185 protein-coding genes, 2 tRNA genes, 6 pseudogenes and 1 riboswitch (2 of these 194 only partly in view) are annotated in these 230,686 nt (G+C 72.8%); of the genes and pseudogenes, 123 read left to right on the forward strand and 70 right to left on the reverse strand.

Translation table 11 applies throughout. The annotated features are described in order from the left end of the window. Positions 1–1,666, forward strand: partial view of a rhamnogalacturonan lyase gene (locus SAM23877_RS29630; RefSeq protein ID WP_053139676.1) — the 3' portion only. It extends 209 nt beyond the left edge of the window; 1,666 of the gene's 1,875 nt are visible here — the last part of the coding sequence; its start codon lies off the left edge, out of view; it ends in the stop codon at positions 1,664–1,666. Between the two features lie 436 nt (positions 1,667–2,102). On the opposite strand, the gene SAM23877_RS29640 is transcribed toward SAM23877_RS29630, so the two are convergent. Together SAM23877_RS29640 and SAM23877_RS29645 are read right to left on the reverse strand one after the other, a co-directional pair. Next, positions 2,103–4,748, reverse strand: a complete 2,646-nt coding sequence (locus SAM23877_RS29640; protein WP_053139680.1) for a cellulose binding domain-containing protein — start codon at positions 4,746–4,748, stop codon at positions 2,103–2,105. A gap of 248 nt (positions 4,749–4,996) precedes the next feature. Beyond that, positions 4,997–7,918 carry a glycoside hydrolase family 48 protein gene (locus tag SAM23877_RS29645; RefSeq protein WP_053139683.1) on the reverse strand — a complete coding sequence of 974 codons (2,922 nt, stop codon included), beginning with the start codon at positions 7,916–7,918 and terminating at the stop codon, positions 4,997–4,999. Positions 7,919–8,430: 512 nt separating this feature from the next. Here SAM23877_RS29645 and SAM23877_RS29650 point away from each other — a divergent pair. Beyond that, positions 8,431–10,158 carry a glycoside hydrolase family 6 protein gene (locus tag SAM23877_RS29650; protein WP_053139685.1) on the forward strand — a complete coding sequence of 576 codons (1,728 nt, stop codon included), beginning with the start codon at positions 8,431–8,433 and terminating at the stop codon, positions 10,156–10,158. 149 nt (positions 10,159–10,307) lie between these two features. Next, positions 10,308–11,219: a class I SAM-dependent methyltransferase gene (locus tag SAM23877_RS29655; protein ID WP_053139687.1), complete on the forward strand. Its 912-nt coding sequence runs from the start codon at positions 10,308–10,310 to the stop codon at positions 11,217–11,219. 46 nt (positions 11,220–11,265) lie between these two features. Here the strand turns inward: SAM23877_RS29655 and SAM23877_RS29660 are convergent, their stop codons facing one another. The 3 genes from SAM23877_RS29660 to SAM23877_RS29670 all read right to left on the reverse strand — a co-directional run bounded on the left by SAM23877_RS29660 (position 11,266) and on the right by SAM23877_RS29670 (position 15,163). Continuing rightward, the gene (locus SAM23877_RS29660; RefSeq protein WP_053143018.1) at positions 11,266–12,057 is read right to left on the reverse strand and encodes an aldo/keto reductase; all 792 of its coding nucleotides are present in this window, start codon (positions 12,055–12,057) and stop codon (positions 11,266–11,268) included. Between the two features lie 125 nt (positions 12,058–12,182). Beyond that, complete coding sequence (locus SAM23877_RS29665; protein WP_053139689.1) at positions 12,183–14,009, reverse strand: AMP-dependent synthetase/ligase; 1,827 nt, start codon at positions 14,007–14,009, stop codon at positions 12,183–12,185. Between the two features lie 272 nt (positions 14,010–14,281). Beyond that, positions 14,282–15,163 carry a LysR substrate-binding domain-containing protein gene (locus SAM23877_RS29670; protein WP_053139692.1) on the reverse strand — a complete coding sequence of 294 codons (882 nt, stop codon included), beginning with the start codon at positions 15,161–15,163 and terminating at the stop codon, positions 14,282–14,284. Positions 15,164–15,339: 176 nt separating this feature from the next. On the opposite strand from SAM23877_RS29670, the gene SAM23877_RS29675 reads away from it, so the two are divergent. After that, entirely contained in the window at positions 15,340–16,344 is a 1,005-nt protein-coding gene (locus tag SAM23877_RS29675; RefSeq protein WP_174532310.1) for a bile acid:sodium symporter family protein, read from the forward strand. A gap of 102 nt (positions 16,345–16,446) precedes the next feature. Here the strand turns inward: SAM23877_RS29675 and SAM23877_RS29680 are convergent, their stop codons facing one another. From SAM23877_RS29680 to SAM23877_RS38080, 3 genes and pseudogenes are all read right to left on the reverse strand, one after another. Next, positions 16,447–18,324, reverse strand: coding sequence for an exo-alpha-sialidase (locus tag SAM23877_RS29680; RefSeq protein WP_053139696.1), 1,878 nt, complete (start codon positions 18,322–18,324; stop codon positions 16,447–16,449). 215 nt (positions 18,325–18,539) lie between these two features. Further along, positions 18,540–19,388 (reverse strand): formate dehydrogenase accessory sulfurtransferase FdhD, encoded by an 849-nt coding sequence (gene fdhD / locus SAM23877_RS29685; protein WP_053139699.1) that lies wholly within the window; start codon positions 19,386–19,388, stop codon positions 18,540–18,542. Beyond that, positions 19,358–19,624: pseudogene (locus SAM23877_RS38080) on the reverse strand (hypothetical protein); the annotation flags it as partial. The pseudogene SAM23877_RS38080 and the gene fdhD, both read right to left, overlap by 31 nt. Positions 19,625–19,721: 97 nt before the next feature. Between SAM23877_RS38080 and SAM23877_RS29690 the strand changes: the two are divergent. The 19 genes and pseudogenes from SAM23877_RS29690 to SAM23877_RS29775 all read left to right on the forward strand — a co-directional run bounded on the left by SAM23877_RS29690 (position 19,722) and on the right by SAM23877_RS29775 (position 42,934). Further along, positions 19,722–21,062, forward strand: coding sequence for an OFA family MFS transporter (locus tag SAM23877_RS29690; protein ID WP_053139702.1), 1,341 nt, complete (start codon positions 19,722–19,724; stop codon positions 21,060–21,062). Further along, complete coding sequence (locus tag SAM23877_RS40365) at positions 21,031–21,174, forward strand: MFS transporter small subunit (RefSeq protein ID WP_167355245.1); 144 nt, start codon at positions 21,031–21,033, stop codon at positions 21,172–21,174. The genes SAM23877_RS29690 and SAM23877_RS40365 overlap by 32 nt, the downstream gene beginning before the upstream one ends. A gap of 138 nt (positions 21,175–21,312) precedes the next feature. Next, positions 21,313–22,260: a beta-ketoacyl-ACP synthase III gene (locus SAM23877_RS29695; protein WP_053139704.1), complete on the forward strand. Its 948-nt coding sequence runs from the start codon at positions 21,313–21,315 to the stop codon at positions 22,258–22,260. 98 nt (positions 22,261–22,358) lie between these two features. Beyond that, positions 22,359–22,550, forward strand: a pseudogene (locus SAM23877_RS29700) (FCD domain-containing protein); the annotation flags it as partial. 251 nt (positions 22,551–22,801) lie between these two features. Next, complete coding sequence (locus SAM23877_RS29705) at positions 22,802–23,983, forward strand: ROK family transcriptional regulator (RefSeq protein WP_053139709.1); 1,182 nt, start codon at positions 22,802–22,804, stop codon at positions 23,981–23,983. Positions 23,984–24,185: 202 nt separating this feature from the next. Further along, positions 24,186–25,703, forward strand: coding sequence for a sugar ABC transporter ATP-binding protein (locus SAM23877_RS29710; protein WP_053139711.1), 1,518 nt, complete (start codon positions 24,186–24,188; stop codon positions 25,701–25,703). Further along, positions 25,700–26,719, forward strand: coding sequence for an ABC transporter permease (locus SAM23877_RS29715; protein WP_053139713.1), 1,020 nt, complete (start codon positions 25,700–25,702; stop codon positions 26,717–26,719). Before SAM23877_RS29710 ends, SAM23877_RS29715 begins: the two co-directional genes overlap by 4 nt. Before the next feature lie 17 nt (positions 26,720–26,736). Beyond that, positions 26,737–27,780 carry a substrate-binding domain-containing protein gene (locus tag SAM23877_RS29720; protein WP_053139715.1) on the forward strand — a complete coding sequence of 348 codons (1,044 nt, stop codon included), beginning with the start codon at positions 26,737–26,739 and terminating at the stop codon, positions 27,778–27,780. A 98-nt stretch (positions 27,781–27,878) separates the two neighbouring features. Then, positions 27,879–29,156 carry a Gfo/Idh/MocA family protein gene (locus tag SAM23877_RS29725; RefSeq protein WP_053139717.1) on the forward strand — a complete coding sequence of 426 codons (1,278 nt, stop codon included), beginning with the start codon at positions 27,879–27,881 and terminating at the stop codon, positions 29,154–29,156. Between the two features lie 16 nt (positions 29,157–29,172). Then, positions 29,173–30,171, forward strand: coding sequence for a sugar phosphate isomerase/epimerase family protein (locus SAM23877_RS29730; RefSeq protein ID WP_053139719.1), 999 nt, complete (start codon positions 29,173–29,175; stop codon positions 30,169–30,171). A gap of 267 nt (positions 30,172–30,438) precedes the next feature. Next, positions 30,439–34,152: a ThuA domain-containing protein gene (locus tag SAM23877_RS29735; protein WP_053139721.1), complete on the forward strand. Its 3,714-nt coding sequence runs from the start codon at positions 30,439–30,441 to the stop codon at positions 34,150–34,152. Positions 34,153–34,281: 129 nt separating this feature from the next. Further along, a complete protein-coding gene (locus SAM23877_RS29740; protein WP_053139723.1) occupies positions 34,282–35,457 on the forward strand; it encodes an inositol-3-phosphate synthase in 1,176 nt (391 codons plus the stop codon). Continuing rightward, entirely contained in the window at positions 35,454–36,530 is a 1,077-nt protein-coding gene (locus tag SAM23877_RS29745) for an SCO3242 family prenyltransferase (RefSeq protein WP_053139725.1), read from the forward strand. The genes SAM23877_RS29740 and SAM23877_RS29745 overlap by 4 nt, the downstream gene beginning before the upstream one ends. After that, positions 36,527–37,432 carry a sugar phosphate isomerase/epimerase family protein gene (locus SAM23877_RS29750; protein ID WP_053139727.1) on the forward strand — a complete coding sequence of 302 codons (906 nt, stop codon included), beginning with the start codon at positions 36,527–36,529 and terminating at the stop codon, positions 37,430–37,432. Before SAM23877_RS29745 ends, SAM23877_RS29750 begins: the two co-directional genes overlap by 4 nt. Positions 37,433–37,446: 14 nt before the next feature. Beyond that, a complete protein-coding gene (locus SAM23877_RS29755; RefSeq protein ID WP_053139729.1) occupies positions 37,447–38,178 on the forward strand; it encodes an EboA domain-containing protein in 732 nt (243 codons plus the stop codon). Beyond that, entirely contained in the window at positions 38,178–39,026 is an 849-nt protein-coding gene (locus SAM23877_RS29760) for a TatD family hydrolase (protein WP_053139731.1), read from the forward strand. Before SAM23877_RS29755 ends, SAM23877_RS29760 begins: the two co-directional genes overlap by 1 nt. Before the next feature lie 3 nt (positions 39,027–39,029). After that, positions 39,030–40,202, forward strand: a complete 1,173-nt coding sequence (gene eboE / locus SAM23877_RS29765) for a metabolite traffic protein EboE (protein WP_053139736.1) — start codon at positions 39,030–39,032, stop codon at positions 40,200–40,202. Further along, positions 40,199–41,611, forward strand: coding sequence for an alkaline phosphatase family protein (locus tag SAM23877_RS29770; RefSeq protein ID WP_053125834.1), 1,413 nt, complete (start codon positions 40,199–40,201; stop codon positions 41,609–41,611). The genes eboE and SAM23877_RS29770 overlap by 4 nt, the downstream gene beginning before the upstream one ends. A 114-nt stretch (positions 41,612–41,725) precedes the next feature. Next, entirely contained in the window at positions 41,726–42,934 is a 1,209-nt protein-coding gene (locus tag SAM23877_RS29775; protein ID WP_053139739.1) for a sugar phosphate isomerase/epimerase family protein, read from the forward strand. Between the two features lie 74 nt (positions 42,935–43,008). Here SAM23877_RS29775 and SAM23877_RS29780 read toward each other — a convergent pair whose 3' ends face one another. After that, positions 43,009–44,340, reverse strand: a complete 1,332-nt coding sequence (locus tag SAM23877_RS29780; RefSeq protein ID WP_053139741.1) for a DUF2254 domain-containing protein — start codon at positions 44,338–44,340, stop codon at positions 43,009–43,011. A gap of 141 nt (positions 44,341–44,481) precedes the next feature. On the opposite strand from SAM23877_RS29780, the gene SAM23877_RS29785 reads away from it, so the two are divergent. The 3 genes from SAM23877_RS29785 to fusA all read left to right on the forward strand — a co-directional run bounded on the left by SAM23877_RS29785 (position 44,482) and on the right by fusA (position 47,130). Then, a tRNA-Leu gene (locus tag SAM23877_RS29785) sits at positions 44,482–44,566 on the forward strand. After that, positions 44,540–44,785: a hypothetical protein gene (locus SAM23877_RS41460; RefSeq protein ID WP_079030513.1), complete on the forward strand. Its 246-nt coding sequence runs from the start codon at positions 44,540–44,542 to the stop codon at positions 44,783–44,785. The genes SAM23877_RS29785 and SAM23877_RS41460 overlap by 27 nt, the downstream gene beginning before the upstream one ends. A gap of 281 nt (positions 44,786–45,066) precedes the next feature. After that, the gene (gene fusA, locus SAM23877_RS29790) at positions 45,067–47,130 is read left to right on the forward strand and encodes an elongation factor G (RefSeq protein WP_053139742.1); all 2,064 of its coding nucleotides are present in this window, start codon (positions 45,067–45,069) and stop codon (positions 47,128–47,130) included. A gap of 59 nt (positions 47,131–47,189) precedes the next feature. On the opposite strand, the gene SAM23877_RS29795 is transcribed toward fusA, so the two are convergent. The 6 genes from SAM23877_RS29795 to SAM23877_RS29820 all read right to left on the reverse strand — a co-directional run bounded on the left by SAM23877_RS29795 (position 47,190) and on the right by SAM23877_RS29820 (position 56,778). Continuing rightward, positions 47,190–48,986, reverse strand: coding sequence for a hypothetical protein (locus tag SAM23877_RS29795; RefSeq protein WP_053139744.1), 1,797 nt, complete (start codon positions 48,984–48,986; stop codon positions 47,190–47,192). A gap of 265 nt (positions 48,987–49,251) precedes the next feature. Further along, positions 49,252–52,209 (reverse strand): DUF5682 family protein, encoded by a 2,958-nt coding sequence (locus SAM23877_RS29800; protein WP_053139746.1) that lies wholly within the window; start codon positions 52,207–52,209, stop codon positions 49,252–49,254. Further along, positions 52,206–53,330: an ATP-binding protein gene (locus SAM23877_RS29805; RefSeq protein WP_053139748.1), complete on the reverse strand. Its 1,125-nt coding sequence runs from the start codon at positions 53,328–53,330 to the stop codon at positions 52,206–52,208. Before SAM23877_RS29805 ends, SAM23877_RS29800 begins: the two co-directional genes overlap by 4 nt. 111 nt (positions 53,331–53,441) lie before the next feature. Beyond that, positions 53,442–54,872: a VWA domain-containing protein gene (locus SAM23877_RS29810; protein WP_053139750.1), complete on the reverse strand. Its 1,431-nt coding sequence runs from the start codon at positions 54,870–54,872 to the stop codon at positions 53,442–53,444. After that, entirely contained in the window at positions 54,869–56,260 is a 1,392-nt protein-coding gene (locus SAM23877_RS29815) for a hypothetical protein (protein WP_053143020.1), read from the reverse strand. Before SAM23877_RS29815 ends, SAM23877_RS29810 begins: the two co-directional genes overlap by 4 nt. Next, positions 56,260–56,778, reverse strand: coding sequence for a hypothetical protein (locus tag SAM23877_RS29820; protein WP_053143022.1), 519 nt, complete (start codon positions 56,776–56,778; stop codon positions 56,260–56,262). The genes SAM23877_RS29815 and SAM23877_RS29820 overlap by 1 nt, the downstream gene beginning before the upstream one ends. A 230-nt stretch (positions 56,779–57,008) precedes the next feature. Here SAM23877_RS29820 and SAM23877_RS29825 point away from each other — a divergent pair, with 230 nt between their 5' ends. Beyond that, complete coding sequence (locus SAM23877_RS29825; RefSeq protein ID WP_053139752.1) at positions 57,009–58,646, forward strand: phosphodiester glycosidase family protein; 1,638 nt, start codon at positions 57,009–57,011, stop codon at positions 58,644–58,646. A gap of 268 nt (positions 58,647–58,914) precedes the next feature. Continuing rightward, positions 58,915–59,943, forward strand: coding sequence for an alpha/beta hydrolase (locus SAM23877_RS29830; RefSeq protein ID WP_053139754.1), 1,029 nt, complete (start codon positions 58,915–58,917; stop codon positions 59,941–59,943). An 86-nt stretch (positions 59,944–60,029) separates the two neighbouring features. Here SAM23877_RS29830 and SAM23877_RS29835 read toward each other — a convergent pair whose 3' ends face one another. After that, on the reverse strand, positions 60,030–62,807 hold the full coding sequence (locus tag SAM23877_RS29835) for a glycosyl hydrolase (protein WP_053139756.1): 2,778 nt from the start codon (positions 62,805–62,807) through the stop codon (positions 60,030–60,032). 400 nt (positions 62,808–63,207) lie between these two features. Then, positions 63,208–63,654: an ATP-binding protein gene (locus SAM23877_RS29840; RefSeq protein ID WP_053139758.1), complete on the reverse strand. Its 447-nt coding sequence runs from the start codon at positions 63,652–63,654 to the stop codon at positions 63,208–63,210. A gap of 239 nt (positions 63,655–63,893) precedes the next feature. Between SAM23877_RS29840 and SAM23877_RS29845 the strand changes: the two genes are divergently transcribed. The 4 genes from SAM23877_RS29845 (at position 63,894) to SAM23877_RS29860 (ending at position 68,656) form a co-directional block, all read left to right on the forward strand. Then, on the forward strand, positions 63,894–66,545 hold the full coding sequence (locus tag SAM23877_RS29845; RefSeq protein WP_053139759.1) for a hypothetical protein: 2,652 nt from the start codon (positions 63,894–63,896) through the stop codon (positions 66,543–66,545). A 5-nt stretch (positions 66,546–66,550) separates the two neighbouring features. Further along, positions 66,551–67,477 (forward strand): phosphotransferase, encoded by a 927-nt coding sequence (locus SAM23877_RS29850; protein WP_053139761.1) that lies wholly within the window; start codon positions 66,551–66,553, stop codon positions 67,475–67,477. A 121-nt stretch (positions 67,478–67,598) separates the two neighbouring features. Next, positions 67,599–68,453 (forward strand): helix-turn-helix domain-containing protein, encoded by an 855-nt coding sequence (locus SAM23877_RS29855; RefSeq protein WP_425314770.1) that lies wholly within the window; start codon positions 67,599–67,601, stop codon positions 68,451–68,453. Continuing rightward, positions 68,450–68,656, forward strand: coding sequence for a DUF397 domain-containing protein (locus tag SAM23877_RS29860; protein ID WP_053139763.1), 207 nt, complete (start codon positions 68,450–68,452; stop codon positions 68,654–68,656). Before SAM23877_RS29855 ends, SAM23877_RS29860 begins: the two co-directional genes overlap by 4 nt. A gap of 263 nt (positions 68,657–68,919) precedes the next feature. Here the strand turns inward: SAM23877_RS29860 and SAM23877_RS39735 are convergent, their stop codons facing one another. Then, positions 68,920–69,291, reverse strand: coding sequence for an ImmA/IrrE family metallo-endopeptidase (locus tag SAM23877_RS39735; RefSeq protein ID WP_053139766.1), 372 nt, complete (start codon positions 69,289–69,291; stop codon positions 68,920–68,922). Beyond that, on the reverse strand, positions 69,273–69,701 hold the full coding sequence (locus SAM23877_RS39740) for a hypothetical protein (protein ID WP_053139768.1): 429 nt from the start codon (positions 69,699–69,701) through the stop codon (positions 69,273–69,275). The genes SAM23877_RS39735 and SAM23877_RS39740 overlap by 19 nt, the downstream gene beginning before the upstream one ends. A gap of 350 nt (positions 69,702–70,051) precedes the next feature. On the opposite strand from SAM23877_RS39740, the gene SAM23877_RS29880 reads away from it, so the two are divergent. From SAM23877_RS29880 to SAM23877_RS29900, 5 genes are all read left to right on the forward strand, one after another. Beyond that, entirely contained in the window at positions 70,052–70,588 is a 537-nt protein-coding gene (locus SAM23877_RS29880; RefSeq protein WP_053139770.1) for a GNAT family N-acetyltransferase, read from the forward strand. Positions 70,589–70,693: 105 nt separating this feature from the next. Further along, positions 70,694–72,196, forward strand: a complete 1,503-nt coding sequence (locus SAM23877_RS29885) for an ABC transporter substrate-binding protein (RefSeq protein WP_053139771.1) — start codon at positions 70,694–70,696, stop codon at positions 72,194–72,196. A 3-nt stretch (positions 72,197–72,199) separates the two neighbouring features. Then, positions 72,200–73,993: an ABC transporter permease subunit gene (locus SAM23877_RS29890; RefSeq protein WP_053139773.1), complete on the forward strand. Its 1,794-nt coding sequence runs from the start codon at positions 72,200–72,202 to the stop codon at positions 73,991–73,993. After that, positions 73,990–75,252 (forward strand): MDR family MFS transporter, encoded by a 1,263-nt coding sequence (locus tag SAM23877_RS29895; RefSeq protein ID WP_053139774.1) that lies wholly within the window; start codon positions 73,990–73,992, stop codon positions 75,250–75,252. Before SAM23877_RS29890 ends, SAM23877_RS29895 begins: the two co-directional genes overlap by 4 nt. 156 nt (positions 75,253–75,408) lie before the next feature. Further along, complete coding sequence (locus SAM23877_RS29900) at positions 75,409–76,290, forward strand: GNAT family N-acetyltransferase (RefSeq protein ID WP_053139776.1); 882 nt, start codon at positions 75,409–75,411, stop codon at positions 76,288–76,290. Between the two features lie 118 nt (positions 76,291–76,408). Here the strand turns inward: SAM23877_RS29900 and SAM23877_RS29905 are convergent, their stop codons facing one another. Further along, positions 76,409–77,170: a CDP-alcohol phosphatidyltransferase family protein gene (locus SAM23877_RS29905; protein ID WP_053139779.1), complete on the reverse strand. Its 762-nt coding sequence runs from the start codon at positions 77,168–77,170 to the stop codon at positions 76,409–76,411. Positions 77,171–77,279: 109 nt separating this feature from the next. Here SAM23877_RS29905 and SAM23877_RS40085 point away from each other — a divergent pair, with 109 nt between their 5' ends. The 5 genes from SAM23877_RS40085 to SAM23877_RS29930 all read left to right on the forward strand — a co-directional run bounded on the left by SAM23877_RS40085 (position 77,280) and on the right by SAM23877_RS29930 (position 82,552). Beyond that, positions 77,280–78,266 (forward strand): zinc-dependent alcohol dehydrogenase, encoded by a 987-nt coding sequence (locus SAM23877_RS40085; RefSeq protein WP_053139780.1) that lies wholly within the window; start codon positions 77,280–77,282, stop codon positions 78,264–78,266. A 161-nt stretch (positions 78,267–78,427) separates the two neighbouring features. After that, the gene (locus SAM23877_RS29915) at positions 78,428–78,826 is read left to right on the forward strand and encodes a 6-pyruvoyl trahydropterin synthase family protein (protein ID WP_053139782.1); all 399 of its coding nucleotides are present in this window, start codon (positions 78,428–78,430) and stop codon (positions 78,824–78,826) included. Next, on the forward strand, positions 78,823–80,031 hold the full coding sequence (locus tag SAM23877_RS29920) for a glycosyltransferase family 4 protein (protein WP_244903026.1): 1,209 nt from the start codon (positions 78,823–78,825) through the stop codon (positions 80,029–80,031). The genes SAM23877_RS29915 and SAM23877_RS29920 overlap by 4 nt, the downstream gene beginning before the upstream one ends. Then, positions 80,028–81,296 (forward strand): class I SAM-dependent methyltransferase, encoded by a 1,269-nt coding sequence (locus SAM23877_RS29925; protein ID WP_053139784.1) that lies wholly within the window; start codon positions 80,028–80,030, stop codon positions 81,294–81,296. The genes SAM23877_RS29920 and SAM23877_RS29925 overlap by 4 nt, the downstream gene beginning before the upstream one ends. Continuing rightward, on the forward strand, positions 81,293–82,552 hold the full coding sequence (locus SAM23877_RS29930) for a lysylphosphatidylglycerol synthase transmembrane domain-containing protein (RefSeq protein ID WP_425314771.1): 1,260 nt from the start codon (positions 81,293–81,295) through the stop codon (positions 82,550–82,552). The genes SAM23877_RS29925 and SAM23877_RS29930 overlap by 4 nt, the downstream gene beginning before the upstream one ends. On the opposite strand, the pseudogene SAM23877_RS38100 reads toward SAM23877_RS29930, so the two are convergent. Next, positions 82,438–83,160, reverse strand: a pseudogene (locus tag SAM23877_RS38100) (creatininase family protein); the annotation flags it as partial. The gene SAM23877_RS29930 and the pseudogene SAM23877_RS38100 sit on opposite strands and share 115 nt — an antisense overlap. Positions 83,161–83,225: 65 nt before the next feature. Here SAM23877_RS38100 and ribA point away from each other — a divergent pair. After that, complete coding sequence (gene ribA, locus SAM23877_RS29940; RefSeq protein ID WP_053139786.1) at positions 83,226–83,885, forward strand: GTP cyclohydrolase II; 660 nt, start codon at positions 83,226–83,228, stop codon at positions 83,883–83,885. A gap of 37 nt (positions 83,886–83,922) precedes the next feature. Here ribA and SAM23877_RS29945 read toward each other — a convergent pair whose 3' ends face one another. The 3 genes from SAM23877_RS29945 to SAM23877_RS29955 form a co-directional block, all read right to left on the reverse strand. After that, complete coding sequence (locus SAM23877_RS29945; RefSeq protein ID WP_053139787.1) at positions 83,923–85,152, reverse strand: serine hydrolase domain-containing protein; 1,230 nt, start codon at positions 85,150–85,152, stop codon at positions 83,923–83,925. Positions 85,153–85,471: 319 nt separating this feature from the next. Continuing rightward, positions 85,472–86,830 carry an MFS transporter gene (locus tag SAM23877_RS29950; protein WP_053139789.1) on the reverse strand — a complete coding sequence of 453 codons (1,359 nt, stop codon included), beginning with the start codon at positions 86,828–86,830 and terminating at the stop codon, positions 85,472–85,474. 162 nt (positions 86,831–86,992) lie between these two features. Beyond that, positions 86,993–87,658, reverse strand: coding sequence for a TetR/AcrR family transcriptional regulator (locus SAM23877_RS29955; RefSeq protein ID WP_053139790.1), 666 nt, complete (start codon positions 87,656–87,658; stop codon positions 86,993–86,995). Positions 87,659–87,815: 157 nt separating this feature from the next. Here SAM23877_RS29955 and SAM23877_RS29960 point away from each other — a divergent pair, with 157 nt between their 5' ends. Together SAM23877_RS29960 and SAM23877_RS29965 are read left to right on the forward strand one after the other, a co-directional pair. Next, on the forward strand, positions 87,816–88,694 hold the full coding sequence (locus tag SAM23877_RS29960) for a shikimate dehydrogenase (RefSeq protein WP_053139793.1): 879 nt from the start codon (positions 87,816–87,818) through the stop codon (positions 88,692–88,694). Between the two features lie 15 nt (positions 88,695–88,709). Beyond that, entirely contained in the window at positions 88,710–90,566 is a 1,857-nt protein-coding gene (locus tag SAM23877_RS29965) for a bifunctional sugar phosphate isomerase/epimerase/4-hydroxyphenylpyruvate dioxygenase family protein (RefSeq protein WP_053139794.1), read from the forward strand. Here the strand turns inward: SAM23877_RS29965 and SAM23877_RS29970 are convergent. The 7 genes from SAM23877_RS29970 to tkt form a co-directional block, all read right to left on the reverse strand. Then, the gene (locus tag SAM23877_RS29970) at positions 90,553–92,013 is read right to left on the reverse strand and encodes a hypothetical protein (protein ID WP_053139796.1); all 1,461 of its coding nucleotides are present in this window, start codon (positions 92,011–92,013) and stop codon (positions 90,553–90,555) included. The two genes, SAM23877_RS29965 and SAM23877_RS29970, sit on opposite strands and share 14 nt — an antisense overlap. Positions 92,014–92,091: 78 nt before the next feature. Then, the gene (gene gnd, locus SAM23877_RS29975; protein ID WP_053139798.1) at positions 92,092–92,973 is read right to left on the reverse strand and encodes a phosphogluconate dehydrogenase (NAD(+)-dependent, decarboxylating); all 882 of its coding nucleotides are present in this window, start codon (positions 92,971–92,973) and stop codon (positions 92,092–92,094) included. Position 92,974: 1 nt separating this feature from the next. Continuing rightward, positions 92,975–94,627, reverse strand: a complete 1,653-nt coding sequence (gene pgi / locus SAM23877_RS29980) for a glucose-6-phosphate isomerase (protein ID WP_053139804.1) — start codon at positions 94,625–94,627, stop codon at positions 92,975–92,977. Continuing rightward, the gene (gene opcA, locus SAM23877_RS29985) at positions 94,620–95,555 is read right to left on the reverse strand and encodes a glucose-6-phosphate dehydrogenase assembly protein OpcA (protein ID WP_053139806.1); all 936 of its coding nucleotides are present in this window, start codon (positions 95,553–95,555) and stop codon (positions 94,620–94,622) included. Before opcA ends, pgi begins: the two co-directional genes overlap by 8 nt. Continuing rightward, positions 95,552–97,330, reverse strand: coding sequence for a glucose-6-phosphate dehydrogenase (zwf, locus tag SAM23877_RS29990; protein ID WP_053139808.1), 1,779 nt, complete (start codon positions 97,328–97,330; stop codon positions 95,552–95,554). Before zwf ends, opcA begins: the two co-directional genes overlap by 4 nt. After that, positions 97,327–98,472 (reverse strand): transaldolase, encoded by a 1,146-nt coding sequence (gene tal / locus SAM23877_RS29995; protein ID WP_053139810.1) that lies wholly within the window; start codon positions 98,470–98,472, stop codon positions 97,327–97,329. The genes zwf and tal overlap by 4 nt, the downstream gene beginning before the upstream one ends. 83 nt (positions 98,473–98,555) lie before the next feature. After that, a complete protein-coding gene (gene tkt / locus SAM23877_RS30000; RefSeq protein ID WP_053139815.1) occupies positions 98,556–100,640 on the reverse strand; it encodes a transketolase in 2,085 nt (694 codons plus the stop codon). Between the two features lie 157 nt (positions 100,641–100,797). On the opposite strand from tkt, the gene SAM23877_RS30005 reads away from it, so the two are divergent. Both SAM23877_RS30005 and SAM23877_RS30010 read left to right on the forward strand, forming a co-directional pair. Further along, the gene (locus tag SAM23877_RS30005) at positions 100,798–101,727 is read left to right on the forward strand and encodes a helix-turn-helix transcriptional regulator (RefSeq protein ID WP_053139816.1); all 930 of its coding nucleotides are present in this window, start codon (positions 100,798–100,800) and stop codon (positions 101,725–101,727) included. A 164-nt stretch (positions 101,728–101,891) separates the two neighbouring features. Then, the gene (locus SAM23877_RS30010; RefSeq protein ID WP_053139818.1) at positions 101,892–103,229 is read left to right on the forward strand and encodes a 6-phospho-beta-glucosidase; all 1,338 of its coding nucleotides are present in this window, start codon (positions 101,892–101,894) and stop codon (positions 103,227–103,229) included. Positions 103,230–103,324: 95 nt separating this feature from the next. Here SAM23877_RS30010 and SAM23877_RS30015 read toward each other — a convergent pair whose 3' ends face one another. Then, positions 103,325–104,629 (reverse strand): ATP-grasp domain-containing protein, encoded by a 1,305-nt coding sequence (locus tag SAM23877_RS30015; RefSeq protein ID WP_079030518.1) that lies wholly within the window; start codon positions 104,627–104,629, stop codon positions 103,325–103,327. A 281-nt stretch (positions 104,630–104,910) separates the two neighbouring features. Between SAM23877_RS30015 and SAM23877_RS30020 the strand changes: the two genes are divergently transcribed. Continuing rightward, a complete protein-coding gene (locus tag SAM23877_RS30020) occupies positions 104,911–105,780 on the forward strand; it encodes a metallophosphoesterase family protein (protein WP_053139820.1) in 870 nt (289 codons plus the stop codon). Then, on the forward strand, positions 105,777–106,457 hold the full coding sequence (locus tag SAM23877_RS30025) for a 4'-phosphopantetheinyl transferase family protein (RefSeq protein WP_053139822.1): 681 nt from the start codon (positions 105,777–105,779) through the stop codon (positions 106,455–106,457). Before SAM23877_RS30020 ends, SAM23877_RS30025 begins: the two co-directional genes overlap by 4 nt. 90 nt (positions 106,458–106,547) lie before the next feature. Here the strand turns inward: SAM23877_RS30025 and SAM23877_RS30030 are convergent, their stop codons facing one another. Together SAM23877_RS30030 and SAM23877_RS30035 are read right to left on the reverse strand one after the other, a co-directional pair. After that, positions 106,548–106,784, reverse strand: coding sequence for a hypothetical protein (locus SAM23877_RS30030; RefSeq protein WP_053139824.1), 237 nt, complete (start codon positions 106,782–106,784; stop codon positions 106,548–106,550). A 203-nt stretch (positions 106,785–106,987) separates the two neighbouring features. Further along, the gene (locus tag SAM23877_RS30035) at positions 106,988–107,644 is read right to left on the reverse strand and encodes a helix-turn-helix domain-containing protein (RefSeq protein WP_053139826.1); all 657 of its coding nucleotides are present in this window, start codon (positions 107,642–107,644) and stop codon (positions 106,988–106,990) included. A gap of 231 nt (positions 107,645–107,875) precedes the next feature. On the opposite strand from SAM23877_RS30035, the gene SAM23877_RS30040 reads away from it, so the two are divergent. From SAM23877_RS30040 to SAM23877_RS30095, 12 genes are all read left to right on the forward strand, one after another. After that, on the forward strand, positions 107,876–108,535 hold the full coding sequence (locus SAM23877_RS30040) for an MmyB family transcriptional regulator (RefSeq protein ID WP_053139827.1): 660 nt from the start codon (positions 107,876–107,878) through the stop codon (positions 108,533–108,535). A gap of 62 nt (positions 108,536–108,597) precedes the next feature. Next, positions 108,598–109,749 (forward strand): NAD(P)/FAD-dependent oxidoreductase, encoded by a 1,152-nt coding sequence (locus SAM23877_RS30045; RefSeq protein ID WP_053139829.1) that lies wholly within the window; start codon positions 108,598–108,600, stop codon positions 109,747–109,749. Then, entirely contained in the window at positions 109,746–110,045 is a 300-nt protein-coding gene (locus SAM23877_RS30050) for a (2Fe-2S)-binding protein (RefSeq protein ID WP_053139831.1), read from the forward strand. Before SAM23877_RS30045 ends, SAM23877_RS30050 begins: the two co-directional genes overlap by 4 nt. Further along, positions 110,035–111,435, forward strand: a complete 1,401-nt coding sequence (locus tag SAM23877_RS30055) for an FAD/NAD(P)-dependent oxidoreductase (RefSeq protein WP_053139833.1) — start codon at positions 110,035–110,037, stop codon at positions 111,433–111,435. The genes SAM23877_RS30050 and SAM23877_RS30055 overlap by 11 nt, the downstream gene beginning before the upstream one ends. Then, positions 111,432–112,322, forward strand: coding sequence for a dihydrodipicolinate synthase family protein (locus tag SAM23877_RS30060; protein ID WP_053139835.1), 891 nt, complete (start codon positions 111,432–111,434; stop codon positions 112,320–112,322). The genes SAM23877_RS30055 and SAM23877_RS30060 overlap by 4 nt, the downstream gene beginning before the upstream one ends. 9 nt (positions 112,323–112,331) lie before the next feature. Further along, positions 112,332–113,333: a proline racemase family protein gene (locus SAM23877_RS30065; protein ID WP_053139837.1), complete on the forward strand. Its 1,002-nt coding sequence runs from the start codon at positions 112,332–112,334 to the stop codon at positions 113,331–113,333. Then, the gene (locus SAM23877_RS30070; protein WP_053139839.1) at positions 113,330–114,025 is read left to right on the forward strand and encodes a GntR family transcriptional regulator; all 696 of its coding nucleotides are present in this window, start codon (positions 113,330–113,332) and stop codon (positions 114,023–114,025) included. The genes SAM23877_RS30065 and SAM23877_RS30070 overlap by 4 nt, the downstream gene beginning before the upstream one ends. A 328-nt stretch (positions 114,026–114,353) precedes the next feature. Then, a complete protein-coding gene (locus SAM23877_RS30075) occupies positions 114,354–115,172 on the forward strand; it encodes an IclR family transcriptional regulator domain-containing protein (protein WP_079030520.1) in 819 nt (272 codons plus the stop codon). A 350-nt stretch (positions 115,173–115,522) separates the two neighbouring features. Then, positions 115,523–118,132, forward strand: a complete 2,610-nt coding sequence (gene lanKC, locus SAM23877_RS30080; protein WP_053139843.1) for a class III lanthionine synthetase LanKC — start codon at positions 115,523–115,525, stop codon at positions 118,130–118,132. Between the two features lie 37 nt (positions 118,133–118,169). Beyond that, positions 118,170–118,298 (forward strand): mycelium formation morphogenetic lantipeptide SapB, encoded by a 129-nt coding sequence (gene ramS, locus SAM23877_RS30085; protein ID WP_003972313.1) that lies wholly within the window; start codon positions 118,170–118,172, stop codon positions 118,296–118,298. Between the two features lie 170 nt (positions 118,299–118,468). After that, positions 118,469–120,241 (forward strand): ABC transporter ATP-binding protein, encoded by a 1,773-nt coding sequence (locus tag SAM23877_RS30090; protein WP_053139846.1) that lies wholly within the window; start codon positions 118,469–118,471, stop codon positions 120,239–120,241. Next, positions 120,238–122,367 carry an ATP-binding cassette domain-containing protein gene (locus SAM23877_RS30095; RefSeq protein ID WP_107408687.1) on the forward strand — a complete coding sequence of 710 codons (2,130 nt, stop codon included), beginning with the start codon at positions 120,238–120,240 and terminating at the stop codon, positions 122,365–122,367. The genes SAM23877_RS30090 and SAM23877_RS30095 overlap by 4 nt, the downstream gene beginning before the upstream one ends. A 63-nt stretch (positions 122,368–122,430) precedes the next feature. Here SAM23877_RS30095 and SAM23877_RS30100 read toward each other — a convergent pair whose 3' ends face one another. Both SAM23877_RS30100 and SAM23877_RS30105 read right to left on the reverse strand, forming a co-directional pair. Beyond that, the gene (locus tag SAM23877_RS30100) at positions 122,431–123,027 is read right to left on the reverse strand and encodes a response regulator transcription factor (RefSeq protein WP_053139848.1); all 597 of its coding nucleotides are present in this window, start codon (positions 123,025–123,027) and stop codon (positions 122,431–122,433) included. 553 nt (positions 123,028–123,580) lie between these two features. After that, positions 123,581–124,876, reverse strand: a complete 1,296-nt coding sequence (locus SAM23877_RS30105) for an MFS transporter (RefSeq protein WP_053139850.1) — start codon at positions 124,874–124,876, stop codon at positions 123,581–123,583. Between the two features lie 172 nt (positions 124,877–125,048). On the opposite strand from SAM23877_RS30105, the gene SAM23877_RS30110 reads away from it, so the two are divergent. After that, positions 125,049–127,100: a phosphocholine-specific phospholipase C gene (locus SAM23877_RS30110; RefSeq protein ID WP_053139852.1), complete on the forward strand. Its 2,052-nt coding sequence runs from the start codon at positions 125,049–125,051 to the stop codon at positions 127,098–127,100. Between the two features lie 23 nt (positions 127,101–127,123). Here the strand turns inward: SAM23877_RS30110 and SAM23877_RS30115 are convergent, their stop codons facing one another. Both SAM23877_RS30115 and SAM23877_RS30120 read right to left on the reverse strand, forming a co-directional pair. Further along, a complete protein-coding gene (locus SAM23877_RS30115; protein ID WP_053139855.1) occupies positions 127,124–128,149 on the reverse strand; it encodes a DMT family protein in 1,026 nt (341 codons plus the stop codon). Beyond that, on the reverse strand, positions 128,146–128,955 hold the full coding sequence (locus SAM23877_RS30120) for a phosphatase PAP2 family protein (protein WP_053139859.1): 810 nt from the start codon (positions 128,953–128,955) through the stop codon (positions 128,146–128,148). The genes SAM23877_RS30115 and SAM23877_RS30120 overlap by 4 nt, the downstream gene beginning before the upstream one ends. 238 nt (positions 128,956–129,193) lie before the next feature. On the opposite strand from SAM23877_RS30120, the gene SAM23877_RS30125 reads away from it, so the two are divergent. Further along, a complete protein-coding gene (locus SAM23877_RS30125) occupies positions 129,194–129,808 on the forward strand; it encodes a TetR/AcrR family transcriptional regulator (protein ID WP_053139861.1) in 615 nt (204 codons plus the stop codon). Positions 129,809–129,955: 147 nt separating this feature from the next. On the opposite strand, the gene SAM23877_RS30130 is transcribed toward SAM23877_RS30125, so the two are convergent. Continuing rightward, entirely contained in the window at positions 129,956–130,996 is a 1,041-nt protein-coding gene (locus tag SAM23877_RS30130) for a DUF2510 domain-containing protein (protein ID WP_063796799.1), read from the reverse strand. Between the two features lie 254 nt (positions 130,997–131,250). Here SAM23877_RS30130 and SAM23877_RS30135 point away from each other — a divergent pair, with 254 nt between their 5' ends. Next, a complete protein-coding gene (locus tag SAM23877_RS30135) occupies positions 131,251–133,929 on the forward strand; it encodes an ATP-binding protein (protein ID WP_053139863.1) in 2,679 nt (892 codons plus the stop codon). 33 nt (positions 133,930–133,962) lie between these two features. Here SAM23877_RS30135 and pcaDC read toward each other — a convergent pair whose 3' ends face one another. The 7 genes from pcaDC to SAM23877_RS30170 are packed head-to-tail and all read right to left on the reverse strand — an operon-like array spanning position 133,963 to position 140,418. Beyond that, positions 133,963–135,084, reverse strand: a complete 1,122-nt coding sequence (gene pcaDC, locus SAM23877_RS30140; RefSeq protein WP_053139865.1) for a bifunctional 3-oxoadipate enol-lactonase/4-carboxymuconolactone decarboxylase PcaDC — start codon at positions 135,082–135,084, stop codon at positions 133,963–133,965. Next, positions 135,081–136,418, reverse strand: a complete 1,338-nt coding sequence (gene pcaB, locus SAM23877_RS30145) for a 3-carboxy-cis,cis-muconate cycloisomerase (protein ID WP_053139867.1) — start codon at positions 136,416–136,418, stop codon at positions 135,081–135,083. Before pcaB ends, pcaDC begins: the two co-directional genes overlap by 4 nt. Beyond that, positions 136,415–137,020, reverse strand: coding sequence for a protocatechuate 3,4-dioxygenase subunit alpha (pcaG, locus tag SAM23877_RS30150; protein ID WP_053139869.1), 606 nt, complete (start codon positions 137,018–137,020; stop codon positions 136,415–136,417). The genes pcaB and pcaG overlap by 4 nt, the downstream gene beginning before the upstream one ends. Positions 137,021–137,026: 6 nt before the next feature. Beyond that, positions 137,027–137,800 (reverse strand): protocatechuate 3,4-dioxygenase subunit beta, encoded by a 774-nt coding sequence (pcaH, locus tag SAM23877_RS30155; RefSeq protein ID WP_053139870.1) that lies wholly within the window; start codon positions 137,798–137,800, stop codon positions 137,027–137,029. 19 nt (positions 137,801–137,819) lie between these two features. Further along, positions 137,820–139,022, reverse strand: a complete 1,203-nt coding sequence (locus tag SAM23877_RS30160) for a thiolase family protein (protein ID WP_053139871.1) — start codon at positions 139,020–139,022, stop codon at positions 137,820–137,822. Beyond that, on the reverse strand, positions 139,019–139,663 hold the full coding sequence (locus tag SAM23877_RS30165; protein WP_053139873.1) for a CoA transferase subunit B: 645 nt from the start codon (positions 139,661–139,663) through the stop codon (positions 139,019–139,021). Before SAM23877_RS30165 ends, SAM23877_RS30160 begins: the two co-directional genes overlap by 4 nt. Continuing rightward, positions 139,663–140,418 carry a CoA transferase subunit A gene (locus SAM23877_RS30170; protein WP_053139875.1) on the reverse strand — a complete coding sequence of 252 codons (756 nt, stop codon included), beginning with the start codon at positions 140,416–140,418 and terminating at the stop codon, positions 139,663–139,665. The genes SAM23877_RS30165 and SAM23877_RS30170 overlap by 1 nt, the downstream gene beginning before the upstream one ends. A 221-nt stretch (positions 140,419–140,639) precedes the next feature. Here SAM23877_RS30170 and SAM23877_RS30175 point away from each other — a divergent pair, with 221 nt between their 5' ends. Further along, complete coding sequence (locus SAM23877_RS30175; protein WP_053139877.1) at positions 140,640–141,104, forward strand: MarR family winged helix-turn-helix transcriptional regulator; 465 nt, start codon at positions 140,640–140,642, stop codon at positions 141,102–141,104. A gap of 1 nt (position 141,105) precedes the next feature. Here SAM23877_RS30175 and SAM23877_RS30180 read toward each other — a convergent pair whose 3' ends face one another. Continuing rightward, positions 141,106–142,077, reverse strand: a complete 972-nt coding sequence (locus tag SAM23877_RS30180) for a DUF3048 domain-containing protein (protein WP_053143035.1) — start codon at positions 142,075–142,077, stop codon at positions 141,106–141,108. A 208-nt stretch (positions 142,078–142,285) separates the two neighbouring features. On the opposite strand from SAM23877_RS30180, the gene SAM23877_RS30185 reads away from it, so the two are divergent. Further along, positions 142,286–143,476 (forward strand): zinc-dependent alcohol dehydrogenase, encoded by a 1,191-nt coding sequence (locus SAM23877_RS30185; protein WP_053139879.1) that lies wholly within the window; start codon positions 142,286–142,288, stop codon positions 143,474–143,476. Positions 143,477–143,512: 36 nt separating this feature from the next. Here the strand turns inward: SAM23877_RS30185 and SAM23877_RS30190 are convergent, their stop codons facing one another. Beyond that, positions 143,513–144,580, reverse strand: coding sequence for an ATP-dependent DNA ligase (locus tag SAM23877_RS30190; protein WP_053139881.1), 1,068 nt, complete (start codon positions 144,578–144,580; stop codon positions 143,513–143,515). Positions 144,581–144,704: 124 nt separating this feature from the next. On the opposite strand from SAM23877_RS30190, the gene ligD reads away from it, so the two are divergent. Continuing rightward, the gene (ligD, locus tag SAM23877_RS30195) at positions 144,705–145,730 is read left to right on the forward strand and encodes a non-homologous end-joining DNA ligase (RefSeq protein ID WP_053139882.1); all 1,026 of its coding nucleotides are present in this window, start codon (positions 144,705–144,707) and stop codon (positions 145,728–145,730) included. 1 nt (position 145,731) lies between these two features. Here ligD and SAM23877_RS30200 read toward each other — a convergent pair whose 3' ends face one another. Together SAM23877_RS30200 and SAM23877_RS30205 are read right to left on the reverse strand one after the other, a co-directional pair. Then, positions 145,732–147,912, reverse strand: coding sequence for an OmpL47-type beta-barrel domain-containing protein (locus SAM23877_RS30200; protein ID WP_053139885.1), 2,181 nt, complete (start codon positions 147,910–147,912; stop codon positions 145,732–145,734). Between the two features lie 14 nt (positions 147,913–147,926). Continuing rightward, positions 147,927–150,404, reverse strand: coding sequence for a ThuA domain-containing protein (locus SAM23877_RS30205; protein WP_174532264.1), 2,478 nt, complete (start codon positions 150,402–150,404; stop codon positions 147,927–147,929). A gap of 199 nt (positions 150,405–150,603) precedes the next feature. Here SAM23877_RS30205 and SAM23877_RS30210 point away from each other — a divergent pair, with 199 nt between their 5' ends. Both SAM23877_RS30210 and SAM23877_RS30215 read left to right on the forward strand, forming a co-directional pair. Further along, positions 150,604–151,656, forward strand: a complete 1,053-nt coding sequence (locus SAM23877_RS30210) for a multicopper oxidase domain-containing protein (RefSeq protein WP_053139888.1) — start codon at positions 150,604–150,606, stop codon at positions 151,654–151,656. A gap of 77 nt (positions 151,657–151,733) precedes the next feature. Continuing rightward, positions 151,734–152,783: a LacI family DNA-binding transcriptional regulator gene (locus SAM23877_RS30215; protein WP_053139891.1), complete on the forward strand. Its 1,050-nt coding sequence runs from the start codon at positions 151,734–151,736 to the stop codon at positions 152,781–152,783. 379 nt (positions 152,784–153,162) lie between these two features. Here the strand turns inward: SAM23877_RS30215 and SAM23877_RS30220 are convergent, their stop codons facing one another. Then, positions 153,163–153,951, reverse strand: coding sequence for a VOC family protein (locus SAM23877_RS30220; RefSeq protein ID WP_053143037.1), 789 nt, complete (start codon positions 153,949–153,951; stop codon positions 153,163–153,165). Between the two features lie 189 nt (positions 153,952–154,140). Between SAM23877_RS30220 and SAM23877_RS30225 the strand changes: the two genes are divergently transcribed. Then, positions 154,141–154,389, forward strand: a complete 249-nt coding sequence (locus SAM23877_RS30225) for a WhiB family transcriptional regulator (RefSeq protein WP_053139893.1) — start codon at positions 154,141–154,143, stop codon at positions 154,387–154,389. 52 nt (positions 154,390–154,441) lie between these two features. Here the strand turns inward: SAM23877_RS30225 and SAM23877_RS30230 are convergent, their stop codons facing one another. The 4 genes and pseudogenes from SAM23877_RS30230 to SAM23877_RS30240 form a co-directional block, all read right to left on the reverse strand. Beyond that, positions 154,442–155,416 carry an acyl-ACP desaturase gene (locus tag SAM23877_RS30230; protein WP_053139896.1) on the reverse strand — a complete coding sequence of 325 codons (975 nt, stop codon included), beginning with the start codon at positions 155,414–155,416 and terminating at the stop codon, positions 154,442–154,444. A 213-nt stretch (positions 155,417–155,629) separates the two neighbouring features. Further along, a pseudogene (locus tag SAM23877_RS39305) lies at positions 155,630–155,753 on the reverse strand (N(G),N(G)-dimethylarginine dimethylaminohydrolase); the annotation flags it as partial. Positions 155,754–155,919: 166 nt separating this feature from the next. Continuing rightward, complete coding sequence (locus tag SAM23877_RS30235; RefSeq protein WP_053139898.1) at positions 155,920–158,178, reverse strand: ATP-binding cassette domain-containing protein; 2,259 nt, start codon at positions 158,176–158,178, stop codon at positions 155,920–155,922. Between the two features lie 10 nt (positions 158,179–158,188). Further along, positions 158,189–159,814 carry an ABC-F family ATP-binding cassette domain-containing protein gene (locus tag SAM23877_RS30240; protein ID WP_053139900.1) on the reverse strand — a complete coding sequence of 542 codons (1,626 nt, stop codon included), beginning with the start codon at positions 159,812–159,814 and terminating at the stop codon, positions 158,189–158,191. A gap of 363 nt (positions 159,815–160,177) precedes the next feature. Between SAM23877_RS30240 and SAM23877_RS30245 the strand changes: the two genes are divergently transcribed. Next, positions 160,178–160,849, forward strand: coding sequence for a GOLPH3/VPS74 family protein (locus SAM23877_RS30245; RefSeq protein WP_053139902.1), 672 nt, complete (start codon positions 160,178–160,180; stop codon positions 160,847–160,849). Positions 160,850–161,123: 274 nt separating this feature from the next. On the opposite strand, the gene ssgD is transcribed toward SAM23877_RS30245, so the two are convergent. Next, positions 161,124–161,540: a spore wall synthesis regulator SsgD gene (gene ssgD / locus SAM23877_RS30250; protein ID WP_053139905.1), complete on the reverse strand. Its 417-nt coding sequence runs from the start codon at positions 161,538–161,540 to the stop codon at positions 161,124–161,126. 245 nt (positions 161,541–161,785) lie between these two features. Between ssgD and SAM23877_RS30255 the strand changes: the two genes are divergently transcribed. Both SAM23877_RS30255 and SAM23877_RS30260 read left to right on the forward strand, forming a co-directional pair. Next, complete coding sequence (locus SAM23877_RS30255) at positions 161,786–162,904, forward strand: beta propeller repeat protein (protein WP_425314772.1); 1,119 nt, start codon at positions 161,786–161,788, stop codon at positions 162,902–162,904. A gap of 71 nt (positions 162,905–162,975) precedes the next feature. Next, entirely contained in the window at positions 162,976–163,305 is a 330-nt protein-coding gene (locus SAM23877_RS30260; RefSeq protein ID WP_053139909.1) for a hypothetical protein, read from the forward strand. Between the two features lie 14 nt (positions 163,306–163,319). Here SAM23877_RS30260 and SAM23877_RS30265 read toward each other — a convergent pair whose 3' ends face one another. Then, positions 163,320–163,616, reverse strand: coding sequence for a YciI family protein (locus SAM23877_RS30265; protein ID WP_053139911.1), 297 nt, complete (start codon positions 163,614–163,616; stop codon positions 163,320–163,322). Between the two features lie 42 nt (positions 163,617–163,658). Between SAM23877_RS30265 and SAM23877_RS30270 the strand changes: the two genes are divergently transcribed. Beyond that, entirely contained in the window at positions 163,659–164,360 is a 702-nt protein-coding gene (locus SAM23877_RS30270) for an endonuclease V (RefSeq protein ID WP_053139913.1), read from the forward strand. On the opposite strand, the gene SAM23877_RS30275 is transcribed toward SAM23877_RS30270, so the two are convergent. After that, positions 164,348–164,542: a hypothetical protein gene (locus SAM23877_RS30275; protein ID WP_053139915.1), complete on the reverse strand. Its 195-nt coding sequence runs from the start codon at positions 164,540–164,542 to the stop codon at positions 164,348–164,350. The genes SAM23877_RS30270 and SAM23877_RS30275 overlap by 13 nt on opposite strands. Positions 164,543–164,756: 214 nt before the next feature. Between SAM23877_RS30275 and mmpA the strand changes: the two genes are divergently transcribed. Beyond that, entirely contained in the window at positions 164,757–164,906 is a 150-nt protein-coding gene (gene mmpA, locus SAM23877_RS30280) for a morphogenic membrane protein MmpA (RefSeq protein ID WP_079030523.1), read from the forward strand. 38 nt (positions 164,907–164,944) lie between these two features. On the opposite strand, the gene SAM23877_RS30285 is transcribed toward mmpA, so the two are convergent. After that, complete coding sequence (locus SAM23877_RS30285) at positions 164,945–166,123, reverse strand: saccharopine dehydrogenase family protein (protein ID WP_053139920.1); 1,179 nt, start codon at positions 166,121–166,123, stop codon at positions 164,945–164,947. Between the two features lie 190 nt (positions 166,124–166,313). Between SAM23877_RS30285 and SAM23877_RS30290 the strand changes: the two genes are divergently transcribed. Genes SAM23877_RS30290 through SAM23877_RS30300 form a run of 3 tightly spaced genes read left to right on the forward strand, consistent with a single transcriptional unit; the run spans position 166,314 to position 170,982 of the window. Next, positions 166,314–167,510 (forward strand): CaiB/BaiF CoA transferase family protein, encoded by a 1,197-nt coding sequence (locus SAM23877_RS30290; protein ID WP_425314773.1) that lies wholly within the window; start codon positions 166,314–166,316, stop codon positions 167,508–167,510. Positions 167,511–167,521: 11 nt separating this feature from the next. Further along, a complete protein-coding gene (locus SAM23877_RS30295) occupies positions 167,522–168,736 on the forward strand; it encodes an acetyl-CoA C-acetyltransferase (RefSeq protein ID WP_053139924.1) in 1,215 nt (404 codons plus the stop codon). A gap of 47 nt (positions 168,737–168,783) precedes the next feature. Beyond that, positions 168,784–170,982 (forward strand): 3-hydroxyacyl-CoA dehydrogenase NAD-binding domain-containing protein, encoded by a 2,199-nt coding sequence (locus SAM23877_RS30300; protein ID WP_053139926.1) that lies wholly within the window; start codon positions 168,784–168,786, stop codon positions 170,980–170,982. A 36-nt stretch (positions 170,983–171,018) separates the two neighbouring features. Here the strand turns inward: SAM23877_RS30300 and SAM23877_RS30305 are convergent, their stop codons facing one another. Then, entirely contained in the window at positions 171,019–171,888 is an 870-nt protein-coding gene (locus SAM23877_RS30305) for a MerR family transcriptional regulator (protein ID WP_244903027.1), read from the reverse strand. Positions 171,889–172,072: 184 nt separating this feature from the next. Here SAM23877_RS30305 and SAM23877_RS30310 point away from each other — a divergent pair, with 184 nt between their 5' ends. From SAM23877_RS30310 to SAM23877_RS30325, 4 genes are all read left to right on the forward strand, one after another. Next, positions 172,073–173,542 carry an amino acid permease gene (locus SAM23877_RS30310; protein ID WP_053139928.1) on the forward strand — a complete coding sequence of 490 codons (1,470 nt, stop codon included), beginning with the start codon at positions 172,073–172,075 and terminating at the stop codon, positions 173,540–173,542. 106 nt (positions 173,543–173,648) lie between these two features. Beyond that, positions 173,649–175,607 carry a Xaa-Pro dipeptidyl-peptidase gene (locus SAM23877_RS30315; protein ID WP_053139929.1) on the forward strand — a complete coding sequence of 653 codons (1,959 nt, stop codon included), beginning with the start codon at positions 173,649–173,651 and terminating at the stop codon, positions 175,605–175,607. Next, complete coding sequence (locus tag SAM23877_RS30320) at positions 175,604–176,887, forward strand: M14 family metallopeptidase (RefSeq protein WP_053139931.1); 1,284 nt, start codon at positions 175,604–175,606, stop codon at positions 176,885–176,887. Before SAM23877_RS30315 ends, SAM23877_RS30320 begins: the two co-directional genes overlap by 4 nt. 80 nt (positions 176,888–176,967) lie before the next feature. After that, positions 176,968–178,698 carry a BCCT family transporter gene (locus SAM23877_RS30325; RefSeq protein ID WP_053139933.1) on the forward strand — a complete coding sequence of 577 codons (1,731 nt, stop codon included), beginning with the start codon at positions 176,968–176,970 and terminating at the stop codon, positions 178,696–178,698. 158 nt (positions 178,699–178,856) lie between these two features. Here the strand turns inward: SAM23877_RS30325 and SAM23877_RS30330 are convergent. After that, a pseudogene (locus tag SAM23877_RS30330) lies at positions 178,857–179,811 on the reverse strand (FAD-dependent oxidoreductase). Between the two features lie 66 nt (positions 179,812–179,877). Here SAM23877_RS30330 and SAM23877_RS30335 point away from each other — a divergent pair. Further along, positions 179,878–180,909: a hypothetical protein gene (locus tag SAM23877_RS30335; RefSeq protein WP_053139935.1), complete on the forward strand. Its 1,032-nt coding sequence runs from the start codon at positions 179,878–179,880 to the stop codon at positions 180,907–180,909. A 35-nt stretch (positions 180,910–180,944) separates the two neighbouring features. Then, positions 180,945–182,588, forward strand: coding sequence for an ABC-F family ATP-binding cassette domain-containing protein (locus tag SAM23877_RS30340; RefSeq protein ID WP_053139937.1), 1,644 nt, complete (start codon positions 180,945–180,947; stop codon positions 182,586–182,588). A gap of 32 nt (positions 182,589–182,620) precedes the next feature. Here SAM23877_RS30340 and SAM23877_RS30345 read toward each other — a convergent pair whose 3' ends face one another. The 3 genes from SAM23877_RS30345 to SAM23877_RS30350 form a co-directional block, all read right to left on the reverse strand. Beyond that, entirely contained in the window at positions 182,621–184,987 is a 2,367-nt protein-coding gene (locus SAM23877_RS30345) for a Tex family protein (protein WP_053139939.1), read from the reverse strand. A gap of 114 nt (positions 184,988–185,101) precedes the next feature. Next, positions 185,102–185,233: an LPFR motif small protein gene (locus SAM23877_RS41850; protein ID WP_252100479.1), complete on the reverse strand. Its 132-nt coding sequence runs from the start codon at positions 185,231–185,233 to the stop codon at positions 185,102–185,104. A gap of 95 nt (positions 185,234–185,328) precedes the next feature. After that, positions 185,329–186,198, reverse strand: coding sequence for an SCO6745 family protein (locus tag SAM23877_RS30350; RefSeq protein ID WP_053139941.1), 870 nt, complete (start codon positions 186,196–186,198; stop codon positions 185,329–185,331). 135 nt (positions 186,199–186,333) lie between these two features. On the opposite strand from SAM23877_RS30350, the gene SAM23877_RS30355 reads away from it, so the two are divergent. Together SAM23877_RS30355 and SAM23877_RS30360 are read left to right on the forward strand one after the other, a co-directional pair. Then, positions 186,334–187,368, forward strand: a complete 1,035-nt coding sequence (locus tag SAM23877_RS30355; RefSeq protein WP_079030526.1) for a GlxA family transcriptional regulator — start codon at positions 186,334–186,336, stop codon at positions 187,366–187,368. Positions 187,369–187,599: 231 nt separating this feature from the next. After that, positions 187,600–188,235: a DJ-1/PfpI family protein gene (locus SAM23877_RS30360; RefSeq protein WP_053139943.1), complete on the forward strand. Its 636-nt coding sequence runs from the start codon at positions 187,600–187,602 to the stop codon at positions 188,233–188,235. On the opposite strand, the gene SAM23877_RS30365 is transcribed toward SAM23877_RS30360, so the two are convergent. Further along, positions 188,222–188,989: an enoyl-CoA hydratase/isomerase family protein gene (locus SAM23877_RS30365; protein ID WP_053139945.1), complete on the reverse strand. Its 768-nt coding sequence runs from the start codon at positions 188,987–188,989 to the stop codon at positions 188,222–188,224. The two genes, SAM23877_RS30360 and SAM23877_RS30365, sit on opposite strands and share 14 nt — an antisense overlap. 204 nt (positions 188,990–189,193) lie before the next feature. On the opposite strand from SAM23877_RS30365, the gene SAM23877_RS30370 reads away from it, so the two are divergent. Next, positions 189,194–189,646, forward strand: a complete 453-nt coding sequence (locus SAM23877_RS30370) for an ATP-binding protein (RefSeq protein WP_053139947.1) — start codon at positions 189,194–189,196, stop codon at positions 189,644–189,646. 7 nt (positions 189,647–189,653) lie between these two features. On the opposite strand, the gene idi is transcribed toward SAM23877_RS30370, so the two are convergent. Together idi and SAM23877_RS30380 are read right to left on the reverse strand one after the other, a co-directional pair. Continuing rightward, positions 189,654–190,247, reverse strand: a complete 594-nt coding sequence (idi, locus tag SAM23877_RS30375; protein WP_053139949.1) for an isopentenyl-diphosphate Delta-isomerase — start codon at positions 190,245–190,247, stop codon at positions 189,654–189,656. Positions 190,248–190,542: 295 nt separating this feature from the next. After that, positions 190,543–191,481, reverse strand: a complete 939-nt coding sequence (locus SAM23877_RS30380) for a cation diffusion facilitator family transporter (protein ID WP_053139950.1) — start codon at positions 191,479–191,481, stop codon at positions 190,543–190,545. 470 nt (positions 191,482–191,951) lie between these two features. Here SAM23877_RS30380 and SAM23877_RS30385 point away from each other — a divergent pair, with 470 nt between their 5' ends. The 20 genes from SAM23877_RS30385 (at position 191,952) to SAM23877_RS30475 (ending at position 213,189) form a co-directional block, all read left to right on the forward strand. Beyond that, entirely contained in the window at positions 191,952–193,814 is a 1,863-nt protein-coding gene (locus SAM23877_RS30385) for a DUF5941 domain-containing protein (protein ID WP_053139952.1), read from the forward strand. Beyond that, positions 193,811–194,563 (forward strand): phosphocholine cytidylyltransferase family protein, encoded by a 753-nt coding sequence (locus tag SAM23877_RS30390; protein WP_053139954.1) that lies wholly within the window; start codon positions 193,811–193,813, stop codon positions 194,561–194,563. Before SAM23877_RS30385 ends, SAM23877_RS30390 begins: the two co-directional genes overlap by 4 nt. Continuing rightward, the gene (locus tag SAM23877_RS30395; protein ID WP_053139956.1) at positions 194,551–195,612 is read left to right on the forward strand and encodes an iron-containing alcohol dehydrogenase family protein; all 1,062 of its coding nucleotides are present in this window, start codon (positions 194,551–194,553) and stop codon (positions 195,610–195,612) included. Before SAM23877_RS30390 ends, SAM23877_RS30395 begins: the two co-directional genes overlap by 13 nt. Next, positions 195,590–196,369 (forward strand): CDP-alcohol phosphatidyltransferase family protein, encoded by a 780-nt coding sequence (locus SAM23877_RS30400; protein WP_162492134.1) that lies wholly within the window; start codon positions 195,590–195,592, stop codon positions 196,367–196,369. Before SAM23877_RS30395 ends, SAM23877_RS30400 begins: the two co-directional genes overlap by 23 nt. Before the next feature lie 8 nt (positions 196,370–196,377). After that, positions 196,378–197,250, forward strand: coding sequence for a glycosyltransferase family 2 protein (locus tag SAM23877_RS30405; RefSeq protein WP_053139959.1), 873 nt, complete (start codon positions 196,378–196,380; stop codon positions 197,248–197,250). A 96-nt stretch (positions 197,251–197,346) separates the two neighbouring features. Further along, on the forward strand, positions 197,347–198,276 hold the full coding sequence (locus tag SAM23877_RS30410) for an ABC transporter permease (RefSeq protein ID WP_053139961.1): 930 nt from the start codon (positions 197,347–197,349) through the stop codon (positions 198,274–198,276). Next, a complete protein-coding gene (locus SAM23877_RS30415) occupies positions 198,269–199,048 on the forward strand; it encodes an ABC transporter ATP-binding protein (RefSeq protein WP_053139963.1) in 780 nt (259 codons plus the stop codon). Before SAM23877_RS30410 ends, SAM23877_RS30415 begins: the two co-directional genes overlap by 8 nt. Before the next feature lie 359 nt (positions 199,049–199,407). Then, the gene (hpnC, locus tag SAM23877_RS30420) at positions 199,408–200,328 is read left to right on the forward strand and encodes a squalene synthase HpnC (RefSeq protein ID WP_053139965.1); all 921 of its coding nucleotides are present in this window, start codon (positions 199,408–199,410) and stop codon (positions 200,326–200,328) included. Beyond that, on the forward strand, positions 200,325–201,275 hold the full coding sequence (hpnD, locus tag SAM23877_RS30425; RefSeq protein ID WP_053139967.1) for a presqualene diphosphate synthase HpnD: 951 nt from the start codon (positions 200,325–200,327) through the stop codon (positions 201,273–201,275). Before hpnC ends, hpnD begins: the two co-directional genes overlap by 4 nt. After that, positions 201,275–201,433, forward strand: a complete 159-nt coding sequence (locus SAM23877_RS41465) for a DUF6380 family protein (RefSeq protein ID WP_079030527.1) — start codon at positions 201,275–201,277, stop codon at positions 201,431–201,433. Before hpnD ends, SAM23877_RS41465 begins: the two co-directional genes overlap by 1 nt. Continuing rightward, positions 201,430–202,866 carry a hydroxysqualene dehydroxylase HpnE gene (hpnE, locus tag SAM23877_RS30430; RefSeq protein ID WP_053139970.1) on the forward strand — a complete coding sequence of 479 codons (1,437 nt, stop codon included), beginning with the start codon at positions 201,430–201,432 and terminating at the stop codon, positions 202,864–202,866. The genes SAM23877_RS41465 and hpnE overlap by 4 nt, the downstream gene beginning before the upstream one ends. Before the next feature lie 68 nt (positions 202,867–202,934). Beyond that, positions 202,935–203,993 (forward strand): polyprenyl synthetase family protein, encoded by a 1,059-nt coding sequence (locus SAM23877_RS30435; protein ID WP_162492165.1) that lies wholly within the window; start codon positions 202,935–202,937, stop codon positions 203,991–203,993. A gap of 119 nt (positions 203,994–204,112) precedes the next feature. After that, positions 204,113–206,179, forward strand: a complete 2,067-nt coding sequence (gene shc, locus SAM23877_RS30440) for a squalene--hopene cyclase (RefSeq protein WP_053139974.1) — start codon at positions 204,113–204,115, stop codon at positions 206,177–206,179. Further along, positions 206,179–206,823 (forward strand): phosphorylase family protein, encoded by a 645-nt coding sequence (locus SAM23877_RS30445; RefSeq protein ID WP_053139976.1) that lies wholly within the window; start codon positions 206,179–206,181, stop codon positions 206,821–206,823. The genes shc and SAM23877_RS30445 overlap by 1 nt, the downstream gene beginning before the upstream one ends. A 6-nt stretch (positions 206,824–206,829) precedes the next feature. Further along, positions 206,830–207,852, forward strand: a complete 1,023-nt coding sequence (gene hpnH / locus SAM23877_RS30450; protein ID WP_053139978.1) for an adenosyl-hopene transferase HpnH — start codon at positions 206,830–206,832, stop codon at positions 207,850–207,852. A gap of 4 nt (positions 207,853–207,856) precedes the next feature. Continuing rightward, complete coding sequence (gene ispG / locus SAM23877_RS30455; protein WP_053139980.1) at positions 207,857–209,011, forward strand: flavodoxin-dependent (E)-4-hydroxy-3-methylbut-2-enyl-diphosphate synthase; 1,155 nt, start codon at positions 207,857–207,859, stop codon at positions 209,009–209,011. A gap of 27 nt (positions 209,012–209,038) precedes the next feature. Next, on the forward strand, positions 209,039–210,979 hold the full coding sequence (dxs, locus tag SAM23877_RS30460; RefSeq protein WP_053139982.1) for a 1-deoxy-D-xylulose-5-phosphate synthase: 1,941 nt from the start codon (positions 209,039–209,041) through the stop codon (positions 210,977–210,979). After that, a complete protein-coding gene (locus SAM23877_RS30465; protein WP_053139984.1) occupies positions 210,980–212,365 on the forward strand; it encodes an aspartate aminotransferase family protein in 1,386 nt (461 codons plus the stop codon). Between the two features lie 66 nt (positions 212,366–212,431). Next, positions 212,432–213,070, forward strand: coding sequence for a helix-turn-helix domain-containing protein (locus SAM23877_RS30470; RefSeq protein WP_053139986.1), 639 nt, complete (start codon positions 212,432–212,434; stop codon positions 213,068–213,070). Further along, entirely contained in the window at positions 213,067–213,189 is a 123-nt protein-coding gene (locus SAM23877_RS30475; RefSeq protein ID WP_053139988.1) for a DUF6126 family protein, read from the forward strand. Before SAM23877_RS30470 ends, SAM23877_RS30475 begins: the two co-directional genes overlap by 4 nt. 10 nt (positions 213,190–213,199) lie before the next feature. Here SAM23877_RS30475 and SAM23877_RS30480 read toward each other — a convergent pair whose 3' ends face one another. After that, positions 213,200–213,997: a tyrosine-protein phosphatase gene (locus SAM23877_RS30480; protein ID WP_053139990.1), complete on the reverse strand. Its 798-nt coding sequence runs from the start codon at positions 213,995–213,997 to the stop codon at positions 213,200–213,202. Positions 213,998–214,421: 424 nt separating this feature from the next. Beyond that, a riboswitch (cyclic di-AMP (ydaO/yuaA leader) is annotated at positions 214,422–214,581 on the forward strand. A gap of 2 nt (positions 214,582–214,583) precedes the next feature. On the opposite strand from SAM23877_RS30480, the gene SAM23877_RS30485 reads away from it, so the two are divergent. Both SAM23877_RS30485 and SAM23877_RS30490 read left to right on the forward strand, forming a co-directional pair. Continuing rightward, positions 214,584–215,540: a M23 family metallopeptidase gene (locus SAM23877_RS30485; protein WP_053139992.1), complete on the forward strand. Its 957-nt coding sequence runs from the start codon at positions 214,584–214,586 to the stop codon at positions 215,538–215,540. A gap of 219 nt (positions 215,541–215,759) precedes the next feature. Beyond that, positions 215,760–216,545: an SGNH/GDSL hydrolase family protein gene (locus tag SAM23877_RS30490; protein ID WP_053139994.1), complete on the forward strand. Its 786-nt coding sequence runs from the start codon at positions 215,760–215,762 to the stop codon at positions 216,543–216,545. Between the two features lie 73 nt (positions 216,546–216,618). On the opposite strand, the pseudogene SAM23877_RS30495 reads toward SAM23877_RS30490, so the two are convergent. Together SAM23877_RS30495 and SAM23877_RS30500 are read right to left on the reverse strand one after the other, a co-directional pair. Further along, a pseudogene (locus SAM23877_RS30495) lies at positions 216,619–217,236 on the reverse strand (TetR/AcrR family transcriptional regulator); the annotation flags it as partial. A 58-nt stretch (positions 217,237–217,294) separates the two neighbouring features. Next, positions 217,295–217,879 carry a carboxymuconolactone decarboxylase family protein gene (locus tag SAM23877_RS30500; RefSeq protein WP_053139997.1) on the reverse strand — a complete coding sequence of 195 codons (585 nt, stop codon included), beginning with the start codon at positions 217,877–217,879 and terminating at the stop codon, positions 217,295–217,297. Positions 217,880–218,046: 167 nt separating this feature from the next. Here SAM23877_RS30500 and SAM23877_RS30505 point away from each other — a divergent pair, with 167 nt between their 5' ends. The 14 genes from SAM23877_RS30505 to SAM23877_RS30570 all read left to right on the forward strand — a co-directional run. Further along, positions 218,047–219,231: an MBL fold metallo-hydrolase gene (locus SAM23877_RS30505; protein ID WP_053139999.1), complete on the forward strand. Its 1,185-nt coding sequence runs from the start codon at positions 218,047–218,049 to the stop codon at positions 219,229–219,231. A 421-nt stretch (positions 219,232–219,652) separates the two neighbouring features. Further along, positions 219,653–221,596, forward strand: a complete 1,944-nt coding sequence (locus SAM23877_RS30510; RefSeq protein WP_079030530.1) for a sensor histidine kinase — start codon at positions 219,653–219,655, stop codon at positions 221,594–221,596. Positions 221,597–221,715: 119 nt separating this feature from the next. Next, the gene (locus SAM23877_RS30515; protein ID WP_053140002.1) at positions 221,716–222,150 is read left to right on the forward strand and encodes a roadblock/LC7 domain-containing protein; all 435 of its coding nucleotides are present in this window, start codon (positions 221,716–221,718) and stop codon (positions 222,148–222,150) included. Between the two features lie 2 nt (positions 222,151–222,152). Beyond that, positions 222,153–222,527, forward strand: a complete 375-nt coding sequence (locus SAM23877_RS30520; protein ID WP_053140004.1) for a DUF742 domain-containing protein — start codon at positions 222,153–222,155, stop codon at positions 222,525–222,527. Next, complete coding sequence (locus SAM23877_RS30525) at positions 222,505–223,128, forward strand: GTP-binding protein (RefSeq protein ID WP_053140006.1); 624 nt, start codon at positions 222,505–222,507, stop codon at positions 223,126–223,128. The genes SAM23877_RS30520 and SAM23877_RS30525 overlap by 23 nt, the downstream gene beginning before the upstream one ends. 80 nt (positions 223,129–223,208) lie before the next feature. After that, positions 223,209–223,784 (forward strand): GAF domain-containing protein, encoded by a 576-nt coding sequence (locus SAM23877_RS30530; RefSeq protein ID WP_053140008.1) that lies wholly within the window; start codon positions 223,209–223,211, stop codon positions 223,782–223,784. A gap of 210 nt (positions 223,785–223,994) precedes the next feature. Then, positions 223,995–225,023 (forward strand): L-threonine 3-dehydrogenase, encoded by a 1,029-nt coding sequence (gene tdh, locus SAM23877_RS30535; RefSeq protein WP_053140010.1) that lies wholly within the window; start codon positions 223,995–223,997, stop codon positions 225,021–225,023. A 29-nt stretch (positions 225,024–225,052) separates the two neighbouring features. Next, on the forward strand, positions 225,053–226,246 hold the full coding sequence (locus SAM23877_RS30540; protein ID WP_053140012.1) for a glycine C-acetyltransferase: 1,194 nt from the start codon (positions 225,053–225,055) through the stop codon (positions 226,244–226,246). 85 nt (positions 226,247–226,331) lie between these two features. Further along, on the forward strand, positions 226,332–227,234 hold the full coding sequence (locus SAM23877_RS30545; protein ID WP_053140021.1) for a LysR family transcriptional regulator: 903 nt from the start codon (positions 226,332–226,334) through the stop codon (positions 227,232–227,234). A 46-nt stretch (positions 227,235–227,280) separates the two neighbouring features. Beyond that, on the forward strand, positions 227,281–227,859 hold the full coding sequence (locus SAM23877_RS30550) for a helix-turn-helix domain-containing protein (protein ID WP_053140024.1): 579 nt from the start codon (positions 227,281–227,283) through the stop codon (positions 227,857–227,859). Continuing rightward, positions 227,856–228,389, forward strand: coding sequence for a GNAT family N-acetyltransferase (locus tag SAM23877_RS30555; RefSeq protein ID WP_053140027.1), 534 nt, complete (start codon positions 227,856–227,858; stop codon positions 228,387–228,389). The genes SAM23877_RS30550 and SAM23877_RS30555 overlap by 4 nt, the downstream gene beginning before the upstream one ends. A 30-nt stretch (positions 228,390–228,419) precedes the next feature. Then, entirely contained in the window at positions 228,420–228,779 is a 360-nt protein-coding gene (locus SAM23877_RS30560; RefSeq protein ID WP_053140029.1) for an MmcQ/YjbR family DNA-binding protein, read from the forward strand. 133 nt (positions 228,780–228,912) lie between these two features. Further along, positions 228,913–228,986 (forward strand) — tRNA-Pro (locus SAM23877_RS30565). A gap of 243 nt (positions 228,987–229,229) precedes the next feature. Next, positions 229,230–230,686 carry the 5' portion of a Na+/H+ antiporter subunit A gene (locus SAM23877_RS30570; RefSeq protein WP_053140032.1) on the forward strand. It continues 1,459 nt past the right edge of the window, so 1,457 of the gene's 2,916 nt are visible here — the first part of the coding sequence; it begins with the start codon at positions 229,230–229,232; the stop codon falls past the right edge of the window.

Below are 230,686 nucleotides of genomic sequence, written 5' to 3' on the forward strand. Positions count from 1 at the left end.
CCCGGACAACGTCTCGTTCAACGTCTACCGGGCCGGTACGAAGGTCAACTCCGCGCCGGTCACCGGCACCACCACCTTCTTCCACGCCGGCGCGCCCTCCCACGCCGACTACACCGTCCGTGCCGTGGTGAACGGCACGGAGCAGGGCGACTCGGTGCACGCGATCCAGTTCAGGGCCGGCTACAAGGACGTGCCCCTCAGTCCTCCCGCCGGCGGCACGACCCCCGACGGCGTCTCCTACACCTACGAGGCCAACGACGCCTCCGTCGGCGACCTCGACGGTGACGGCGCGCTCGACCTCGTCCTCAAGTGGCAGCCGACCAACGCCAAGGACAACTCCCAGTCCGGGTACACCGGCAACACGATCGTCGACGGCGTCAAGCTCGACGGCACCCGGCTGTGGCGCGTCGACCTGGGCCGCAACATCCGGTCCGGCGCCCACTACACGCAGTTCCAGGTCTACGACTACGACGGCGACGGCAGGGCCGAGGTCGCCATGAAGACGGCCGACGGCACGAAGGACGGCACCGGCGCGGTGGTCGGCAGTGCCTCGGCCGACCACCGCAACTCCTCCGGCTACATCCTCTCCGGCCCCGAGTACCTGACCATGTTCGACGGCCGCACCGGCAGGGCCATGGGCACCGTCGACTACGTCCCCGCCCGGGGCACCGTCTCCTCATGGGGCGACTCCTACGGCAACCGCGTCGACCGCTTCCTGGCGGGCACGGCCTACCTGGACGGCTCCCGCCCCTCCCTGATCATGGCGCGCGGCTACTACACGCGCTCGGTGATCGCCGCCTGGGACTGGCGGGGCGGGGCCTTCACCCGCCGCTGGACCTTCGACACCAACTCCTCCACCAACGCCGGCAAGGGCTACGACGGCCAGGGCAACCACCAGTTGTCCGTCGCCGACGTCGACGGTGACGGCAGGGACGAGATCGTGTACGGCGCCATGGCCGTCGACGACAACGGCAACGCCCTGTGGACCACGAGGAACGGCCACGGCGACGCCATGCACGTCGGCGACCTCGATCCGTCGCGTGCGGGCCTGGAGGAGTTCAAGGTCGACGAGGACAGCTCGAAGCCCTCCTCCTGGATGGCGGACGCGCGCACCGGTCAGATCCTCTGGGCCACCGGTGCGAGCGGCGACAACGGCCGCGGCGTCGCCGCCGACATCTGGTCCGGCAGCGCGGGCGCCGAGTCCTGGTCGTCGGCCGAGAGCGGCATCCGCAACCCGAAGGGCACGGTGGTGAACAGCCGCAAGCCCTCCAGCGCCAACTTCCTGTCCTGGTGGGATGGCGACCCCGTCCGCGAACTCCTCGACGGCACCCGGGTCGACAAGTACGGCACCTCCGGCGACACCCGCCTGCTCACCGGCTCCGGCGTCGCGTCCAACAACGGCACGAAGGCCACCCCGGTCCTCGCCGGCGACCTCCTCGGCGACTGGCGCGAGGAGGTCGTCTGGCGGACCGCCGACAACACGGCCCTGCGCATCTACTCCACCCCGCACGACACGGACCGCAGGATCACGACCCTGCTCCACGACCCCCAGTACCGCACGGCCCTGGCCTGGCAGAACACCGCCTACAATCAGCCCCCGCACCCGAGCTTCTTCATCGGCGGCGGGATGGCCACGGCACCCAGGCCCACCGTGTTCACGCCCTGACCCGCCGAGCCGGGCAGGGGACGCCCGCCGATCCTCCGAGCCGGGCCGCTGCGCGGCCTCGGTGAGCGGTCGCCGCGGCGCAGCGATGTCAGTGGCACCTCGTAGGCTGCACTCATCCATCAGCCCCTGCCGGCGCTGAGCTGGAGCGGCCCCGTCCGGTCACGCGGGCGGGGCCCGCTGCCGTCCGGGTGCATCCGCAGGCCGGGCGCAGGGAGAAGGACGGGGTGAGGGCTCATCCTCGGGACCCTCGCCGCCCCCGGTGACCCGGCGGAATCACCACCGGGGGCGGCCTCAGCCGTGCGGCCCCGGACCAGGCTTCTCGCCGGCCGGTCGGTCAGCGTGCCGAGGGGCTGCGAACCGCCGACGGGCGAGAAGCCGATCCGGATCGAGGCCGCCCCCGACTTCGAGTCGGAGACGGCGATCTTCACGGGCCGGGTCAGCCGGCGACCGAGCACTTCCCGCCCGCCACCTCGAAGACGGACGGCACCGCGTTCGTCCCCGACCAGCTCCCCGTGAAGCCGAAGTTCACCGAGGCGCCGGGGGCCACGTTGCGGTTCCAGTCGACGTTCCTCGCCGTCACCGTGGTGCCCGACCGGGAGTGCTCGGCGTTCCACATCTGGGTCACCCGCTGGCCGTTCGCGAAGGGCCAGCCGAGGGACCAGCCCGTCCAGGGGGCCGTACCGGTGTTGGTGAGCCGGACGTCCGCCTGGAAGCCGCCGGACCACTGGTTGGTGATCGTGTACGTCACCGCGCAGGCGGCCGTCGGCGTCGGGTCGGGGCCGGGACCGGTGCCGGCCGTGTCGCCGTAGACGACGCCCCGGCCGTTGGTCGCCACGTACACCCGCCCGTACACCCGCGGGTCACCGGTGATGGCGGCCCCGGTCCAGCCCCACTGGTGGGCGTCGTCGTTGACGCGGGTCCAGGTGGCGCCCTGGTCGGTGGAGCGGAAGATGCCGCGGACACCGCCGATCTTCGCACTGGTGTAGAGGGTCTGGTAGGAGGCGCCCGGCGCCGCCTTGCCGAAACCGATCGTGTCGGCCGCCTCGACGTTCGGGAGCCCGGTGAAGGTCGCACCGCCGTCCGTCGAGTGCCACAGGCCGTACGGCCCGTCCGGCGCGCCCCCGGCCAGCCACACGTCGCCCTCGCCGCCCGGCAGGGCCTTGAAGCGGACGCTGTCACCGGCGGGCAGGCCGGTCGCCGCCGACGCGGTGAAGGTCGCTCCGCCGTCCTTGCTGACGTAGAACGTGCCGGACTTGAAGCCGTAGAAGGTCTTCGGGTCCACCCGGTCGGACTCGACCACCGCGCCGGCCGGGATGCCGCTCGACGCCTGCCAGGACGTGCCGAAGCCCGTCGTGTGGTGCACCCCGGTGCCCTCGGGGCTCCACACGAAGCGGCTGCCGTCCGCGCCCGCCGCGACCGTGCCGCCGCCGCTCACCCCCGCCGGGTCGGTCCCGCCGAACCAGGTGGCGCCGTTGTCCGTCGAGAACGCGATGTGCGGGCCGGAGTCCAGGTTGCCCGCCCGGACGACCGTGTCCGGCTTCGCCTCCGCGAAGTCCAGGCTCGTGGAGGAGGTGAAGTTCGGGGAGGTGAACATCATCGAGGGGACCTCGGTCAGGCTCGTGTGCCGGAAGCCGCCGACGTCACCCAGCGCGCTGAGCAGCGGGGCCCCGGAGGGCGGAGAGGCCAGGTCGTTGACCGCCGTCTCCTCCAGGCCGCGCACCATCGGTTCGATGGCGAACTTGCCGCCCGAGTCCCAGTTCGTGAGGTTCTCCGTGCCGTAGATCGTCGCTCCCGTCCCGTACATCATCCGGTCCGGGTCGAACGGGTCGATCTCCAGTGCCTCCGTCATCCAGCCCAGCTTCGGCGTCTGCTCGGGCGGCGTCGGGTTCGCGCCCCAGGTCAGCCACGGGGAGGAGGAGACGTCCATCGTGTACCGGTTCTCACGCTCCGGGTACGACGTGTAGTTCCAGGCCTGTGTCCAGGACGCGCCGCTGTCCGTGGAGCGGAAGATCTGCGTGTCCGGCCACCAGGAGCTGTACGCCGTCGCCATCACCGTCCCGGGGTTCTGCCGGTCGACGGTCAGGCCGCTGAAGCCGTAGAAGGTGTCCGCCTCCGCGACCGGACTGATGTCCGTCCAGGTGCCGGTCGCCGTCGCGTAGCGGAACAGCCGGCCCTTGCCGCCGTCGTACGGGCCGCCCGTGTCGCTGTACGCGAGGTAGAGGTAGCCGTTCTCCGCGTCCAGCACGCCCTTGTGGGCCAGGTGCCCGGTGGGCTGCCCGGCGACGCGCTGCCAGGTGGCGCCCGCGTCCGTCGAGCGGTAGACCGCGTTCTCCTTGTCGGCGACCCCGACGTAGACCGTCTTCGTGGGTGCGCCGGCGGAGCCCGTCGACTCGTCGAAGGTCACCCAGACGATGCCCTGGTTGTCGGAGGCGTAGCCGCTCGCGTCGGAGGGGTCCTGCGCGTAGTTGCCGGGGTTCGGGAAGGCCGTCACCTCGGACCAGGTCACCCCCGCGTCCGTCGACCGCCACAGGCCGTTGCCGCTGGGCGCGCCCAGGTACAGCACGTCGTTGTCGTGCGGGTCGACGGCCAGCCGTTCGCCCATGCCGCGGCCCGGCATGTTGCCGCCCAGCTTGAAGGGCAGGTCGGTCTTCTCCCAGCTAGCGCCGCGGTCAGCGGACCGCAGCACCGCGCCGTTGCCCGGGTCCCAGTCGTTGGTGTACGTGCCGACCGCCGCGTACACCCGGTCCGGGTCGACGGAGTCGGAGGCGACACTGACCACGCCGGTGTGACCCCAGTCGTCCCAGCCGACGTGGTCGAGCAGCGGCGTCCACGTCCGGGTCGCCTCCTGCCAGCGGTAGGCGCCGCCGATGTCGGTGCGGGCGTAGGCGAGGTCCTTCTCGGTGCGGTTGAAGACGATGCCGGGGACGAAGCCGCCGCCGTCGATGCGGGCGTTCTTCCAGGTGTAGGTGTCGGCGGCGACGGCCGCCTTCGGTGCGTCGGCGGCCAGCGCGGCGGGCGGACCGCCGGTGAGGAGGCCGGCTCCCAGGGCCAGCAGGAGGGTGAGGATCCGGGTTCTTCGCACGGTGGGGAACCGTCCTTCCGTCAGGAGCAGAACACATGCGAGGGCCGGGCGGCCTCGGCGTGGACGAGGGCCGCCCGGCAGGTGGTCCCGCCGTCCGGTGGCGGAACCGAGCACACGGAGCCGTCAGACGCCACCGTGGGTGGGACGTTGCCCGTGACGCCCCCGTCAGGGGCGCGGGGAACTGCGCGACCGGCCACGCACGGCCCGCAGCCGAAACACCGCCCCACCCGCGGAGCGCCTCGCGGGGGCTATTCGAGCAGCTCCGCGTACGAACCCATGGCGAGGGCTATGTCCGCCTGGGCCCAGAACCGGTGGTACGTGAAGGTGGGCGCGGCACCGCCCGCGAGATAGCTCTCGATCTTCGACCAGGACGGGTCGTCCTGGTAGAAGGAGCGGATCGAGGAGAAGGTCGACGACGCGTCGATCCTGTCGCCGTTCGGCATGGTCCCGGTCCAGCCGCTGGGGACGTGCACCGGGTCGTCGAAGCGGTTGTAGTCGGCGCGGGTCTCCGGGACGGCGATGCCGAGCGCGTCCTGGTTGTTCTCCCACATGCCGTCGAGCAGCGCCTTGGCGGTCGCGGCCGCCTCCGTGTCGCCCGAGCGGTCGGCGTAGTACGTCAGGGTCTTGGCGTACGCCGCCGCCACGCCCACGTCGTTGGTGTAGTCCGCGACGGTGACGTGCAGGTCGCCGTTGGCACCCGGCGAGGTGGCGTTCCAGGTGTCCGGCTTGCCCGACCACTTCAGCGTCGAGGGCATCAGGAACGTGCCGTCCGGGTTGACCGTCGTCTCCGACAGCGCCCAGTCGACCCACTTGTCCAGGACCTCCTTGGCCCGTGCGTCGCCGCTCTGCTGGTAGTACTCGGCGACCCGCTCCATGGACCACGCCTGGAAGCCGAACCACTGGTTGGACGGCGGGTCGTGGTACACCGGCTTCTCGTCGTAGTACATGCCGTAGAACGTCGGCGTGCCGGCCGGCGGGGTCGCGTACCGGCCCGCCCAGCTGTTGGTCGCGCCGCCCGCGATGGCACCCTCGTCGGACTGGAGCCAGCGGTAGAACTCCACCTGGCGGTCGAGTGACTTGGCCCAGTCGGACGCGCCCGTGGCCGACTTCGGCTTCAGGTCGTCGTAGGTGCTCAGCGCGTACGCGGCCAGCGGGTTCTGGTAGCCGCCGTGGGTGTGGCTGGAACCGATGCGCCAGGCCCAGCCCGCCGAGGTGTCCACCGCGCCGCCCCAGGCGTAGTACCAGGACAGCAGGTAGTGCGAGGAGTCCTTGCCGGTGCCCGCCGGGCAGCCGGCCGGCCCCACGCAGTTGCCGACCTTCTTGAAGTACTTGTCGAACATGGCGTAGCGCAGGTAGTCGCCCATCTTGGCGGCCTTGTCGAGGGTGCCGGCGATCTCGTCGCCCTTGCCCTGCTCCTCGGCCCACTTGTCCGCCCAGTACGCGGCCTGCACGGCCCGCGCGTCGGCGTCCGGGGCGTTGGTGAACTTCCACTGCTTGGCGTAGGACGCGTCACCGGTGAACAGGTCCAGGTAGCCGTTCTTGCCGCCGTACTTGAAGGCGTCGCAGGTCGGCTGCGGCACCGTCTCCCACACCGACTCCTGCGCGCCGCGCTGGAAGGTGTTGATGTACGAAGGGCCGGTGTCCGACGGACCCGCCTCGCACTTGCCGGGCGAGTTGCCGTAACCGTAGGTGTTGTCGACGTCCTGGAGCCAGTGCATGCCGTAGACGTCGTCCGTGCCGTACGCCGACTTCAGCTCGCCGGCGATCGGGTCGGGGCCGACGGAGACCGCGCCGTCCAGCTTGGCCGGGTACTCCTCGGGCGTGTCCAGCTCGGGGGCGTACGTCGCCGGCTTCGAGGCGTTGTAGGCCGAGTTGGTCGGCTGGTCGGCGTGGGTGGGGATCATGTACGTCTCCATAATCTCCCAGGCGTTGTTGAACCGCTCCCAGTCACCGGTCACCTTGCCGTACATGGCCTGGAGCCACAGCAGGTAGCTGTACGCCTCGGACGTGGTCTCGTGGCCGTGGTCGGGGGCCTCGACGATCAGCGTCTCGACCGAGTGGTACGGGATGCCCTCCGGCGAGAAGTAGCCGTTCGCCGGGTCGGTGATCTTCCCGTAGAGCTCCAGGAACCGGGCGTCGTAGTCCTTCGCCGCGGCCAGCTGCGTCACGGTGACCGCCGCCTTGCCGTGCCCCGGTGCCGTCGACTCGAAGACCGCCGAACCGCTGCCGGAGGCGTCGGCCGCGACGGTCACCTTCTGGGCGGTGTTCCAGTTCGCCGGGGTGAAGGTGAGACTCGCGCCGCCGGTGACGGTCAGGCCGGTGTTGCCGCTCGCGCGGGCCGTCGTCACGGTGACGTTCGCGGCCGGCTGCTTCGACAGCTTGACCTCGTAGGTCCCCGACTCGCCCTGCTGCACGCCCAGTTGGGCCGGAGTGGCCACCACGGTCGGTCCCGAGGCGACCGTGATGCCGACCGGCGTCGAGTCCCCGGAGGCACCCGTGCTGTCGTACGCCTTCGCCACCAGGGAATGACTGCCCACGGTCAAGCCAGAGGCGGAGTACGTGTACGGCGAGCTGGTGTCGGTGCCCAGCAGCCGCGTGTCGTCGTAGAACTCGACCTTGCTGATCGTGGCGCCGTCGGCGGCGGCCGCCGTGGCCGCCAGCGGGACCGCCTCGCCCTGCGAGTAGACCGCGCCGGCCTCCGGGCTGGTGAGTACGGTGATCGGCGGCTGGTGCGCGCCGGCGCAGGCGGTGCCGTTGACCGCGAAGCTCGTCGGCGCGGCGTTGGTGCCGCTGTAGGTGAACTGGCCGCCGGCGGTGACGGCGGAGCCGGCCGCGACCCGGGCGTTGTACGAGGCGTTCTTCACGGTGACGGTCCGGCCCGACTGGGACCAGGTGCCGTTCCAGCCGTTGGTCAGCTTCTGGTTGCCCGCGTAGTCGTACGTCAGGGTCCAGCCGTCGATGGCGTCGGAGCCCCGGTTGGTGAGCGTCAGCTCCGCGGTGAAGCCGGAGCCCCAGTCGTTGGTCTTGTAGTCGACGCTGCACCGGAGTGCCGCCGCCTGGGCGGGGGACGAACCGGTGCCCAGCAGGGTGAGGGGTAAGGCGAGGGCCGCCAGCGCGGCCGTCCACAGGCGCCGCGCGGTGCGGCGTCCGGGTCTGTGTCCGGGATGCATGGTGCTGGTTCCTCCTTGCGGCTCGGGGAGGGTGGGGGAGGAGCGACAAGCCTTGAACCAGTGGGAGCGCTCCCATAGTGAAGAGGGCGCCCGAAGCGGTCAAGATGTGTGAACAGTCGAAAAGATTCGACAGTCGGCGGCGGGAGAAAGTTGGTAACTCCTCTGTTCTTTGCCGTCACTTGGCGCTACCTTCGCTGAACCAGTGGGAGCGGTTCCATCAGTCGACGCGTTGGTCACGGCGCGCCTGAACTGCGAGGAGTCGCTCATGCGCCACCCCCCGCTCCATCTTCCGCGTTCAGGACTTTTAGCCGCCGGTGCGGCCCGTCCGACGCGTCACCGGCCGGCCCGCCGGCCCGTACCGCCCCCGGGCGCTTGCACCGTGCCCGCGGGTCGTTCCTGAGCTCCCCCGACCGGCGGCACCCCCATGCCGTCCGGCGACGGGCCGCGCCCGAGACGGCGCGCGGTCCCGGACGACAGCACCCGCACCCCCACGAAAGAAGGAATGCGTACTCATGACCCGTAGCAGAACCGCGATGCTCGCCGCCCTGACGCTGGTCGCAGGGGCCTCCGGCACCGCTCTCGCCGCCCACTCCGCGAGCGCCGGCGCGGCAGCCGTCCCCTGTACCGTCGACTACAAGGTGCAGAACGACTGGGGCAGCGGCTTCACCGCCGCCGTGACCGTCACCAACAACGGTGCGGCCACCTCCAGCTGGTCGCTCGGATGGACGTACGCCGGCAGCCAGAAGGTCACCAACAGCTGGAACGCGAAGGTCAGTCAGAGCGGTGCCGCCGTCACCGTGGCCAACGAGTCCTACAACGGCACCCTGTCCACGGGGGGTTCGGCGAGCTTCGGTTTCCAGGGCACCTACAGCGGCAGCAACGCCGTCCCGGCCACCTTCAAGCTCAACGGTGTGACCTGCAACGTCGACGACGGCGGTTCGACCGACCCGGACCCGACCGATCCGCCGGACCCCGGTGGCCCCTCCGACCGGGTGAACAACCCCTACGCCGGTGCCAAGGTCTACGTGAACCCCGAGTGGTCCGAGAAGGCCGCCGCCGAGCCGGGCGGCTCCCGTATCGCGAACCAGCCCACCGGCGTGTGGCTCGACCGGATCGCCGCGATCAACGGCGTGAACGGCGGCATGGGGCTGCGCGACCACCTCGACGAGGCGCTGACGCAGAAGGGCTCCGGCGAACTCGCCGTGCAGCTCGTCATCTACAACCTGCCCGGCCGTGACTGCGCGGCCCTCGCCTCCAACGGCGAGCTGGGCCCGACGGAGATCGACAAGTACAAGACGCAGTACATCGACCCGATCGCCGCGATCCTCGCCGACCCGAAGTACGCGGGCCTCAGGATCGTCACCACCGTGGAGATCGACTCGCTGCCCAACCTGGTCACCAACGTCTCCGGGCGGCCGACCGCCACGCCGAACTGCGACGTGATGAAGGCCAACGGCAACTACCAGAAGGGCGTCGGCTACGCCCTGAACAAGCTCGGCGACATCGACAACGTCTACAACTACGTCGACGCCGGACACCACGGCTGGCTCGGCTGGGACAGCAACTTCGGCCCCTCCGCCGACATGTTCAAGACCGCCGCCACCACCGAGGGCGCGACCGTCTCCGATGTGCACGGCTTCATCGTCAACACCGCCAACTACAGCGCCCTGAAGGAGGAGAACTTCAAGATCACGGACTCGGTGAACGGGACCTCCGTGCGCCAGTCCAAGTGGGTCGACTGGAACCAGTACACCGACGAGCTGTCCTACGCCCAGGCCATGCGCGACAAGCTGGTCTCGCTCGGCTTCGACCAGAACCTCGGCATGCTGATCGACACCTCCCGCAACGGCTGGGGCGGCACCGCCCGGCCCACCGGACCGGGCGCGACGACCAACGTGGACACCTACGTCAACGGCGGGCGCTACGACCGCCGCATCCACCTCGGCAACTGGTGCAACCAGGCCGGAGCCGGCCTCGGTGAACGCCCGAAGGCCTCTCCCGCCGCCGGGATCGACGCGTACGTCTGGATGAAGCCCCCGGGCGAGTCCGACGGCGCGAGCAAGGAGATCCCGAACGACGAGGGCAAGGGCTTCGACCGGATGTGCGACCCCACGTACGAGGGCAACGCGCGCAACGGCAACAGCCCCTCGGGCGCCCTGGGCGACGCCCCGGTGTCCGGCCACTGGTTCTCCGCGCAGTTCCAGGAGCTGATGAAGAACGCCTACCCGCCGCTGTCCTGAGCGGACTCCGGCGTAGCTGACGCCGTCGGGGTCCGGCCCTGGCCGGCCGGGCCCCGGCGACGCGCTTTTTGCGGTTGCGGCAAGGGAACTTGCCTCCCGGTGGTGAGTCGTCGCACGCTGACGGCAACGCGAACGGGAGGCCGACCACCATGGCGCACGACCACCACCAGCACGGGCACGACCACCGCGGACCCGAACACGGTCACGCCCACGACCACGCGGACATCGACTGGGCCGACCTGGCACCGCTGCTGGAGGCGCAGGCGGAGCTGTACACGCCGCTGTACCGGCAGGCCATGGCCTGGCTGGCGCGGGAGGTGACCGAGCCCGGCCTGGTCGTCGACGTCGGCAGCGGCCCCGGCGTCGTCTCCTGCCTGTTCGCCGACACCTTCCCCGGCGCCCGCGTCGTCGCCGCCGACGGCGCCGCACCGCTGTTGGACCGGGCCCGCGACCGCGCCGCCCGGCTCGGCCTCGCCGACCGCTTCGGCACCCTCGCCGGCGACCTGCCCGGCGTGCTGGGCGAGCTCGACCACCCGGCGGACCTGATGTGGGCGAGCCAGAGCCTGCACCACCTCGGCGACCAGCGCGCGGCCCTCGCCGCGCTCGCCGGACACCTGGCCCCCGGCGGCACACTGGCCGTCCTGGAGGGCGGGCTCCCGGCCCGCTTCCTGCCCCGCGACCTCGGCATCGGACGCCCCGGGCTCCAGGCCCGGATGCACGCGGTCGAGGAGGACTACTTCGCGGAGATGCGCGCGGCACTGCCCGGCACCGTGGCGGAGACCGAGGACTGGGCCGCGCTGCTGACCGCGGCGGGCCTGAAGCACACCGGCACCCGCAGCTTCCTGCTGGACCTGCCCGCGCCCCTCACGGACGAGGCCCGTGCGTACGTCGCCACCTCCCTGTCCCGGCTGCGCGACCGGATCGCGGACGGCCTCGACGCCACCGACCGGGCCACCCTCGACCGGCTGCTCGACCCCGCGGACGAGGCGGGCGTCCACCGCCGCCAGGACGTGTTCGTGCTGCTGGCGCACACGGTCTACACGGCGGTACGGCCGGCCTGACGCGCAAGGGCCCGGCCGCCACCGGCCGGGCCCCTTCGCGGGCACGTCAGGCCCCGTTGAACTCCGCCGGGTCCGGGCCCAGCCGCCGGTCCTCGTTCAGCGCGCTGATCGCCGCGAGGTCCTCGGTGTCCGGGGAGAAGCCGAACACGTCGATGTTCTCCTCGATCCGCGACGGCGTCACGGACTTCGGGATCACCACGTTGCCGGTCTGCAGGTGCCAGCGCAGCACGACCTGGGCCGGGGTGCGGCCGTGCTTCTGGGCGATCGCCACGATCGCCGGGATCTCGAGGATGCCCTTGCCGGAGCCGAGCGGCGACCAGGCCTCGGTGGCGATGCCGTGCTCCGCGTGGAACTCGCGCAGCGCGTGCTGCTGGAGGTGGGGGTGCAGCTCGATCTGGTTGACGGCCGGGACGACCGACGTCTCGCCGATCAGCCGCTCCAGGTGCTCCGGCAGGAAGTTGGAGACGCCGATGGCCCGGACCCGGCCGTCGGCGTGCAGCTTCTCGAACGCCTTGTACGTGTCGACGTACCGCTCCTTGGCGGGCGTGGGCCAGTGGATCAGGTAGAGGTCCACGTACTCCAGGCCGAGCTTCTCCAGCGAGGTGTCGAAGGCGCGGAGGGTGGAGTCGTACCCCTGGTCGCTGTTCCAGAGCTTGGTGGTGACGAAGAGGTCCTCGCGGGCCACGCCGGAGGCGGCGACGGCCTTGCCGGTGCCCTCTTCGTTGCCGTAGATCGCCGCTGTGTCGATGCTGCGGTACCCGGCCTCAAGCGCCTGGGCGACGGCCGTCTCGGCCTCGTCGTCCGGCACCTGCCAGACGCCGAAGCCCAGCTGGGGCATCTCGACGCCGTTGTTCAGGATGATCGGGGGGACCTTGCTCACGAGCTCTTGATCCTTCGGTTGTGGTCAGGTGGTACTCACATCGTCAACGATCACGGGCCGTGATGCATTCCTGACCGGCGAACTCAGGCCGTGTACAGCGCCTCGACCTCCACGCCGTAGGCCTTCTCGATGGCCTTGCGCTTCAGTTTCAGCGAGGGCGTCAGCAGGCCGTGCTCCTCGGTGAACGGCTGGGCCAGGATGCGGAAGGTGCGGATCGACTCGGCCTGCGACACCAGCGTGTTGGCGGCCACGACCGCCCGCCGCACCTCCGTCTCCAGGTCGGCGTCGTGCACCAGCTCGGCCGGGGACATCCGCGGCTTGTTGCGCATCGCCAGCCAGTGGTCGACGGCCTCGGTGTCGAGCGTGATCAGGGCGGCGATGTAGGGGCGGTCGTTGCCGACGACGATGCACTGGTTGACCAGCGGATGGTCCCGGACGCGCTCCTCCAGCAGACCGGGGGAGACGCTCTTGCCGCCGGAGGTCACCAGGATCTCCTTCTTGCGGCCGGTGATGGTGAGGTAGCCGTCCTCGTCCAGCGCGCCCAGGTCACCGGTGGCGAGCCAGCCGTCGTGCAGGGTCTCGTCGGTGGCCTTGGGGTTGTTGAGGTAGCCCTGGAAGACGTTGTCGCCGTTCAGCCAGATCTCGCCGTCGTCCGCGAGGTGCACGGTGACGCCCGGAACGGGCCGGCCCACCGTGCCGAAGCGGGTGCGCTCGGGCGGGTTGGCGGTGGCCGCCGCCGTGGACTCGGTCAGGCCGTAGCCCTCGTAGATCTGCACACCGGCGCCCGCGAAGAACAGGCCGAGCCGCCGGTCCATCGCCGAGCCGCCCGACATGGCGTTGCGGATGCGCCCGCCCATCGCGGCCCGCACCTTGGCGTAGACGAGCTTGTCGAAGAGCTGGTGCTGCATGCGCAGGCCCGCCGACGGGCCGGGGCCGATGCCCCAGGCCCTCGCCTCCACGGCCTCCGCGTACTTCACGGCCACCTCGACGGCCTTCTCGAAGGCGCCCGCCCTCCCCTCCTTCTCCGCCTTGCGCCGGGCCGCGTTGAACACCTTCTCGAAGATGTACGGCACGGCCAGGATGAAGGTCGGTCTGAAGGCGGCCAGGTCCGGCAGCAGGACGGCGGCGTTGAGCTGCGGCTGGTGGCCGAAGCGGACCCGGCCGCGGATCGCCGCGACCTCCACCATCCGGCCGAAGACGTGGGCGAGGGGCAGGAACAGCAGGGTCGCCGCCTCGTCGCCCTTCTTCGAGTGGAACACCGGCTCCCAGCGCTCGATGACCGTGTCCGCCTCGTACATGAAGTTGCCGTGCGTCAGGACACAGCCCTTGGGGCGGCCCGTGGTGCCCGAGGTGTAGATGACGGTGGCGACCGTGTCGGGCGTGACCGCCTTCCGGTGCCGGTGCACCACCTCGTCGTCGAGGTGGGCGCCCGCGTCGTACAGCTCCTGGACGGCGCCGGAGTCCAGCTGCCACAGGCCCCGCAGGTGCGGCAGCCGGTCGATGACGGTGGCGATGGTCATCGCGTGGTCCTCGTGCTCCACGACCGCGGCCGTCACCTCGGCGTCGTACAGCATCCACAGGCACTGCTCGGCCGAGGAGGTCGGGTACACCGGCACCACCTGGGCGCCGATCGTCCACAGGGCGAAGTCGAAGAGGGTCCACTCGTAGCGGGTGCGGGACATGATGGCCACTCGGTCGCCGAAGCGGACGCCCTGGGCGAGCAGGCCCTTGGCGAGGGCCAGCACCTCGTCGCGGAAGGCTCCGGCGGTCACGTCCCTCCACTGCCCGGCCTCGTCCTTGCGGCCCAGCGCGATGTGCTGCGGGTCCTCCCGCGCATGGCGGAAGACGACGTCGGCCAGACCGCCCACCGGTGGTGCCGACGTCGACGGAGGACTGGTGAACTCGCGCAAACCCCGCTCCCCGCTTCTGATGAGCCCCCGCACAGCGCGGTGAAAGCTACCCCACCCGGGACGGGGGCGGGAGGGGTGCCTGAGTCGAACAGCGTTCATGTTCGCGCTGGTCAACGACGCAAAATGCGCTCACATGGGGAAGGGTCGGACAGATTACTGACGGATGAGTAAGTTTCGGTGCCGTAATCTCCACCGAATCTGTACGCCCCGCTTACCGCCGGTACGGAGCCGGGTGCCGGGCCACCGGATGCGGGCCGGGGCGTGCGGCCCGCCTATCCGAGACCCGCGCGCTGCGGCCGTTGCAGCCGGTCGCCGCGCGTCAGGATCGCCGCCGCGAGGGCGTCCGCCGCGCCCTGTGCCGAGGGGTGGCGGCGGCCGTGCACCAGCACGAAGTCGACCCGGCCCAGCTCGGGCAGCCCGGCCCGGTCCGGCACCCGCACCAGGCCGGGCGGGACGAGTCCCCGGGAGTGCGCCATCACGCCGAGACCCGCGCGGGCGGCGGCGAGCAGACCGTTGAGGCTGCCACTGGTGCACACGATGCGCCAGTCACGGCCCTGCCGCTGCAGGGCGTCCAGCGCCAGCGCCCGGGTGATGCCCGGCGGCGGGTAGACGATGAGCGGGACGGGACGGTCCGGGTCGAGACGCAGCCGCTCCGCGCCGATCCACACCAGCCGGTCGCGCCAGACCGGCTCGCCCCGCGGGTCCTCGGGCCGCCGCTTGGCCAGCACCAGGTCGAGCTTCCCGGCGGCCAGCTGCTCGTGCAGCGTCCCCGACAGCTCCACCGTCAGCTCTAGGTCCACCTCGGGGTGCTCGTGCCGGAAGCCCTCCAGGATCTCCGGCAACCGGGTCAGCACGAAGTCCTCCGACGCCCCGAACCGCAGCCGGCCGCGCAGCCGGGTGCCGGTGAAGAAGGCGGTCGCCTGCTCGTGCACCTCCAGGATGCGGCGCGCGAACCCCAGCATGGCCTCCCCGTCCTCCGTCAGCTCCACCGAATGCGTGTCGCGGCTGAACAGCTGCCGGCCGGTGGCGTCCTCCAGCCGCCGCACGTGCTGGCTCACCGTCGACTGGCGCAGCCCGAGCCGCCGGGCCGCCTGCGTGAAGCTCAGCGTCTGGGCCACCGTGAGGAACGTGCGCAGGTGGGAGGGGTCGTACATCCCGTCAGCCTATCGGCGATCGTGATGGCAGTCAGAGCGGTATACCGGATTCCCGATCGCGGAGCGAGGGAGCACGATAGAGCGGGGGGCGGGGGCCATGACGCCCGTTCCCGCCCTTCGGACGACAGCGAACGAGCAAGTGGAGAACCGTGAAACGCCTGCGACGGCCACGTCGGATGCCGGTCGACCCCTACATCCTGCTGCTGCTCGGCACGGTCGGCCTCGCGGCGCTGGTGCCCGCCCGCGGCGCGGGTGCGGACGTGGCCTCCGGCGCCTCCACCGCGGCGATCGCGTTCCTCTTCTTCCTCTACGGTGCCCGGCTCTCCACCCGTGAGGCGATGGACGGCGTGCGGCACTGGCGGCTCCACGTCACCGTGCTGGCCTGCACCTTCGTCGTCTTCCCGCTGCTCGGACTCGCCTCCCGCGGTCTGGTCCCGGTGCTTTTGACCGACCCCCTCCAGCAGGGCCTGCTCTTCCTCACCCTGGTCCCGTCGACCATCCAGTCGTCGATCGCCTTCACCTCCCTCGCCCGCGGCAACGTGCCGGCGGCGATCTGCGCCGGGTCCTTCTCCTCGCTGGTCGGCATCGTCGTCACCCCGCTGCTGGCCGCCGCCCTGCTGGGCAGCGGCGGGGGCGGGTTCTCCGCCGACGCGCTGGTGAAGATCGTGCTGCAACTGCTGGTGCCGTTCGTGGCCGGCCAGCTGCTGCGCCGCTGGATCGGCGGCTTCGTCGCCCGGCACAAGAAGGTGCTCGGGCTCGTCGACCGCGGCTCGATCCTGCTGGTCGTCTACACGGCGTTCAGCGCGGGCATGGTCCAGGGCATCTGGCACCGGGTCAGCCCGGTCCGGCTCCTCGGGCTGCTGGCCGTGGAGGCCGTGCTGCTCGCCGTGATGCTGCTGCTGACCTGGTACGGGGCGAAGGCGCTGGGCTTCGGCCGGGCGGACCGGATCGCCGTCCAGTTCGCCGGGTCGAAGAAGTCGCTCGCCGCCGGGCTGCCGATGGCGAGTGTCCTGTTCGGCGCCCAGGCCTCGCTGGCCGTGCTGCCGCTGATGCTCTTCCACCAGATGCAGCTGATGGTGTGCGCGGTCATCGCCAAGCGCCGCTCGCACGATCCGGAGGCGGCCACCGCGGACGACTCCGCGGCTCCCGCGCGCGCCGCGGTCGGCACCGCCGGCCGCTGAGCCGCCTGCGCGCGGCGGGCCACTGCGACGCCGCGATGGGGTCGGCCCGGTCGGAGAGTCGTCGGGGTGTGGTCGGCCTGGTCGCTGAGTCGTCGGGTGCGGTCAGCCGTTCGCGTCCACCCGGTCCATGGGCAGGTGCAGCACCGTGTTCCCGAGGGCCGACGGTGGATCGCCGGCGGCGATCTCCTCGTCGGTCAGCGCCCGGTTCCACACGCGTACCTCGTCGATCGCGCCGGTGAAACGCGCCCGGCCGTCCACCCGCTCCCCGACGTGCACGCCGAAGGGCGAGTTCCGGCTGACCGAGCCGGGCACGTCCGCCGTGCCGCCGACCGCCGAGCCGTCGAGGAAGAGCGTGAGCCGGCCGCCGCCGCGACGCAGCGCCAGGTGGTGCCAGGCGCCGTCGTTGTGGGCGCGTTCGGTGCGGACCCGGGCCGAGCGCGGGGCGGACCCGCCGTCGCGGGTGGTGATCAGCCCCTGGACGCGGTCGTCGCCCGGCTCGGCACGCAGCCACACCTGGGGCTGAGCGGGGCCGACCCCGCCCATCCACAGCAGCGGATGCTCCCCGTCCGCCGCCGTGTACCGGAACCGCAGCGAGGCGGTGAAGTCCCCCTCCCCGAGCGGAAGCCGCTCGTCGAACGGCAGGCGTACGGCGTCGTCGGCGCCGTCGAAGGAGAGGGCGCCGCCCACCGCGCCGTCCGTCACCCGGGCGCCGCCCAGGACGGCCGCCGGAGCGGCGCCCGGGGCCCTGTCGGCAGTGGTGGGACCGGCGGCCCGGCGCGGCTGGAGCCAGTCCTCGGTGAAACGGGCGAAGCGGATCTCGTCGCGCGCGTCGACCGCTCCCGCCTCGTACAGCAGGCCCACCGTCCCGTCGTCGACGGCCACCATGTCGGAGTAGCCGGACCAGTCCCGGGTGACGACCGTGCCGCGGTCCACGCCGTCCCAGGTCGCGCCGCCGTCGTAGGAGGAGCGGATCGTCATCGTCCGGCGGCGGTCGGGGTCGGCGGGGGCGGACAGCAGCAGCCGGTCGCCCAGGCGGAGCACCGAGCCCTGCACCTGCGGGGTGTACAGGTCCGGCAGAGCCCGGAAGGGCCCGGCGAAGCTGTCACCGCCGTCGAGGCTGACGGCCTGCGTGCGGTGGCCGAGGTCGGTGCCGTTCTCCTCGCGGCCGCTGACCAGGAGCGAGCCGTCGGCGCGTTCGGTGAGGGCGACCTCGGACGGCTTCTGCCGGAAGGTGCCGTCGGCGGCGACGGGCCAGGTGTCGGTGGCACCCACCCTCCAGTGCTCGCCGCCGTCGTCGCTGACCACGAGCGCCGCGTGGTGGGCGGTGACCCGCTCGCCGTCCCAGGTCTCGGCGTTGACGCCGACGACGAGCCGACCGGGACGGCTGCCGCCGGTGAGCTGGACGCCGTGCACAGGGCCGGTCGCGTACCAGGAGTTCCAGTCCGGCGGCAGGATGCCGGCGCTCAGGTCGCGGGGCGCGGACCAGGTGCGGCCGTCGTCGTCGCTGTACTGGAGGTGGGGCGTGCGGGCGCAGGGCACCGCGCAGCCGGCGGCGTCCGTACGGCCCGCGTTGTACGTCTCGAGCAGCAGGACGCGACCGGTGGTGCGGTCCACGACCGGGGCCGGGTTGCCGTGGGTGTCGCCGCCGCCGTCGTTGACGACCTGGAGCGGACCCCAGGTGCGTCCGCCGTCGGTGGAGCGCTTGACGACGATGTCGATGTCGCCGGCGTCCCCGCAGTTCAGGACGCGGCCCTCGGCGAAGGCCAGCAGGGTGCCCTCCGTCGTCCGCACGATCGCCGGGATGCGGAAGCAGGCGTAGCCGCCCGGGTCCCGGCCCGCCTCGAACAGGATCTGCTGCTCGAACCGGGCCGCCCCGCTCCCGGGTTCGGCGTGGGCGGGGAGCGGGGCGGCGGCCAGGGCGCACAGGGAGACGAGGGCGAGCAGGGGGGAGCGCGGACGCACGCGGGGAGGTGACGGCATGGATCGGTCTGCCCTTCGGGCGGCTGGTCGGGAGCCGGTCGTCAGGGCATCAGTACATCAGGACGTGCCAGGCCTTCTCCGCCCCGTGTGATCACGCGCGTGTCGTCCGACGGCACGTGGCCGGTCGCGCGGAAACGGGGTCGGGACGGGGCCCCGCGGCGCAGGGGGCGCTCCCCGCCGGCCGGGGCCCCGCCGCCGTGCCGCGGGGACCAGGGTCAGCCCTGGGCGGCCGCGGCCCGCAGGGCGACGCGGTCCTCACCCGCGTACACGTTCATGGAGGTGCCGCGCAGGAAGCCCACCAGCGTCAGCCCCGTCTCGGCGGCCAGGTCCACCGCGAGCGAGGACGGCGCCGACACCGCGGCCAGCACCGGGATGCCCGCCATCACGGCCTTCTGCGCCAGCTCGAAGGAGGCCCTGCCCGACACCAGCAGGACGGACCGGGACAGGGGCAGGTCGCCGTCGCGCAGGGCACGGCCGACCAGTTTGTCCACGGCGTTGTGCCGGCCCACGTCCTCCCGCACGTCCACCAGCTCGCCGCCCTCGGTGAACAGGGCCGCCGCGTGCAGTCCGCCGGTCCGGTCGAAGACCCGTTGGGCGCCGCGCAGCCGGTCGGGCAGGCCCGCCAGCAGTTCCGGCGTGACGCGGACCGGGGGAGTGTCGGCGATCGGCCAGCGGGCCGTCGTGCGCACCGCGTCCAGGCTCGCCTTGCCGCACAGTCCGCACGAGGAGGTCGTGTAGACGTTCCGCTCCAGGGTGATGTCGGGGATCCGCACTCCGGCGGCGGTCCGCACGTCGACCACGTTGTAGGTGTTCACCCCGTCGGCCGTGGCGCCCGCGCAGTAGACGATGTTCTGGAGGTCGTCCTGCTCGGCGAGCACGCCCTCGCTGACCAGGAACCCGGCGGCCAGCGCGAAGTCGTCGCCCGGGGTGCGCATGGTGATGGCGAGGGGCCTGCCGTTCAGCCGGATCTCCAGCGGTTCCTCGGCGACGAGCGTGTCCGGGCGGGCGGAGACCGCCCCGTCCCGGATCCGGATCACCTTGCGTCGTTCCGTGACTCGTCCCATGTCCGTGCCCCTTGCCGGTCGTCCCGGTTCCGTACGTGCTGGTGGCCGAAGCGGCCCTTGACGCACAGGTTGCCGTGGGTCACCGGATCGCCGTGCGGCGAGGTGACCTTCACGATCTCATTGTCCTGTACGTGGAGAGCGAGGTCGCAGCCCGCTCCGCAGTACGCACACACCGTCGTCGTCTCCGTCTGTCGTGTCCCGTACCAGGTGCCCGCCGCCCGCATGCCGCACTCCGACGCCGCGTGGACCACGCCCGAGGCTTTGTGCAAGGACAGTGGTTGTCTGCTCAACCGTCTTCTCAACCGCCACGTGTCTCCCTACGGTTGGGGACCCATGAGTCCCCCTGTCGCACCCCCGGGCTGGAGCCGCTGGCTCGTTCCCCCCGCCGCCCTCTCGGTCCACCTCTCCATCGGCCAGGCCTACGCCTGGTCCGTGTTCAAGCCGCCCCTGGAGTCCTCGCTCGGCCTCAGCGGCACGCAGAGCGCGCTCCCCTTCCAGCTCGGCATCGTCATGCTCGGCCTGTCGGCCGCGTTCGGCGGCACGCTCGTGGAACGGCACGGGCCGCGCTGGGCGATGACCGTCGCCCTGGTCTGCTTCTCCTCCGGCTTCCTGCTCTCCGCGCTCGGCGCGGCGGTGGAGCAGTACTGGCTGATCGTCCTCGGCTACGGCTTCGTCGGCGGGATCGGCCTCGGCATCGGCTACATCTCGCCCGTCTCCACGCTGATCAAGTGGTTCCCGGACCGGCCCGGCATGGCCACCGGCATCGCCATCATGGGGTTCGGCGGCGGCGCGCTCATCGCCTCGCCCTGGTCGGCGCAGATGCTGGAGTCCTTCGGCACCGACAGCTCCGGGATCGCCCTCGCCTTCCTCGTGCACGGGCTGACGTACGCCGTCTTCATGCTGCTGGGCGTGCTGCTCGTGCGGGTGCCGCGCCCGAAGAAGGGGGCGGACGGCTCGGCGGCGGCCCTCGGCGGCATCCAGGTCTCGGCGCGCGGTGCCCTGCGCACCCCGCAGTTCTGGCTGCTGTGGCTCGTGCTCTGCATGAACGTCACGGCCGGCATCGGCATCCTGGAGAAGGCCGCGCCGATGATCACCGACTTCTTCGCCGACACCTCCACCCCGGTGTCGGCGACCGCCGCCGCCGGGTTCGTGGCCCTGCTGTCGGCGGCCAACATGGCGGGCCGGATCGGCTGGTCCTCGACCTCCGACCTGATCGGCCGCAAGAACATCTACCGCGTCTACCTCGGTGTGGGCGCGGTGATGTACACCCTGATCGCCCTGTTCGGCGACGCCTCGAAACCCCTGTTCGTGCTGTGCGCGCTGGTCGTCCTGTCCTTCTACGGCGGCGGCTTCGCGACGATCCCCGCCTACCTCAAGGACCTCTTCGGCACCTACCAGGTCGGGGCGATCCACGGGCGGCTGCTCACCGCGTGGTCCACCGCCGGTGTCCTCGGACCGCTGATCGTGAACTGGATCGCCGACCGGCAGGAGGAGGCCGGGCGGCACGGCGCGTCCCTGTACGGGACGTCCTTCGTCATCATGATCGGGCTGCTGGCCGTCGGCTTCGTGGCCAACGAACTCGTCCGTCCCGTCCACCCCCGCCACCACGTCTCCGCCACCCCCGCACCGAAGGAGGCCGCCGATGTCCGACGACAGCAGCCAGAGTCCGCCTGACCTGCCCGACCGGCGGCCGCTGATCGCCTTCACCTGGCTCTGGGTGGGCGCGCCGCTCGCCTACGGGCTGTACGAACTCGTCCGGAAGGCGACCCAGCTGTTCACCGGGTGACGCCCCAGGGGCGCCCGGGGTGCTGACCGAAGCCGACAAGGCGGGCGCGGGTTTCCTGTCGTATCACCTGCCGTCGTACCCGTCGGTCACTGATCACACTGGTGGATCCCGTACCCGAGGCAGCGAGGACTCCACCACATGCACGGCTCCCGCATCACCGCCGTCGGCCATTACCAGCCCGCCGGGATCCTCACCAACGAGGACCTGGCGGGCATGGTCGACACCAGCGACGAGTGGATCAGGAGCCGGGTCGGTATTCACTCCCGCCGTATCGCCGGACCCGAGGAGCCGGTCGACGAACTGGCGGGCCACGCCGCGGCCAAGGCGCTGGCGGCGGCCGGGCTGACGCCCGCCGACGTGGACATGGTCGTGGTCGCCACCTCCACCGCGATCGACCGCTCCCCGAACACCGCCGCCCGTGTCGCCGCCCGCCTCGGCATCCCCGGCCCCGCCGCGCTCGACGTCAACGTCGTGTGCGCCGGTTTCACCCACGCCCTGGCCACCGCCGACCACGCCGTGCGGGCCGGCTCGTCGAGCCGGGCCCTGGTCATCGGCGCGGACAAGATGTCCGAGGTGGCCGACTGGAGCGACCGCACCACCTGCGTGCTCGTCGGCGACGGGGCGGGGGCCGCCGTCGTGGAGGCCTCGGCGCCCGGAGCGGAGCCGGGGATCGGCCCCGTGCTGTGGGGGTCCGTGCCCGAGATGGGCAACGCGGTCCGCATCGAGGGCACGCCCCCGAGGTTCGCGCAGGAGGGCCAGAGCGTCTACCGCTGGGCGACCACACGACTTCCCGGCTTCGCGCGCCAGGCCTGTGAGCGTTCCGGCCTGGAGCCGGCCGACCTCGCCGCGGTCGTCCTGCACCAGGCGAACCTGCGCATCATCGAACCCCTCGCCGCGAAGATCGGCGCCGTCAACGCCGTCGTCGCCCGCGACGTCGTCGAGTCCGGCAACACCTCGGCGGCGAGCATCCCCCTCGCGCTCTCCAAGCTGGTGGAGCGCGGCGAGATCACCACCGGCGACCCGGTGCTGCTCTTCGGCTTCGGCGGGAACCTCTCCTACGCCGGACAGGTCGTCCGCTGCCCGTGACAGGGCCCCGCCTCCCCCGGACGCGGTGTGACACGGGCTGCTCCGAGCCCTCTCGCCCCGGTGCGCCGTAGGCCGTGGACCGCAGACGAAAGACACGCGCCCTACCGGTCGACCGCCGGGTCCGCTGGTACCCCACGCCCCTCGCCCGCCGCCGAGGCCGGCGGTCCCGGATCGAGCACCGGCGGCTGATCGCCGCCATCGCCGGCCGGGACGAGCGGACCGCGACCCGGCTCATGCGCGAGCACACCGAACACACCCGGCGCTCGTGCCACGCGCGCGGAGAATCGTGAGGTCAGAGGCAGGGTCGGTGACGTGCCGAGGCCGCCCGGAGCGTGGACCGGGCGGCCTCCTCGTGCCCGGGGACGGCGAACGCCCCGCGCTTCTTTGTCCACTCAGTGGAGAAAGTTCGCAGCAATTCGTGCGTGACTTCTTCCCACACCCGGCGCCCACTGCTACGTTCCCTCCGAAAGCAAGCCAAGGACGTGGCCGGGAACCGGCACACTCGAAGGCCGATTGAGGCGGGGAGGGGCTCGTGAGACGCATGACGGCACGACCCGCTAACGCCCACCAGGCCCGACTGCTCCAGCTGCTGCGCGACGGAGGGCCCAACTCCCGCGCCCAGCTCGGCGACCAGGTGGACCTCTCCCGGTCCAAGCTGGCCGTCGAGGTGGACCGGCTGCTGGAGACGGGGCTGGTGGTGGCCGACGGACTCGCCGCCTCGCGCGGAGGGCGCCGCAGCCACAACATCCGTCTCCATCCCGCACTGCGCTTCCTCGGCGTCGACATCGGCGCGACCTCGGTCGACGTCGCGGTCACCAACGCCGAGCTGGAGATCCTCGGCCACATCAACCAGCCCATGGACGTACGCGAGGGACCGGTCGCGGTCTTCGAGCAAGTACTCGCCATGGCTGCCAAGTTGAGGGCCTCGGGACTCGCGGAGGGCTTCGACGGCGCCGGTATCGGCGTCCCGGGGCCGGTCCGCTTCCCCGAGGGGGTGCCGGTGGCTCCGCCGATCATGCCGGGCTGGGACGGCTTCCCGGTACGGGAGGCGCTCAGCCAGGAACTCGGCTGTCCGGTCATGGTCGACAACGACGTGAACCTGATGGCCCTGGGGGAGCAGCACGCGGGCGTCGCCCGCACCCAGCACGACTTCCTCGTCGTCAAGATCGGTACCGGCATCGGCTGCGGCATCGTCGTCGGCGGTGACGTCTACCGGGGGACGACGGGCAGCGCGGGGGACATCGGGCACATCCAGGCCGTGCCCGACGGACGCCCGTGCGCCTGCGGCAACCGGGGGTGTCTGGAGGCCCACTTCAGCGGCGCGGCACTGGCCCGCGACGCCACGGAGGCCGCCCAGCAGGGACTGTCGGCCGAACTCGCGAACCGGCTGGAGGCGAACGGGGGCCTGAGCGCCGCCGACGTCGCCGCCGCTGCCGCCGCGGGCGACGCCACCGCACTCGACCTGATCCGGGAGGGCGGCCGGAGCACCGGCCAGGTCATCGCCGGTCTGGTCAGCTTCTTCAACCCTGGTCTCGTGGTGATCGGCGGCGGGGTGACCGGCCTCGGCCACAACCTGCTCGCCGCGATCCGCACCCAGGTCTACCGCCAGTCGCTGCCCCTGGCGACCGGCAACCTGCCCATCGTCCTCGGTGAGTTGGGGCCCTCCGCCGGCGTCATCGGCGGGGCCCGGTTGATCAGCGACCACCTGTTCTCACCCGCGTAGGTCATCCGGTCCCGGGCCCCGTCGGCCCGGCCCGCGAGCTCCACCAGCACGCGCCCCACCGGCACAGCGTTCCACCCCGCTCTGCTCCACGCTGCCCGGCTCCACCCTGCCCGGCTCCACCCTGCTCCGATCCACCCGCCCCACCCCACCCAGCCCCGCTCTGCCCTGACACCGGCCCGCACGCCCGCCGAGGGGACCTCACATGGCACCAGAACCACCGCTGCTCAGCATGTCCGGCATCACCAAGTCCTTCCCCGGAGTCCGGGCCCTGGACGGCGTCGACCTCGACGTCCAGGCCGGCGAGGTGCACTGCCTGCTCGGCCAGAACGGCGCCGGCAAGTCCACCCTGATCAAGGTGCTGGCCGGTGCCCACCAGCCCGACACCGGCACCATCCGCTGGCGAGGCGAGGACGTCACCCTGCGCTCGCCCATCGCGGCCATGCGCCTCGGCATCGCCACCATCTACCAGGAACTCGACCTGGTGGAGCACCTGTCGGTGGCCGAGAACGTCCACCTCGGCCACGAGCCGACCGCCGCCGGATTCGTCGTCCGGGCACGGGCGGCCAAAGCGTCGACGGCGCGGCTCCTGAAGCGACTCGGGCATCCGGAGGTCGATCCCGGGCGGCTGGTCGGGGAACTCTCGGCGGCACAGCAGCAGATCGTGTCCATGGCACGCGCGCTCTCGCACGACGTACGGCTGATCGTGATGGACGAGCCGTCCGCCGCCCTCGACCCGGACGAGGTCGACAACCTCTTCCGCATCGTCACCGACCTCACCGCCGACGGTGTCGCCGTCGTCTACATCTCGCACCGCCTGGAGGAGATCCGCCGCATCGGCGACCGGGTCACCGTCCTCAAGGACGGCCGGGCCGTCGCCGGCGGACTGCCCGCCAAGGAGACGCCCACCCGCGAGGTGGTGGCGCTGATGACCGGACGCAACGTGGAGTACGTCTTCCCGGAGCGGCCCGCCGCCCCGGCGGCGGGAGAGCCCGTGCTCAGCGTGCGGGGACTGTCCAGGGAGGGCGAGTTCGCCCCCCTCGACCTGGAGGTCCGCCCCGGCGAGATCGTCGGCCTCGCCGGACTCGTCGGCTCGGGCCGCTCCGAGATCCTGGAGACGGTCTACGGAGCCCGCAAGGCGAGCACCGGACAGGTCCTCGTCGACGGTCGTCCGCTGCGGCCGGGCAGCGTGCGCGCCGCGGTGCGCGCCGGCCTCGGGCTCGCTCCCGAGGAACGCAAGGCGCAGGCGCTGCTGATGCTGGAGTCCGTCACCCGCAACGTGTCGGTCTCCGCCATGTCCCGCTTCTCGCGCGGCGGCTGGATCGACCAGGGGGCCGAACTCGGGGCGGCCCGCGCGGCCACCCGCGAGCTGTCCCTGCGGCCCGACAACCCCTCGGCGCCCGTGCGCACCCTCTCCGGCGGCAACCAGCAGAAGGCGGTCCTCGCCCGCTGGCTGCTGCGCGGCTGCCGGGTCCTGCTGCTCGACGAACCCACCCGCGGCGTCGACGTCGGCGCCCGCGCCGAGCTCTACGCGGTCGTCCGCCGCCTCGCCGACGAGGGCCTCGCCGTCCTGCTGGTCTCCAGCGAGGTGCCCGAGGTACTGGGCCTCGCCGACCGCGTGCTGGTGCTGCGCGAGGGCCGTGTCGTGCACGAGGCCCCCGCCCGCGAACTCGACGAACACCGCGTACTCGACCTCGTGATGGAAGGAAGCCCGGCGTCATGACGCAGCACGTGTCCCCGCCCCGGGACGGCACCGGCAAGGCGGCTCCGGTGGACGGCCCGCCCGCCTGGCGAGTCCAGTTGGGCCGCGCCGACGTCCGCACCCTCACCCTGCTCGGGGTGCTCGCCGCACTCGTCCTCATCGGCGGCATCACCCAGCCCGACTCGTTCCTGGACACCCGCAACCTCCAGCTGGTGCTCACCCAGGCGTCCGTGATCGGCGTCGTCACCGTCGGCATGACCTTCGTCATCGTCTCCGGCGGCATCGACCTCTCCGTCGGCGCCATCGTCGCCCTCGCCTCGGTGTGGGCGACCACGGTCGCCACCCAGGAGTACGGCTTCGTCGGCATCCTGTTCACGGCGGTCGTCGTCGGCGTGGGCTGCGGGCTGGTCAACGGGGTGCTCATCGCGTTCGGGCAGATGGTGCCGTTCATCGCCACCCTCGCCATGCTGGCCTCGGCGCGCGGCCTCGCGCTCCAGATCACCGACGGACGCACCCAGGTCGTCACCGTCCCGAGCGTCCTGGACCTCGGCGAACGCGACTCCTACGTGCTCGGCATCCCGCCCCTGGTCCTGGTGTTCGCCGCCGTCACGGTCATCGGCTGGCTGGTGCTCAACCGCACCACCTTCGGCCGCCGCACCGTGGCCGTCGGCGGCAACGCCGAGGCCGCCCGGCTCGCCGGCATCGACGTCCGCCGCCAGCGCCTCTACCTCTACCTGCTGTCCGGGCTGTGCTGCGGCATCGCCGCCTTCCTGCTGATCGTCCTGGCCGGCTCCGGCCAGAACACCAACGGCAACCTCTACGAACTCGACGCCATCGCCGCCGCGATCATCGGCGGGACGCTGCTGACCGGCGGGCGGGGCCACATCCTCGGCTCCGTGCTCGGCGTCCTGATCTTCACCACCATCACCAACATCTTCGCCCTGAACAACCTGCAGACCGACGTGCAGCAGATCGCCAAGGGCGCGATCATCGTCGCCGCCGTGCTGGTCCAGCGCCGTACCGCAAGCACGCACTGAGGAAAGGGTCCACCGTCATGACGAACCTCCCGAGCCGCAGAGGACTGCTCTTCGGAGCGGCCGCCGTGTCCGCCGGCGTGGTCCTCACCGGCTGCACGAGCAACGACCCCGACGACGGCGACGACAAGGCAGCGGACACGCAGCCGGCCGCCGACGACCAGCCCGGCAAGCAGGTCACCATCGGCTACGCCGGCCCGCAGGCCGACCACGGCTGGCTCAACGCCGTCAACGACCAGGCGCAGAAGCGCGCCGAGAAGTACTCGGACGTCACGCTCGAGGTCACCGAGGGCTCCAACGACACCGCCCAGCAGATCGGTCAGATCGAGACCCTGATCAACAAGAAGGTCGACGTCCTGGTCGTCCTGCCCGCCGACGGCAAGGCCCTCACCCAGGTCGGGCTCAAGGCGATGCGCGCCGGCATCCCGGTCGTCAACCTCGACCGCATCTTCAACAGCCCGCAGGCCTACCGCTGCTGGGTCGGCGGCGACAACTACGGCATGGGCCTCAACGCCGCCCACTACATAGGCGAGAAGCTCAAGGGCAAGTCCGGCGCCAAGGTCATCGAGCTGGCCGGCCTGGACAACCTGGAGCTGACCCAGCAGCGCACCAAGGGCTTCGACGACGGTCTGAAGAACTACCCCAACATCCAGAAGGTGGCCCGCCAGGCCGCCGAGTTCACGGTCGAGTCGGGCCAGGCCAAGATGGCCCAGCTGCTCCAGGCCCAGTCCCAGTTCGACGCCCTGTGGAACCACGACGACGACCAGGGCGTGGGCGCGCTGCGCGCCATCGAGCAGGCGGGCCGCGACGACTTCCTGATGGTCGGCGGCGCGGGAGCGCTCTCCGCCTTCCAGGCCATCAAGGCGGACAGCGGCGTGCTGAAGGCCACCGTGCTCTACCCGCCCACCATGGCCGCCTCCGCGATCGACCTCGCCCGCGCCCTCGGTCAGGGCAAGGGCGTCAGCGGGCTCGCCGAGTTCGAGATCCCCTCGACCGTCACCTGCTACTCGGCCGTCGTCGACAAGGAGAACGTGGACCAGTACATGTCCACGGGCTTCAAGTGACGGGCACCAAGTGACGGCTGCCGCCCCGGCAGCGGCCTGACCAGCCGGCCGGGGCGGGGCCCACCCCCACCGCGCCACGACGACGAGGAGGACATCCGATGGGACAGCCGCAGCAGCCCGAGGGGGCCGGAGCGGGGGCAGCAGCCACCGGCACCGGGACCGACAGCGGGACCGGGACCAGGGCGACGGGGGCATCCGCGACCAGACCGCCGCTGCGCGTCGGCATGGTCGGCTACGCCTTCATGGGTGCCGCACACTCCCAGGGCTGGCGCACCGCCGGCCGGGTCTTCGACCTGCCGCTGAACCCGGTCCTGGCCGCGATCTGCGGACGGGACGCCGACGCCGTGCGCACCGCGGCCGACCGGCACGGCTGGGCGAGCACCGAGACCGACTGGCGGGCCCTGGTCGAACGGGACGACATCGACCTCGTCGACATCTGCACCCCCGGCGACAGCCACGCGGAGATCGCGCTCGCCGCGCTCGCCGCCGGCAAGCACGTCCTGTGCGAGAAGCCCCTCGCCAACACCGTGGGCGAGGCGGAGGCGATGACCAGGGCCGCCGACGAGGCCGCCGCACGCGGCCAGTTGGCCATGGTCGGCTTCAACTACCGCCGCGTGCCGGCCACCGCGCTGGCACGGCGGATGGTGGCGGCGGGCCGCGTCGGACGCCTCAGGCACGTGCGGGTGACGTACCTCCAGGACTGGCTGGTGGACCCGAACTCGCCGCTGACCTGGCGGCTGCGCAAGGAACTGGCCGGCTCGGGCGCCCTGGGCGACCTCGGCGCGCACATCGTCGACCTCGCGCAGTACCTGACGGGGGAGCGGATCGCGGGCGTCTCCGCCCTCACCGAGACCTTCGTCCGGGAACGCCCGCTTCCGGCCGGTGCCGCCCGGGGGCTCTCGGCCGGCTCGGCGGACGGCACCATGGGCCAGGTCACCGTGGACGACGCCGCCGTGTTCACCGGCCGCCTCACCTCGGGCGCCCTGGTCTCCTTCGAGGCCACCCGCTACGCCACCGGCCGCAAGAACGCCCTCCGGATCGAGCTCAACGGCGAACGCGGCTCGCTCGCCTTCGACCTGGAGCGGCTCAACGAGCTGTCGTACCACGACGGTACGGAGCAGGGGGAGCACGCCGGCTTCCGCCGCATCCTGGTCACCGAACCCGAGCACCCCTACCTGGACGCCTGGTGGCCGCCCGGCCACGGGCTCGGCTACGAGCACTCCTTCGTCCACCAGGCGCGCGACCTCGTGCACGCCGTCGCCGAGGGGCGCCGGCCGGAACCCTCCTTCGCCGACGGGCTCCAGGTGCAGCGCGTCCTCGCGGCGGTCGAGGAGAGCGCCGAGAAGAACTCCGTCTACACCCCGATCGCCCCCTGAGGAGGCTGGCAGCGACATGCCGCGCAACTTCACTCTCTTCACCGGCCAGTGGGCGGACCTGCCCCTGGAGGAGGTCTGCCGCCTCGCCCGCGACTTCGGCTACGATGGCCTGGAGCTCGCCTGCTGGGGCGACCACTTCGAGGTCGACAAGGCCCTCGCCGACCCCTCCTACGTCGACTCCCGCCACCAGCTGCTCGACAAGTACGGCCTCAAGTGCTGGGCGATCTCCAACCACCTGGTCGGCCAGGCGGTCTGCGACGCCATCATCGACGAGCGCCACGAGGCGATCCTCCCCGCCCGCATCTGGGGCGACGGTGACGCGGAGGGCGTGCGGCAGCGCGCCGCGGCCGAGCTCAAGGACACCGCCCGGGCCGCCGCACGCCTCGGCGTGGACACCGTCATCGGCTTCACCGGCTCGGCCATCTGGCACCTGGTCGCCATGTTCCCGCCCGCCCCGGAGTCGATGATCGAGCGGGGGTACCAGGACTTCGCGGACCGCTGGAACCCCATCCTCGACGTCTTCGACGCCGAGGGCGTGAGGTTCGCCCACGAGGTCCACCCCAGCGAGATCGCCTACGACTACTGGACGACCCAGCGCGCCCTGGAGGCCGTGGACCACCGGCCCGCCTTCGGCCTCAACTTCGACCCCTCCCACTTCGTGTGGCAGGACCTCGACCCGGTCGGCTTCCTGTGGGACTTCCGCGACCGGATCTACCACGTCGACTGCAAGGAGGCCCGCAAGCGCCTCGACGGCCGTAACGGGCGCCTCGGCTCCCACCTGCCGTGGGGGGACCCGCGCCGCGGCTGGGACTTCGTGTCGGCCGGGCACGGCGACGTCCCCTGGGAGGACGTCTTCCGCATGCTGCGCTCCATCGACTACCAGGGCCCGGTCTCCGTCGAGTGGGAGGACGCCGGCATGGACCGGTTGCAGGGCGCCCCCGAGGCCCTCACCCGTCTCAAGGCCTTCGACTTCGACCCGCCCAGCGCGTCCTTCGACGCCGCCTTCAACAGCTGATCAGACCGCCCGACGGCAGGTCGGGGACGGGGGCCGGCAGGTTCGCCGGTCCCCGGTCCGGCCTGCCCGCATCCCGCTTTGTCCTGGATTGGGAAAAAGTTGAACCAGTCCGGGTCCAAGGGGTGTTGGGCCCGGAAGAACGCGGTTACCGTCCCTGATGTGTTCAGGACACCCACGTCCCCGGGGTGACGGCGCACCCCGGAGCCCGCCGCACCGCACGTCTTCGCACCCGTTCCGTACGGCCCATCCCGTTCCCGGAGGGACTTCGTGCACAGAACCAGACTCAAGAGCACCAGGACCACGAGGCGCCCCAGGCTCCGCACCACCCTCGCCCTGTTCACCGGCCTGCTGCTGGCGGTGGGGACCCCGGCGACCGTCGCCGGCGCCCACCCCGGACATCCGGAACACGACGAACCGGCGGCCGCCGAGGGGCAGTTCCAGCAGGTTCCGCTCGCCAAGGGCGAGCCCGAGATGGGTGAGCCGATGTCGCTCGCCGTGCTCCCGGACCGCAGCGTCCTGCACACCGCCCGCGACGGCACACTGCGCCTCACCGACCAGGGCGGCGTCACCAAGGTCGCCGGCAAGCTCGACGTCTACAGCCACGACGAGGAGGGCCTGCAGGGCGTAGGCATCGACCCGGACTTCGAGAAGAACCGGGCGATCTACCTCTACTACGCCCCGCCGCTCGACACCCCCGCGGGCGACGCCCCGGAGACCGGCACCGCCGAGGACTTCAAGAAGTTCGACGGCGTCAACCGGCTCTCCCGCTTCGTGCTCAACGCCAACGGCACCCTGGACCTGGCCAGCGAGAAGAAGGTCCTGGACGTCGCGGCCTCCCGCGGCACCTGCTGCCACGTCGGCGGTGACATCGACTTCGACGCCGAGGGCAACCTGTACCTGTCCACCGGCGACGACTCCAACCCGTTCGCCTCCGACGGCTTCACGCCGATCGACGAGCGCCCGGACCGCAACCCGGCCTTCGACGCCCGCCGCAGCTCCGGCAACACCAACGACCTGCGCGGCAAGATCCTGCGCATCAAGGTCGCCGAGGACGGCTCGTACACCGTGCCGGACGGCAACCTCTTCGCCCCGGGCACCGAGAAGACCCGCCCCGAGATCTACGCCATGGGCTTCCGCAACCCGTTCCGGATGAGCGTCGACGACAAGACCGGCACCGTCTACGTCGGCGACTACGGACCCGACGCGGGCGCCGCCGACCCGAACCGCGGCCCGGCCGGACAGGTCGAGTTCGCCAAGGTCACCAAGGCCGCCAACTTCGGCTGGCCGTTCTGCACGGGCAACAACGACCCCTACGTCGACTACGACTTCGCCACCAAGACCTCCGGTGAGAAGTTCGACTGCGCCGCCCCCAAGAACACCTCGCGGCACAACACCGGCCTGGTCGACCTGCCGCCCGCGCAGGCCGCCTGGATCCCGTACGACGGCGGCTCCGTGCCCGAGCTCGGCACCGGCTCCGAGTCCCCGATGGCCGGCCCGGTCTACCGCTACGACCCCGAGCTCGACTCCAGCGTGAAGTTCCCCGAGGAGTTCGACGGCGACTTCTTCGCCGGCGAGTTCGGCCGCCGCTGGATCAAGCGGATCGAGCAGAACGCCGACGGCACCGTCGCGAAGATCAACGACTTCCCGTGGACCGGCACCCAGATCATGGACATGGAGTTCGGCCCCGACGGCGCGCTCTACGTGCTGGACTACGGCGTCTCCTGGTTCCAGGGCGACGAGAACTCCGCGCTGTACCGCATCGAGAACGCCGAGGACGGCTTCTCCCCGATCGCCGAGGTGAGCGCCGACAAGACGTCCGGAGCGGCCGGCCTCAAGGTGAAGTTCACCGCCTCCGTCAAGGACGCCGACTCCCCGGACCTCACCTACAGCTGGGACTTCGGCGACGGCACCAAGGGCGAGGGCCTCACCCCCACCCACAAGTACAAGAAGGTCGGCACCTACACCGCGACCTTCACCGCGAAGGACCCCGAGGGCAACACCGGCAACGCCAGCGTCCGGATCGTGGTCGGCAACACCGCGCCCAAGCTGAGGATCGACGTCCCGGGCAACGGCGCCCTCGCCGCCTTCGGCGAGCCCGTCCCCTTCAAGGTGACCGTCACCGACCCCGAGGAGACCGTCGACTGCTCCAGGGTCAAGGTCGCCTACAGCCTCGGCCACGACTCCCACGCCCACGAGCTGACCAGCGAGATGGGCTGTGAGGGCACCCTGAACCCGCCGCCCGGCGACGGCGGCCACGACCCCAACGCCAACATCTACGGTGTCGTCGGCGCCAGCTACACCGACGGCGGGGCGAACGGCCAGGAGGCCCTGACCGGCACCGCCCGCACCGTGCTCCAGCCGCTGCACCGCCAGGCCGAGCACTTCGCCGCCCAGCAGGGCGTCACGGTCGTCGACAAGACCGGCGCCAACGGCGGCAAGACCGTCGGCAACATCGACGACGGCGACTGGATCTCCTTCAGCCCCTACAAGTTCGACGGGCAGAAGAAGCTCACCGTACGGGCCTCCTCCGGCGGCGCCGGCGGCTTCGTCGAACTGCGCACCGGCTCGCCCGACGGCCCGCTGCACGGCTCGGCGTACATCCCGCCGACCGGCAGCTGGGAGACGTTCCAGGACGTCGACGTGCCGCTGCGGGCCCTGCCCAAGAAGACCACCGACATCTACCTGGTCTTCAGGGGCGGCGAGGGCGCGCTGTACGACGTGGACGACTTCGAGTTCTCCAAGGAGCCGTTCAAGGGCGGCAAGAAGGTCCTGGTCTTCTCCAAGACGGCCGGCTTCCGCCACGACTCCATCCCCGAGGGCGTCGCCGCGCTGAAGGAGCTCGGCGCCCCGGCCGGCATCTCGGTCACCGCGACCGAGGAGGCCAAGCAGTTCACCACGGCCAACCTCGCCAAGTACGACGCGGTCGCCTTCCTGTCCACCACAGGTGACGTGCTCAATGCCGACCAGCAGAAGGCGTTCGAGGACTACGTCAAGAACGGCGGCGGCTACCTGGGCATCCACGCCGCCGCCGACACCGAGTACGACTGGGAGTTCTACGGCGGCCTCGTCGGCGCCCACTTCGACTCGCACCCGGCCATCCAGAAGGCCACCGTACGCGTCGAGGAGCACGACCACCCGTCCACCGCGCACCTCGGCGACACCTGGGAGCGCACCGACGAGTGGTACAACTACCGCACCAACCCGCGTGAGCAGGCCAAGGTCCTCGCCACCCTGGACGAGACCACCTACGACGGCGGCACCATGAAGGGCGACCACCCGATCGCCTGGTGCCAGAACTACGGCGGCGGCCGCTCCTTCTACACCGGCGGCGGCCACACCAAGGAGTCCTACGCCGACGAGGCGTTCCGTGCCCACCTGCTCGGCGGCATGCAGTACGCCACCGGACAGGTCAAGGCCGACTGCAAGCCCAGCACCGGCTACCGGGACATCTTCAACGGTGAGACCAGGGACGGCTGGAAGCAGGCCGGCCCCGGCACCTTCGACGTGAAGGACGGCACGCTGGAGTCCAACGGCGGCATGGGCCTGCTCTGGTACCAGGCCAAGGAGCTGAAGTCGTACTCCCTCAAGCTCGACTGGAAGATGCGGGGCGACGACAACTCCGGGATCTTCGTGGGCTTCCCCGCCTCCGACGACCCCTGGTCCGCGGTGAACAAGGGCTACGAGATCCAGATCGACGCCACCGACGCGGCGGACCGCACCACGGGCTCCGTCTACTCCTTCAAGTCGGCGAACATCAAGGCCCGTGACCAGGTCCTGCGGCCGCCCGGCCAGTGGAACTCCTACGAGATCAAGGTCCAGGGCGAACGCCTCCAGGTGTTCCTCAACGGAGTCAAGATCAACGACTTCACCAACAAGGACCCCGAGCGGAGCCTGACCGACGGTTACATCGGCCTCCAGAACCACGGCGCCGACGACCAGGTCTCCTTCCGCAACATCCAGCTCAAGGAGCTCTCCTCCTAGGGCTACCGGAACGGCGGCGGGCGGAGGACGCCGGACCTCCGCCCGCCGTCCCGCCGGGCCCGCGCCCGGCACCCCGCTCGTCCCCTCCCGGCACTCGCACCAGGTTCGCGTACGACAAGGAGGCTGCCCATGTCCGCCGAACCGTCCCTGCCCACCCCCTCCTCGGCTCCCCGTCTCGGCGTCTGGCTCATCGGGGCGCGCGGATCCGTGGCCACCACCGCCGTCGCGGGCTGCGCCGCCGTCACCGCCGGCCTCCATCCGCCGACCGGCATGGTCACCGAGACCCCGCCCTTCACGTCGAGCGGTCTGCCCTCGCTGGCGTCGCTCGTCTTCGGCGGCCACGACACCCTCGACTGCCCGCTGCCCAAGCGCGCCGAGCACCTGGCCGAGGGCGGCGTCCTGCCGCACGGCCTGCCGTCCGCCGTGCACGCCGAACTCGTCGCCGCCGACCGGGAGATCAGGCCCGGAGGCCCTCCGTCCGGGGGCACGGACGGCGGGCCGGGCCGCACCCAGGACGAGTGGATCGACGTGTTCGCCGCCGACATCCGCGACTTCGTCCACCGCCTCGGCCTCTCCGGGGCCGTCGTGGTGAACGTCGCCTCCACCGAGCCCGCCCCCACCGACGGCACCCTGCCGCCCAGCTCCCTCTACGCGGCGGCCGCCCTGCGCGCCGGCTGCCCCTACGTCAACTTCACCCCCTCCACCGGACTGCACCACCCGGCACTGGCCCCGCTCGCCGAGTCCTCGGGGCTCCCGTACGCGGGCCGCGACGGCAAGACCGGGCAGACCCTGCTGCGTTCCGTACTCGGCCCGATGTTCCTGCAGCGCGCCCTGACCGTGCGGGCCTGGTCCGGCACCAACCTCCTGGGGGGCGGTGACGGTGCCGCCCTCGCCGACCCCGCGGCGGCCGCCGCCAAGAACGCCGGCAAGGAACGCGTCCTCGCGGACACCCTCGGTGCCGCACCCGAGGGCGAGGTGCACATCGACGACGTGCCCGCCCTCGGCGACTGGAAGACGGCCTGGGACCACATCGCCTTCGACGGCTTCCTCGGCGCCCGCATGACCCTCCAGACCACGTGGCAGGGCTGTGACTCGGCGCTGGCCGCGCCCCTCGTCCTCGACCTGGCCCGGCTGGCCGCCCGCGCCCACGAGAGGGGCCTGTCCGGCCCGCTGCGCGAACTCGGCTTCTACTTCAAGGACCCGGTGGGGGACGGCCCGTCGGCACTGGCCGAGCAGTACGCGGAGCTCATGGGCCTCGCCGAACGGCTGCGGGACGACGCCGGCGAGCGGGGGGAGCAGCGGTGAGCCGCACGGTCGCCGTGGCCCGGGACGCCTCCGCGCCGGCCGGCGCCGCGGGGGACGGCCCGCCCGCCGAGAACGCCGCGTCGGGCGCCGACGGAGCCCCGGCCCACGGATCCGGCCCGGCCCGCGCCCCACGCGCCGGTGCCTGGGCCGAACTGCTGCGCCTGCCCGCGCTCTTCACCGTCCCCGGCGACGCCCTCGCCGGCGCCGCCGCGGCCGGCGTCCGACCCGGGCCCCGCACCCTGCTCGCCATCGGATCCTCCCTGTGCCTGTACGAGGCCGGGATGGCCCTGAACGACTGGGCGGACCGTGCCGAGGACGCCGTGGAGCGCCCGCACCGCCCCCTGCCGTCCGGCCGTATCCGTCCGGCCGCCGCCCTCACGGCGGCCTGCGGCCTGACCGGCGCCGGCCTGGCACTCGCCGCCTGGGCCGGCCGGCCCGCCCTCGCGGTGGCCGCGCCCCTGGCGGCGACCGTCTGGGCCTACGACCTCGCGCTGAAGCACACGCCCGCCGGGCCCGCGGCCATGGCCGCCGCCCGCGGACTGGACCTGCTCCTCGGCGCCGCCGCCACCAGCGGCGGCACCCGCGCCGCACTGCCCTCCGCCGCGCTGCTCGGCAGCCACACCCTCGCGGTCACGGCCGTCTCCCGCCGGGAGACCGACGGCGGCTCGGTCCTGGCCCCGCTGGCCGCCCTCACGACGACGGCGGCGCTGACGCGGCTGGTCACGCTCCGCCGCACCCGACTCCCGGCAGGCCGGCGGGCAGCAGCCGCCCCCGGCCTGCCGGGCCCCGACCCGGCCGGACGCCCGCCCCGGGCCACCGACGCCCTCACCACCGCCCTGGCCGCCGCCTACGCGGCCACGGCCGCCCGGCCCTATGTCCACGCCGCGCTCAACCCGTCACCCCAGCTCACCCAACGCGCCGTCGGCGGCGGCATCAGGGCCACGGTCCCGCTCCAGGCGGCGCTCGCCGCCCGCTCCGGCGCGACGGCCACGTCGTTGCTGGTCGCGGCCCTGGCCCCGGCCGGCCGGCTGTTCGCGCGCAGGGCCGGCATGAGGAAGGTGAGCATCACGTGAGCACCGGTACCCCCGCCCTCCCTCTCCGCTTCGGCTACGGCACCAACGGCCTCACCGACCTCCGCCTGGACGACGCCCTCGCCCTGCTGGCCGACCTCGGCTACGACGGCGTCGGCCTGACCCTCGACCACATGCACCTCGACCCGCTCGCCGAGGACCTCGCCGCCCGCACCCGCCGGGTCGCGCACCGCCTCGACGCGCTGGGTCTGGACGTCACGGTCGAGACGGGCGCCCGCTACGTGCTCGACCCGCGCCGCAAACACGGTCCCTCGCTTCTCGATCCGGACCCCGACGACCGGGCGCGCCGGGCCGGCCTGCTGGTGCGGGCCGTGCGCGTCGCCGCCGACCTGGGCGCCCACGCCGTGCACTGCTTCAGCGGCATCACCCCGCCGGGCACGGACGAGGAGACCGCCTGGACACGCCTGGCCGAGGCCCTCGGCCCGGTCCTGGAGGCCGCCGAGGACACGGGCGTGCCCCTCGCGGTGGAGCCCGAACCCGGCCACCTGCTGGCCACCCTCGCCGGCTTCCACCACCTGCGCCGTCTCCTGGGCGACCCCGCACCCCTCGGTCTGACCCTGGACATCGGGCACTGCCAGTGCCTGGAGCCCCTCTCGCCGGCCGACTGCGTGCGCGAGGCCGCCCCCTGGCTGCGGCACGTGCAGATCGAGGACATGCGCCGCGGCGTCCACGAACACCTGCCCTTCGGCGACGGCGAGATCGACTTCCCGCCCGTCCTCCACGCCCTCGCCGACACCGGCTACCAGGGCCTGACCGTCGTCGAACTGCCCCGCCACTCCCACGCGGGCCCGCACTTCGCCGAAGTCTCCCTCCCGTTCCTGCGCGGGGCCGCGGCGGCGGCCCCCCTCACCAGCCGCTCGGGCGAGCCCTCCGCCACCCACTGAAGGGAGCCACACCCATGACGCAGCCACACGCCGGGCACGTCACCCCCGAAACCCAGGGTGCGGACGGCCCCACCGTCGGACAGGACCAGGGCCCCACCCCGGCCCACGTCCCGCCCGCCGACCTGCGCGCGGCCCTCACCGCCGAGCTCGGCGGAGCCGCCCGTGCCTGGCTGGACCAGGCCCTGGACGAGGCCGCCGCCCACCCCGGCGCCCACGGGCCCATCTCCGTGTGGGAGCTGCGCCTGGCCGAGGCCGGCCGCCGCTGCGGCCCCGCCCACGCCGACGCCGCACGCGTCCTCGTCCTGCACGCGGCCCACGCGGACACCGACGCTCTGACCCGCGTCTACTCCCAGGGCACCGCCGACGAACGCCGCGCCGTCCTGCACGCGCTGCCCCACCTGGTGCCCGGTCCCGAGGCACTGCCGCTCGTCGAGGACGCGCTGCGCACCAACGACACCCGGCTGGTCGCCGCGGCCCTCGGTCCGTACGCGGCCCGGCACCTCGACGCCCACCAGTGGCGGCACGCCGTACTGAAGTGCCTGTTCACCGGCGTGCCCCTGGACGAGGTCGCGGACCTCGCCGGACGCGCCCGCGGTGACGCCGAACTGGCCCGCATGCTCGCCGACTACGCCGCCGAACGCACGGCAGCGGGCCGCACCGTCCCCGAGGACCTGCACCGCGTCCTGGCCCTGACCGAGCCCGGGACGTCGCACCCCCCGGCCGCCCCCCACGGCAAGGAGTCCTGATGCGCATCTTCGACCCCCACATCCACATGACCTCCCGCACCACCGACGACTACGAGGCCATGTACGCCGCCGGTGTCCGGGCCGTCGTCGAGCCGTCCTTCTGGCTCGGCCAGCCCCGCACCTCGCCCGCCTCCTTCCGTGACTACTTCGACGCCCTGCTGGGCTGGGAGCCCTTCCGCGCCGCCCAGTACGGCATCGCCCACCACTGCACGATCGCCCTCAATCCCAAGGAGGCCAACGACCCGCGCTGCCTGCCGGTCCTGGACGACCTGCCCCGCTACCTCGTCAAGGACCGGGTGGTGGCGGTCGGTGAGATCGGCTACGACTCGATGACGCCGGCCGAGGACACCGCCCTGGAGCAGCAGCTCCAGCTGGCCGCCGACCACGGCCTGCCCGCCCTCGTGCACACCCCCCACCGCGACAAGCTCGCCGGCCTCCACCGCACCCTCGACGTGGTCCGGGGGTCCGCGCTGCCCCCCGACCGGGTTCTCGTCGACCACCTGAACGAGACCACCGTCAAGGCCGCCAAGGACAGCGGGGCCTGGCTCGGCTTCTCCGTCTACCCCGACACCAAGATGGACGAAGCCCGCATGGTCGCCCTCCTCCAGGAGTACGGCCCGGAGAAGGTCCTGGTGAACTCCGCCGCCGACTGGGGGAAGAGCGACCCTCTCAAGACCCGCAAGGTCGGCGACCTGATGCTGGCCGAGGGCTTCACCGAGGACGACGTGGACCAGGTGCTGTGGCGCAACCCCGTCGCCTTCTACGGCCTCAGCGGACGCCTCGACCTGGACGTGACCTCCGCCGACGCCACCCACGAGGGCAACTCCATCCTGCGCGGCGGGGAGTGAGCCATGCGCTTCCGCCATCCCGACGGGTCCACCGTCCATCTCGCCTACTGCACCAACGTGCATCCCGCCGAGACCCTCGAGGGGGTGCTGGCCCAGCTGCGGGAGCACTGCGAGCCGGTCCGGCGCAGGCTGGGCCGCGACCGGCTGGGCATCGGCCTGTGGCTGGCCCGCGACGCGGCCCACGCCCTGGTCACCGACCCCGCGGCCCTGCGCGCCCTGCGCGGCGAGCTGGAGCGGCGGGGACTGGAGGTCGTCACCCTCAACGGCTTCCCCTACGAGGGATTCGGCGCGGAGGAGGTCAAGTACCGTGTCTACACGCCGGACTGGGCCGACCCCGAGCGCCTGGAGCACACGACATCGCTGGCGCGGGTCCTGGCGGGGCTGCTGCCCGACGACGTCACCGAGGGCACCATCTCCACGCTGCCGCTGGCCTGGCGCACCGCCTACGACGACGCTCGCGCCGAAAAGTCCCGTGCCGCGCTGGTCACCCTCGCCGAACGCCTGGACGTCCTGGAGGAGCTGACCGGCCGTTCGGTGCGCATCGGGCTGGAGCCGGAGCCGGGTTGTGTGGTGGAGCGGACCGGTGATGCGATTGCGCCGCTGATGGCGGTGGGCCATGACCGTATCGGCGTGTGTGTCGACACCTGCCATCTGGCCACCTCCTTCGAGGACCCGGACACCGCCCTGGACGCCCTGACCGCCGCCCGCATCCCGGTCGTCAAGTCCCAGCTGTCGGCGGCCCTGCACGCCGAGCAGCCCGCCCGGCCCGAAGTCCGGCGCGCACTGGCGACGTTCGCGGAGCCGCGGTTCCTGCACCAGACCCGCACCACTGCGTCCGGCGGTCTCCAGGGCACCGACGACCTGGATGAGGCCGTGGCCGACGGTGGGCCGCTGCCTGACAACTCGCCCTGGCGCGCCCACTTCCACGTCCCCCTCCACGCGGCCCCGGCCCCGCCGCTGACCTCGACGACGGAGGTCCTCAAAGCCGCGCTGGCGCGCCTGGTGGGCGGCCCGCACCCCCTCACCCGGCATCTCGAGGTGGAGACCTACACCTGGCAGGCCCTCCCGCCCGAGCTGCGGCCCCGCGCCCGCGCGCAGCTCACCGACGGGATCGCCGCCGAGCTGACCCTGGCCCGCGACCTGCTGACCGACCTCGGCCTGAAGGAACTGCCATGACCGATCCTCTCCAGACCGATGCCGGCCGCGATGGTCGCCCGACCCCGCTCCTCGTCCTGGACGTCGTGGGCCTCACCCCCCGCCTGCTGGACCACATGCCCCACCTCAAACAACTCGCCCAGGCCGGCTCCCGCGCCCCCCTGGGCACCGTCCTGCCCGCCGTCACCTGCGCCGCCCAGTCGACGTTTTTGACCGGCACGCACCCTGCCGAGCACGGCATCGTCGGCAACGGCTGGTACTTCCGCGAGCTCGGCGATGTCCTGCTGTGGCGCCAGCACAACGGCCTGGTCGCCGGCGACAAACTCTGGGACGCCGCCCGCCGCGCCCACCCCGGCTACACCGTCGCCAACATCTGCTGGTGGTACGCGATGGGCGCCGACACCGACTTCACCGTCACCCCCCGCCCCGTCTACTACGCCGACGGCCGCAAGGAACCCGACTGCTACACCCGGCCCCCCGCCCTGCACGACGAACTCACCGGCAAACTCGGCACCTTCCCCCTCTTCCACTTCTGGGGACCGGGCGCCGACCTCGTCTCCAGCCAGTGGATCATCGACGCCACCCGCCACATCATGGCCACCCGCCACCCCGACCTCACCCTCACCTACCTGCCCCACCTCGACTACGACCTCCAGCGCTACGGCCCCCACGACGCCCGCTCCCTGAAAGCCGCCGCCGACCTCGACGCCGCCCTCGCCCCGCTGCTGGACGACGCCCGCGCCCAGCAACGCACCGTGGTGGTGCTGTCCGAGTACGGCATCACCCCCGTCACCCGGCCCGTCGACATCAACCGCGCCCTGCGCCGGGCGGGGCTGCTGGAGGTCCACACCCAGGACGGTATGGAATACCTCGACCCGATGGCCTCCCGCGCCTTCGCCGTCGCCGACCACCAGATCGCCCACGTCTACGTCCGCCGCCCCGAAGACCTCGACGCCACCCGCGCCGCCCTGACCGGCCTGCCCGGCATCGAGCAGCTCCTGGACGACGAGGGCAAGAAGGCCCACCACCTCGACCACCCCCGCGCGGGCGAACTCGTCGCCGTCGCCGAGCCCGACGCCTGGTTCACGTACTACTACTGGCTCGACGACCGGCGTGCGCCCGACTTCGCGCAGCTCGTCGAGATCCACCGCAAACCCGGCTACGACCCCGTCGAGCTGTTCATGGACCCCCACGACCCCTACGTCAAGGTCAAAGCCGCCGGCGCCCTGGCCCGCAAGAAACTCGGCATGCGCTACCGCATGGCCGTCGTCCCCCTGGACCCCGCACCCATCCGCGGCAGCCACGGCCGCCTCCCCGCCGGCGACGACGACGGACCACTCCTGCTGTGCTCCACCCCCCACGCCCTCGGCGACCGCGTCGCGGCCACCGAAGTGAAACAACTCCTCCTCCAGCTCGCCGGAATCGGCTGACACACCACCCCGTACGGCACCCGAGATCCAGCTACTGAGAGTGAAACACACGGCACTGACAACGGCCCGTCCGAGCCGCATCCGGGCGGGCCACGACCCAGAAGGCAGGCACTCGTGACCCTGTTCTCCGATCCCTCGCGCACCGACGCCGGCACCGACCCGGCGGCCGGTGGCCCGGACGAAAGCCTGCGCCGCAGCCTCGGCGTGGACCGGCGTCGCTTCCTCAGCACCTGCACCGCCGTGGCCGCCGGAGCCGTCGCGGCCCCCGTCTTCGGTGCCGCTCCGGCCCTCGCCCAGGACCGGGACAGAGACCACGACCACGGTCACGGCCACGGGCGCGGGCAGGTCCTCGTCCCGGCGGACAAGCGCGGCATCATCCTCTACACCGTCCGCGACGCCACCGCCCGCGACCCCCTCGCCTCCGACCTGCCCTCCGGCTTCCGCGAGGTGTTCAAGCAGCTCTCCCGCCACGGCTACCGCCAGGTCGAGTTCGCCGGCTACCGCCAGCACGCCAACGCACCCGGCGGCGCCGACCTGGAATCCGTCCAGGGAGCGAAGCTGCTGCGCTGCTGGCTCGACGACCACGGCCTGCGCGCCCAGGGCAACCACGGCTTCATCCCGTCCTCCTGGCCGCTCACCACGGCGGACAAGGACACCTTCAAGAAGCACCTGGAGATCGCCAACATCCTCGGCATGGACCACATGGGAACCGGTGGCGACCCCACCGGCAGTTCCTACCGTGCCGACTGGGACGTGGCCGCCGACAAGTGGAACGCCCTCGGAGCGATAGCCCGCCGCGAGGGCATCAAGCTCTACACGCACAACCACGACGGGGCCTACGGCTTCCTGCTCGACGGCGGCCCGCTGGACGACCAGGGCCGCCCGACCCGCAGCTCCGGCATCCGGAAGCTGGAGTACTTCCTGAAGGTCACCGACCCGAGGCTGGTCTGGCTGGAGATGGACATCTTCTGGGCACACGTCGCCCAGTACAAGTTCCACACCTACACCGCCCACGACGGCTCCACCCGCAAGAACGTCTTCGACCCGGCCGGCCTGGTCGCCCGCAACAACAAGCGCTACCCGCTCTTCCACGCCAAGGACGGCGTCGTCAGCACGACCAACGGCATGGGCTACGACATGGTGCCCTTCGGGACCGGGGTCATCGACTACACGACGTTCTTCTCACGGGTCGGAGAGCGGAACTACCACAACCCGATGATCGAGGACGACAACTCCCCGAGCGCCACTGACCCGGCGCAGTCGCTGCGGGAAGCCAAGATCAGCTACGACAACCTGGCGGCCCTGCGCAAGCGGCGCCGCTGACCGGTGCACGGACCGGAGACGAGCTTGGAGCCGTAGAGGTGACGGCACACCCGCCGGGCCCGGCGGGTGTGCCGTCATCCGATGCCCTGCCGGTCCGGCGACAGGGCGAAGGCCCGGTCCGCCGCGCTCGGCGCGGTCCGTACGACGGCCTGCCGCAACAGCTCGCGGTGGCGCAGCAGCGGCTCGCGCCGCTCCGGCGGGGCGAGCAGCAACAGGTCGTCGAGCCCGGCCAGCAAGCGCCGGGTGACCTGCGGGGCCTCCACGGCGCAGGCCCGGACCTCGGCGAACCCGAGGTCCACCAGCTCGGTCCAGCCCGGCACGGGCTGCACCAGCCGGACGGTGCCGTGTCGGTCCCGGTGCTCCACGGCGTCCAGCGGCCGCCGGGACAGGGCGGCCAGGAGCTGCACCACCCGGTCCAGTGCCTGCACGGCGGTCGTCGGATCGTTCACCGCCGGGGACAGGGCGCGCAGCCCGATGTCGGACAGCTGGCGCAACCCGAACGCCAGATCCTGGTGGAAGGTGCGCTCCACCCCCACCGCCAGGGCGTACCGCAGCACCCGGCGCGGCGGAGCCTGTCCGCCGTGCACCGCCAGGACGGGAGTGCCGGGCACCAGGAAGTCGCCGATCCGCGGAACCAGCCGCAGGACGACCCCGTGCTTGCGGGCCACCCGCACCAGCCGGGCGGTGTGCACGTCCCGCAGCACACCGGCACGCCCCTCGTGGGCGACCCACTCGGTCACCGGACCGGGGTCGGGCGCCCGACCGCCGTCCGCCGGCGCGGGCATCAGCGCCGCCACCCGGAAGGACTCCGCCGCGATCCGGGCGATCACATGGCTGATCCGCATCAGCCGCAGGGTCGCGTTCACGTACATCACGAACAGCAGCAGGCTGAGCGCGACCATCGCAAGGGTGAGCACCGACTGCACCAGGGGCACGGACGTGGTGTCACGGGGATCGGGGGTGCTGTCGTAACTGGTCAGGACGAGGAGGGTCAGGACGAACGTGGCGAGGAAGACGGCGAAGGTCGCCTTCGTGATCCGGCTGCGGACGAAGAGCCGCACCACCCGCGGGGTGAACTGCCCGCTCGCCATCTGCACGGCGACCAGCGAGATGCTGAACACCACGCCGATGAACGTCATCATCGCCGAGCCGACCGCGGACACCACCGTCCTCGCGTCGTCCGCGAACCGCAGCAGCTCGGCGAGCGTCTCGTAGTCCCCGTCGTCCTGCAGCGCCCGGACGAGCGCGGCGTCCAGCTCCTGCGCCAGCAGCCAGACCACGAAGACGCTCACCATGGCCGCCGTGGGCGCGAACCAGAACGTGTCCCGCAGATGTTCCCTGAGCGGCGACAACGCCCGCGGCCGACGGCGCGGTCGCGGACCCCGGGTAACCATCCAGTCACTCATGGTCCGACCCTAGGTGCCCCGGAGCCGCCGGTCCCGGACCGCCGCTCAGGCGAAGGAAACGCAGGTGAAAGGCACTGCGAAAGCTTGGTATGGTTGTCCATGTCGCCGCGGGGGAGCACCCCGCTCAGCGGCGGACACCTGGTCCGGGTGGCGGAATGGCAGACGCGCTAGCTTGAGGTGCTAGTGCCCTTTATCGGGCGTGGGGGTTCAAGTCCCCCCTCGGACACAAGATCAGGCGAGATGCCGGTCGGGAGAGATCCCGGCCGGCATCTCGCGTTGCCCGGACGCCGACGCCGACGCCGACGCCGACGCCGACGCCGACGCCGACGCCGACGCCGGCACGGACAGGGACATGTGCGCCGGCGCCGTCCGCGCGGCTCGGGAAAATGCGATGCGGGGCCGCTTCCGGCTTGCCTACACTCACCACGACATCGAGACCGAGTGAGGGGAGCCGGGCCGTGCGCATCCGCACCGCTGCCGTCGTTCCCCCGTGCCGGTACGAGGTGATCCTCGTGTCTCCGGCCGTCCGGTGTCCGCTGCGCGGCCGGCACCGGAAGCCCGTGACGACCCACTGACCCACGCCCGCTCGGCGACCGGCAGTCCACCGGCAGCACCCGTACCACCGGCACAGCCGGTGGTCCCACCACGGGGTCACCGGTCGCCGCGAGCGGTGCCGTCCCGGGAATCGCGCCGCCCCCCGCACAGACCAGCGAAAGGCCACGGGCCGTGCGCACCCACGCGAACCCTCTCACCACCGTCCGCAACCTGGGCATCCTCGCCCACGTCGACGCCGGCAAGACCACCGTCACCGAGCGGATCCTCTACACCACCGGCACCACCCACAAGCGCGGCGAGGTGCACGACGGCACGACCGTCACCGACTTCGATCCGCAGGAACGCGACCGCGGCATCACCATCTTCGCCGCGGCGGTCAGCTGCTCCTGGAAGGGCCACCGGATCAACCTGATCGACACCCCGGGGCACGTCGACTTCGCCGACGAGGTCGAACGCTCGCTGCGCGTGCTGGACGGCGCGGTCGCCGTGTTCGACGCCGTCGCCGGGGTGGAACCGCAGAGCGAGTCCGTGTGGCGCCAGGCCGACCGGCACGGCGTGCCGCGGATCGCGTTCGTCAACAAGATGGACCGGGCGGGCGCCGATCTCGACGCGGCCGTCGCCTCGATCCGTGAGCGACTGCACGCGACGCCGCTGGTCGTGCACCTGCCCATAGGCGCCGAGGACGGTTTCGCCGGCGTCGTCGACCTGGTGCGCATGCGCGCCCTGGTGTGGGCCGACGGCGTCGAGACGGCCGAGGAGGGGCCGGTGCCGGAGGCCCTGCGCGAGGAGGCGGCGCACAGGCGGCGGCTGCTGGAGGAGGCGGTGGCGGAACGCCACCCGGCCGCGCTGGAGGAGTTCTGCGACCGGGAGACGCTCGACGCGGCCACCCTCACCGCCGCACTGCGCGACCTGACCCGCGGCGGCGACGGCGTGGTGGTGCTGTGCGGCTCGGCCTACCGCAACCGCGGTGTCGAACCGCTGCTGGACGCGGTGGTGGCCTACCTGCCGTCACCGCTGGACGTACCCCCGGTACGCGGCACCCACGACGGCACGGAACGGGAACGGCCCGCCGACCCGGCGGCGCCGATGGCGGCACTGGCGTTCAAGGTGAACGCCACCCCGACAGGACGGCTGACGTACCTGCGGCTGTACTCGGGCACCATCGACAAGGGGGACACCGTGTGGGACGCGAGCACAGGCCGGACCGAGCGGATCGGCCGCATCCTGCGGGTACGCGCCGACCGCCACGACCCGCTGGAACGGGCGGTCGCCGGGGACATCGTCGCCGTGGTCGGGCTGAAGTCCGCGCGCGCCGGTTCCACCCTGTGCGCACCGGACGCCCCCCTCGTCCTGGAACCCCCGGGCGTCGCCGAACCCGTCGTGCACGTGGCGGTGGAGGCACGTCGCTCCACGGACACCGGCCGACTGGCCTCCGCGCTCGCCCGGCTCACGGAGGAGGACCCCTCCCTCGTGGTGCGGACCGACCCGGAGACCGGGCAGACCCTGCTGTCGGGCATGGGTGAACTGCACCTGGAGGTCGCGGTGGAGCGCGTCCGGCGCGAGCACGGTCTGGCGGTCGCCGTCGGCCGACCCGGTGTGGCGTACCGCGAGACGGTCGGTGAGGGCGTGTCCGGTTTCGTGTACCGGCACGCCAAACAGGACGGCGGCGCGGGACAGTTCGCGCACGTCGTGCTGGACGTGGAGCCGTGGGGGCAGGGTACGGAGGACCGCGGTCTCGTGTTCCGCTCCGCGGTCACCGGCGGACGCGTGCCGCAGGAGTTCGTCCGGGCCGTCGAGGCCGGCTGCTGGGACGCCCTGGCCGAGGGCCCCCTCGGGGGTCACCCGGTGACGGGGGTGCGGGTCACGCTCGTCGACGGCCAGACCCACGTCAAGGACTCCTCGGAGACGGCCTTCCGCGCCGCCGGCCGGTTCGGGCTCCGCGACGCCCTGCGCGCCTCGGCGATGGTCCTGCTGGAGCCGGTCGTGGAGGTGACGGTCACCGTGTCCGACGACGCGGTCGGCGGCGTGCTCGGCGACCTCGCCGCCCGGCGCGGCCGGGTCACCGGCTCCGAGACCCGGGCCGGCGCGGCTGTCGTGACGGCCACCGTGCCGCTGGCCGAGCTGTTCGGCTACGCCACCCGGCTGCGCAGCCGCACCCAGGGCCGCGGCACTTTCACCGCCCGGCCCACCGGCTACGCGCCGGTTCCGGCGGCGGCGCCGACGGCCGCCCGGTAGCACGCCGGGCCGGCCCCTCCCCGTGCGCGGGAGGGGCCGGCCCCGCACCAGAGCCCGGGTCAGGGGTACGACACGACCGTCGACGGCACGGTCGACGTCCCCGAGGTGGGGGCGCCCGTGTCGTTGATGACGCACTCGTACTGCCCGTTGCCGCCCAGCGACACGACCAGCAGGCCGTGGAAGCGCACGCCGGCCCGGTCCGGCGCGGCGAAGCCGTGGTGCTGGACGATGGACGGGTTCACGTTGTAGTAGCAGTAGCTGCCCAGGCCCCAGCCCTCGTGCTCGGTGACGTGGTCGCCGACCTTGTAGGCCGCGTAGCCCTTGACCGGGCCGTTCTGCACGGCGGCCTGGTCGGGGGCGTCGTACGCCTTCTCGTTCTGGAAGAAGATCGTGCGGCCCCGCTGGCCGTTCCACTGCACGTCGTACTTGTTGAAGTGCTCGACGAACAGTCCGGTGGCCAGCACGTCGTCGCCGTTCACGACCACGCCGTAATCGGCGCGGTTGGTCTCCCAGCCGACGCCGTCGCCGTGGTCGGCGCGCCACACCCAGGTGTGGTCGACGATGGTGTGCCGGCTGTTGACGACCATGCTGGTGGTGGCCTTGCCGGGGCCGGCGCCGCCGATCCTGATGAACACGTCCTGGACGGTCGTCGGGTTGGCCGAGTGGTCCGCGGACGCGCCCTGCGGGCCGATCTCCAGCAGCGTCGCGGAGTTGACGGGGCCGGCGTCGACGAGGAAGCCGGCCAGTCGCACCCCGTCGACGTCGGCGACCCTCAGCGCGGTGACACCGTTGTCCGGGATCAGCGTGGCGTACCCGAGGCCCAGGACGACCGTGTCGGCCCGGTCGACGGTGAGGGTCTCGTCGAGGTGGTAGACCCCCGGCGTGAGCAGCAGGTTGAGACCCTCGTCGAGCGCCTGGTTGAGCGTGGCCGCCGGGACGCCCGGCTGGGCGACGTAGAACCGCGACAGCGGCAGCGAGGTGCCGCGCGGGGTGCCGTTGCCCCAGGAGACCCCGCGGGCGCCCGTCCGCTTCTCGGGCAGGAACACCCGGTACTCGTCCCCCTCCAGGTGCAGGAAGGGCTTCTCGCGGGAGACGGGGGTGGTGTCCAGGGTGGTGTACGGCGGGTCCGGGAAGCTCTGCGGCGGCGCGCCCTCCACGCCGGAGAACACCATGTTCCACACGGCGTTGAGCCAGCCGCCGATCGAGCTGTCCCGGGTGTACCACTGCTGCTGCGAGTACGGTCCCACCTGGCCGTCGATCCGGCTGTCGGCGATGTAGCCGCCGCTGGCCCAGCCGTAGCCGTCGGGCGCGAGGTTGAGGCTGCCGCGGACGTGCATGCGCCGGAAGGGTGCGGCCTGGGAGACCGCCCAGCGGTTGGTGCCGCTGACGGGCACCAGGGCGAGGTTCTCCGCGGAGCGCCAGAAGTTCTGCGTGGCGTTGCCGTCGAACCAGCCCGCGTCGACCGTCACGTCACCGTTGATGGTGGTGTCGTCGGGGGAGAGGCCGAGGCCCGCTATCGAGGTGTAGAAGCCGAGTTGGGCGTTGAGTCCGTGGTACGTGCCCGGCTTGAAGAACAGGGCGTAGCGGCCGCTGCCGAACTGGGCCGACTCCTGCTGCCGGAAGATCTCGTCCAGCCTGGCCTGGATGTCCGCGGTGGACGGGTCGAAGACGATGACGTTGGGCCCGAGGTCACCACCGCCGGGAAGGGCGCGCGGGCTGGTGGGGGAGTCGGTGGAGGCGGACGCGGCACTGGTCACGGCGGACAGCAGGGGGGCCGCGGCGGCTGCTCCGAGGAGGGTGCGTCGCCGCACGCCGGAGGACTCCGACGCACCGGGGCCTGTGGGGGAAGAGGGCATGGGGGGCGGCTCTCCTTGTTCGGGAAGTGAACGGAGTGGGGGGGTGGGGGAGCGCTCTCTGGATGTGCATGTTTCATCCACGTGCACGAGGCGTCAAGAGTTACGGCTGTTTCTCTCGGGGTGCGTTCAACAAGTGCGCAGACGGCGGACGTTGACCTTCTGACGCATCCCTTGACACCTTCTGGCCGCGCCCCCGACACTCCCTTCTCAGAGAGCGCTCTCCGGTGGGGTCGGCCCCGGACGGTTCCGGGGCCGACCCCACCGGTCAGGCTCTCGCGAGCAGGGACTCCCACGCCTTCGCCGCGGCCGGGTGCCGGGCCGTCAGCGCGGCGCCGGGTGCCGTGGCGACGGTGGGGGAGACGGCCTCGGTGGCCCATTCCCCGTCGCAGCCCAGAAGGCCGGCCACCGCGTCGCAGGCCGCCGGGTGCGCGGCCAGGAGCGCGGCGCCCGACAGCCCGGCCGGCGCTCCGGGGCGTGCCCACTCCCCGGCGCAGCCCAGCAGCTCCGCCACCGCGTCGCAGGCCGCCGGGTGCGCCGGCAGCAGCGCGGCACCACGGGGACCGGACTCCTCGGCCCCCACCCGGCGGACCACGGGCGGGACGGCGGGCGTCCGCCACGGCGGCACCCACGCGTCCAGGGCGGCCAGCCGGCCCGGGAAGATCCGCCCCGCCTCCCGGATCAGCAGCGGGGCGAGTTCCGCGGCGCCCGAGCGCATCGTGGTGATGAGCAGCGGCAGCCACGGCAGCAGCACCGCGTCCGGCAACCGCCCGAACGCGTTGGACACCGCCTCCACGACCACGTCCGCCAGCCCCGGCACGGGCTCCAGCGCGTGGACGAAGCCGCTGAGGTACCGCGGATAGGCGGGCACCACCAGCGGATTGCCCAGCAACGCGTCGCACCGCTCCCGCAGCTGGGCCCGCGACAGGGTGCCGAGCTGCACCTGCGCCGCCCACAGCAGCGCCGTCTTCGACGGCTCCTCGGGGTGCGACTGGGCGACCGCCAGCTCCAGCTGGGCCCGGTCGCACCCCAGCGACAGCGCGAGGCTCTCCATGCTGAACAGGAAGCCGAGCATCGCGGCGACCTGCCCCACCGTCGCGTCCTCGTCCCGGAACGCCGTCGGCAGCAGCGTGCAGTAGTGGGCGTAGCCGGTCTTGACGAACGACTCGATCCAGGACGGCAGCGCCGGCTCGCTGGTCCGGTAGTACGCCAGCAGCGCGCGCACCCGGCGCAGTACCTCCGGCGCGCCGTCGACGCTGCGCTCGGTGGCGAGGACCTTCAGCGCGTGGGTGCCCAGCTCGTCGGCGAGTCGTCGGCTGCCCAGGTACAGCGTCGCGTCCTCGACCGCCGCCAGCACGGTCGCCGTCGTCGCCCGCGGCCCGTACGCGTCCCGCCGCAGCCGCTGCTCCAGGACCTGCTCGATGCTGACGCCCTCGTAGCCGAGCTCGATGAGGGCCCGCTGGTGGGTGCCGATCGCCAGGTCCCACGACTCCTGGATGGACCGCTCACCGAGCCGCCGCTCACCCATGATCGGGCGTGCCGCACCGTGCGGCATCAGCCGCCGCAGCATCCACAGCACGTCGGAACACGCCCGCAGCTCCGGCCGGGAGACCATGTCCAGCAGTGCCCGCTGCACGCCCCGCTGCTGGAGCTTGAGCCCGAGCGGCGCCAGCCGGTCGTGGACATCGCGGGCGAGCGGCGGCAGCGCCTCGTAACCGACCTGGCCGACCCGGTCGCCGCCCATCATGATCTCGACCAGGCGCCGCACGTCCCGCCGCCCGGGGACGACGTCCTTCTCGATGCAGGTGACCGCCGCGTCCTGGAAGTCGTACGGCGTCGGCTTGGCCCGGTCCCGCATCCCGGCGAGCAGGATCGACGTCTCGAAGACGGCGATGGCGTCGGCGGTCGAGGCGAGGTAACCGTTGCGTCGGGCGGCGCGCACGATGTCCACGGACCAGCCGAGCAGCTCCGCCTCGTCCAGGCCGTCCAGCACCGGCGGCCTGCGCAGGAAGCCGGACAGCCGGTCCTCGGCAGCCCCGGACCGCGGTGCCGAGACGGCCGGGGCGGCGGCCGCCCGCTTCCTCCCGGACTTCTTCGTGCCGGCCTGGCCCTCCAGCCGGAACGGCTTCACCCGGGTCCGCTTCAGGCTCTTCGCCCACTCGGTCGCCGCGATCGACACCGACCCCGGGGCGAGGCCGAACTGCGCCTCGATCGCCGCGTGGCTGGACGGGATCAGCCCGTACTGCCAGCCGGTGGCGGTACGCGGCGAGATCGTGAACGTGTCGCTGCCGTCCACCCCGAACTCCGCCACCCGGCTGGCCGCGTGGAAGGCCCCGCACACGTACAGCGCGTCCGCCGGTTCCGTCCCGGTCGCGGCCATGTGCTCCCGCATCCGCGTCCACATGTACCGCTCGCGGTCCTCGTCCACCCGGATCCGGTCACCGTCGCCCGGGGCGAGCCGCCGGAAGAGGCTGCCGATGAGGAACATGACCTGGCGGTAGGTGTCGTGGTCGGCGGCGTCGTCACCGGTGCCGGCGCCGAGCGGTACCTCGACGTACTGGTGCCACCACTCCGACCAGTGCCGCACCTTGCCGTGGCGCAGCAGGTGCTCCTCCAGCTCGGCGAAGCGCGGACGCAGGTCGCCGATCTCGACGCCGACGGCCTCGCCGTGCAGCGCGGCCTCGGGCTCCCCGGACGCCGCGGCCCCCTCCGCGGAGGCCTCGTCGGCCGCGGCCCGACCCCTGCTGTCCCACTGGAAGACGTGGTCCGCGGACCGGTCGACGAGGACCAGCTTTACGCCCGGCGTGTCGAGCGCGTACGCGATGGCCTGGTACTCGGCGGACGCCTCGGTGATCGGCGCGACGACCGACAGCGGCGCCCACTCGACGGGAAAGCCGTCGACGTCACCGGCGAACGCCTGGACCGCCACCGGCAGCCGGCAGTTGCGCAGCTCGGACAGCAGCGGCGCCATGTCCTCGCACAGCTCCACGTAGACGACCTTCGGCTGCTTCTCGCGCAGCCGTCGGGCCATGGCGGTCGCCGAGGCGGGGGAGTGGTGGCAGACGGGGAAGATCTCCAGCGGCTCGCGCACCGCCCGGTCGACGTCGTCGACCAGGCCGAGGAGGATGCCCTCCAGCGCGTCCGGCCCGCCCGCGAAGGTGGCGGCGGCCTCCTGCAACTGGCCGCGCAGCGCGGCGAACGACGTGCTCTCCTGGGGACCGCTCATGACAGCGTGGCGATCGCGTCGCGGCCGCCCTCCAGGAACTCGGGCCAGGAGCCGCCCTCCTCCTTGCTGCGCGGCTCGACGACGCCGTGCAGGTACTTGTTGAGGATCGCCAGGTCCTCGGGCTCGCGCCGGGTGAGCGAGCCGACCAGCGAGGACGCGAGGGCACGGGCCGTCAGGGCGCGCTCACCGAAGAAGTTGCTGTGCAGGACGGCGTCCTCCAGCACACCGATCTGCTCGGCGGTCGACAGGGCCGACTCGAGCTTCTCGTCGTCGCTGCCGGCCGCGGCCGCCGAGGCGCGCAGGTCGGCGAAGCTCCGCAGGAGCACGTCGAGCAGGGTCGGGGGCACGTCCAGCTCGATCGAGTGCCGGCGCAGCAGCTCCTCGGTGCGGAAGCGGACGATCTCCGCCTCGCTCTTCTTGTTCGTCACGACCGGGATGCGGACGAAGTTGAAACGCCGCTTGAGCGCGGAGGACAGGTCGTTGACGCCCCGGTCGCGGCTGTTGGCCGTGGCGATGATGGAGAAGCCGGGTTTGGCGAAGACGATGTTCTCGTCCCCGCTCCCGCTCTCCAGCTCGGGCACGGAGATGTACTTCTCGGAGAGGATGGAGATCAGCGCGTCCTGGACGTCACTGGTCGACCGGGTCAGCTCCTCGAAGCGGCCGATGGAACCGGCCTCCATCGCGGTCATGATCGGCGAGGGGATCATCGACTCCCGCGACTGCCCCTTGGCGATGACCATCGACACGTTCCACGAGTACTTGATGTGGTCCTCGGTGGTGCCGGCCGTGCCCTGCACCACCAGCGTGGAGTTGCGGCTGATCGCCGCCGACAGCAGCTCGGCCAGCCAGCTCTTGCCGGTGCCCGGGTCGCCGATGAGCAGCAGACCGCGGTCGGAGGCGAGGGTCACGATGGACCGCTCGACGAAGCTCCGGTCACCGAACCACTTCTGCGAGATCTCCCGGTCCAGGCCGTCGGAGCGCTCGGAGCCGAGGATGAACAGACGGACCATCTTCGGCGACAGGCGCCACGAGAACGGCTTGGGGCTGTCGTCGATCGACTCCAGCCAGTCGAGCTCCTCCGCGTACTTGATCTCGGCGGGGGCGCGCAGCAGGTCGGACATGAGGAAGGCCTTTCCATGCGGTGATCACAACAAGATGAGAGATGCCGCAGGGCGCAGGGCGCAGGGCGTTGGGCGCTGGGCGTTGGGCGCTGGGCGTTGGGCGCTCGGTGATCAGGTGAGAAACGTCTTGAGTTCGTGCACGAGCTTCTTGATGTGACCCGAGATCACGGGTGTGCCCAGATCCTTGAACCGCTCCCGGAACCACGGATCGACACTGCCCCGGCCGGAGCTGGTCACCGAGCCGACCGGGATGAACTTCGCCCCCGAGCGGTGGACGGCGGCCATGCTGTCGAACAGCTCCTGCCGGCGCCACTCGTAGAAGTCGGAGATCCACACCACGACGGTGTTGCGCGGTTCGGCGATCTTCGGCTGGGCGAGCGCCATGGCGACCGTGCCGTCGGTGCCGCCGCCGAGCTTGGTGCGCAGCAGCGTCTCGAACGGGTCGTGCGCCCAGGGCGTGAGGTCCAGCGCCTGCGTGTCGTAGGCGATCAGATGGACGTCCACCTTCGGCAGGCCCGCGAAGATGGAGGCCAGGATGGTGCAGTTGACCATCGAGTCGACCATGGAACCCGACTGGTCCACCACCACGACGAGCCGCTGCGGGGTCGTCTTGCGGCTGGTGTGCCGGTAGTAGAGACGGTCGACGTAGAGCCGCTCCTCCTCCGGACTCCAGTTGGTCAGGTTCTTCCAGATGGTGCGGTCGATGTCGAGGTTGCGGAAGACCCGCTTGGGCGGCACGGACCGGTCGAGCTCCCCGACCGTGGACTTCTCCACCTGGGTGCGCAGCACCTCGGTGACCTCGTCGACGTACCGGCGGATCAGCGCCTTGGCATTGGCCAGCGCGACACCGGAGAGGTTGTCCTTGTCGCGCAGCAGCTGCTCGATCAGGGACATGCTCGGTGTCAGCCGGGCGGCCAGCGCGGGATCGGCCAGTACCTCGCGCAACCGCATGCGCTGCACGAGGCCGGCCTCGATGGCCCCGAGCTCCGGCCCGATCTCGGGAAGGAGACGGCTGAGGTCGGGTGCGGGCCCGCCCACGCCGGTACCGGTCGGGCTGACACCGCCACCGGCCCCGCGTGCGGTGCCCCGCCCGCCCCGCAGCTCGCCGGGGCGACAGCCGAGGGCACGCTCCAGCCACTCCGCGTCGGACTGCCAGCGCGCCAGCTGGTCGGCGGTGACGTTGCCGGGGCGGGAGGCGAAGACGTTCAGCAGCACCTTCGACGCGAGCGCCGCGCGCCGCACCTCGGCGGCCCGGTCGCGCTCGCCGTCCTCCTCCGGCTCGGGAGTCATCAACCCGTCGAACTCGTCCGCGAGTTCGGGATGCCGCTGCACCACGGACCCGACGGACGCGTCGGGGTCCAGGAGCGCCGGGGGCAGGCCGATGTCCTCGACCACGGCGAGACTGGCCGACTCCAGTGCGGCCTGCTCCTCGGGGTCGAAGAGCCGGGCCAGCAGCCGCCAGTAGAGGACCTGCCGGCGGTTGTCGGACGCGTCGGGCTCGGGGGCGGAACCGGGATCTTGCCCGGGGGAGTGGCCGGTCATTTCCGCAGCAGCTTTCCGGCGCGCTCGCGCAGCACGGTGACGGCGTCGGTGGCGGCCTTCTCGGCCCGGACCCCCGCCTTGTCGGTCGTCCCCCCGGCCCAGGAACCGGCGTGCACCGCGACGGCCTTCTTCCGTACCAGCCGCTCGACGGCGAGCGGCTGGAGCAGGAACTCCCCGGCGTCCCAGCGCAGCAGCCCGAGACACGCGACGGAGGAGGCCACGAACTCGGGAGTGAGCGGCCCCGCGACCGGAAGGCGGTCGGTGTCGACGGTGAGACGGCCCCCGGCCACCTCCACGACGACCCCGCCGTCCCCGTCCTCGACGCCGTACCCCTCCAGCAGCACCGGCACCGCCATCCGGGCCGGATGCCGGTCCAGGGGAGCCACGGGGGACGCGGCGGCGGTGGGCAGGGCGACCCGGGCGGTGGCGAAGGCGTCGGCGGGCTCACCCGCACGCGCGTGGGCGTCGTCCCAGACGAGGTCGCCCTCGGCGGTGACGGGCATCGCGTCGAGGTCCATGGAACGGCCCTCGCTCACGGCGGCCAGCAGCGACATGTGCGGGCGCAGCAGCTGCCACAGCCCGGCCCCGACGACCGTGTCGGGCTTCGGCGCGGACACCGAGGCCCGCACCAGCCGGGGTGTACCGCCGTCGGCGGGCTCGAACACGGCGTGCACCTGCGCCTGCACGGCGGTGGCGTGCTCCTGGACGTCGACACCGAGCGGCAGCAGCCGCCCGGTCGCCCCGGTCACCACCGGCCCGGAATCCGCGCCCGGGAGCGTCAGCAGCAGGGCCCGCGACCACAGGTCGGCCCAGCGGCGCACCGGCACCCGCTCCAGCGTCGCCCCGGGACAGGAGGCGGCGAGCTCGGCGGCGAACCCGTCGAGCAGCGTGGCGAGCCGGCGCAGCGCGGGGTCGGGCAGCATCGCGGAGACGACCGGAGCGGCCCCGCCGACCAGTTCGTGGTCGATGCCCTGCCAGCCGGCCCGCGCCAGGTCGCACAGCCAGCTGCGCGCGGCCAGGCGCAGGTTGACGGCGTGTTCCTCACCGGTCGGCGGGACGTCGGCGGCCTCATCGGGGGGCCGGCCCACGGCCTCCTCCACCCGGGCGACGAGCGCGTCGTGCACGGAGCCGAGCAGAGCGGTGCGGGCGGCGGCGAGCGCGACGAAGTGCCCCTCGTCACCGGCCCCGGCGACCGTCTTGTCGGCGGCCTCGGCCACCCGCGAGGCCAGCGGCGAACCGGCGACGGCGTCGGCGAGCCCGGCCAGCCCCCCGGCCTGCCCGGGCTGCGGGCGCATCAGTCCGCCGACCAGCGCGGCATCGAAGCCGTCCACGGCGGCAAGGGCCTCGTCGAGGCCGTCCACGGAGTCGAGAAGCAGATCGGCACGCATCAGGCAGCCACCGCCCTGGTCGTCGGGAACCACTGCATCTCGGGCAGCGGGGCCGTGGTGGGCGGGAGTTCGAGGTAGGCGAGGTGCCGCAGGAAGCGGCTGAACACCTGGGCCGCCGCCGCACTGTCGCCGGGCCCGGGCCGCGAGGACGTCATGGCGGAGGTGAGCGCGTGCGCGTCGGTGGGGTCCTCGGCGTCGACCTTCAGGTACCTGGCCACGCGCTCCGCCCCGTACTGGAGCACGGCCTCACCGACGAGTGCGCGTATGTGGTTGCAGAACGAGCCGTGCGCCCCACCGCAGGGACGGTTGTTGTTGGTGCTGCACGAGAACGCGTACGACCCGGCCGCGACCGAGGACACGTAGACGCGCCCGATGTCCGACCCACTGGACACCACACCCTGCAACCGCCCGTCGGCCAGCTCGACGAACGGCACCTTGGCCAGCTTCCTCGGCCGCGCGGGCGGCACCACCCGTGCCGTGCTCGACTTCTCCCAGACGGACAACGCACCATCTCCCATGCACACGAAGGGGGAGTTCACGCCACCTCGGCGGAACGAGACCGAATCTATCGGCAGGCACTGACAACGGGCCCCGGCGACCGACGCCGCCTTGACGGCACGCCGGAACCGGTCGCTACTTGTGCAGTGGACGTTGGGCGGCTGTCCATTTCTGTGTCGGCCGAGAGCGGAGAGGATGACGCGTGTTCGTCCCCGGCCCTCGATCCCGGCCCTCGATCCAGGTGGTGCAGATGAAGAAGAGACTGTGCGGTGCGGTGGCCGTCCTCGTAGTCCTGGCCACGGTGGGTGCGGCACCGGCGCAGGCCTCGCCCCCGGCGCCCGGGCCGGACCGGCACGCGCTGCCCCTGGGCCCCGCCGGCCTCCCCGAGACCCGCAACACCACGACGCTCCAGCCGGGCGTCACCCTGACCCGCATCGTGCGCGGTGACGCCGCCGATCCCGCACTGCACTGGACGGTCGAGGTCACCATCCCGGGCGGCGGCACCTCGCCCGACCCCGACGCACCGCCCACCGTCCTCAAGGACCGGGCGAGCGCCGACGAACTGGCCGCCGAGCTGGGCCGGGACGGCTTCCGGGCCCGGGTGGAGCAGGTGACGACGCCGAGGACGGCCGACTACGCCGGCGGTGAACTCGGTTGGCGTGTCCGGGTCGGTACGTACGACTCGCAGTCCGCCGCGACGTCCGAACGCACCCGCCTGCGGACGGCCGGCCACATGGGCTCGGCCGTCCACACCGGCTGGGACGGCGCTGCCACGGACCGCGGCCCGTGGCACGTCGACGTGCTCACCATCGACCCGCGCACGTTCCGCGGCAGCCTGGGCGCGTCGTACGGTCCCGACCTGGAGGACCGGGAGACGACCAGCGCACTCGCGACGTCGTCCGGCGCCACCGCGGCGGTCAACGGCGGCTTCTTCGTCCTCGACCCCAAGGCGGGCGCACCGGGCGACCCGGCGGGCGTGGGCGTGTACGACGGGCGCCTTCTGAGCGAACCCGTCGCCGGCCGTCCGAGCCTCGTGGTCCACGCCGACGGCCGGCGCACGGCGGTCACGCGCCTCACCTGGCGGGGCCGGGTCACCGGCCGTGCCACCACCCTCCGGCTGAACGGGGTGAACCGTGTCCCGGGCCTGATCCGAAACTGTGGGGGCACCGGGAGCGACGCCCCCACCTCGCTCCCGCTGCATGACGTGACCTGCACCAACTCCGACGAACTGGTCGCGTTCACGCCCGAGTACGGCGGCGGCACACCACAGGGCGAGGGCCTGGAAGCCGTGCTGGACGCTCACGACAGGGTCGTGGAACTGCGTTCACCACGAGGCGGCACCCTCCCGCCCGGCGGCGGCTCCGTCCAGGCGACCGGCCGACGCGTCGCCGACCTGACCGAACTCGCGCAGGTGGGCGGCCGCCTGCGCGTCCGCACCACCCTGCTCGACGAACGAGGTCGCGATGTCACCCCCTCGCCCCGGACGGACGTCGTGAACGCCGGGCCCGAACTCGTCCGCGACGGCCGGCTCCACGTCACCCCCGCCACCGACGGCATGGTCCACCCGGACGACCCGAGCTGGTACTACGGCTGGGTCCACAAGCGCAACCCGCGCACGCTGGCCGGCGTGGACGCCGCCGGCCGCACCGTCCTCGTCACCGCCGACGGACGCGGCACGGGCTCCCTCGGACTCAGCATCGACGAGAGCGCCCGGGTGGCGAGGTCACTGGGACTGCGCGACGCGGTCAACCTGGACGGCGGCGGCTCGACGACCATGGTGACGCACGGCGAGGTGGTCAACACCCCGTCGGACGCCGCGGGCGAACGCCCCGTCGGCGACGCCTTGCTGATCCTTCCCCGCGGCCGCGGGAGCGGAGACGAGAACTGACGACGAGCTCCGCGGACAGCTGGGCGGAGGCGAGAACTGACGACCAGGCCCGCGGACAGTAGAGCGGAGGCGAGAAATGACGACGAGGCCCGCGGTCATGTAGAGCGGAGGCGAGAAATGACGACGAGGCCCGCGGACAGTAGAGCCGAACCAGGAACTGACGACGAGGCCCGCCCACAGGAGAGCGGAACCAGGACCTCACGACCAGGCCCGCCGTAGAAGCCCGCACCACACCGCGACGACCAGCAACCCACCCCAGGGAGCCGCCGTGATCGCGCACGTGCCGACCGTCCCGACCCCGCTCGGAGCCAGGATCCTCCTGGTCCTGGCCGTACTGCTGGCCACCCTTGCGCCGGCCGCCCCGGCACTGGCCGCGGGGCCGCCGGGCACCGCCCGTCCCGGCGCCGAAGTCGTGGCCGTCACCCAGGTCGCGGAGCGACAGGTCGACCTGTCGGTACGGTCGACGGCCCTGGGCGGCCGGACGGTCGAGGTCCGACTCCTCACCCCCGACGGCTGGAACCCGCACGAGCGGCGCCGACAGCACTGGCCGACCCTGTGGCTCCTGCACGGCTGCTGCGGCGACTACACGTCGTGGACGAGCATGACGGACGTGGCGGAGACCGACAGCCTGCGGGACGTGCTGGTCGTCATGCCGGAGGCCGGCTGGAACGGCTGGTACAGCGACTGGTGGAACCACGGCAAGGGCGGCGACCCGGCCTGGGAGACCTTCCACACGGTCGAGCTGCGCCGCCTCCTGGAACGCGACTGGGGCGCCGGTGGCAACCGCGTCGTCGCCGGCCTGTCGATGGGAGGCCAGGGCGCCCTCCTCTACGCCGCCCGCCACCCGGGCATGTTCCGGGCCACAGCCGCCTACTCGGGCTCCGCGCACCCACTCCTCGACGAGGAGTCGGTCGACCGCATCATGGGTTTCTTCGCCGGCCAGGGCGACGACCCGCTCCGCGTCTGGGGCGACCCGGTCGAGCAACGCCGCGTCTGGCGGGCCCACGACCCCTTCCACCTCGCCGAGCGCCTCAGGTCGATCCCGGTGTACCTGTCCTGCGGCGACGGGACGGCGGGTCCGCTCGACCCACCGGGGAGCTCGAACGCCCTGGAGGCCGACTTCCACCGGCAGAACCAGGCGCTGGCCGCAGAGCTGAAGCGCGTGGGGGCGAGGAAGGTGACCACCCACTTCTACGGCCCGGGCACCCACGCCTGGCCGTACTGGGAGCGCGAGCTGCACGCCTCGCTCCCCATGCTGCTCGGCGCCCTCGGGGTGGAGGGCTCTCGGGGCAGGTAGCTTCCGAGCTCCGCCCGAGCGCTTTTGGCATGCCGCAACCCGGGGAGCGGTCGTCCCCGGGTTGCGGCCTGCCCGCCTACCAGGGTTCAGCTGTAGGGGATCACCAGCACGGACTTGTCCGTGCCCGTCTGGAGCCTGGCGGCGCCGTTGCCGATGGCGCTCCACACCTCGAGGCGTACGGTGCCACCGTCGAGGTCGGCCGGTGTGCCCGTGGACGCCTTCAGGCCGCGTGCCTGGGTGTACTCCTCCCATCCGGTGACCGGGTCGGTCGCGAAGTAGTGGTACGTCTCGGTCCGGTCGTAGCTGCCGTCGCCGGTGAAGTCGTAGCTGACGCGGGCCTGTTGACCCAGCCCGACCGCGGTACCCGCGTCCACCTGGAGCCGGAAGGCGGTCGAGGCGCCCGGGGTGAGCGTGCCGTTGACGTCACGCACCTCGTAGACGAGGGGCTGGTAGGGGGTGCCGTCGTGGTTGGCGCCGCCGCCGGAGGCGATCGTGTCGCTGCCGGCCGTGCCCCCGGTCGCCGTGGTCAGGACGCCGCCGCCGCGCAGCTGGAAGGTGTTGCCGGTGGGCGGCTCCGGATCGGGGTCGGGGTCCGTCGAACCCGACCCGGTGCCGGTCGCGGTGGAACGGGCCGGTACGGAGAGGGTCTTGCCGTCGGAGAAGGTCACCGTGCGGGCCGTCGCTCCGTGGTTGTGGGCCGCGTAGGTCCGGGTCGTTCCCTTGGTGAAGACCGCGGAGGTGGGGATGTCCCCGGTGACGGTGGCATCCGGGGCGCCGAGGGCGTCGAGGGTGTTGATCCAGTGATAGGTGTGCGCCTTGGACTCCCCCTGCTCCGGGGTGTAGCCCGCGTGCCCCGCGTCCCACTTCGCCTTGGCCGCGCCGGGGTCGGCGAAGGACTGGAACTCCCAGAGGATGTCGCGCCATTCGACGGCCGGGCCGCCGTTCTCCCGCTCCATCTCGGCGATGTTGCGCCGGATCGCGGCCTTCGCTCCGCCGAGGTGGAGCGATCCGCCGGTCACGGGCAGGACGTTGATGCCGTGGATCTCCTCGGGGTTGGCGGTCCACCAGGTGGAGTAGGCGGCGCCGCTGCCCCACACCATGCCGGCCGTGTCGTGGCCGAAGGAGGACGGGAAGACCTGCTCGTCGGCGTCGAACCAGTACTGGGCGATCGACTCCGACTCGGTGGTCAGGAGGAAGGTGCCGAGGTCGCGCAGTGCGGTGTCACCGGTGGCGGAACCCCACAGGACCAGGGCCGCGCTGAGGTTGGTGGACTCCGAGGAGGACTCCTGGTTGTTGCCGGCCGCGAAGCCCTGGTGACCGGAGGCCCAGCTGTGGCCCGCGTAGACGTCGAAACCGCGCAGGAAGGGGTAGGCGGTGTCGGTGCGGCTGGGGTTGGCGGTGTCCCGCACCAGCGTCTCGACCATGCCGCCCCAGGCGGAGTCGGCGGCCCAGGCCTGGTCGTACTGGGCGACGATCGCCGCCGCGTAGACGTAGTAGCCGTAGTGGAAGTGGTGGTCGTTGAGTTCGGTGTCGCTGCCGTAGGAGGCGGGGTAGCCGGTGAGGGTCTTCCAGTCCTTGTCGTAGCTGAACTCGTTCGCGCCTCCCGCCGTGAACCAGTCCTGGAGTCTGCCCTTCAACAGGCCGAGCAGCCGGTCACGGACACCTGTCTCGCCGATCTGCTCGGCCACCGGCACGAGTTGGGCGAGGCGTCCGAGGGCCTTGCCGGTCCAGTAGGTGTCGGCGGCCCCGGAGAAGGGGTCGGCGGCGTTCACGACCTCGTTGAGGTATCCGCGCAACCGGGCGGCGTCCACGCCGTTCGACTTCGGCAGCGCGGGCAGCACCGCCGACGCCTTCTGGCTGGTGGTGAAGGAGGCCGACTCCCGGACCTTCATGGTGCCGCGCGGCGAGACGTACGTGTAGGAGGTGAGGGGGTCCGTGGTGTGCAGCCACTGGTGGCGGTAGAGAGCCTGGAGCGTGCCGCGCTCGGTGCCCTCCTTCGCCTCGGTGGTGAGGGTGTAGGTGGCCCTGGAGGCGCCCGCGGAGTAGCCCCAGGTCACCTTGGAGCCCGTGACGAAGCTGTAGGCGTACTTCTTGAACGTCGCCAGCGCGCCGGTGGAGGGCAGTACGGCCACGGAGAAGTAGTCCTTGGACCCCAGACCCGCGGTGACGGTGGACCCGGCGACGTTCCAGTCGCTGCCGGTCGGGGCGAAGAGGGCGTAGTGGTGCCCGGCGACGGTGATGCCGAGCACGTTGCCCTGGTCGGCGAAGACGGTGGGTGCGCCGGCGGTGGTGACCTGGGCGTTGCCGCCGGAGCCCTTGGCGTACACGAACGGGGAACCGTGCCCGATGGTGGTGCGCAGCGTGCGGGCACCGTCGGACCAGTAGGGCGTGACCGTCCAGTCGGACCAGTCGTCGGCCTTGGTGTCGGGGGAGTTGAGGCCGGTCAGTCCGATGGTGAGGTCGCGCTTGTGGGCGTACTCGTACTGACGGCCGTCACCGACGATCGCGGGGGACGTCGGGTAGCCGACGTCGAGCCCGCCGGCCGTGGCCTGGTAGGTGAGGGGGTGCCCGTACATGGGGGTCGAGTACGGGTTGTCCCCGTAGCGCTGGAAGGCGAGGGAGGACCACCAGTCGTTGGTGGGCACGGGCCGGTTCCGGGCGGCCGCGGTCACCTTGGGCGTGACCGGTGCTCCCGTGTTGGTGGTGGGACCCGATGTGCCGGGTGGCCGGGTGTCGGAGTAACTGCCGGAGCCTACGGGGACGGTGGCGGCGGACGCCGGCGCGGCGGCCGGGCCGAGACCGACGACGGCGAGGGCCGAGGCCAGCAGCAGAACGGTTGCCGGTCTGGTGCGTGGGGCTGGCATGTGTCACCTCAAGTCGTGACAGGGGGAGTTTCTGAGAGCGCTCTCAGATGGGCGGAACGTAAAGCCCGTGCAATGCACTGTCAATAGTCTGAACACAACGCCCCCTTGCCGTGTCTCACTGCCGTCAGGTCTTCGAGCCGCGGCCGGGGAGGGGGCGCACGACGGGGCACGGGCCGCCGGCCGGTCCGTGATGCGAAGACTGTTGAGGTGCGCTGAACGTTCGACGACGGGAGCGACGGCCCCTACGCCTGGCTGATGGCATCGACGGCGAGCGCGGTGGACGGTCGCAAGAGGGGAGAGTCGCCCAGCTGGTGAATCCGATGTGCCGCGCGCGTCAGACGATCGACGTCCGCGGTCGTGAAGACGGACCGCAATCCGCATCGCCCGGGGAGCTACAAGATCAGGTCAGGCCGGGTGCGGTGCACTCCGCCCAGACCGTCTTGCCGGGGCCGCCCGAGGAACGGGGCCCGCATCCCCAGCGGTCGGCCAGAGCCTCGACGAGAAGCAACCCCCGGCCGCCGTCGCCGTCCTCCGGTACGCCGGCGGAAAGGCGGGGGAGACGTTCCCCGCGTGTGTCGCTCACCTCGATCCGTACGGTGCCGGCCACCGGGTCGGCGGTCAGGAGCAGGTGGAAGTCACGTCCGGCGACATGCCCGTGCCGTACGGCGTTGGCGCACAGCTCCGACGCGACGAGCGTGACGACGTCGTGCGCGTCACTGCCGTACGGGACGCCCCACGCATCGAGCCGGTGCCCGCACAGCCGCCGGGCCAGACGGGCCCCGCGCGGGGTGGAGCTGAAACACATCGTGAACTCGTGCACCGTGTGGGGTGATCGCTTTGTGGTCATGCACTCACGGTGGCGGCCCGTGGCCCAGCGTGACCAGTGGTGACGCGCTGACGTCTACCCTCCGTACGGGGCGGGTGCGGGCGCTGTACGAGGCGGTACTGGGTCGTGGTTCCGAGGTGGTACCGCCCAGCACTCCACCATGAGCGCGTTCCGGAACTGTCTGTCTGCTCCCAAGGCGACTTGACGCTTATTCAGGTCGGCTGCTCTTCTGGCACCGTTGTCGACAAAGGGGGGCGCTGGTGAGCCAGTCGGATCTGAGGGCGTTGTTCCGCTCGAACGATCGTGAAGTCAAGGCGGTCGACTACTTCGCCGACAGGCGTGACGAGTGGGACTCGGTGGCGCGGAGCCTTGCCCACCTCGTCCCGGAAGTGCGCGCCGATGGCTTCGATGTGCAGGACCTTGAGACGCCCCGCCGCAATGTGCTGACGTTCTACGGTGTCGGCGGCATCGGCAAGTCGACGTTGTCCCGGTGCGTGGCGCAGCATCTCACCGGGGACCTGCCGGTCCAGGGACACTGGCCGCCGCTCGACGAGAGCCTCGGCCCCGTCGTGCCGGTGCGGGTGGACCTGTCGCGCGACTCGGGCGTCGATCTCGAGTCCCTGATCCTGGCCGTCCGACTGGCCGCGGCCGAGATCGGGCAGCCGATGCCGACGTTCGACCTGGCTCTCCAGCGGTACTGGGAACACAACCATCCCGGTGAACCGCTCGAGGAGTACGTCCGTCGCCGCACCCGACTGAGCTCTCTTCCGGGAGCGCGGAACCTGTCGGCACAGATGCAGTCGGCGCTGGCGGACGTGGCGCAGGCGGTGGCGCTTCCCGGCACGGTGGGTCAGGTGGTCGGCCACGGGCTGAGGACGGTCGTCCGGGCGCTGAGAGAACGACAGCACAGGATCCGGGCGCTCGCGGAGTGCAGTCGCTTCGCGGACCTGCTGGAGGCCACTCCCGACCAGGACGCACTCAGCTACTATCCGCACCTCCTCGCGTGGGACCTGGCGTGCCTGCCCGCCAAGCACCGGGCAACCCTGGTGGTGCTGCTGGACACGTTCGAGGACGTGGGAGACCGGGTGCACCGGGATCTGGAGCGCCTTGTCCAGCGGTTGGTGTGGTTGATGCCCAACGCCCTGTTCATCGTCACGGGCCGCAATCGCCTCCAGTGGGACGATCCGCTGCTGGAGGGCCAACTCGACTGGGCAGGGCCCGAGTGCTGGCCCCAGCTCGTCGGCGGTGCGACGCGTGAACCCCGACAGCACACCGTCGGATACTTGTCCGCGGGAGACTGCGAAACCTATCTGTCCCAGCGCCTGACACGTGACGGCCGTCCGATGATGGACGACGCGACCCGCCGACTGATCACGGCGAACTCGCACGGACTGCCGCTCTACCTCGACCTCGCGGCGATGCGCTTCCTTGATCTGTACCGCCGCTCGGGGAACGCTCCCTCCGTGCACGACTTCAACCTCGACTTCCCCGCCCTGGTCGCCCGGACCTTCCGTGACCTGCCTCCGGACGTCCGACGAGTCGTGCGGTCCGTCAGCCTCCTGGACACCTTCTCCGTGCCGCTCGCCTCGGCGGCCGCAGGCTTTGACCACGACGCTCCGGCCCAGAGCCTGGTGGACAGGCCGTTCGTCGATCACGACCCCGGTGCGCCATGGCCCTACCGCCTGCACGCCCTGGTCCGGGACACGGTCCGCGAGGCGGACTCGACCAGCGACGACCGGTGGACCTCCGCCGACTGGCAGCGCGCTGCGCGACGCGCCTTCGTGGCCCTCGGACAGGAGGACAAGTCCCACCGCGGGCGCCTGGTGTCCGCACTCCGCCAAGGCCTCACCCTGGCCCATCAGTTCGATCTCCCGCTCGGTTGGCTCGAGGACGCAGCCTTCCAGTACGTCGACGACTTCGTCTGGGAGCCCGTCGAGCCGCCGGCGGCTGTCCTGTCAGGGGCGTCCCCCACTCCGGCCCAAGCACTCGCCACGACCCTCTCGGCCATCGCCCAGCGCCAGCGCCGGCACCGGGGCAGCACGGCACAGCAACTCCGCGACGTCCTGCGGGCCGGAGTCCTGCCGCCGAGTCTGGACGAGCTGCCGCGCTACTTCCTGGCCGAGTGCGACCGGGACCTGGGCCACTTTCAGGAGTCGCTGAACGGCATGCAGCGCGTCGCGGAACGGGGAGGCCGCCTCGCCGCGACTGCCCGCCGGGGGCTGATCCACCTGGCCCGCCGCATCGGTGACTTCCCGCAGGCCAGGGAGGCGGCACTGCACCTGGGCACGGAAGGCCGCCAGGACCGCGTACTCGGTGACCTCTGGTGGCCTCAGGGATCCATCGCCTTGGCCTGCTCCGCCTATGCGGCCGGCCGCGATCAGGCACTGGCCACCGGGCAGGTCGGCGAAGCCGCCCTGTCGCAGGCCTGTCTCGCCTTCGCCGCGGCCTTCCAGGACCGCCCGCGCGCGGCTGAGCAGATCGCGCGGGCCGAGGACCTGCTCGCGGGCGTGTCGATCCGATGGGCCGAAACGCAGACCCTCATCGCAGCCTTGGTGAGGGACGCGGGCATCGCGCCGGACCTGCCGGAGCGCGCCGAGGCCGTGGCGGTGGAGGCCGTGGAGGCGGGACTGACCTCGTCGGTCGCCTATATTCGCTTCGCCGAATGCCTGCATGCACTCGTGAACGGCGCCCCTGAAGCGCTCGCCCGGGCCCGGGAGCGCCTGATGGAGGACTGCGTCAACGGCGTCGAGTTCGCCTACCTCGCCGAACTGACCTATCTGATGGCCGACGAGGAACCACCTTCCGACCTTCCGCGCGCAGAGTGGCTGGACAGTGTCCCTCAGGTGCGGGCACGCTGGGTCGGCCTCGTCGAGGACCGCCGACACGAGTCGGCAGCACAGCAAGGAGCCTGAACCAGGTGGCGCACTACACCACAGCGGACCAGATCGACCTCTCCAGCGTTGCCGACGGGTACGGACTGACGGGCGTGTCCCTCACCGTGCTCTCGGGCGGCGCCGCGAACTCCAGCTTCCGCCTCGCCTGCGACCAGGGCGAGTACGTGCTGACCTCCCTCGACAACCACGACGAGGACACCGCGAACACCCTCGCCCGCCACACCCGAGCCCTCCACCGGCTCGGCCTGCCGACCAGCGAGATCGTCCCCGCTACGGATGGATCACTCATCGTCCCAAGCGACGACCGCCTCCTCGTCCTGAAGAGGTGGATCGCCGGTACGGTCGAGCAGCCCCTGCCCCTCGCCCTCCTTCCCGAGGCCGGCAGCCTCCTCGCCCGCCTTCACGAGCTTCCGTCCGACGCCGAAGGCCTGAACGACGTCCCCATCGGCTCCCGCCGTCTCTCCGCCGAGCACCTCGCGTCGGTCCCCGGCTTCGCGGACCACGAGTTCGCCCGGTGGCTGACGTCCCGGCTCGACCGAGTTCGTGGCGCCGAGGCCGACAGCCACCGAGCGCCCTGCCTGATCCACGGAGACCTCTTCGACGACAACGTCATCGTCCGTGACGACGGCGGCCTGTCCGTCCTGGACTGGGAGACGGTCTCCCTCGACGATCCCCTGCTCGACCTCGGCATGGCAGCCGTCGGTCTCGCCCAGGACGAGGCCGGCCTTCTGGACACCGAGCGTCTCCACGCCCTGCTCGAGGGATACGAGAAAATTCGCCCCCTCACCACGGTGGACCGCTCGATCCTCCCCCTCGAGATCGAGCACGCGGCGCTGATCATCGCCTTCCACCGCTATCACCGCCACAACGTCCGGTTCCCGAACCCGGAGAGGGCCACGTATCACCGGGCAATGGTCCGCTTCACGGAGTCGGTCGCCGCTCGGGTTTGAGGCTGCTCCTACCCCCTCACCGCGAAGGGTGACCGGCTCGCGAACCGCTACTCCCGGTTGCGGGCTGTGGCCTAGCGTGATCTCAGGTGAGGTGCGCTGGAAGAGGGGAGTGGGCAGGGCAGTGACCGAGGTGAACGACGAGGAAACGCCGCAGCGGCAGCAACGGCCGGAGGACGAGCCGGGGACGGGAGTGGTGACCGCCTTCGGGCGACAACTGAAGCTGCTGCGGACCCGGGCGGGACTGGAACGGGCCGAGTTCGGCAAGAGGCTCGGCTACTCGGCGGACACGGTGGCGTCGATCGAGCAGGGGAGGCGGATCCCACAGGCCCGGTTCATCGAGAAGGCGGATGAGGTGCTGGGGGCGGGTGGGGTGCTTGTGGCGCTGAAGGAGGAGGTGGGCAAGGCTCAGTATCCGGCCTTCTTCAGGGACATGGCGCGGCTAGAGGCCAGGGCCACAGCGCTGAACGTGTACGCGGTGTACGCCGTGCCGGGTTTGTTGCAGACGGAGGACTACGCCCGCGCCGTCTTCCACATGCAAAGGCCCTTGCTGGAGGACGACGTGATCGAGCAGAGGCTTGAGGCGCGCATGGTGCGGCAGGAGATCTTCTGCCGACGCCCCGCTCCCTTGATGAGCTTCGTGATCGAGGAAGCGGTGCTGCGCAGGCCTGTCGGTGGTCCAAAGGTCATGCGTGAGACGCTGGAACAGATCCTCGTCACGGGCCAGTCCAGGAACGTGGAGGTGCAGGTCATGCCGATCGACCGTGAGGACAACGCCGCATTGGGCGGTCCCTTCTCGTTGATCGACACAGACAAAGGGCAGCGCCTCGCGTACGCGGAAGTGCAGGACCACAGCCGCCTCTATACCGACGCCACGTACGTGCGGACGCTTGAAGCGCGCTATGGCATCCTCCGATCACAGGCGCTGACACCGAGCGAGTCAGTGGCGTTCATCGAGCAACTGATGGGAGACACATGAGCGTGCAGCACAGCAAGGCGGCTGTGCCCGAGGCCGCTTGGGTGAAGAGCAGCTACAGCACGGGCAATGGTGGCGAGTGCATTGAGGTTGCCGCCGTCTCCGGAGCTTTCATCGTCAGGGACTCAAAGCAGCCCGCAGTGGCCAAGCTCGCCTTCGGCCCTGAAGCGTGGGACGACTTCCTGCGGATGGCTGCCGAGCGCTGAACTTGCTTCGCACGACGACCGGGGCCCAATGCGCGCGTCGCACTGGGCCCCGGTCGTGTCAGATGTCGTACAGCCCTTCCTCTCGGCGGATCATCCGCCAAGCCGCACGGCGGACGCCGCCTCTCGGCGTCCGTCGCACCGCCGACGCCGTCACCGAAGCCCTCGAGCTCGGCGGGGCCGTCGGGACTGAGGGACACGTCGTGTTCGCCTGCCTTCTCCTGAACCTCGAAGTACGCGGCGAAGAACTCGAACTTGACGGCTAATCACTTCTTGGGCTTCCGAAGTCTGGAGGCAGAGATGCGCCTCTTGCCCATGTCGATGATCAAGCCGGCGGCCTTGAACGTGAGGTTGAGGGCGACGGTCTCGGGGACCTGTCGGCCGGGACCGAGGTGCCCGGTGATGTAGTCGCCCATCCGGACAGTCGGGTCCAGACGCTTGAGGACCATGTAGGCGATGGACTCGGCCTCGACCTCGTTACGCGCATGGTCCTCCGCGGGCCTGTGGGAGAGTCGGTCGGGCCAGGCGTCCTCAGGGCCAGGGCCCAGGTGCCCGCAGAACAGGTGGCCGAGTTCGTGGGCAAGTGTGGCGTACCGGTCCAGCGGAGGCAGGTTCCGGTTCACCTCGATCTCGAACAACGTCGGATACTTCTCTTGCCGGTCACCAGGCCTACTCCCGGGGCGGTCGACGAACCCGCCGGACCTGCTGCGGTACGTGCGCCCGCAGGCGCCGACGCCCCGTGGTCGACGAGAGTGAGCCGGATGCCGAGGGGGGCGAGGTTCATCCGGGTGTGATGCCAGACATCCGCAAGCTCCTTCTCGCTGACTCGGGCGATCACCGAGACCGGGGCCGTGATCGCCTTGGGCAGAGGCAGGGCCCCCGGCAGGGCTTCGGTGTCCCCGACGTCGTAGACGAGCATGTACGGTCCGCGGGGCTGGAAGATCAGCAGCGGTTGGGCACCGGGCTTGAGCACCCGCCGGTACGTCGACTCCCATTCCGAGGAAGACAGAACGTAACGCGCCCCCGGCTTCTGGATGTGGACCACCATCGCGTTGAACGGTGCGTACCGCCGACGAGCCTCACCTTGATCTTTTAGCCGCCCCAGTACCGGCGGACCGCTGTACCCCTCCGCCACCCTGTGCAAGCACAGGGCCCGTTCCCAGGCACCCGGTGTGATCAGCACCAAGGTCCCCGGGACCGAAGGGCCCATCGCAAGGGATGGGTTCCTGAGACCCGCCGGCCGCGTTGATCCGGATCGTAGCCTCCCCATGGGTCGAACTCACCGGCAGGTTGTCCGATGACGCCCGCAGCGGCTTGTCATCCTGGGGCGGCGGTCGGACGCCGCCCATACCGGTGCTCGCTGATCAGCCGGTTCCCGTTATTGCGTACGATGTGCAAGTGCGCACCACCGACTACACCATCAGGACCGCCACCCCCGCCGACCTGGACGCCGCACGAGCCGTCATGCTCGACACCGTCTACCGCGACTTCGGCACCGGGTACGTGCCCCGCTGGCACGGTGACGTCATCGACCTGGCGGGGGCCTATCTGACCCCCGAGCGGCACACCCTCCTCGTCGCCGAGGACGCGGGTGGCGAGGTCGTCGCCACCGCCGCCCTCGACTCGCGCGGCCCCGCACACCCCCCGAACCCCCGGCACGTCGCCGAGCGCTACCCGTCCGGCGTGACCGCACAGCTGCGCCGCGTCTACGTGCGGCCCGAGCACCGGCGGCGCGGGCTGGCGCGCCGGCTCGTCGACGAGTTGCTCGCCTTCGCCGCCGCCGACGGCGGATACCGGGCCGTGTACCTGCACACCGACCCGGCCGTCACCGGCGCCGAACCCTTCTGGCGGTCGCTCGCCAAGGTCGTGCACGACGAGCGCGAGGACGCCGGCGGCGGGCAGGGGATCGTGCACTTCGACGTGCCGATGGCGTGAAGCCGATCAGCAGGGGCCCTCACGTCATGGAAATGATTGTCATGTAGGCTCCGCTCGGTGCCGTCACCCCGCCCGACCCGCTCGACGTCGATCGATCCGAGGACCATGCGTTTCCACCGCCGCTCCCGGCTGCTCGCCCCGTTCCTGCTCGTGCCGCTCATATCGAGCTGCTTCGCCTCGGGCGGTGGTGACGACTCCGGCTCCGGCGACGAGGGCGAGGGTTCCCGCCTCCGCGTGGCCCTCGCCTTCCCGCCCGCCGAGAACCTCTCGCCCTACGGCGCCGACGCCACCCTCCTCAGCCGCCTCGCCGTCACCGAGGGCCTCACCGCGCTGGACGCCAACGGCTCCGCCGCCCCCGCCCTCGCCGAGTCCTGGCGCAGGGACGGGGAGAAGACCTGGGAGTTCACCCTCCGCGACGCCACCTTCCAGGACGGCGGCGAGGTCACCCCGGCCGCCGTCGCCGCCTCCCTCACCCACGCCGCCGACGCCGAGCCCGCGCCCGCCGCCCTCGCCGGTGTCACCCTCAGCGCCGAGGCCGCAGGCGAGCGGGTGGTCCGGATCACCACCGCCGAGCCCGACCCCGTGCTGCCGCTGCGGCTCTCCAGCCCGAGCCTCGCCGTCCTCTCCGCGAAGGCGTACGGGAAGAGCGGGCACGTCGACCCCGTCGGCACCGCCACCGGACCCTTCGAGCTGACCAAGGTCAACGGCGCCGGCTCGGCCTCCCTCGACCGGTTCGACGACTACTGGGGCGGACGCGCCCAGGCCTCCGGGGTCGACACCCGCTTCATCGCCGACGGCACCGCCCGCGCCAACGCCCTGCGCACCGGCGAGATCGACATCGCCGAGGCCGTTCCGGTGGCCCAGGCGGCGACGCTCGAGAAGGAGACCCGGCGCGACACCGCCACCACCCGGACCACCAGCCTGCTGCTCAACGCGGAGTCCGGGACCTTCGAGGACGCGAAGCTGCGGGCCGCCGCCCGGGCCGCCGTCGACACCTCCGTTTTCGCCGAGGACGTGTACGAGGGGTACGCCGACCCCGCCGCCGGGATCTACGGGCCCGCCGTGACCTGGGCCGAGGGGAAGCGGACCCGGCCCGTGGGACGCGCGGCGGCCGGGAAGGCGGCCGGGGAGACCATCACCCTCGCCACCTACGACAACCGGCCCGAGCTGCCCGAGGTGGCCCAGGTGGTCAAGCAGCAGTTGGAAAAGGCCGGCTTCGAGGTGAAGCTCACCGTGCGCGAGTACTCGCGGCTGGAGGGGGACGCGCTGGACGGGAAGTTCGACGCCTTCGTCCTCGCCCGCAACACCCTCCTCGACACCGGCGACCCCGTCGCCGTCCTCGCCGGCGACTACACCTGCGACGGCGGCTTCAACATCGCCCAGCTCTGCGACAAGGGCGTCGACTCCGCCGTGGCCGACGCCGAGAAGATCGCCGACCCCGCGAAGCGGCAGGACGCCGCCATGGCCGCCGAGGCCCGCATCCTCGGCAGCGACGCCGTCGTGCCGCTCGTCCACCAGCGGATCATCACCGGCGTCGGAAGCTCCGTACAGGGCGTGATCCTCGACCCGTACGAGCGCACCCTCGTCGGCACCGGCACCCGGCGCTGAACCGTGCGGCAGCAGGTGGCCACCGCCGTGTGGCGGTTCGTGCTCGCGGCCGGGCTGGTGTGCGGGGTCGGCCTGCTGCCCTGGCTCAGCCACACCGACCCCGCCCACACCGTCCTCAAGGCGCGCTCCGCCGAGCGGGAACCCACGCCCGAGGTACTCGCCGGCATCCGGGCACAGCTCGGGCTCGACGGGGGCCCGGCGCACGCCCTCACCCAGTGGCTCGGTGGGCTCGCGCACGGCGACGCGGGGACGTCGTGGATCTCCGGTACCGAGGTCCTGCCCGGCGTGCTCCGGGCGCTCGGCGCGTCCCTGCTGCTCATGGCCGTCGCGCTCGTCGTCGCCGCGCTCACCGCCGCACTCGTCTGCGCCCGTACGCTCAGGCTGGGCGCCCGCCGGCGGCTCGGCGGGCGGCGGTCCGGCGGCACCGCCTCCGCCGTGCTCGCCTCGCTGCCCGAGTTCCTCGTCGCCTCCGTGCTGGCCACCGTCGTCGGGGTGCAGCTGGGGTGGCTGCCCGCGCTGGGATGGTACGGACTCCAGTGGACCGTGCTGCCGGCGCTCGCGCTCGGGCTGCCCGCCGGGGCCGTGATCGGTCGGCTGCTCGACGACCTGCTGCCCGGCGCGTTCGGTGAACCATGGGCCCTGGCCGCCGCCGCCCGGGGGCTGACCGGGCGGCGCATCGCACGGCAGGCGCTGCGCCGGTGTGTGCCCGCGCTGCTGCCCAACCTCGGGCTGTTCGTCGTCGGGCTGACCGGCGGTGCCGTCGCCGTCGAGCAGGTCTTCGACATTCCCGGGCTCGGCCGCACCACCCTCCAGGCCGCCCTCGCCCAGGACCTGCCGGTCCTCCAGGCCGGCACCCTCGCCCTGGTCCTCCTCGCGGCGCTCGCGACCGGCGCCACCCGCGTCGCCGCCCGCCTGCTCACCGGTCCCGCCCTGCGCGACGGCGCCCTGTCCTCCCTGCACCGGCCCGCCCCGCCCGCCGGCGGACTGCTGCCGCTGCTCCACGGCGCCGTCCTGGCCGCCGTGGTCGGGCTCGGGCTGACCCGTGACCCGCTCGCCCTCGACACCGGGGAGAGGCTGCTCGCACCCTCCCTCGACCACCCCTTCGGTACCGACGCCCTCGGCCGCGACCTGCTCGCCCGCGTCGGCCACGGGGCGCTGGACACCCTGCTCCTCGCCGCCGCGATCAGCGCCGCCGCGCTGCTCGCGGGGGTCCTCCTCGGACTCGTGCCCCGGGTGTCCGGGCCGCTCGTCGACACCGTCAACGCCGTACCGCCCGTGCTCGCCGCTCTCCTCGTCACGGCCGTCGCCGGCAGCGGGGCGGCCACCCCCGCGCTCGCCGTGGGGGCCGTCGCCTGGGCGCCGCTCGCCGCGCACACCTCGGCGCTGCTGCGGCAGGAACGCGCCACCCTGCACATCACGGCCACCCGGGGTCTGGGCGCCGGGCGCTGGTACCTGCTGCGCCGCGAACTGCTGCCCGCCGTGCTGCCCCCCGTCCTGCGTCACGCCCTCCTGAGGCTGCCCGGTGTCGCCCTCGCGCTCGCCTCGCTCGGCTTCCTCGGCCTGGGCGCCCAGCCGCCGTCCCCGGAGTGGGGCCTGCTCCTCGCCGAGAACCAGCCCTACGCCGAGCGCGCCCCCTGGGCCGTCCTCGCCCCGGCGGCCGTCCTCGCCCTGCTCGGCGCGCTGGCCGTCAGTGCCGCGGGCGGGCTCCGCGGCCCGCGACGCCGGTCCCGACGCACCGCCGCGCAGGCCGCCGAAGAGCCCGTCGTGACGGAGAAGGAACCGGCCGCCGCACGATGACCTCGCTGTTCACCGCCCGGACCCGAAGGGCCTCCCGGCGTGCGGCCCCGCTCCCGCCGCTGCTCCGGCTGCTGATCCTCACCCAACTGGCCTTCAACATCGGCTTCTTCGCCGTCCTCCCCTTCCTCTCCGAGCACCTGGGGCAGGGCATCGGCATGGCGGGCTGGCTGGTCGGTCTCGTGCTGGGGCTGCGGACCTTCAGCCAGCAGGGGCTGTTCGTGGTCGGCGGCGCGCTGGCCGACCGGTACGGCATCCGGCCGGTCGTCCTCGCCGGGTGCGTGCTGCGGATCGCCGGGTTCGCGTGGCTCGGGTTCGCCGAGCGGACCTGGGCCGTCCTCGGGGCCGTGCTGCTGATCGGGTTCGCCGCCGCGCTCTTCTCGCCGGCCGTCGAGTCCGAGGTGGCCCGGCAGGCCGTCGCCTGGGAGGAGGAGAGCGGCGGCGACCGGACCCGGGTGCTCGCGCTGTTCACCGTCGCCGGGCAGGCCGGGGCCTTCGTCGGGCCGCTGCTGGGGGCGCTGCTGCTGGCCGTCGACTTCCGCACGGCGTGCCTGGCCGGCGCCGGCGTCTTCGTGCTCGTCCTCGCCGGGCACGCGTGGCTGCTGCCGCAGCACATCCCCGGGCGGGCCCGGGTCCGGGTCAGGGGCGGGGCGCGCCTGCTGCTGCGCAACCGGCGTTTCCTCGCGCTGTGCTGCGCCTACGGTGCCTATCTGCTCGCCTACAACCAGCTCTACCTCGCCCTGCCCGCCGAGGTGGAGCGCGCCGCGGGTTCCCAGGCGCCGCTGGCCTGGCTGTTCGCGCTGTCCTCGCTGCTGGTGGTGACCGCGCAGCTGCCGGTGACGCGGTGGGCGGGGGAGCGGCTGGCGCCGCGCCGGTCGATGGTGGCGGGGCTGGCGCTGATCGCGGCCGGTTTCGCCGTCGTCGCGGGCGCACGGCCCGCCGGGTGGACGGGTACGGCCGGACTGCTGCCCGCGGCCGGGTTCGTCGTCCTGCTCACCCTCGGGCAGATGCTCGTCGCGCCCGTCGCCCGCGCCTGGGTGCCGGACCTCGCGGAGGACGGACGGCTCGGGCTGTACACGGGAGCGCTGTCCTCCGTCTCCGGGCTCATCGTGCTGGCCGGCAGCTCCGCGACCGGTCTGCTGCTGGACAGCGGGCTGCCGGCCGCCGTCCCGTGGCTGGTCCTGGCCGCCGTACCGCTGGCGGCCGTCGGCCTGCTGCCCCGGCGCCCCACCGACTCCCCGGCCGGTACGGCGAGGGCTTAATCCCTTGCCCGGCGGGCGGCGGCCCGGTTACCTTCTCCCAGCCGTGCCGGCTTCCGGCCGGCGTCGTCCACGAGGAGGTGTGGAGCACATGCGCAGCAGTGCCCGGCGGTCGAGCCCGCGTACCGGAATCTTCCACCTCCTCATGACGGAGACACCTTGTCGCTTCGCATCACCCCGCTGACCGACCCCTCCGACGGGCCGCGCCACCGACGTCTCGCCTGGCTGGCGTCCGACGCCGAGGGCCACCCCGTGGGATCGGCCTTCCTGCGCCTGCCCACCGACGCCGGACGGACCCGCCTCGCCGAACTCTCCCTCCACGTCCACCCCGTGGAGCGCCGCGGGAGGGTGGGTACGCGGCTGCTCGACGCCGCCGTGGCCGCCGCCCGCGACGACAGCAGGCGCGGTGTCGTCGCGCACACCGAGGCCGGGACGCCCGGCGACCACTTCCTGTCGGCGCGCGGCTTCCGTACCGTACTCACCCTGCGGTACGCCCGCCTGTCGCCGGCCGACGTGGACGCCGCCGCCCTCGACGAGATCGTCGAGCGCCCGCATCCCGGCTACCTGCTGACCTCGTGGGAGGGAGTCGTCCCCGACGACCTGGCCCGGACGTTCGCCGCCTCACGACGCGCCATGGACGACATGCCCATGGACGACGCCGACCACGACACCGCGGCCTGGGACGTGGACCGGGTCCGGGCGGTGGCGAAGGCCGTCGCCGACCGCGGCGACCTTCTGCACACCGTCGTCGCCATCGACACCTCCGACGACTCGATCGCCGGGTTCACGGAACTCGTCGTCCCCGGCGACCGGACGGGCGACGCCGAGCACTACGGCACCGCCGTCCTGCCCGAGCACCGCGGGCACGGCCTGGCCCGCTGGATGAAGGCCGAGTCGATCCGCCGGGCCTGCGCCGAGCACCCGCGGCTCGGCGGTCTCGTGACCGACACCGCCGAGAGCAACACGTACATGAGGCGCGTCAACGACGACCTGGGCTACGCGCCCACGCACACGACACTCCAGTACCAGCTCGACCTGTAGCGAGGCGTGGCGACCTGTGGCGAGGCCGGACGGGCGGGCCGGGCCGGAGGCGGCCCTGTCCCGTCCGGTCCGGCCCGCCGCGAGCCCCGCCGCTCACCGGCGGACCAACCGGGAAGCCTCACGGCGCGACGAGTTCCCGCAGCACCTCGGCCCGGGCGCCGCCCCGCACCCGCGAGGTCCGCCACAGCCACAGCACGTCCCGCCCGAACGACCACACCAGCAGACCCAGCGCCAGCATCACCACCCCGGCGTTCACCGGCCCCGGCAGCAGGTCCGCACCCCCGAGCAGCAGCAGCACGCCCTGCAGCGCGGCCACCGTCTTGCGGGCCGTGCTCGGCGGCAGCGGGGCCGTCAGCCACGGCCACACGCGGGCCGCGGCGACGAACACGTACCGCATGCCGCCGATCAGCAGCACCCAGGGACCCAGGTCCATCGCGACGTACACGCTGAGCACCAGGATCAGGAACGCGTCGACCTCCATGTCGAAGCGGGCGCCCAGCGGGGAGCAGGTGCCCGTGCGGCGGGCCACCCTGCCGTCGACACCGTCCAGGAGCAGGGCCACGGCCGTCAGACCGACGAGGAGCGAGACGGGCGGTGCGCTGCGGAAGGAGTCGGCGACCAGGGCCGTCACACCGCCGACCAGCGTGGCCCTGCCGAGGGTGACCCGGTTCGCCGGGCCGAACGACGGCAGCCGGGAGCGGTGCAGGGCCCGGGAGAGCACCGCCCAGGTCGCGAACGCGAAGGCGAGGCCGGTCAGCCAGCCCGCCGTGCCCATGCCGATCGCGGTACCGAGCAGCGCCAGGACCAGGATCTGCGCTCCCGCCCCCACCGCCGTCTCCTGCTGAGCGGGCCTCGCGTCGTACGTGTCGTTCAGGGCCACCGAACACCCTCCGGCCGAGTGACAGAGTCGATCAAGGCCGCTACCTTGTGCGCGGCCTGTGCATCCCTCGGTACGTGGGCGGCTTCCCGATCGTTCAGGAGGACATCCGATGACCCGCACCGCACGTGCGTTCTGGCTCGACTCGCCCGGCCGGGGCGTGATCCGCGACGTGGAACTGCCCGTCCGGGGGGCGGACGAGGTGCTCGTGCGGACGCTCTTCAGCGGTGTCAGCCGGGGTACGGAGACGCTCGTCTTCCGCGGCCGGGTGCCGGAGAACCAGTACGCGGCCATGCGCGCGCCGTTCCAGGACGGCGACTTCCCGGGGCCGGTGAAGTACGGCTACCTCAACGTGGGGGAGGTGGAGGAGGGGCCGCGGGAGCTCGTCGGCCGCACCGTCTTCTGCCTGTACCCGCACCAGACCCGGTACGTCGTGCCGGCCGCCGCCGTCACCCCGGTGCCCCCGGCCGTCCCCGCCGGTCGGGCCGTGCTCGCCGGCACCGTCGAGACCGCCGTCAACGCCCTGTGGGACGCGGCGCCCCTGGTCGGTGACCGGATCGCCGTGGTCGGCGGTGGCATGATCGGCTGTTCCGTGGCCGCGCTGCTGGCCCGTTTCCCCGGCGTCCGCGTCCAGTTGGTCGACGCCGACCCGGACCGGGCCGGCGTCGCCGAGGCGCTCGGTGTCGGCTTCGCCCGCCCCGCCGACGCCCACGGCGACCTCGACCTCGTCGTCCACGCCAGCGCGACCGAAGCGGGCCTGGCCCGGTCACTGGAACTGCTGCGGCCCGAGGGCACCGTCCTCGAGCTGAGCTGGTACGGCGACCGGCGGGTCGCCCTCCCGCTCGGCGAGGCCTTCCACTCCCGGCGTCTGACCCTGCGCAGCAGCCAGGTCGGCACCGTCTCCCCGGCACGCGCCGCCACCCGCGGCTACGCCGACCGCCTCGCCCTCGCCCTGGACCTGCTCGCCGACCCGGCGCTGGACGCACTGGTCACCGGTGAGTCCGCCTTCACCGAACTGCCCGACGTCCTGCCGGGGTTGGCCGCCGGCGACATCCCCGCCCTGTGCCACCGGATCCGGTACGGCGGGGACGGCGACTGAGGCGGGCCGTGCCATCGGCGCCTGACCTTGAGAAAGACGGTGCGGGCCGCTGAGCAAAAGACGTGCGGGACGCTGAACAGGGGACGGCACCGGGCCGTAATGGACGGTACCCGCGCAGCGACCGGCGGGGACCAGACGTGCCACACCTGGAGGGTCGTCCGTTGTTCAGCATCACCGTCCGCGATCACATCATGATCGCCCACAGCTTCCGCGGCGAGGTCTTCGGGCCGGCGCAGCGCCTGCACGGTGCGACGTTCCTGGTGGACGCCACCTTCCGGCGCGAGCAGCTGGACGACGACAACATCGTCGTCGACATCGGGCTGGCCACCCAGGAGCTGGGCGCCGTGGTCAGCGAGCTCAACTACCGCAACCTCGACAACGAACCCGACTTCGCCGGCGTCAACACCTCGACGGAGTTCCTGGCGAAGGTCATCGCCGACCGGCTCGCCGAACGCGTCCACAAGGGCGCGCTCGGGCAGGGGGCGGAAGGCCTGGCCGGCCTCACCGTGACCCTGCACGAGTCGCACGTCGCCTGGGCGAGTTACGAGCGTGCGCTGTGACCGACACGTCCACCGAACCGGTGGTCGCCACGACGACGGGGCGCGCTCGTCTCGCCTACGTGCCGGCGCAGACTCCGGCCGCCCCGGGGAACGGCGGGATCGTCCCGATGTCCCTGCGCTCCGTGCACTTCGTCATGCCCGGCGGAGTCGACGACCCGGCCGCGCCGAGCGGCGGCAACGCCTACGACCGCCGCATCCGGCTCGACCTGCCCGGCTTCGGCTGGCGGGTGCGCGCGCTGCCCGTCGACGGGGCCTGGCCCCGGCCGGACGAGGCCGCCCGTACGGAACTCGCGCGCGTCCTGCGCCGATTGCCGGACGGCGCCGTCGTGCTGCTCGACGGGCTGGTCGCCTGCGGCGTCCCGGAGATCGTCGTCCCGGAGGCGCGGCGGCTGCGCATGGCCGTCCTGGTCCACCTCCCGCTCGGCGACGAGACCGGCCTCGACCCCGCCGTCGCCGCCGAACTGGACGCCCGCGAACGGACGGTGCTGCGTGCCGTCGCCGCGGTCGTCGCCACCAGCGACTGGGCGGTGCGCCGGCTCGTCTCCCACCACGGACTCGACCCGGCCCGCGTCCACGTCGCCGCGCCCGGCGCCGACATCGCCCCCCTCGCGCCCGGCACCGACGGCGTCTCCCGGCTGGTGTGCGTCGCCGCCGTCACCCCCCGCAAGGGCCAGCACCGGCTGGTGGAGGCCCTGGCCGCGGTCGCCGACCTGCCGTGGAGCTGCGTGTGCGTCGGCGGGCTCGGACACGACCCGCAGTACGTGAGCCGGCTGCGGGGGCTGATCGCGCGGCACGGCCTGGAGGAGCGGCTGGTGCTCGCCGGACCACGGTCCGGGCCGGACCTGGACGCCACCTACGCCACCGCCGACCTCATGGTCCTCACCTCGTACGCCGAGACGTACGGCATGGCGGTGACGGAGGCGCTCGCGCGCGGCATCCCCGTACTGGCCACGGACGTCGGCGGCCTCCCGGAGGCGGTGGGGCGCGCCCCCGACGGCGGTGTGCCCGGCATTCTCGTCCCGCCGGAGGACCCGGCCGCGCTCGCCGCCGAACTGCGCGGCTGGTTCGGCGAGGCGGACGTACGGCGCCGGCTCAAGGCCGCGGCGCGAGGCCGCCGCGCGGCCCTCAACGGCTGGGCGGCCACGGCCCGGAGCCTCGCCGCGGTACTGCACCGGCTGCCGAGCGGACCCGGGAGGGCGTCATGAGGAGGACCACGACGCCGGCCGCGGGCGCGATCCCGGCCCGGCCCGGCCCGCAGGACGCCGCCGAGGCCCGGGACGTCGTCCCCGGGCCGGTCCCGGCCGACAGCCCCGCCGGACGGCCCGCCTCCCGGGCCGCCGGAGCGATCGTCGAGCCCTCCGCCGCCGGGCGCGCGGACGGACGGGCCGAGGACCACGCGGGCCACGCGGGCAGCGAACGTGCGGACCGCCCGGGGGGCGGGCGCGCCGACCGGCGCGGTGCCCCGGCCAGGAGCGGGCCCGCCGGCATTCCCGCGACCCGGTCCTCGGACCGTCCCGCCGAGCGGCTCGCCGACCGCCCCGGTCAGCCCGCCGCCGAGCGCGCCACCCTGCGCCTGCGCGAGACGGACGAACCGCTCGGGTCAGGTGGCCCCGAGGAGCTGCCGGAACACCCCGACGAGCCCCCGCGCTTCGCCCCCGAGTGGCTGCGGCTGCGGGAGCCCGCCGACGCCGCCGCGCGGGCGCGTGAACTGCTCGACCCGCTCCGCGTCCGCCTGGCCGACCTGCCGAGGCGGGCCGGCGGGCTGGTCGTGCACGACGTGGGCTGCGGCACCGGCTCGATGGGACGCTGGCTCGCCCCGCTGCTCGACGGCGCCCAGCACTGGGTGCTGCACGACCGCGACCCCTACCTCCTGCACTTCGCCGCCGTCGGCGCTCCGCGCTCGGCCGCCGACGGCAGCCGCGTCACGGTCGAGACGCGGCGCGGTGACCTCGCCCGCCTCACCCCGGACGCGCTGGCCGGCGCCGGGCTGGTGACGGCGTCCGCGCTGCTGGACGTGCTCACCGCCGAGGAGGTCGGCGCCCTCGCCGCCGCCTGCGCCGCGGTCGGTTGCCCCGCGCTGCTGACCCTCTCCGTCGCCGGGCGGGTCGAGCTGGCCCCCGCCCATCCCCTGGACGCGGAGATCACCGAGGCGTTCAACGACCACCAGCGGCGGACCGGCATGCTGGGCCCGGACGCCGTCACGGTGGCGGCCGAGGCCTTCGCGGCGCACGGTGCCACGGTGCGGGCGCACCCCAGCCACTGGCGGCTGGGCCCCGGCGAGTCCGCGCTCACCGCCCAGTGGCTGCGGGGCTGGGTGGGCGCGGCCGTCGAGCAGCGCCCCGAACTGGGGGAGCCGGCCGGCCGGTACCTGGACGAGCGCCTGGCCGCCTGCGCCGCCGGGGAGCTGCGCGTCACCGTGCACCACACCGACCTGCTGGCGCTGAGCCGGCCGACGGGCGGAGCCTCGTGAGCGCACCGACGGTCCGGGTGCGGACGGGGGCCGCCCGGCCGGCGACGGCCCCCCGGGACACCGCCGCTTCCCACGACCCGATCGGCACCCCGCCCGGCCGGAGCCACGCGCTGCGCACCCGCCTGGGCACCCTCGCGGGCGTCGCCCTCCTCGTCGTCCTGCTGTGGCGCACCGGGACCGGAGTCCTCTGGGACGGGCTGCGCCGGGTGGACGGGACCGCGCTGGCGGCGGCGCTCGGCCTCGGGCTGGTCACCACCGTGCTCAGTGCCTGGCGCTGGGCCGTCGTGGCCCGGGGGCTGGGCATCCGGCTGCCCCTCGGGCCCGCCGTCGCCGACTACTACCGGGCCCTCTTCCTCAACGCCGCTCTCCCCGGCGGCGTCCTCGGCGACGTGCACCGCGCGGTACGGCACGGGCGGAGCGCCGGCGACCTGGGGAGGGGTGTGCGGGCCGTCGTCCTCGAACGGGCCGCCGGACAACTCGCGCTGCTCGGCGTCGGGGTCGCGGCGTTGCTCGTCCTGCCGTCGCCGGTACGGGACGAGGCCCGGCAGATCGCGCCCCTCCTGGGGCCGGCCCTGCTCGGCGCGCTCGCCGTCGGGCTCGCCCTCCGCATGAACCGGGCACCCTCCCGCCGGGGGCGGGCCCTGCGGGCGACGCTCGGCGAGGCGCGTGCCGCGCTGCTGTCCCGGCGCGCCCTGCCGGGGATCGCGTTGTCGTCCGTCGCCGTCCTGGCCGGGCACCTCGCGATGTTCGTCCTCGCCGCCCGGGTGGCCGGCAGCGGCGCCTCCGTCGCCGTACTGACACCGCTGGCCGTGTTGGCGCTGCTCGCCATGGGCCTGCCCCTGAACGTCGCCGGCTGGGGGCCCCGGGAGGGCGTCACCGCCTGGGCGTTCGGAGCGGCCGGGCTGGGCGCCGACACCGGGCTGGGCGTGGCCGTGGTGTACGGGGTGCTGAGCTTCGTGGCGAGCCTGCCCGGTGTCGTCGTGCTCGTCGTCCGCCGGCACGCGGCGCCGCGCACCGGCCCCGGGTGGGCCGCCGGGGCTCCCGCGAACGCCCCGGAGGGCGCCGTCGTACCGGGCGCGGTGCCGCACCCGGCGCCGGGCGGGCCCTACCCGTGCTCGCCCACCGCCCCGGGCCCGTCCGGTGCGGTCAGGATCGAGAAGTACGCCCCGAAGGAATCGGCGAGGCTCGCCAGCAGTTCCTTCCCCTTTTCCGCCGAACCGAGTGAAGGACGCCCGATGACACCGGAATCGGTATAGGCGGACATTCCGAGGGAGAGCAGATGACGCCGGTCGTCCGCGACGAAATCGGCGGCCTCGAAACCAGGTCGGACGGATTCGGGATGCGTGTGCAGAAGAATGGAGGTCTCGATTTCCCCCGCGTGCATGTCGGTGAGCAGCGAGGTGGCCACACCCGCCCGCTCCCGCGCCGCCTCCCAGTCCTCCGCGGCCGGGAACAGCGCCATCCGCTCACCGCGTGCGGAGGACTCCTGAACGACGTTGCCCAGCACGTAGTTGCCGCCGTGCCCGTTGACCACCACCAGGGCGTCGACGCCCGAGCGGCGCAACGAGTCCGCTATGTCCCGCACCACCGCGTGCAGGGTCACCGAGGAGACGCTGACGGTCCCCGGCCAGTCCGCGTGCTCGTGCGAGCAGCCGATCGTCACCGGCGGGAGCGGGTGCACCGGGTACGCGGCGGCGATCTCGCGGGCGATGGCGCAGGCGACGAGCGTGTCGGTCGCCAACGGCAGGTGCGGGCCGTGCTGCTCGTAACTCCCCACCGGCAGCACCGCGATCTGCCGGGACACCTCCAATCCCCGCCCGCGCACGTCCTCGGTCGTGTCCGTCGGCACCAGTGAAACATCCATTCCCGCACGGCCTTTCGTCTCGGTCGGCAAAACTGTTGAGCCATCTGTTGAGGAACGCGAGAATCATGACAGAAAAAATTGGTGTACTCGGCAAGAAAGCATCGCAGCGTACGGACGTGGAACGGGTCGTGGTGACACCGCTGCCCACCGGGTACGGAGAATTCCGGGCGTTCGGCTATTTCGACCACGAGCGCGGGGACGAGCAGGTGGCCCTGGTCCACGGTGATCCGGGCGCCGAGGGCGTGCTCACCCGGCTGCACTCCGAGTGCCTGACGGGCGACGCCTTCGGGTCCCGGCACTGCGAGTGCGGCGACCAACTCGCCTCCGCGCTGGCGGCGGTGGCCGCCGCCGGCAGTGGTGTCGTCGTCTATCTGCGCGGTCACGAGGGGCGCGGCATCGGGCTGCTGGCCAAGCTGCGCGCGATGGCGCTGCAGGCGGAGGGCCTGGACACGGTGGAGGCGAACCTCGCCCTGGGCCTGCCGGTGGACGCCCGCGACTACGGGGTGGCCGCCCGCATCCTCGAGGACCTCGGGGTGCGCTCGGTGCGCCTGATGTCCAACAACCCGCTCAAGCGCGAGGCGTTGGTGCGGCACGGCATCCAGGTCACCGAACAGGTGCCGCTGCTGATACCGCCCTGCGAGAGCAACATCACCTACCTGCGCACCAAGCGGGAGCGCATGGACCACGTCCTGCCCCACCTGGACGCGGTGGCGCACCTGTCCTGAACCGGAAGCGCGCGGCAACCGCCCGGACCGGTCCGGGTCAGTCCGTCACGGCCTCGTGCACGAGGTGCTTGAGGTCCCGGAAGACCGAGTGCGAGGACCTGGGACGCACCTGGGTCATGAACTGCACCGTCAGGTCACGGCCCGGGTCGACCCAGAAGGTGGTGGTCGCCACCCCGCTCCAGCCGTACGTGCCGAGCCCGGCGGGCGCCTGCGTGCGGCTCGGGTCGATCACCACCGAGACGCCGAGGCCGAAGCCGACACCGTCGTTGCCCGGCTCGTCGTGCGCGGGGCGGCTGCCGACGGCACGCAGGTCGGCGCCGCCGGGCAGGTGGTTGCGGGTCATGAGGTCCACCGTCGCGGGGGCGAGCAGGCGTACGCCGTCGAGTTCGCCCCGGCGCCGGAGCAGTTCGGTGAAGCGGTGCACGTCGTGCGCGGAGGAGACCAGGCCGCCGCTGCCCGACAGGAACCGGGGCCTGCCCCGCACCGGCAGCCCGGGGACGGGGGCGATGCCGCCGTCGTCCGTCTCGCCGTAGAGCTCGGCCAGTCGGCCGGCCTGCTCGTCGGTGACGTGGAAGCCGGTGTCCGTCATGCCGAGCGGTCCGAGAACCCGTCCGGCGAGGAACACGTCGAGCGGCTGTCCGGACACCACCTCCACGAGCCGTCCCAGCACGTTGCTGGCCACCGAGTAGTTCCACTGCGTGCCCGGCTCGAACTGCAGGGGCAGACCCGCGTACAGGTCGACCGTCTCGGCCAGGTCCGCACCGGGCCGCACCGACGACTCCAGGCCCGCCGCGCGGTAGAGCGCGTCGACCGGGTGGGCGTGGTAGAAGCCGAAGGTCAGCCCGGCGGTGTGGGTCATCAGATGCCGGACCAGGACCGGTCCGGCGGCCGGCCGGGTGACGACGTCGTCCGCGGACCCCTCCACGTACACCCGGGGCTCGGCGAAGGCCGGCAGGTACCGGGCCACGGGGTCGTCCAGGGACAGCCGGCCCTCCTCCACCAGCATCAGCGCGGCCACGGACGTCACCGGCTTGGTCATGGAGTAGATCCGCCAGAGGGTGTCGGCGGTGACGGGCAGGCCGGCCGCCACGTCCCGCCGGCCGTGCACGGTCAGGTGGGCCACACGTCCGCCACGGGCGAGGGCCACCAGGAACCCGGGCAGCCGCCCCTCGTCGACCTCCCGGGCGAAGTGCTCGTCGAGCCGGTCCAGCGCCCCGGGGTCCAGCCCGGCCGCGCCGGCGTCGACCTCCTGTCGCAGCGGTGCCATCCCCATCGCCTCCCTGGTCGTTCGTCGAGGTGCGTGCGGCCTACCCCGCGCGAGCGCCTTCAGACCTCGGACCGGCACTTTCCGCCGGTGCGCGCGCCGCGACGACACGGGCGCCGGCCGGGCGACAGAAGCACGCCCCCGACGAAACGGAGCGCCACCACGGCGAGGGGCGGCCCCGACGGCACCGAGCGCCACCACGACGGCACGGGGCACGGCCCCGAGTCACCGAGCACCGCCACGACGCGGGGCACGGCGGCGAGGCTCGCCGCCGTGCCCCGGTGGGCCGTCTCCCCGGCCGGTGAGCGGGAGGGGGGCTGGATCAGGCCGTCACGGTCTCCGGCTGTGCCGCGTCCCGGCGGGCGCGCTCGCCCAGCTCCTCCGTCGGCACCTCGTGCGTCTCGCGGGCCGAGAGCGCGGCGATCACCGGCGGTACGCACAGCGCCGCCGTGAACAGCGCCACCGCGAACCAGTCGTCACCGTCCGGCCCGGCGATCTGCGCGGCGAAGGTCACCGCGAAGCCGGCCACCGCGAAGCCGATCTGCGTACCGATCGCCACCCCGGACAGCCGGACCCGGGTGGAGAACATCTCGCCGTAGAACGCGGGCCACACACCGTTCGCGGCGCTGTAGACGACGCCGAAGGCGATGATGCCGGTCAGGAACGTCAGCGGGTAGGACCCGGCCGAGATCGCCCACAGGTACAGGAACATCGTCACCGCGCTGCCGACCGCGCCGACCAGGAACACCGGGCGCCTGCCGATCCGGTCGGACAGCGTCGCCCACAGCGGGATCGCGGCGAGCGCGACGAGGTTGGCGAGGGCACCCACCCACAGCATGGCGGTACGGGACATGCCGACCGAGTCGCTGGTGGCGTACGCCAGCGCCCAGACCGTGAAGATCGTGCTGACCGAGGCGATCAGCGCACCCGCGACCACCCGCAGCACGTCCGCCCAGTGGTCCCGCGCCAGCACGACCAGGGGCATCTTCTCGACCCCCTCCGTGGCGGCCTGCTGCGCGAAGGCCGGGGTCTCGTCGAGCTTGCGGCGGATGACGTAGCCGACGACGGCGACCAGGACGCTCAGCCAGAACGGCACCCGCCAGCCCCAGGACAGCAGCTGCTCCTCGGGGAGCGCGGCCACGGGGAGGAAGACCAGGGTGGCGAGCAGTTGCCCGCCCTGGGTGCCGCTGAGGGTGAAGCTGGTGAAGAAGCCCCGCCTGCGCGGTGGCGCGTGTTCCAGGGTCATGGAGTTGGCGCTGGCCTGTTCGCCCGCCGCCGATATGCCCTGCAGGACGCGGCAGAGCACCAGCAGGACCGGCGCCAGGGTGCCGACCTGGTCGCGGGTGGGCAGGCAGCCGATGAGGAACGTCGAGACGCCCATCAGGATCAGCGTGAACACCATGATCTTCTTGCGGCCCATGCGGTCGCCGATGTGGCCGAGGAAGAACGCGCCGACCGGGCGGGCCGCGTACGCGACACCGAACGTGGCCAGCGACAGCAGCGTCGCGGTGGCCGGGTCGGACTCGTCGAAGAAGATCTCGGGGAAGATCAGCGCGGCGGCACTGCCGTAGATGAAGAAGTCGTAGTACTCCAGGGCGCTGCCGATCCAGGCGGCGGTCGCGGCCTTCTTCGGCTGGCCGGGCGGGGCGGCGCCCTGGGACGCGGGGGCGGGGACGGACACGGCGTTGCTCCTTCGGGGGACTCCACGCTAGGCGGAGTGAGCGGCGGGGAGAAGTGCCGATCGGCTAATTAACCCACTGGGTAGTTAGTCGCGGTTGGGAAGGGATGTTGCGCGCACGTTTCCCTCGTGTCAAGAGGTGCCGTCGTCCCCGCGCCGCGCCGGTCAGCGCGCGGCGCGCTCCGCCGTCAGGTACGCGATCACCATGTCGCCCAGCATGGCCCGGTAGTGCTCGCGCTGGGCCGGGTCCACCAGGTCGCGGCCGAACAGGGCGCCGAAGGTGTGCCGGTTGGCGACCCGGAAGAAGCAGAACGAGCTGATCATGGCGTGCAGGTCGACGGCGTCGACGTCGGCCGTGAACAGGCCGGACCGCTGCCCCTCCTCCAGGATCCGGCGGATCACGTCGAGCGCCGGGGAGCCGATGCTGGCGAGCATCTCCGAGGAGGCGATGTGCTCGGCGTCGTGGATGTTCTCGATGCTGACCAGGCGGATGAAGTCGGGATGCCGCTCGTGGTGGTCGAAGGTGACCTCCGCGAGGCGCCGGATGGCCGCCACCGGGTCCAGGTGCTCGACGTCGAGCCGCTGCTCGGCCTCCCGGATCACGCTGTACGCCCGCTCCAGCACGGCCGTGAACAGCTGCTCCTTGCCGCCGAAGTAGTAGTAGATCATCCGCTTCGTGGTGCGGGTGCGGGCGGCGATCTCGTCGACGCGGGCCCCGTCGTAGCCGGCCCGGGCGAACTCCCGCGTGGCCACGTCGAGGATCTCGGCCTGGGTGCGGGCGGCGTCGCGGGTGCGCGCGCCGGATCGTGCCGGTTCGTCGACGCTGGTCATCGGGATCCTTCGGCTGCGGGGCGGGAGGTGCGGGCGGGGCGTGCCGGTGATTGTAGAAGCCTCCGGCTTCCCAGACGCCCCACCCTCCTGCTATGACTAACGTACTGGTTCGTACATTGCGCTCGGATGGAGATCCGGGCCGCTCAGGAGGTCCCCGGTGTCCAAGGACTCGTATCTCGTCGGGCTGATCGGTTCCGGCATCGGCCCCTCGCTCAGCCCGGCCCTGCACGAGCGGGAGGCCGACCGGCAGGGCCTGCGCTACCTGTACCGGCTGATCGACATCGACGCCCTCGGTGTCCCGCCGGAGGCGGTGGGCGACCTGCTGCGCGCCGCCCGCGACCTGGGCTTCGACGGTCTGAACATCACCCACCCGTGCAAGCAGCTCGTCATCGGGCACCTGGACGCCCTCGCCCCCCAGGCGGAGGCGCTCGGCGCGGTCAACACCGTCGTCTTCGACGACGCCGGCCGGGCCACCGGTCACAACACCGACGTCACCGGTTTCGCCGCCTCCTTCGCCCGGGGGCTGCCCGACGCCCCGCTGGAGCGGGTCGTGCAGCTCGGGGCGGGCGGCGCGGGCGCGGCCGTCGCCCACGCCACGCTCACCCTGGGCGCCGCCCGGGTCACCGTCGTCGACGCGATGCCCGAGCGGGCCGCCGCCCTCGCCGCCGCACTGAACCGGCACTTCGGGGACGGCCGCGCCGCCCACGCCGCGCCGGACGCGCTCCCGGGGCTGCTGGCCACGGCCGACGGCATCGTGCACGCGACCCCCACCGGCATGGCCGCCCACCCCGGGCTGCCGTTGCCCGCCGAACTGCTGCATCCCGCGCTGTGGGTCGCCGAGGTCGTCTACCGCCCGCTGGAGACCGAACTGCTGCGCACGGCCCGCGCGCTCGGCTGCGCCACCCTCGACGGCGGCGGCATGGCCGTCTTCCAGGCGGTGGACGCGTTCCGGCTGTTCACCGGGCGGGAACCCGACGCCGTGCGGATGCTCGCCGACATCACCGACCTGGCGGGCGCCCTCGGGGCCCCGCAGTAGGAAAGAGGTAGCCACGTGCGGACGTCCATCGCGACCGTCTCCCTCAGCGGATCCCTCACCGAGAAGCTCACCGCCGCCTCCCTGGCCGGCTTCGACGGCGTGGAGATCTTCGAGAACGACCTGCTGGCCAGCCCCCTGACCCCGGAGGAGATCCGGGCCCGCTGCGCCGACCTCGGCCTCACCATCGACCTCTACCAGCCCCTGCGGGACATCGAGGCGCTGCCCGAGGACGAGTTCGCCCGTGCGCTGCGCCGGGCCCGGCACAAGTTCGAGCTGATGCGCAGGCTCGGCGCGGACACCGTCCTGGTCTGCTCCAGCGTCTCCCCGTACGCGGTCGACGACGACGCCCTCGCCGCCGAGCAGCTGAGCCGGCTGGCCGGTCTGGCCGAGGAGCACGGCGTCCGCGTCGCCTACGAGGCGCTCGCCTGGGGACGGCACGTCAGTACCTACGACCACGCCTGGCGCGTCGTCGAGGCGGCCGGGCACCCGGCGCTCGGCACCTGCCTGGACAGCTTCCACATCCTCTCGCGCGGCAGCGACCCGAAGGGCATCGAGGACATCCCCGGGGAGAAGATCTTCTTCCTCCAGCTCGCCGACGCCCCGCTCCTCGCGATGGACGTGCTCCAGTGGAGCCGCCACTACCGCTGCTTCCCCGGTCAGGGCGGCTTCGACGTGGCGGGGCTGCTGCGGCACGTCCTGCGCGCCGGGTACCGCGGCCCGCTCTCGCTGGAGGTCTTCAACGACGTCTTCCGGCAGTCCGAGGCCGGTCCCACGGCCGTGGACGCCCGGCGCTCGCTGCTGACACTCCAGGAGACCGTCGGCCTCACCACGCCGCCCGCGCCCGCGCCGCCCACCGGGATCGCCTTCGCCGAACTGGTGACCCCGGACGCCGCACCGGTCGCGGCCGTGCTCGGCGCGCTGGGCTTCGCCCGGACCGCCCGGCACCGCGGGAAGCCCGTGGACCTGTGGCAGCGGGGGGAGGCCCGCGTCCTGGTCAACACGGGGCCGGCCGAACGCCGCGACGGCACCCGGCTGGCCGCCGTCGGCCTGGAGTCGCCCGATCCCGCCGGGGCCGCCCGCCGCGCCGAGGCCCTGCTGGCTCCGGTCCTGCCCCGCCGCCGCGCCCCCGGGGACGCCCCGCTGGAGGCCGTCGCGGCACCCGACGGCACGGAGCTCTTCTTCTGCGCCCCCCAAAGCCCCGAACCTCCCGAAGGCCCCGAAGGCTCCGAACTCCCCGGATCGCCCGACCGGCAGGCCGACTGGCGGGCCGACTTCGAGGACACCGGCACGGCCGCCGTGGACGCCGTGGACGGCGCGGCGGCCTGGCGCGTCGACCACCTCTCCCTCGCCCAGCCCTGGCACCAGTTCGACGAGGCGACCCTGTTCCACCGCGGCGTGCTCGGGCTGCGCCCGCAAGAGAGCGTCGACGTCGCCGACCCCTACGGCCTGCTGCGCTCCCGCGCCGTCACCACCGACGACGGCGCCGTCCGCATCGTGCTGACCGTGGGCGCCGCCCCCACCGACGACACCGCGCACGCCCAGCACATCGCCCTCGCCACCGACGACGTGGTCGGCGCGGCCCGCCGCTTCCGCGCCGCCGGCGGGCCGCTGCTGCCGATCCCCGCCAACTACTACGACGACCTCGCCGCCCGCTTCGAGTTCGCCGACGGCGAGCTGGAGACGTACCGGGAGCTGGGCATCCTCTACGACCGCGACGCGCACGGCACCTTCCGGCACTGCTACACGCACACCGTCGGACGGGTCTTCTTCGAACTCGTCCAGCGGGACGGCGGCTACCGCGGCTACGGGGCGGCCAACGCGCCGGTCCGGCTGGCCGCGCAGCACGCGGTGCGCGGGTTCACTGGCGGCTGACGGTGCGGGTCAGACCGGTGATCACCGTCGTGGCCAGGATCCAGCCGGTGATGATCAAGAGGTACGCCAGCGTCTGGTGGCCGCCCTCGGGAGCGAACGCGTTCTCCTGGCCGAAGGAGATCACCGGCAGCAGCAGGTCCAGGGTGTAGAAGACCGGGTCGAAGTCGGGTGCCTCGGCCGGCTTCAGCGGCGCCGGATGGTCCAGGCCGTACGCCACCGAGCCGATCGCGAGCAGCGACAGCAGCCAGCCGCCCGCCCGCAGCGGGCGGAAGCCGTACCCGACGGTGACGTCCTGGAGGTGTCCCCACAGGCGGCCGTACCAGGGCAGCGTGCGCCGGCGCCGCCGCTGCTTGGCCAGCTGCACCCGCCGGGCCGCGTCGTCGTCGCCGATCCGGCGGTAGGCGGCGGTCAACTGCTCGTAGGTGAAGGGCAGGTAGCTCTCGCCCAGCTCCAGCATGGGCAGCCGCCGTTCGGCGGGCTCGTGCGGGATGAGCGAGGTGTAGGTGAGGTCGTTCAGCTGCACCCGGCCCGGTACCGCCTCGGGTTCCACGAACAGCACGTCCACCTGGGCGCGGCGCAGGTTCAGGGTGCCCTCCACCTTCGGGCACTGGCGCAGCCACAGCTCGCCGATCACGGTGCTGCTCGCGCGCAGCGCGGTCCCGCCGGGGTTGGCGAGGCGGGCCATCGACAGGTCCAGCCGGCCGGGTATCCGCGCGCCGCGGAACTCCAGCCGGCCCCGGACGTCGGCCTGCCGCAGCAGGACGTCGGCCTCGGCCGCGAGCGTCTCGGCCTGCAGGGCGGTGCCGTCGGGCCGGTCGAGGACCGAGTCGGCCAGGTTGACCGTCCCGGCTACCCGTGCGCCGGTCAGCCGCACCTCGCCCCGGGCGCGCAGTCCCGGCGCCCACAGGTCGGCGCCCAGCACGGCCTGGTTCAGCTGGAGCACCGGGCCCTCGGTGTCCGGCGCGTGGATGTCCGCGCTCTCCAGGTACAGGCTTCCGGTGACCTCGGCGCCGCCGAGCCGCACCACCCCGCCGAACCGGGCCCGGGTCAGCCGCAGCACGCCCTCCACCCGGACCGCGTGGGCGGTCAGACCGGGTATCGCCGACTCGCTCAGGTTCACCTCGCGCAGCCGCGCCGCGTACAGCCTCGGCGCTTCCTCGAAGTGGCAGTGCCGCAGCCGTACGGGGTGGTCGACCGTCGCGTACTGGAGTTCCAGGGTGCCGGTGACGCGCGCGCCCGCCAGGCTGAGCGCCGCCACCTCGCCCTCCTGCCGCGGGCCGTCCAGGAGCAGCGCCCTCAGCACGCCCGCGCGTACGGTCCGTTCCGGGCCCCAGGAGCCGCCGCCCGCCGGATCCTCGTCGCCTGCCGTGCGGAAGTCCACGTGGGTGCCCGTGGCGAACGCCCGCCAGACGCGTGCTTCGGCCGGTGTCAGGTCGTTGATCTCCATCAGTGAGGGACTCTGACCCGAACCGGCCGGTCACGTCAACGCGCTTTCCGGGCGGCGGCCTGCTTCTCGGCGGGCGGCCTACTTCTTCGCGGCCTCCACGGCGTGGCCGCCGAACTGGTTGCGCAGCGCGGCGATCATCTTCATCTGCGGCGAGTCGTCCTGCCGGGACGCGAACCGCGCGAAGAGCGAGGCGGTGATGGCCGGGAGCGGCACGGCGTTGTCGATGGCCGCCTCGACGGTCCAGCGGCCCTCGCCGGAGTCCTCCGCGTACCCGCGCAGCCTGTCCAGGTGGTGGTCCTCGTCGAGGGCGTTGACGGCGAGGTCCAGCAGCCAGGAGCGGATCACCGTGCCCTCCTGCCAGGAGCGGAAGACCTCGCGGACGTTGTCCACGGAGTCGACCTTCTCCAGCAGCTCCCAGCCCTCGGCGTAGGCCTGCATCATGGCGTACTCGATGCCGTTGTGGACCATCTTGGAGAAGTGCCCGGCGCCGACCTTGCCGGCGTGGACGTAGCCGTAGGGGCCGTCGGGCTTGAGCGCGTCGAAGATCGGCTTGAGGTCGTCGACGACCTCCTTCTCGCCGCCGACCATCAGGGCGTAGCCGTTCTTCAGGCCCCACACACCGCCCGAGACGCCGGCGTCGACGAAGTTGATGCCGTGCTTGGCCAGCTCCTCGGCGTGCTTCTCGTCGTCCGTCCAGCGGGAGTTGCCGCCGTCGATGACGGTGTCGCCGTGCCGGAGCAGGGTCGCCAGCTGGTCGATCACGCCCTGGGTGGCGGCGCCGGCCGGCACCATCACCCAGACCGCGCGCGGCCTCTCCAGCTGCTCGACCAGGTCGACCAGGCTGTTCACGTCGGCCCGCTCGGGATTGGTGTCGTAACCGACGACGGTGTGGCCGGCGTTGCGCAGGCGCTCGCGCATGTTGCCGCCCATCTTGCCGAGACCAACAAGACCGATCTGCATGTCAGTGCCCTTCCTTCAGTTCACGGTAGGCGGCCACCAGCGCGGCCGTGGAGGGGTCGAGGCCGGGCACGTCCGCGCCCTCGGTGAGGGCCGGCTCGACGCGCTTGGCCAGCACCTTGCCGAGCTCGACGCCCCACTGGTCGAAGGAGTCGATGTTCCAGATCGCGCCCTGGACGAACACCTTGTGCTCGTACAGCGCGATCAACTGGCCGAGGACGGAGGGGGTCAGCTCGGTGGCCAGGACGGTGGTGGTGGGGTGGTTGCCCTGGAAGGTGCGGTGCGGCACCTGCTCCTCGGGCACGCCCTCCGCGCGGACCTCCTCCGCGGTCTTGCCGAAGGCCAGTGCCTGTCCCTGGGCGAACAGGTTGGCCATCAGCAGGTCGTGCTGGGCCTTGAGCTCGTCGCTCAACTCGGCCACGGGCCGGGCGAAGCCGATCAGGTCGGCCGGGATCAGCTTGGTGCCCTGGTGGATCAACTGGTAGTAGGCGTGCTGTCCGTTGGTGCCCGGCGTGCCCCACACCACCGGTCCGGTCTGCCACTCGACGGGGCGTCCCTCGCGGTCCACCGACTTGCCGTTGGATTCCATGTCCAGCTGCTGGAGGTAGGCGGTGAACTTCGACAGGTAGTGGCTGTACGGCAGCACCGCGTGCGACTGGGCGCCCATGAAGTTGCCGTACCAGACGCCCAGCAGCCCGAGGATCAGCGGCGCGTTGGCCGGTGCCTCGGCGTTTCGGAAGTGCTCGTCGACGATGCGGAAGCCGTCGAGCATCTCCCGGAAGCGGTCCGGGCCGATGGCGATCATCAGGGAGAGCCCGATCGCCGAGTCGTACGAGTAACGGCCGCCGACCCAGTCCCAGAACTCGAACATGTTGGCCGTGTCGATGCCGAACCCGGCGACCTTCTCCGCGTTCGTCGACAGGGCCACGAAGTGCCGGGCGACCGCCTTCTCCTCGCCGTCCAGCCCCGCGAGCAGCCAGGACCGCGCCGAGGTCGCGTTGGTGATCGTCTCGATCGTGGTGAACGTCTTGGACGCCACGATGAACAGCGTCTCGGCCGGGTCCAGGTCCCGGACCGCCTCGTGCAGGTCGGCGCCGTCCACGTTGGAGACGAACCGGAAGGTGAGCGAGCGGTCGGTGAAGGCCCGCAGCGCCTCGTACGCCATCGCCGGACCGAGGTCGGAGCCGCCGATGCCGATGTTGACGACGTTGCGGATGCGCCGGCCGGTGTATCCGGTCCACTCGCCGGAACGGACCCGGTCCGCGAAGGCGGCCATCCTGTCCAGCACGGCGTGCACCTTCGGTACGACGTTCTCGCCGTCGACCTCGATCACCGCGTCCCGGGGCGCCCGCAGCGCGGTGTGCAGCACCGCCCGGTCCTCGGTGATGTTGATGCGCTCACCGCGGAACATGGCGTCCCGCAGGTCGGACACGCCCGTGGCCTCGGCGAGCTCCCGCAGCAGGGCCAGCGTGTCGTCGGTGACCAGGTTCTTGGAGTAGTCGATGCGCAGGTCGCCGACGCGCACGACGTACCGCTCGGCCCGTCCGGGGTCCTCGGCGAACAGCTGGCGCAGGTCCGGCCGCGGCAGCGCGTCCTTGCGGTGGTCCGCCAGCGCGGTCCACTCCGGCCGCTGGTCGAGCTTGGGGGTGTCAGACATGGACAGGGGTCTCCTTGCCGGCCGCGCCGCGCAGGGCGATGGCGTACATCTCGTCGGCGTCGAGGCGCCTGAGCTCCTCGGCGATGAGTTCGGAGGTGGAGCGGACCTTCAGCGCGAGGGACCGCGGGGGCTGGTCGGGCAGGGTCATCGTGGCGAGCGGGCCCTCCGGGCGGTCGATGAGGATCTCGCCCGTCGCGGTGCCCAGGCGGACGGCCGTGACGACCGGGCCGTCGGTGACCACCCGGTCGACCCGGACGTCCAGCCGGGCCTCCAGCCAGCGGGCCAGCAGCTCGGCCGCCGGGTTGTCGGCCTCGGCCTCCACGGTCGCCGAGGTCACCGGCACCCGGGCCTGGTCGAGGGCGGCGGCCAGCATGGAGCGCCACAGCGTCAGCCGGGTCCACGCGAGGTCGGTGTCGCCGGGCGCGTAGGTGCGGACCCGGCGCTCCAGGACCTCCATCGGCCGCTCGACCGCGTAGAGGTCGGTGATCCGGCGCTGGGCCAGCGCCCCCAGCGGGTCCTTCGCGGGGTCGTCCGGTGCCTCCACCGGCCACCACACGACGACCGGGGCGTCCGGCAGCAGCAGCGGCAGCACGACCGAGTCGGCGTGCTCGGACACCTCGCCGTACATGCGCAGCACGACCGTCTCGCCGGTGCCGGCCTCGGAGCCCACCCGGACCTCGGCGTCGAGGTGCGAGCGGGTGCGGTCGCGCAGGTTGCGGGCGTGCCGCTTGATGACCACCAGGGTGCGCGAGGGGTGCTCGTGCGAGGCCTCCTCGGCCGCCTTGATGGCGTCGTAGGCGTTCTCCTCGTCCGTGACGATCACCATCGTCAGGACCATGCCCACGGCCGGGGTGCCGATGGCCCGGCGGCCCTGCACCAGCGCCTTGTTGATCTTGCTTGCCGTGGTGTCGGTCAGGTCGATCCTCATGGCCTGCGCCAGCTCCGTCCGTCTCGTGCGAGCATCTCGTCGGCTTCCCGCGGTCCCCAGCCGCCGGAGGCGTACTGCGCGGGCCGCTCGTGCGTGGCCCAGTACTCCTCGATCGGGTCCAGGATCCGCCAGGACTCTTCCACTTCCTGGTGACGGGGGAACAGGTTGGCGTCGCCCAGAAGGACGTCCAGGATCAGCCGTTCGTACGCCTCCGGGCTGGACTCCGTGAAGGACTCGCCGTACGCGAAGTCCATGGACACGTCCCGGATCTCCATCGAGGTGCCCGGCACCTTGGAGCCGAAGCGCACCGTCATGCCCTCGTCCGGCTGGACGCGGATGACGATGGCGTTCTCGCCCAGCTCCTCCGTCGCGGTGGAGTCGAAGGGGGAGTGCGGGGCCCGCTGGAAGACGACCGCGATCTCCGTCACCCGGCGGCCGAGCCGCTTGCCGGTGCGCAGGTAGAAGGGGACGCCCGCCCAGCGGCGGTTGTCGACGCCCAGCTTGATCGCGGCGTAGGTGTCGGTCGTGGAGGCCGGGTCGATGCCCTCCTCCTCCAGGTAACCGGGCACCTGCGCGCCGCCCTGCCAGCCGCCCGCGTACTGCCCGCGCACCGTGTGCCTGCCGAGGTCGTCCGGCAGCCGTACCGCCTTGAGCACCTTCAGCTTCTCGGTGAGCAGCGAGGGGGCGTCGAAGGAGGCGGGCTCCTCCATGGCGGTCAGGGCCATCAGCTGGAGCAGGTGGTTCTGGATGACGTCGCGGGCGGCGCCGATGCCGTCGTAGTAGCCGGCCCGGCCGCCGATGCCGATGTCCTCGGCCATGGTGATCTGCACGTGGTCCACGTAGGACCGGTTCCAGATCGGCTCGTACATCTGGTTGGCGAAGCGCAGCGCCAGGATGTTCTGGACGGTCTCCTTGCCCAGGTAGTGGTCGATGCGGAAGACCTGCTCCGGGTCGAAGACCTCGTGCACCAGCGCGTTCAGGTCGCGGGCGCTGTCCAGGTCGTGCCCGAAGGGCTTCTCGATGACCGCGCGGCGCCAGGAGCCGTCGGGGGCGTCGGTCAGCCCGTGCTTCTTGAGCTGCTGGACGACCTTCGGGAAGAACTTCGGCGGCACCGAGAGGTAGAAGGCGTAGTTGCCGCTGGTCCCGCGGGAGGCGTCCAGCTCCTCCACGGCCTCGCGCAGCTGGTCGAACGCGTCGTCGTCGTCGAAGTCGCCCGGGATGAAGCGCATGCCCTCGGCCAGCTGCTGCCAGACCTCCTCGCGGAACGGCGTGCGCGCGTGCTCCTTGACGGCGTCGTGCACGACCTGGGCGAAGTCCTGGTCCTCCCAGTCCCGGCGCGCGAAGCCGACCAGGGAGAAGCCCGGCGGCAGCAGACCGCGGTTGGCCAGGTCGTACACGGCCGGCATGAGCTTGCGCCGGGACAGGTCACCGGTGACGCCGAAGATGACCAGTCCGGACGGGCCCGCGATCCGGGGGAGGCGGCGGTCCTGGGGATCGCGCAGCGGGTTGCTCCAGTCGAGCGGTGCCACGGGCGCGACGGCCTGCCCGGCCGCGCTCTCCTTCTTCGCGTCCTTCGGGACACGCGCCGTCCCGGTCTTCCTGCCGGCCCGGGCGGTCCTCGTCGTCCTCGCCGCCTTCGGTGCCTCGGCGGCCGCGGCCTGCTCGGCCTCCTCGGCGTGCAGCGGCCCCGCGGCCTCCTGCGCGGTCCTGGCCTCCTTGGCCGCCTTCGTCGCCTTGGTCTCGTGGACCGTCGTAGCGGGAAGGTCCTCGCTCATTCCCCGTCAACTCCCTTGCTGTCGAGGGACTTCGTCACGGCGTCGAGCAGGTCCTGCCAGGCCGCCTCGAACTTGGCCACGCCCTCCTGCTCCAGCTGCTGCACCACCTCGTCGTACGAGACGCCGAGCCGCTCCACGGCCTCCAGGTCGGCCCGCGCCTGGGCGTAACCACCGGTGACCGTGTCACCCCGGACGTCGCCGTGATCCGCGGCGGCGGCCAGGGTGGCCTCCGGCATCGTGTTCACGGTGCCGGGAGCGACCAGCTCCTCCACGTACAGGGTGTCCCGGAATGCCGGGTCCTTCACCCCGGTCGACGCCCACAGGGGACGCTGGGCGTTGGCGCCGGCGCCGGCGAGGGCGGTGAAGCGGTCGCCGGAGAAGACACCCTCGTACGCCTCGTAGGCCAGCCGCGCGTTGGCCAGCGCCGCCTTCCCCCGCAGGGCGAGGGCCTCGTCCGTGCCCAGCAGGGACAGGCGCTTGTCGATCTCGCTGTCGACGCGGGAGACGAAGAAGGAGGCGACGGAGTGGATGTCCGCCAGGCCGAGCCCGGCCGCCCGCGCCTTCTCGAGGCCGGCGAGGTAGGCGTCCATGACCTCGCGATAGCGCTCCAGGGAGAAGATCAGCGTCACGTTGACGCTGATGCCGGCGCCGATGACCTCGGTGATCGCCGGGAGGCCGGCCTTCGTCGCCGGGATCTTGATCATCACGTTGGGGCGGTCCACCAGCCAGGCCAGCTGACGGGCCTCGGCGATCGTGGCCCGCGTGTCGTGGGCGAGGCGCGGGTCGACCTCGATGGAGACCCGTCCGTCCCGGCCGCCGGTTGTGTCGTACACCTCGCGCAGCACGTCGGCGGCGGCGCGGACGTCGGCGGTGGTCATCATGCGGACCGCCTCGTCGACGGTGACGCCCCGGGTCGCGAGGTCGGCGAGCTGCTCCTCGTAGCCCTCGCCGGAGCCGATGGCGGCCTGGAAGATCGACGGGTTGGTGGTGACGCCGACGACGTTCCTCGTCCTGATCAGCTCGGCGAGGTTGCCGGACTCGATCCGCCGCCGCGACAGGTCGTCCAGCCATACGGAGACGCCCGCCTCGGACAGGCGTCGCAGTGCTCCCGCGGTCGCGGTTGCTTCGGTCACAGTGATCATCTTCTCTTTCTGCGGTTCTTTCGCTGGTTCTTCCCGCGGCCGGACCCGGTCCGACCGGTGCGATCCGGTGCGATCCGGCCGGATCAGCCGCGGACGGCGGCCAGGGACTCCCTGGCGGCGGCGGCGACGTGCCCGGCGGTGAAGCCGAACTCGGTGAACAGGGTCGTGGCGTCGGCGGAGGCGCCGAAGTGCTCCAGGGAGACGATGCGTCCCGCGTCCCCGACGAACCGGTGCCAGGTCAGGCCGATGCCGGCCTCCACGGCCACCCGGGCCCGCACGGACGGCGGCAGCACGCCCTCGCGGTACTCGCGCGGCTGCTCCTCGAACCACTCCACGGACGGCATCGACACCACCCGGGTGGCGGTCCCCTCGGCCTCCAGCGCCTCCCGTGCGGCCACGGCGAGCTGCACCTCGGACCCGGTGGCGATCAGGACGACGTCCGGGGTGCCGGTGGAGGCGTCCGCCAGGACGTACCCGCCCCTGGCCGCGTCGGGGTTCGGCTCGTACGTCGGCACGCCCTGGCGGGTGAGGACGAGGCCGTGCGGGGCCGGACGGGTCGAGTGGCGCCTGAGGATCTCGGCCCAGGCGGTGGCGGTCTCGTTGGCGTCGGCCGGGCGGACCACGTTCAGACCCGGGACGGCGCGCAGCGAGGCGAGGTGCTCGACGGGCTGGTGGGTCGGGCCGTCCTCGCCGAGCCCGACGGAGTCGTGCGTCCACACGTAGGTCACCGGGAGCTGCATGAGCGCGGACATCCGCACGGCGTTGCGCATGTAGTCGGAGAAGACCAGGAAGGTGCCGCCGTAGACGCGGGTGTTGCCGTGCAGGGCGATGCCGTTCATCTCCGCGGCCATGGAGAACTCGCGGATGCCGAAGTGGACGGTACGGCCGTACGGGTCGGCCTCCGGCAGCGGATTGCCTTCGGGGAGGAAGGAGCTGGTGCTGTCGATCGTCGTGTTGTTCGAGCCGGCCAGGTCGGCCGAGCCGCCCCACAGCTCCGGCAGCACCGGACCGAGCGCCTGGAGGACCTTGCCGGAGGCGGCGCGGGTGGCGAGGGCCTTGCCCGTCTCGAACACCGGCAGCGCGTCCGCCCAGCCCTCGGGCAGCCGGCCGGCCACCACACGGTCGAACAGGTCGGCGCGCCGCGGCTGGGCGCCCCGCCACTTGTCGATCCGCTTGTCCCAGGCGGCGTGCGCCTCGGCGCCCCGGTCCAGGGCCCGGCGGGTGTGGGCGAGGACGTCGTCGGCCACCTCGAAGGTCTTCTCCGGGTCGAGGCCGAGCACGCGCTTGGTGGCGGCGACCTCGTCGTCGCCGAGGGCGGAACCGTGGGAGGCCTCGGTGTTCCGCGCGTTCGGGGCGGGCCAGGCGATGATCGTGCGCATGGCGATGATGGAGGGGCGGCCGGTCTCGGCCTTCGCCGCCGTCAGGGCCGCGTGCAGGGCGTGCACGTCGACGTCGCCGTTCTCGGCGGGCTCGATGCGCTGCACGTGCCAGCCGTAGGCCTCGTACCGCCCCAGCACGTCCTCGGAGAACGCGGTGGCGGTGTCGCCCTCGATCGAGATGTGGTTGTCGTCGTAGAGGAAGACGAGGTTGCCGAGCCTCTGGTGGCCGGCCAGGGACGACGCCTCGGCGGAGACGCCCTCCTGGAGGTCACCGTCGGACACGATCGCCCAGACGGTGTGGTCGAAGGGGGACTCGCCGGCCGGTGCCTCGGGGTCGAACAGGCCCCGCTCGTACCGGGCGGCCATCGCCATGCCCACCGCGTTGGCGACGCCCTGGCCCAGCGGCCCGGTGGTGGTCTCCACGCCCGCGGTGTGCCCGTACTCGGGGTGGCCGGGGGTCTTGGAGCCGTGCGTGCGGAAGGCCTTCAGGTCGTCCAGCTCCAGCTCGTACCCGGCGAGGTAGAGCTGGGTGTAGAGGGTGAGCGAGGTGTGGCCGGGGGAGAGGACGAAGCGGTCACGGCCGGTCCACTCGGGATCGGCGGGGTCGTGCCGCATCATCTTCTGAAAGATCGTGTACGCGGCCGGGGCCAGGGCCATCGCCGTGCCCGGATGCCCGTTGCCGACCTTCTGCACGGCGTCGGCTGCCAGGACACGGGCGGTGTCGACGGCACGCCGGTCGAGTTCGGTCCATTCGAAGCGGTCCGCGCTGTCCACTGTGTGCGTGCTCATCTTCAAGAAGTCCTCGATCGGAGCGAAGTAGCCGGTCTGACGTGTTCAAACTTAAAAGTCTGACTTTTGTGAGTGAAGGTCGTCGTGTGCCAGCCTGTGGTGAAACTGGGACACGCCCGCGCGACCGGGCGCACGGGCGGGACGGCACGAGAAGGACATGGCGGACGAAAGCATCCAAGACGGTGACGGCGGCGACGCCGGCAGAGGCGGCGACGGGATCGCCACGTTCCCCTTCCCGGTCGATCTCAGCCTCCTCGGCGTCGGTGTGCAGGTCGGTCCCATGGGCGCCGGGCGCACCTGGCACGCGCACGCCCCGCTGCACCGTGTGCACCGCATCGACTTCCACGTCGTCATGCTCTTCACCGGCGGCCCGGTCCGTCACATGATCGACTTCGCCGAGTACGAGGCGACGGCCGGCGATCTGCTGTGGATCCGGCCCGGACAGGTCCACCGCTTCTCGCCGGACAGCGAGTACCGCGGAACCGTGCTGACCATGCAGCCCGGCTTCCTGCCCCGCGCCACCGTGGAGGCCACCGGCCTCTACCGCTACGACCTGCCGCCCCTGCTCCACCCCGACGAGGCGCGGCTCGCCGGGCTGACGGCCGCGCTCGACCAGCTGCACCGCGAGTACGAGGACGCCACCACCCTGCCCCTCAGCCTGCACACCGCCGTACTGCGCCACACGCTCTCCGCGTTCCTCCTGCGCCTCGCCCATCTCGCGGTCAGCTCCGCCCAGGCGGCGCGACAGGGCCGGGAGGACGTGCCGAACGACACCACCTTCACCCTCTTCCGGGACGCGGTCGAGCGGGGCTTCGCCACCAACCACAGCGTCAGCGCCTACGCCGACGCGCTCGGTTACTCCCGCCGCACCCTCGTCCGCGCGGTACGCGCCGCCACCGGTGAGACGCCCAAGGGGTTCATCGACAAACGGGTCGTCCTGGAGGCCAAGCGCCTCCTCGCCCACACCGACATGCCGATCGGCCGGGTCGGCGCGGCGGTCGGCTTCCCGGACGCGGCGAACTTCTCCAAGTTCTTCCACCAGCACACGGACCAGACACCGGCGGGGTTCCGGGCCGAACTGCGCTGAGACGCCGTCACCGTGCGGTCGCCGCGCCGTCGTCGCGGCGAGCCGTCCCGCACCCGGGCGCCCCACCCGGGCAGGGCGCCCGTCAGACGGTGCGGGACGTGCCGCCCGGCGTGCCATGATCGGCGCCAGGCGCACGTGCGGCCGGGCGAGGGAAGGATGCGGGTGTGAGGCTGACGATTCTGGGCGGCGGCGGTTTCCGGGTGCCGCTCGTGTACGGCGCTCTCCTCGGGGACCGCGCCGAGGGACGCGTGACGCACGTCGTGCTGCACGACCTCGACGCGGCGCGTCTGTCGGCGGTCACCAGGGTGCTCGCCGAACAGGCGGACGGGGTGCCGGACGCGCCGGAGGTGACCGCCACGACCGATCTGGACGAGGCGCTGCGCGGTGCCGACTTCGTGTTCTCCGCGATCCGCGTCGGCGGCCTCGAAGGCCGGGCCGAGGACGAGCGGGTGGCGCTCGCCGAGGGCGTCCTCGGGCAGGAGACGGTCGGCGCGGGCGGCATCGCCTACGGGCTGCGGACCGTCCCGGTCGCCGTCGACATCGCGCGCCGGGTGGCCCGGCTCGCGCCGGACGCCTGGGTCATCAACTTCACCAACCCGGCCGGTCTGGTCACTGAGGCCATGGCCCGCCACCTCGGCGACCGCGTCATCGGCATCTGCGACTCGCCGGTCGGTCTCGGCCGCCGCGTCGCCCGCGCGCTGGGCGCCGACCCGGAGCGGGCCTTCGTCGACTACGTCGGCCTCAACCACCTCGGCTGGCTGCGCGGCCTGCGCGTCGGCGGCCGTGACGAACTCCCGCGGCTGCTCGCCGACCCGGCGCTGCTCGGCTCGTTCGAGGAGGGCCGGCTCTTCGGCCCCGAGTGGCTGCGCTCCCTCGGCGCCATCCCCAACGAGTACCTGCACTACTACTACTTCAACCGGGAGACCGTCCGCGCCTACCGGGAGGCCGACCGCACCCGGGGCGCCTTCCTGCGCGACCAGCAGGCCGGCTTCTACGAGGAGATGCGCCGCCCCGGCGCCCCGGCGCTCGCCACCTGGGACCGCACCCGCGCCGAACGCGAGGCCACTTACATGGCCGAGAACCGGGAGACGGCGGGCGCGGGCGAGCGCGAGGCGGACGACCTCTCCGGCGGCTACGAGAAGGTGGCGCTCGCGCTGATGCGGGCCGTCGCCCGCGACGAGCGCACCACCCTCATCCTCGACGTCCGCAACCGCGGCACCCTGGCGGTGCTCGACGCCGACGCCGTGATCGAGGTCCCGTGCCTGGTCGACGCGAACGGCGCACACCCGGTGGCCGTCGACCCGCTGCCCGGTCACGCCACCGGGCTGGTCTGCGCGGTCAAGGCGGTCGAGCGCGAGGTCATGACGGCGGCCGAGACCGGCTCCCGCGCGGCGGCGGTACGGGCCTTCGCCCTGCATCCCCTGGTCGACTCGGTCGACGTCGCCCGCCGCCTCGTCGACGGCTACACGGCGGTCCACCCCGGCCTGGCGTATCTCGGGTAGGGACGGAGCACCGCGCCCGGGGCGACCTGCCCGGCTTTCGCCCTCCCCTCGGCGGGGCACGGTCAGGGGAGTCACCCCACGTGCCCGCCGCGCCTCTACGCGGGAGCTCCGGCGGCCGGGTGCTCGGGTGCCGGGGCGCCCACCGGTTGGACGGCCGGCGCCGCGACCGACGGGCGACTCGCCGAAGCCGAAGCCGAAGCCGTAGCCGAAGCCGTAGCCGAAGCCGAAGCCGAAGCCGGAGCCGAAGCGGGAGCCGAGCCCGGAGCCGATGCGGACGAGGACGTGGATGCGGATGCGGATGCGGAGACGGAAGCCGAAACGGACGCGGTGGTCGGAGCCGGTACCCCGGGCAGTTCCGCGCGCTGGTGGGGGAGGGACACCGGTCGCAGGGGACGCGGTCCGGACACCACCGCGTAGTCCTGGCCCAGGAACGGCGGGGTCAGCTCGCCCGGGTCGTCGCCGAGGGCCAGCCGGACCGCCGCCCAGGGCGCGTTGACACCGCACAGCGCCAGCTGGTGCAGCCCACCCGCCGGGCGGGTGTTGACGTCCATCAGGACGGGCCGGTCGCCGTACATCCGGAACTGCACGTTGGACAGGTGGTGCAGCCCGAAGGCCTCGGCGATCAGCCGGGCCGGTGCCAGCCACTGCTCGTGGAGCGTGAACCCCCGGCGGCGGCCGTTCTTGGTGCGGCCCACGGCCAGCCGCACCCGGTTGTCGGGCCCGGTGAGGCAGTCCACCGAGACCTCCGGCTGCTCCAGCCGCGGCATCACCAGCCAGTCGACCGGCTCCTCCGCCGCCCGCAGCGCCTCGACGACCAGCGGCAGCGGCACGTCCGGGCTCGGGAAGCCGTTCAGGTGGGCGAGGGAGAAGGGGTCGCGGGTGACCATCCGGAAGCCCACGCCGCCCGCGCCGGACGCCGGTTTGAAACACGCCCGGTGCCCGTGCGCCTCCAACTCCTCGACCGCGGAGACGAGTTCGTCGGCCGTGCGGACCCGCCACCAGGGCGGGACCGGCACGCCGATCGCCCGCACCGCCTCGTAGGCGATCACCTTGTCCTGGAAGACGGCCACCGCCTCCGGGGGCGGTGCCAGCAACGCCGTACCGGCCGCCTCGAAGTCGGCACGGTGGGCCACGACCGCCGCCTGGTGCAGACGGGGCACGAACACGTGGATGCCCCGGCGCGCGCACTGGTCCAGGGCGTACTCGACGTAACCGGCCGGGGACAGGCCCTCCGGCTCCAGCTCGGCCGTGTCGGCCGCGGCCAGGACGGGGGAGTCCGGGTCACCGTGCGTGGCGTGGATCTCGACGGCCCGGTCGGCGGGATTTCTCCGCAGCTGATCCATGAAGAAGACGTTCTCCGCGTACGTGCGGTTGAGCCAGACGCGTACGGGAGAAACCATGCAGGCCGCCTTTCACGGTTCACGGGCAGGGCGAAGCAGGCCGTGCCCGGCCAGGGGGGTTGGAGGGACACCAAGCCGCCCTGCGCGGAGGGAGAATCGTGGCGGTGGTGTCGGGGCGATCATAGGGGGTCCCGCGCCTGTGAGCGCAAAGCGCGTCACACGGATGCGCCCGCGCCGAGACGGGGCGGGCGCGCAGGCCGGTCCGGCCCGGCGAGCCGCCCTTGTGAGCGGGTCCGGGATGTGATCTCGTGATCTCGAACGCGCGTCCGGAAGGGGTGGGGATGACGGCGACGGTCGGTGGTCCGGGGCAGCTGTGGGCCATCAGCGACTTGCACATCGGGTACGAGGAGAACCGCGCACTGGTCGAGAAGATGCGGCCCGAGTCCGACGACGACTGGCTCCTGGTGGCCGGCGACGTGGCGGAGACCGTGGCCGACGTCCGCTGGGCCCTCGGCACCCTCGCGGACCGCTTCCGGCGGGTGATCTGGACCCCCGGCAACCACGAACTGTGGACGCACCCCAAGGACTCCGTCACCCTCCGGGGCGCCGCCCGCTACGAGCACCTCGTCGAGATGTGCCGCGAGCTGGGCGTGACGACGCCCGAGGACCCGTACCCGGTGTGGGACGGCGCCGGGGGTCCGGCGGTCGTGGCCCCGCTGTTCCTGCTCTACGACTACTCGTTCCTGCCCGCGGGATGCGCGACCAAGGACGAGGGGCTGGCGTACGCCCACGGCACCGGCGTCGTGTGCAACGACGAGTACCTGCTCCATCCCGACCCGTATCCGAGCCGCGAGGCCTGGTGCCGGGCGCGGGTCGCCGAGACCGAGCGCAGGCTCGCCGCGCTCCCCGACGGGCTGCCGACGATCCTCGTCAACCACTACCCGCTGGACCGCCACCCCACCGAGGTCCTGTGGTACCCGGAGTTCGCCATGTGGTGCGGCACCCGGCTGACCGCCGACTGGCACCGCAGGTTCCGGGTCGCCACCATGGTCTACGGGCACCTGCACATCCCGCGGACCACCTGGCACGAGGGCGTCCGCTTCGAGGAGGTGTCGGTGGGCTATCCCCGGGAATGGCGCAAGCGGACCGGGCCGCCGGGCCGGCTCCGCCGCATCCTGCCGTCGCCGCCCGGAGAGGAGACCGCCCGGTGATCGAGGACCTGCTGCCCGCCACGGTGGTCACCGTGGAGGCCCACGGCCACGACGACGCCGGGCACCTGCCCCTCTATCCGGAGGAGGAGGCGCTCGTGGCGCGGGCGGTCGACAAGCGCCGCCGGGAGTTCACCGCGGTACGGTCCTGCGCGCGCCGCGCCATGGAGAAACTCGGCGTGCCCGCCCAGCCCGTGCTCAACGGCGAACGTGGTGCGCCGCGGTGGCCGTCCGGGCTGGTCGGCAGCATGACCCACTGCGACGGCTACTGCGCCGCCGCTCTGGTCCGCGCCACCGACCTGGCCTCCGTCGGCATCGACGCCGAACCCGACGGGCCGCTCCCGGACGGCGTCCTGCCCGGAGTGTCCCTGCCCGCCGAGGCGGAGCGGCTGCGCCGGCTGGGCCGGGAGCGGCCCGGCGTCCACTGGGACCGGCTGCTCTTCAGCGCCAAGGAGTCGGTGTACAAGGCGTGGTTCCCCCTCACCGGGGAGTGGCTGGACTTCATGGAGGCCGACATCGAGATCTCTGTGGACCCGGTGGACCCGCGCCGCGGCACCCTGCGCGCCGCTCTCCTGGTGCCGGGCCCCACCGTGGGCGGCCGGCGCGTCGGCCACTTCGACGGCCGCTGGACCGCCCGGCATGGCCTGGTGGCCACGGCGGTCACGGTCCCGCACGCCTGAGCCCCGCGGCCCGGGACGCGAGCCCCGGGCGCCGTCGGTGCCGGCGGACCCGCGCCCCGGGCCGGGCGGCGCGGTCGGCCGGCGTGCGCGTCACGGCCGCGGGCACCAGTCGCGCAGGAGCCGGAAGAACGCCTCCTCGTTCCCGGTCAGTCCCGCGGCCTCCAGCGCCTGCTCCGCCTCGGCCAGTACGGAGGGCGGGACGACGGGTGGCCGCGGGGCGTCCGCCGGTCCCACCGCGGTGTCGAAGCCGGCCCGCACGGTGTGCAGGAGCCGCAGGTAGGCCTGAACGGCCGTGCGCTCGTGGTCGGTCAGTACGGCGGTGGTCATCGGTCGGCTCTCCCCACAACGACGTCAGCGGTCACGCGCCCCCGCACGGCGGCGGCACACTCCCAGCTTGCCGCCCCCCACTGACAATCCGGCCGAACCCCGCCCCGCACACGGTGCCGTGGCTCACCCGTCCCCCGCGGACCAGCGGCCGGCCGGCTCGCCGCGCGGTCGGCGCACCCGTCCCCGGGGGCCTCTCCCCGGCCTCACGACTCCGGTCGTTTGACGCTCTCCAGGAGCATGTCCAGCCACTCGGCGACCTTGTCGCGGTGCTGGTCGGTGGGCAGTTGCGCGGCCCGCCAGGCTATTCCGCGTACGCCGTGGTCCTGCAGCAGCCGCTCCAGGGGGTCGTCGTCGACGGCCGCCGCCTGCCGCTCCCGGTCGGCGAGCTGCTGCAACAGCTCCTGCTCGGTGCGCTGCAGGGCGCTCGCGAGCGCCTCCGGGTCCTCGGCGGTCAGGAATCCGGCGTGCACCCGGAAGAAGCGCTGGATGGCGTCGCAGTGCTCCATGGTGGGCCGCCGGTCGCCGTTGATGAGGGCGCCCGCCTGCTGCCGGGACATGCCGGCGCCGTCGGCGATCTCCTGCTGGGTGTACTTGCGGCCGTTCGGCTTCAGCCGGGTGCGGCGCAGCAGGTCCAGGCGCTGCACGAACCGGGCCTGCACGTCGGGTTCGCCGGCCGGGCGCCCGCCGAGCAGCGCGCCCACCACGGACTCGGGGACGCCGGAGGCGGCGGACAGGCGGCCGACGTCGAAGACCTCGGCGTGCGGTACGCCGAGCCGGTCCGCGAGGGCGGTGACGCGGGCGACGACGGCGGGCAGCGCCGCCGTCGGCATGGCATCCGGACCCTCCAAGCCATCCGTCACCGACAGCTCTCCTACGTCTCTCACAGGCCTCACAGGCTTTGCACGAGCGGTTGCCGTGAACTCCCGGAGAGTAGCCTGCCGCTCGAACTCACATCCAGGTCTCGCCACAACTGTGGCCAATTTGAGCCGTCAACAGGCACGAAATGCCACGATAGTTGACACGCCTCGCACCGGGGCACCAGGATCGGGACGCCGCGAGAAGGCCGCATAGGCAAGAGGGGTGACCTCCCGATGGCATTTCAGGCAGGAGGGCAGCGGCCGGCGCCGCGGCCCGTTCCCGCGAGCCCCGACGCCCAGGCGTATCTCCAGGACTACACCGCGCTCCTGGAGGCCGTCGCCTTCCCGTCCCTCGTCGTCGACCACCGCTGGGACGTGGTGCTGACCAACGGCGCCTTCCGGACACTCTTCCGCGGGGCCGGCCCGCATCCGACGGCCATGCCGGGCGACAACTTCCTTCGGTTCGTCCTCTTCCACCCGGACGCGTCCGACGTCCTCGGGGAGCACGAGTCGAGCTGGTGCCTGCCCATGCTGGCGCACTTCGCCGCCACCCTGGAGCGGTACGGCCACGACCACGGTCTACAGGCCGTCCGCCGCGAGATCGCCCAGGATCCGATCATGGAGGCTGCCTACCGCCAGGGCCTGCCGCACTGGATGCGCGCGGTCGGCGCCGAGGCCGTCGAACACGACGGCGCGGTACGGCCGTTGCACCACCCCGACCCGCGCTGGGGCGCCACCGAGTGCCGCGTCGTGGTCGAGACCCCGAGGGCGCTGGAGGAGCTGGGCTACAGCCGCTTGACGCTGGTGCTGCGCGAGCCGCGCCGCACACCGCCCCGCCCTCCGCGCCCCCGACGCGGTGCCGCCCGCCTGAGGGTGGTCCCCGCCTCCGAGTGACCCGCCGCGGCGACGGCGACGGCCCTGTTCCCAGTAGATGTGATGTGTGACATAGTACTGGCGTGATCGAGTCGCTGACCTGCGATGTCGTAGTGGTCGGGGCCGGAATGGTGGGTGCGGCCTGTGCGTGGTCCGCCGCTCGCTCGGGGCTCGACGTGATCGTCGTGGACCGTGGCCCGGTGGCCGGCGGCACCACGGGAGCGGGGGAGGGCAACCTCCTCGTCTCCGACAAGGCACCCGGTCCCGAGCTGGAACTCGCCCTGCTGTCCGCGCGCCTGTGGAGCGAACTGGCCGGGGAGCTGGGCCGCGCCGTCGAGTACGAGGCCAAGGGCGGTGTGGTCGTCGCCGAGACCCCCGAGGCGCTGGCCGGCCTCGAGACCTTCGCCGCCGGCCAGCGGGCGGCCGGTGTGGCGGCGGAGACCGTTCCGGCGGACCGGCTCCACGACCTGGAACCCCGTCTCGCCCCCGGCCTGGCGGGCGCCGTGCACTATCCCCAGGACGCCCAGGTGATGCCCGCCCTGGCCGCCGCCCACCTGCTGCGGGCGTCGGGGGCCCGGCTGCGCACCGGCCGGACGGTGACCGGCGTCCTGCGCGGCCCCGACGACGCCGTGCGCGGAGTGCGTACGGACCGCGGCGACCTGCACGCACCTGCGGTCGTCAACGCGGCCGGGCCCTGGGCCGGCGAACTGGCCGCCCAGGCCGGTGTCCGGCTGCCGGTCCTGCCCAGGCGCGGCTACGTCCTCGTCACCGAACCGCTGCCGCCCCGCGTGTGGCACAAGGTGTACGCCGCGGACTACGTCGGCGACGTCGCCAGCGACTCGGCCGCCCTGCGGACCTCCCCGGTCGTGGAGGGGACGGCCGCGGGACCGGTCCTCATCGGCGCCAGCCGTGAGCAGGTCGGCTTCGACCGTTCGGTGTCCGTGCCGGCGCTCCGGGCGCTGGCCGAGGGCGCGACGCGGCTGTTCCCCTTCCTGGCGGGTGTGCGGGTTGTGCGCGCCTACGCCGGCTTCCGGCCCTACCTGCCCGACCACCTCCCGGCGATCGGCCCCGACCCCAGGGCGCCCGGTCTCTTCCACGCCTGCGGGCACGAGGGGGCGGGCATCGGACTGTCCACCGGCACCGGGTACCTGATCGCCCAGCTGCTGAGCGGTGAGCGGACGGCCCTCGACCTCACCGCGTTCCGTCCCGACCGCTTTCCCGAGGAGGCCCCGTGAATCCCCTCCGGCTGGTCCGGGCGCGGCCCGCGCCCGCCTTCACCGTCACCGTCGACGGCCGGCCGACCCGGGCGCTGCCCGGCCGGACCGTCGCCGCCGCACTCTGGGCGGCCGGCATCACCTCCTGGCGCACCACCCGCGGATCGGGCCGCCCGCGCGGGGTCTTCTGCGGGATCGGAGTGTGCTTCGACTGCCTGGTCACCGTCAACGACCGGCCCAACCAGCGCGCCTGCCTGGTCCCCGTGCGTCCCGGGGACGCCATCCGCACCCAGGTGGGGACCGGCCATGAGGACTGACCTGGCGGTGGTCGGGGCGGGGCCGGCCGGGCTCGCGGCGGCGCTCGCTGCGGCGGCGGGAGGGCTGCGGGTGACGGTCCTCGACGCCGGGGACCAGCCCGGCGGGCAGTACTTCCGGCAGCCCGCCGCCGAGCTGGGCGCCCGGCGGCCACAGGCCCTGCACCGCCAGTGGCGCACCTGGGAACGGCTGCGGGGCGCACTCGCCGACAGCGGCGTACGCGTCCTGACGGAGCATCACGTGTGGTTCGTCGAGGAGCGGTCCGGCGCCTTCACGGTGCGCGCCCTGCTCGGACCCGGGCAGGACGAACCGGCCGACGTGCACGCGGACGCGGTGCTGCTCGCCACCGGCGGCTACGAGCACGTCCTGCCCTTCCCCGGCTGGACCCTGCCCGGTGTCGTCACCGCCGGGGGCGCCCAGGCCATGCTCAAGGGCGGGCTGGTCGTGCCCGGGAGGACCGCCGTGGTCGCCGGCACCGGGCCGCTGCTGCTCCCGGTGGCTACCGGGCTCGCGGCGGCCGGCGTCCGGGTGGCCGCCCTCGTCGAGTCGGCCGACCCGAAGCGCGTCGCCGGCCATGCCCGCGCCCTGGCCGGCAAGCTCCCCGAGGGCGCCGCCCTTGCCGCCCGACTGCTGCGCCACCGCGTCCGCCCGCTCACCCGGCACACCGTCGTCCGCGCCCACGGCGACGACCGCCTGACCGGTGTCACCGTCGCGGCCCTCGACCCGGCCGGACGGGTCCGGCGGGGCACCGGACGCCACCTCGCCTGCGACACCCTGGCCGTCGGCCACGGCATGCTCCCGCACACCGACCTGGCCGACGGCCTCGGCTGCCGCCTGGACGGTCCGGCCGTGGCCGTCGACGCCGAGCAGCGCACGAGCGTCCCCGGCGTCTGGGCGGCCGGGGAGGCCACCGGCATCGGCGGCGCCGCCCTGGCACTCGCCGAGGGACATCTCGCCGGACGCTCGATCGCGGCCCGGCTGCGGGGCGACGACCCCGACCCGGCCGGACGGGCGCGGGCCGTGAGGGCGCGCGAGACACTGCGGACGGCCGCCGCCGCCCTCGCCGCAGCCTTTCCCCCGCCCGCCCACTGGACCGGACAGGTCACCGACGACACCGTCGTCTGCCGCTGCGAGGAGGTCACCGCCGGCGCCGTCCGGGAGGCCGTCGACGGACTCGGCGCGGACGACGTCCGCACCGTCAAGCTGCTGACCCGCGCGGGGATGGGATGGTGCCAGGGCCGGATGTGCGCCCCCGCGGTCGCCGGCCTCACCGGCTGCGAACCCGGCCCGGCCCGGCGCCCGTTCGCCCGCCCGGTGCCCCTCGGCGTGCTGGCCCGGACACGGGCCGAGGAACCCGGAGCGACCCAGGAAACCGAGAGAGGACCCTCATGACCGACCACCGTCCCTGGCGCGGCGTCCTCGTCGCCACCGCGCTGCCGCTGCACGAGGACCTCTCCGTCGACCACGACGCCTACGCCGAGCACTGCGCCTGGCTGGTGGCGAACGGCTGCGACGGCGTCGTACCCAACGGCTCCCTCGGCGAGTACCAGGTGCTCACCCCCGAGGAGCGCACCCGCGTCGTGGAGACCGCCGTCGCCGCGGTCGGCGGGGCACGGGTCGTGCCCGGTGTCGCGGCCTACGGCTGTGCCGAGGCCCGCCGCTGGGCCGAGCAGGCCCGCGAGGCCGGCTGCGGCGCGGTGATGCTGCTGCCGCCCAACGCCTACCGTGCCGACGAGCGGTCCGTCCTCGCCCACTACGCGGAGGTGGCGCGGGCGGGCCTGCCGGTCGTCGCGTACAACAACCCCGTGGACACCAAGGTGGACCTGGTGCCGGAGGTGCTCGCCCGGCTGCACGGCGAGGGCCACATCCAGGCCGTGAAGGAGTTCTCCGGTGACGTCCGCCGCGCCTACCGCCTCGCGGAACTGGCCCCGGAACTAGACCTGCTGGCCGGCGCCGACGACGTCCTGCTGGAGCTGGCGATCGCGGGTGCCAAGGGCTGGATCGCCGGGTACCCCAACGCGCTGCCCGCCGCCTGCGTCGAGCTGTACCGTGCCGCCGTCACCGGTGACCTGGTCACGGCCGGGCGGCTGTACCGGCAGCTGCACCCGCTGCTGCGCTGGGACTCGAAGGTCGAGTTCGTCCAGGCCATCAAACACTCCATGGACCTCGCCGGACGCCACGGCGGCCCCTGCCGCCCGCCCCGCGTCCCGCTGCAGCCCGACCAGGAGGCCGCGGTCCGCGCCGCCACCGAGAAGGCCCTCGCGGCCGGACTGGCGTAGGGAGCCCTCATGCGCAGCAGACTCGTCCTGCACGCCGTCGACTCGCACACCGAGGGCATGCCCACCCGGGTGGTCACCGGCGGCGTCGGCACCATCCCCGGCGCGACCATGAACGAGCGGCGGCTGTACTTCCGCGAGCACCGCGACGACGTCAAGCGGCTGCTGATGAACGAGCCGCGCGGCCACGCCGCCATGAGCGGCGCGATCCTCCAGCCGCCCACCCGGCCCGACTGCGACTGGGGCGTGGTCTACATCGAGGTCTCCGGCTACCTCCCCATGTGCGGCCACGGCACCATCGGCGTGGCGACCGTCCTCGTCGAGACCGGCATGGTCGAGGTCGTCGAACCCGTCACCACCATCCGTCTCGACACCCCCGCCGGGGTCGTCGTCGCCGAGGTCGCCGTGGAGGGCGGCGCCGCCCGCGCGGTGACCCTGCGCAACGTCCCCTCCTTCGCCGCCGGCCTCGACCGCGAGGTCACCCTGCCCGACGGCCGGACCGTGAGGTACGACCTCGCCTACGGCGGCAACTTCTACGCGATCCTGCCGCTGGAGCGCCTCGGGCTGCCCTTCGACCGGTCCCGCAAGGACGAGATCCTCGCCGCCGGCCTCGCCCTGATGGCGGCCGTCAACGACGCGGAGGAACCGGTCCATCCCGAGGACCCGTCCATCCGCGGCTGCCACCATGTGCAGGTGACCGCACCCGACGCCACCGCCCGCCACTCCCGGCACGCCATGGTGATCCACCCCGGCTGGTTCGACCGTTCGCCCTGCGGCACCGGCACCAGCGCCCGCATGGCCCAGCTCCACGCCCGGGGCGAACTCCCGCCGCACACCGAGTTCGTGAACGAGTCCTTCATCGGCACCCGGTTCACCGGACGGCTGCTCGGCACCACCGAGGTCGGGGGCCGGCCCGCCGTGCTGCCCAGTTTCACCGGCCGGGCCTGGATCACCGGCACCGCCCAGTACCTCCTGGACCCCGAGGACCCCTTCCCCGCCGGGTTCGTGCTGTGAACGCCGGCGGTCCCGCCCTGCCCGTCCTCGGCGGCAGGAAGACCAGTCACCGCGAGCGGGTCGCCGAGGCGCTGCGCGCCGCCCTCATCGCGGGCGAACTGCGCCCCGGCGAGGTCCACTCGGCGCCCGGCCTCGCCGCCCGCTTCGGCGTCTCCGCCACCCCCGTGCGCGAGGCGATGCTCGACCTCGCGAAGGAGGGGCTGGTCGACACCGTGCCCAACAAGGGGTTCCGGGTCACCGCCGTCTCCGACCGGCAGCTCGACGAGTACACGCACATCCGGTCACTCATCGAGATCCCCACCACCGCCGCACTCGCCGGCACGGCCGACCCCACCGCCCTGGAGGCACTGCGCCCGGTCGCCGAGGAGATCGTCACCTCCGCCGCGGCCGGCGACCTCATCGCGTACGTCGAGGCCGACCTGCGCTTCCACCTCGGGCTGCTGGAACTGGCGGGCAACGCCCATCTGGTGGACGTCGTACGGGACCTGCGCCGGCGCTCCCGGCTGTACGGGCTGACGGCGCTGGTCGAGCAGGGGCGGCTCCAGGCGTCCGCCGAGGAGCACCTGGAGATCCTCGACGCGCTGCTCGCCCGCGACGAGGAGGCCGTGCGCGCCGTGATGACGCGGCACCTGGGACACGTCCGCGGCATGTGGGCGGCCCGCGTCGGCGAGGCGGCGGCGCCTCCGAGCTGACCGGCTGCCCGGCCCCGCGTCCCACCGCCCGGATCTGCTCGTGCACGCGGGCAAGCGGTGCTGCGCACCGCCGCGAGGCCGACGGACGGACGACGCACGACCGCCCTTCAGGGAGGGTGCTCCGACGGGCCGTGCGCGGACGGCACGAACGTACTCGGCGGGAACGTGGGGCCCGCCCGGGCTCCGGGTCAACGCCCTTGCCGGCATGGATGGTTGATGCTTCGACCGGGCGTCGTTGACAGTGCGGGACGCGCACTCGTAGCGTGCGCCCTGCGTACGCCCGTCCGTGCGGCACGCGCTCGCCGAGAGGGTTCCGCCCGGAGGCCCGATGCCCGAAGACGCAGTCCGCGCGCCGCACTTCGTGAGGTCCTTCGAACGGGGTCTCGCCGTCATCAGGGCCTTCGACGCCGACCATCCGGCACTCACGCTGAGCGAGGTCGCACGCGCCGCGGAACTGACCCGGGCGGCCGCCCGCCGCTTCCTGCTCACCCTGGCCGACCTCGGCTACGTCCACACCGACGGCCGGCTGTTCCGGCTCACCCCGCGCGTGCTGGAGCTCGGCTACTCCTATCTGGCGGGCTTCACCCTGCCGCAGATCGCCGAGCCGCATCTGGAGCGACTCGTGGCGCGGGTACGGGAGTCGTCCTCGCTGTGCGTCCTCGAAGGCGACGACATCGTCCACGTCGCCCGCGTCCCTGCCCGCCGCATCATGGCCGCCTCGATCACGGTCGGCGCCCGTTTCCCGGCGCACCTCACCTCCGTGGGCCGGGTCGTCCTCGCCGGTCTGCCGGAGGCCGAGGCCGAGGTCCGGATCGCCCGCGCGGACCTGCGCCCGCACACCGCCCGCACCCTCACCTCGGCGGACGCCCTGCGCGCGGAGCTGCGCCGGGTCCGCCGCCAGGGCTACGCACTGGTCGACCAGGAGCTGGAGGACGGCCTCAGGGCCGTCGCCGCGCCGGTGCGGGACCGGGACGGCGAGGTGGTGGCCGGCGTGGGCATCGCGGTGCACGCCGGCCGCAACTCCGTGGAGTCCGTGCGCCGGGACCTGCTGCCGCACCTGCTGGCCACGGCCGCCCGGATCGACGCGGACCTCAGGATCACAGGTCCGGCACGAACCGCCGGCCACGACGGCGGGACACGCGGCTGAGCACGGTCTCGCCGTCGGCCCGGTCCGCCTCGGTGAGCACCGACGCACAGCGCGCCCCGACCGCGCAGGGCGGGTGGCAGCGGTCCTGCGGCTCCACGGGGGTGCCGGACGCGGTCGGGTGCGGCGCGACCGGGTCCCGTCATCGGTGACGGTGGCCGGGCACCACGCCGGCCACGCCGTCCCGCCCGGACAACGTGACTTCCGTCTGACGGAACCTCCTCCGTCCGGGATCCCTCCCGCGAAGTTACCCGTGCGTTCCGCACGTCGGAGAGGTGACAGCGGCAACTGTGCGGGGTCGTGGGCCGCGTGACACCGTCATCTCCGTCAGCGACCGGTGGAAGGGAGTAGGCGTGAACAAGGGCTACGCCGTGTACTGCGACGCGGACCCGTACTTCTACGACGCCCCCCACCGCACGTCCCCGCGGACCGGTGCCGGGCGCTCCCGGTACGCCGCGGCCTCCCGGCCCGTACCGGAGGGATGGCAGCGCAACGAGAGCGGGGACTGGCTCGCCCTGCGTCCGGTCGACGCCGTCCTGCCCGACCAGGGCTGGAAGATCCACGTCGCGGCCTGTCTCGACAACGCCGAGAGCGTGCTCGACCGGGTGTGGCGGCACTGCGTCGAGCGCGGCACGGCCTTCAAGTTCGTCCCCAGCCGCTACCTGCTGCACCAGCGCAACGCCAAGTACGCGGACCGGGCCGGCAGCGGCAAGTTCATCACCGTGTACCCGGCGGACGAGGCGGACTTCGAGCGGCTCGTGGACGAGCTGTCCGGCCTGCTGTCCGGCGAGCCCGGGCCGCACATCCTGAGCGACCTGCGGATCGGCGCGGGCCCCGTGCACGTCCGGTACGGCGGCTTCACCCGCCGCAACTGCTACGACGCGAACGGGGAGCTGCGGCCGGCCGTCACTGGCCCCGACGGCGTGCTGGTGCCCGACCTGCGCGGACCGGCCTTCCGGATACCCGACTGGGTGCGCCCGCCCGCCTTCCTGCGCCCGCACCTCGACGCCCGCGCCGCGGTGACCGTGAGTGGTCTGCCCTACGCCATCGAGTCGGCGCTGCACTTCTCCAACGGCGGCGGTGTGTACCTCGCCCGCGACACCCGCACCGGCGAGCAGGTCGTCCTCAAGGAGGCCCGTCCGCACGCCGGTCTGGCGGCCGACGGCGCCGACGCCGTCGCCCGGCTGCACCGCGAACGCCGGGCGCTGGAACTCCTCTCGGGCCTCGACTGCACGCCCGAGGTGCTCGACCACCTCACGATCGGGGAGCATCACTTCCTCGTGCTGGAGCACGTCGACGGCAAGCCGCTCAACACGTTCTTCGCCCGCCGTCACCCGCTCATCGAGGCCGACCCGGACGCGCGGCGACTGGCCGAGTACACCGCCTGGGCCCTGGAGGTCCACGCACGGGTGGAACGCGCCGTGGCGGACGTCCACGCCCGGGGCGTGGTCTTCAACGACCTGCACCTGTTCAACATCATGATCCGCGAGGACGACAGCGTCACCCTGCTGGACTTCGAGGCCGCGCACCACGTCGACGAACCCGGCCGGCAGACCGTCGCGAACCCCGGGTTCGTGGCGCCGTCCGACCGACGGGGCGTCGCGGTGGACCGGTACGCGCTGGCGTGCCTGCGGCTCGCGCTGTTCCTCCCGCTCACCAGTCTGCTGGCGCTCGACCGGCGCAAGGCGGCCCACCTCGCCGACGTGATCGCGGAGCAGTTCCCCGTGGAGCGTTCCTTCCTGGACGCGGCGGTCGACGAGATCACGGCCGGTGCCGACGGTGCCCGCCCGGAGCGGCGGCCGGCCGGCCCGGTGGCGCCGGTCCGGCCGCACGACTGGCCCCGCAGCCGGGAATCGATGGCCGAGGCCATCCGCGCATCCGCGACGCCGTCCCGCACGGACCGGCTCTTCCCCGGCGACATCGCCCAGTTCGCCACGGCGGGCGGCGGCCTTGCCTTCGGCCACGGGGCGGCCGGAGTGCTGTACGCCCTGGCCGAGAGCGGGGCGGGACGGGACGAGGACGGGGAGCAGTGGCTGCTGGAGCGGACCAAGCAACCGCCCTCGGGCATGCCGCACGGCTTCCACGACGGCCTCGCGGGCCTCGCCTGGACCCTGGAGCGTCTCGGCCACCGCGACCGCGCCCTCGATCTCGTCGAACTCCTCCTCGACCAGCCCTTCGACCACCTGGGTGCCGACCTGCACAGTGGCACGGCCGGACTGGGCCTGGCCCTCGACTCGCTGGCCGCCACCACCGGGGAGAGCGCGCTGCACGCGGCGGCCCTGCGCTGCGCCGAGCTCACCGCCGCCGGCACGTCCGCCGGGAGCGAGGGCTCCGGCCGGCCCCGCGCGGGACTGCTGTACGGAGCCGCGGGACGCGCGCTGCTCTTCGTGCGGCTCTTCGAACGCACCGGGGACCCGTCCTTCCTCGACCTCGCCCGCGACGCGCTGCGCCAGGACCTCGCGCGCTGCGTCCGCGGCGCGGGCGGCGCGCTGCAGGTGGACGAGGGCTGGCGCACCATGCCCTACCTGGGCGCGGGCAGCGTGGGCATCGGCATGGTGCTCGACGACTACCTGGCACACCGGGACGACGAGGAGTTCGCCCGGGCGCGGGGCGAGATCGTGGCGGCGGCGCAGGCCATGTTCTACGCCCAGCCGGGGCTCTACCGGGGTGTCGCCGGAATGGTGCTCCACCTCGGCCGGACCACCGCCCCGGTGCCCGGCACCGGCCCGGCGGCCGTACGGCGCCAGCTCGACGCCCTGGCCTGGCACGCCATGTCCTACCGCGACCGGCTCGCCTTCCCCGGCGAGCAGATGATGCGCCTGTCCATGGACCTCTCCACGGGAACGGCCGGATGCCTGCTGGCCGTCGCCTCCGTACTCGGCGACGAGCCCGCCGCCCTGCCGTTCCTGCCGCCGCTGCCCCCGGACAGCGGCCCACAGACTCGGCCCCGTCAGGGGTCGTGACCGAAGCACACCCGTTGCCGTACGAAGGGAAGATGTCATGAACCTGTTTGACCTGCAGTCGATGGAGACCCCCAAGGAAGAGGCCATGGGGGACGTCGAGACCGGAAGCCGCGCGAGCCTGCTGCTCTGCGGCGACAGCAGCCTGAGCATCACCACCTGTAACTGACACGGGTGTTGACCGCCGCGGTGGCGTGGTGAGCCACGTCGCCCGGTGACGGCGCCCCGGGATCTCCCGGGGCGCCGACGCCTGCGCGCAGGAACGACCCGGCCGCACGCCCCACCGGCGGGCGACCGGTGTCCCGGCGCGACGGGACGAACGGAAGGGGCTTGGGGCCGGTGGCGGAGACGAGACCCCGCAAGCGACGGCCGCCCTCCGCGCGGGACGCGGCCGACCGCGCGAAGCGGGGGCGGGGGCTCGAAGCGCTCGTGCTGTCGTGCTCGGTCGCGGCGGCCGTGGCGGCGGTGGCCCAGCCCGTGGTCCTCGGCCGGACACTGGACCTGCTGCTGCGCGACGGCGACGCCGGACGCTGGCTGGCCCTGAGCGCCGCGCTGCTCGTCGGCGAGCTGCTGTTCGACTGCCTGACCTCGCTGTTCACCGGCCGTTGCAACGCCGCGCGGACGGCGTCCGTGCGCCGCGGGGCCCTCGCCGGACTGCTGCGCGCCGTACCCGACCGGGCACGCGCCCGGACACCCGGGGACGTGGGCACCCGCCTGACCCTCAACGCCGCCGACGCGGGAGGCGCCCCCGCTGCCAAGGCGTCACTGGCGGCCTCGCTCGTCACCCCGCTGGGCGCGCTCGCGGCGCTGGCCTTCGTCGACCTGTGGGTGACGGCGTGCGTCCTGGCCGGACTGCCCGCCCTGGCGCTGGTGCTGCGGGCCTTCGCCCGGGACACCGGCGCGTCGGTCGCCGCCTACCAGCGCACCCAGGCCCGGATCGCGTCGCGGCTGCTGGAGACCCTGGAGGGCACGGCGACGATCACCGCCGCGGGGACCGCCGCCCGGGAACGCGCGCGGGTGCTGGCCCCGCTCGCCGAACTCGCTGGACAGGGACGGCAGATGTGGGCCCTGCACGGACGGGCCCTCGCCAGGAGCGGCGTCCTGGTCCCGCTGCTGACCCTGGCCGCGACGGCCGTCGGCGGGCTGCGCCTGGCGTCCGGCGACCTGAGCGTGGGGGACATGCTCGCCGCCTGCCGGTACGCGCAGCTGGCCGCCGGCGTCGGAGGGACCGCCTCCCTGCTGGGCGCGGTCGTACGCGGCCGCGAGGCCCGGCGCCGGACCCTGGAGCTGGAGGAGATGCCGCCCTTGGCCCACGGGGCGTTCCGTCTGCCCCCGGACGGTCCGGGCGGGCTCGAACTGCGCGGTGTACGTGTGGTGCGCGACGGCAGGGAGGTCCTGCGGGCCGACGGAGTGCGGGTGCCGGGCGGCACCACGGTCGCGGTGGTCGGCCGCAGCGGGTCGGGGAAGTCCGTCCTGGCCGCCGTGGCGGGGCGGCTCGTCGACCCCGACGAGGGGCATGTGCTGCTGGACGGTGTCCGCCTCGACCGGCTGACCCGCCAGGAGCTGCGCACCGAGGTCGCCTTCGCCTTCGAGCGCCCGGAGCTGGGGGAGGGCACGGTCGCCGAGGTGATCGCCGCCGGGGCGCGGCGGGCCTCGCCCGAGCAGGTCCGGCAGGCGGCTCACGCCGCGGGCGCCGACGGCTTCGTACGCCGGCTTCCGCGCGGATACGACACCCCCTTGGCGTCGGCGCCGCTCTCGGGCGGGGAGCGTCAGCGTCTCGGGCTGGCACGGGCGTTCGCGCACGCCGGGCGGCTGCTGGTCATGGACGACGCCACCTCCAGCCTGGACACCGCCACGGAGCACGAGGTCGACCGCGCCCTGCGCCGCTCGGTGCGGCCCGGGACCCGCCTGGTGGTCGCGCACCGCCAGTCCGTCGCGGGCCGGGCGGATCTGGTGCTCTGGCTGGAGGACGGGTGCGTGCGGGCCGTCGGGACACACCGGGAACTGTGGGAGCTGCCCGGTTACCGCGCGGTCTTCGCCACCGGCGGCACCGGCCCCGCAGCGGCATGCGAAACCCCCGCCGCCCCGCGGCCCGAGGAGGTACGGCCATGACAGCGGCCGGGTACCACGGAGCAGCGTCCCCGGAGGCCGGCGGGCCCGGCGGGTCCCGGGACGGCGAGTCCGGGGGGTTCCGGGACGGCGAGTCCGGGGGGTTCCGGGACCGTGGGTCCCGGGGCGGCAAGCCCGGTGGGTTCCGGGACGAGGGCTCGCGCGGATGCCGGGACGACGGGGCCGGCACGCTGCGTCGCGTCGCGCCGTCGGCCCGTCGCTTCCTCGGTCGCCGCAAAGGGGTCCTGGTACGGCTCGCGCTGTGGTCGCTGGCCGAGTCGGGGCAGGCCTTCCTGGTCGGATACGGGGTGGCCCACGCCGTCGACGCGTTCCTCGCCGGGGACACCCGCCGCGGCCTGCTGTGGCTCGCGGTGGCCCTGGTCGCCGTGCTCTCCGGCGCTCCGGTCGTCCGGGGGGTGTTCGCGCAGCTCGCCGGATTGACGGAGCCGTTGCGCGACGGCCTGGTGCGCCACGCGGTGGACCGGTCCATGGCCCGGGCGGCGGCGACCGGCTCCGGCGGGACGGACCGCGCGGCCGTCTCCCGGCTGACGAACCAGGTCGAGATCGCCCGGGACAGCTTCGCCGGTCTCGTCCTCACCCTGCGGTCCTTCGTCTTCACCGCGGCCGGAGCGCTGCTCGGCCTGCTGTCCCTGGCCCCGGCCCTGCTCGTGGTCGTGCTGCCGCCGCTGGCGGGCGGTCTGGCGCTGTTCCTGGTGACGCTGCGGCCCATGGCGGCGGCGCAGCGGCGCGCCCTGGCGGCCGATGAGGCGCTGGGCGACCACGCGGCGCGGTCCCGGGCGGCGCTGCGGGACCTCACGGCCTGCGGGACCGGACCCGAGGCGGAGCGGCGCGGCGGGGAACTGGTCGACGACGCCGCCGCCGCGGCCCGGCTCCTGGCGGGCTGGGCGGCGGTGCGCACGGCGGCGCTCGGTGTCGCGGGCCACCTGCCCGTGCTGGCGCTGCTGGCGGCGGTGCCGTGGCTGCGCGGGCGAGGGGTGTCGGCGGGCGTGCTGCTCGGCGCGTTCACCTACCTCGTCCAGTCCCTGCTGCCGGCCCTGCACACGCTGATGACCGCGCTGGGGACGGCGGGGGCCCGGCTGCTCGTCGTCCTCGACCGGATCCTCGGCCCGGATTCCGCGCCGGTGCCGATGCCGGAGCGGGATCCGGTGCCGGTGCCGGTGCCGGCGGCCAGGGACGGCGTTCGGCCGACACCCGCAAGTCCGGCCGCGGTCGGCGCGGACCGCGCAGGCGGCGCGGACCGGACAGGCGGCGCGGACCGGACAGGCGGCGCGGACCGGACAGGCGGCGCGGACCGGACAGGCGGCACAGACCCCCTCGGCGGCCGGCCCGCCGACGTCCGGCTGCCGGCCGGCGACGCGCACCGGGCGTCCGGCCGGCCCGCCGCCGCGGTGGAGTTGCGCTCCGTCACCCTCTCCTACGGCGTCCGGGCGGAACCGGTTCTCGACTCCCTCGACCTGAACGTCGCCCCCGGTGAACACCTCGCCGTCGTGGGACCGAGCGGCATCGGCAAGTCGACGCTCACCCGCCTGATCGCGGGCACGCTCGCGCCCAGCGGCGGCGAGGTACGGGTGGCCGGGCGTCCCGTCACCGGCCGGCCCACCGCCGAACTGGCCGCCCTTCGGGTGCTCGTCCCGCAGGAGGCCTACGTCTTCTCCGGCACCGTCGGCGAGAACATCGCGTACCTGCGCCCGGACGCGTGCCGGGCGGAACTCGACGCCGCCGCCCGGGTGCTCGGCCTGCGCCCGCTGATCGAGCGCCTCGGCGGGCTCGACGCACCGGTGCGCCCCGCCGAACTGACCCACGGGGAACGGCAGCTCGTGGCACTGACCCGCGCGTACCTGTCGCCCGCGCCCCTGCTCCTGCTCGACGAGGCCACCTGCCACCTCGACCCGGCGTCCGAGGCACGGGCGGAGGAGGCCCTCGCACGGCGGCCGGGAACCGTGCTGGTGGTGGCGCACCGGCTGTCCTCGGCGGTCCGGGCCGACCGGGTGCTCGTCCTGGACGGCGTGGAGGCGGTGTGCGGCACGCACGAGGAGCTCCTGGACCGTTCACCTCTCTACCGCGACCTCACGGGTCACTGGCACGCGGGCCCGCTCGGACAGGCCTGACGCCGCCCGCCGCCCGCCGCCCGCCGCCCGCCGCGTGGGGCGTGGCCACGGCCCCGGCACGGCTCAGGTCCACCCGGCGCTCTGGACGATCCGGATCGCGTCCACCCGGTTGCGGGCCCCCACCTTCCGGATCGCCGTGGCCATGTAGTTGCGGACCGTTCCCCGGGACAGGTGCAGCCGCGCCGCTATCTCGGCGATCGGCGCCCCCTGGGCAGCCAGGGAGAGCACGCTCAGCTCGCGGGTCGTCAGGGGCATCTCCGCACCCTGCAGCAGCGCCACGGTGAGCGTCTCGTCGAGGAACCGTTCCCCCTTGGCGACCGTGTGCACGGCCGTGAGCAGCCGTTGCACCGGGGCGTTCTTGTCGACCAGCCCGAGCGCGCCCGCGTCGAACGCCCGCCGGAGCACCCCGGGCCGCCTGGCGGTCGTCAGCACGACGAGCCGGTCCCCGTACGCGTCCCGCAGGCGCGGACCGCGTACGTCACCCGGTGCGTGCAGGTACTCGCCGTCCACGACACACACGTCCGCCGGCAACTCCTCACCGGTCGGCTCCTGCGAGCCGGGACACAGGGACGTGACCTCCAGCGTGTCGTCGGATCTGAGCAGTTGCACCAGTGCCGACCGCAGCAGCTCCTCGTCGTGCACCACAACGGTACGAACCATCTCCCCCACCCTCGTCAGCGGCCGCCTCGTCCGGGCGGCCGGCACCCCCGCGCCACGGGCCGTCTGCCCTGATCCGACCCGGCGGAACACGGAGCGCACGCGTGTGCGAGCCGCACCGCACTCAATTGGCCGTCGGAGAGCCCTCTCAGGGGAGGTGCAAGGGTGTCCGCCCGTGGGGAACAAGGCGGATAACACTCCGGTCGGGAGTCCGCTCGGGCCGTCCGGGTTCCGACGGCCGGCCGGCACCGTCGGGCCCGTCCTGCCCCGTGCCCTGGTTACGGCGGCCCGGCACCCCGCGCGGCGACCGCGGTTCCCGGAGCCGGCCGTCCCGGAGCGAAAACTCGAACAACCTCGAACGACTCGGAGGAGGCCGGAAACAGTCGCCGTCCAATTCGGCGTGAAATGCGCCTACCCTGCGAGCAGTTGTACGCGTCGCCCCGACCGGCGGCGGGCGACGCGTACGAAGTCGTCCCGTGGGGGCGGGTGGTGGCCCCGACCGCGGCGCGCCCCGTACGGGCACGGCCACCACCCGGGCCGTCCCCGTGCCCGGGGATCAGCGCTCCAGCTCCCTGTGTGCCGTCTCCGGCAGCCGCAGGTACACCAGCGAGGACAGCAGGCAGAGCACGGCGACGTACCAGGGGAAGAGCCCGGAGTGGCCCAGGTCCTTGAGGAGCGTGCCCACGTACGGTGCCGTGCCGCCGAACAGGGCGACCGTGAGGGAGTAGGGGAAGCCGATGCCCGCCGCCCGCACCCGGGGCGGGAAGACCTCCGCGTTGACGGCGGCGCTGATCGACGTGAAGCCGGTCAGCAGGATCATGCCCGCGCAGCTCACGAGCAGCAGGACGGCGAACGAGTCGCGCAGGGCGTGCAGCAGCGGCACGCTCAGCAGCGCGAAGCCCACACCGAAGAACAGCAGCGACGGGCGGCGGCCGAACCGGTCGGAGAGCAGCCCGCCGAGCGGCTGGAGCAGCCCGAAGAAGGCCAGTGAGATCGTGCCCGCCAGCAGCGCGTCCGACTTCTCCACGCCCACGTTGAGCTCCGCGTACGTCGGCAGGTACGACGTCCAGGTGTAGTAGGCGAGGGTGCCGCCCGCCGTGATGCCGCAGATCAGCAGGGACTCGCGCGGATGGCGGCGCAGCGCCTCGAACAGGCCGGGACGCGGGCCCTTGCGCTGCTCGGCGCTGCGGGTCTCCGCGGCGCCCCGGCGGATCCAGAAGCCGACCAGGCTGAGGACGGCGCCGACCACGAACGGGACGCGCCACCCCCAGCCGTTCATCCGCTCCTCGCTCAGCGTGTCCACGAGCACCGTCGCCACACCGGACGCGACGAGCTGGCCCGCCGTCGTCGAGACGTACTGGAAGCTGGAGAACAGACCCCGCCGGCCGGGCCCCGCCGACTCCACCAGGAAGGTCGTCGAGGCCGCGAACTCGCCGCCCACCGAGAGGCCCTGGAGCAGCCGGGCCACGACCAGGACCACCGGGGCCAGTACACCGGCCGCCGCGTAGGTCGGGGTCAGCCCGACCAGCAGGCTGCTGCCGCCCATCAGCAGGATGGTGACCGTCAGCGCGGCCCGCCGCCCGCGCCGGTCGGCGATCGCGCCCATGACCAGCCCGCCGACCGGACGCATGAAGAAGCCCACCGCGAAGACGGCGAAGGTCGACAGCAGCGGCACCAGCGAGTTCTCCGCGCCCTGCGGGAACACCTGGTCGGCGATGTAGGTGGCCAGGAAGGTGTACGCGTACCAGTCGTACCACTCCACGGCGTTGCCCACCGAGGCGGCGAGAAGCTGGCGTACGGGCCGTCGGACCGGGGGTGCTTCCGTGTGCATGCCTGTCATGATCGCGACCATCCCCGGACGTCAGGACGGCCACACCTCACGTACCGACGACTTTCACACCGGCGCCACCGAACCCTTCCCTGACGTTTGCTGCTCCTGGAACACTCCTTTCGCGCGCATTCCGTCATCACCCGGCACCGTCCCGCCGGTTGTACCCCCCTCAAGGCGAGAGGCCCTTCACCCCATGCCCGAAGTCAACCGGCGCCGGTTCCTCCAAGTCGCGGGCGCCACCACGGCGTTCAGCGCGCTGTCGGCCAGCATCGAGCGGGCGGCCGCACTCCCGGCCAACCACCGCTCGGGGACGATCGAGGACGTCGAGCACATCGTCGTCCTGATGCAGGAGAACCGTTCCTTCGACCACTACTTCGGCAAACTCCGGGGCGTCCGAGGCTTCGGCGACCCGCACCCGGTCACGCTCGACAACGGCAGGTCGGTCTGGCACCAGGCGAAGGACGGCAAGGAGGTCCTGCCGTTCCACCCGGAGGCCGACGACCTCGGCATGCAGTTCCTGGAAGGGCTGCCGCACGGCTGGTCCGACGGCCAGGACGCCTACCACAACGGCAAGTACGACCGGTGGCTGCCCGCCAAGGGCACCACGACCATGGCGTACCTGACCCGCGAGGACATCCCCTTCCACTACGCGCTCGCCGACACCTTCACGGTCTGCGACGCCTACCACTGCTCCTTCATCGGCTCCACCGACCCCAACCGCTACTACCTGTGGTCGGGGCACACGGGCAACGACGGCAAGGGCGGCGGCCCGGTCCTCGGCAACGACGAGCTCGGCTACGACTGGACGACGTACCCCGAGCGCCTGGAGGCTGCCGGGGTCTCCTGGAAGGTCTACCAGGACATCGGCGACGGCCTGGACGCGGCCGGTTCCTGGGGCTGGATCGACGACGCCTACCGCGGCAACTACGGCGACAACTCCCTGCTGTACTTCAACAAGTACCGCGACGCGAAGCCCGGCGACCCGTGGTACGACAAGGCCCGCACCGGCACCGACGCGAAGAGCGGCGAGGGCTACTTCGACCGGCTCCGCGCCGACGTCAAGGCCGGCCGGCTGCCGCAGGTCTCCTGGATCGCCGCCCCGGAGGCCTTCTCCGAGCACTCCAACTGGCCGTCCAACTACGGCGCCTGGTACATCTCCCAGGTACTGGACGCGCTCACGGCCGATCCGGCGGTGTGGGCGAAGACCGCCCTGTTCATCACGTACGACGAGAACGACGGCTTCTTCGACCACGTGGTGCCGCCGCTGCCGCCGAAGTCCGCCGCGCAGGGCCTGTCCACCGTCGACGTCTCCCTGGACGTCTTCAAGGGCAGCGCGAAGCACCGCGAGGGCTTCTACGGACTCGGCCCGCGCGTGCCCATGCTGGTCGTCTCGCCCTGGAGCAAGGGCGGCTACGTCTGTTCCGAGACCTTCGACCACACCTCGGTCATCCGCTTCATGGAACGCCGCTTCGGCGTCCGCGAGCCGGGGATCTCCCCGTGGCGGCGCGCGATCTGCGGTGACCTGACCTCCGCCTTCGACTTCTCCCGCCACGACAGCCGCCCGGCCGGCCTGCCGGACACCGACGCCTACGAGCCGCCGGACCGCGTGCGCCACCCCGACTACCGCCCGACCCCGCCCGCGGACCCGGACATGCCCCGGCAGGAGCGCGGCCTGCGCCCCGCCCGCCCCCTGCGGTACGCCCCGCGGGTGGACGGCGCCGTGGACGCGGCGGCCGGGACGTTCAGGCTGGCGTTCGCCTCCGGGGCCGGAGCCGGTGCCGCCTTCCTCGTCACCTCGGGCAACCGCACCGACGGCCCCTGGACCTACACCACGGAGGCCGGCAAGAGCATCGCGGACACCTGGAACTCCGCGTACTCCGCCGGCTCCTACGACCTGACGGTGCACGGCCCCAACGGCTTCCTGCGCGTCTTCCGGGGCCGCAACAAGACCACCGGACCCGAGGTCACCGCCCGGCACGCCGGCGACGACGTCCGGCTGACCGTGACCAACACCGGCTCCGGCACGGTCCGGCTGCGGGTCGCGAACGCCTACGGCGGCCGGCCCGGAACCGTCACCGTGCGTCCCGGGGCGACGGTCCACCACACCGTCGACCTCGCGCGCAGCCGCCGCTGGTACGACGTGACGGTCACCTCCGAGGCCGATCCCGCCTTCCTGCGGCGCTTCGCCGGGCACGTGGAGAACGGGCGGCCCGGGGTGAGCGACCCGGCGATCGTCACCGACTGACGGTCGTCACCGAACGGCGGTCGTCACCGACGGGAGGCCGTCGCCGGCCGCGGTCGCCGGCCGGCGACGGTCACCGCCGCGTCCAGGTGCCCCGGCTCCGGTTGCCGGGGCACCAGCGTCGGCCCCGCCTGCGTCGGCCCCGGCGGCTCGTACGGACCCGGCGCGCGCCGCACGGCCGGTGCCGGCGCCGCCACCCGCGCGGGGGCCGGGGAAGCGGCGGGTTCAGGCCGCCCGGGCGTCGCCCGGCTGAGCTGCACGACACCCCAGGCGGCCAGCGCCGCACCGGTCAGCGCGAGCAGCACACCCCCCGCACCGCCCCGCAGCCGCTCGCCGAGCAGCGTCAGCCCTATCACCGCGGCGGCCACCGGATTGGCCAGGGTCACCACCGCCAGCGGAGCACCCAGCCCGCCCCGGTAGGCCGTCTGCGACAACAGCAGTCCGCCCACCGCGAAGGCCGCCACCAGCACGGCCACCCCGATCACCTGGACGCTGAGCAGCGGGCCCGAGCGGTCCGTGGCGGCGACCGTGACGGTCTGGGTGAGCGCCGAGGCGACCCCGGAGGCGATGCCGGAGGCCGTCGCGTGCCGCAGCCCCGGCCGGGCGCCGGGCCAGGAGAGCATGCCGATCAGAGCGGCCGTCACGCCCGAGACCGCCACCGCCTCGGACACGCTCAGCACGTCGTCGGGCGCGGGCCCGGACGCGGTCAGCAGCAGCGCGCCCAGCCCGAGCAGGGTCAGTCCGGTGCCCCGCCACTCGACCGCGCTCACCCGCCGGCCCGCCAGCCGCGCCCCCAACGGCACCGCCGCGACCAGGGTGAGCGCACCGAGCGGCTGGACCACGGTGAGCGGGCCGTACCGCAGGGCCACGACGTGCAGCAGCGCGGCCGAGGCGTTGAGGGCGACCGCCCACCACCAGGCGCCGGACGCCAGCAGGCGGAGCGCGCCGGTGCCGGCGCTGCGCGAGGCGAGCCGTTCCTGGGCGACGGCCGCGGCGGCGTAGGCGCACGCCGAGACCAGGGACAGCAGGACGGCGACCAGGGCGGCGTTCACCGGCCCGCTCCGACCAGTTCGGGCCGGCGCCGCTCGGTCACCCGGCGACGGTGTTCCGGGCCGCGGCGCACCACGGCGTACCGCGGCCTCCGCCGCGGACGGACCACCGCCAGCGCGACGCCGAGCAGGGCCGCGGCCACGACGACGTCCAGCCAGTAGTGGTTGGCCGTGCCCACGATCACCAGCAGCGTCACCAGCGGATGCAGCAGCCACAGCCACCGCCAGCGCGACCGGGTGGCGACGATCAGGGCGACCGCCAGCATCAGGGCCCAGCCGAAGTGCAGCGAGGGCATCGCCGCGAACTGGTTGGACACCTGGTCGGTGTGCGGCGGTCCGTAGACCGAGGGACCGAACACCCGGGCCGTGTCGATCAGGCCGGTGGCGCCCAGCATGCGCGGCGGGGCGAGCGGGAAGAGCAGGTGCACCACCAGCGCGGCGCCGGTCACCGCGGCCAGCACCCGGCGGGCCCAGACGTAGTGGCCCGGCCGTCGCAGGTAGAGCCAGACCAGCAGGGCCGCGGTGGCCGGGAAGTGGACGACGGCGTAGTAGGTGTTCGCCGTGTGCACCACGGCGTCGCCGTGCAGGAGCAGGGACTGCACCGTGCCTTCGTCGGGCAGCCGGAGCGCGCGTTCCCAGTCCCACACGCGGTGGGCGTTGCGGAAGGCCTCCGGGGTGTGGCCGGCCACCAGCTGCCGGCCGAGCTTGTACACGAGGAAGAGCCCGGCCACGAGCAGGAGCTCACGGACGAGCGGCGGTCGCGCGGGTACGTCCGGCCCCGCTTCTACAGGCTCGGTGCGGGCATTCATCCCCCGGCCCCTTCACTGACGGTGGTGCGTGCGGTCCACAGGTGTATGACGCACAGGAACGGACGTGTGTGACAGGTCTCATCGATACGAATCCGTTCCGATACGGAAGTGTACCGATACGCCAGTGTACCGATACGCTTGGGTACCGGTACACTGGCGTATCGATGGGCATGGCACACACTTGAGCAAGAGCTTCTCGAGTGCCGCTGTACCGCCGCTGGAGTGAGGAGCAGAGCCGATGACGTCGCAGGCCGAGGACCGACCGGAAACGGTCGGCACGTCGCGCCGCTCCAAGCTCACGCCCGAGCGTGAGCAGGAGTTCTTCGACGCCGTGCTCGAACAGATCCGGACCTGCGGCTACGACGCCGTCACCATGGAGGGCATCGCCGCCAGCACCCGGTGCAGCAAGTCCACGCTCTACCGGCAGTGGAGGACCAAGCCCCAGTTCGTGGCCGCGGCCCTGCGCTCGCAGCGCCGGGTGCGCTTCACCGGCATCGACACCGGGTCGCTCGCCGAGGACCTGCGCCAGGCGGCCCGGGCGGCGGGGGAGGGCGCCGGCAAGGACACCGGGCTGCTCCAGGCGCTCGGCCACTCGGTCATGCAGGACCCGGAACTCCAGTGCGCGCTGCGCGAGGCGCTCGTCGAGCCGGAGATCGCCGCGCTCCGGGAGATCCTCCGGCGCGGAGTCGACCGGGGAGAGGTGGCGGCCGGCCACCCGGCGCTGGAGTACGTGCCGGCTCAGATGTTCGGCATGCTGCGGATGCGGCCCGTCGTCGAGGGCGAGCAGGCCGACGCGGAGTACCTCGTGCGCTTCGTGGAGGCCGTCGTGCTGCCGGCGCTGGGCCTCCCCTGATACTCAGGCCGCCGTCCACGGGATGACTGGACGACGGCCTGCCCGCGCCGCACCGTGGGGACGGGGGCGGCGCGCACCACCGGCCGGGTGGGACGCCTTCTGAGCGGAAGGGCGCCCCACCCGGCCGACTGCTGTTCCGGCAGGCGGTCAGACGTCCTGACCGTCGCCGCCGCCCCCGGAGGAGTCCACCTCGATCCCCTCGGTGATCTCGTCGATGACCGACTGCCGCTCCCCGGTGTCGACACCGAAGCGCACCACGACGATGCGCTCGGGATCGGCGGGCGAGGGGAAGGCGAGCGACTCGACGTACCCGTCGGCGCCCTTGCTGGTGACGGCCTTCCAGCGGACCAGGTAGCCCTTCTGCCCGGCGACCGTGACCGCCTTGGAGGCCAGCTCGTCGTGCGAGGTGATCCCGCCGTAGGACTCGCCGCCGTAGGACTCCTCGGCGTTCGCCTCGATGTCCGCCTTCGCGACCTCCTCGGCGGTGCTGCCCTTGGTGCCCAGCACCACGGCGGGGGCCGAGTAGGCACCGCCCTTGGTGCAGGTCTTGGAGGTGTCGCCGGGGCACTTGTAGCTGTCGTCCGACGTCACCGTCGCACCGACCTGCAGCTGTTGCCCGGACCAGCCGTCCGGGATGGGCAGGCTGATGCCGCTGACCGGGTCCGTGACGGAGCCGCTGTCGATCGTGGGCGGCTCCGACTCGCCCGGGGAGTCCGGCGCGGGCGACTCACCGCCACCGCCGCCCCCGCCCGAGCCGCCGAACGGGTCCTCCTGCCCGCCGGGTCCGCGCCGGTCCTGCTGCGAGGACGCGCTGCCGCCGCCCGAACCGTCGTCGGCCAGCACGTACACGCCGACGCCTATGCCGGCCAGCACGGCCACGGCCGCCGCGACGGCTATGCCGGTATGCAGCCGCCGCCGCCGCGCGGACGGCGGCTGGACGGGAAACCCCGGATAACCAGGGTGCACGGGATAAGGCCCGGGCACACCGTCGAAAGCCGGTTGCTGAGCCGGTGGTTGGGTCGGGCGCCGGGTCGGCTGCTGCGCGTGCGGCGGTCCCCACGCGGCGGCCGGCCCCGTGGGGCGGACCTGGTCCGTCCACACCTTGCCGTCCCACCAGCGCTCGGTGGCGGGACCGTCATTCTTCTGCCCGGGGTCCGGGTACCACCCGGGGGGAGTCGCCTGCGTCATGGGCCCACCGTATGAGGCGTCGGTGAAAGCCGGATGAGAGGCCCGGCCCCGGCGCGGCGCGAGCGCCCCGCGCACGCGGGGGGTTGACGGACGCCGACCCGCTCGTCCGCTGATGACGGGCCCGCGGCGTCGTCCGCGCTTTACCGCATGTCACCCGTCACGGCAACTGCTGCCCGGACCGCCCACCACACGCGCGATCGGCCGGATAGGCTCAGGCTCGGTACGTCATTCGGGCGACTTGGGGAGGTAGCGGGATGACGGAGGTACGGCGGACGGCCGCAGCCTCGGCCTCCCTCTGGGAGCGCGACGAGGAAATCGCCACCATCACAGGGGCGGTGGAGACCCTGTGCGCGGACCGCTCCTCCGCCGGCACCCTGTTGGTCGCCCGGGGCGAGGCCGGACTGGGCAAGACCGCGCTGCTCACCGAGACCCGCCGCATCGCCGAGGCCCGTGGCTGCACCGTCTGGTCGGCGCGCGGCGGCGAGACCCTCAGGTCCGTCCCCTTCAACGTGGTGCGTCAACTGCTCCAGCCCGCACTGGTGTCGATGCTCCCGGAGGAGGCGCGGGAGTACCTCGGCGACTGGTACGACATCGCGGGCCCCGCCCTCGGCATAGCGGACCCGGGCGAGCGGCAGGCCGACCCGCAGGGCGTGTGCGACGGCCTGGTCGCCGCCGTGCGCCGGCTCGCCCGCCGGGAGTGGCCCCTGGTCCTGCTGATCGACGACGCCCACTGGGCCGACCAGGAGACCCTGCGCTGGCTCGCCGCGCTCGCCGAACGGCTCGACGAGACCGCGGTCCTGATCGTCGTCGCCCGCCGTCCCGGCGACGTCGTCGGCGACAGCGCCCGCCACCTGGACGCGGTCGCCGCCGCGGGCCGGCCGCTGGCCCCGCTGAACGCCCTCACCCCCGAAGCGGCGGCCGGTCTCACCCGCGCCACGCTCGGCCACCACGCCGACGCCGCGTTCTGCCGCGAGGTGTGGGCCGTCACCGGCGGCAACCCGTACGAGACCGTCGAACTCCTCGCCAAGGTCCAGGACAGCGAGATGGAACCGGTCGAGGCGCAGGCCGACGAACTGCGCGCGCTGAACCGCTCCGCGCGCGGCGGCGGCCTCGTCGCCCGCCTGGAGCAACTCGGCGTCGACTCCACCCGGTTCGCCTGGGCCGCCGCGATCCTCGGCGGTGGCATCACCGTCGCCATGGTGGCCCGGCTCGCCACCCTCGACCGCGACGACGCCGCCCGCTGCGCCGAACTGCTGTGCAACGCCCGCATCCTCACCGAGCCCGACCCCGGGGCCCCGCAGCCGGACGCGGGCGACCTGGAGTTCGTCCACCCGCTGATCGCCACCGCCGTGTACAACTCCATCCCCGACGCGCTGCGCACGGCGATGCACGGCATAGCGGCCCAGCTGGTCACCGACTCCGGTCTCGGCGCCGCGGCGGCCTCCCGCCATCTGCTCCAGGTGTATCCCGACGACGATCCGGAGGTCGTGGAGCAGCTGCGCGAGGCGGCCCGCGAGCACCTCGCCGTCGGCGCCCCCGACGCGGCCCGCCGCTGCCTCGAACGCGCCCTCGAGGAACCGCCGTTGCCCGACATGCACGCACGGGTCCTCTACGAACTGGGCTGCGCCACCCTCCTCACCGCGCCCGCCACCACCATCGGACACCTGCGCACCGCCCTCGCCCTGCCGGGCCTGGACGGCGAACAGCGCGTCAACGCCGTCTTCCGGCTCTCCGAGGCGCTCCTCCACAACGACCAGCTCGAGGAGGCCGTGCGCACCGTCCAGGCGGAGGCCGGCCGGAACCCGGACCCGTCCGTGCGGCTGCGGCTCCAGGCCGTCCAGTACATGTGGGAGGGCATCCACCCCGGCGAGACCTCCTCGCCCGGACGGTCCGAGCGCCTCGCCGAGCTCGCCGCCACCTGCACCGGCCGCGACAACGCGGAGCGCGCCCTGCTCATCCTGCGCGGCTTCGACGCCATGACCCGCGGCGAGAGTGCCGAGGAGGTCGCCGAGCTGTGCGACCGTGCGCTCGTCAACGGCCGCCTCGCCGCCGGACTCGGCTGGACCGACACCGAGTGGGGTCTGGAACTGCCGATGATGCTGGCCAACTGCTACGCGTACACCGACCGGCTCGACCGCGCCGAGGCACTGTTCACCGAAGCGCTCAGCTCCTACGAGACCGCGGGCTGGAGCGGCGGCCACCTCGCTCTCGCGCACGCCTACGTCGGCCTCGGCCACCGCAGGCGGGGCCGGCTCCGGGAGGCCGAGAAGTCCCTGCGCGAATCGCTGCGCCTCGCCGAACGGGTCGGCCGCGGACTGCCGTTGTACTGGTCCGCGACCTGCAACCTGATCGACACGCTGCTCGCCCGCGGCCACGTCGACGAGGCCCGTTCCGTCGCCGACCGGTACGGCTTCGACCCGCCCTACCCCTCCACGATCGTGCTGCCCGACCCGCGCCCCGTGCGGGCCCGGCTGCTGCTCGCGACCGGCCGCGTCAAGGAGGGCGTCAACGAGCTGGAGACCGCCGAGAAGGCGGCGGCCGCCCGCGGCAGGCACAACCCGGTCGTGCACCCCTGGGCGACCGAGCTGGCCCGGGCCCTCGCCACGGAGGACCCCGGCCGCGCCGCCCGGCTCGTCACCGACGCCCGCCGGCAGGCCGAGCGCTTCGGCACGGACACCGCGATAGGAGAGGCCCTGCGCTGCGCCGCCGCGCTGGAGACCGGCCAGCGCGCCGTCCGCCTCGCCGCACAGGCCGTCGCCTACCTGGAGGCCTCGCCCTGCCAGTACGAGCACGCCGCCGCCCGCGTCGAGTACGGCATCGCCGCCCGCTCGGAGGCGGAGCTGCGCCGCGGCCTCGCCCTGGCCCAGTCGTGCGGCGCCGACGGGCTGGCGGCGCGGGCCGGCGAGGCACTGGCGGCCGGACACGTGGGCTGAGGCCGGCCCCGGCCCCCACGGCGTGCGGGAGCGTCAGCCGCCGGCGCCGTCCTCCTCGGCCAGCACCCGCTGGGCCGCCGCGAACGCCGAGTTCGCCGCCGGCACCCCGCAGTACACCGCCGTCTGGAGGAGGACCGCGCCGATCTCGTCCGGCGTCAGCCCGTTGCGCCGCGCCGCCCGTACGTGCATGGCCAGCTCCTCGTAGTGGCCGTGCGCGACCAGCGCCGTCAGCGTGATCATGCTGCGCTCGCGGCGCGAGAGCGTCTCGTCGGTCCAGATCTCACCCCAGGCGTAGCGGGAGATGAAGTCCTGGAAGCGGGCGGTGAACGGGGTCTGCAGTCCTTGCGCCCGGTCCACGTGCGCGTCGCCCAGCACCTCGCGCCGCACCGCCATGCCGCGCCGGGCGTCGCCGTCGAAGTGGGCCCGCAGCGCGGTCAGGACCGCCTCGGGGCGCTCCGCGGGCGCCAGGTGCGAGGCTCCGGGCAGCTCGGTCAGCGTGGCGCCCGCAACGGCGTCGGCGATCTCCCGCAGATGCGCGGGGGGAGTGGCCGGGTCCTCCCGGCCCGCGATCAGCAGCGTCGGCGCGGTGATCGCGCCGAGCCGGTCCCGCAGGTCGAAGGCGGCCAGCGCGTCGCAGCAGGCGGCGTACGCCCCGGGATCGGCGTCCCGGTGGTCCCGGACCAGCCGCGGCACGGTGAACCCGGGCGTGAACCAGCGGGCGTCCGCACCCTCCGCGAGCTTCCCCAGCCCCTCGGCGCGCACCGCCTTGGCCCGCTCCTCCCACATCTTCGCGCCGTTGAAGTGCGCCGAAGAGCAGACGACGGCCAGCGACGAGATCCGCTCCGGGTGGTGCACCGCCAGGTGCAGTCCCACCGCACCGCCCAGCGACACCCCGGCGTAGGCGAACCGCTCCACCCCGAGCGAGTCGGCGAGCGCGAGCACCAGCCCGGCGAGGTCCCCGACCGTGGCACCCGGGCCGATCAGGTCCGCGGCCGAGCCTCCGTGACCCGGCAGGTCCCAGCGGACCACCCGGTGCCCGGTGGACAGCTCGGGCGCCACGTGGTCCCACAGCGCGTACGAGGTGCCCAGGGAGGGCCCGAGCAGCAGCGGGGGAGCGGAGGCGGGGCCTTCGGACAGGTGGTTGAGCAGGGTCAAGGTCGCTCCAGAGCACGGTCGGTCAGGGCTCCGGCGGAGCCGGTGTAATGGGCGGGGTCGGTCAGGGAGACGAGATCGAGGCCGGACAACTCCGGTACCTCTGCGAGCAGTTCGGTCAGACCGCGTCGCTCGGCGTAGGTGCGGCGGGCCAGTTCCGTGAGCAGGGCCTTGGCACGGGCCCGGCCGAGCACCGGAGCCAGCTCGGCGGAGAGCCGCTCGGAGACGATCAGGCCGTGGGTGAGACCGAGGTGCGCGCGCATCGCCTCCGGGCGCACCCGGAGCCCCTCGGTCAGCTCGGCGGCGTCGCGGGCCGCGCCTCCGGTCAGCCGCAGCAGGTCCCGCAGCGGCTCCCACTCGGCGTGCCAGGCGCCGGCCGGCCGCTCGTCCTCGGCGGCCAGCGAGCCGTACAGCGTGGCCGCGAGCTGCGGCGCGCGCCGGGCGGCCGCCGCGATCAGCGTGGCCCGCACGGGATTGGCCTTGTGCGGCATCGCCGACGAGCCGCCGCCGCTGCCCTCGGCGACCTCGCCGAGCTCGGTGCGGGAGAGCGTCAGCACGTCCGCCGCGACCTTCCCGAGCGCCCCGGCGGCGAAGGCGAGGCAGCCGGCCAGGTCGGCGACCGGGGTGCGCAGGGTGTGCCAGGGCAGCAGGGGCGCCTTCAGGCCGAGTTCACGGGCGTAGGCATGGGGCAGCGCGGTCGGGTCCGTCGCGCCGTACGCCCCGAAGGCGGCCAGGGTGCCGGCGGCGCCGCCGAGCTGGGCGGGCAGGGCGTCGCGCACGGACGTGACGCGGTCCCGCGCGTCGAGAACCAGCGCCCGCCAGCCGGCCGCCTTCAGCCCGAAGGTCGTCGGCACGGCGTGCTGGGTGAGCGTCCGGCCCGGCATCGCCGTGTCCCGGTGCTCGGCGGCCAGCCGGGCCAGCGCCCGTTCCGTGCGGGCGAGGTCGGGCAGCAGCAGGTCCAGGGTGCGGGCGGCGACCAGCATCGCCGCCGAGTCCAGGACGTCCTGGCTGGTCGCGCCCCGGTGCACGTACGGCCCGTACTCCTCGCCGACCGCCTTCGTCAGGTCGGCCACCAGTGGGATCACCGGGTTCCCGCCGCTCCGGGCCCGCTCGGCCAGCGAGCGGACGTCGAAACGGTCCGGGTCGGCCGCCCCGGTCACCGCGCTCGCCGCCTCGGTGGGCGCGAGCCCGAGACCGGCCTGGGCCCGGGTCAGAGCCGCTTCCGCGTCGAGCAGAGCCCGCAGCCAGGCACGGTCGCCGGTCGCGTCGGCGGCCGGTGAGCCCGTCCACCCGGGGGCGAGCAGGCCCGCGTCGGGCGTCTCGGGAGCTGATGTCACTGGAACTCCAGGAAGACCGTCTCGCCTTCGCCCTGAAGGCGGATGTCGAAACGGTACGTCCCGTTGCCCTCGTCGGCGGCGATCAGCGTGTCGCGGCGCCGCGGTTCCACCCGGGACAGCAGCGGGTCCGCGGCGAGCAGCGCCTCGTCGCCCGGCAGGTAGATCCGGGTGAACAGGTGCACGAGCAGCCCGCGCGCGAACACGCACACACTGAGGTACGGCGCGCTGCGCCCGCGTGCCCCGGGCCGCAGCGTCCGCGCGTACCAGTGGCCGTTCGCGTCGGTCTGGATGCGGCCGAAGCCGGTGAACTCCACGCCGTTGCGGCCGAGGAAGCCGCCGGAGGCCGGGTCGCGCCGCATCGAGCCGTCGGCCGTCGGCAGCTCGCCGTCCGGGCCCGGCCCCCACAGCTCCACGAGGGCGTCCGGCAGCGGGCCGCCCTCGCCGTCGTACACGTACCCGTGCACCGTGATCGTGTCCGGATGGCCGGTCGGCGCGATGTCCTCACCGCCGCGGAAGGGCAGCGCGTACCCGTAGAACGGGCCGACCGTGTGCGACGGGGTGGGCAGCACGTTCTCCGGGCTGCCGGTGTCGGTCTTCGTCATGGCGGGTCAGCGTCCTTCTTCGATCCAGGTGGCGTTCGGGCCGTCGAGCACGATGTCCCAGTGGTAGCCGAGCGAGAACTCGGGCACGGACAGGCTGTGGTCGTACGCCGCGATCAGCCGCTGCCGCGCCGCGTCGTCCGTGACGGACTGAAGGATCGGGTCGTACGGGAACAGCGGGTCGTTCGGGAAGTACATCTGCGTCACGAGCCGCTGGGTGAAGGCCGAGCCGAACACCGAGAAGTGGATGTGGGCCGGGCGCCAGGCGTTGACGTGGTTGCGCCACGGGTAGGGGCCCGGCTGGACGGTGGTGAAGCGGTAGAAGCCGCCCTCGTCGGAGAGGGTGCGGCCCACGCCGGTGAAGTTCGGGTCCAGCGGCGCGTCGTGCTGCTCGCGCTGGTGGGCGTAGCGCCCGGCCGAGTTCGCCTGCCAGATCTCCACGAGCTGGCCGCGCACGGGCTTCCCGTTCCGGTCCAGGAGGCGGCCGGAGACGGTGATGCGCTCGCCGATCGGCTCCCCGGCGTGCTGCCGGGTCAGGTCGTTGTCGATCCCGGTGATGTCCCGCTCCCCGAAGGCGGGGGAGGAGAGCTCCACCAGCTCGGGGTCCTTGGTGACGTCGATGGCGATCGGCGGCTGCTTCGGGTGGCGCAGCACCGAGGAGCGGTACGGGGCGTAGTCGCGGCGCGGGTGGTGCTCGACGGGCGCGCCGTCGGCGACCCGCCGGTCGTAGGCGGCGCGTTCGGCCGCGATCTCCGCGTCGATGTCGTGCTGGGTGAGAGTCATTGGGGGTTCCCGGGGGTGGCTAGCGGTCGAGGACCAGGGCGAGGCCCTGGCCGACGCCGATGCAGAGGGTGGCGATGCCGGTGCCGCTGCCCTTGCGGGCGAGCTGGTGGGCGACGGTGCCGGCGAGGCGGGCACCTGAGGCACCGAGGGGGTGGCCCAGCGCGATGGCTCCGCCCTGGGGGTTGAGGATCGCCGGGTCGAACTCGGGCCACTCGGCGACACAGCCCAGCACCTGGGCGGCGAACGCCTCGTTGAGTTCGAGGACGTCCAGGTCGGCGAAGGTCCGGCCGGCCCTGCGGAGGGCGCGGTCGACGGCTTCGACGGGGGCGAGCCCGAAGTAGTGCGGGTCGGTCGCCGAGACGCCGGTGGCGGCGATCCGGGCGAGCGGCTCGCGCCCGGTGGCCTTCAGGCCCTCGTCGTCCACGATCAGGAGCGCCGCGGCGCCGTCGTTGAGCGGTGAGGCGTTGCCGGCGGTGACGGTGCCGTCGGCGGTGCGGAAGGACGGCCTGAGCTTCGCCATCGCCTCCAGGGAGGCGTCCGGGCGTACGCACTCGTCGGCGGCGAACTCCACCAAATCACCCTTGCGCCGCGGTACCGGGACGGGTGCGAGCTCGGCGTCGAACAGCCCGGCGGACCGCGCGCGGGCGGCCTTGCGGTGGGAGGCGAGGGCGTACTCGTCCTGCCGCTCCCGCGAGATCCCGTGCTTGTCGGCGATCAGTTCCGCGCTCTCACCGAGGGGGACGGTCCACTGCGGGTCCATCCGCGGGTTGACCATCCGCCAGCCCAGGGTGGTCGAGTACAGCTCGGCGTGCCCGGCCGGGAAGGGACCCTCCGACTTGGGCAGCACGTACGGCGCCCGGGTCATCGACTCCACCCCGCCCGCGAGCACGATCGAGGCGTCCCCGACGGCGACGGCGCGCGCGGCCTGGATCACCGCCTCGAGCCCGGAGGCGCACAGGCGGTTCACGGTGACGCCGGGGACCGAGGTGGGCAGGCCGGCGAGCAGGGCGGCCATGCGGGCGACGTTGCGGTTCTCCTCGCCGGCGCCGTTGGCGTTGCCGAAGTACACGTCCTCGATCCGGGACGGTTCCAGGGCGGGCGTCCGGGCGAGGAGCTCACGGACCGCGTGCGCGGCCAGGTCGTCGGGGCGTACGCCCGCGAGGCCGCCGTTGTACCTGCCGAACGGGGTGCGCACCGCGTCGACGATGTAGACGTCCTTCACTTCATGCCCTCCGTGACGACGAGTTCGGCGCCGGTCCTGGCGACGACCTCGTCGACGCCCACGCCCGGCGCGGTCTCCACCAGGACCAGGCCGTCGCCGGTGACGTCGAGGACGCCGAGGTCGGTGATGACCCGGTTCACGCACGCCCGGCCCGTGAGCGGCAGCGCGCACCGCTCGAGGATCTTGGGCGAACCGTCCTTGGCGTTGTGGGTCATCACGACGATGACGGTCCGGGCGCCGTGCACGAGGTCCATCGCCCCGCCGATCCCCGTGATCATCTTGCCGGGGATCGCCCAGTTCGCCAGGTCCCCGGAGGCGGAGACCTGCATCGCGCCCAGCACGGCGACGTCGATGTGCCCGCCCCGGATCATGCCGAAGGACAGCGCCGAGTCGAAGAAGGAGGCGCCCGGCAGGACCGTGACGGTCTCCTTGCCGGCGTTGATCAGGTCGGGGTCCACCTCGGCCTCGGTGGGGTAGCGGCCGGTGCCCAGGATGCCGTTCTCGGACTCCAGGGTCACCTCCACGCCCTCGGGGAGGTGGTTCGGGATCAGCGTCGGCAGGCCGATGCCGAGGTTGACGTACTGTCCGTCCCGCAGCTCCCGGGCCGCCCGCGCGGCCATCTCCTCACGTGTCCAGGCCATCAGGAACTCACCGTCCGCCGCTCGATCCTCTTGTCCGCCGCCTGCTCCGCCGTCAGCGCGACGACCCGCTGCACGAAGATCCCCGGCAGGTGCACCGCGTCCGGGTCGATCTCGCCCGGCTCGACCAGTTCCTCCACCTCGGCGATCGTCACGCGGCCGGCCATGGCCGCCAGCGGGTTGAAGTTCCGCGACGACTTGTTGAACACCAGGTTCCCGTGCCGGTCGCCCTTCGCCGCCCGCACCAGCGCGAAGTCGGTGCGGATGCCGTGCTCCAGCACGTACTCCGACCCGTCGAACTCGCGGACCTCCTTGGGCGGCGAGGCCAGCGCGACCCCGCCGGAGCCGTCGTAGCGCCACGGCAGCCCGCCCTCGGCGACCTGGGTGCCGACCCCGGCCGGGGTGTAGAAGGCGGGGATCCCGGCCCCGCCGGCCCGCAGCCGCTCGGCCAGCGTGCCCTGCGGGATCATCTCCACCTCCAGCTCCCCGCCCAGGTACTGCCGCGCGAACTCCTTGTTGGCGCCTATGTAGGACCCGGTCACCCGCGCGATCCGCCCCGCGGCGAGCAGCACCGCCAGCCCGGACTCCATCGCCCCGCAGTTGTTGGAGACGACCGAGAGTCCGCCGGTCCCGCGTTCGTACAGCGCCTGGATCAGCACGTTCGGCACACCGCTCAGCCCGAAGCCGCCCACCGCGAGCGACGCGCCGTCCGGCACGTCGGCGACCGCCCCGGCGGCTGTGGCCACCACCTTGTCCATCCGAGAAGCCCCATCTCTTCCAAGCGCCCGGAACCGCGAATCGATCGCCAATTAGTCAGGGCACTGAGTATTTCAGCGAGGTTCCCCACACGCTGCCATCGGACCAGCCGGGCGTCAAGAGCTCACAAAGTACGAGGTAGATCGTCCGCTGCGTCTACGGACAGTTGTCGTCCGTCCGATGTATCGTCAGTGCACCAACAGAAGTGACCACAGGAGCGCACATGGCAGCGGTCGACCTGACCACCCATCCCGGGCACCTGGCCCGGCGGCTGCAGCAGGCGCACTACCTGCTGTGGAACACGATGGTCTCGGAGGAGATCACCTCGCCGCAGTTCGCCGTCCTCAACGCGCTGGTCGCCGAGCCGGGCCTGGACCAGCGCACGGCGGGGGAGCGGGTGGGCCTGGACCGCTCCACCATCGCCGAGGTGATCAGCCGGCTGGGCCGCCGCGGGCTGCTGGACAAGGTCCGCGACCCGCAGGACGGCCGCCGCTTCCTGCTGCGCCCGACCGACGAGGGTCTGCGCGCCCACCGCAAGCTGGCCGTGCGCACGGCCAGGATGAACCAGGTCTTCCTGGCTCCGCTCGCCGCCGAGGAGCAGGCCGTCTTCTTCGACCTCATCCGCCGGGTGGCGGACGCCGCCGAAGGCCTCCGCAACCCGGCCGAACCCGCGGTGACCCCGGGCTGAGTCAGGACTCCTTCGCCGCGTCGACGAACACCACCCACACCTGCCCCTCGGCGAAGTCCAGTGGCGCGCCGTCCTCACCGGTGAAGGACGTGCCGTCCGCGGCCCCGCCGCGCTTCCAGGTCGCGTCGTACGCGCGTCCGTCGCGCAGCACCTCGGCCCTGCCGGAGCCCACCGACTCCACGTAGGGCGAGTTGTTGCCGCGGAAGTCCCCGAAGGCGGACTCGCGCACCTTCACGTGCTGCACGACGACCGTCGCCGGTGCCAGGCGCCCGCCCTCGGCCGTCCGGGCCGGAGCGCCGTCCATGGCGACCAGCCAGCGGTCACGGCTCTCGGACCAGGCGAAGTCGAAGGAGGCCGACGGGTAGCGCACCGTGCGCGAGGACTCGGCCCGGCCACCGCCGGGAGCCTCGCCGTAGCGGAAACCCGTGGTCAGGGCGTCGGCGCCCGGGGGCTCGGGCAGCAGCCGGCGGGGGCGCAGGTACAGGTTGTGCGGGGCGGTGCGGTCCTCGTCGCGCACATAGGCGTCGGTCCCTTCCCCGGGCGGCTCCGCGTGCAGCGGCGCCTCGTCGATGAGCGGCAGCAGCTTGCCCTGCGCACCGGAGAAGGCCAGCGTCGGCCGGTCGAACTGGCGCAGCAGCTCCAGATCGGACTCGCGGGCGCTGCGCACCGGGCCGACCGACTCGGGCAGTTCCGTCGCGTAGACCGCCATCAGGCGGCTCAGCCCGGCCTCCACCGGTTCCACGTAGACCACGTCCGCGGCCGCCAGGCCCGACTGGGGCCGGGACGCGGGGACGTTGTCGACCTTCACGGCGAGCACCGGGGCCCGGCTCTTCGCGGTGTGCGACCGTTCCGCCTCCGGTGCCCTGCGGTCGTCCTCCGCCCCGGGCCCGGCCGTGCAGCCCGCTCCCAGCGAGAGGGCCAGCGCCGCCGTCAGCAGCGCGCCCCCACGCCGCCTGTTCTTCCTTTTTCGCATTCCGACCACCCGCCCGACCATCCCGTGTCAATGATTGTGTTCTTCTAGAAGCATTTAGCGCCATACCTGACCGAATCTGATACGGCGCGCGCTGCGCGGCACATGATCCGCTGTTCGGACGAAACGGCGGGCGGTTCGGGGGAGGGCGGCCGGGTACCCGGCCGCACGCAGGACCGACCCGCACCGGCGACGGAGGGAGCGCGAGGCGATGAAGGCAGTGACGTGGCAGGGCAAGCGGGACGTGCGGGTGGAGGAGGTGCCCGACCCCAGGATCCAGGAGCCCACGGACGCGGTCATCCGCGTCACCTCGACCGGCTTGTGCGGCTCCGACCTGCACCTGTACGAGGTGCTCACGCCGTTCATGACACCGGGAGACATCCTCGGCCACGAGCCCATGGGCATCGTGGAGGAGGTCGGCGCCGAGGTGACCGGCCTCAAGCCGGGCGACCGGGTCGTGGTGCCGTTCCAGATCGCGTGCGGGCACTGCTACATGTGCGGCACCGGTCTGCCGACCCAGTGCGAGACCACCCAGGTCACCGGCGAGGGCATGGGCGCCCAGCTGTTCGGCTACACGCGGCTGTACGGGGCGGTACCCGGCGGTCAGGCCGAGTACCTGCGGGTGCCGCAGGCCCAGTTCGGCCCGATCAAGGTGCCGGAGGGCCCGGCCGACGACCGCTTCGTCTACCTCTCCGACGTCCTGCCCACCGCGTGGCAGGCGGTCGAGTACGCCGGCGTCCCCCAGGGCGGCAGCGTCGCCGTGCTCGGCCTCGGCCCGATCGGCGACATGGCCTGCCGGGTCGCCCGCGCCAAGGGGGCCGAGCGGGTGTTCGGCGTGGACCTCGTGCCGGAGCGGCTGCGGCGCGCCCGTGAGCGGGGCGTCGAGACGTTCGACCTGCGGTCCTTCGACAGCGAGAAGGAACTCGTCGCCGCGATCCGGGACGAGACCGGAGGCCGCGGCCCGGACTCCGTGATCGACGCGGTCGGCACCGAGGCGCACGGGGGCGCCGCCGCCAAGCTGGTCCAGCAGGCCGCCGCGGTGATGCCCCGGGCCGTCGGCGGCAAGCTGGCGGAGCGTTTCAGCGTCGACCGGCTCGCCGCCCTCTACACCGCCATCGACCTGGTGCGGCGCGGCGGAACGATCTCGCTCTCCGGCGTGTACGGCGGCATGGCCGACCCGATGCCCATGCTCACCCTGTTCGACAAGCAGATCCAGATGCGGATGGGACAGGCCAACGTGCGTCGCTGGAGCGACGAGATCATCCCCTACCTGACGGACGAGGACCCGCTCGGCGTCGACGACTTCGCCACCCACCGGGTGCCGCTGACGGACGCGCCGCACGCGTACGAGATGTTCCAGAAGAAGCAGGACGGCGCGGTCAAGGTCCTGATGAAGCCGTGACGCCCGGCGGACCGTGACGCCCGGCGGAGGAGCCCCTCAAGGGCCGCCGAGGATCTCCGCGAGGTCGTAGCGGACCGGCTCCTCCAGCTGGGCGTAGGTGCAGCTGGAGGGTGTCCGGTCCGGGCGCCAGCGCCGGAAGCGGGCCGTATGACGGAAGCGCGCCCCGTTCTCCATGTGGTCGTACGCCACCTCCACGACCCGCTCCGGCCGCAGCGGCACCCAGGAGAGGTCCTTCTTGCCCGACCAGCGGCTGGGAGCGCCGGGCAGCCGGGCCGACTCGTGCGCCGACTCCTCGGCCCAGGCCGCCCACGGATGACCCCGCACGTCGTCCATGCGCAAGGGCTCCAGCTCCTCCACCAGCTCGGCACGCCGCTTCATGGTGAAGGCGGCGCTCACCCCCACGTGCTGGAGGGCGCCCTCGCCGTCGTAGAGGCCGAGCAGCAGCGAGCCGACCACGGGACCGCTCTTGTGGAGGCGGTAACCGGCGACGACCACGTCCGCCGTACGCTCGTGCTTGATCTTGTACATGGCCCGCTCGTCCTGGCGGTAGCGCAGGTCGAGCGGCTTGGCCACGACACCGTCGAGCCCCGCCCCCTCGTACTGCTCGAACCACTGCCGGGCCACCTCGATGTCGTCCGTCGCCGGCGCCACGTGCACGGGCGGCGTGACCCCGGACAGCGCCCGGACCAGCCGCGCCCGCCGGTCGGTGAGCCCCACTTCGATCAGTGACTCGTCGTCCAGTGCCAGCAGGTCGAAGACCACCAGCGAGGCCGGCGTCCGCTCGGCGAGCATCCGCACCCGGGAGTCGGCCGGATGGATCCGCTCGGTGAGCGCGTCGAAGTCCAGGTGCCCCTCCCGTGCGATCACGATCTCCCCGTCCACCACGCACCGCTGGGGCAAACGCTCCCGCACCGCCTCCACCAGCTCCGGGAAGTACCTGGTCAGCGGCTTGCCCGTGCGGCTGCCGAACTCGACCTCGGCGCCGTCGCGGAACACGATCGACCGGAACCCGTCCCACTTGGCCTCGTAGTGCATGTCCGGCGGGATCTTCGCCACGGACTTGGCGAGCATCGGCTTCACGGGCGGCATGACGGGCAGATCCATGGTCCGACTGTAGGAGCGGCCACCGGTCCCCGCCTGCCAGGGCCGTACGGGCCCGGCGGCGCGGCGCCCGTACGGCCCGCCGCCTGATGTGCGAGGTCCCCGCGGTGCGCCTACCGTGGCTCGCATGGCGGAAGCGGTGGAACTGGAAGCGGGCGGACGGACCGTGCGGCTGTCCAGCCCGGGCAAGGTCTTCTTCCCGGAGCACGGCTACACCAAGCTCGACGTGGCCCGGTACTACCAGTCCGTCGCCCCCGGCATCCTGCGCGCCCTGCGCGACCGGCCCACCACCCTCCAGCGCTACCCGGACGGCATCACCGGCGAGTGGTTCTACCAGAAGCGCGCGCCCAAGGGCATGCCCGACTGGATCCCGACGGCGCACATCACCTTCCCCAGCGGACGCAGCGCCGACGAGATGTGCCCCACCGAGGAGGCCGCGGCGCTGTGGGCCGCCCAGTACGGCACCCTCACCTTCCACCCCTGGCCGGTGCGCCGCGACGACGTCGACCATCCCGACGAACTGCGCATCGACCTCGATCCGCAGCCCGGCACCGACTACGACGACGCCGCCCGCGCCGCCCACGAACTGCGGTCGGTGCTGGAGGAGTTCGGCGGGCTGCGAGGCTGGCCCAAGACCTCCGGCGGACGCGGCATCCACGTCTTCGTGCCGATCGAGCCGCGCTGGACCTTCACCCAGGTGCGGCGCGCCGCGATCGCCGTGGGACGCGAGATGGAACGGCGGATGCCGGACCGGGTGACCATCAAGTGGTGGAAGGAGGAGCGCGGCGAGCGCATCTTCATCGACTACAACCAGACCGCCCGGGACCGCACCATCGCCTCCGCCTACTCCGTGCGCCCCCGCCCGAACGCCCCGGTCTCCGCCCCGCTGACCTGGGACGAGGTGGGCGTCGCACACCCACAGGACTTCGACATCACGACCATGCCCGCGCGCTTCGCCGAACTCGGCGACGTGCACGCGGGCATGGACGATCAGGCGTTCTCCCTCGACGCCCTGCTGGAACTGGCGACGAAGGACGAGCACGACCACGGGCTCGGTGATCTGCCGTACCCGCCCGAGTATCCGAAGATGCCGGGGGAACCCAGCCGGGTACAGCCGAGCCGGGCGAGGAAGCCGCGGCCGCAGGGGACGTGAGCTACAGCTCCTTGATCCTCACGTCCCGGTAGGAGACCACGTCGGTCGTGCCGTGGACCTGGAGCCCGATGTAGCCGGAGGAGAACCGCCGCCCGTCCGTGCCCGGGTCGTCCGAGCGCGGCGGGGTGAAGTCCTGGCCGCCGATGTTGTCGAACTCGTTGATCAGCACGCCGTTGCGGTAGATGGAGTAGTGCTGGTCGACCACACGGATCTCGTAGTCGTTCCAGGTGCCCTTCTCCGTCACCCCCGCCCCGGCGAGACCCACCCGGTCGAAACCGTAGACCGAGCCGGTCTTGTACATGTCGCCGCTCGGGCTGTCGAACTCCTGGATCTCGTGCCCGTACTTGATGGCGACCCACTCCGGCCGGGACTCCTCCGGGTGGTCGTGGACCTGCGGGAAGCGCACGAACACACCGGAGTTGGCGTTGCCGGTGCCCGGCGCGTCGTCACGCCACTGGAGCTTCAGCGAGAAGTCGCCGTACGTGCGCTCCGGGAACCACAGCATGCCCATGCCCGGCGTGGTGGTGCCGGACGTGATCGACCCGTCCCCGTTGGGCGCGAACGAACCGCCGCCGACCTGCTCCCACTTGGCCAGCGACGCCTCGGTGCCGTCCATGATCGTGCGGTAGCCCTCGGTCTGGCCGGGCGTGCCGATCCCCGACTGCCGGGCGGCCTGGTTGACCGCCCGGTACTCCCGCCGGTCGACGACACCCTCGTCCAGGAGCGCGTCCATGACCTCGCGCACGTGCTTGAGGAACAGCGCCTGGGACGACCACTCCTTCTCGTCCTCGATCATCTCGTTGATCCGGCACCGGTTGTCCGTGACCCGGTTCGGCACACCGGTGTCGACCGAGCCGACGATCACCGTCTGCCGCTCGTCGTACTCCGGGCAGGGCGGCGCCGGCACTCCGCCGGAGACGACCGTGAAGCTCACGGTCACCGGCTCGGAGGTGTTGCCGGCCTTGTCGCTCGCCCGGTACGCGACGGTGTGCCGGCCCACGCGGTCGACGACCACGGGAGCGCCGTAGGCGAGGTAGGGCCCGGCGTCGAGCGAGTACTCCACGCCGGCCACGCCCGAGCCGCCCTCGTCCGTGGCGTTGACGGTCACCTTCGCACTGCCGACGTACGCGCCGTCGGAGTTCTTGGTGCCGTCCACGGTCGCGCCGGTCACCGGCGGGACGGTGTCCTGCGGGGGAGCGGCGACGACGGTGAAGGCGACGCTCTTCTCCGCCGCGGCGTTGCCCGCCTTGTCGGTGGCGCGGTAGCGCACGGTGTGCTCACCGACCTCGTGGACCATGACGGGCGCCGTGTACGCCTGCCAGGCGCCGTCACCGACGGCGTACTCGATGGTGTTGACGCCGGAGCCCGTGTCGGAGGCGGTGACGGTCACCGTCGCCATGTCGATGTAGGCGCCGTCCGGGTTCTTCTCACCGCTGACCGTCGCCGAGGTCTCCGGCGCGGTCGTGTCGTCGGTGTCCGGGGCGGCCACGGTGAACGTGACGTTCTTCTCCTCGGCGGCGTTGCCCGCCTTGTCGAAGGCCCGGTAGCGCACCGTGTGCTCGCCGACCTGGTCGACGACGACCGGCGTGGTGTACGGCTGCCAGGCGCCGTCCGCGCCGATCGCGTACTCGATCCGCTCGACGCCGGAACCGCCCTCGTCGGTGGCGGCGAGCGTCACGGTCGCGGAGCCCACGTAGGCGCCGTCGGCGTTCTGCGTGCCGCCGACCTCGGCCGAGGTCGCGGGCGCGGTGGTGTCCTCGCCGCCGCCCTCGGTCACCACGAGCACGCCCTGCATCTGCCCGTGGCCGGGGATCGTGCAGTGGTACATGTACCGGCCGGGAGTCAGGGTGACCTCGGCGGTGTGCTTGCCGCCCTGGTCGTCGCCCGGGTTGGCCAGGATGTTCAGCTGGACGTCCTGGTTGTACTCGGGATCGCTGGTCATGAACGTCAGCGTGTGCGGCATGCCGGTGGTGTTGCCGGTCGCCTCGCTGTTCTCGAAGACGATGGTGGCCGGGCCGGCCACCGCCGTCTCGGGAGCCGACGTGTACTTGGTGATGTCGTCGCCGGCCGTCCAGGTCAGGACCTGGTCGGCGGCCTCGGCCGCCGCCCTGGGCTGTCCGGACGCGGACGTCACCTGCAGACCGAGCATCATCAGCAGGCCGGCCAGCAGGGCCGCCCACATTCTTCGTCCGCGTATCACCGGGACCCCCTCGCCAGCTGTCCGGCGGCCGGCGTCGGCCCGCCGCCCTTGTAGGTGACCCGCCACAGGGCGGACCTGGAGTCCGAGGTGAAGAAGCCGCGGCCGTAGTCGAGGACGTACAGCGCGCCGTCCGGGCCGAACTTCCAGCCCATCAGGTTCTTGATGCCGTCGTTCCCGATCGGCACGATCTTCTTCAGTGACTCCGAGTGCACCGGCAGACCGCCGTCGCCCTGGGTCTTCGGGTCCATCAGCACCGCGTTGCGCGGCTGGTCGGAGTCGTAGAAGTCCCCGACGAACCACTTGCCGTCCCAGTACGCGGGCCACTTGGTCTCACTCGTGCTGTCCGCGTCGAAGCGGTAGAGCGGACCGTTCATCGCGGCCTGCCCGCCGCCCTTGAGCCAGGGCAGCCGGTACGTGGCCTCGTCCTGCTTGTACGACGGGACCCCGTTCGCGTCGCGCGGGAAGTCGGGGCCGCCGCCCTGCGGCGAGTACCAGATGTTGTTGCCGGTCACCGGCGGCAGGTTGACCAGTCCGTCGTTGTTCGGCGACTCGTTCTTCGGGGCGTCGCAGTCGTACCAGCCCAGCGGCTTGGACGGGTCCGGCAGGTTCCGGTCCCGGTAGGGCTGCTTGTTGCCCATGCAGTACGGCCAGCCGCGGTTGCTCGCCTTGGTGATCGTGGCGAACGTGTCGTACTTGGCCGGGCCCCAGGTCGGCGACGGGGCGCCGGCGTCCGGACCGACCCAGCCCGCGTACAGGGTGTCGGTGGCCTTGTCGACGGAGATGCGCGCCGGGTTGCGCACGCCCATCACGTAGATCTCCCCGCGCGTCTTGCCACCGCCCTCGGCGGTCTCCTTCCCGGTGAAGAGGTTGCCCTCGGGGAGCGTGTAGGTCCCGTCCGGCTCCGGGTGGATGCGCAGGATCTTGCCGTTGAGGTTGTTGGTGTTGCCGGCGGTGCGGCGCGCGTCGGCGAACGAGACGCCCTTGAAGTTGGGCTGCGGGTTGTTGCCCGAGTAACCGTCGCTGAAGCCGCTGGAGTTGTTGTCACCGGTCGCGATGTACAGGTTGCCCTTGGAGTCCCAGGCCATCCCGCCGCCCGCGTGGCAGCAGCTGTGGATCTGCACCGGCCACTTCAGCAGCACCTTCTCGCTGCCCAGGTCCAGCTTGTTCGTCGCCCGGTCGAGCGTGAAGCGGGAGACCCGCCGCTCGGCCATGTGGGTGTCGCGGTTGATCTCGGAGTGCGGCGTGTAGTGCAGGTACACCCAGCCGTTCTCCGTGAACCGCGGGTCCAGCTCGATGCCGAGCAGGCCCTCCTCGACCTTGACCAGTTCGTCGCCGCCGCCCTTGTTGCCGAAGACGGTGAGCGCGCCGGCGAGGGTGACCTTCTTGGTCTTCGGGTCCCAGACGTGGACCTCGCCCGTGCCCTTGCCGATGTCGGGGTTGTTCCAGTCGGTGATCACGGGCTTGGAGGCGTCCGCGCCGCCGCGTCCGATGTAGAACACGCGGCCGTCGGGCGCGGTGACCAGGCCGTGCGGTTCGCCGATCTGGTCGTTCTGGCCGGGCTGGTTGGCCTGGGTGAGCCGCTCGGCCTGGTAGTTGCCGGTGATGGTGGCCTTGCAGTCGGCCTGCGCCAGCCGGGTCGTCCACATCAGCGCGCCGCGCAGATGGGCGCGGAAGTCGGTCTCGTCGTACGACGACACCGTGCCGCCCATGCCCGTGTAGAAGGACCGGCCGCCGTCGTAGTCACGGCACCAGCTGACCGGGTGGTCCCAGCCGTTGGCGCCGGTGCCCGGCTGGTACGTCGACTCGCGCACCCGGGCGACCGTGTGGACGTCGCCGGACGGGTTCTTCACCCAGTTCAGCCACGCGTCGGGCCGCTTCCACTGCACCGGCAGGTCCTTGGTGGCCGGATGGCGCCGGTCACCGACCTCGACGGTGGCCCGCTGGACCTTCGTCGGGCTCGAGGCTGCCGGGCGGGCGCCCACCAGACCGGTGAACCAGTCCGAGTACGGCTCCGCGCGCGCCGCGTCGTGGACGCCGACGAACCCGCCGCCGGCCTCCATGTACGCCTCCAGCCCGGCCTCCTGCGAGGGATCGAGGACGTCACCGCCGCCGGTCAGGAAGACGACCGCGTTGAAGCGGCCGAGCTTCTTCTCGTTGGTGAAGACGGAGGCGTTGTCGGTCGCCTCGACCGTGAAACGCTCGTTCTCCGGGCCGGACAGTCCGATCCGCTCGATGGCGGCGATTGCGGCGTTGACGACCGGAGACTCGTCCCCGGCCGCGGCCGACCCGTAGAAGATCAGCACCCGTACGTTCGCGCCGCCCGGCGGCGACTTGATCGACATCGTTGTCAGGGACGGATCCGGCGCCGGACGTGCACTTGCTGTGGGACCGGACAACAGTCCCGCGGCGACGAAACCGGCGGTCGCGAACGCCGCCCAGCCTCTTCTTCTCGCGCTCAACCCTCTCAAGGGCATGGGCACCTCCTCGGTCACGGCAGCAGCGCCAAGGAAGCTAGACCTCTTTGCGCGGTTCGCCAATAGGTATGACCGGGATGGAACCAACTTTGTCCTGAGTGTGGATAAACGCGGTCGCAGCCGGTACCGTCCCACAGGTTCATCACAGCCAATCACGGCTGCGTCTGCGCAAACACCGGATCAGCGTGGGGAGTTCGGCATGGACAGGCGAGGCTTCAACCGACGGGTACTGCTGGGCGGCGCGGCCGTCGCGACATCGTTGTCCATCGCTCCGGAGACCGCCGGCGCCGCCGGTGCGGCGACGGGCGTCACCGCCAGGACGGCACCGGCCGGGGGCGCGGTGAAACACATCAGGATGTACGCCGAGAAGCTGCCCGACGGTCAGATGGGCTACGGCCTCGAGAAGGGCAAGGCGTCCATCCCCGGCCCGCTGATCGAGCTCAACGAGGGCGACACGCTGCACATCGAGTTCACGAACACGATGGACGTGCGGGCGAGCCTGCACGTCCACGGCCTGGACTACGAGATCTCCAGCGACGGCACCGCCGCGAACAAGAGCGACGTCGAGCCCGGCGGCACCCGCACCTACACCTGGCGCACCCACAAGCCCGGCCGCCGCGACGACGGCACCTGGCGGGCGGGGAGCGCGGGTTACTGGCACTACCACGACCACGTCGTCGGCACGGAACACGGCACCGGCGGCATCCGCAAGGGCCTGTACGGGCCGGTGATCGTGCGCCGCAAGGGCGACGTACTGCCGGACGCGACCCACACGATCGTCTTCAACGACATGCTCATCAACAACCAGAAGCCCCACACGGGCCCCAACTTCGAGGCCACCGTGGGCGACCGCGTCGAGATCGTGATGATCACGCACGGCGAGTACTACCACACCTTCCACATGCACGGTCACCGCTGGGCCGACAACCGCACCGGCATGCTCACCGGGCCCGACGACCCCAGCCAGGTCATCGACAACAAGATCACCGGCCCGGCGGACTCCTTCGGCTTCCAGATCATCGCGGGGGAGGGGGTGGGTGCCGGGGCGTGGATGTACCACTGCCATGTGCAGAGCCACTCCGACATGGGCATGGTGGGACTGTTCCTGGTGAAGAAGACGGACGGCACGATCCCCGGCTACGACCCGCACGAGCACCCGCACGGGCAGTCGGAGGACGCCGCGAGCGGGGCGAAGAGCGCCCCGGAGAAGAGCGGAGCGGCCTCCGCGGACGCGCACGCCCACCACCACTGAGGAGCGCCGAGAGCGCTCTCACCCCCTCGCGGGGCTGCCGCTATCCTGGCGGCAGCCGCCCGACGAGGAGCCCCGAAGTGAGCGAGACAGCGCCGCGTCCCACCCTGGAGGCCGTGGCCGAACACGCCGGGGTCTCGCGGGCCACCGTGTCCCGGGTGGTCAACGGGGCGCAGGGAGTGCGGGACGCGCTGGCCGAGCGGGTCCGGCGCGCGGTGGAGGAACTCGGCTACGTGCCCAACCAGGCCGCCCGCAGCCTGGTCACCAGACGCCACGACGCCGTCGCCGTGGTCGCCGCCGAGCCGGAGTCCCGGGTCTTCGCCGACCCCTACTTCGCCCAGCAACTGCGCGGCATCAGCAAGGAACTGACGGCCCACGACAACCAGCTCGTCCTGCTGCTCACCGAGGGCCGCGAGGACCACGCCCGGGTCGGGCGCTATCTGGCCGGCGGCCATGTCGACGGGGCTCTCGTCTTCTCCCTGCACCTCGACGACCCGCTGCCCGGCCTGGTCCGCAAAGCCGGCGTCCCGACCGTGTTCGGCGGCCGGCCCGGCTGGGACGACGGCCGGGACGACGCGGTGTACGTGGACAGCGACAACCGCGGAGGCGCCCGCGAGGCGGTCCGGCACCTGGCCGGCCTCGGCCGCGATCGCATCGCGCACATCACCGGCCCGCTCGACCAGACCTCCGCGGCCGACCGGCTCGCCGGCTTCCGTGACGTCCGGGCGGACGTCGGCCCGGACCTGGTCGCCCGCGGTGACTTCACCGCGGGCGGCGGGGAGCGCGCGATGCGGGAGCTGCTCGACCGGTGCCCCGACCTGGACGCCGTGTTCGCGGCCAACGACCTCACCGCGGCGGGCGCCCTGCGGGTGCTGCGGGAGCGCGGCCGGAGGGTGCCGGACGACGTGGCCGTGGTCGGCTTCGACGACATGCTGCCCGTCGCCGAGCAGACCGACCCGCCGTTGACGACGGTCCGCCAGGACATCGAGGAGATGGGGCGGCTGATGGCCCGTCTGCTGCTGCGCGGCCTGGACCGCGGCGCCGTGGCCGGCGACGGGGGAGCGATCGTGGCCGACACGTCGGCGGGAGTCGTCCTGCCGACCACGCTGGTCCGCCGCGCGACCGCGTGAGGCGGTGACCCGGGGTCCGAGGCCCGTCCCGGCTGACCGCCGGCCGCGCCGAGGACACCCCCTCCCGGCGCGTCCTCGCGGGGCGGGGCGGTCCGCCCCGGTCGCCTGCGCGGCGTGGGGCGCTTTCTTCCCGCCGAGCCGAGGACGCTCCCTCCCGGCGCGTCCTCGCGGGCCCGGGCGGTCCGCCCCGGTCGCCTGCGCGGCGTGGGGCGCCCTCTTCCTGCCGAGCCGCCGCGCGCTCTCCTCTCCCGGCCGGCCAGGTCCGAGCCCCGGCTTCAGGCCGGGCCTGTCGGCGAGGTCCGGTACCGGCCTCCGGCCGGCCCTGCCCGCGAGGTCCCGCCCCCGCCCGCCGGGCGGTCGACGGGACCGGCGGAACGGTCTAGAGCTCCCGCGGCGATGGTCTGAGGACCGCGAAGCGGGCGCCGTACGGGTCGGCGAGCCGGGCGAGGCGCCCGACGCCCTCGATGTCCGCGGCCGGCATTCGTACCGAGCCGCCCAGCCGCCCGGCCCGGTCGACCGCGGCGTCCGTGTCGTCCACCGCGAAGTACGGCAGCCAGTGCGGCTCCGACTCCACCGGGTCTCCGGCGAGCGGAACCACACCGCCGAACATGCTCTCCTCGCCCTCCCCGGCCGGGTTCACGCACGTGTACGTGCCCGCGCCGGGGAAGCGTACGGCGGAGGTCTCCAGCCCCAGCACCGCGTGGTAGTACGCGGCGGCGGCGGCGACGTCCGCCGTGTACAGCTCGACCCAGCACAGCGCGCCGCTGTCGCCGGCCACGCCGAGGCCGCCCAGCCGTCCCGGCTGCAAGAGGCCGAACCGCGCTCCGGTCCGGTCGGTGAGGATCGCCGCGGTGCCCTGCCCCGGCGCGTCCGCCGGCCGCACGAGCACACCGCCGCGGGCCCGCTCCGAGGCCTCGGCGGTGGCCGCAGCGTCATGGGTCTGGAAGTACACCGTCCAGGACGGCGGGCCCTGCTCCGGCGCCGTCCGCCTGGCGCCCGCCACGGACCGGCCGTCCAGCTCGAAGAAGCCGTACCCCCCGGCCTCGGGGCCCGCCGGCCGGAACCGCCAGCCGAAGAGGCCACCGTAGAAGGACGTGGCGCCGTCCACGTCGGAGGTGCCGACCTCGATCCAGTTCGGGGCGCCGGTGACGTAACGGGTGGTGAGCATCATCGCCCTCCTCGGAAGGGGCCCGTTGCCTGCTCTGCCGAGTCTTGCACCGACCACCGACAGCCGCTCCCGCGCGCCGCCGTGCGCCTCGGTCCGGGGCGGGGGACCATCGGGTCGGCCGGGGGCACGGCCGCGCGGCGTTGATCGGGCGTTGATCGAACGTTTTTCGCCGCACGGCACGCTCTGAGCATGCACATCGAGACGATCGCGACGCCCGACGACCTCGCCTGGCAGCAGGAGGCGTTGTGCGCACAGACCGGGGGCGACTTCTTCTTCCCCGAGCCCGGCAGCTCCGTCCGTGACGCCAAGCGGATCTGCGCCCTCTGCCCGATCCGCTCGGCCTGCCTGGAGTACGCGCTCAGCAACGACGAGCGCTTCGGCGTCTGGGGCGGGCTGTCGGAGAAGGAACGGCTGGTGCTGCGCCGCACCACGTACTGAGCCCCGCCCGCCCGCGCCGTCACGGCGGGGCGGGCGGGGCCGGTCGGACAGGTCAGCCCGCCGCCCGGGCCGCCATCCGCGCCTTGCGCGCCGCGAGCTTCTCGTCGAACTTGGCGGCCTCCGCGTCCAGACCGCCCATGTAGAGCCCCAGTTCCTCCTGGGCCTGCAGGCCCTCGGGGCCCAGGCCGTCGATCTCCATGATCTTCAGGAAGCGCAGCACCGGCTGGATCACGTCGTCGTGGTGGATGCGCAGGTTGTAGACCTCGCCGATCGCCATCTGCGCGGCGGCCCGCTCGAAGCCGGGCATGCCGTGACCGGGCATCCGGAAGTTGACGACCACGTCCCGCACCGCCTGCATCGTCAGGTCGGGCGCGAGCTCGAAGGCGGCCTTGAGCAGGTTCCGGTAGAAGACCATGTGCAGGTTCTCGTCGGTCGCGATGCGGGCCAGCATGCGGTCGCAGACCGGGTCGCCGGACTGGTGGCCCGTGTTGCGGTGCGAGATGCGGGTGGCGAGCTCCTGGAAGGCGACGTAGGCCACCGAGTGCAGCATGGAGTGCCGGTTGTCCGACTCGAAGCCCTCGCTCATGTGGGCCATCCGGAACTGCTCCAGCTGGTCCGGGTCGACCGCGCGCGAGGCGAGCAGGTAGTCGCGCATCACGATGCCGTGGCGGCCCTCCTCGGCGGTCCAGCGGTGCACCCAGGTGCCCCAGGCGCCGTCGCGGCCGAAGAGGCTGGCGATCTCGTGGTGGTAGCTGGGGAGGTTGTCCTCGGTCAGCAGGTTGACCACCAGGGCGATCCGGCCGATCTCGGTGACCTTGGACTGGCCCTTCTCCCAGGCCTCGCCGTCCTCGAAGAAGCCGGGGAAGTTGCGGCCGTCGCTCCAGGGCACGTACTCGTGCGGCATCCAGTCCTTGGTGACCTTCAGGTGCCGGTTCAGTTCGGTCTCGACCACTTCCTCCAGCGCGTACAGCAGCCGGGCGTCGGTCCATTCGGCGGAACTGTTGAGGTGCGGGGAGACGATCGTCACAGAGAACTCCAGGGGACGTGCGACTAAGCGGAATGCAGCCGGCGAGCGGTGCCGGGGAACTTACGGGATCGTAGGCTACGAAACCGTAGGTTACGAGACCGTAGGTTAAATGCACTGTAAAGGCCCCTGATCAGCCCCGTCCATCGGGGTGCGGCCCGACCGCGAGACACGCAGGTCCCAGGGCCGAACGGGTGACGCGCGCGGGGCTCGGCCGTACAGCTCCCGCAGCCGAACCGAGAGACAGGTCACACACCCTCCAGCTTCTCTGCTTCTCGAACTCGCCGATGTCGACCACGACCGGCTCGTGGCCGAGGTCGGCGAGCGGTTCCGCCGTCTCGAGGTGGGTCACCAGCCCGTCGGCGAGTCGGGGGCTGGGTCGGCGGACGAGGGCCTTCTTGCTGTACACGAGGGACCTTTCGCGTCGGCGCCGGCTGTCCCGGCGCCCGAGTCGGGGCGCCGGTCGGCCATCATGTAGCCCTCGCGCGCGGGGACGAACCCCCCCGTCATCCCCTCGTGGCCCTCCTGAGATGCTCCGCCGTGCTCGACCCGCGGGCGGCGAGCAGCTCGCGCGGGGTGCCCTCGAAGAGCACCTGGCCGCCGTCCCGGCCCCCGCCCGGGCCGAGGTCGATCACCCGGTCGGCGTGTGCCACCACGTCGAGGTCGTGCTCGACGACCACGACCGTGTTGCCGCTGTCGACCAGCCGGTCCAGCAGCGCGAGCAGTCCCTCGACGTCCGACATGTGCAGGCCGGCGGTCGGCTCGTCCAGCACGTACACGGCGCCGGTGCGGTGCAGCCGGGTGGCCAGCTTGATCCGCTGGCGCTCGCCGCCGGAGAGGGTGGACAGCGGCTGTCCCAGTGTGAGGTAGGTGAGGCCGACGTCCCGCAGGGCGTGCAGCCGCCGCCGTACGCCCGGGTCGGTGAAGAAGTCCAGGGCCCGGTCGGCGGTCATCGCCAGCACGTCGGCGACGGAGTGGCCGTCGATGGTCAGCCGCAGCACCTCCTCCCGGAAGCGCCGGCCCCCGCAGTCGTGGCAGGTCGTCGTCACCGGGTCCATGAAGGCGAGGTCGGTGTGGATGACCCCGCGTCCCTCGCAGGTGCCGCACGCCCCGGCCGAGTTGAAGCTGAAGAACCCCGGCTCGGCGCCCGTCTCCCGCGCGAAGATCCTCCGCACCGTGTCCATGACCCCGAGGTACGTCGCCGGGGTCGACCGCGCGGAGATGCCGATGGGGGACTGGTCGACGACCACCGCGTCCGGGTGCGCGGCGGTCAGCTCGGCGACCAGCGTGCTCTTGCCCGACCCGGCGACCCCGGTGACCACGGTGAGCACCCCGGTCGGGAAGGCCACCGTCACGTCCCGCAGGTTGTGCCGGTCGGCGCCCTTCACCCACAGCTCCCCGGTCGCCGTCCGCGAGGCCTCCTTCACGGTGGCGCGGCGTCCGAGGAAGCGTCCCGTGAGCGTGTCCGCCGCGGCCAGCTCCTCGGGCGTCCCCTCGAACACCACCCGGCCGCCGTCGGCACCGGCCCGCGGGCCCATGTCGACGACGTGGTCCGCCAGCGCGATGACGTCCGGGTCGTGCTCGACCACCAGCACGGTGTTGCCCTTGTCGCGCAGCCGCAGCAGCAGGTCGCCGAGGCGGCCGACGTCGCGCGGGTGCAGTCCGACGCTGGGCTCGTCGAAGACGTACGTCATCCCGGTCAGGCTGGAGCCGAGGTGCCGCACGGTCTTCAGCCGCTGTCCCTCGCCACCGGAGAGGGTGGAGGTCTCCCGGTCGAGGGACAGGTAGCCGAGACCGATCGCCTCGACGCGCTCCAGCGCGGTGACGGCGGCCGCGGCGACCGGCCGGGCCACCGGGTCGTCGATCTCGCCGAGCACGGCGATCAGGTCGGTGACCTGCATACGGCAGAAGTCGGCGAGGGAGCGACCGCCGATGCGGGAGGCGAGCGCCGCCGCGTTCAGCCGGGCGCCGCCGCAGTCCGGGCAGCGGCCCTCGACCAGGAACCCCCGCACCAGGTCCCGGGTCTTCTCGCTCATCGCCGACAGGTCCCGCTTGAGGTACAGGCGCTCGAACCGGTCGGCGAGCCCCTCGTACTCGGTGGTCCACGTGCCGCCCGAGCCGTTGACGGTGACCTTGCTGCCGGGCCGCCCGCGCATCAGGAACGCCCGCTCGGCCTCCGTCAGGTCGCCGACCGGCTTGTCCGGATCGAGCTCGGTGGTGTTGGTGTACGCCTGTCCCTGCCAGGTCCCCGCGGCGAACGGCGGGAAGCGCACCGCCCCGCCGGCCAGCGACCTGGTGGGGTCGAGGATGCGGTCCCAGTCGGGCTGCACCCTGCGGCCCAGGCCGTCGCATCCGGGGCACATGCCCGACGGGTCGTTGAACGAGTAGGCCGTGGCGGGCCCGGCGCTCGGGGTGCCGTGCCGGGAGAACAGCACCCGCAGCACCGAGTGGATGTCGGTCATCGTGCCGACCGTGGACCGGGAGTGGCCGCCGATCGGCCGCTGGTCGACGACGATGGCCGGGGTGAGGTCCTCCAGGGCGTCCGCGTGCGGGCGCTCGTACTTGGGCAGCCGGTTGCGCACGAACCAGGTGAACGTCTCGTTCAGCTGGCGCTGCGACTCGACCGCGATCGTGTCGAACACGACCGAGGACTTCCCCGACCCCGAAACGCCGGTGAACACGGTCAGCCGGACCTTCGGGATGCGGAGGGTGACGTCCTGGAGGTTGTTCTCCCTGGCTCCGGTAAGGGTGATGAACTCGCTCATGCGAGCGACGCTAGGTGGGATACCCGACAGCTTCTGTCTTGATTTCCTTCAGTTCTCCCTCCTCCATCAGCAGCCGGCGGGTGATGCCGATCGAGTCCAGGAACGGCAGGTCGTGGCTGGCCACGATCAACGCCCCCTCGTACGACTCCAGCGCGCTGGTGAGCTGCCGGACGCTCGCCATGTCCAGGTTGTTCGTCGGCTCGTCCAGCATCAGCAGCTGCGGCGCGGGTTCGGCCAGCATCAGCGCCGCCAGCGTCGCCCGGAAGAGTTCCCCGCCCGACAGCGTCCCCGCCCGCTGGTCGGCCCGGCCGCCCCGGAAGAGGAAGCGGGCCAGCCGCGCCCGGACCCGGTTGTCGGTGGCGCCCGGCGCGAACCGGGCCACGTTCTCGGCGACGCTCAGCTCGCCGTCGAGCACGTCCAGGCGCTGCGGCAGGAACCGCAGCGGGACGTGGACCGTCGCCTCGCCCGACACCGGCTCCAGCTCCCCGGCGATCGTGCGCAGCAGCGTCGTCTTGCCCGCGCCGTTGCGCCCGGTCAGCGCGATCCGCTCGGGGCCGTGCAGATCGAAGCCGCCCTTCACCCGCCTGCCATACGCGAGTTCCAGCTCGCGCACGGTGAGCACCGACCGGCCCGCCGGCACGGCCGTGTACGGCAGGTCGACACGGATCTCGTCGTCGTCCCGCACCGCCTCCACCGCTTCGTCGAGCCGCTCCCTGGCCTCGGTGAGCTTCTCCTCGTGCAGGAGGCGGTACTTGCCCGCGGACTCCTGCGCGGAGCGCTTGCGCAGCCGCATCACCGCGCGGGGTTCGCGCTTGTTGTCGTACATCTTCTGGCCGTACCGCCTGCGCCGGGCGAGGGTCACATGGGCGTCGGTCAGCTCGCGTTTCTGCTTGCGCAGGTCCGACTCGGCGACCCGCACCATCCGCTCGGCCGCCTCCTGCTCGACGGCCAGCGCCTCCTCGTACGCCGAGAAACGGCCGCCGTACCAGGTGATCGCGCCGGAGCGCAGGTCGGCGATCTGGTCGACGAGTTCGAGCAGCTCCCGGTCGTGGCTGACCACGACCATCGGGCCCGGCCAGGTCTCGACGGCCGTGTACAGCCGCCTGCGCGCGTACAGATCGAGGTTGTTGGTGGGCTCGTCCAGCAGCAGGACGTCGGGCCGGCGCAGCAGCAGCGCGGCCAGCCGCAGCAGCACCGACTCGCCGCCCGAGACCTCGCCGACGGTGCGGTCGAGCCCCACGTGACCGAGGCCGAGTTCACCGAGGGTGGCGAGGGCCCGCTCCTCGACGTCCCAGTCGTCGCCGACGGCCTCGAAGTGCTCCTCGGCCACGTCACCGGCCTCGATGGCGTGCAGCGCGGTGCGCCGCGCGGCGATGCCGAGCGCCTCGTCGACCCGCGACGCGGTGTCGAGCGTGACGTTCTGCGGGAGGTGGCCGACCTCGCCGGACACGCGGACGGTGCCGTCGGCCGGGGTCAGCTGTCCGGCGAGGAGTTTCAACAGGGTGGATTTCCCGGACCCGTTGACACCGACGAGCCCGGTCCTGCCGGGACCGAAGGCGGCGTCGAGCCCGTCGAAGACGGGGGTGCCGTCCGGCCAGGCGAAGGAGAGGGACGTACAGGTGAGGGAGAGGGACATACGGGGTCTCCGCGGTTGCTCGATGCGGTCAGGGGCAAACGCGTATCGAGACACCGGAGGCGGCGACCGCCGTGGGGCGCGGGAAGGAGGGGCCCGGGAGCATCGGCCAGGAGAAAGGTCCTGAGCAAGGTCCTGCTCCGCAAGGACGGCTCGAACGCCGAGGTCGCACGCGACGTACACACCCGTGGCGGGTGTGACGCGATGTCTCGAACCTCAGACGAGCAACGTCCTTCTCCGATCGGCGGCAACAGAAGCGCTGTACAACGTAGGAGAGGCAGGGAGGGCTGTCAACGCCTTTACGGGTCGGCCGACGGCCCGGTCTCAAGGCTTGCCCGCCCCGTCTCACGACCCCGAGGAGGCCCCGTGCCCAACGGCTCGCTCTCACTGCCGGCCCGGCTCTGCCTGCTGGCCTGGGACCCCGCGCGGCCCGGGGCCGGTGACACCGCCCGGGTGCACCATCTGGTGCGTGCCGGCGCGCTCACCGAGCTGGCCCAGCGCGGTCTGCTCGTCGACGACGAGGGCATCGCCACCCCCGTCGACCTGGACTCCCGCACCGGAGACGCGGTCCTCGACGGGCTGCTGGACCTCGTCCGCGAGTCGATGCCGCACCGGTGGCGCACCTGGGTGAGGCTGCACGCCGGGGTCACCTTCGACGCCGTCCGGGAGCAGTTGGTGGCCGACGGGTATCTGCGCGCCCGGAAGAAGCGCGTCCTGGGCGTCTTCCCCTCGGTGGAGCACGTGCTCGCGCGGGTCGCCGCCGCGCAGGTGCTGCGGGAGGAGACGCGGTACGCCATCGAGGGTGCGGTGCCGGCCGGGGAGGTGTCCGAGCGGGACGCGGCCGTGGCCGCGCTGGCGGCCGCCGCGGAACTGCGCACCCTGGGACCCGTCGGGAGGGGCGCGCACCGGGAACGCAGGATCGCCGAGCTGACCGGGCGCAGCGGGGCGGCGGCGCCCGGGCTGCGGAAGATCGTCGGCGAGGTGTGGGGAGCGGTGAGCGCCGAGACGGCACGCGCCGTGGCATCGACGGGCGGCTGAACGACCGCGTCCCGGCTCCGCCGGGGCCGGCAGGTCGCGGGTTCCGGTGTCGCCGGGGTCGGCAGGCCCCGAGTCTCGGCTTTCTCGGGAACGACAGGTCCCGCGTTCGCCTGGGCCGGTGGGCCCCGGGCCTGAGCTTCGCCTGGACCGGTGGGCCCCGGCCCCGAGCTTCGCCGGGGTCGGCAGGCCCCGGGCCTGTGCTCCGCCGGGGTCGGCAGGCCCCGGGCCTGTGCTCCGCCGGGGTCGACACGCCCCGGGCCCGTGCTCCGCCGGATCAGCAGGTCCCGCGCATCAGCTCCGCCAGCTCGTGGTCCAGATCCAGTTGGAGGTGCTCCAGGCCCACCGGCACCAGCTCGCCGGTGGCCTGCAGGAACCGGCGCAGCTCGCCCGAACGGACGTGGATCACGGCGGTGCCCTCGGGCGCGTGGAACTCCAGGACGGTGCGGTCGTACCCGTACGGCCGCACCCGCACGTCACCGTGACCGTCCGGCTCCCGCATCCCGGAGATGAGCAGTTCGCGGGAGAAGGTCCAGCAGACCTCCACGCCTTCGAGGGTGGCCGGAGCGGGGAAGGTCATGCGGACGGCGAACGGGTCGCCGCGGTCGTAGTGCAGCGTGGCGGGAATGCTCGGCATACGCGGCGCGGCGGCGACAAGACGCGCCTCGACGGGGTGCTCGATGACGGTGGACAACGTCTTGCTCCCTCGTGACGGCTGGACGGGCTCGGGGATGTACGGGCCGGGCACTGGAAGAGACGACGGAATCAGCCAATCCGTGCACACGAGATGCGAGTGACCTCTGTCACCGCGTTCATGCACGGGAGTGACACGGCTCTCCTCCTGTGCCTCTCCCGGCACTTGCGGCACTCGTGCGCCCGCGCTCCCGCCGCAGGCGGCCCTCTGGACGGCACCGGGGCGGTGGGCTAGCTTCGCCCGCCATGAGGCGCTTGGGGAGCACGCGACGCACGGCACGGTCCGTCCGGACCGGTGGCAGGGGCGGGGGACGGGCGGTGATCGCGGGAGCGGTGTGCGCCGCGGCCCTGGCCGCCCTGACGGCCGCCCCCGCACAGGCGCGGCACCGACCGCCGCACTGGGAGGTGAAGGCGACCGGGGTGTCCGAGGCCAGGTTCCGGGGACTCGCGGCCGTCAGCCGGCACACCGCCTGGGTGGCCGGCAGCCGCGGCACGGTCCTGCGCACCACCGACGGCGGCGACACCTGGCGGAACGTCTCGCCGCCGGGCGCCGGCGAGCTGGAGTTCCGGGACGTCGAGGCGTTCGACGCCCGCCGGGCCGTGGTCCTGGCCATCGGCGAGGGCGAGGCGTCCCGCGTCTACCGCACCGACGACGGCGGGGCGACCTGGACCGAGTCCTTCCGCAACACCGACGCGCGGGCCTTCTACGACTGCCTCACCTTCTTCGACAGCCGCCACGGCCTCGCCATGAGCGATCCGGTGGACGGCAGGTTCCGCATCCTGTCGACCGGCGACGGCGGTCGCTCCTGGAAGGTGCTGCCGAGCCGCGGCATGCCGGCCGCGCAGGACGGCGAGGCCGGCTTCGCGGCCAGTGGCCAGTGCCTGGTGGCGTCCGGGCCGAAGGACGTGTGGCTGGCCACCGGCGGCGCAGCACGCGCGCGCGTGCTGCACTCCGCCGACCGCGGACTCACCTGGACGGCCTCCGACGCCCCGATCCCGGCGGGCGACCCGGCCCGGGGCGTCTTCGCCCTCGCCTTCCGCGACCGCCTCCACGGCCTCGCGGTCGGCGGCGACTTCCGTCCCGACCAGAGCTCCCCCCGCTCCGCCGCCCGCACCAGCGACGGCGGTCGCGCCTGGCGGCCCGCGGGCGGCCCCCCGCCCGCCTACCGCTCCGGCGTCGCCTGGCTCCCGCACAGTCGCACCGCCGCCCTCGCGGTCGGCCCCACCGGCACGGACCTCACCACGGACGGCGGCACCACCTGGCGGACGGTCGACCCGGGGTCGTACGACACCGTGGACTGCACGCCGGACCTGGGCTGTTGGGCGGCGGGCGAGCGGGGGCGGGTCGCCCGGCTGGAGCTCTGACGCCGCGCGGGGCGGGTGTTCGTCCGTAACGTGGGTACCCGTTCGCCGAACGTGAGAAGAAGGGAGCGGACATGCCACGCGGGTCGAGCCCCAAGCGGGAACGGCAGTACGAGCACATCAAGGACAGCGCCGAGAACCGTGGCGAGAGCACCGGCCGTGCCAAGGAGATCGCGGCCCGGACGGTGAACAAGGAGCGCGCCCAGTCCGGCGAGTCGAAGACCGCCAGCCGTACGTCCACCCAGGACAAGTCGCCGAGCAAGCGCGGCGGCCAGCGGTCGGGCAACCGGCAGGGTCCCCAGGGGCCCACCTACGACCAGCTGTACCAGGAGGCCAAGCGCCGCGGCGTCAGCGGCCGTTCGAGCATGAACAAGGGCGAGCTGCAGCGCGCGCTGGGCAAGTGAGCCGTAGGGCCTCATCAGGAGAGGGTCTCCCGGTACCGGTCCAGCTCCGGCGCGGTCTTCGTGGCGACGAACTCGGTGACGCGGTACGCGCACACACCGGCCCTGACGAAGGGGTCGCCCGCGGTGATCTCCTCGATCCGCGCACGGTCCTCCGCGACGGCGATGATCACCCCGCCGTCGCGGGGCTCCTTGCGCCCGGACGCCAGGAACACCCCCTGCCCGTACAGCGCGTCGAGCCACGCCACGTGCTCCTCCAGCACGGCGTCGACGGCGTCGAGCGGGGCGGTGTAGGACAGCTCCAGTACGAACATGATCGCGAGCCTACTCGGGGGTCCCGTAGGCTTGCGGCCATCATGACGACCGTGACCGCGCGGATTCCCGACGACTGGCCCGCGACCGAGGAGCGGGCCCGCGCCGTGCAGGACGGACTGCGGGCCCGCGTGGTGCTGGACGAACCCGGCCCGCCGCCCGGCACGGGCCGGGTGACCGGCGTGGACGTCGCCTACGACGACGAACGCGACGTCGTCGCGGCGGCCGCCGTCGTCCTCGACGCCGCGACCCTCGACGTCGTCGCCGAGGCCACGGCCGTCGGGCGGATCTCCTTCCCGTACGTGCCGGGCCTGCTCGCCTTCCGCGAGATCCCGGCGGTCCTGGCCGCCCTGGACGCGCTGCCCTGTCCGCCGGGCCCGATCGTCTGCGACGGCTACGGCCGGGCCCACCCGCGCCGCTTCGGCCTCGCCAGCCACCTCGGCGTCCTCACCGGGCTGCCCACGATCGGCGTCGCCAAGAACCCGTTCACCTTCACGTACGACGATCCCGGCACGGCGCGCGGCAGTACGTCCCCGCTGCTCGCCGGCGCCGAGGAGGTAGGGCGCGCCGTCCGCACGCGCGAAGGCGTCAAGCCGGTCTTCGTCTCCGTCGGCCACCGCATGAGCCTCGACAACGCCTGCGCGCACACCCTGGCGCTGGCCCCGGCCTACCGGCTGCCGGAGACCACCCGCAGGGCCGACGCCCTGTGCCGCGAGGCCCTGCGGTCGGCCACCTACCCGGCCTGACCCTCGACGCTCCAGCGGCCCACCTCCCGGTAGGCGGAGTCGTAGATCGCCGAACCGTCCCCGGGCTTCAGGTCGTAGTGCTTCAGGTTGCCGCCCCAGTACCGCAGGATCCGCTGCAGCTCAGCCGTGGGGTCCTCGGCGAGCGCGCCCTCGTCCATGGTGACTTCGAGAAGGAACTTCATACCTTCAAGGATCTCATTGAAGTTCTTGTTGGGACTTGACCGCGTCCGAGCACGGATCTTCGTGGTCCGGAGCGGCGGAAGTCTCAAATCGCGGTGCGGACCGCCGCGGGCGGCCCGCGGCCTGCGCCGGGCGCCCGACCCCGTGGGGACCACCCGGGCCGGCTGAGTATCCGTACGGATGTGCCCACCGCGTCGGCGGCGACAGGATGGGCGCATGACGACACACCGCGCACCCGAGCGTTCAGCCCACCGGTCCGGCCGGCCCGTCGAGCGGGCGGTGGTCACCGGCCTGGTGCTCGCCGTGGCGGCCGGGACGGCCTGGATCGGCGGGATGATCTACACGATCGCGGGGTGGTCGGGGTAGGGCCCGGTCCGTCGGACAGGCCCTGACCCGGGCGGTCGTCAGCGGGTCGCGGCGACCCGGAAGCGGATGCCCGCCGCGCGCAGGCGGCCGGTCAGGGCGTCCCCCATCGCCACGGCCGTCGTGACCTGCCCGGCCACCGGCGGCAGATCGTCGAGGGCGAGCGAGAGGGCCGCCTCGGCGAACATCTTCGCCGTCTCGTCGTACCCCGGGTCACCGCCCGTGACCTCGGTGTACACCTTCCGGCCACCGCCCTCGCCCACGAAACGGACCGAGAACCGGCTCTTCGCCCGCTTCTCGGCGCTGGGCCCGTCGCCCGGCTTGAGCCGGTCGGACAGCCAGCGCCGTGCCTGCGGCACCTGGGCCGCCACCGCCAGCGCGCCCACCGCCGCCACTCCGCCGACGGCGACGGGCAGGTGCCGGACGGCCGCGTAGTGGCGGTAGCGGAAGTCGGGTCCGTAGCGGTCCAGGGCCTTCGCGGACCGCCGCACGACCTGCGCGTCGATGGTCGGCAGCGGCAGCGCCCAGGCACCGACCTCCCCGGCGAAGCGCGGCGGGCCCGTCGGTGTCACCGCGCGGCGGCCCACCAGCCGCGGCTCGTGGCGCCGGCGTTCCCGCGCGGCGTCCCGCAACTGACGGCCGCGCGCCATCTGGCCCAGCGCGGAGGCGAACGTACCGCCCGAGAAGGCGGCGTCGACGCTGACAAAGCCGTCCACGGTCAGCGGCACCCCCTCCGGGAGCTGCCGCACGGTGAAGTGCACGCCGAGGTCGTGCGGTACGGAGTCGAAGCCGCAGGCGTGCACCAGCCGCGCGCCGGTCTCCCGGGCGCGTGCGTCGTGGCGCACGTACGTCAGGTCCACGAACTCGGGCTCACCGGTGAGGTCGAGGTAGTCCGCGCCGGTCTCCGCGCAGGCGGCCACCAGGGCGTCGCCGTACCGGACGTACGGACCCACCGTCGTGGCCACCACGCGGGCCCGCTCGGCGAGTGCGCGCAGCGAGGACGGGTCGTTCACGTCGGCGCGCAGCACGCCGACGTCCGCCGTGCCGGGCAGCCGCTCCCGCAGCCGCCGCAGCTTCTCCTCGCTGCGGCCGGCGATCGCCCAGCGCAGCCCCGCGGGCGCGTGCGCGGCGAGGTACTCCGCGGTGAGTTCACCGACGAATCCCGTCGCCCCGAAGAGCACGACGTCGTACGGCCGGTCGGCCTCGTTCAGCCTGCTCATGACATCCCTTCGTCACCCGTCGGCGATCCCTGGACCCGCAGCACGCGCCGTCGCCGGTGGCCGAGGCTAGCGTGAGGACTGCCGACCCGGAGAGGGGCCCGGCCATAATTGGCTAAGCGCTTGCTCGCCCGGGTCTTGTGTCCGGTGGAACACGTTCCTAGCATCACTGGTGTTACAGCAACTGTGTCACATGACTGGGGGCTCCATGTCGGGAGCGAGGACGGCGGGGCCGGAGCCGGGGCGAGAGCCCGGCGCGGGCCCGCTCGGCGGGGTGCGCGTGGTCGAGCTGGCCGGTATCGGCCCCGGGCCCTTCGCCGCCATGCTCCTGGCCGACCTGGGGGCCGACGTGGTCCGCGTCGACCGTCCGGGGGGTGCCGGCCTCGGGATCGATCCCGCCCGCGACGTCACCAACCGCAACAAGCGTTCGGTGATCGTCGACCTGAAGGCGGCGGACGGTCCGGCCCGGGTCCTCGACCTCGCCGAACGCGCCGACGTGCTGATCGAGGGCTACCGCCCCGGCGTCGCCGAACGGCTCGGCGTCGGTCCGGGCGACTGCCACGCGCGCAACCCGCGCCTGGTCTACGGCCGCATGACCGGCTGGGGCCAGGACGGCCCGCTCGCCGACCGCGCCGGACACGACATCGGGTACATCGCGCTCACCGGGACCCTCGGCATGATCGGCGCCCCGGACGAGCCCCCGGCCGTCCCGGCCAACCTCGTGGGCGACTACGCGGGCGGCTCCCTCTACCTGGTCGTCGGTGTCCTCGCCGCCCTGCACCACGCGCGCGCCGGCGGTGCCGGGCAGGTCGTCGACGCCGCCATCGTCGACGGCGCGGCCCACCTCTCCTCGATGATCCACGGCATGCTCGCCGCCGGCGCCTGGCAGGACCGCAGGGGCACCAACCTCCTCGACGGCGGCTGCCCCTTCTACGGCACCTACGCGACCGCCGACGGCCGCCACATGGCGGTCGGCGCCCTGGAGCCCCGGTTCTACGCCGAGTTCATGGACCTGCTCGGCATCCCCGAGCGCGCACCCGCCCGCGACGACCCGGCCCGCTGGTCCGAGCTGCGCGAGGCCATCGCCGCCCGGTTCGCGACCCGTACCCGGGACGAGTGGACGGCCGTCTTCGCGGTCTCCGACGCCTGCGTGGCGCCCGTCCTGTCGCTGCGTGAGGCGCCGCACCACCCGCACCTGGCCGCCCGCGGCACCTTCACCGACCACGGCGGCATCACCCAGCCCGCCCCCGCGCCCCGCTTCTCCGCGACCCCCACCGCCGTCCGCACCGGGCCCGCCCTGCCGGGCGCCGACGCCGAGGCCGTGGCCCGCGACTGGGGCCTGCCCCGAAGCCCGGACCCCGTCCCGACCCTCGCACCGAACCCTCAGTGAAAGGCCTGCCAGTGACCACCGAAGCGTACGTGTACGACGCGATCCGCACCCCGCGCGGACGCGGCAAGGCGAACGGCGCCCTGCACGGCACGAAGCCCGTCGACCTGGTCGTCGGCCTCATCCACGAGATCCGCGCCCGCTTCCCGGACCTGGACCCGGCCGCCGTCGACGACATCGTGCTCGGCGTCGTGGGACCCGTCGGCGACCAGGGCTCCGACATCGCCCGCATCGCCGCCATCGCCGCGGGACTGCCCGACACCGTGGCCGGCGTCCAGGAGAACCGCTTCTGCGCCTCGGGCCTGGAGGCCGTCAACCTGGCCGCCGCCAAGGTGCGCTCCGGCTGGGAGGACCTGGTCCTCGCCGGCGGCGTGGAGTCGATGTCCCGGGTGCCCATGGCCTCGGACGGGGGCGCCTGGTTCAACGACCCGATGACCAACCTCGCCACCAACTTCGTGCCGCAGGGCATCGGCGCCGACCTCATCGCCACCATCGAGGGCTTCTCGCGCCGCGACGTCGACGAGTACGCGGCCCTCTCCCAGGAGCGCGCGGCGACCGCCTGGAAGGAGAACCGCTTCGAGCGGTCCGTCGTACCGGTGCGGGACCGCGCCGGCCTCACCGTCCTCGACCACGACGAACACCTGCGCCCCGGCACCACCGCCGACTCCCTCGCCGGCCTCAAGCCGTCCTTCGCCGACATCGGCGAACTCGGCGGCTTCGACGCCGTGGCGCTGCAGAAGTACCACTGGGTCGAGAAGATCGACCACGTCCACCACGCGGGCAACTCCTCCGGCATCGTGGACGGCGCCTCCCTGGTCGCCATCGGCTCCAAGGAGGTCGGCGACCGCTACGGCCTCGCCCCGCGGGCCCGGATCGTCTCCGCCGCCGTGTCCGGCTCCGAGCCCACCATCATGCTCACCGGCCCCGCCCCCGCCACCCGCAAGGCGCTCGCCAAGGCCGGGCTGACCATCGACGACATCGACCTCGTCGAGATCAACGAGGCCTTCGCGGCCGTCGTCCTGCGCTTCGTGAAGGACATGGGCCTGTCCCTGGACAAGGTCAACGTCAACGGCGGCGCCATCGCGCTCGGCCACCCCCTCGGCGCCACCGGCGCGATGATCCTCGGCACCCTCGTCGACGAACTGGAGCGTCAGGACAAGCGCTACGGCCTCGCCACCCTCTGCGTGGGCGGCGGCATGGGCATCGCCACGATCGTCGAGCGCATCTGACTCCCAGCGGAACCGCGGCCACAAAGACCTCACTGGAGACCCCTGTCATGACGACCGAGAGCACCACCATCCGCTGGGAACAGGACGACACCGGAGTCGTCACCCTCGTCCTCGACGACCCCGCCCAGTCCGCGAACACCATGAACCAGGCGTTCCGCGAGTCCCTGGCGGTGGTCACCGACCGCCTGGAGGCCGAGAAGGAGTCGATCCGCGGCGTCATCGTCACCTCCGCGAAGAAGACCTTCTTCGCCGGCGGCGACCTGCGCGACCTGATCCGCGTCACCCCGGAGACCGCCCAGGACCTCTTCGACGGCGGCATGGCGATCAAGCGGAACCTGCGCCGCATCGAGACCCTCGGCAAGCCCGTCGTCGCCGCGATGAACGGCGCGGCCCTCGGCGGCGGCTACGAGATCGCCCTCGCCTGCCACCACCGCGTCGCCCTCGACGCGCCCGGCTCCAAGATCGGCTGTCCGGAGGTCACGCTCGGCCTGCTCCCCGGGGGCGGTGGCGTCGTCCGCACCGTCCGCATGCTCGGCATCACCGACGCGCTGCTCAAGGTGCTCCTCCAGGGCACCCAGTACAACCCGCGCCGCGCCCGGGAGAACGGCCTGGTCGACGAGGTCGCCGACAGCCGCGAGGACATGCTCGCCAGGGCCCGCGCCTTCATCGACGCCCACCCGGAGTCCGCCCAGCCCTGGGACCGGCCCGGCTACCGCATCCCCGGCGGCACGCCCTCCCACCCCAAGTTCGCGGCCAACCTGCCCGCCTTCCCCGCCAACCTGCGCAAGCAGACGGGCGGCGCCCCCTATCCGGCACCGCGCAACATCATGGCCGCCGCCGTCGAGGGCTCCCAGGTCGACTTCGAGACCGCGCAGGTCATCGAGGCCCGCTACTTCGTCGAGCTGGCCGCCGGCCAGACCGCGAAGAACATGATCCAGGCGTTCTTCTTCGACCTGCAGGCCGTCAACTCGGGGGCCAACCGCCCCCAGGGCATCGAGCCCCGCAAGGTCACCAGGGTCGCCGTCCTCGGCGCCGGCATGATGGGCGCCGGCATCGCCTACTCGTGCGCCCGCGCGGGCATCGACGTGGTCCTCAAGGACGTCTCGCTGGAGTCGGCGCTCAGGGGCAAGGGCTACTCCGAGAAGCTGTGCGCCAAGGCCGTCGCCAAGGGCCGCACGACCCAGGAGAAGGCCGACGCGCTGCTCGCCCGGATCACGCCGACCGCCGAGGCCGCCGACCTCGCGGGCTGCGACGCGGTGATCGAGGCGGTCTTCGAGGACACCTCCCTCAAGCACAAGGTGTTCCAGGAGATCCAGGACGTCGTCGCCCCCGACGCGCTGCTCTGCTCCAACACCTCCACGCTCCCCATCACCGCGCTGGCCGAGGGCGTCGAGCGCCAGGCCGACTTCATCGGACTGCACTTCTTCTCGCCGGTCGACAGGATGCCGCTCGTCGAGATCATCAAGGGCGAGCGCACCGGCGACGAGGCGCTGGCCCGCGCCTTCGACCTGGTCCGGCAGATCGCCAAGACGCCGATCGTCGTCAACGACTCGCGCGGCTTCTTCACCTCCCGGGTCATCGGCCACTTCATCAACGAGGGCGTGGCGATGGTCGGTGAGGGCATCGAGCCCGCGTCGGTCGAGCAGGCGGCGGCCCAGGCGGGCTACCCGGCCAAGGTGCTCTCCCTGATGGACGAGCTGACGCTGACCCTCCCGCGGAGGATCCGCCAGGAGACGAAGCGGGCCGTGGAGGAGGCGGGCGGCACCTGGACCGCGCACCCCGCCGAGGCCGTCATCGACCGCATGGTGGACGAGTTCGAGCGCCCCGGCCGCAGCGGCGGCGCCGGGTTCTACGAGTACGGCGAGGACGGCCGGCGGGCGGGCCTGTGGCCGGGCCTGCGCGAGCACTTCACCCAGCCGGGCCACGAGATCCCGTTCCGGGACATGCAGGAGCGCATGCTCTTCGCGGAGGCGCTCGACACGGTGCGGCTGCTGGAGGAGGGCGTGCTGACCTCCGTCGCCGACGCCAACATCGGCTCGATCCTCGGCATCGGCTTCCCCGGCTGGACCGGCGGCGTCCTCCAGTACATCAACGGCTACGACGGCGGCGCCGGGGGCGCCACCGGCCTGCCCGGCTTCGTGGCCCGCGCGCGGGAGCTCGCCGACCGCTACGGCGAGCGCTTCACGCCGCCCGCGCTGCTGGTGGAGAAGGCGGACAAGGGGGAGGTCTTCACCGACGGCCGCTGAGGGGCCACGTCCCGGGCCACGCCGAGCTCACCGTCCTCACCCGGCCCCGCCCGCGTCGCCCGGGCCCGCGTCGCCGTGGTTGGCGTCGCCCGGGCTCGCGTCGCCCGGGCTCGCGTCGCCCCGGCTCGCCTCGCCCTGGTTCGCCCGGCCCCCGTTCGCCTCGCCCCCGTCGAGCCACTCCCGCAGCTCCTGGCGGAGCGACCGCTGGAACGTGGTCAGCAGCGCCTGCACCACCAGCGGGTGCATGTGGGCCGACAGCGACCGCACGTCCCGCGCGTCGCGTTCGGCGACCGCGTCGCGCAGCAGCCGCGACAGGTCCCGCGCGGCGGCGCGGGAGTGTGCGAGCAGGGCGGTGCGGGCGGCGAGGACCGTCTCGGGGGAGAAGGGCACGTCGAGCAGTTCGACGCCCAGCCGCAGCAACCCGACGTCGACGCGGTAGCCGTCGCCGTCGGGCGCGGCGACGTCCATCGCCACGAGCCGGCCCACCTCCTCGTCGGTCAGCGGCCGGCCCGCCCGCCGGCCCAGCTCCTCACGCGTGACGCTCTCCACCGCCTCCGGCGCCCAGGAGGCCACCACGGCGCGGTGCAGCGCCAGGTCGTGGGGGCTCAGATCCGGCGGCAGCCGCCCCAGGTACCGCTCGATCGCGGCCAGTGTCATGCCCTGGTGCTGCAACTCCTCGATCAGCGCCAGCCGGGCGAGATGCTCCCCGCCGTAGCGCCCCACCCGGCGCGGGCCGATCGCGGGGGGCGGCAGCAGCCCCCGGGTGCCGTAGAAGCGGACCGTGCGCACCGTGACGCCGGCCCGCGCCGCCAGCTCGTCGATCGTGAGCGCGGGCTCCTCGGTGTCGGTCGTCGTCATGTGCAGCAGTATCGCTGTCTCACCAATGCTGTGACACCTCTTGTGCATCAGGTGGAGACGGCAGACCGATCCTGTGAGAAGTCACGCTGTGTGACATGAGCCACCGCATGTCGACGCAGAGTCGTGGGAAGGTGCTGCCTTGGTCTGTGCCGCGAAGGGTGGTGCGGGCCTCGTCACTGTACGGACGACCTGGGCGTATCCCGCCCGGGCGCACCAGAGAGTGGAACCACCCGTGAGCAAGGACGCCGTCGACACGGCACAGGTCGCCGCCCACCCCCAGGCGACCGGGACCATCCCCGCGGACGCGGGCGACGCCGGTTACAGCAAGGGCCTCAAGGCCCGCCACGTCAACATGATCGCCATCGGTGGCGCGATCGGCACGGGGCTCTTCCTCGGCGCCGGCGGGCGGCTGCGCGACGCGGGCCCGGCGCTCGCGATCGCCTACCTCGTCTGCGGCGTCTTCGCCTTCTTCGTCGTCAGGGCCCTCGGTGAGCTCGTGCTCTACCGGCCCTCCTCCGGGTCCTTCGTGTCATACGCGCGCGAGTTCCTCGGCGAGAAGGGCGCCTACGTCGCCGGCTGGATGTACTTCCTGAACTGGTCGACGACCGGCATCGCCGACATCACGGCGATCGCCCTGTACACGCACTACTGGAGTATGTTCACGAGCATTCCGCAATGGGTGCTCGCGCTGATCGCCCTCGCCGTGGTGCTGGCGGTCAACCTCATCTCGGTGAAGATCTTCGGCGAGATGGAGTTCTGGTTCGCGATCGTCAAGGTCGCCACCCTCGTCGGCTTCATGCTGATCGGCATCTTCCTGCTGGCCACCCAGCACGAGGTGGGCGGCCACACCCCGGGCGTGAGCATGATCACCGACCACGGCGGCGTCCTCCCGCACGGGGTGATGCCCGTCGTCCTGGTCATGCAGGGCGTGATCTTCGCGTACGCGGCCCTGGAACTGGTCGGCGTCGCCGCCGGCGAGACCGCCGAGCCGGAGAAGGTCGTCCCGCGCGCGGTGAACTCGATCATGTGGCGCGTCGCCCTGTTCTACGTCGGCTCGGTCGTGCTGCTGGCCCTGCTGCTGCCGAGCTCGCTCTACTCGGGCGACCAGAGCCCCTTCGTCACCGTCCTGTCGAAGATCGGCGTCCCGGCGGCCGGCGACGTGATGAACCTCGTGGTCCTCACGGCGGCCATGTCGTCCCTCAACTCCGGCCTGTACTCCACCGGCCGCATCCTGCGTTCCATGGCGATGGCGGGCTCCGCGCCGAAGTTCACCGGCGTGATGAGCCGCACCCAGGTCCCCTACGGCGGCATCCTGCTGACCTGCGCGGTCTGCGTGCTCGGCGTCGGCCTCAACTTCCTGGTCCCGAGCAAGGCCTTCGAGATCGTGCTGAACGTCGCCTCCCTGGGCATCATCAGCACCTGGGTGATCATCATGATCTGTCACCTGGTCTTCGTGCGCCGGGCGCGCGAGGGCCTGGTCACCCGGCCGCACTTCCGTCTGCCGGGCAGCCCGGTCACGGAGATCGTCACGATCGTCTTCCTGCTGTCCGTCCTCGTCCTGATGTGGAACGACCCCGAGGTCGGCCGCAAGACCCTGTACCTGGTCCCCGTGATCGCGGTGATGCTGGTGGCGGGCTGGTTCGGCGTACGGCGCCGGGTGGCGGCCAACGCCGAACAGGAGCTGTCCGGCCTGACGAAGTAGCGGGCCAGGAGCATCGGGGGCGCCTCGCGGGCCGGGGCGCCCCGGCCGTCAGGAGTCGCGGAACGCCCTCTTCTGCACGGGAGTTGACCGATGTACCGTCCCGCGCATGCCGATACGCATGCGCTTCACGATCTGGAGACCGCTCGCGACGGCGGCCACGGCCGCTCTCCTGGCAACCTTCCTCACGCCCGCCGCGACCGCCCACCCCGCACCGCGACAGAGCGAACCCGTCCACTCCTACGAGGACGCCGTGCGCGAGGCCGTCTGGGTGGACACCGGACACGACGGGAACGGTGACGGAGAGGACGACCGCGTCGCCGTCGACATCGTCCGCCCCCGCGAACCCGCGCGCCAGGGCCGGAAGATCCCCGTCATCATGGACGCCAGCCCGTACTACTCCTGCTGCGGGCGCGGCAACGAGAGCCAGAAGAAGACCTACGACGCCGACGGCGACGTCGTCGGCATGCCCCTGTACTACGACAACTACTTCGTGCCGCGCGGCTACGCCTTCGTCGGCGTCGACCTGGCCGGCACCAACCGCTCCGACGGCTGCGTCGACGTCGGCGGCCCCTCCGACGTCCGCTCCGCGAAGGCGGTCGTCGACTGGCTGAACGGCCGCGCGAAGGGGTACACCAGTCGCACCGGCAGCCGGCGTGCCGAGGCGGACTGGACCAACGGGAAAACCGGCATGATCGGCAAGAGCTGGGACGGCACCATCGCCAACGGCGTCGCCGCCACCGGTGTCGAGGGCCTGGAGACCATCGTCCCGATCGCCGCCATCTCCTCCTGGTACGACTACTACTTCAGCCAGGGCGCCCCGCTCTACGGCTCCGGCCCCGACTGGCTCTCCGACTACGTCAACAGCCCCGAGGCCCGCGCCGAGTGCGACGCCGTCCAGCAGCGGCTCGTCGACGGCGCCCCGCGCACCGGCGACCGGACGAAGCTGTGGTCCGAGCGCGACTACGTGAAGGCCGCGGGCAAGGTGAGGGCGAGCGTCTTCCTCATCCACGGCATGCAGGACCTCAACGTCCGCATGGGGCACGTCGGCCCGTGGTGGGACGCCCTCGCGAAGAACGGCGTCGACCGCAAGATCTGGCTCTCCCAGACCGGCCACGTCGACCCCTTCGACTTCCGCCGCGCCGAGTGGGTCGACGCCCTGCACCGCTGGTTCGACCACGAACTCCTCGGCTACGACAACGGCATCGACGACGAACCCATGGCCGACATCGAACGCCGGCCCGGCCAGTGGGAGACGTCGACGACCTGGCCGCCGCGCTCGACGTCCACCGCGACCCTGCGCCCCGCCGACGGAGCGCGACCGGGTGTCGGCACCCTCGGCCTGCGGCCGGACCGCGGCACCGAGACCTTCACCGACGACCCCGCGCTGAGCGAGACCGACTGGGCCGCGCGCATCGACGAGCCCACCGCCGGCAAGGCCGGTTTCGTCACCGGTCCGCTCACCCGCGAGCTGCGCCTGTCGGGCGCCTCCGAGGTCACCGTCACGGCCCGGTCCAGCACCCCGACGGCCCACCTCTCCGCCGTACTCGTCGACCTCGGGCCCGACACCATCCGCGACTACGGCGACCCGGGTGAGGGCGTCACCACCCTCACCGACCGCACCTGCTGGGGCCCGAGCATGCCGGGCGACAGCTCCTGCTACCTGGAGACGGCGGCGAAGACGACCGACGTGGACCACACCGTCGTCAGCCGGGGGTGGGCCGACCTCGGCAACCACGCGTCGAAGTGGCAGGGCCGCCCGCTGACTCCGGGCAAGGCCTACACCCTCACCCTGGACCTGGCCGCGACCGACCACGTCGTCCCGGCCGGCCACCGCCTCGCGCTGATCGTCGCGGGCACCGACAAGGACCTCATCGACCCGCCCGACGACACGCCGACACTCACGCTGGACCTCTCCCGCACGTCCGCGCGCGTACCGTTCGTCGGCGGCACCGCCGCGTTCGCCAGGGCCACCGCCGGCAGGGCGACCGCCGCCCCCGCACCCGCGCCCCGCGACGGCGTGAGCGCGCCGCACACGACCCACCGCGTCCCGAAGGGAGGCCGATGAACCGCCTGCGCACCCTCACCGTGACCGCCGCGGCCCTCGCCGCGTCCCTCCTCGCCGCGCCGGCCCACGCCGACGACACCGCGCACCGCCCGCCCCGCACGGGCTTCGAACAGACGCACGGCGCCCGCTGGACCACCCAGCCCGAGGAGCAGGCGCTGCTCGCGGCCGCCGACCGGGCGAGCGGCCGCGTCACGGTCGACCGCATCGGCACCACGAAGCAGAACCGCCCGCTCCAGTTGGTGACCATCGGCAGGCCCTCCGCCCCGAACAAGGTGCTCCTCGTGTGCAGCCAGCACGGTGACGAGCCCTCGGGCCGCGAGGCCTGCCTGTCCACCGTCCGCGACCTGGTGTACGCGACGGACCGGCGGACCCGGCGCTTCCTGGACCGCACCACCGTGCTCGTCGTCCCCACCGCCAACCCCGACGGCCGGGCCGCCGACACCCGCGGCAACGGCGACGGCGTCGACGTCAACCGCGACCACCTCGCCCTGAGGACGGCCGAGGCCCGCGCCCTGGCCGCCGTCGTCCGCGACCGGCGCCCCGACGTCCTGTACGACCTGCACGAGTACGGCGCCACACCCCCGTACTACGACCGGGACCTGTTCGACCTGTGGCCCCGCAACCTCAACACCCACGCCCGGGTCCACGACGAGGCCCGCGGCCTGTCCGCGGAGTACGTCCACCCCGCCGCCGAGGCGGACGGACACACGACCGGCACCTACGGCATCTGGACCGACCCCGTCACCGGCGAGCCGATCCGGCAGACCGCTGGCGACGGCCAGGAACGCATCCTGCGGAACATGTCCGGTGTCAAGCACTCGGTCGGCCTGCTCATCGAGAGCCGCGTCGACCCGCTCACCGACGCCGAACGCGCGGATCCGGCCCTGAACAACCGGCGCCGGGTCGACTCCCAGCTCGCCGCCCTGGACGGCATGTTCCGCTTCGCCGACCGGCGGCGCGGACCCGTCGAGGCGGCCACCACGACCGCCCGGTGGTCCGGCCTGACCGACACCGGCCCCGTGTACCTCGGCGGCGCGGACAACGACCCGGCCGAACCCGCAGAGGTGCTCCGGGACCCGCCCTGCGGCTACCGGCTCGGCGCCGCCCAGTACCAGGAGGTGAGGGACGAACTGGCCCTGCACGGTGTACGAGCGCACCGGACCGGGGAGGAGGGCGCCTACGTACCGCTGCGCCAGCCGCTGCGCGCCCTCGTTCCGCTGCTCCTGGACGAGCGGGCGACGTACCACTTGACGGTAGGTGAACCCGACACCCGCTGCTGAAGAGGTGAGTTCCGCGTCGCGCGTGGTAAGGGCGTAGCAGAGGACTATTTTCAGCCTCACCGACTTGAAAGGTGCCACCTGTGACGCAGGACCGCCCGAGCGACAAGGAACACCACGAGAGAGGCACGCTTCCGGGTGCGGAAGCGGGCCTCCCGGGGCAGGAGCACAAGCCCCGCACCGACTGGATCGTCTTCGGCGTCACAGCCGCCCTGACCCTCGCCTTCGTCATCTGGGGCGCCGCCGGCACCGACTCCCTGGAGGACGCCTCAGGCACGATGCTCAGCGGCCTGATGCACAACGGCGGCTGGGCGTTCGTCCTGGCCGCCTCGGGGTTCGTCGTCTTCGCCCTCTGGCTCGCGGCCAGCCGCTACGGCCGCATCCACCTCGGCGCCGAGGGCGAGGAGCCCGAGTTCCGTACGGTGTCCTGGGTCGCGATGATGTTCAGCGCGGGCATGGGCATCGGTCTGATGTTCTGGGGCGTGAGCGAGCCGCTGGCGCACTTCGACACCGCCCCGCCCGGGACCGACCCCGCCGACACCGGCGACCGCATGGCCACGGCCATGGCGACCACCCTGTTCCACTGGACGCTCCATCCGTGGGCCATCTACGCGGTCGTCGGCCTCGGCATCGCCTACAGCACGTTCCGCAGGCGGCGCCGCCAGACCATCAGCGCCGTCTTCACCCCCCTCATCGGTGAGCGGCACGCCAACGGCGTCAGCGGCCGGGTCATCGACATCCTGGCCATCATCGCGACGGTCTTCGGCTCGGCGGCCTCGCTGGGCCTCGGCGCCCTGCAGATCGGCTCCGGCGTCGAGAAGCTCGACTGGATGGACAAGGTCAGCACCGGACTGCTGGTCGGCATCATCGCGGTGCTGACCGTGGCGTTCGTGGCCTCCGCGATCTCCGGTGTGGAGAAGGGCATCCAGTGGCTGTCCAACACCAACATGGTGCTGGCCCTGCTCCTCGTGGTGTTCGTCTTCGTCGCGGGCCCGACCATCCTCATCCTGGACCTGCTGCCGACCTCGCTCTTCACCTACCTCGGCGACCTGCCCGCGATGGCCGGCCGCACCGAGATCAGCGGCGGCGAGGGCGTCGCCGACTGGCTGAGCAGCTGGACCGTCTTCTACTGGGCGTGGTGGATCTCCTGGACGCCCTTCGTCGGCATGTTCATCGCCCGCATCAGCCGGGGCCGGACCATCCGCCAGTTCATCGGCGGCGTCATCCTCGTGCCCAGCACGGTCAGCCTGATCTGGTTCGCGATCTTCGGCGGCTCGGCGATGCGGCTCCAGGAGCAGAACCGGCTCGGCGACGAGACGACCCCCGAAGGCCGGCTCTTCGCCGTGCTGCAGGAGTACCCCATCGCCACCGTCACCAGCCTGCTGGTGATGATCCTCGTCGGCATCTTCTTCGTCTCGGGCGCCGACGCCGCCTCCATCGTGATGGGCACCCTCTCGCAGAAGGGCGCGCTCGAACCCAGCCGCTGGGTGGTGGTGTTCTGGGGTGTGGTGACCGGAGCGGTCGCCGCCATCATGCTCCTGGTCGGCAGCGGCGAGGGGGACGCGCTGACCGGTCTGCAGAACCTCACGATCCTCGCGGCGGCGCCCTTCGTCATCGTGATGATCTTCATGTGCGTCGCCCTCATGCGCGACCTGCGCCGCGACCCCCTCATCGTGCGCGGCGAGATGGCCTCCGAGGCCGTGGAGCTGGCCGTCATCGAGGGCCACAAGCAGTACGAGGGCGACTTCGAGATCCGAATCGGTCCGGGGCCCGGCACGGACGTGGAGGGCGACCCCATCGGCAAGCACCACTGACCCGGACCCCGGGGCCGACCCGCCGACGGGCGGTCACCGGCAGCGGGGGACGGGCCGGATGAAGGGCCGGCACGCGCATGCGTGCCGGCCCTTCGGTCCGCGCAGCGCCGTTCGGCGGTGACGGCCGGGAGCCGGTACCCGGGGGCCGGAGGCCGCCGTCAGCCGGAGGCGAGAGCGGCCGCCTCGCGCGCACAGCCCCAGGCGACGGTGAACGCCCCCGCCGCCGTGCCCGTAGTTGTGCACCAGCAGCCTCCCGTCGGCGAGCGGCTCGCGCTCCAGCCGTACCGCGTCCCGGGCCGGGCGCAGCCCCACCAGGTGGCGCAGTACGCGCGCCCCGGCGATCTCGGGCCGCAGCGCCGCGCACCGTCGCACGATCGCCTCCGCGACCGCGGGGTCCGGCTCGGCCGACCAGGCGTCCTCCTCGGCCGTGCCGCCCAGCACCAGCCGGCCGGGCTGCGGGAAGAAGTACGCCATCTCCCCGGAGACGGGGTCGGTGGAGACCGTCCAGGTCCGGATGCCGGGGTTCTCCACGACGACCAGCTGCCCGCGCACCGGACGCACGGACGGGTCCGGGACCAGCTCCCGGGCCCCCAGCCCCGTGCAGTTGACGACCACGGGTGCCTCGGCCTCCGCCAGATCCCTCACCGCGCGGGTCTCCACCACACCGCCCGCCGACACCAACCGCTCCCGCAAGTACGGGAGATGAGTCGACATGTCGATGAGCGGCAGCCGCGCCCACAGCCCGGCGCCGCCGTACTCCCGGGCGGTCGCCGCGCGCAGCCCCGGCAACCGGGCGGCCGCCCACGTGTCCACCTCGTCCGGGCCGGTCTCGCCCAGCACCCCTTCGACCATGCGTACGCCGGTCTCCTCGGGCCGCGCCGCCAGGTCCTCGTACACGTCCAGGGAGCGCAGCGCCCAGGTGCGCGCCAGGGCGACCGGCTCGATGCGGTACGGCCACCAGAGCGCGCCCGCGACCGCCGAGGTGGTCCGCTCGGCGGGCTCCCGCGTCCACAACCGCACCCGCCGGCCCCGCTCGGCGAGGGCGACGGCGGTCGTCAGTCCGACCACTCCGCCGCCGACGACGACGATCTCGGCACTCGGTCCGGTATCCACACGGGGACGTTAGCGGAACACGTCATGCCGTGCGCAGACCGGCCTCGCCCTGGGAATACTCACCGCATGGCTGTCGAGTACGCGACCTTCGGGCTGACGCCGGCGATGCGGGCCGGGGGAGTGCTCGCCGACGGCGACCACCAGGTCCACCGCGACTTCCTGGACTTCGTCGTCGACGGACGCCCCCTGCTGTTCCGCCTCTGCGACCTGGACGCCGTCTCCCCGCTCGCCTCCGACGTACCCCCCGCGATCTTCACCGCGCAGGTCCGCAGCCTGCTCCTGGAGACCGACGCGCCCCTGCCCGGCGGCCGGTACGTCATCTACGGCTGTCCCGAGTGCGAGGACCTGGCCTGCGGCGCGGTGACCGCCGTGATCCTGCGCGACGGCGACGACTTCGTCTGGCGGGACTTCGCCTGGCAGACCGGCGAACACGCCGACCTGGAACGCGACGGCTATCACGGCATCGGCCCCTACCGCTTCCCCGGCGCCGAGTACCGCACGGCCCTCGCCGCCCTGCTCGACGGCACCGCGCACACCACCCGCCGGGTCCTGCTGATCGGCGCGCGCGTCGCCCTGCTCGCCAGGCTCGCCGCCGCGTTGCGCACCATCGGTGTGGGCGCCGACATCACCGAGGACGCCGGCGCGGTGCCGGCCGACGAACTGCGGGCCTACGGTGCCTTCGCCTTCGGCGACGCGGTCCCGGACGAGGAGCGCGCGGCCGTACGGCGGGCCTTCGCCGACGCCGGGGTGGACGCGGCCGAGGTCGACGGTCTCGCCCCGATCGTTCCACTGCTCGTCGCCCAGATCGAACACGCCCTGGGCAGCGGCCCGGCCGGCCGGCACCGGCTGACCCGGCTGACGGCGACCGGCACCGCGGCGGACGTCGAGGTCACCTCACCCTGCCGGGTGCGGCTCACCGCGTACCGCCTGGACCGCCTCCACCGCACCCGCGCCCGCGAGGTCTTCGACGGGGTGCTCGAACCGGGCAGCCACCGCCTCCCCCTGGACGCCGGCGCGGTGAAGGGGGAGGCCTACCTGGTGGCGCGGGCGCCGGGGAGCGTACTGGTCACGGCGGTGCGGCGCGGGACACCCGGGTGAGCGGGCCCCGGACCGCCGGTAAAATCCACACTCTGATGACTGCCACCCTCGTCGCCAAGAACCTCGCCGCCGGCCACGGCGACCGCTCCCTGTTCACCGGGCTCGACCTCGTCGTCGCCCCCGGCGACGTGATCGGTCTCGTCGGAGCCAACGGCGCGGGCAAGTCCACCCTGCTGCGGCTGCTGGCCGGGCTGACCGCGCCGGAACGGGGCGAGCTGCGTCTCTCCCCGCCGACCGCCACCGTCGGCCACCTCCCGCAGGAACCCGAGCGCCGGCCCGGTGAGACGGTCCGTGCCTTCCTGGCCCGCCGCACCGGCGTCACCGAGGCCCAGCGCGCGATGGACGAGGCCACACAGGCGCTGGTCGACGGCGCCCCGGGCGCCGACGACGCCTACGCGACCGCCCTGGAGCGCTGGCTCGGCCTGGGCGGCGCCGATCTCGACGACCGCGCCGAGGAGACCGCCGCCTCGCTGGGCCTGACGGTGGACCTGGACCAGCCCATGACATCGCTCTCCGGCGGCCAGGCGGCACGGGCCGGCCTCGCCTCCCTCCTGCTGTCCCGTTACGACGTCTTCCTGCTCGACGAACCGACCAACGACCTCGACCTGGACGGCCTGGAGCGCCTCGAACGCTTCGTGACCGGCCTGCGCGCCGGCACCGTCGTCGTCAGCCACGACCGCGAGTTCCTCACCCGCACCGTCACCAAGGTCCTCGAACTCGACCTCGCCCAACAGCAGATCAACCTCTACGGCGGCGGCTACGAGGCCTACCTGGAGGAACGCGAGGTGGCCCGCCGGCACGCCCGCGACGACTACGAGGAGTACGCCGACAGGCGGGCGGCCCTCCAGGACCGGGCGCAGACGCAGCGCTCCTGGATGGACAAGGGCGTCAAGAACGCCCGGCGCAAGGCCGGTGACAACGACAAGATCGGCCGCAAGTTCCGCAGCGAGTCCAGCGAGAAGCAGGCCGCCAAGGCCCGCCAGACGCAGCGCATGATCGAGCGTCTGGAGGTCGTCGAGGAACCGCGCAAGGAGTGGGACCTGCGGATGGAGATCGCCTCGGCGCCCCGCTCGGGCGCGGTGGTCGCCACCCTGCGCGACGCCGAGGTCAGGCGGGGCGACTTCGTCCTCGGCCCGGTCTCGCTCCAGATCGACTGGGCGGACCGGGTGGCGGTCACCGGGGCCAACGGCGCGGGCAAGTCCACGCTCCTCGCCGCGCTCCTGGGCCGCGTCCCGCTCGATGCCGGTCACGCGGCCCTCGGCTCCGGCGTCCTGCTCGGTGAGGTCGACCAGGCCCGCGAGCTGTTCCACGGCCCCGAATCACTGCTCGACGCCTTCCGCACGGCGACCCCGGACACCGAACCGGCCGAGATCCGCACCCTCCTGGCCAAGTTCGGCCTCAAGGCGGACCACGTGGTGCGCGCGGCGTCGACCCTCTCACCCGGCGAACGCACGCGGGCCGCGCTGGCCCTGCTCCAGGGAGCAGGCGTCAACCTCCTCGTCCTGGACGAGCCGACCAACCACCTGGACCTGCCGGCCATCGAGCAGCTGGAATCGGCCCTCGACGCCTACGAGGGCACGCTCCTGCTGATCACCCACGACCGGCGCATGCTGGACGCGGTGCGCGTCACCCGCCGCCTGGAGGTGTCCGACGGCAAGGTGACGGAGGCGTCGGCGTAACCGCGTCGCACCTCCGTCACCCCGCCGGGCGGCTACGCCAGTCCGGCCCGTCGCAGCGCGTCGGCCATCGCCCCGTCGGCGGGAGCCGGCGCGGCCGACGCGGGCCGCTTCCTGCCCCCGGAGGGCTGCCGCTGCTGCCGCTGCTTGGGCGGCCGTCCGCCGCGTTCCCGCTTCTGCTCGCCCTGCTCGCCCTGGGGAGCGGCCTCGTCGTCCAGCCGCAGCGTCAGCGAGATCCGCTTGCGCGGGATGTCGACGTCCATCACCTTCACCCGCACGATGTCGCCGGGCTTCACCACGTCCCTCGGGTCCTTCACGAAGGTCTTCGACATCGCGGACACGTGCACCAGTCCGTCCTGGTGCACGCCCACGTCCACGAACGCCCCGAACGCCGCGACGTTCGTCACGACACCCTCCAGGACCATCCCGGAGGACAGGTCGGAGAGCTTCTCCACACCTTCCTTGAAGGTGGCCGTCTTGAAGGCGGGCCGCGGGTCGCGCCCGGGCTTCTCCAGCTCCCTGAGGATGTCGGTGACCGTCGGCAGACCGAACGCCTCGTCCACGAAGTCGTCCGGCCTCAGCGAGCGCAGCACGGAGGTGTTGCCGATCAGACCGGCCACCTCCTGCCCCACGGTCTTCACCATCCGGCGCACCACCGGGTACGCCTCGGGGTGCACGCTGGACGCGTCCAGCGGGTCGCTGCCGCCCCGGATCCGCAGGAAGCCCGCGCACTGCTCGTACGCCTTGGGCCCGAGCCGCGACACCTTCTTCAGCTCGGTGCGCGAAGTGAACGGCCCGTTGGTGTCCCGGTGCGCGACGATGTTCTCGGCGAGCCCCGAGGTGATGCCGGACACGCGGGAGAGCAAGGGGGCCGAGGCGGTGTTGACGTCCACGCCCACGCCGTTGACGCAGTCCTCGACGACCGCGTCCAGCGAGCGGGACAGCTTCACCTCGGACAGGTCGTGCTGGTACTGGCCGACGCCGATCGACTTCGGGTCGATCTTCACCAGCTCGGCCAGCGGGTCCTGCAGCCGGCGGGCGATCGACACCGCGCCGCGCAGCGAGACGTCCATGTCCGGCAGTTCCTGGGAGGCGAAGGCGGAGGCCGAGTACACGGAGGCGCCCGCTTCGGACACCATCACCTTGGTGAGCTTCAACTCCGGGTGCTTGGCGATGAGTTCCCCGGCGAGCTTGTCGGTCTCGCGGGACGCCGTCCCGTTGCCGATGGCCACCAGCTCGACGGCGTGCTCCCGGGCCAGCCGGGCCAGCCTGGCGATCGCCTCGTCCCAGCGGTTGGCCGGGACGTGCGGGTGGATCACGTCCGTGGCCACGACCTTGCCGGTCGCGTCGACCACGGCGACCTTCACGCCGGTGCGGAAGCCCGGGTCCAGGCCGAGCGTCGCGCGGGTGCCGGCCGGGGCCGCCAGCAGCAGGTCCCGCAGGTTCGCGGCGAAGACGTTCACGGCCTCGTCCTCGGCGGCCGTGCGCAGCCGCAGCCTGAGGTCGATGCCGAGGTGTACCAGGATGCGGGTGCGCCAGGCCCAGCGGACGGTGTCCTTCAGCCACTTGTCGCCGGGCCGGCCGCGGTCCGCGATCCCGAAGCGGCTCGCGACGATCCCCTCGTAGGACGACGGGCCGTCGGTGGCCTCCTCGGGCTCCAGGACCAGGTCGAGCACGTCCTCCTTCTCGCCGCGCAGCATGGCGAGGATCCGGTGGGAGGGCAGCTCGGTGAACGGCTCGGCGAAGTCGAAGTAGTCGGCGAACTTGGCGCCAGCCTCCTCCTTGCCCTCCTTCACCTTGGCGGCGAGCCGCCCGCGCACCCACATCCGCTCGCGCAGCTCGCCGATCAGGTCGGCGTCCTCGGAGAAGCGCTCCGTGAGGATCGACCGCGCTCCGTCCAGTGCGGCCTGCGGATCGGCCACGCCCTTGTCGGCGTCGACGAACGCGGACGCCGCGGCGAGCGGGTCCACGGACGGGTCACCGAGCAGGCCCTCGGCCAGCGGTTCCAGTCCGGCCTCGCGCGCGATCTGCGCCTTCGTCCGCCGCTTGGGCTTGAACGGCAGGTAGATGTCCTCCAGGCGCGCCTTGGTCTCCGCCGTGCGGATGCGCGCTTCGAGCTCCTCGGTGAGCTTGCCCTGCTCGCGCACCGAGTCGAGGATCGCCGTGCGCCGGTCCTCCAGCTCCCGCAGGTAACGCAGCCGCTCCTCGAGCGTGCGCAGCTGCGCGTCGTCGAGCATCTCGGTCGCTTCCTTGCGGTAGCGGGCGATGAAGGGCACCGTCGAGCCGCCGTCGAGCAGCTCCACCGCGGCCCTCACCTGCCGCTCCCGTACGCCGAGCTCCTCGGCGATCCTGCTCTCGATGGACCTCACGTCGATGGACGCGCTGGATCCGGGTGTCGTCACGATCCCGTACCGCCTTCTCACAGAGGTTGCGCGGCAATTGTGGCAGGTGGCGCCACCGATCGGGGATCAGGGCGCCACCCGGGCCGGTCGGGACCGCCGTACCGGGGTCCGGAGTCAGACCCTGCGGCTGCGGGTGGAGGACGAGGCCCCGCCGAAGAGCCGGGCCACGGCCCGGAAGGGGAGCGTGACGACGGTGGCGACGGCGCCACCGATCTGGCGGAGTACGTCTGCGATGGCACGGAACACGTGAAGCCCCTTTCCTCTCCCGGCCCCTCCGGCCGGGACAGTACGGGTACCTCGTCCGCGGCCGGACATGCCCCCGCGGCTCGCCCGGACCGGGATCACGCCTTGCCGAGCAGGTCCCCCGGGAAGGCGCCCGCGCCGACTGCCGTACGGGCGAAGGCCGTTGCGAGCTCTGTGAGCCGCGCCACGCCGTCCGCGCCGAGATGCGCGTAGGGGGCGGCGTCCAGCCGGTCCGTCTCCCGTTCGACGTCGTCGCGCAGCGCCACGCCCGCCCCGGTCAGCTCGCCGGCCCCGTCGATCAGCCCGCGCCCGCGCAGCCGGTCCGTCGCCGCGTCCCACTCCTGGCGGCTCCAGCCCCGGGTGTTGAAGATCCACTTCGGTGCCATGCCCTTGCCGGTCGCGGTGTGCGTCACCAGCGCCTCCAGGCCGCCCAGGCCGGCGGCCGCCAGCGCGGCGACATGGCCGTCGCCCCGGTGTTCGCGCAGCAGGGTCGCCGCGTGCCAGTACGCCAGGTGCGGCGCGTCGGGCACGGGGAGGTCGGCGTGGGCCGAGTACAGGGGGCGGGCCCCGCGCGTGCAGCCCTCGGCGGCGCGCAGTGCCAGGCCGGCCGCCTCCGACATCTCCGGGGAGGTCAGGATCTCCTCGCCCAGCAGCCGGCGCATCGTCGCGTCGACGGCGCGCCCGCGTGCCGCCAGGGCCTGCTCCGGGGTGACGGTCTCCCACACCGCGGGCACGTACCGGGCGACGAGATCGTGCCGGTAGTTGTAGAAGGCCGCCGTCACGGCTCCGGCGCCGACCGGACCCAGCGCGGCGGCACGTGCCGCGAAGTTGACGGCCCGGGGGTCGGTGACCCCGAGGGCGCCCAGTTCCCGGCCCAGGTCGGGCGAGAAGTAGTGCGTCGAGTGCAGGGTGTTGAGCGCGTTGTGGCAGCGGCGGCCGGCGCGTGCGTCGAGGACGGCAGGTGTCATGCCGCGCAGGTTACCAACCGCTCAGTACGTCCTCCAGGCCTCTCGTGCCGTCCTTCCGCACTCCGGACGGGCATGGCAGCAAAGGTGGGAAACTCGTCATTGCGGCCATCACCCAGCGGGCGCACCATCAAGGGCATGGCGCAGCGAACCGTCCTCCTCGTCCTGTTCGACGACGTCCAGAGCCTCGATGTCACCGGCCCCGTGGAGGTGTTCGCGGGCGCCGAGAAGCACACGCCGGGGACCTACCGCATCCGTACCGCCTCGCTGGACGGCGCCCCCGTGCGCACGTCCAGCGGTCTGACCGTCGTACCCGACCAGGCACTCGCCGCGGCGTCCGAGCCGGACACCCTGATCGTCCCCGGCGGCCAGGGCACCCGGAATCCCGATCCGCGACTGATCGAGTGGCTGCGTGGACAGGGCCCGCACGTCCGGCGCCTGGTCTCCGTCTGCACCGGGGCGATCCTGCTCGCCCGGGCGGGGCTGCTCGACGGCCGCCGAGCCACCACCCACTGGGCCTACTCCGACCGGCTCGCCCGCGACCACCCGGCCGTGGACGTCGACCCCGACCCGATCTACGTCCGTGACGGCCACGTCGCCACGTCCGCCGGTGTCACCTCCGGCATCGACCTCGCCCTGGCCCTGGTGGAGGAGGACCTGGACCGGGAGGCGGCCCTGACCGTCGCCCGCCACCTGGTGGTGTTCCTGCGCCGGCCCGGCAACCAGGCCCAGTTCAGCGCCCAGCTCGCCGCCCAGACCGCACGGCGCGAGCCCCTGCGGGAGGTGCAGCGGTGGATCACCGAGCACCCGGGCGCCGATCTGGGCGTCGAGTCTCTCGCCGCCCGCGCGGGCCTCTCGCCCCGCCACTTCGCCCGGGCCTTCCGTGCGGAGACCGGCATGACACCCGGCCGCTACGTCGACCGGGTCAGGATCGAGCACGCCCGCCGGCTCCTGGAGGACACCGGCGCGGGCGTCGAGCAGGTCTCCCGCGCCAGCGGTTACGGCACCCCGGAGGCCATGCGCCGCGCTTTCGTCAGCGCCCTCGGAACCGCGCCGGCCGAGTACCGCCGCCGCTTCCGTCCCGCCCCCGAGCCGGCCCGCACCGCCCCCACCACCGGCACCGCCCCCACCGCCGACTCCACCCGTGACGCCCGGACCACCCGAACCAGCTGACATCCGGGACCACCCGCACCCCATGACACCCGGGCCACGGGACCGCCCGCACCACGTGACACCCGGGCCACGGGACCACCCGCACCACGTGACACCCGGGCCACGGGACCACCCGCACCACGGGACACCCCGGCCTCCGGGACCGCCCGCATCACGTCACACCCGTGCCACCGGAAACGCCCGCACCACATGACACCCGGACCACCGGGACCGCCGACCGAGAGGAAACCCGTGCAGACAGCCATCGTGCTCTTCGACCGTTTCACCGCCCTGGACGCCGTGGGCCCCTACGAGATCCTCGGCCGCCTCCCCGGCGCGGAGACGGTCTTCGTCGCCGAGCAGGCGGGCCCGGTGCGCAACGACACCGGGAGCCTCGCGCTCGTCGCCGACCGGACGCTGGCCGACGTGCCGGCCCCCGACCTCGTCGTCGTGCCGGGCGGCCCCGGCCAGACCCCGCAGATGGAGAACGAGACCCTGCTGGACTGGCTGCGCACAGCCGACGCCACCAGCACCTGGACCACCTCGGTCTGCACCGGCTCGCTGCTCCTCGCCGCGGCCGGCCTGCTTCAGGGCCGCCGCGCCACCTCGCACTGGCTGGCCCTGTCCCACCTGGGCCGGTTCGGCGCCGAGCCGACCGGGGAGAGGGTGGTCACCGACGGCAAGTACGTCACCGCGGCGGGAGTCTCCTCCGGCATCGACATGGGCCTGACCCTCCTCGGCCGGATCGCCGGCGACGACCACGCCCGGGCGGTCCAGCTGCTGACCGAGTACGACCCGCAGCCGCCCTACGACGCCGGGTCGCCGCAGAAGGCGCCCGCCCACCTCGTGGAGGAGTTCCGCGGCAAGAGCCGGTTCATCCTGACGTAGCCGCGCCCGTCGGGGCGCTCCAGCCGAAACGCGGCTGCCTCCGCTCCAGGAAGGCGGCGACCCCCTCGGCGGTGTCGCCGCTGCCGCGGGCCTGCCCGGCCCAGTAGGCGTCCCGGTCGGTGCGTCCGTTCGCGAACTCCTTCGCCGCGGCCTGTGTCAGCTGCGAGCGCGACACCAGCAGCCGGGCGAACCGGTCGACCCGCTCGCCCAGTCCGCCCTCCGGCAGGACCTCGTCGACCAGGCCCGTGCGCAGTGCCCGCTGCGCATCGATCAACTCCCCGGAGAACAGCAGGTACTTCGCGGTGGCGGGTCCGGTCAGCGCCACCAGCCGCCGCGTCGACGACGCCGGATACACCACCCCCAGTTTGGCCGGGGTCACCCCGAACGACGCGGACTCCTCGGCGAACCGCAGGTCGCAGGCCGCCGCCAACTGCGCCCCGCCGCCCACGCAGTGACCGCGGATCGCCGCCAGGGTGGGCCGGGGGAAGGCCGCGAGCGCCTCCTCGGCGCGGACGGCGAGCGCCTGCGCCTCCTCCGCCGACTCCCGCAGCGTCGAGATGTCGGCCCCGGCGCAGAACGTCGCGCCCTCACCGGTCAGCACGAGCGCCCGCACCGCCGGATCACCCGCCAGGGCGTCGAGCAGCGGAGGCAGGGCCCGCCACATCGCGGCGGTCATGGCGTTGCGCTTGGCGGGATGGTGGACGACTACGGTGGCGACCGAGTCGGCGACCCGGTGCAGCAGCTGCGGCTCCATGGCCCGGATGCTATCGGCCGGTCCAAGGGGCCCTGCGGGCGATACCGGTGGGACAGGAACGGTCCCACAACTGACCGTGTCATACGCCAACGGTCAGAAGCGCTCGATACCCGCTGACTTGTGTTCACTTTCCCGGAACGAAGGGACGCGTTACCAACACTCAGGGGTGTGGTGACAATCGAGCCCAGGGGTGGCGACCGGACGATGGACGAGACCGGGCCCGCCGGGCCGCTGCCGTACGAAGGCGTCTGGCGGTTCACCGCCCCCGCCGTGGACGAGTCGGTCCCGCGGGCGCGGCACGCCGTGCGGGACCTGCTGGTACGCCAGGGCGTCCCGGTCTCCGACGACGTGGCCCAGGGCCTGCTCCTGATCGTCTCCGAGCTGGTCACCAACGCCGTCCGGCACGCGGCGGTGCTGTCGCCGGTGCTCGCCGTGGAGGTCGCCGTGGGGCCCGAGTGGGTCCGGGTGTCCGTGGAGGACAACCACCCCTACCGCCCGACCGCCCTGGAGACCGATCACGGCCGGACGGGCGGGCGCGGGCTGCTCCTGGTCCGGGAGATCACCCGGGAGGCGGGCGGAGCGTGCGACGTCGCCCACACGGCGGGCGGCGGCAAGGTGATCTGGGTCGCCCTGCCGCTCGAACACGCCCTGCGCTAGGCCGGGCTCACCAGCCGGCCGACGGGCCCGTCAGCTCGCGGACGGCGGGCCGGGCCGCGTCCAGCACCGTCATGAACCACGCGGAGAAGGTGTCCTTCCCGTGCCGCTCGATCAGCTCGGCCGGAGACACCAGGGCCGTCTCGGCCACCTCCTCCGGGTCGGGCCGCGGCGGCGCCTGCACCAGACCCACGAAGAGATGGTTGTACTCCTGCTCCACCAGCCCCGAGGCCGGGTCCGGGTGGTTGTAGCGCACCGTGCCGGCCTCGGCGAGCAGCGACGGCGAGACCCCCAGCTCCTCGTACGTCCGCCGGGCCGCCGCCGCGAAGGGCGCCTCACCGGGATAGGGATGGCCGCAGCAGGTGTTGGACCACACACCGGGGGAGTGGTACTTGCCGAGCGCTCGCTGCTGGATCAGCAACCGCCCCCGCTCGTCGAACAGGAACACGGAGAACGCGCGGTGCAGTCGTCCGGGCGGCTGGTGCGCGGAGAGCTTCTCCGCGGTGCCGATCGTCACGCCGTCCTCGTCGACCAGTTCCAGCAAAATCGCGTCCGCGGTGCCGTTCGACGCATCGTGCGTCGCGGTGGCAGGAGTGATCGGCATACCCATCCTTCACATCGGTCCTCGCGCCCCAAGTGTGCCGTACGAATCCGGCACTCTCGGCACTTCCCGGCACTCCGCATGTCCCGCGCCGCGGCGCGGGCGGCGGTCGTGACCGGTCGGACGCCGAGGTGGGGCCCGGGGGTTGATCGTTCCCGGAGGGCGGGCCGGGAACCCCCGGGGGCGTCACCGGCTCCAGTGCCCGGGAGACAGGGAGCGGACGACCGGCGGACGGCTGCGCCGCCCGGCGCGTTCCCTCGCGCACGCGCCCCCTGCGGTGGCCGGCCGGGGGCGCGGCTCAGTGGCACAACCGCGCCTCGTGCTCCGCGTGGCCGCTGGGCTCCAGCTGGAAGGTGCAGTGCTCCACGTCGAAGTGGTCGCCGAGGCAGCCCTGCAACTCGTGGAGCATCTTCTCGTGGCCGATCGCGCTCAGCGCCTCGCCGCTCACCACCACGTGCGCCGAGAGCACCGGCATGCCCGAGGTGATCGTCCAGGCATGCAGGTCGTGGACGTCCTCGACCCCGTCCAGCGCCAGTATGTGGGCGCGCACCTCGGCGATGTCCACGCCCTTGGGCGCGGCCTCCAGCAGCACGTCCAGGGTCTCGCGGAGCAGCCGCAGGGTGCGTGGCACGATCATCAGGCCGATGAGCAGCGACGCGATCGGGTCCGCCGCCTGCCAGCCGGTGGCCAGGATCACCAGCGCCGAGACGATCACGGTCAGCGATCCCAGCGCGTCGGCCGCCACCTCCAGGAAGGCGCCCCGCACGTTCAGGCTCTCCTTCTGCCCGCGCATCAGCAGCGTCAGCGACACCATGTTGGCGACCAGGCCGATCACACCGAACACGACGGTCAGACCGCCCTCGGTGTCGGCGGGTGTGAGGAAGCGCTCGACCGCTTCGAACAGCACGTAGCCGCCGACGCCGAGCAGCAGCACACAGTTGGCCAGGGCCGCGAGGATCTCCGCCCGGGCGAAGCCGAAGGTGCGCCGGTCGCTCGGCGGGCGGTTCGCGAAGTGGACGGCGAGCAGCGCCATGCCGAGCCCCAGGGCGTCGGTCGCCATGTGGGCCGCGTCGGCGACCAGGGCGAGCGAGTCCGCGAGCATGCCGCCGACGATCTGGACCACCATGACGAAGAGCGTGATCGCCAGTGCCACCCGGAGCCTGCCGAGGTACGCGGCGGTCGCCGTGCCCCCGGCGCGCGCCCCGTGCGCATGCCCGTGATCGTGCCCAGCCCCCATGAGAAGCCCGCCTCCCTGTGTCTTCGGCATCCGGTGTCCGGATCACAGTCAACTACGGGCGGGGGGTATCGGGCAACGCGGCACTGAACACCGTTGTCATGTGCCCTGACCTGCGGAAACGGTGTGCAGGTCAGGGCACTGCGAGGCTCCGTGAGGGCCGTCCGGGTGACGGCTCGCCGCCGTCGCCCCGCTCCGTTGCGATGACCCTCTGTGGCCACCCTCGGACGCTTCGCGATGTCCGCGATGCCCGGTCTGGGGGCGCGGTTTGTGGGGCGGGGCCCGCATCCACGATGATGATCGCGGCAAAGGCGGGTGCACGTGGTGCCGACCGACCGTGAAACGGGCGGTGAACACGGCGTTCGGGGCATCCGATAACCTCTGCCGACATGCCGCCCGGGTGCCGCAGGCGCGGGCGTCCCACCATGTACAGGACCGGCGCCCCGGGCGTCGGCACCAGGGAGTGAGTTCGGTTGCCGACCGCCATCCTCACCGGTCAGCCGGTCCCCGGTTCGTCGATCGAGAGCGAGCTGCGGTCCCTGGGCTTCGAGGTGCGTGCCGCCTCCGGTGCGGCCGACGCCGAGCTGCTGCTCGCCCAGGTCTCCGCCGGGGAACGGGTCGCCCTGGTCGACGCCCGCTTCGTGGGCCACCTGCACTCCCTGCGCCTCGGTCTCACCGACCCCCGCTTCCCGCTCGCCGCGATCCCGGGCGCTGTGACCGCACAGCCGGCGGCCCGCCAGGCCCTGACCCGTGCGATGGCCCGCGAGAACCTCGCGGTCGGCGGTGCCGCGCTCGGGGGCGCTCCCGCTCGGGTGCGGCAGGGCGAAGGGGACGCCGAGAGCCTCGCCGACCGGATCACCGCCGCCCTCGACGCCGACGGCGCCGACGTGCACCGGCCCGAGCTCGGCAGCCTCGTCGCCGCCGTCCCCGCGGACCCGCAGGCCCGCAACGAGGCACGGCAGTCCGTCGCCGCCGTCGACGACGAGGCCGTACGTCTGAAGTCGGCGGTGAAGGCCCGCGACGGGTTCGTCACCACCTTCTTCATCAGCCCCTACTCCCGCTACATCGCCCGCTGGTGCGCGCGACGCGGACTGACCCCCAACCAGGTCACCACCGCCTCGCTGATCACCGCGCTCATAGCCGCGGGTTGCGCGGCCACCGGCACCCGCGGCGGCTTCGTCGCCGCCGGCGTCCTGCTCATCGCCTCCTTCGTCCTCGACTGCACCGACGGACAGCTGGCCCGCTACTCCCTGCAGTACTCGACGCTCGGCGCCTGGCTGGACGCCACCTTCGACCGCGCCAAGGAGTACGCCTACTACGCGGGCCTCGCCCTGGGAGCCGCCCGTGGCGGCGACGACGTGTGGGCCCTGGCCCTCGGCGCGATGGTCCTCCAGACCTGCCGGCACGTCGTCGACTTCTCGTTCAACGAGGCGAACGTCGACAGTACGGCCGCCGCCGCCAACACCAGCCCCACCGCCGCCCTCTCCGACAAGCTCGACAGCGTCGGCTGGACGGTCTGGGCGCGCCGCATGATCGTCCTGCCCATCGGCGAACGCTGGGCCATGATCGCCGTACTGACCGCGGTCACCACCCCGCGCATCACCCTCTACGCGCTGCTCGTCGGCTGCGCCTTCGCCGCGACGTACACCACCGCCGGCCGGGTCCTGCGCTCGCAGACCCGGAAGGCGTCGCGCACCGACCGGGCCGCGAAGGCGCTGGCCGACCTCGCCGACTCCGGACCGCTCGCCGAGGCCGTCGCCGCGGGCCTGCGCAAGCCCGCCCGCCGGCTGCCCGGCTTCACCGCCCCCGCCGTCGCCCTCCTCGGCGGCCTCGCCGTCGTCGCCACGGCGGCGCTCACCGGCTTCGGCGGCCCCTGGCCGGTCGTCGCCGCCGTCGCCTACGTCCTGACCTCCGGCCTCGCCGTCGCCCGCCCCCTCAAGGGCGCCCTCGACTGGCTGGTCCCCCCCTTCCTGCGCGCCGCCGAGTACGGCACCGTCCTGGTACTGGCGGCGAAAGCAGACGTGAACGGGGCCCTTCCGGCGGCTTTCGGCCTGGTTGCGGCGGTCGCCTACCATCACTACGACACGGTCTACCGCATCCGCGGTGGCGCGGGCGCGCCGCCGCAGTGGCTGGTGCGGACGATCGGGGGGCACGAGGGCCGCACGCTGGTGATCACCGTGCTGGCCGTGCTGCTCACCGCCACACAGTTCAAGCTCGCGCTCACGGTCCTCGCCGTGGCCGTGGCACTCGTGGTGCTCGTCGAGAGCATCCGCTTCTGGGTCGCCGCCCACCAGGGCGGCGCACCCGCCGTACACGACGAAGGAGAACCCGCATGATCGGCCTCGTGCTGGCCGCCGGCGCCGGCCGGCGTCTGCGCCCCTACACCGACACCCTGCCGAAGGCACTGGTGCCGGTCGGCCCCGAGGGGGCGGAGGACAGCATCACGGTGCTGGACCTGACCCTGGCGAACTTCGCCGAGGTCGGCCTGACCGAGGTCGGGATCATCGTCGGCTACCGCAAGGAAGCCGTGTACGACCGCAAGGAGGCGCTGGAGCAGAAGTACGGCGTCAAGCTCACCCTCATCGACAACGACAAGGCCGAGGAGTGGAACAACGCCTACTCCCTGTGGTGTGGTCGTGACGCCCTCAAGGACGGCGTGATCCTCGCCAACGGCGACACCGTGCACCCGGTCTCCGTCGAGAAGACCCTGCTCGCCGCCCGCGGCGACGGCAAGAAGATCATCCTCGCCCTCGACACGGTGAAGAGCCTCGCCGAGGAGGAGATGAAGGTCGTCGTCGACCCCGACAAGGGCGTCCAGCGCATCACCAAGCTGATGGACCCGTCCGAGGCGACCGGCGAGTACATCGGCGTCACCCTCATCGAGGGCGAGGCCGCCGTGGAGCTGGCCGACGCCCTGAAGACGACCTTCGAGCGCGACCCGCAGCTGTACTACGAGGACGGCTACCAGGAGCTCGTCAACCGCGGCTTCAAGGTCGACGTGGCGCCGATCGGCGAGGTCAAGTGGGTCGAGATCGACAACCACGACGACCTCGCCAAGGGCAGGGAGATCGCGTGCCAGTACTGACGAGGCTCATCCCGTCGCCGGTCGTCGTGGACATCCGCGCGGGTGCCCTCGACGACCTGGGATGTGTGCTCGCCGACGAGCGCATCTCCCACTCGGGCAAGCTCGCCGTCGCCGTCAGCGGCGGCTCGGGCGCCCGGCTGCGCGAGCGCGTCGCCCCGTCCCTGCCCGGCGCCGACTGGTTCGAGGTCGGCGGCGGCACCCTGGACGACGCGATCAAGCTGGCCGGCGCCATGAAGGCCGGTCACTACGACGCGGTCGTCGGGCTCGGCGGCGGCAAGATCATCGACTGCGCCAAGTTCGCCGCCGCCCGTATCGGCCTCCCGCTGGTCGCCGTGCCGACGAACCTCGCGCACGACGGACTGTGCTCGCCGGTCGCGACCCTCGACAACGACGCGGGCCGCGGCTCCTACGGCGTCCCGAACCCGATCGCCGTCGTGATCGACCTGGACGTCATCCGCGAGGCCCCGGTGCGGTTCGTGCGCGCCGGTATCGGCGACGCGGTCTCCAACATCTCCGCGATCGCGGACTGGGAGCTGGCCAACCGGGTCAAGGGCGAGCGCATCGACGGCCTGGCCGCCGCGATGGCCCGCCAGGCGGGCGAGGCCGTCCTGAGGCACCCGGGCGGCGTCGGCGACAACGACTTCCTCCAGGTGCTCGCCGAGGGCCTGGTCCTGACCGGCATCGCCATGTCGGTCTCCGGTGACTCGCGGCCCGCCTCCGGCGCCTGCCACGAGATCAACCACGCCTTCGACCTGCTCTTCCCCCAGCGCACGGCCGCCCACGGTGAGCAGTGCGGCCTGGGCGCGGCCTTCGCGATGTACCTGCGCGGGGCCCACGAGGAGTCCGCCCACATGGCCGAGGTGCTGCGCCGGCACGGGCTGCCGGTGCTGCCGGAGGAGATCGGGTTCACCCCGGAGGAGTTCTTCCGGGCCGTGGAGTTCGCCCCGCAGACGCGGCCCGGCCGCTACACGATCCTCGAGCACCTCGACCTCAAAACCGACCAGATCAAGGACCTGTACGCCGACTATGTCAAGGCCATCGGTAGCTGAACTACGTCCGGTCGTCCATCCCGCGGGGGTCAAGGACCGGCGCAGCGGTGAGCACTGGGCGGGACGCCTCTACATGCGCGAGGTCTCGCTGCGGATCGACCGCTACCTGGTGAACACCAGGGTCACGCCCAACCAGCTCACGTACCTGATGACCGTCTGCGGCGTCCTCGCGGCCCCGGCGCTGCTGGTGCCGGGCATCACGGGCGCCGTGCTCGGCGTCGTGGCGGTCCAGCTCTACCTGCTGCTGGACTGCGTCGACGGCGAGGTCGCGCGCTGGAAGAAGCAGTACTCGCTCGGCGGCGTCTACCTGGACCGGGTCGGCGCCTACCTGACCGACGCCGCGGTCCTGGTCGGCCTCGGCCTGCGCGCCGCCGACCTCTGGGGCACCGGCCGGATCGACTGGCTGTGGGCCTTCCTCGGCACCCTGGCCGCCCTCGGCGCCATCCTGATCAAGGCCGAGACCGACCTGGTGGGCGTGGCCCGGCACCAGACCGGGAGGGCACCGGTCCAGGAGTCCGCGTCCGAGCCGCGCTCCTCCGGCATGGCGCTGGCCCGCCGGGCCGCCGGGGCGCTCAAGTTCCACCGGCTGATCCTCGGCATCGAGGCGTCGCTGCTGATCCTGGTCCTCGCGATCGTCGACGAGAGCCGCGGCGACCTGTTCTTCACCCGCCTCGGTACGGCCGTACTGGCCGGCATCGCGCTGCTGCAGACCCTCCTGCACCTGGTGTCCATCCTCGCCTCCAGCAGGCTGAAGTGAGCGGGTCCATGAAGGTCGGCGCCGTCGTCATCACGATGGGCAACCGCCCCGACGAGCTGCGGGCCCTGCTCGACTCGGTCGCCCGGCAGGACGGCGACCGCGTCGAGGTGGTCGTCGTCGGCAACGGCTCGCCCGTCCCGGAGGTGCCGGAGGGCGTGCGCACCGTCGAGCTGCCCGAGAACCTGGGCATCCCCGGCGGCCGCAACGTCGGCATCGAGGCCTTCGGTCCGGGCGGCAGCGACGTCGACATCCTGCTCTTCCTCGACGACGACGGCCTGCTCGCCCGCACCGACACCGCGGAGCTGTGCCGCCAGGCCTTCGCGGCCGACGACGAGCTCGGCATCATCAGCTTCCGCATCGCCGACCCGGACACCGGCGAGACCCAGCGCCGGCACGTCCCGAGGCTGCGCGCCTCCGACCCGATGCGCTCCTCCCGGGTCACCACCTTCCTCGGCGGTGCCAACGCGGTGCGTACCCGCGTCCTCACGCAGGTCGGCGGCCTGCCGGACGCGTTCTTCTACGCCCACGAGGAGACCGACCTGGCGTGGCGGGCCCTCGACGCCGGCTGGATGATCGACTACCGGTCGGACATGGTGCTGAACCACCCCACGACCGCGCCGTCACGGCACGCGGTCTACCACCGCATGGTCGCCCGCAACCGCGTCTGGCTCGCCCGCCGGAACCTTCCCGCGCTCCTCGTCCCGGTCTACCTCGGCGTGTGGATGCTGCTCACCCTGCTGCGCCGGCCCTCGCGACCTGCCCTCAAGGCCTGGTTCGGCGGCTTCCGCGAGGGCTGGGCCACCCCCTGCGGCCCCCGGCGGCCCATGAGGTGGCGTACGGTGTGGCGGCTGACCCGGCTGGGCCGGCCTCCCGTGATCTGACAAGCTCGTACCCGAGAGCGTCCCGGCCCGCCCGGGGCCAACAGGTCCATGCCAGGCCCGCGCGGCCGAGCACTCCGAAGACGAAAGTTTCCACCAGTGAGTGAGACAACGCACGACGGCACGGTCGCCATGACCAAGCCCGTGTCGCCCGACGAGGGCCTCACACCGGCCAGGCTCGCCGCCAAGTACGGGCTGTCGGTGAGCGGGGCCCGGCCGTCCCTCGCGGAGTACGTCCGTCAGCTCTGGAGCCGGCGGCACTTCATCCTCGCCTTCTCCCAGGCGAAGCTGACCGCCCAGTACAGCCAGGCCAAGCTCGGCCAGCTGTGGCAGGTGGCCACGCCCCTGCTCAACGCGCTCGTCTACTTCACGATCTTCGGCCTGATCCTGAACGCCGGCAAGGGCATGCCGAAGGACGTGTACATCCCGTTCCTGGTGACGGGTGTGTTCGTCTTCACCTTCACCCAGTCCTCGGCGATGGCGGGCGTGCGCGCGATCTCCGGCAACCTCGGCCTGGTGCGGGCGCTGCACTTCCCGCGCGCCTCGCTCCCGATCTCGTTCGCCCTCCAGCAGCTCCAGCAGCTCCTGGCCTCGATGATCGTCATGTTCGCGGTGGTGATCGGCTTCGGCAGCTATCCCTCCCTGTCCTGGCTCCTGGTCGTCCCGGCGCTGCTCCTGCAGTTCCTCTTCAACATGGGCCTGGCGCTGATCGTGGCCCGGATGGGCGCCAAGACGCCGGACCTGGCCCAGCTGATGCCCTTCATCATGCGGACGTGGATGTACGCGTCGGGCGTCATGTTCTCCATCCCGATCATGCTGGAGGACAAGCCGACCTGGCTGGCGGACGTCCTCCAGTGGAACCCGGCCGCCGTCTACATGGACCTGATCCGCTTCGCGCTGATCGACGGGTACGGCTCGGAGAACCTGCCGCCGCACGTGTGGGCGGTCGCGCTCGGCTGGGCCGTGGTCCTGGCCGTGGGCGGCTTCGTGTACTTCTGGAAGGCGGAGGAGAGGTACGGCCGTGGCTGAGCAGCAGCAGGGCGAGCGGGTGCCGACGGTCATCGCGGACGAACTGCACATCGTCTACCGGGTCAACGGCGCCAGGACCGGCAAGGGCAGCGCGACCGCGGCCCTCAGCCGCATGATCAAACGGGGCGAGGACAGGGGCGTGCGCAAGGTGCACGCCGTGCGGGGCGTGTCGTTCACCGCCTACCGGGGCGAGGCGATCGGCCTGATCGGTTCCAACGGATCCGGCAAGTCGACCCTGCTGCGGGCCATCGCCGGCCTGCTGCCCGCCGAGCGCGGCAAGGTCTACACGGACGGCCAGCCCTCCCTCCTGGGCGTGAACGCGGCCCTGATGAACGACCTGACCGGCGAGCGCAACGTCATCCTCGGCGGTCTGGCCATGGGCATGTCCCGCGAGCAGATCAAGGAGCGCTACCAGGACATCGTCGACTTCTCCGGCATCAACGAGAAGGGCGACTTCATCACCCTGCCGATGCGCACGTACTCCTCCGGCATGGCGGCCCGGCTGCGCTTCTCCATCGCCGCCGCCAAGGACCACGACGTCCTGATGATCGACGAGGCCCTCGCCACCGGCGACCGGAAGTTCCAGACCCGCTCCGAGGAGCGCATCCGGGAGCTGAAGAAGGAAGCCGGCACCGTCTTCCTGGTCAGCCACAACAACAAGTCCATCCGCGACACCTGCAACCGCGTCCTGTGGCTGGAACGCGGCGAGCTGCGGATGGACGGCCCGACGGACGAGGTGCTCAAGGAGTACGAGAAGTTCACGGGCAAGTAGGGCGACGCGCCGAAGGCCCCGCCGGAGCTGTTCCGGCGGGGCACGCGTCTGCAAAGGAAGCGTCAACTCCGGCTGTTCTCAGGAATCTTGAGGCCGATCGATGTGTTCTTGTGATGCGCGGAGCACCCCTGCGGACCTCGGTGAGTTGTACAACGTAAGCTGGAGCGGTCCCGATACGCGGCACATGGGGCGATAATCCCCGACACCCTCGAGCGGGCCCGCCGCGCGGGCGGTCGGGCGGCGTGTCCGAAATAGTGTGTATTGGGTCGGCAGTGTAGAACGGGAGATGTGACGGCAATGGCGACGGAAACTCCCCACCTCCGCGACGCGTGCGCCGTCCCCGCCCAGGGCTGCCCGCGATGACGGCCACCGACACGGCGCGCGCCGTGGACCCGGAGCACGCCGTGGACCCGGAGCGCGCCACCCTCGCCAAGGCGGCGAGCGAGAACTTCCCCGTGGCCCCCTTCTTCCTCCCCCGCGACTGGCGCACCGACCTCATGGCCGTCTACGGCTTCGCCCGTCTGGTCGACGACATCGGCGACGGCGACCTGGCCCCCGGCGGCGCCGACGCCCGCCTCCTCGGCGTCCCCGGCGACCGGGCCGACGACCGGCTGCTGATGCTGGACGCCTTCGAGGCCGACCTGCACAGGGTCTTCGACGGCATCCCCCGCCACCCGCTGCTGCGCCGCCTCCAGCCCACCGTGCGCCGCCGCTCGCTGACCCCCGAGCCCTTCCTCGGCCTGATCGCCGCCAACCGCCAGGACCAGGTGGTGCGGCGGTACGAGACCTACGACGACCTGCTCGCCTACTGCGAGCTGTCCGCCAATCCGGTCGGTCGCCTCGTCCTCGCCGTCACCGGCACCTCGACGCCCGAGCGGGTCCGCCGGTCCGACGCGATCTGCACCGCCCTGCAGATCGTCGAGCACCTCCAGGACGTCGCCGAGGACCTGGGCCGTGACCGCGTCTACCTGCCCGCCGAGGACATGGAACGCTTCCACGTCCAGGAGACGGACCTCGCCGCGCCCACCGCCGGCGCCGCGGTGCGCGCCCTGATCGCGTACGAGACCCGACGCGCGCGCGACCTGCTGAGCGAGGGCGCCCCCCTGGTGGGCAGCGTCCGCGGCAGGCTCCGCCTGCTGCTCGCCGGGTTCGTGGCGGGGGGCAGGGCGGCCGTCCGGGCGATCGAGGCCGCCGATCACGACGTACTTCCCGGCCCGCCCAAGCCCGGCAAGGTCCAGTTGCTGCGCGAGGTGGGCGTGACCCTGCGAGGAGAGGGGTGATCGGGACCGTGGAGTCGTCAGCGCACACGTCGGCACCGGTGCTCGCCGCCTACAGCTACTGCGAGGCCGTCACCGGACAGCAGGCCCGCAACTTCGCCTACGGCATCCGGCTCCTGCCGACGCCCAAGCGCCGGGCCATGTCGGCGCTGTACGCGTTCTCACGCCGCGTCGACGACATCGGCGACGGAGAGCTCGCGGGTGACGTCAAGGTCGCCCGGCTGGAGGAGACGCGGGCGCTGCTCGCCCGGATCCAGGACGGGGCGGTGGACGAGGACGACACCGACCCGGTCGCCGTCGCCCTCGCCCACGCCGCGCGCGCCTTCCCGATCCCGCTCGGCGGGCTCGACGAGCTGATCGACGGCGTCCAGATGGACCTGCGGGGCGAGACCTACGAGACCTGGGACGACCTGAAGGTCTACTGCCGCTGTGTGGCGGGCGCCATCGGCCGCCTCTCGCTCGGCGTGTTCGGCGCCGAACCGGGGGCGCGCGGCGCCGAACGCGCGCCCGAGTACGCCGACACGCTCGGCCTCGCGCTCCAGCTCACCAACATCCTGCGGGACGTCCGCGAGGACGCCGAGGACGGGCGGACCTACCTGCCCGCCGACGACCTCGCCAAGTTCGGCTGCTCCGCCGGATTCGGCGGACCGACGCCGCCCGCGGGCTCCGACTTCGCCGGCCTCGTCCACTTCGAGGTGCGTCGGGCCCGCGCCCTCTTCGCCGAGGGCTACCGGCTGCTGCCCATGCTCGACCGGCGCAGCGGCGCCTGCGTGGCCGCCATGGCCGGCATCTACCGCCGCCTCCTGGACCGCATCGAGCGGGACCCGGAGGCCGTCCTGCGCGGCCGGGTCTCGCTCCCCGGACGCGAGAAGGCGTACGTCGCCGTGCGCGGCCTGTCCGGGCTGGACGCCCGGCACGTCACCCGGCGGGCCGTCAGGAAGCGCGCCTGATGGACGTACCCGGCACACTCGACACTCCGGACCGGAGCGGCGCCTCCGGCGAGGAACGGCGGGCAACCCTCCGGTGGCGGTCGGCGTCCCTGACTGAGACGGTCGGCCGTACACCGTTCACACACTGCGGCGACCGGACAGGGAAGGGCGCACCATGACGCACGGCAACGGCACGCGGGACGGCGGACAGCTCGCGGACGTCTCCGCCCTCCGGCCCGGCGGACACGCCGTCGTGGTCGGTGGCGGAATCGCCGGGGTCACCGCCGCCCTCACGCTCGCCGATGCCGGGGTGCGCGTCACCCTGCTCGAAGGACGGCCGCGACTGGGCGGGCTCGCCTTCTCCTTCCAGCGCGGCGACCTCACCGTCGACAACGGCCAGCACGTCTACCTGCGCTGCTGCACCGCCTACCGCTGGTTCCTCGACCGCATCGGGGGAACGGCCCTCGCTCCGGTGCAGGAACGTCTCGACGTGCCGGTCGTCGACCTGGCCCGGCCCGCGGGACGACGGCTCGGCAGACTGCGGCGCGACGCGCTGCCGGTGCCCCTGCACCTGGGGCGGAGCCTCGCCACGTACCCGCACCTCTCGCTCGCCGAGCGGGCCGCGGTCGGGCGGGCCGCGCTCGCGCTCAAGGGGCTCGATCTCACCGATCCGGCGCTGGACACCCAGGACTTCGGCAGCTGGCTGGCCGCGCACGGCCAGTCGGCGCGCGCCGTCGAGGCGCTGTGGGACCTCGTCGGCGTCGCGACCCTCAACGCGGTCGCGGGCGACGCCTCGCTGGGGCTCGCCGCGATGGTGTTCAAGACCGGTCTGCTGTCCGACCCGGGCGCGGCCGACATCGGGTGGGCCCGGGTCCCGCTGGGCGACCTGCACGACCGGATGGCCCGCGAGGCGCTCGACGCCGCGGGCGTCCGCACCGAGGTCCGTACCCGCGTCACCTCCGTCCGGGCGAAGGAGAACGGAGGCTGGAGCGTCGAGGTCCAGGGCGAGACCCTGGAGGCCGACGCGGTCGTCCTGGCCGTGCCGCAGCGCGAGACGCACGACCTGCTGCCCGCGGGCGCCCTCGACGCCCCCGCGAACCTGCTGGAGATCGGCACGGCGCCGATCCTGAACATCCACGTCGTCTACGACCGCAAGGTGCTCGCCGCGCCGTTCCTCGCGGCTCTCGGCACCCCCGTGCAGTGGGTGTTCGACCGTACCGAGGCCTCCGGGCTGAAGGAGGGTCAGTACCTGGCGCTGTCGCAGTCGGCCGCGCAGAACGAGATCGACGAGCCCGTGGCCGTGCTGCGCGAGCGGTACCTGCCCGAGCTGGAGCGGCTGCTGCCCGGCACCCGGGGCGCCGGGGTGAAGGACTTCTTCGTGACCAGGGAGCGCACCGCGACCTTCGCTCCCGACCCCGGCGTCGGCCGGCTCCGGCCCGGCGCCCGCACCAAGGCACCCGGCCTGTACCTGGCCGGAGCGTGGACCGCCACCGGGTGGCCCGCGACCATGGAGAGTGCGGTTCGCAGCGGTGTCGGGGCGGCGGGCGCCGCGCTCGGCGCCCTGGGCCGGTCCCGCGGCCTGCTTCCCGACTTCTTCGGGGAGGCGGCATGAGAACCGATCCGCGTGGGACCGACTCCCGCACTCCCGGTACCGCAACTGGAGGAAAGACTGTGCCCACTGTGCCCCCGGCCCCGAAGGCTGCCGAGGCGGTGGACGTGACCGCGCTCCTGGAGCGTGGCCGGACCCTGACCACGCCGGTCCTGCGGGCTGCCGTAGACCGTCTGGCACCTCCCATGGACACCGTCGCCGCCTACCACTTCGGCTGGATCGACGCCCAGGGCAGGCCCGCGGACGGTGACGGCGGCAAGGCCGTCCGCCCCGCGCTCGCGGTGCTCTCCGCCGAGGTCACCGGTGCCGCGCCCGAGACGGGCGTCCCCGGCGCGGTGGCGGTGGAGCTGGTGCACAACTTCTCCCTCCTGCACGACGACCTGATGGACGGCGACGAGCAGCGCCGCCACCGCGACACCGTCTGGAAGGTGCACGGCCCCGCCCAGGCCATCCTGGTCGGCGACGCCCTGTTCGCACTCGCCAACGAGGTGCTGCTGGAGCTCGGCACCGTCGAGGCGGGCCGTGCCACCCGCCGCCTCACCAAGGCCTCCCGCGCCCTGATCGACGGTCAGGCCCAGGACATCTCCTACGAGCACCGCGACCGCGTCAGTGTCGAGGAGTGCCTGGAGATGGAGGGCAACAAGACCGGCGCCCTGCTCGCCTCCGCCAGCTCCATCGGCGCGGTGCTCGGCGGCGCCGACGAACACACCGCCGACACGCTGGAGAGGTACGGCTACCACCTGGGCCTCGCCTTCCAGGCCGTGGACGACCTGCTCGGCATCTGGGGCGACCCGGAGGCCACCGGCAAGCAGACCTGGAGCGACCTGCGCCAGCGCAAGAAGTCCCTCCCGGTCGTGGCCGCGCTCGCGGCCGGCGGACCCGCCTCCGAGCGGCTCGGCGAGATCCTCGCCGCCGACGCCAAGACCAGCGACTTCGCGAACTTCTCCGAGGAGGAGTTCGCGGCCCGCGCCGCCCTCATCGAGGAAGCGGGCGGCCGGGAGTGGACCGCCGACGAGGCGCGCCGTCAGCACACCATCGCCATCGAAGCCCTCGACGCCGTGGACATGCCCGAGCGGGTGCGGGACCGTTTCACGGCACTCGCGGACTTCGTCGTCGTACGAAAGAGATGATCACTATCGGTCGAATAGCCCTCGCGTAGTCGCCGGCCGGTGTCGCGGGAACGACCAGCACCGGCCGACGGCGGACCCACAGCAGAAGCACCACTTGCAGACTGCACGAAGGGGAAGCCATGACAGCGACGACCGACGGAAGCACCGGGGCCACCCTGAAGCCCCTCGCAGCCGCGGCCAGCGAAACCGACGACATCACGATCCCCCCCGCGGCGGCCGGGGTACCAGAAGCCGCCGCCCGCGCCACCCGGCGCGCCACGGACTTCCTGCTCTCCCTGCAGGACGCCCAGGGCTGGTGGAAGGGCGACCTCGAGACGAACGTCACGATGGACGCCGAGGACCTGCTCCTGCGACAGTTCCTGGGCATCCTCGACGAGGAGACCGCCCGCGCCGCCGCCCTGTTCGTCCGCGGCGAGCAGCGCGAGGACGGCACCTGGGCGACCTTCTACGACGGTCCCGGCGACCTCTCCGCCACCATCGAGGCCTACGTCGCCCTGCGCCTGGCCGGCGACGCCCCCGACACGCCGCACATGGCGAAGGCCGCCGAGTGGATCCGGTCCCGGGGCGGCATCGCGGCCGCCCGCGTCTTCACCCGGATCTGGCTGGCCCTGTTCGGCTGGTGGAAGTGGGACGACCTGCCCGAACTCCCGCCGGAGCTCATCTACTTCCCCACCTGGGTACCGCTCAACATCTACGACTTCGGCTGCTGGGCCCGGCAGACCATCGTGCCGCTCACCATCGTCTCCGCCAAGCGGCCGGTGCGCCCCGCGCCCTTCGCGCTGGACGAACTGCACACCGACCCGGCCGTCCCCAACCCGCCGCGGCCCCTGGCACCGGCGGCGAGCTGGGACGGCGCCTTCCAGCGCCTCGACAGGGCCCTGCACGCCTACCGCAGGGTCGCCCCGCGCCGGCTGCGCCGCGCCGCGATGAACACCGCCGCGCGCTGGATCATCGAGCGGCAGGAGAACGACGGCTGCTGGGGCGGCATCCAGCCCCCGGCCGTGTACTCGGTCATCGCCCTGTACCTGCTCGGCTACGACCTCGAGCACCCCGTGATGCGCGCGGGACTGGAGTCCCTGGACCGCTTCGCCGTGTGGCGCGAGGACGGCGCCCGGATGATCGAGGCCTGCCAGTCCCCGGTGTGGGACACCTGCCTGGCCGTCATCGCGCTGGCCGACGCCGGGGTGCCCGCCGACCACCCGCAACTGGTCAAGGCCGCCGACTGGATGCTCGGTGAACAGATCGTGCGCCCCGGCGACTGGTCGGTGAAGCGTCCCGGACTGCCGCCCGGCGGCTGGGCGTTCGAGTTCCACAACGACAACTACCCCGACATCGACGACACCGCCGAGGTCGTCCTCGCGCTGCGCCGGGTCCGCCACCACGACCCGGAGCGGGTCGAGAGGGCCATCGGCCGCGGGGTCCGCTGGAACCTCGGCATGCAGTCGAAGAACGGCGCCTGGGGCGCGTTCGACGTCGACAACACCAGCGCCTTCCCCAACCGGCTGCCCTTCTGCGACTTCGGCGAGGTCATCGACCCGCCGTCCGCGGACGTCACCGCGCACGTCGTCGAGATGCTCGCGGTCGAGGGACTCACCCATGACCCGCGCACCCGGCGGGGCATCCAGTGGCTGCTGGCCGAACAGGAGGCGGACGGCTCGTGGTTCGGCCGCTGGGGCGTCAACTACGTCTACGGCACCGGCTCCGTCGTCCCCGCCCTGACGGCCGCCGGCCTCCCCGCCTCGCACCCCGCCGTCCGCCGCGCGGTGACCTGGCTGGAGTCCGTCCAGAACGACGACGGCGGCTGGGGCGAGGACCTGCGCTCCTACCGGTACGTCAGGGAGTGGAGCGGCCGGGGCGCCTCGACCGCCTCGCAGACCGCCTGGGCGCTGATGGCCCTGCTCGCGGCGGGGGAGCGGGAGTCGAAGGCCGTCGAACGCGGCATCGCCTGGCTGGCCGCCACCCAGCGGGAGGACGGCTCCTGGGACGAGCCGTACTTCACCGGCACCGGCTTCCCCTGGGACTTCTCCATCAACTACCACCTCTACCGGCAGGTCTTCCCGCTCACCGCCCTCGGCCGGTACGTGCACGGCGACCCCTTCGCCGAGAAACACGGCGTGGGGAACGCCGCCGCCCGCGCCGAGCAGCCCGCCGCCCAGACCTCCCCGGCCGAGGTGAAGGGCAGCTGATGAACGCGCAGACCGGCCCGTCCCCGCTGCTGATCGCCTGCGCGCTCGGCATCGAGCACCTCGCCCTGCGCACCGGCGACCGCGGCGGCGCCGGCGGACCGGTCACCGTCCTGCGCACCGGCATGGGCCCCAGGGCCGCCGAGCGCTCGGTCACCCGGGCCCTGGCCGAGGACCCGACGCTCGGCGACGCCGTCGTGCTGGCCACGGGCTTCTGCGCGGGACTCGCCCCCGGCATGCACCCGGGCGACCTGGTCGTCGCCGAGGAGACCCGGGACCCGCGCTCCACCGTCGCCTGCGTCGGGACCGACCGGCTGGTGAAGGAGCTCGCGCGGGCCCTTCCCCGGCGCACCGTCCACACCGGGCCGCTCACCGGCTCGGACCACGTCGTCCGCGGCCCCGAGCGCGCCGACCTGCTCGCCACCGGCGCGATCGCCGTCGACATGGAGTCCGCGGCCACGCTCCTGAGCGCCGTCCGGGCGGGCGCGCGCCCGGTTGCGGCCGTCCGGGTGGTCGTGGACGCTCCAGAACACGAGCTGGTCCGGATCGGCACGGTGCGCGGTGGAATATCAGCTTTCCGTGTTCTCCGATCCGTTCTTCCCGCATTCTTCGAATGGCACCGTTCGTTGCTGCTCCCCCGGAGGTGAGCCCAGATGGCCATGCCGCTTCGTCAGTCCGTCAAGGTCGCTACGTACCTGGCCGAACAGAAGATCCGCCGACGGGACAAGTTTCCGCTCATCGTGGAGCTGGAGCCGCTTTTCGCCTGCAACCTGAAGTGCGAGGGATGCGGCAAGATCCAGCACCCGGCGGGGGTGCTCAAGCAGCGCATGCCGGTGGCGCAGGCCGTCGGGGCGGTGCTCGAATCGGGTGCGCCGATGGTCTCCATCGCCGGCGGCGAGCCGCTGATGCACCCTCAGATCGACGAGATCGTACGGCAGTTGGTGGCCAAGCGGAAGTACGTGTTCCTGTGCACCAACGCCTTGCTCATGCGCAAGAAGATGGACAAGTTCAAGCCCTCGCCCTACTTCGCCTTCGCCGTGCACATCGACGGGCTGCGCGAGCGGCACGACGAGTCCGTGGCCAAGGAGGGCGTGTTCGACGAGGCGGTGGAGGCCATCAAGGAGGCCAAGCGGCGCGGCTTCCGGGTGACCACCAACTCGACCTTCTTCAACACCGACACCCCGCAGACCATCGTCGAGGTCCTCGACTACCTCAACGACGACCTCAAGGTCGACGAGATGATGATCTCGCCCGCCTACGCCTACGAGAAGGCCCCCGACCAGGAGCACTTCCTGGGCGTGGAGCAGACCCGCGAGCTGTTCAAGAAGGCCTTCTCGGGCGGCAACCGGGCCCGCTGGCGGCTCAACCACTCCCCGCTGTTCCTCGACTTCCTCGAGGGCAAGGTCGACTTCCCGTGCACCGCGTGGGCGATCCCGAACTACTCCCTGTTCGGCTGGCAGCGCCCCTGCTACCTGATGAGCGACGGCTACGTCCCGACCTACCGGGAGCTGGTCGAGGAGACCGACTGGGACAAGTACGGCCGCGGCAAGGACCCGCGCTGCGCCAACTGCATGGCGCACTGCGGTTACGAGCCCACCGCCGTCCTGGCCACGATGGGCTCGCTCAAGGAGTCCCTGCGCGCCCTGCGCGAGACCGTCTCCTCGAACCGGGAGTGACGTCGTGACCGCCATCCCCTTGGGCGTCCCCGAGGTGCCGGTCCGGCCGCTCGCCGAGCGACGTGTGTCGCGGCGGATCCAGGTCGGACCGGTGGCGGTCGGGGGCGGGGCCCCGGTGTCGGTGCAGTCCATGACCACGACGCGTACGTCGGACATCGGTGCGACGCTCCAGCAGATCGCGGAGCTGACCGCGTCGGGCTGTCAGATCGTGCGGGTGGCCTGTCCCACCCAGGACGACGCGGACGCGTTGCCGGTGATCGCGAAGAAGTCGCAGATCCCGGTGATCGCGGACATCCACTTCCAGCCCAAGTACGTCTTCGCGGCGATCGAGGCGGGCTGCGCGGCGGTGCGGGTGAACCCGGGCAACATCAAGCAGTTCGACGACAAGGTCAAGGAGATCGCGAAGGCGGCGAAGGACCACGGCACGCCGATCCGGATCGGGGTGAACGCGGGTTCGCTGGACCGGCGGCTGCTGCAGAAGTACGGCAAGGCGACGCCGGAGGCGCTGGCGGAGTCGGCGCTGTGGGAGGCCTCGCTCTTCGAGGAGCACGACTTCCGGGACATCAAGATCTCGGTGAAGCACAACGACCCGGTCGTGATGGTCGAGGCCTACCGGCAGCTCGCCGCGCAGTGCGACTACCCGCTGCACCTGGGCGTCACCGAGGCGGGTCCGGCCTTCCAGGGCACCATCAAGTCGGCCGTCGCCTTCGGCGCGCTGCTCTCCCAGGGCATCGGTGACACCATTCGGGTCTCGCTGTCGGCGCCGCCGGTGGAGGAGATCAAGGTGGGCATCCAGATCCTGGAGTCGCTGAACCTGCGGCAGCGGGGTCTGGAGATCGTCTCCTGTCCGTCGTGCGGCCGTGCCCAGGTGGACGTCTACAAGCTGGCCGAGGAGGTCACCGCCGGTCTGGAGGGCATGGAGGTGCCGCTGCGCGTCGCCGTGATGGGCTGCGTGGTCAACGGTCCCGGTGAGGCCCGCGAGGCCGACCTCGGTGTCGCCTCGGGCAACGGCAAGGGACAGATCTTCGTCAAGGGCGAGGTCATCAAGACCGTCCCCGAGTCCAAGATCGTGGAGACCCTCATCGAAGAGGCCATGAAGATCGCCGAACAGTTGGAGAAGGACGGCGCGTCGGGGGAGCCGGCCGTCACCGTGAGCTGAACAGCACGGACCGAAGGGGGCCCGAGCGTGACGATGCTGGAGAACATCCGGGGACCACGCGACCTGAAGGCGCTGTCCGAGACGGAACTCGGTGAACTGACCCGCGAGATACGGGACTTCCTGGTGCACGCGGTCGCCCGCACCGGCGGTCACCTCGGACCCAACCTGGGGGTGGTGGAACTCACCGTCGCCCTGCACCGGGTCTTCGAGTCACCGGCCGACCGCATCCTGTGGGACACCGGCCACCAGACCTACGTGCACAAGCTCCTGACCGGGCGTCAGGACTTCTCCAAGCTGCGCGGCAAGGGCGGGCTGTCCGGCTACCCGTCGCGCGAGGAGTCCGAGCACGACGTCATCGAGAACAGTCACGCCTCCACCGTCCTCGGCTGGGCCGACGGCCTCGCCAAGGCCCACCAGGTCCTCGGCCGGGAGGACCACGTCGTCGCGGTCATCGGTGACGGCGCGCTCACCGGCGGCATGGCCTGGGAGGCCCTGAACAACATCGCGGCGGCCAGGGACCGGCCGCTGATCATCGTCGTCAACGACAACGAACGCTCGTACGCGCCGACCATCGGCGGCCTCGCCAACCACCTCGCGACGCTCCGCACGACCGACGGCTACGAGCGCGTGCTGGCCTGGGGCAAGGACGTCCTCCAGCGCACCCCGGTGGTCGGCAACACCGTCTACGAGGCACTGCACGGCGCGAAGAAGGGCTTCAAGGACGCCTTCGCCCCGCAGGGGCTCTTCGAGGACCTGGGGCTGAAGTACCTGGGCCCGATCGACGGGCACGACATCGAGGCCGTCGAGTCCGCGCTGCGGCGCGCCAAGCGCTTCCACGGGCCGGTGCTGGTGCACTGCCTCACGGAGAAGGGCCGTGGCTACGAGCCCGCGCTGCGCGACGAGGAGGACCACTTCCACACCGTCGGCGCGATGGACCCGCTCACCTGCGCGCCGCTCACGCCGCCCCCGGGCCCCTCCTGGACCTCCGTGTTCGGCGAGGAGATGGTCCGGATCGGCGAGGAGCGCGACGACGTCGTGGCGATCACCGCGGCCATGCTGCACCCGGTCGGCCTCGCCGCCTTCGCCGAACGCTTCCCCGACCGGGTCTGGGACGTCGGCATCGCCGAGCAGCACGCCGCCGTGTCCGCCGCCGGCCTCGCCACCGGCGGCCTCCACCCGGTCGTCGCCGTCTACGCCACCTTCCTCAACCGGGCCTTCGACCAGCTCCTGATGGACGTGGCCCTGCACCGCTGCGGGGTCACCTTCGTCCTGGACCGGGCCGGCGTGACCGGCGTCGACGGGGCCTCGCACAACGGCGTGTGGGACATGTCCGTCCTCCAGGTCGTCCCGGGACTGCGCATCGCCGCACCGCGCGACGCCGACCAGCTCCGCGCCCAGCTGCGCGAGGCGGTCGCCGTCGACGACGCGCCGACCCTGGTGCGCTTCCCGAAGGAGTCCGTCGGACCGGCCGTCCCCGCCGTCGGCCGGGCCGGTTCCATGGACGTCCTGCGCGCCCCCGACCGGCCCGAGGTGCTGCTGGTGTCCGTCGGCGTGATGGCGCCCGTCTGCCTGCGGGCCGCCGAGCTGCTCGAGGCCCGCGGCATCGGGTGCACGGTCGTGGACCCGCGCTGGGTCAAACCCGTCGACCCGGCGCTCGCGCCCCTGGCCGCCCGGCACCGGCTGGTGGCCGTCGTCGAGGACAACAGCCGCGCGGCAGGGGTAGGTTCGGCGGTGGCACTGGCGCTCGGTGACGCGGACGTCGACGTACCCGTACGCCGTTTCGGCGTCCCCGAGCAGTTCCTCGCGCACGCCAAGCGCGCCGAAGTCCTCGCCGACATCGGTCTCACGCCGGTCGACATCGCCAGCCGGATCAGCGCCGGTCTGGCCGTCGCCGCGGAGACCGGAGAACGTGCCGAAGGGCCCACCGGCGACGGACGGACCGTCACGCCAGCGCAAGGAGAGAACTGAATGACCAAGGAGTTCGACCTCGCCGCGCTCTTGGCCGAGCGCGGAGCCGAGCGGTACGAGCTGCACGCCAAGCACCTCAACCACCAGCTGCCGCGCATGCTGCACACCATCGGCTTCGACAAGGTCTACGAGCGGGCCGAGGGCGCGCACTTCTGGGACGCGGACGGCAACGACTACCTGGACATGCTCGCCGGGTTCGCGGTGATGGGCCTCGGACGCCACCACCCCGTCGTCCGCAAGGCGCTGCACGACGTCCTCGACGCCTCGCTGGCCGACCTCACCCGCTTCGACTGCCCGCCGCTGCCCGGGCTGCTGGCCGAGCGGCTGCTCTCCTACAGTCCGCACCTGGACCGGGTCTTCTTCGGCAACAGCGGCACGGAGGCGGTGGAGACCGCGCTGAAGTTCGCCCGGTACGCGACCGGCAGGCCGAGGGTCCTGTACTGCTCGCACGCCTTCCACGGGCTGACCACCGGCTCGCTCTCCGTCAACGGCGAGAGCGGCTTCCGCGACGGCTTCGCGCCGCTGCTGCCCGACACGGCCGTCCCGCTCGGCGACCTGGACGCCCTGGCGCGGGAGTTGCGGCGCGGGGACGTGGCCGCGCTGATCGTGGAGCCGATCCAGGGCAAGGGCGTGCACGAGGCCCCGCCCGGCTACCTGCGCGCCGCGCAGGACCTGCTGCACCGGCACAAGGCGCTGCTGATCGCCGACGAGGTGCAGACCGGGCTGGGCCGGACCGGCACGTTCTACGCCTTCCAGCACGAGGACGGAGTCGAGCCCGACCTGGTGTGCGTGGCCAAGGCGCTGTCCGGCGGCTACGTGCCGGTGGGGGCCACGCTGGGCAGGGACTGGATCTTCCAGAAGGTCTACTCCTCGATGGACCGGGTGCAGGTCCATTCGGCGAGCTTCGGGTCCAACGCACAGGCCATGGCGGCCGGACTCGCGGTGCTCTCGGTGATGGAGAACGAGGAGATCGTCGCGAACGCCGCCGCCGTGGGCGAGCGGCTGAAGTCCCGGCTGGCGGAGCTGGTGGACCGCTACGAGATGCTCGCCGACGTGCGCGGCCGGGGGCTGATGATCGGCATCGAGTTCGGCCGCCCCAGGTCACTGAAGCTGCGCAGCCGCTGGACGATGCTCCAGGCGGCCAGGAAGGGACTGTTCGCGCAGATGGTGGTGGTGCCGCTGCTGCAGCGCCACCGGATCCTCACCCAGGTGTCCGGCGATCACCTGGAGGTGATCAAGCTGATTCCGCCGCTGATCATCGACACCGCGGACGCGGACCGGTTCGTCGACGCCTTCACCGAGGTGATGGAGGACGCGCATCACGGGGGTGGACTGATGTGGGACTTCGGCAAGACCCTGGTCAGGCAGGCGGTGGCCAACCGCTGAGCCCGGCACTTTTGCCCCACAGGCAAGAAACTTGCCCGTGGGGCAAGGCTCGGGCTCAATGGAAGCATGAGCTCCTCCGAGACGACGGACCCGGCCGAGGGATCGGTCGCCGCCGTCGCACCCCAGCTGCGCGAGCTGCGGCGCCGGGCCGCCCTCACCCTGGAGGCCGCGGCGCGCGCCGCCGGGCTGTCGCCGGCGCACCTGTCCAGGCTGGAGACCGGGCAGCGCCAGCCCTCGCTGCCGATGCTGCTTTCCCTCGCCCGGGTCTACGGTACGACCGTATCGGAACTGCTCGGCGAGACGGCCGCGGACCGGGACGCCGTCGTGCGGGCCGAGGCCATGGAGCCGACGTCCGCGGGCGGCTGGACGTACTGGCAGGCCGGCGGGTCCGGCCGCGGGATGCAGGCCCTGCGGGTCCGCGTCCCGCACGGGTCGCAGGGCGACATCGTGCGGGTGCACCCCGGTGAGGAGTGGCTCCACGTGCTGCGGGGCCGGCTGCGGCTGCGCCTCGGGGACACCGTGCACCGGCTCGGTCCGGGCGACAGCGCGCACTTCGACTCGCTGACCCCGCACCGGATCGCCGCCCAGGACGCCGACGGGGTCGAGCTCCTCTTCGTCCACACCCTGCTGCAGAGCCCGACGGCGGCGCTCTGCCTGGGGCCGGCCACCGTGCCGCCCCACTCCACTCCGGGAGAGATGCCATGAACCTGCAGGACAAGTTCCCGCGTGCCCTGTGGGTGCGGCTCTTCATCTACCTCGTCGTGGGCCACGCCTTCGCGGCCTTCATCTACCTGCTCTTCGAGGTGGGAGCCGGCAGCCGGTGAACGCGACCCCTCAGTCCAGCATCCGCTCGCGCAGCCGCTCCCGGGTCTGCGGAGTGATCCCCAGGCCCTGCTCCAGGTAGGCGTCGACTCCGCCCCAGGTCTGCTCGACGGTCTCGAAGGCCGCCGCGAGGTACTCGGCGCGCGCGTCGAACAGGGGGCTGAGCAGCTCCATGACCTCGGGGGAGTAGGCGGAGGCGGCGGTGCTGCTGCGACGCACCTTGTAGCGGCGGTGCGTGGCGTTCGACTTCAGGTAGTCCTCGACGATGGCGTCCCGCTCGACGCCCAGGGCGAGGAGGGTGATCGCGATCGACAGGCCCGCGCGGTCCTTGCCGGCCGCGCAGTGCATCAGCGCCGGGACGCTGTCCTCGGCGAGCGCGTGCAGCACCCGCGAGTGCTCCGCCGTGCGCTCCTTGATGATCAGGCGGTAGGAGCCGATCATCCGCTCGGCACCCTTGTCGCCGGCCAGGATCTCGCGCAGCTGGTCCAGGTCGCCGTCGCGGACCATCTTCCAGAACTCGGCACCGTCGGCCGGGTCGCTCAGCGGCAGGTTCACATTGCGCACGCCCGGCAGCTCGACGTCCGGGCCCTCGAGCTTCTGGTCGGCCGCGTTGCGGAAGTCGAAGATCGTGTGCAGGCCCAGCGAGGCCAGGAACGCGGCGTCCCCTCCGGTGGCGTGCGCCAGGTGACCGCTGCGGAACAGCACTCCCTGTCGTACCCGCCGTCCGTCCACGGTCGGCAGGCCGCCCACGTCACGGAAGTTGCGCACACCGGCCAGCTCGGGTTCGGTCGACGGGACCTGCTGCGTCACGGGGGCTCCTCCCACTCCGCCCCGTCGGCGCTGCTCGCCGCCGGGCTCCACTCGAAGATACGGCACGGGCCTGCGCCTCCGGGTGCCGGGACGTCCGACAGTGGACCATCTGGGCCTTCTGTCCGTATTGGTGCCTTAGTCCCAACTCGCTCTGAAATAAAAGGGGCTGGAGGGACGGCGCGTGAGCAGCGTCATATCCGTGACGGTGCGTTGCCCGTCATGTTCACGTAATTCCGCCGGTTTTCAAGGACGTTTGCCCGAACCGGTGCCCCGCGAATCGACGGAGGGTGACCGGTGATTCCCATAAAGGATCAATCGGAACACCGGCCGAGGGAACCCCACGCTTGTCGCTGCGCGTCCTGGTCGCTTACGTTCACCACCGATCCGGACGGAACGCCTAATCCTGCCGCCGACCGGAGCCCGCACTCATCGACCACCCGTACACGGCAGGAGCGGGGGACCCACAGGTAAGACTGCCTGTTCCGGTTCCCGGAACGGCTTGGGGTTAAGCCGCGTCCCGACGCGGCCGGGCATCTCCAGCTCGCACCCGACAGCTCACCTCGCAGGCGCCGGAGAGGAATTCGCCATGCCCGCGAAGGGTAAGCACCGCCGTACCAGGGCCATGCGCCTGACCCGCACCATCGCCGTCGCCGGAACCGGCGGCGCCGCGCTCGCGCTCCCGCTGATGGGCGCCGCCGGGGCCCACGCCGCTCCCGCGCAGTCCGTTTCCGAGCACTCCGTGCAGTCCGTCGCGACGTCGGCGAAGAAGGCCGCCGGTGCGGAGAAGAACGGGGACTCGCGGACGTACACCGTCAAGAGCGGTGACTACCTCTCGAAGATCGCCGACGAGCAGGACGTCGACGGCGGCTGGAAGAAGCTCTACGCCGACAACCGCGAGGTCGTCGGTTCGGACCCGTCGCTGATCCACCCCGGTCTGAAGCTCGCCGTCGCCGGACAGGCCGCCAAGTCCTCGGCCCCGTCCTCCTCCGCCGCGTCGGAGAAGCCGGCGGCCGAGAAGCCCGCCGCGGCCGAGAAGCCCGCCCCCGCGAAGGCCGAGTCGGCCGAGCAGTCCTCGGACGCCGCGAAGAGCTCCGCCGACTCCTCGAACACGAGCGCCCAGTCCGCCGGCACCGGCAGCGGCTTCGCCTCGCCCGTCCCGAGCGGCACCCTGGGCACCCCGTACCACCAGACGGGCAGCATGTGGTCCAGCGGCTACCACACCGGTACGGACTTCGTCGTCCCGACCGGCACCTCCCTCAAGGCCGTCGGCGCGGGCACCGTCGTCTCCGCGGGCTGGGGCGGCGCCTACGGCAACCAGGTCGTCATCCAGCTCGCCGACGGCCACTACGCCCAGTACGCCCACCTCTCCTCGCTCTCCGTCTCCGCGGGCCAGTCCGTGACGGCGGGTCAGCAGGTCGGCCTCTCGGGTGCCACCGGCAACGTGACCGGACCGCACCTGCACTTCGAGATCCGCACCACCCCGGACTACGGCTCGGACGTGGACCCGGTCGCGTACCTGCGCTCGCACGGCGTCTCCCTCTGACGAGGAGCTGACGCGCCCTCCCGCGCCACCGAAGGCCGGACCCCGATCCCCGGGTCCGGCCTTCGGTGTATCAGGACCCCGCTTATTCCGGAATTGGCGAATACTTTAGGCGTGGCATTTCTCACCGCCCGTCAACCCTTTCCTACGGTCGCGTAGGTCACATTCCAAGGTGAATCATGGGCCGATGTGGCAGACGATTCGAAGAGTGACAGCGGAACAGTGATCGGGTCGTACGTGGCGGTGGGGGACAGCTTCACCGAGGGCGTCGGCGACCGGGGCCCCGACGGATCGTTCGTCGGTTGGGCCGACCGGTTCGCCGTCCTGCTCGCGGACCGGCGCCCCGAGGGCGACTTCACGTACACGAACCTCGCCGTACGCGGCAGGCTGCTCGACCGGATCGTGGCGGAGCAGGTGCCGCGGGCCGTCGAACTCGCCCCCGACCTGGTCTCGTTCTGTGCGGGCGGCAACGACATCATCCGGCCCGGCACGGACCCCGACGAGGTGGCCGAGCGGTTCGAGCGGGCGGTGGCCGCGCTGACCGCCGCGGCCGGCACCGTGCTGGTGACGACCGGGTTCGACACCCGCGGGGTGCCCGTCCTCAGGCGTCTGCGCGGCAAGATCGCCACGTACAACGGGCACGTCCGCGCCATCGCCGACCGCTACGGCTGCCCCGTGCTCGACCTGTGGTCGCTCAGGACGGTGCAGGACCGCAGGGCGTGGGACGCCGACCGGCTGCACCTGTCGCCGGAGGGCCACACGCGCGTGGCGCTGCGCGCGGGCCAGATCCTCGGCCTGCCCGTCCCGGCCGACCCCGACCAGCCCTGGCCGCCGCTGCCGCCGCGCGGCACCCTGGACGTCCGCCGGGACGACGTCCACTGGGCCCGCGAGTTCCTGGTGCCGTGGATCGGCCGTCGGCTGCGCGGCGAGTCCTCGGGCGACCACGTGATCGCCAAGGGGACGCTGTCGGCGGACGACATCAGGGGGCGGATCGCGACGGTGGCCTGACGGCGGGGGAGCGGTGTGGGGCGGGCGCGGGGCGCGGCGTCCCGGTCGTGCCGGCGGCGGGCGGGCCGGGGCGGCGCCGGGGCGTCGTCAACGCCTCCCGCTCCAGCCCCAGTTCCCGGGCGAGCGCCTCGTCCATCCACTCCTGGGCCCGCGCCCGGGACACCGCGCCCCCGTACGACGTCAGCTGCACGGCCAGTCCGTCCAGCAGGGCGGTCAGGCGGAGCGCGGCGTCCTCGGGCCCGGGGCAGTGGAACTCCCCGGCGGCCACGCCCTCGGCGATGACCGCGGCGATCGCCGCCTTCCACTGGCGGTCGAGTTCCAGGGTGACGCTCCGCAGCTCGGGTTCGCGCAGCGCCACCGCCCAGCCCTCGATCCATAGCCGCCAGCCCTTGGCCTGCCCGGTGGGGGCGTACCACCGCACGGCCGCCCGCAGCCGGCGCAGCGCCGAGGTACGGCGGCCCAGCAGGGCGCGCAGACGGGCGAGATCGTCCTCGGCGGCATAGGCGAACGCGGCGGCGACCAGCTTCTCCTTGGTGGAGAAGTGATAGAGCACCAGGGCATTGCTGACGCCGAGCGCGGCGGCCACGTCGGCGATGCGCAGCGCCGCCACCCCCCGCGCCGATATCTGTTCGATGGCCGCGCGCAGCAGCTCCTCGCGCCGCTCCGCCACACTCAACCGGACTCTCGCCACGCCCGTCACCCTATACAGGCCCCGGACGTGCGGTGACGGCCGCCGCGGTCCCGGCCGTTCAGTCCGCGACGGCCCCGGCCGCACTCCCGCGCCCCGCGTCGGGAAGGTCGCACGAGTCCTTGAAGCCCTGGCTGGTCAGGCCGAGCGCCGCGTTGATCCGGGAGCGCAGGTTCTCGACGGCGACCATCGCCGTCAGCTCCACGAACGCGGGCTCGCCCAACCGGGTCCGCAGCCGCTCGGCGAGGTCGTCGTCGACCGTGGGAGGGGTCGCCGTCATCGCCTCGGCGTACTCCATGACGTCCCGCTCCGCCGGCGTGTAGGCGTCACTTCCCCGCCACACCGGCACATCGTGGAGCTTGCGCGGGTCCATGCCCCGGCCGGCGTTCTCCCAGTAGCCGAAGTCCATGCACCAGGAGCAGCCGATCGAGGCCGCCGAGGCCATCACCGCGAGCGCCTTCAGGTCGGGGTCCAGCCTGTTCCACCTGGCCACGGACTGCTCGAACCGCAGGTCGCCGCGGAGCACGCGGGGGTTGTGGGCGAGCGCCCTGGCGGGGTCGAGGACCTTGCCGTAGGTGCGCCGGGAGTACCACTCCGCGAGGCGGAGGAGGAGGGTCCGGGGAGGGGTGAGGGATACGCGGGCCATGGGGGCCACCTTCCTGACCGTCGGTCGTGCCGCTGCGCGGCGGGCGCTCCGGCGGGGCGCCCTCACCGGTACGACGGGCGGAGGGGACGCGGATGTGACATCCGCCGTTCGGGGTGCCGTCGGACGAGACGATAATGAGAGCCTGACCTACTCCACCTGGAGGTACCGTGGCCGGTTCCCGTTCCCCGAGCACCGGGCTCAGCGCACTGCGGCCCGCCGCCTTCGGTGCGGACCCGAGCGGTGCGCGCATGGCGCGGATCCGCAGATCACCGCACTTTCGCGACGGCGTCTTCCAGAACCCCGGCGGCACCGCCCGGACCCGCCCCTCCGGATCGGCCCGCGAGTTCGCGAAGGTCTACTTCGACCGGGAGACGCGACCCCACCGCGCCCCGCGCGGCACGGTCCCGGTGCACGCCACCACCCTCGCCGACCTGGCCCGCCCGCCGGCCACCGGACTGCGGCTGACCTGGATGGGGCACTCCAGCGTGCTCGCCGAGATCGACGGGCAGCGGGTGCTCTTCGACCCCGTCTGGGGCGAGCGCTGCTCCCCGTTCCCCTTCGCCGGCCCCAAGCGGCTGCATCCGGTCCCGGTGCCCCTGGCCGCGCTGGGTCCGGTCGACGTCGTCGTGATCTCCCACGACCACTACGACCATCTGGACATGCCCACGATCAAGGCGCTGGCGGGCACGGACACCCTCTTCGCCGTGCCGCTCGGCGTCGGCGCGCACCTCGAACGCTGGGGTGTCTGCGCCGACCGGCTGCGCGAGCTGGACTGGCACGAGTCGACGCGCGTCGGCGGACTCACCCTCACCGCCACCCCGGCCCGCCACTTCTGCGGACGCGGCCTGCGCAACACCCAGCACACCCTCTGGGCGTCCTGGGTCGTCGCCGGTGAGGAACACCGGGTCTATCACAGCGGCGACACGGGGTACTTCGACGGCTTCCGGGACATCGGCGCCGCCCACGGCCCGTTCGACGCCACGATGATCCAGCTGGGGGCGTACTCCGACTTCTGGCCGGACATCCACATGACACCCGAGGAAGGCGTGCGCGCCCACCTCGACCTGCAGGGAGGCCGGCCGGGCGGCGCCCTGCTGCCGATCCACTGGGGGACCTTCAACCTCGCCCCGCACGCGTGGGCGGAGCCGGGGGAGTGGACCCTCGCCGCCGCGGAGTCGGTCGGCCAGCCCCTCGCCGTCCCGGTCCCCGGCCGCCCCTTCGAGCCCGGGGGCGAGATCCCCTCCGCTCCGTGGTGGCGCTCCGTGGGCCGGGTGCCGGACCGCGAGTGGCCCGTGCCCGTCGCCGGTCCGCAGGCTGCCCGACAGGACCTGGACCTGGTGGGCGAGGACTGAGGCGGGGTCCGTGTATGAACGGACGAGGGACGGGCGGCCGGGGAATGCCCCGGCCGCCCTTTCGTTGCCTCCGAAGGTGCGGTGCGGCACCGGGTCCTTCACTGTCAGTGACAGTTTCTGATCGGGTTCGACCGGTCTCCAGCCCCTCCGGAACGGATGCTTCACCGGCTTATCGGGCTGTCGTACGAGGCCTCATACCAGAGCGGGACGTTGTCCGAGGGACTTTGGCAACTGCCCACCGCACATGATGCACGGGCGACTACTGTCAGTGTCCGTCGGGCGACGTAGACCGGATCCCCGGTCCGCTCGGCCGACACCGTGACGGCGCGCGCCCGCGTGGCGTCGCGTGTCCGCGTGGCGCCCGCCACCACGCGCGAGCACCCAGGCCCGACGGGCCAACGGACCAGTACGAGGACCCCCGATGTCTCACCTCCGCGCCCCGGCCGCGCGAGCAGACCGCCGCGAGGGCGGGCGGCACGGCCGGCCGGCCCCCCGTACCGCCACCGCGTTGCCCGAGACCCATATACGGCCCCAACTCCTGCGCCTGGCCGTGCTGCCGCCCGTCGCGGTCGCCCTCAGCGCCTGCGCGGTCGTCTTGTTCACCGTCCGGTCCACCGGCGCCCGCCCGAGCCCCGTGCTGTGGGCCGTCCTCGCCGGGGCGGTCTCGGTGACCCTCGCCGCCGTCGCCATCGCCGCCGTCGCCGCGGACCGCGCCGCACGGTCCGTGCACGAACGCGTCGGCGCCCTGCGCCGCAGCACCGCGCGCGGGGAGAGCGATCTGCGAGCCGTCGTCGAGGCGTTGCGGCGCGGCGAGACCCCGCCGCACCGCAAGGTCCGGAGCGGACCGCCGGACGACGCCGACGACTTCGAACTGCTCGCCGCCGACCTGTCCCGCGCCCACGACGGCGCCGTCACCGCGGTCGTCCGGGCCGCCCAGCTCTCCAGCCAGGCGGGCAGCGAACAGAAACTGGAGGTCTTCGTCAACCTCGCCCGGCGCCTGCAGTCCCTGGTGCACCGCGAGATCTCCATCCTGGATGAGCTGGAGAACGAGATCGAGGACCCCGACCTCCTCAAGGGCCTCTTCCACGTCGACCACCTCGCCACCCGCATCCGCCGCCACGCCGAGAACCTCGCCGTGCTCGGCGGCGCCGTCTCCCGCCGGCAGTGGAGCAACCCCGTCGACATGACCGAGGTGCTGCGCTCGGCCATCGCCGAGGTCGAGCAGTACTCCCGGGTCCGGCTGGTCCCCCCGATCGACGGCACCCTGCGCGGCCACGCCGTCGCCGACGTCATCCACCTGCTGGCCGAACTCGTCGAGAACGCCACCCTGTTCTCCGCCCCGCAGACGCAGGTGCTGATGCGGGCCAACCTCGTCACCTCGGGCCTCGCCGTGGAGGTCGAGGACCGGGGACTCGGTATGCCCGTCGACGAGCAGAGCCGGATGAACGCGCTGCTCGCCGACCCCGACCAGGTCAACGTCGCCCGCCTGCTCGCGGACGGGCGCATCGGGCTGTTCGTCGTCTCGCAGCTCGCCAAGCGGCACGGCATCACCGTCCGACTGCAGACCAACATCTATGGCGGTGTCCAGGCCGTACTGGTCGTGCCGCAGGCCCTGTTGGGACCGGAGCCGGGCGCCCTTCCCGGGGGCGAGACCCGGCCGGGCCAGGCCGCGGGGACCGAGCCGGTGCCCGTACCGCCGCCGCCCCGGCAGCAGCCGCGGCCCACGGCCCCCGCGATGCCGCCGGTTCCCACCACGTCCGTCCTCGACACCCCGGCGCCCGCCCCCGTCGCCCCGGCGCCCGTCCCCGTCGTTCCCCAGTCCCGCGTCCCCGAGGCGCCCGTGCAGGCCCCCTCCCGCAGGGCCGACGGAGGCGAACCCGTGCCGCTGCCCGTACGCGGCGCCCGCGCGGACCGGCCCACCCCCGCCGCCGCGGTGCCCGGCGTCCGGGCCGAGGACCGGGGCGTGCTCGCCGAGCACGCGGCCACCCCGCCCGTGCCGCGCCACAGTGCGGTGCGCGGCACCATGGGCAAGCCCCGACTGCCCCGGCGCCGCGCCCAGGAGCACATCGCACCCCAGCTGCGCGGCGGTCCCGCACCTCGTCAGGAGGCCGAGCAGCACACCGGCCACGACCCCGGACTGATGGCCGCCTTCCAGCGCGGGATCGGCCTCGCGGAGGCCCAGCAGCACTTGGAGCCGTCCCCCGTGGAGCCGACCTTCGTGGAGCTGCCGTCCGGAGTGGAGCCCGTCCGCGGGCAACCGGACCGCGACGAGCCGGTGTCGCCGTACACGGAGCCGCACCCCATGGAGCCGCGCCCCACGGAGCAGAGCCCCACGGAGCAGAGCCACCGGGACCCGGCCGGATGACCCTCCCCACCGCCACCCCGAGCCCTTCCCCCACCCTGACCGTCACCCCCACCCCCACCACCCCCACCCCCACGACCCGCGCTCCCGCAGACCTTCGTACCCCAAGGAGTCGATCCACCATGGCGAGCGATGCGCCGACCGGCCACGTGTCCGACCTCGACTGGCTGATGAGCGGCCTCGTGCAGCGCGTACCGCACACGACCAGCGCGGTGCTCCTGTCCTGCGACGGACTGGTGAAGTCCGTCCACGGCCTCGACGCGGACAGTGCCGACCACATGGCCGCCCTGGCCTCCGGGCTGTACTCCCTCGGCCGCAGCGCCGGCGTCCGCTTCGGCGACGGCGGCGACGTACGGCAGGTCGTCGTCGAACTCGACTCGACCCTGCTCTTCGTCACCACCGCCGGCTCCGGCACCTGCCTCGCCGTGCTGGCCGGCCGTGAGGCCGACGCCGCCGTGCTCGGCTACGAGATGGCGATGCTCGTCAAGAGCGTCCGCCCCTACCTCGTCACCGCGCCCCGGCAGTACGCCGTCGAACCCCCGGCGATGAGGCCTTGAGGGTGGCCGCGGCCGGCGACGGGCCCTGGCTCGACGACGCGGCCGGACGGCTGGTGCGCCCTTTCACCGTGAGCAACGGCCGTACCCGGCCCACCGTCGCCCTCGACCTGATGTCCCAGGTGATGGCCACGGGGGCGAGCCCCCTCGGCTACCTGGGGCCCGAGCACGCGCAGGCACTGGACCTGTGCAGGGCGCCCCTCCCGGTCGCCGAGCTCGCCGCTCATCTGAGGCTTCCGGTGGCAGTCACCAAGGTGCTGCTCTCGGACCTGGTGGACTGCGGTGCGCTGACCACGAAACCCCCCGCCGCGTTCCACCACAACCCCACGGACCGGGCCCTTCTGGAGGCAGTGCTCGATGGACTACGACGACAGCTCTGACTACGGCCACGCCGACGGCACCGATCCCTTCCCCACCGCGCTGAAGATCCTCGTGGCGGGCGGATTCGGAGTGGGCAAGACGACCTTCGTCGGCGCGGTGAGCGAGATCGCGCCGCTGAGCACGGAGGAACTGCTCACCACGGTCAGCGCCGCGACCGACAACCTCGACGGAATCGAGAACAAACTCGAGACGACCGTGGCCATGGACTTCGGCCGCATCACCCTCGACCCGCGACACGTGCTCTACCTGTTCGGGACGCCCGGCCAGGAACGGTTCTGGTTCATGTGGGACGAGCTGTGCGAGGGCGCCCTCGGCGCCGTGATCATCGCCGACACCCGGCGGCTGGAGGAGTCCTTCGCCGCCGTCGACTTCTTCGAGGAACGAGGACTCGGTTTCGTCGTCGCCGTCAACGAGTTCGACGGCGCCTACCGCTACGACCCCGAGGAGGTGCGCGCCGCCATGGACCTCCACCCCGAGATCCCCATCGTGCGCTGCGACGCCCGGATCTCCAGTTCCGGCGTACAGACGCTGCTCACCCTCGTACGCCACCTCATCGCCCACACTCCGGCCCCCACGACGGGGTTCGGCGCCCACCGGTGAATCCCGGTGATTCCCGGGTGACCAAGCCCGCACCCCATGGAGCCGCACATGACGCACGTCCACAGCGACGGAGCCCGCCCATGAGCTACGACCCGCCACGCCCGGCCGGACGTCTGCTGCTCACACCCGAGGACCGGGAGGGGCCCGCCCGGGTGCGGCGGCTGCGCCGGCTCGGTCTGGCGGAACGCCCGGACCCGGCCCTCGACGCCTTCGCGGCACACCTCGCCGGGCTCGCCGAGTCGCCGTACGCGATGGTCAACTTCCTCGTCGAGGGCGGGCAGTTCTTCGCGGGCCTGCGGGTGCCCGAGTTCCCGCCGGTGACGCGCGGGGACGGCACCAGTCCGGAGTTCGGCCGGGTCCAGCCCCGGGACCACGGCTTCTGCCCGCACGTGGTGGTCCGGGGCAAGGCGCTGGTCCTGGAAGACGTGCGCGACTACCCGCGTTTCGCGGGCAATCCGGTCGTCGACGAGTTCGGCATCCGCTCCTACCTCGGCGCCCCGCTCATCGACAGCACGGGCACGGTACTGGGAACGGTGGCCGCTTCCGACGTACGGCCCCGGGCCTGGGGGCAGGCGGGGCTGGCGACGATCAAGTCGACGGCGGCCGACCTCGTACGGCGCATCGAGCGCAGCGCGCAGGACGGGCTTCCGCTGTGAGCCGCCGGCCGCCGCGACACCGGCACGGGAGCGGGCGCGCGGGGTGGGCGCGCGGGGTGTGAAGGAAAGCTGCGGCCGGGCTTAAGAAAGGCTCGATGGACCCGGGGCGGTGTCGTACGGCAGATTGCTGTGCGATTCCCCTCCCCTCCCCGGACGCGGGCTGCCTCGGCATGCCCGGCGCCGGGACCTCACCCGTCAGGAGCCGTAGCGTTGAAGGCGCTGGTCAAGGAGAAGGCGGAGCCCGGGCTGTGGCTCGCGGACGTCCCCGAGCCGGTCATCGGACCCGGTGACGTCCTCATCAAGGTGCTGCGCACCGGCATCTGCGGCACCGACCTGCACATCCGGGCCTGGGACGGCTGGGCGCGGCAGGCCGTCCGCACCCCGCTCGTCGTCGGGCACGAGTTCGTCGGCGAGGTCGTCGACACCGGGCGGGACGTCACGGACATCAAGGCCGGCGACCGGGTCAGCGGCGAGGGCCACCTGGTCTGCGGCAAGTGCCGCAACTGCCTGGCCGGCCGGCGCCACCTGTGCCGCGCCACGGTCGGGCTCGGCGTCGGACGCGACGGGGCGTTCGCCGAGTACGTCGCCCTGCCCGCCACCAACGTCTGGGTGCATCGGGTGCCCGTCGACCTCGACGTCGCCGCGATCTTCGACCCCTTCGGCAACGCCGTGCACACCGCGCTGTCCTTCCCGCTGGTCGGCGAGGACGTCCTCATCACCGGCGCCGGACCGATCGGCCTGATGGCCGCCGCGGTGGCCCGGCACGCGGGTGCCCGCAACGTCGTGATCACCGACGTGAGCGAGGAACGCCTGGACCTGGCCCTCAAGGTCGGTGTCAGCCTCGCCCTCGACGTGTCGAAGGCGAGCATCGCCGACGGCCAGCGCGAACTCGGCCTGCGCGAGGGATTCGACATCGGCCTGGAGATGTCCGGCCGCGCCGAGGCCATGCGCGACATGATCGCCAACATGACGCACGGCGGCCGGATCGCGATGCTCGGCCTGCCGTCCGAGGAGTTCCCCGTCGACTGGGCCCGGATCGTCACCTCCATGATCACGATCAAGGGCATCTACGGCCGCGAGATGTTCGAGACCTGGTACGCCATGTCGGTGCTGCTCGAAGGCGGCCTCGACCTCGCCCCCGTCATCACCGGCCGCTACGGCCACCGCGACCACGAGGCGGCGTTCGCCGACGCGGCGAGCGGCAGGGGCGGCAAGGTCATCCTCGACTGGACCGCGTAAGTCATCTGCTTTTCCTAGGAGCTTCTGAGATGTTCGACTCCGTGCGCGACGACCTGCGCGCCACCCTCGACGAGATCCGCGCCGCCGGCCTGCACAAGCCCGAGCGCGTCATCGGCACCCCGCAGTCCGCCACCGTCGCCGTCACGGCCGGCGGCCGCCCCGGCGAGGTCCTCAACTTCTGCGCCAACAACTACCTCGGCCTCGCCGACCACCCCGAGGTCGTCGCAGCCGCCCACGAGGCGCTGGACCGCTGGGGCTACGGCATGGCGTCCGTGCGCTTCATCTGCGGCACCCAGGAGGTCCACAAGGAGCTGGAGGCCCGGCTCTCCGCGTTCCTCGGGCAGGAGGACACGATCCTCTACTCCTCCTGCTTCGACGCCAACGGCGGCGTGTTCGAGACCCTCCTCGGGCCCGAGGACGCGGTCATCTCCGACGCCCTCAACCACGCCTCGATCATCGACGGCATCCGCCTCTCCAAGGCCCGCCGCTTCCGCTACGCCAACCGCGACCTGGCCGACCTGGAACGGCAGCTCAAGGACGCCTCCGACGCCCGGCGCCGCCTGATCGTCACCGACGGCGTCTTCTCCATGGACGGCTACGTCGCCCCGCTGAGCGAGATCTGCGACCTGGCCGACCGCTACGACGCCATGGTCATGGTCGACGACTCGCACGCCGTCGGCTTCGTCGGCCCCGGCGGACGCGGCACCCCCGAGCTGCACGGCGTCATGGACCGCGTCGACATCATCACCGGCACCCTGGGCAAGGCCCTCGGCGGCGCCTCCGGCGGCTACGTCGCCGCCCGCGCCGAGATCGTCGCCCTGCTGCGCCAGCGCTCCCGGCCGTACCTGTTCTCCAACACCCTCGCTCCGGTCATCGCCGCCGCGTCCCTCAAGGTGCTCGACCTGCTGGAGTCGGCCGACGACCTGCGGGTGCGGCTCGCCGAGAACACCGCCCTGTTCCGCCGCCGGATGGTGGAGGAGGGCTTCGACATCCTCCCCGGTGACCACGCCATCGCCCCGGTGATGATCGGTGACGCCTCGCGGGCGGGCCGCCTGGCGGAGCTGTTGCTGGAGCGCGGGGTGTACGTGATCGGCTTCTCCTACCCGGTCGTCCCGCAGGGCCGGGCCCGCATCCGCGTCCAGCTGTCCGCCGCCCACTCCACCGAGGACGTGAACCGCGCGGTGGACGCCTTCGTGGCGGCGCGCGCGGAGCTGGACGCCTGACGCCCGCCCGGCTCGTGCCGCAGGCGCCCGCCTCCGGCACGCCCGCGTCGGGCCCCTGGTCGCCCCACCTGAGAGAATCGATCCCGTGATCGAAGCGCGGCGGCTGCACATCCTCCGGGCGGTGGCGGACCACCGCACCGTGACGGCGGCTGCCGCCGCGCTGTACCTCACCCCCTCGGCGGTCTCCCAGCAGCTGGCCGCCCTGGAGCAGGAGACCGGGCACCGCCTGGTCGAGCGCGGCGCCAAGGGCGTCCGGCTGACCCCGGCCGGCGAGATCCTGCTCAGCCACACCAACGCCGTGCTCGCCCAGCTGGAGCGGGCCGAGGCGGAACTCGCCGCGTACGGCTCGGGCGCCGCCGGGACGGTGACGGTCGCCTCCTTCGCGACCGGCATCGCCCTGGTCGTGGCGCCCGCGCTGGGCCGCCTCGCCGAGTCGGCGCCCGGCATCCGCATCCGCGTCCAGGACGCCGAGGGCGACGCCAGCCTGCCGATGGTCCTCGACCGGCGGGTCGACGTGGCCGTGGCCGTCGAGTACCGCGGGGCCCCGCCGGCCGACGACCCGCGCCTGACGCACGTCCCCCTGTACGCCGAGCCCTTCGACGCGGTCGTCCCCGTCGCCCACCGCCTCGCCGACGCCGACGAGGTGCCGCTCGCGGAGCTGGCCAAGGACCCGTGGATCGGCCCCTACCCGGGCAACCCCTGCCACGACGTGGTGGTCCTGGCCTGCGAGAGCGCCGGGTTCCAGCCCCGCATGGAGCACTCCTCGGACGACTTCCGCGCGGTGGTCTCCCTCGCCGCGGCCGACGTGGGCGTGGCGCTCGTCCCGCGCTCGGCGCTGCACGGCACGGACCTGACGGGCGTGGTCGTCCGGCCGGTCGACGGTGTCGCGCCCACCCGCCGCGTCTTCGCCGCGGTACGACGGGGAGCCGAGGAGCACCCGTTGATCCGCCCCGTGCTGGACGCACTCGACGAGGCGGCCCGGGCGTGAGGCCTCCGTAACAGAGCCGTCTCATATACGGGATAGCGTGCCGAACATGAGAGACACGGACGACGCTCCCGACCCCGTGGACGCCCGGCTCGCCGCCCGGCTGGCCGAGCTGCGGGCCGAACGCGGCTGGTCGCTGGGGGAGCTGGCGGAGCGCAGCGGGGTGAGCCGGTCCACCCTGTCGAGGGCCGAGCGGGCGGAGACCAGCCCGACCGCCTCCCTCCTCAACCGCCTGTGCGCGGTCTACGGGCGGACCATGTCCCGGCTGCTCAGCGAGGTCGAGGCGGAACCCGCCCTGCTGGTGCGCGCCGCCGAGCAGCCGCGCTGGGAGGACCGGTCCGCGGGGTTCGTACGCCGCTCGGTGTCCCCGCCGCACGCCGGGCTGCGCGGCGAACTCGTCGAGGGCCGCCTCGCCGCCGGCGCCGACATCGCCTACGACCGACCCCCCGTGCCCGGTCTGGAGCAGCACGTCTGGGTCCTCGAAGGTGCCCTGGAGGTGACGGCCCAGGACGTCGAGCACCACCTCGGCACCGGGGACTGCCTGCGGATGCGGGTGTGGGGGGCGACGAGGTTCCGGTGCGCCGGCCCCGAGGGCGCGCGCTACGCGCTGGCGGTGGTGCTGCCGTGACCGTGACCCGCGTCGACGCCGACCGGCTGACGGCACTGCTCGCGCAACTGGCCGACCTGCTGACCGCCACCGTCGAGGACGGCGCGTCCGTCGGCTTCCTCGCGCCGCTCGGCCGCGAGGAAGCCCTTGCCTGGTGGCGGGGCCGGTCCGCCGCCGTGGCCGCCGGGCGACTCGCCGTCTGGGTGGCGCACGAGGGGGAGCGGGTGACCGGAACGGTGAGCCTCGCCCTGCCCGACAAACCCAACAGCCGGCACCGCGCCGAGCTGGTCAAGCTCATGGTCCGCCGCGAGGCGCGCGGCCGGGGCCTGGGCCGCGGGCTCCTGGCCACCGCGGAGGAGGCGGCCGCGGCGGCCGGCATCACCCTGCTCCACCTCGACACCGAGACCGACAGCCCCGCCGAACACCTCTACCGGTCCGCCGGATGGACCCGCGCCGGGGCCATTCCCGACTACGCGGCGGACCCGCGCGGGGAACTGCGCCCCACGACGCTCTACTTCAAGCAGGTCGGCGCCCCCGCGACCGCCGGGTGATTGTCAGTGGCGACGGCTACGGTGCCTGACATGCCCGACGCGAAAGACGTACGCCGTATCGCCCTGTCCCTGCCGGACACGACGGAGAAGACCGCCTGGAACATGCCCACGTTCCGGGTCGCGGGGAAGATGTTCGCCACGCTGCCCGAGGACGAGACCTCCCTCGCGGTGCGCTGCCCGAAGGAGGAGCGGGACGAGCTCGTCCTGGCCGAGCCGGAGAAGTTCTGGATCGCCGGCCACGAGGCCCAGTTCGCCTGGGTGCGGGCCCGCCTCGCCGTCCTGGAGGGCGAGGACGAACTGCGCGACATCCTCGCCGACTCCTGGCGCCAGGCGGCCCCGCCCCGGCTGCTGGACGCGCATCCCCGGCTGGGGCTGCCGGGCGGGGCCTGAGGACCGACGCAGGACCGCTGGAGAAATCCCGCGAGGCCGACGGGCCCGGAAAAGCGATGCGCGACCACCGGCCCGAGTGCGGTATGGTTTTCCTGCGCGTTCGACCGGGGGAAACCCCAGGTCAGACGGGCAACGGGACGTGGCGCAGCTTGGTAGCGCACTTGACTGGGGGTCAAGGGGTCGCAGGTTCAAATCCTGTCGTCCCGACTGGTGACAGTCGTAGGCCGAGGGCGGCTCCGGAGAGATCCGGAGCCGCCCTCGGTCGTTTTCCCGCCATCGACGGTGTGGCCGGGCCGGTCGCCGGTGAGGCGGCCGGGCGGACAGCCGTCGTACCGCCGCTGCGGCGTGCCTGGACGTCCAGCCGGTATGCCCGATATATCACTGTCGGGTGTCCTGTCCCTCTCGCCCCGCTCGTTCCCGCGTCGCACCCGCGCCCTCGCACGGACCCGCATGACCGCGCTCGTCCTGTGCCACTTCGGGCTGGCACTGTTCGCCGCGCCGCTGGTGAGACGCTGGGGAACGCGCGCCTTCCTCGTACTGGCCCTGCCACCCGCGGCGGCGGCCGTCTGGGCGGCCACCCGGTGGAGCACGACGGCCGCGGGCGGCGCCGACACCACCGAGTGGGCCTGGCTGCCGGCCTACGACGTCGACTGGGCGCTGCGGCTGGACGCCCTCGCCGAACTCATGGTGCTGCTCGCCGCGGGAGTGGGCACGCTCGTCCTGCTCTACTGCGCCTCCTACTTCGACGACCGGTCGCGGCACCTGGGCAGGTTCGCCGGGAACCTCCTGGCGTTCGCCGGGGCGATGCTCGGCCTGGTCCTCGCCGACGACCTCGTCCTGCTCTACATCTTCTGGGAACTGACGACCGTCTTCTCCTACCTGCTGATCGGCCAGAGCAGCGACCACAAGCGGAATCGCCGCAGCGCCCTGCAGGCGCTGACGGTCACCACGCTCGGCGGACTGACCATGCTCGTCGGGTTCCTGATCCTGGGTCACGAGGCAGGCACCTACCGGATCTCGGCGATCCTCGCCGACCCGCCGCCCGCGTCGGCGGCACTCTCCACGGCGATCGTGCTGATCCTCGTCGGCGCCCTCTCCAAGTCCGCGATCTGGCCGTTCAGCCTCTGGCTGCCCAACGCCATGGCCGCCCCCACCCCGGTCAGCGCCTACCTGCACGCCGCCGCGATGGTGAAGGCCGGCGTGTACCTCATCGCCCGGCTCGCCCCCGCGTTCGCGGAGGTCACGCCCTGGCGGCCGCTGCTGCTCGTCCTGGGCTCCGCGACGATGCTGCTGGGCGGCTGGCGGGCGCTGCGCCTCAACGACCTGAAGCTCGTCCTCGCCCACGGCACCGTCAGCCAGCTCGGCTTCCTCACCGTCCTCACCGGCGCGGGCCGCCACGACACCGGCCTCGCCGCCACCGCCATGATCCTCGGCCACGCCCTGTTCAAGGCCCCCCTGTTCCTGGTCACCGGGATCATCGACCACGCCACCGGCACCCGCGACCTGCGCAGGCTCTCCGGGCTCGGACGCCGGCTGCCCGCCGTGTGCGCCGTCGCCGCGATCGCCGGGCTGTCCATGGCCGCCGTGCCGCCGCTGCTCGGCTTCGCCGCCAAGGAAGCCGCCTTCCAGTCCCTCCTCGACGGAGACACCGCCGACCGCTGGGCGCTCGCCATGACCGTCGTCGGCTCGGCCCTGACCACCGCCTACACCCTGCGCTACCTGTGGGGCGCCTTCGCCCGCAAGCCCGGCCTCCCGGACACGGAGGCGCACGCCGTCCCGCCGGCCTTCCTCGCGCCGCCCGCCGTCCTCGCCCTCGCCTGCCTCGTCCTCGGCCCCGGCGTGTCCTGGCTCCAGGGCCTCCTCGGCACCTACGCCGGGCAGTTCCCCGTGCCCGGACACCCCTACCA

The sequence above is a fragment of the Streptomyces ambofaciens ATCC 23877 genome, from assembly GCF_001267885.1.
Classification (GTDB): domain Bacteria; phylum Actinomycetota; class Actinomycetes; order Streptomycetales; family Streptomycetaceae; genus Streptomyces; species Streptomyces ambofaciens.

Excerpts from the sequence above, each read along its gene's own strand:
- SAM23877_RS29645 (WP_053139683.1), bottom strand. The coding sequence starts at position 7,918 with ATGCATCCCGGACACAGACCCGGACGCCGCACCGCGCGGCGCCTGTGG.
- SAM23877_RS29650 (WP_053139685.1), top strand. The coding sequence starts at position 8,431 with ATGACCCGTAGCAGAACCGCGATGCTCGCCGCCCTGACGCTGGTCGCA.
- SAM23877_RS29655 (WP_053139687.1), top strand. The coding sequence starts at position 10,308 with ATGGCGCACGACCACCACCAGCACGGGCACGACCACCGCGGACCCGAA.
- SAM23877_RS29660 (WP_053143018.1), bottom strand. The coding sequence starts at position 12,057 with ATGCCCCAGCTGGGCTTCGGCGTCTGGCAGGTGCCGGACGACGAGGCC.
- SAM23877_RS29670 (WP_053139692.1), bottom strand. The coding sequence starts at position 15,163 with ATGTACGACCCCTCCCACCTGCGCACGTTCCTCACGGTGGCCCAGACG.
- SAM23877_RS29675 (WP_174532310.1), top strand. The coding sequence starts at position 15,340 with ATGCCGGTCGACCCCTACATCCTGCTGCTGCTCGGCACGGTCGGCCTC.
- SAM23877_RS29680 (WP_053139696.1), bottom strand. The coding sequence starts at position 18,324 with ATGCCGTCACCTCCCCGCGTGCGTCCGCGCTCCCCCCTGCTCGCCCTC.
- fdhD (WP_053139699.1), bottom strand. The coding sequence starts at position 19,388 with ATGGGACGAGTCACGGAACGACGCAAGGTGATCCGGATCCGGGACGGG.
- SAM23877_RS29690 (WP_053139702.1), top strand. The coding sequence starts at position 19,722 with ATGAGTCCCCCTGTCGCACCCCCGGGCTGGAGCCGCTGGCTCGTTCCC.
- SAM23877_RS40365 (WP_167355245.1), top strand. The coding sequence starts at position 21,031 with ATGTCCGACGACAGCAGCCAGAGTCCGCCTGACCTGCCCGACCGGCGG.
- SAM23877_RS29695 (WP_053139704.1), top strand. The coding sequence starts at position 21,313 with ATGCACGGCTCCCGCATCACCGCCGTCGGCCATTACCAGCCCGCCGGG.
- SAM23877_RS29705 (WP_053139709.1), top strand. The coding sequence starts at position 22,802 with ATGACGGCACGACCCGCTAACGCCCACCAGGCCCGACTGCTCCAGCTG.
- SAM23877_RS29710 (WP_053139711.1), top strand. The coding sequence starts at position 24,186 with ATGGCACCAGAACCACCGCTGCTCAGCATGTCCGGCATCACCAAGTCC.
- SAM23877_RS29715 (WP_053139713.1), top strand. The coding sequence starts at position 25,700 with ATGACGCAGCACGTGTCCCCGCCCCGGGACGGCACCGGCAAGGCGGCT.
- SAM23877_RS29720 (WP_053139715.1), top strand. The coding sequence starts at position 26,737 with ATGACGAACCTCCCGAGCCGCAGAGGACTGCTCTTCGGAGCGGCCGCC.
- SAM23877_RS29725 (WP_053139717.1), top strand. The coding sequence starts at position 27,879 with ATGGGACAGCCGCAGCAGCCCGAGGGGGCCGGAGCGGGGGCAGCAGCC.
- SAM23877_RS29730 (WP_053139719.1), top strand. The coding sequence starts at position 29,173 with ATGCCGCGCAACTTCACTCTCTTCACCGGCCAGTGGGCGGACCTGCCC.
- SAM23877_RS29740 (WP_053139723.1), top strand. The coding sequence starts at position 34,282 with ATGTCCGCCGAACCGTCCCTGCCCACCCCCTCCTCGGCTCCCCGTCTC.
- SAM23877_RS29755 (WP_053139729.1), top strand. The coding sequence starts at position 37,447 with ATGACGCAGCCACACGCCGGGCACGTCACCCCCGAAACCCAGGGTGCG.
- SAM23877_RS29760 (WP_053139731.1), top strand. The coding sequence starts at position 38,178 with ATGCGCATCTTCGACCCCCACATCCACATGACCTCCCGCACCACCGAC.
- eboE (WP_053139736.1), top strand. The coding sequence starts at position 39,030 with ATGCGCTTCCGCCATCCCGACGGGTCCACCGTCCATCTCGCCTACTGC.
- SAM23877_RS29770 (WP_053125834.1), top strand. The coding sequence starts at position 40,199 with ATGACCGATCCTCTCCAGACCGATGCCGGCCGCGATGGTCGCCCGACC.
- SAM23877_RS29780 (WP_053139741.1), bottom strand. The coding sequence starts at position 44,340 with ATGAGTGACTGGATGGTTACCCGGGGTCCGCGACCGCGCCGTCGGCCG.
- SAM23877_RS29795 (WP_053139744.1), bottom strand. The coding sequence starts at position 48,986 with ATGCCCTCTTCCCCCACAGGCCCCGGTGCGTCGGAGTCCTCCGGCGTG.
- SAM23877_RS29800 (WP_053139746.1), bottom strand. The coding sequence starts at position 52,209 with ATGAGCGGTCCCCAGGAGAGCACGTCGTTCGCCGCGCTGCGCGGCCAG.
- SAM23877_RS29805 (WP_053139748.1), bottom strand. The coding sequence starts at position 53,330 with ATGTCCGACCTGCTGCGCGCCCCCGCCGAGATCAAGTACGCGGAGGAG.
- SAM23877_RS29810 (WP_053139750.1), bottom strand. The coding sequence starts at position 54,872 with ATGACCGGCCACTCCCCCGGGCAAGATCCCGGTTCCGCCCCCGAGCCC.
- SAM23877_RS29815 (WP_053143020.1), bottom strand. The coding sequence starts at position 56,260 with ATGCGTGCCGATCTGCTTCTCGACTCCGTGGACGGCCTCGACGAGGCC.
- SAM23877_RS29820 (WP_053143022.1), bottom strand. The coding sequence starts at position 56,778 with ATGGGAGATGGTGCGTTGTCCGTCTGGGAGAAGTCGAGCACGGCACGG.
- SAM23877_RS29825 (WP_053139752.1), top strand. The coding sequence starts at position 57,009 with ATGAAGAAGAGACTGTGCGGTGCGGTGGCCGTCCTCGTAGTCCTGGCC.
- SAM23877_RS29835 (WP_053139756.1), bottom strand. The coding sequence starts at position 62,807 with ATGCCAGCCCCACGCACCAGACCGGCAACCGTTCTGCTGCTGGCCTCG.
- SAM23877_RS29840 (WP_053139758.1), bottom strand. The coding sequence starts at position 63,654 with ATGACCACAAAGCGATCACCCCACACGGTGCACGAGTTCACGATGTGT.
- SAM23877_RS29860 (WP_053139763.1), top strand. The coding sequence starts at position 68,450 with ATGAGCGTGCAGCACAGCAAGGCGGCTGTGCCCGAGGCCGCTTGGGTG.
- SAM23877_RS39740 (WP_053139768.1), bottom strand. The coding sequence starts at position 69,701 with ATGGTGGTCCACATCCAGAAGCCGGGGGCGCGTTACGTTCTGTCTTCC.
- SAM23877_RS29885 (WP_053139771.1), top strand. The coding sequence starts at position 70,694 with ATGCGTTTCCACCGCCGCTCCCGGCTGCTCGCCCCGTTCCTGCTCGTG.
- SAM23877_RS29895 (WP_053139774.1), top strand. The coding sequence starts at position 73,990 with ATGACCTCGCTGTTCACCGCCCGGACCCGAAGGGCCTCCCGGCGTGCG.
- SAM23877_RS40085 (WP_053139780.1), top strand. The coding sequence starts at position 77,280 with ATGACCCGCACCGCACGTGCGTTCTGGCTCGACTCGCCCGGCCGGGGC.
- SAM23877_RS29925 (WP_053139784.1), top strand. The coding sequence starts at position 80,028 with ATGAGGAGGACCACGACGCCGGCCGCGGGCGCGATCCCGGCCCGGCCC.
- ribA (WP_053139786.1), top strand. The coding sequence starts at position 83,226 with ATGACAGAAAAAATTGGTGTACTCGGCAAGAAAGCATCGCAGCGTACG.
- SAM23877_RS29945 (WP_053139787.1), bottom strand. The coding sequence starts at position 85,152 with ATGGCACCGCTGCGACAGGAGGTCGACGCCGGCGCGGCCGGGCTGGAC.
- SAM23877_RS29955 (WP_053139790.1), bottom strand. The coding sequence starts at position 87,658 with ATGACCAGCGTCGACGAACCGGCACGATCCGGCGCGCGCACCCGCGAC.
- SAM23877_RS29970 (WP_053139796.1), bottom strand. The coding sequence starts at position 92,013 with ATGGAGATCAACGACCTGACACCGGCCGAAGCACGCGTCTGGCGGGCG.
- gnd (WP_053139798.1), bottom strand. The coding sequence starts at position 92,973 with ATGCAGATCGGTCTTGTTGGTCTCGGCAAGATGGGCGGCAACATGCGC.
- pgi (WP_053139804.1), bottom strand. The coding sequence starts at position 94,627 with ATGTCTGACACCCCCAAGCTCGACCAGCGGCCGGAGTGGACCGCGCTG.
- opcA (WP_053139806.1), bottom strand. The coding sequence starts at position 95,555 with ATGAGGATCGACCTGACCGACACCACGGCAAGCAAGATCAACAAGGCG.
- zwf (WP_053139808.1), bottom strand. The coding sequence starts at position 97,330 with ATGAGCGAGGACCTTCCCGCTACGACGGTCCACGAGACCAAGGCGACG.
- tal (WP_053139810.1), bottom strand. The coding sequence starts at position 98,472 with ATGATCACTGTGACCGAAGCAACCGCGACCGCGGGAGCACTGCGACGC.
- tkt (WP_053139815.1), bottom strand. The coding sequence starts at position 100,640 with ATGAGCACGCACACAGTGGACAGCGCGGACCGCTTCGAATGGACCGAA.
- SAM23877_RS30005 (WP_053139816.1), top strand. The coding sequence starts at position 100,798 with ATGGCGGACGAAAGCATCCAAGACGGTGACGGCGGCGACGCCGGCAGA.
- SAM23877_RS30015 (WP_079030518.1), bottom strand. The coding sequence starts at position 104,629 with ATGGTTTCTCCCGTACGCGTCTGGCTCAACCGCACGTACGCGGAGAAC.
- SAM23877_RS30020 (WP_053139820.1), top strand. The coding sequence starts at position 104,911 with ATGACGGCGACGGTCGGTGGTCCGGGGCAGCTGTGGGCCATCAGCGAC.
- SAM23877_RS30030 (WP_053139824.1), bottom strand. The coding sequence starts at position 106,784 with ATGACCACCGCCGTACTGACCGACCACGAGCGCACGGCCGTTCAGGCC.
- SAM23877_RS30040 (WP_053139827.1), top strand. The coding sequence starts at position 107,876 with ATGGCATTTCAGGCAGGAGGGCAGCGGCCGGCGCCGCGGCCCGTTCCC.
- SAM23877_RS30055 (WP_053139833.1), top strand. The coding sequence starts at position 110,035 with ATGAGGACTGACCTGGCGGTGGTCGGGGCGGGGCCGGCCGGGCTCGCG.
- SAM23877_RS30060 (WP_053139835.1), top strand. The coding sequence starts at position 111,432 with ATGACCGACCACCGTCCCTGGCGCGGCGTCCTCGTCGCCACCGCGCTG.
- SAM23877_RS30065 (WP_053139837.1), top strand. The coding sequence starts at position 112,332 with ATGCGCAGCAGACTCGTCCTGCACGCCGTCGACTCGCACACCGAGGGC.
- SAM23877_RS30075 (WP_079030520.1), top strand. The coding sequence starts at position 114,354 with ATGCCCGAAGACGCAGTCCGCGCGCCGCACTTCGTGAGGTCCTTCGAA.
- ramS (WP_003972313.1), top strand. The coding sequence starts at position 118,170 with ATGAACCTGTTTGACCTGCAGTCGATGGAGACCCCCAAGGAAGAGGCC.
- SAM23877_RS30095 (WP_107408687.1), top strand. The coding sequence starts at position 120,238 with ATGACAGCGGCCGGGTACCACGGAGCAGCGTCCCCGGAGGCCGGCGGG.
- SAM23877_RS30100 (WP_053139848.1), bottom strand. The coding sequence starts at position 123,027 with ATGGTTCGTACCGTTGTGGTGCACGACGAGGAGCTGCTGCGGTCGGCA.
- SAM23877_RS30105 (WP_053139850.1), bottom strand. The coding sequence starts at position 124,876 with ATGGTCGCGATCATGACAGGCATGCACACGGAAGCACCCCCGGTCCGA.
- SAM23877_RS30110 (WP_053139852.1), top strand. The coding sequence starts at position 125,049 with ATGCCCGAAGTCAACCGGCGCCGGTTCCTCCAAGTCGCGGGCGCCACC.
- SAM23877_RS30120 (WP_053139859.1), bottom strand. The coding sequence starts at position 128,955 with ATGAATGCCCGCACCGAGCCTGTAGAAGCGGGGCCGGACGTACCCGCG.
- SAM23877_RS30125 (WP_053139861.1), top strand. The coding sequence starts at position 129,194 with ATGACGTCGCAGGCCGAGGACCGACCGGAAACGGTCGGCACGTCGCGC.
- SAM23877_RS30130 (WP_063796799.1), bottom strand. The coding sequence starts at position 130,996 with ATGACGCAGGCGACTCCCCCCGGGTGGTACCCGGACCCCGGGCAGAAG.
- SAM23877_RS30135 (WP_053139863.1), top strand. The coding sequence starts at position 131,251 with ATGACGGAGGTACGGCGGACGGCCGCAGCCTCGGCCTCCCTCTGGGAG.
- pcaG (WP_053139869.1), bottom strand. The coding sequence starts at position 137,020 with ATGACGAAGACCGACACCGGCAGCCCGGAGAACGTGCTGCCCACCCCG.
- pcaH (WP_053139870.1), bottom strand. The coding sequence starts at position 137,800 with ATGACTCTCACCCAGCACGACATCGACGCGGAGATCGCGGCCGAACGC.
- SAM23877_RS30165 (WP_053139873.1), bottom strand. The coding sequence starts at position 139,663 with ATGGCCTGGACACGTGAGGAGATGGCCGCGCGGGCGGCCCGGGAGCTG.
- SAM23877_RS30170 (WP_053139875.1), bottom strand. The coding sequence starts at position 140,418 with ATGGACAAGGTGGTGGCCACAGCCGCCGGGGCGGTCGCCGACGTGCCG.
- SAM23877_RS30175 (WP_053139877.1), top strand. The coding sequence starts at position 140,640 with ATGGCAGCGGTCGACCTGACCACCCATCCCGGGCACCTGGCCCGGCGG.
- SAM23877_RS30180 (WP_053143035.1), bottom strand. The coding sequence starts at position 142,077 with ATGCGAAAAAGGAAGAACAGGCGGCGTGGGGGCGCGCTGCTGACGGCG.
- SAM23877_RS30185 (WP_053139879.1), top strand. The coding sequence starts at position 142,286 with ATGAAGGCAGTGACGTGGCAGGGCAAGCGGGACGTGCGGGTGGAGGAG.
- SAM23877_RS30190 (WP_053139881.1), bottom strand. The coding sequence starts at position 144,580 with ATGGATCTGCCCGTCATGCCGCCCGTGAAGCCGATGCTCGCCAAGTCC.
- ligD (WP_053139882.1), top strand. The coding sequence starts at position 144,705 with ATGGCGGAAGCGGTGGAACTGGAAGCGGGCGGACGGACCGTGCGGCTG.
- SAM23877_RS30200 (WP_053139885.1), bottom strand. The coding sequence starts at position 147,912 with ATGTGGGCGGCCCTGCTGGCCGGCCTGCTGATGATGCTCGGTCTGCAG.
- SAM23877_RS30205 (WP_174532264.1), bottom strand. The coding sequence starts at position 150,404 with ATGCCCTTGAGAGGGTTGAGCGCGAGAAGAAGAGGCTGGGCGGCGTTC.
- SAM23877_RS30210 (WP_053139888.1), top strand. The coding sequence starts at position 150,604 with ATGGACAGGCGAGGCTTCAACCGACGGGTACTGCTGGGCGGCGCGGCC.
- SAM23877_RS30220 (WP_053143037.1), bottom strand. The coding sequence starts at position 153,951 with ATGCTCACCACCCGTTACGTCACCGGCGCCCCGAACTGGATCGAGGTC.
- SAM23877_RS30225 (WP_053139893.1), top strand. The coding sequence starts at position 154,141 with ATGCACATCGAGACGATCGCGACGCCCGACGACCTCGCCTGGCAGCAG.
- SAM23877_RS30235 (WP_053139898.1), bottom strand. The coding sequence starts at position 158,178 with ATGAGCGAGTTCATCACCCTTACCGGAGCCAGGGAGAACAACCTCCAG.
- SAM23877_RS30240 (WP_053139900.1), bottom strand. The coding sequence starts at position 159,814 with ATGTCCCTCTCCCTCACCTGTACGTCCCTCTCCTTCGCCTGGCCGGAC.
- SAM23877_RS30255 (WP_425314772.1), top strand. The coding sequence starts at position 161,786 with ATGAGGCGCTTGGGGAGCACGCGACGCACGGCACGGTCCGTCCGGACC.
- SAM23877_RS30260 (WP_053139909.1), top strand. The coding sequence starts at position 162,976 with ATGCCACGCGGGTCGAGCCCCAAGCGGGAACGGCAGTACGAGCACATC.
- SAM23877_RS30265 (WP_053139911.1), bottom strand. The coding sequence starts at position 163,616 with ATGTTCGTACTGGAGCTGTCCTACACCGCCCCGCTCGACGCCGTCGAC.
- SAM23877_RS30270 (WP_053139913.1), top strand. The coding sequence starts at position 163,659 with ATGACGACCGTGACCGCGCGGATTCCCGACGACTGGCCCGCGACCGAG.
- SAM23877_RS30275 (WP_053139915.1), bottom strand. The coding sequence starts at position 164,542 with ATGAAGTTCCTTCTCGAAGTCACCATGGACGAGGGCGCGCTCGCCGAG.
- mmpA (WP_079030523.1), top strand. The coding sequence starts at position 164,757 with ATGACGACACACCGCGCACCCGAGCGTTCAGCCCACCGGTCCGGCCGG.
- SAM23877_RS30285 (WP_053139920.1), bottom strand. The coding sequence starts at position 166,123 with ATGAGCAGGCTGAACGAGGCCGACCGGCCGTACGACGTCGTGCTCTTC.
- SAM23877_RS30290 (WP_425314773.1), top strand. The coding sequence starts at position 166,314 with ATGACTGGGGGCTCCATGTCGGGAGCGAGGACGGCGGGGCCGGAGCCG.
- SAM23877_RS30300 (WP_053139926.1), top strand. The coding sequence starts at position 168,784 with ATGACGACCGAGAGCACCACCATCCGCTGGGAACAGGACGACACCGGA.
- SAM23877_RS30305 (WP_244903027.1), bottom strand. The coding sequence starts at position 171,888 with ATGCACAAGAGGTGTCACAGCATTGGTGAGACAGCGATACTGCTGCAC.
- SAM23877_RS30315 (WP_053139929.1), top strand. The coding sequence starts at position 173,649 with ATGCCGATACGCATGCGCTTCACGATCTGGAGACCGCTCGCGACGGCG.
- SAM23877_RS30320 (WP_053139931.1), top strand. The coding sequence starts at position 175,604 with ATGAACCGCCTGCGCACCCTCACCGTGACCGCCGCGGCCCTCGCCGCG.
- SAM23877_RS30335 (WP_053139935.1), top strand. The coding sequence starts at position 179,878 with ATGGCTGTCGAGTACGCGACCTTCGGGCTGACGCCGGCGATGCGGGCC.
- SAM23877_RS30340 (WP_053139937.1), top strand. The coding sequence starts at position 180,945 with ATGACTGCCACCCTCGTCGCCAAGAACCTCGCCGCCGGCCACGGCGAC.
- SAM23877_RS30350 (WP_053139941.1), bottom strand. The coding sequence starts at position 186,198 with ATGACACCTGCCGTCCTCGACGCACGCGCCGGCCGCCGCTGCCACAAC.
- SAM23877_RS30355 (WP_079030526.1), top strand. The coding sequence starts at position 186,334 with ATGGCGCAGCGAACCGTCCTCCTCGTCCTGTTCGACGACGTCCAGAGC.
- SAM23877_RS30365 (WP_053139945.1), bottom strand. The coding sequence starts at position 188,989 with ATGGAGCCGCAGCTGCTGCACCGGGTCGCCGACTCGGTCGCCACCGTA.
- SAM23877_RS30370 (WP_053139947.1), top strand. The coding sequence starts at position 189,194 with ATGGACGAGACCGGGCCCGCCGGGCCGCTGCCGTACGAAGGCGTCTGG.
- idi (WP_053139949.1), bottom strand. The coding sequence starts at position 190,247 with ATGCCGATCACTCCTGCCACCGCGACGCACGATGCGTCGAACGGCACC.
- SAM23877_RS30380 (WP_053139950.1), bottom strand. The coding sequence starts at position 191,481 with ATGGGGGCTGGGCACGATCACGGGCATGCGCACGGGGCGCGCGCCGGG.
- SAM23877_RS30390 (WP_053139954.1), top strand. The coding sequence starts at position 193,811 with ATGATCGGCCTCGTGCTGGCCGCCGGCGCCGGCCGGCGTCTGCGCCCC.
- SAM23877_RS30400 (WP_162492134.1), top strand. The coding sequence starts at position 195,590 with ATGTCAAGGCCATCGGTAGCTGAACTACGTCCGGTCGTCCATCCCGCG.
- SAM23877_RS30405 (WP_053139959.1), top strand. The coding sequence starts at position 196,378 with ATGAAGGTCGGCGCCGTCGTCATCACGATGGGCAACCGCCCCGACGAG.
- hpnC (WP_053139965.1), top strand. The coding sequence starts at position 199,408 with ATGACGGCCACCGACACGGCGCGCGCCGTGGACCCGGAGCACGCCGTG.
- SAM23877_RS41465 (WP_079030527.1), top strand. The coding sequence starts at position 201,275 with ATGGACGTACCCGGCACACTCGACACTCCGGACCGGAGCGGCGCCTCC.
- hpnE (WP_053139970.1), top strand. The coding sequence starts at position 201,430 with ATGACGCACGGCAACGGCACGCGGGACGGCGGACAGCTCGCGGACGTC.
- shc (WP_053139974.1), top strand. The coding sequence starts at position 204,113 with ATGACAGCGACGACCGACGGAAGCACCGGGGCCACCCTGAAGCCCCTC.
- SAM23877_RS30445 (WP_053139976.1), top strand. The coding sequence starts at position 206,179 with ATGAACGCGCAGACCGGCCCGTCCCCGCTGCTGATCGCCTGCGCGCTC.
- hpnH (WP_053139978.1), top strand. The coding sequence starts at position 206,830 with ATGGCCATGCCGCTTCGTCAGTCCGTCAAGGTCGCTACGTACCTGGCC.
- SAM23877_RS30465 (WP_053139984.1), top strand. The coding sequence starts at position 210,980 with ATGACCAAGGAGTTCGACCTCGCCGCGCTCTTGGCCGAGCGCGGAGCC.
- SAM23877_RS30470 (WP_053139986.1), top strand. The coding sequence starts at position 212,432 with ATGAGCTCCTCCGAGACGACGGACCCGGCCGAGGGATCGGTCGCCGCC.
- SAM23877_RS30475 (WP_053139988.1), top strand. The coding sequence starts at position 213,067 with ATGAACCTGCAGGACAAGTTCCCGCGTGCCCTGTGGGTGCGGCTCTTC.
- SAM23877_RS30485 (WP_053139992.1), top strand. The coding sequence starts at position 214,584 with ATGCCCGCGAAGGGTAAGCACCGCCGTACCAGGGCCATGCGCCTGACC.
- SAM23877_RS30500 (WP_053139997.1), bottom strand. The coding sequence starts at position 217,879 with ATGGCCCGCGTATCCCTCACCCCTCCCCGGACCCTCCTCCTCCGCCTC.
- SAM23877_RS30510 (WP_079030530.1), top strand. The coding sequence starts at position 219,653 with ATGTCTCACCTCCGCGCCCCGGCCGCGCGAGCAGACCGCCGCGAGGGC.
- SAM23877_RS30515 (WP_053140002.1), top strand. The coding sequence starts at position 221,716 with ATGGCGAGCGATGCGCCGACCGGCCACGTGTCCGACCTCGACTGGCTG.
- SAM23877_RS30525 (WP_053140006.1), top strand. The coding sequence starts at position 222,505 with ATGGACTACGACGACAGCTCTGACTACGGCCACGCCGACGGCACCGAT.
- SAM23877_RS30530 (WP_053140008.1), top strand. The coding sequence starts at position 223,209 with ATGAGCTACGACCCGCCACGCCCGGCCGGACGTCTGCTGCTCACACCC.
- SAM23877_RS30540 (WP_053140012.1), top strand. The coding sequence starts at position 225,053 with ATGTTCGACTCCGTGCGCGACGACCTGCGCGCCACCCTCGACGAGATC.
- SAM23877_RS30550 (WP_053140024.1), top strand. The coding sequence starts at position 227,281 with ATGAGAGACACGGACGACGCTCCCGACCCCGTGGACGCCCGGCTCGCC.
- SAM23877_RS30560 (WP_053140029.1), top strand. The coding sequence starts at position 228,420 with ATGCCCGACGCGAAAGACGTACGCCGTATCGCCCTGTCCCTGCCGGAC.